Origin of the sequence: Acinetobacter sp. RUH 2624 (assembly GCF_000162375.2) — a bacterium.
In the GTDB taxonomy this organism is placed as follows: Bacteria; Pseudomonadota; Gammaproteobacteria; order Pseudomonadales; family Moraxellaceae; genus Acinetobacter; species Acinetobacter nosocomialis.
Genome location: NZ_KI391939.1, coordinates 1437257 through 1604270, shown reverse-complemented (window position 1 = coordinate 1604270; position 167014 = coordinate 1437257). Strand labels below are relative to the sequence as shown.

At 37.4% G+C, this 167014-nt stretch carries 164 protein-coding genes and 6 pseudogenes; 115 read left to right on the top strand and 55 right to left on the bottom strand.

Annotated elements, in window-relative coordinates; genetic code table 11:
* Nucleotides 1-453: 453 nt before the first annotated feature.
* The 4 genes and pseudogenes from HMPREF0014_RS14265 to HMPREF0014_RS14250 all read right to left on the bottom strand — a co-directional run.
* Nucleotides 454-1176 (bottom strand): glutamine amidotransferase, encoded by a 723-nt coding sequence (locus HMPREF0014_RS14265; protein ID WP_002048996.1) that lies wholly within the window; start codon nt 1174-1176, stop codon nt 454-456.
* Nucleotides 1177-1340: 164 nt separating this feature from the next.
* On the bottom strand, nt 1341-2156 hold the full coding sequence (gene eutC / locus HMPREF0014_RS14260) for an ethanolamine ammonia-lyase subunit EutC (RefSeq protein ID WP_002049027.1): 816 nt from the start codon (nt 2154-2156) through the stop codon (nt 1341-1343).
* 10 nt (nt 2157-2166) lie between these two features.
* Entirely contained in the window at nt 2167-3552 is a 1386-nt protein-coding gene (locus HMPREF0014_RS14255; protein ID WP_004886560.1) for an ethanolamine ammonia-lyase subunit EutB, read from the bottom strand.
* A 16-nt stretch (nt 3553-3568) separates the two neighbouring features.
* Nucleotides 3569-3916, bottom strand: a pseudogene (locus HMPREF0014_RS14250) (ethanolamine permease); the annotation flags it as partial.
* Between the two features lie 54 nt (nt 3917-3970).
* On the opposite strand from HMPREF0014_RS14250, the gene HMPREF0014_RS14245 reads away from it, so the two are divergent.
* Entirely contained in the window at nt 3971-4903 is a 933-nt protein-coding gene (locus HMPREF0014_RS14245) for an IS5-like element ISAha3 family transposase (protein ID WP_004812228.1), read from the top strand.
* Between the two features lie 52 nt (nt 4904-4955).
* On the opposite strand, the pseudogene eat reads toward HMPREF0014_RS14245, so the two are convergent.
* Together eat and HMPREF0014_RS14235 are read right to left on the bottom strand one after the other, a co-directional pair.
* Nucleotides 4956-6053, bottom strand: a pseudogene (eat, locus tag HMPREF0014_RS14240) (ethanolamine permease); the annotation flags it as partial.
* Between the two features lie 221 nt (nt 6054-6274).
* Nucleotides 6275-7786 carry an aldehyde dehydrogenase family protein gene (locus tag HMPREF0014_RS14235; protein ID WP_001269060.1) on the bottom strand — a complete coding sequence of 504 codons (1512 nt, stop codon included), beginning with the start codon at nt 7784-7786 and terminating at the stop codon, nt 6275-6277.
* Nucleotides 7787-7929: 143 nt separating this feature from the next.
* Here HMPREF0014_RS14235 and HMPREF0014_RS14230 point away from each other — a divergent pair, with 143 nt between their 5' ends.
* Nucleotides 7930-9120, top strand: coding sequence for a helix-turn-helix domain-containing protein (locus HMPREF0014_RS14230; RefSeq protein ID WP_004886565.1), 1191 nt, complete (start codon nt 7930-7932; stop codon nt 9118-9120).
* On the opposite strand, the gene HMPREF0014_RS14225 is transcribed toward HMPREF0014_RS14230, so the two are convergent.
* The gene (locus HMPREF0014_RS14225; protein WP_006581219.1) at nt 9117-10085 is read right to left on the bottom strand and encodes an alpha/beta hydrolase; all 969 of its coding nucleotides are present in this window, start codon (nt 10083-10085) and stop codon (nt 9117-9119) included. The two genes, HMPREF0014_RS14230 and HMPREF0014_RS14225, sit on opposite strands and share 4 nt — an antisense overlap.
* Before the next feature lie 194 nt (nt 10086-10279).
* Nucleotides 10280-11452: an iron-containing alcohol dehydrogenase gene (locus HMPREF0014_RS14220; RefSeq protein ID WP_004886568.1), complete on the bottom strand. Its 1173-nt coding sequence runs from the start codon at nt 11450-11452 to the stop codon at nt 10280-10282.
* 230 nt (nt 11453-11682) lie between these two features.
* Between HMPREF0014_RS14220 and HMPREF0014_RS14215 the strand changes: the two genes are divergently transcribed.
* The 3 genes from HMPREF0014_RS14215 (at nt 11683) to HMPREF0014_RS14205 (ending at nt 14731) form a co-directional block, all read left to right on the top strand.
* Entirely contained in the window at nt 11683-13395 is a 1713-nt protein-coding gene (locus HMPREF0014_RS14215; RefSeq protein WP_004886570.1) for an AAA family ATPase, read from the top strand.
* A gap of 43 nt (nt 13396-13438) precedes the next feature.
* Nucleotides 13439-13798: a 5-carboxymethyl-2-hydroxymuconate Delta-isomerase gene (locus HMPREF0014_RS14210; protein ID WP_004886572.1), complete on the top strand. Its 360-nt coding sequence runs from the start codon at nt 13439-13441 to the stop codon at nt 13796-13798.
* 81 nt (nt 13799-13879) lie between these two features.
* Nucleotides 13880-14731, top strand: coding sequence for an AraC family transcriptional regulator (locus HMPREF0014_RS14205; RefSeq protein ID WP_006581221.1), 852 nt, complete (start codon nt 13880-13882; stop codon nt 14729-14731).
* A 28-nt stretch (nt 14732-14759) separates the two neighbouring features.
* On the opposite strand, the gene thiM is transcribed toward HMPREF0014_RS14205, so the two are convergent.
* From thiM to HMPREF0014_RS14190, 3 genes are all read right to left on the bottom strand, one after another.
* Nucleotides 14760-15587, bottom strand: a complete 828-nt coding sequence (gene thiM, locus HMPREF0014_RS14200; RefSeq protein ID WP_004886574.1) for a hydroxyethylthiazole kinase — start codon at nt 15585-15587, stop codon at nt 14760-14762.
* Nucleotides 15588-15620: 33 nt separating this feature from the next.
* A complete protein-coding gene (locus HMPREF0014_RS14195) occupies nt 15621-16778 on the bottom strand; it encodes a hypothetical protein (RefSeq protein ID WP_004886575.1) in 1158 nt (385 codons plus the stop codon).
* 151 nt (nt 16779-16929) lie between these two features.
* Complete coding sequence (locus HMPREF0014_RS14190) at nt 16930-17187, bottom strand: hypothetical protein (RefSeq protein ID WP_006581223.1); 258 nt, start codon at nt 17185-17187, stop codon at nt 16930-16932.
* Nucleotides 17188-17506: 319 nt separating this feature from the next.
* Between HMPREF0014_RS14190 and pepN the strand changes: the two genes are divergently transcribed.
* The 7 genes and pseudogenes from pepN to HMPREF0014_RS14155 all read left to right on the top strand — a co-directional run bounded on the left by pepN (nt 17507) and on the right by HMPREF0014_RS14155 (nt 26060).
* Complete coding sequence (gene pepN, locus HMPREF0014_RS14185) at nt 17507-20113, top strand: aminopeptidase N (RefSeq protein WP_004886577.1); 2607 nt, start codon at nt 17507-17509, stop codon at nt 20111-20113.
* A 541-nt stretch (nt 20114-20654) separates the two neighbouring features.
* A complete protein-coding gene (locus HMPREF0014_RS14180) occupies nt 20655-21185 on the top strand; it encodes a spore coat U domain-containing protein (protein WP_004886579.1) in 531 nt (176 codons plus the stop codon).
* 74 nt (nt 21186-21259) lie between these two features.
* The gene (locus HMPREF0014_RS14175) at nt 21260-21964 is read left to right on the top strand and encodes a fimbria/pilus periplasmic chaperone (protein WP_006581224.1); all 705 of its coding nucleotides are present in this window, start codon (nt 21260-21262) and stop codon (nt 21962-21964) included.
* 9 nt (nt 21965-21973) lie between these two features.
* Nucleotides 21974-24031 (top strand): annotated as a pseudogene (locus HMPREF0014_RS14170) (fimbria/pilus outer membrane usher protein); the annotation flags it as partial.
* Nucleotides 24021-24731 carry an SDR family NAD(P)-dependent oxidoreductase gene (locus HMPREF0014_RS14165; RefSeq protein WP_050580033.1) on the top strand — a complete coding sequence of 237 codons (711 nt, stop codon included), beginning with the start codon at nt 24021-24023 and terminating at the stop codon, nt 24729-24731. The pseudogene HMPREF0014_RS14170 and the gene HMPREF0014_RS14165, both read left to right, overlap by 11 nt.
* A gap of 9 nt (nt 24732-24740) precedes the next feature.
* A complete protein-coding gene (locus HMPREF0014_RS14160; protein ID WP_004886593.1) occupies nt 24741-25424 on the top strand; it encodes an SDR family NAD(P)-dependent oxidoreductase in 684 nt (227 codons plus the stop codon).
* A 78-nt stretch (nt 25425-25502) separates the two neighbouring features.
* Nucleotides 25503-26060, top strand: coding sequence for a chorismate mutase (locus HMPREF0014_RS14155; RefSeq protein WP_004886594.1), 558 nt, complete (start codon nt 25503-25505; stop codon nt 26058-26060).
* A 28-nt stretch (nt 26061-26088) separates the two neighbouring features.
* Here HMPREF0014_RS14155 and HMPREF0014_RS14150 read toward each other — a convergent pair whose 3' ends face one another.
* On the bottom strand, nt 26089-26574 hold the full coding sequence (locus tag HMPREF0014_RS14150; RefSeq protein WP_031944247.1) for an Lrp/AsnC family transcriptional regulator: 486 nt from the start codon (nt 26572-26574) through the stop codon (nt 26089-26091).
* Nucleotides 26575-27231: 657 nt separating this feature from the next.
* Between HMPREF0014_RS14150 and HMPREF0014_RS14145 the strand changes: the two genes are divergently transcribed.
* The gene (locus tag HMPREF0014_RS14145) at nt 27232-27570 is read left to right on the top strand and encodes a hypothetical protein (protein WP_004886597.1); all 339 of its coding nucleotides are present in this window, start codon (nt 27232-27234) and stop codon (nt 27568-27570) included.
* Nucleotides 27571-27735: 165 nt separating this feature from the next.
* Here the strand turns inward: HMPREF0014_RS14145 and HMPREF0014_RS14140 are convergent, their stop codons facing one another.
* Both HMPREF0014_RS14140 and HMPREF0014_RS14135 read right to left on the bottom strand, forming a co-directional pair.
* Complete coding sequence (locus tag HMPREF0014_RS14140) at nt 27736-28215, bottom strand: hypothetical protein (protein WP_004886598.1); 480 nt, start codon at nt 28213-28215, stop codon at nt 27736-27738.
* A gap of 79 nt (nt 28216-28294) precedes the next feature.
* A complete protein-coding gene (locus tag HMPREF0014_RS14135; RefSeq protein ID WP_004886601.1) occupies nt 28295-28822 on the bottom strand; it encodes a hypothetical protein in 528 nt (175 codons plus the stop codon).
* A 641-nt stretch (nt 28823-29463) separates the two neighbouring features.
* On the opposite strand from HMPREF0014_RS14135, the gene HMPREF0014_RS14130 reads away from it, so the two are divergent.
* On the top strand, nt 29464-30018 hold the full coding sequence (locus HMPREF0014_RS14130; protein ID WP_004886603.1) for a TetR/AcrR family transcriptional regulator: 555 nt from the start codon (nt 29464-29466) through the stop codon (nt 30016-30018).
* Nucleotides 30019-30082: 64 nt separating this feature from the next.
* On the opposite strand, the gene HMPREF0014_RS14125 is transcribed toward HMPREF0014_RS14130, so the two are convergent.
* The 7 genes from HMPREF0014_RS14125 to sbnA form a co-directional block, all read right to left on the bottom strand.
* Nucleotides 30083-32329 carry a TonB-dependent receptor gene (locus HMPREF0014_RS14125; RefSeq protein ID WP_004886606.1) on the bottom strand — a complete coding sequence of 749 codons (2247 nt, stop codon included), beginning with the start codon at nt 32327-32329 and terminating at the stop codon, nt 30083-30085.
* Nucleotides 32330-32482: 153 nt separating this feature from the next.
* Nucleotides 32483-33256 carry an aldolase/citrate lyase family protein gene (locus HMPREF0014_RS14120; RefSeq protein ID WP_006581227.1) on the bottom strand — a complete coding sequence of 258 codons (774 nt, stop codon included), beginning with the start codon at nt 33254-33256 and terminating at the stop codon, nt 32483-32485.
* Nucleotides 33249-36776 (bottom strand): IucA/IucC family protein, encoded by a 3528-nt coding sequence (locus tag HMPREF0014_RS14115; RefSeq protein ID WP_004886609.1) that lies wholly within the window; start codon nt 36774-36776, stop codon nt 33249-33251. The genes HMPREF0014_RS14120 and HMPREF0014_RS14115 overlap by 8 nt, the downstream gene beginning before the upstream one ends.
* Nucleotides 36773-37978, bottom strand: a complete 1206-nt coding sequence (locus HMPREF0014_RS14110) for an MFS transporter (RefSeq protein WP_004886610.1) — start codon at nt 37976-37978, stop codon at nt 36773-36775. The genes HMPREF0014_RS14115 and HMPREF0014_RS14110 overlap by 4 nt, the downstream gene beginning before the upstream one ends.
* 3 nt (nt 37979-37981) lie before the next feature.
* Nucleotides 37982-39622, bottom strand: a complete 1641-nt coding sequence (locus tag HMPREF0014_RS14105) for an IucA/IucC family protein (protein WP_079377151.1) — start codon at nt 39620-39622, stop codon at nt 37982-37984.
* 71 nt (nt 39623-39693) lie between these two features.
* Complete coding sequence (gene sbnB / locus HMPREF0014_RS14100) at nt 39694-40707, bottom strand: 2,3-diaminopropionate biosynthesis protein SbnB (RefSeq protein WP_004886614.1); 1014 nt, start codon at nt 40705-40707, stop codon at nt 39694-39696.
* A 21-nt stretch (nt 40708-40728) separates the two neighbouring features.
* Nucleotides 40729-41733 carry a 2,3-diaminopropionate biosynthesis protein SbnA gene (sbnA, locus tag HMPREF0014_RS14095; RefSeq protein ID WP_004886616.1) on the bottom strand — a complete coding sequence of 335 codons (1005 nt, stop codon included), beginning with the start codon at nt 41731-41733 and terminating at the stop codon, nt 40729-40731.
* A 606-nt stretch (nt 41734-42339) separates the two neighbouring features.
* Between sbnA and HMPREF0014_RS14090 the strand changes: the two genes are divergently transcribed.
* From HMPREF0014_RS14090 to HMPREF0014_RS14060, 7 genes are all read left to right on the top strand, one after another.
* Complete coding sequence (locus tag HMPREF0014_RS14090) at nt 42340-43575, top strand: mechanosensitive ion channel domain-containing protein (protein ID WP_002048675.1); 1236 nt, start codon at nt 42340-42342, stop codon at nt 43573-43575.
* Nucleotides 43576-43883: 308 nt separating this feature from the next.
* The gene (locus tag HMPREF0014_RS14085) at nt 43884-44135 is read left to right on the top strand and encodes a hypothetical protein (protein WP_002048677.1); all 252 of its coding nucleotides are present in this window, start codon (nt 43884-43886) and stop codon (nt 44133-44135) included.
* A 413-nt stretch (nt 44136-44548) separates the two neighbouring features.
* On the top strand, nt 44549-45019 hold the full coding sequence (locus tag HMPREF0014_RS14080; protein ID WP_004886619.1) for a hypothetical protein: 471 nt from the start codon (nt 44549-44551) through the stop codon (nt 45017-45019).
* Between the two features lie 182 nt (nt 45020-45201).
* Complete coding sequence (locus HMPREF0014_RS14075) at nt 45202-45555, top strand: hypothetical protein (RefSeq protein ID WP_224272965.1); 354 nt, start codon at nt 45202-45204, stop codon at nt 45553-45555.
* 160 nt (nt 45556-45715) lie between these two features.
* Nucleotides 45716-45997, top strand: a complete 282-nt coding sequence (locus HMPREF0014_RS14070) for a hypothetical protein (protein ID WP_004886623.1) — start codon at nt 45716-45718, stop codon at nt 45995-45997.
* 169 nt (nt 45998-46166) lie between these two features.
* Nucleotides 46167-46550 carry a hypothetical protein gene (locus tag HMPREF0014_RS14065; protein WP_006581231.1) on the top strand — a complete coding sequence of 128 codons (384 nt, stop codon included), beginning with the start codon at nt 46167-46169 and terminating at the stop codon, nt 46548-46550.
* Nucleotides 46551-46781: 231 nt separating this feature from the next.
* Nucleotides 46782-46913: a hypothetical protein gene (locus HMPREF0014_RS14060; protein WP_002048661.1), complete on the top strand. Its 132-nt coding sequence runs from the start codon at nt 46782-46784 to the stop codon at nt 46911-46913.
* Between the two features lie 44 nt (nt 46914-46957).
* Here HMPREF0014_RS14060 and HMPREF0014_RS14055 read toward each other — a convergent pair whose 3' ends face one another.
* Nucleotides 46958-47659, bottom strand: a complete 702-nt coding sequence (locus HMPREF0014_RS14055) for a hypothetical protein (RefSeq protein ID WP_004886626.1) — start codon at nt 47657-47659, stop codon at nt 46958-46960.
* A 384-nt stretch (nt 47660-48043) separates the two neighbouring features.
* Here HMPREF0014_RS14055 and HMPREF0014_RS14050 point away from each other — a divergent pair, with 384 nt between their 5' ends.
* Nucleotides 48044-48478 carry a hypothetical protein gene (locus tag HMPREF0014_RS14050; RefSeq protein ID WP_002053610.1) on the top strand — a complete coding sequence of 145 codons (435 nt, stop codon included), beginning with the start codon at nt 48044-48046 and terminating at the stop codon, nt 48476-48478.
* 59 nt (nt 48479-48537) lie between these two features.
* Here HMPREF0014_RS14050 and HMPREF0014_RS14045 read toward each other — a convergent pair whose 3' ends face one another.
* Both HMPREF0014_RS14045 and HMPREF0014_RS14040 read right to left on the bottom strand, forming a co-directional pair.
* Nucleotides 48538-50121: an ATP-binding cassette domain-containing protein gene (locus tag HMPREF0014_RS14045; RefSeq protein ID WP_004886628.1), complete on the bottom strand. Its 1584-nt coding sequence runs from the start codon at nt 50119-50121 to the stop codon at nt 48538-48540.
* 262 nt (nt 50122-50383) lie between these two features.
* Entirely contained in the window at nt 50384-50827 is a 444-nt protein-coding gene (locus HMPREF0014_RS14040) for a universal stress protein (RefSeq protein ID WP_002053669.1), read from the bottom strand.
* A gap of 288 nt (nt 50828-51115) precedes the next feature.
* Between HMPREF0014_RS14040 and HMPREF0014_RS14035 the strand changes: the two genes are divergently transcribed.
* From HMPREF0014_RS14035 to HMPREF0014_RS14020, 5 genes are all read left to right on the top strand, one after another.
* Nucleotides 51116-51343, top strand: coding sequence for a hypothetical protein (locus tag HMPREF0014_RS14035; RefSeq protein ID WP_000774578.1), 228 nt, complete (start codon nt 51116-51118; stop codon nt 51341-51343).
* Nucleotides 51344-51520: 177 nt separating this feature from the next.
* The gene (locus HMPREF0014_RS26265; RefSeq protein WP_022575551.1) at nt 51521-51694 is read left to right on the top strand and encodes a hypothetical protein; all 174 of its coding nucleotides are present in this window, start codon (nt 51521-51523) and stop codon (nt 51692-51694) included.
* A 258-nt stretch (nt 51695-51952) separates the two neighbouring features.
* Nucleotides 51953-52396 (top strand): RDD family protein, encoded by a 444-nt coding sequence (locus HMPREF0014_RS14030; RefSeq protein ID WP_002053613.1) that lies wholly within the window; start codon nt 51953-51955, stop codon nt 52394-52396.
* Between the two features lie 560 nt (nt 52397-52956).
* A complete protein-coding gene (mgtA, locus tag HMPREF0014_RS14025; protein WP_020992245.1) occupies nt 52957-55713 on the top strand; it encodes a magnesium-translocating P-type ATPase in 2757 nt (918 codons plus the stop codon).
* A 15-nt stretch (nt 55714-55728) separates the two neighbouring features.
* Nucleotides 55729-56448 carry an MgtC/SapB family protein gene (locus HMPREF0014_RS14020; RefSeq protein ID WP_004886634.1) on the top strand — a complete coding sequence of 240 codons (720 nt, stop codon included), beginning with the start codon at nt 55729-55731 and terminating at the stop codon, nt 56446-56448.
* A gap of 73 nt (nt 56449-56521) precedes the next feature.
* Here HMPREF0014_RS14020 and HMPREF0014_RS14015 read toward each other — a convergent pair whose 3' ends face one another.
* Entirely contained in the window at nt 56522-57694 is a 1173-nt protein-coding gene (locus HMPREF0014_RS14015; protein WP_004886636.1) for a benzoate/H(+) symporter BenE family transporter, read from the bottom strand.
* Between the two features lie 187 nt (nt 57695-57881).
* Here HMPREF0014_RS14015 and HMPREF0014_RS14010 point away from each other — a divergent pair, with 187 nt between their 5' ends.
* Complete coding sequence (locus HMPREF0014_RS14010) at nt 57882-58355, top strand: Lrp/AsnC family transcriptional regulator (protein WP_004886638.1); 474 nt, start codon at nt 57882-57884, stop codon at nt 58353-58355.
* Nucleotides 58356-58391: 36 nt separating this feature from the next.
* Here the strand turns inward: HMPREF0014_RS14010 and leuE are convergent, their stop codons facing one another.
* The 3 genes from leuE to HMPREF0014_RS13995 form a co-directional block, all read right to left on the bottom strand.
* Nucleotides 58392-59042 carry a leucine efflux protein LeuE gene (leuE, locus tag HMPREF0014_RS14005; protein ID WP_004886640.1) on the bottom strand — a complete coding sequence of 217 codons (651 nt, stop codon included), beginning with the start codon at nt 59040-59042 and terminating at the stop codon, nt 58392-58394.
* 73 nt (nt 59043-59115) lie between these two features.
* Complete coding sequence (gene tal, locus HMPREF0014_RS14000; protein WP_004886642.1) at nt 59116-60105, bottom strand: transaldolase; 990 nt, start codon at nt 60103-60105, stop codon at nt 59116-59118.
* A 130-nt stretch (nt 60106-60235) separates the two neighbouring features.
* Nucleotides 60236-61129, bottom strand: a complete 894-nt coding sequence (locus HMPREF0014_RS13995) for a LysR family transcriptional regulator (protein ID WP_004886644.1) — start codon at nt 61127-61129, stop codon at nt 60236-60238.
* A 90-nt stretch (nt 61130-61219) separates the two neighbouring features.
* Here HMPREF0014_RS13995 and aceI point away from each other — a divergent pair, with 90 nt between their 5' ends.
* Nucleotides 61220-61654: a chlorhexidine efflux PACE transporter AceI gene (aceI, locus tag HMPREF0014_RS13990; protein WP_004886645.1), complete on the top strand. Its 435-nt coding sequence runs from the start codon at nt 61220-61222 to the stop codon at nt 61652-61654.
* Nucleotides 61655-61721: 67 nt separating this feature from the next.
* Here aceI and HMPREF0014_RS13985 read toward each other — a convergent pair whose 3' ends face one another.
* Entirely contained in the window at nt 61722-63290 is a 1569-nt protein-coding gene (locus HMPREF0014_RS13985) for an acetyl-CoA C-acetyltransferase (RefSeq protein ID WP_002053671.1), read from the bottom strand.
* Nucleotides 63291-63525: 235 nt separating this feature from the next.
* Between HMPREF0014_RS13985 and HMPREF0014_RS13980 the strand changes: the two genes are divergently transcribed.
* The 3 genes from HMPREF0014_RS13980 to HMPREF0014_RS13970 all read left to right on the top strand — a co-directional run bounded on the left by HMPREF0014_RS13980 (nt 63526) and on the right by HMPREF0014_RS13970 (nt 67177).
* Entirely contained in the window at nt 63526-64917 is a 1392-nt protein-coding gene (locus HMPREF0014_RS13980) for a 3-oxoacyl-ACP reductase (protein WP_004886646.1), read from the top strand.
* A gap of 74 nt (nt 64918-64991) precedes the next feature.
* A complete protein-coding gene (locus HMPREF0014_RS13975; RefSeq protein WP_004708236.1) occupies nt 64992-65846 on the top strand; it encodes a MaoC/PaaZ C-terminal domain-containing protein in 855 nt (284 codons plus the stop codon).
* A gap of 71 nt (nt 65847-65917) precedes the next feature.
* Nucleotides 65918-67177 (top strand): serine hydrolase domain-containing protein, encoded by a 1260-nt coding sequence (locus HMPREF0014_RS13970; RefSeq protein WP_004886647.1) that lies wholly within the window; start codon nt 65918-65920, stop codon nt 67175-67177.
* Nucleotides 67178-67229: 52 nt separating this feature from the next.
* On the opposite strand, the gene HMPREF0014_RS13965 is transcribed toward HMPREF0014_RS13970, so the two are convergent.
* The gene (locus HMPREF0014_RS13965; RefSeq protein WP_004886648.1) at nt 67230-67808 is read right to left on the bottom strand and encodes a TetR family transcriptional regulator; all 579 of its coding nucleotides are present in this window, start codon (nt 67806-67808) and stop codon (nt 67230-67232) included.
* A 126-nt stretch (nt 67809-67934) separates the two neighbouring features.
* Between HMPREF0014_RS13965 and amvA the strand changes: the two genes are divergently transcribed.
* From amvA to HMPREF0014_RS13940, 6 genes are all read left to right on the top strand, one after another.
* Entirely contained in the window at nt 67935-69413 is a 1479-nt protein-coding gene (gene amvA / locus HMPREF0014_RS13960) for a multidrug efflux MFS transporter AmvA (RefSeq protein ID WP_004886649.1), read from the top strand.
* Nucleotides 69414-69669: 256 nt separating this feature from the next.
* The gene (gene cpaA / locus HMPREF0014_RS13955) at nt 69670-71451 is read left to right on the top strand and encodes a metalloendopeptidase CpaA (protein ID WP_004886650.1); all 1782 of its coding nucleotides are present in this window, start codon (nt 69670-69672) and stop codon (nt 71449-71451) included.
* Between the two features lie 22 nt (nt 71452-71473).
* Complete coding sequence (cpaB, locus tag HMPREF0014_RS13950; RefSeq protein ID WP_004886652.1) at nt 71474-72088, top strand: metalloprotease secretion chaperone CpaB; 615 nt, start codon at nt 71474-71476, stop codon at nt 72086-72088.
* Nucleotides 72089-72211: 123 nt separating this feature from the next.
* Complete coding sequence (locus HMPREF0014_RS13945; protein ID WP_006581237.1) at nt 72212-74323, top strand: DNA polymerase III subunit gamma/tau; 2112 nt, start codon at nt 72212-72214, stop codon at nt 74321-74323.
* A 146-nt stretch (nt 74324-74469) separates the two neighbouring features.
* Entirely contained in the window at nt 74470-74622 is a 153-nt protein-coding gene (locus HMPREF0014_RS26080) for a hypothetical protein (RefSeq protein ID WP_153564820.1), read from the top strand.
* Between the two features lie 26 nt (nt 74623-74648).
* Entirely contained in the window at nt 74649-76877 is a 2229-nt protein-coding gene (locus HMPREF0014_RS13940) for a phospholipase C, phosphocholine-specific (protein WP_004886658.1), read from the top strand.
* A gap of 49 nt (nt 76878-76926) precedes the next feature.
* On the opposite strand, the gene HMPREF0014_RS13935 is transcribed toward HMPREF0014_RS13940, so the two are convergent.
* Together HMPREF0014_RS13935 and HMPREF0014_RS13930 are read right to left on the bottom strand one after the other, a co-directional pair.
* The gene (locus tag HMPREF0014_RS13935; protein WP_002053618.1) at nt 76927-77361 is read right to left on the bottom strand and encodes a thioesterase family protein; all 435 of its coding nucleotides are present in this window, start codon (nt 77359-77361) and stop codon (nt 76927-76929) included.
* Complete coding sequence (locus HMPREF0014_RS13930; RefSeq protein WP_002053664.1) at nt 77361-78518, bottom strand: iron-containing alcohol dehydrogenase; 1158 nt, start codon at nt 78516-78518, stop codon at nt 77361-77363. The genes HMPREF0014_RS13935 and HMPREF0014_RS13930 overlap by 1 nt, the downstream gene beginning before the upstream one ends.
* 294 nt (nt 78519-78812) lie before the next feature.
* On the opposite strand from HMPREF0014_RS13930, the gene HMPREF0014_RS13925 reads away from it, so the two are divergent.
* Nucleotides 78813-79172 carry a YcgJ family protein gene (locus tag HMPREF0014_RS13925; protein ID WP_002049049.1) on the top strand — a complete coding sequence of 120 codons (360 nt, stop codon included), beginning with the start codon at nt 78813-78815 and terminating at the stop codon, nt 79170-79172.
* A gap of 280 nt (nt 79173-79452) precedes the next feature.
* Entirely contained in the window at nt 79453-79995 is a 543-nt protein-coding gene (locus HMPREF0014_RS13920) for a cysteine hydrolase family protein (protein ID WP_004886661.1), read from the top strand.
* A 201-nt stretch (nt 79996-80196) separates the two neighbouring features.
* Here the strand turns inward: HMPREF0014_RS13920 and HMPREF0014_RS13915 are convergent, their stop codons facing one another.
* On the bottom strand, nt 80197-80670 hold the full coding sequence (locus tag HMPREF0014_RS13915) for a helix-turn-helix domain-containing protein (RefSeq protein ID WP_004886664.1): 474 nt from the start codon (nt 80668-80670) through the stop codon (nt 80197-80199).
* Nucleotides 80671-80732: 62 nt separating this feature from the next.
* On the opposite strand from HMPREF0014_RS13915, the gene HMPREF0014_RS13910 reads away from it, so the two are divergent.
* The 5 genes from HMPREF0014_RS13910 (at nt 80733) to HMPREF0014_RS13890 (ending at nt 84981) form a co-directional block, all read left to right on the top strand.
* Complete coding sequence (locus HMPREF0014_RS13910; RefSeq protein ID WP_004886667.1) at nt 80733-80960, top strand: 4-oxalocrotonate tautomerase family protein; 228 nt, start codon at nt 80733-80735, stop codon at nt 80958-80960.
* Between the two features lie 300 nt (nt 80961-81260).
* Complete coding sequence (locus HMPREF0014_RS13905) at nt 81261-81764, top strand: low molecular weight protein-tyrosine-phosphatase (protein WP_004708263.1); 504 nt, start codon at nt 81261-81263, stop codon at nt 81762-81764.
* Between the two features lie 19 nt (nt 81765-81783).
* Complete coding sequence (gene murB / locus HMPREF0014_RS13900; RefSeq protein ID WP_004886668.1) at nt 81784-82818, top strand: UDP-N-acetylmuramate dehydrogenase; 1035 nt, start codon at nt 81784-81786, stop codon at nt 82816-82818.
* 4 nt (nt 82819-82822) lie between these two features.
* The gene (locus HMPREF0014_RS13895) at nt 82823-83953 is read left to right on the top strand and encodes a YdcF family protein (protein WP_002052109.1); all 1131 of its coding nucleotides are present in this window, start codon (nt 82823-82825) and stop codon (nt 83951-83953) included.
* Nucleotides 83953-84981, top strand: coding sequence for an alpha/beta hydrolase (locus tag HMPREF0014_RS13890; protein ID WP_002052112.1), 1029 nt, complete (start codon nt 83953-83955; stop codon nt 84979-84981). The genes HMPREF0014_RS13895 and HMPREF0014_RS13890 overlap by 1 nt, the downstream gene beginning before the upstream one ends.
* Nucleotides 84982-85041: 60 nt before the next feature.
* Here HMPREF0014_RS13890 and HMPREF0014_RS26260 read toward each other — a convergent pair.
* Nucleotides 85042-85197, bottom strand: a pseudogene (locus tag HMPREF0014_RS26260) (hypothetical protein); the annotation flags it as partial.
* A gap of 54 nt (nt 85198-85251) precedes the next feature.
* Between HMPREF0014_RS26260 and HMPREF0014_RS13885 the strand changes: the two are divergent.
* On the top strand, nt 85252-86184 hold the full coding sequence (locus HMPREF0014_RS13885) for an IS5-like element ISAha3 family transposase (RefSeq protein ID WP_004812228.1): 933 nt from the start codon (nt 85252-85254) through the stop codon (nt 86182-86184).
* A 162-nt stretch (nt 86185-86346) separates the two neighbouring features.
* Here the strand turns inward: HMPREF0014_RS13885 and HMPREF0014_RS13880 are convergent, their stop codons facing one another.
* Entirely contained in the window at nt 86347-88020 is a 1674-nt protein-coding gene (locus HMPREF0014_RS13880; protein WP_002052116.1) for an FMN-binding glutamate synthase family protein, read from the bottom strand.
* Nucleotides 88021-88546: 526 nt separating this feature from the next.
* Between HMPREF0014_RS13880 and HMPREF0014_RS13875 the strand changes: the two genes are divergently transcribed.
* The 5 genes from HMPREF0014_RS13875 to HMPREF0014_RS13855 all read left to right on the top strand — a co-directional run bounded on the left by HMPREF0014_RS13875 (nt 88547) and on the right by HMPREF0014_RS13855 (nt 94313).
* Complete coding sequence (locus HMPREF0014_RS13875; protein WP_004886671.1) at nt 88547-88978, top strand: hypothetical protein; 432 nt, start codon at nt 88547-88549, stop codon at nt 88976-88978.
* Nucleotides 88979-89512: 534 nt separating this feature from the next.
* Nucleotides 89513-90043, top strand: a complete 531-nt coding sequence (locus HMPREF0014_RS13870) for a spore coat U domain-containing protein (protein WP_006581715.1) — start codon at nt 89513-89515, stop codon at nt 90041-90043.
* 91 nt (nt 90044-90134) lie between these two features.
* The gene (locus HMPREF0014_RS13865; RefSeq protein ID WP_004886675.1) at nt 90135-90845 is read left to right on the top strand and encodes a fimbria/pilus periplasmic chaperone; all 711 of its coding nucleotides are present in this window, start codon (nt 90135-90137) and stop codon (nt 90843-90845) included.
* Nucleotides 90846-90885: 40 nt separating this feature from the next.
* Entirely contained in the window at nt 90886-93294 is a 2409-nt protein-coding gene (locus tag HMPREF0014_RS13860; RefSeq protein WP_080594613.1) for a fimbria/pilus outer membrane usher protein, read from the top strand.
* Nucleotides 93285-94313: a spore coat U domain-containing protein gene (locus HMPREF0014_RS13855; RefSeq protein WP_004886679.1), complete on the top strand. Its 1029-nt coding sequence runs from the start codon at nt 93285-93287 to the stop codon at nt 94311-94313. Before HMPREF0014_RS13860 ends, HMPREF0014_RS13855 begins: the two co-directional genes overlap by 10 nt.
* 60 nt (nt 94314-94373) lie before the next feature.
* Here the strand turns inward: HMPREF0014_RS13855 and HMPREF0014_RS25420 are convergent.
* Nucleotides 94374-94760: pseudogene (locus tag HMPREF0014_RS25420) on the bottom strand (PepSY-associated TM helix domain-containing protein); the annotation flags it as partial.
* A gap of 82 nt (nt 94761-94842) precedes the next feature.
* Here HMPREF0014_RS25420 and HMPREF0014_RS13850 point away from each other — a divergent pair.
* From HMPREF0014_RS13850 to HMPREF0014_RS13840, 3 genes are all read left to right on the top strand, one after another.
* Nucleotides 94843-95271: a transposase gene (locus HMPREF0014_RS13850; RefSeq protein ID WP_000364662.1), complete on the top strand. Its 429-nt coding sequence runs from the start codon at nt 94843-94845 to the stop codon at nt 95269-95271.
* Nucleotides 95268-95603, top strand: a complete 336-nt coding sequence (tnpB, locus tag HMPREF0014_RS13845) for an IS66 family insertion sequence element accessory protein TnpB (RefSeq protein ID WP_000618090.1) — start codon at nt 95268-95270, stop codon at nt 95601-95603. Before HMPREF0014_RS13850 ends, tnpB begins: the two co-directional genes overlap by 4 nt.
* Nucleotides 95604-95677: 74 nt before the next feature.
* The gene (locus HMPREF0014_RS13840; RefSeq protein WP_001094416.1) at nt 95678-97324 is read left to right on the top strand and encodes an IS66-like element ISAba17 family transposase; all 1647 of its coding nucleotides are present in this window, start codon (nt 95678-95680) and stop codon (nt 97322-97324) included.
* A gap of 32 nt (nt 97325-97356) precedes the next feature.
* Here the strand turns inward: HMPREF0014_RS13840 and HMPREF0014_RS13835 are convergent.
* Nucleotides 97357-98328 (bottom strand): annotated as a pseudogene (locus HMPREF0014_RS13835) (PepSY domain-containing protein); the annotation flags it as partial.
* 613 nt (nt 98329-98941) lie between these two features.
* On the opposite strand from HMPREF0014_RS13835, the gene HMPREF0014_RS13830 reads away from it, so the two are divergent.
* Nucleotides 98942-100204, top strand: a complete 1263-nt coding sequence (locus tag HMPREF0014_RS13830; RefSeq protein WP_000773622.1) for a tyrosine-type recombinase/integrase — start codon at nt 98942-98944, stop codon at nt 100202-100204.
* A gap of 5 nt (nt 100205-100209) precedes the next feature.
* On the opposite strand, the gene HMPREF0014_RS13825 is transcribed toward HMPREF0014_RS13830, so the two are convergent.
* From HMPREF0014_RS13825 to HMPREF0014_RS13755, 15 genes are all read right to left on the bottom strand, one after another.
* A complete protein-coding gene (locus tag HMPREF0014_RS13825; protein WP_000910238.1) occupies nt 100210-100479 on the bottom strand; it encodes a hypothetical protein in 270 nt (89 codons plus the stop codon).
* The gene (locus tag HMPREF0014_RS13820; RefSeq protein WP_000060039.1) at nt 100480-101055 is read right to left on the bottom strand and encodes a DUF262 domain-containing protein; all 576 of its coding nucleotides are present in this window, start codon (nt 101053-101055) and stop codon (nt 100480-100482) included.
* Nucleotides 101052-101438, bottom strand: coding sequence for a hypothetical protein (locus tag HMPREF0014_RS13815; RefSeq protein WP_006581312.1), 387 nt, complete (start codon nt 101436-101438; stop codon nt 101052-101054). The genes HMPREF0014_RS13820 and HMPREF0014_RS13815 overlap by 4 nt, the downstream gene beginning before the upstream one ends.
* Entirely contained in the window at nt 101435-101722 is a 288-nt protein-coding gene (locus HMPREF0014_RS13810; RefSeq protein WP_000655910.1) for a hypothetical protein, read from the bottom strand. The genes HMPREF0014_RS13815 and HMPREF0014_RS13810 overlap by 4 nt, the downstream gene beginning before the upstream one ends.
* 5 nt (nt 101723-101727) lie before the next feature.
* Entirely contained in the window at nt 101728-102093 is a 366-nt protein-coding gene (locus HMPREF0014_RS13805) for a hypothetical protein (protein WP_000434519.1), read from the bottom strand.
* Nucleotides 102094-102384 carry a hypothetical protein gene (locus HMPREF0014_RS13800; protein WP_000986113.1) on the bottom strand — a complete coding sequence of 97 codons (291 nt, stop codon included), beginning with the start codon at nt 102382-102384 and terminating at the stop codon, nt 102094-102096.
* Between the two features lie 137 nt (nt 102385-102521).
* Entirely contained in the window at nt 102522-103550 is a 1029-nt protein-coding gene (locus HMPREF0014_RS13795) for an ead/Ea22-like family protein (protein WP_020992243.1), read from the bottom strand.
* 12 nt (nt 103551-103562) lie between these two features.
* Nucleotides 103563-104243 (bottom strand): DNA polymerase III subunit epsilon, encoded by a 681-nt coding sequence (locus tag HMPREF0014_RS13790; protein WP_004886695.1) that lies wholly within the window; start codon nt 104241-104243, stop codon nt 103563-103565.
* Between the two features lie 170 nt (nt 104244-104413).
* On the bottom strand, nt 104414-104785 hold the full coding sequence (locus HMPREF0014_RS13785) for a hypothetical protein (RefSeq protein WP_001260060.1): 372 nt from the start codon (nt 104783-104785) through the stop codon (nt 104414-104416).
* Nucleotides 104782-105111 carry a hypothetical protein gene (locus HMPREF0014_RS13780; RefSeq protein ID WP_001072362.1) on the bottom strand — a complete coding sequence of 110 codons (330 nt, stop codon included), beginning with the start codon at nt 105109-105111 and terminating at the stop codon, nt 104782-104784. Before HMPREF0014_RS13780 ends, HMPREF0014_RS13785 begins: the two co-directional genes overlap by 4 nt.
* A 58-nt stretch (nt 105112-105169) precedes the next feature.
* Entirely contained in the window at nt 105170-105430 is a 261-nt protein-coding gene (locus tag HMPREF0014_RS13775) for a hypothetical protein (RefSeq protein ID WP_000350171.1), read from the bottom strand.
* Between the two features lie 85 nt (nt 105431-105515).
* The gene (locus tag HMPREF0014_RS13770; RefSeq protein WP_004886702.1) at nt 105516-106319 is read right to left on the bottom strand and encodes a DUF2303 family protein; all 804 of its coding nucleotides are present in this window, start codon (nt 106317-106319) and stop codon (nt 105516-105518) included.
* Nucleotides 106320-106359: 40 nt separating this feature from the next.
* On the bottom strand, nt 106360-106692 hold the full coding sequence (locus tag HMPREF0014_RS13765; protein ID WP_000105905.1) for a hypothetical protein: 333 nt from the start codon (nt 106690-106692) through the stop codon (nt 106360-106362).
* 211 nt (nt 106693-106903) lie between these two features.
* Nucleotides 106904-107191, bottom strand: coding sequence for a hypothetical protein (locus tag HMPREF0014_RS13760; protein WP_006581310.1), 288 nt, complete (start codon nt 107189-107191; stop codon nt 106904-106906).
* An 11-nt stretch (nt 107192-107202) separates the two neighbouring features.
* Nucleotides 107203-107901: an XRE family transcriptional regulator gene (locus HMPREF0014_RS13755; protein WP_009497448.1), complete on the bottom strand. Its 699-nt coding sequence runs from the start codon at nt 107899-107901 to the stop codon at nt 107203-107205.
* A gap of 136 nt (nt 107902-108037) precedes the next feature.
* On the opposite strand from HMPREF0014_RS13755, the gene HMPREF0014_RS0206380 reads away from it, so the two are divergent.
* From HMPREF0014_RS0206380 to HMPREF0014_RS13540, 45 genes are all read left to right on the top strand, one after another.
* Nucleotides 108038-108271 (top strand): helix-turn-helix transcriptional regulator, encoded by a 234-nt coding sequence (locus HMPREF0014_RS0206380; RefSeq protein WP_009497419.1) that lies wholly within the window; start codon nt 108038-108040, stop codon nt 108269-108271.
* Nucleotides 108272-108303: 32 nt separating this feature from the next.
* Nucleotides 108304-108678: a hypothetical protein gene (locus HMPREF0014_RS13750; RefSeq protein ID WP_000818521.1), complete on the top strand. Its 375-nt coding sequence runs from the start codon at nt 108304-108306 to the stop codon at nt 108676-108678.
* A gap of 33 nt (nt 108679-108711) precedes the next feature.
* Nucleotides 108712-108912: a hypothetical protein gene (locus tag HMPREF0014_RS13745; RefSeq protein ID WP_000290738.1), complete on the top strand. Its 201-nt coding sequence runs from the start codon at nt 108712-108714 to the stop codon at nt 108910-108912.
* Nucleotides 108909-109094 (top strand): hypothetical protein, encoded by a 186-nt coding sequence (locus HMPREF0014_RS13740; RefSeq protein WP_000200036.1) that lies wholly within the window; start codon nt 108909-108911, stop codon nt 109092-109094. The genes HMPREF0014_RS13745 and HMPREF0014_RS13740 overlap by 4 nt, the downstream gene beginning before the upstream one ends.
* Nucleotides 109091-109546 carry a hypothetical protein gene (locus HMPREF0014_RS13735; protein WP_005120314.1) on the top strand — a complete coding sequence of 152 codons (456 nt, stop codon included), beginning with the start codon at nt 109091-109093 and terminating at the stop codon, nt 109544-109546. The genes HMPREF0014_RS13740 and HMPREF0014_RS13735 overlap by 4 nt, the downstream gene beginning before the upstream one ends.
* Nucleotides 109543-110184, top strand: coding sequence for a hypothetical protein (locus HMPREF0014_RS13730; protein WP_006581307.1), 642 nt, complete (start codon nt 109543-109545; stop codon nt 110182-110184). The genes HMPREF0014_RS13735 and HMPREF0014_RS13730 overlap by 4 nt, the downstream gene beginning before the upstream one ends.
* Complete coding sequence (locus HMPREF0014_RS13725; protein ID WP_006581306.1) at nt 110184-110744, top strand: hypothetical protein; 561 nt, start codon at nt 110184-110186, stop codon at nt 110742-110744. The genes HMPREF0014_RS13730 and HMPREF0014_RS13725 overlap by 1 nt, the downstream gene beginning before the upstream one ends.
* A 5-nt stretch (nt 110745-110749) precedes the next feature.
* A complete protein-coding gene (locus HMPREF0014_RS13720) occupies nt 110750-111136 on the top strand; it encodes a hypothetical protein (RefSeq protein WP_004708298.1) in 387 nt (128 codons plus the stop codon).
* Complete coding sequence (locus tag HMPREF0014_RS13715; RefSeq protein WP_004715049.1) at nt 111133-112611, top strand: DNA cytosine methyltransferase; 1479 nt, start codon at nt 111133-111135, stop codon at nt 112609-112611. The genes HMPREF0014_RS13720 and HMPREF0014_RS13715 overlap by 4 nt, the downstream gene beginning before the upstream one ends.
* Nucleotides 112612-112614: 3 nt before the next feature.
* Nucleotides 112615-113679: a hypothetical protein gene (locus HMPREF0014_RS13710; protein ID WP_004886711.1), complete on the top strand. Its 1065-nt coding sequence runs from the start codon at nt 112615-112617 to the stop codon at nt 113677-113679.
* Complete coding sequence (locus HMPREF0014_RS13705) at nt 113676-114440, top strand: ATP-binding protein (protein ID WP_006581303.1); 765 nt, start codon at nt 113676-113678, stop codon at nt 114438-114440. The genes HMPREF0014_RS13710 and HMPREF0014_RS13705 overlap by 4 nt, the downstream gene beginning before the upstream one ends.
* A complete protein-coding gene (locus HMPREF0014_RS13700; RefSeq protein WP_000991091.1) occupies nt 114437-114970 on the top strand; it encodes a hypothetical protein in 534 nt (177 codons plus the stop codon). Before HMPREF0014_RS13705 ends, HMPREF0014_RS13700 begins: the two co-directional genes overlap by 4 nt.
* A 455-nt stretch (nt 114971-115425) precedes the next feature.
* Complete coding sequence (locus tag HMPREF0014_RS13695) at nt 115426-115881, top strand: hypothetical protein (RefSeq protein ID WP_001136753.1); 456 nt, start codon at nt 115426-115428, stop codon at nt 115879-115881.
* A gap of 962 nt (nt 115882-116843) precedes the next feature.
* Nucleotides 116844-117533, top strand: a complete 690-nt coding sequence (locus HMPREF0014_RS13690) for a RusA family crossover junction endodeoxyribonuclease (protein ID WP_000592658.1) — start codon at nt 116844-116846, stop codon at nt 117531-117533.
* Complete coding sequence (locus HMPREF0014_RS13685) at nt 117534-118220, top strand: helix-turn-helix transcriptional regulator (protein ID WP_001085639.1); 687 nt, start codon at nt 117534-117536, stop codon at nt 118218-118220.
* 13 nt (nt 118221-118233) lie between these two features.
* Nucleotides 118234-119070 carry a hypothetical protein gene (locus HMPREF0014_RS13680; protein WP_006581302.1) on the top strand — a complete coding sequence of 279 codons (837 nt, stop codon included), beginning with the start codon at nt 118234-118236 and terminating at the stop codon, nt 119068-119070.
* A 115-nt stretch (nt 119071-119185) separates the two neighbouring features.
* Nucleotides 119186-119449, top strand: a complete 264-nt coding sequence (locus HMPREF0014_RS13675; protein ID WP_000172662.1) for a hypothetical protein — start codon at nt 119186-119188, stop codon at nt 119447-119449.
* An 82-nt stretch (nt 119450-119531) separates the two neighbouring features.
* A complete protein-coding gene (locus HMPREF0014_RS13670; protein ID WP_006581301.1) occupies nt 119532-121775 on the top strand; it encodes a phage tail tip lysozyme in 2244 nt (747 codons plus the stop codon).
* A 7-nt stretch (nt 121776-121782) separates the two neighbouring features.
* Nucleotides 121783-122604, top strand: coding sequence for a hypothetical protein (locus tag HMPREF0014_RS13665; RefSeq protein ID WP_006581300.1), 822 nt, complete (start codon nt 121783-121785; stop codon nt 122602-122604).
* A 20-nt stretch (nt 122605-122624) separates the two neighbouring features.
* Nucleotides 122625-123023, top strand: a complete 399-nt coding sequence (locus HMPREF0014_RS13660) for a lysozyme inhibitor LprI family protein (protein ID WP_000276407.1) — start codon at nt 122625-122627, stop codon at nt 123021-123023.
* A gap of 96 nt (nt 123024-123119) precedes the next feature.
* Nucleotides 123120-123860, top strand: coding sequence for a hypothetical protein (locus tag HMPREF0014_RS13655; protein ID WP_006581299.1), 741 nt, complete (start codon nt 123120-123122; stop codon nt 123858-123860).
* Between the two features lie 90 nt (nt 123861-123950).
* Entirely contained in the window at nt 123951-124895 is a 945-nt protein-coding gene (locus HMPREF0014_RS13650; RefSeq protein ID WP_000842717.1) for an Abi family protein, read from the top strand.
* A 237-nt stretch (nt 124896-125132) separates the two neighbouring features.
* Entirely contained in the window at nt 125133-126074 is a 942-nt protein-coding gene (locus tag HMPREF0014_RS13645) for a tetratricopeptide repeat protein (protein ID WP_006581298.1), read from the top strand.
* Nucleotides 126075-126273: 199 nt separating this feature from the next.
* Nucleotides 126274-126630, top strand: coding sequence for a hypothetical protein (locus HMPREF0014_RS0206365; protein WP_001166851.1), 357 nt, complete (start codon nt 126274-126276; stop codon nt 126628-126630).
* Nucleotides 126630-126968 (top strand): hypothetical protein, encoded by a 339-nt coding sequence (locus HMPREF0014_RS13640; RefSeq protein WP_000633139.1) that lies wholly within the window; start codon nt 126630-126632, stop codon nt 126966-126968. The genes HMPREF0014_RS0206365 and HMPREF0014_RS13640 overlap by 1 nt, the downstream gene beginning before the upstream one ends.
* Nucleotides 126949-128394: a hypothetical protein gene (locus HMPREF0014_RS13635; RefSeq protein WP_004886731.1), complete on the top strand. Its 1446-nt coding sequence runs from the start codon at nt 126949-126951 to the stop codon at nt 128392-128394. Before HMPREF0014_RS13640 ends, HMPREF0014_RS13635 begins: the two co-directional genes overlap by 20 nt.
* A complete protein-coding gene (locus HMPREF0014_RS13630; protein WP_000371256.1) occupies nt 128382-128996 on the top strand; it encodes a hypothetical protein in 615 nt (204 codons plus the stop codon). The genes HMPREF0014_RS13635 and HMPREF0014_RS13630 overlap by 13 nt, the downstream gene beginning before the upstream one ends.
* A 78-nt stretch (nt 128997-129074) precedes the next feature.
* Complete coding sequence (locus tag HMPREF0014_RS13625) at nt 129075-129533, top strand: hypothetical protein (protein WP_006581295.1); 459 nt, start codon at nt 129075-129077, stop codon at nt 129531-129533.
* Between the two features lie 11 nt (nt 129534-129544).
* Nucleotides 129545-129772, top strand: coding sequence for a hypothetical protein (locus HMPREF0014_RS13620; protein ID WP_001239775.1), 228 nt, complete (start codon nt 129545-129547; stop codon nt 129770-129772).
* 72 nt (nt 129773-129844) lie between these two features.
* Nucleotides 129845-130750, top strand: coding sequence for a hypothetical protein (locus tag HMPREF0014_RS13615; RefSeq protein ID WP_006581294.1), 906 nt, complete (start codon nt 129845-129847; stop codon nt 130748-130750).
* A gap of 2 nt (nt 130751-130752) precedes the next feature.
* The gene (locus HMPREF0014_RS13610) at nt 130753-131556 is read left to right on the top strand and encodes a hypothetical protein (RefSeq protein ID WP_001108875.1); all 804 of its coding nucleotides are present in this window, start codon (nt 130753-130755) and stop codon (nt 131554-131556) included.
* Nucleotides 131549-131749, top strand: a complete 201-nt coding sequence (locus tag HMPREF0014_RS13605) for a TraR/DksA C4-type zinc finger protein (RefSeq protein WP_000130711.1) — start codon at nt 131549-131551, stop codon at nt 131747-131749. The genes HMPREF0014_RS13610 and HMPREF0014_RS13605 overlap by 8 nt, the downstream gene beginning before the upstream one ends.
* A gap of 11 nt (nt 131750-131760) precedes the next feature.
* Nucleotides 131761-132273, top strand: a complete 513-nt coding sequence (locus HMPREF0014_RS13600; protein ID WP_000014220.1) for a hypothetical protein — start codon at nt 131761-131763, stop codon at nt 132271-132273.
* Nucleotides 132274-132292: 19 nt separating this feature from the next.
* Nucleotides 132293-134284, top strand: a complete 1992-nt coding sequence (locus tag HMPREF0014_RS13595; protein WP_001162225.1) for a terminase — start codon at nt 132293-132295, stop codon at nt 134282-134284.
* Between the two features lie 72 nt (nt 134285-134356).
* Nucleotides 134357-135895, top strand: coding sequence for a phage tail protein (locus tag HMPREF0014_RS13590; protein ID WP_006581292.1), 1539 nt, complete (start codon nt 134357-134359; stop codon nt 135893-135895).
* 14 nt (nt 135896-135909) lie between these two features.
* The gene (locus HMPREF0014_RS13585) at nt 135910-136188 is read left to right on the top strand and encodes a hypothetical protein (protein ID WP_001243271.1); all 279 of its coding nucleotides are present in this window, start codon (nt 135910-135912) and stop codon (nt 136186-136188) included.
* Between the two features lies 1 nt (nt 136189).
* On the top strand, nt 136190-137320 hold the full coding sequence (locus HMPREF0014_RS13580; protein ID WP_001272164.1) for a hypothetical protein: 1131 nt from the start codon (nt 136190-136192) through the stop codon (nt 137318-137320).
* Nucleotides 137310-137858, top strand: a complete 549-nt coding sequence (locus HMPREF0014_RS13575) for a hypothetical protein (protein ID WP_000934752.1) — start codon at nt 137310-137312, stop codon at nt 137856-137858. Before HMPREF0014_RS13580 ends, HMPREF0014_RS13575 begins: the two co-directional genes overlap by 11 nt.
* A complete protein-coding gene (locus HMPREF0014_RS13570; protein WP_000120883.1) occupies nt 137855-138157 on the top strand; it encodes a hypothetical protein in 303 nt (100 codons plus the stop codon). Before HMPREF0014_RS13575 ends, HMPREF0014_RS13570 begins: the two co-directional genes overlap by 4 nt.
* Nucleotides 138158-138311: 154 nt before the next feature.
* A complete protein-coding gene (locus HMPREF0014_RS13565) occupies nt 138312-140090 on the top strand; it encodes a hypothetical protein (protein WP_000217477.1) in 1779 nt (592 codons plus the stop codon).
* A gap of 63 nt (nt 140091-140153) precedes the next feature.
* Complete coding sequence (locus tag HMPREF0014_RS13560) at nt 140154-140780, top strand: hypothetical protein (RefSeq protein WP_000718480.1); 627 nt, start codon at nt 140154-140156, stop codon at nt 140778-140780.
* 4 nt (nt 140781-140784) lie between these two features.
* Nucleotides 140785-141072 carry a hypothetical protein gene (locus HMPREF0014_RS13555; protein ID WP_000151778.1) on the top strand — a complete coding sequence of 96 codons (288 nt, stop codon included), beginning with the start codon at nt 140785-140787 and terminating at the stop codon, nt 141070-141072.
* A gap of 118 nt (nt 141073-141190) precedes the next feature.
* The gene (locus HMPREF0014_RS13550) at nt 141191-142486 is read left to right on the top strand and encodes a hypothetical protein (protein ID WP_001022848.1); all 1296 of its coding nucleotides are present in this window, start codon (nt 141191-141193) and stop codon (nt 142484-142486) included.
* An 18-nt stretch (nt 142487-142504) separates the two neighbouring features.
* Entirely contained in the window at nt 142505-143272 is a 768-nt protein-coding gene (locus HMPREF0014_RS13545; protein ID WP_001067773.1) for a hypothetical protein, read from the top strand.
* Nucleotides 143273-143333: 61 nt separating this feature from the next.
* Nucleotides 143334-143612 (top strand): hypothetical protein, encoded by a 279-nt coding sequence (locus HMPREF0014_RS13540; RefSeq protein ID WP_001098596.1) that lies wholly within the window; start codon nt 143334-143336, stop codon nt 143610-143612.
* Between the two features lie 85 nt (nt 143613-143697).
* Here the strand turns inward: HMPREF0014_RS13540 and HMPREF0014_RS13535 are convergent, their stop codons facing one another.
* Entirely contained in the window at nt 143698-144594 is an 897-nt protein-coding gene (locus HMPREF0014_RS13535) for a phage antirepressor N-terminal domain-containing protein (protein WP_000210194.1), read from the bottom strand.
* A 206-nt stretch (nt 144595-144800) separates the two neighbouring features.
* Here HMPREF0014_RS13535 and HMPREF0014_RS13530 point away from each other — a divergent pair, with 206 nt between their 5' ends.
* Nucleotides 144801-145052: a hypothetical protein gene (locus HMPREF0014_RS13530; RefSeq protein ID WP_000229653.1), complete on the top strand. Its 252-nt coding sequence runs from the start codon at nt 144801-144803 to the stop codon at nt 145050-145052.
* Nucleotides 145053-145218: 166 nt separating this feature from the next.
* On the opposite strand, the gene HMPREF0014_RS26255 is transcribed toward HMPREF0014_RS13530, so the two are convergent.
* Complete coding sequence (locus HMPREF0014_RS26255; protein ID WP_254977142.1) at nt 145219-145398, bottom strand: phage antirepressor N-terminal domain-containing protein; 180 nt, start codon at nt 145396-145398, stop codon at nt 145219-145221.
* 199 nt (nt 145399-145597) lie between these two features.
* On the opposite strand from HMPREF0014_RS26255, the gene HMPREF0014_RS13525 reads away from it, so the two are divergent.
* From HMPREF0014_RS13525 to HMPREF0014_RS13490, 8 genes are all read left to right on the top strand, one after another.
* Nucleotides 145598-145873: a type II toxin-antitoxin system Phd/YefM family antitoxin gene (locus HMPREF0014_RS13525; protein WP_001015563.1), complete on the top strand. Its 276-nt coding sequence runs from the start codon at nt 145598-145600 to the stop codon at nt 145871-145873.
* Entirely contained in the window at nt 145836-146102 is a 267-nt protein-coding gene (locus HMPREF0014_RS13520; RefSeq protein WP_000119670.1) for a type II toxin-antitoxin system RelE/ParE family toxin, read from the top strand. Before HMPREF0014_RS13525 ends, HMPREF0014_RS13520 begins: the two co-directional genes overlap by 38 nt.
* A 126-nt stretch (nt 146103-146228) precedes the next feature.
* Nucleotides 146229-146873 (top strand): hypothetical protein, encoded by a 645-nt coding sequence (locus HMPREF0014_RS13515; RefSeq protein ID WP_001187723.1) that lies wholly within the window; start codon nt 146229-146231, stop codon nt 146871-146873.
* Nucleotides 146873-147322, top strand: a complete 450-nt coding sequence (locus HMPREF0014_RS13510) for a hypothetical protein (protein ID WP_001240941.1) — start codon at nt 146873-146875, stop codon at nt 147320-147322. The genes HMPREF0014_RS13515 and HMPREF0014_RS13510 overlap by 1 nt, the downstream gene beginning before the upstream one ends.
* Entirely contained in the window at nt 147322-148215 is an 894-nt protein-coding gene (locus HMPREF0014_RS13505) for a hypothetical protein (RefSeq protein WP_001167468.1), read from the top strand. The genes HMPREF0014_RS13510 and HMPREF0014_RS13505 overlap by 1 nt, the downstream gene beginning before the upstream one ends.
* 9 nt (nt 148216-148224) lie before the next feature.
* Entirely contained in the window at nt 148225-157806 is a 9582-nt protein-coding gene (locus HMPREF0014_RS13500) for an interleukin-like EMT inducer domain-containing protein (RefSeq protein WP_020992241.1), read from the top strand.
* 44 nt (nt 157807-157850) lie between these two features.
* Nucleotides 157851-158171: a hypothetical protein gene (locus HMPREF0014_RS13495; RefSeq protein WP_006581287.1), complete on the top strand. Its 321-nt coding sequence runs from the start codon at nt 157851-157853 to the stop codon at nt 158169-158171.
* Complete coding sequence (locus HMPREF0014_RS13490) at nt 158171-158833, top strand: hypothetical protein (protein WP_006581286.1); 663 nt, start codon at nt 158171-158173, stop codon at nt 158831-158833. Before HMPREF0014_RS13495 ends, HMPREF0014_RS13490 begins: the two co-directional genes overlap by 1 nt.
* A 53-nt stretch (nt 158834-158886) precedes the next feature.
* On the opposite strand, the gene HMPREF0014_RS13485 is transcribed toward HMPREF0014_RS13490, so the two are convergent.
* Complete coding sequence (locus tag HMPREF0014_RS13485) at nt 158887-159081, bottom strand: hypothetical protein (RefSeq protein WP_006581285.1); 195 nt, start codon at nt 159079-159081, stop codon at nt 158887-158889.
* 159 nt (nt 159082-159240) lie between these two features.
* Here HMPREF0014_RS13485 and HMPREF0014_RS13480 point away from each other — a divergent pair, with 159 nt between their 5' ends.
* From HMPREF0014_RS13480 to HMPREF0014_RS13455, 6 genes are all read left to right on the top strand, one after another.
* Nucleotides 159241-160776 carry a hypothetical protein gene (locus tag HMPREF0014_RS13480; protein WP_000098520.1) on the top strand — a complete coding sequence of 512 codons (1536 nt, stop codon included), beginning with the start codon at nt 159241-159243 and terminating at the stop codon, nt 160774-160776.
* Nucleotides 160776-161429, top strand: coding sequence for a hypothetical protein (locus HMPREF0014_RS13475; RefSeq protein ID WP_000863713.1), 654 nt, complete (start codon nt 160776-160778; stop codon nt 161427-161429). Before HMPREF0014_RS13480 ends, HMPREF0014_RS13475 begins: the two co-directional genes overlap by 1 nt.
* 73 nt (nt 161430-161502) lie before the next feature.
* Nucleotides 161503-163455 carry a hypothetical protein gene (locus HMPREF0014_RS13470; protein WP_020992240.1) on the top strand — a complete coding sequence of 651 codons (1953 nt, stop codon included), beginning with the start codon at nt 161503-161505 and terminating at the stop codon, nt 163453-163455.
* Entirely contained in the window at nt 163455-164906 is a 1452-nt protein-coding gene (locus HMPREF0014_RS13465) for a hypothetical protein (RefSeq protein ID WP_000209665.1), read from the top strand. Before HMPREF0014_RS13470 ends, HMPREF0014_RS13465 begins: the two co-directional genes overlap by 1 nt.
* A gap of 150 nt (nt 164907-165056) precedes the next feature.
* Entirely contained in the window at nt 165057-165686 is a 630-nt protein-coding gene (locus HMPREF0014_RS13460) for a hypothetical protein (protein ID WP_000951723.1), read from the top strand.
* The gene (locus HMPREF0014_RS13455; RefSeq protein WP_000067934.1) at nt 165683-166762 is read left to right on the top strand and encodes an XRE family transcriptional regulator; all 1080 of its coding nucleotides are present in this window, start codon (nt 165683-165685) and stop codon (nt 166760-166762) included. Before HMPREF0014_RS13460 ends, HMPREF0014_RS13455 begins: the two co-directional genes overlap by 4 nt.
* The last annotated feature ends 252 nt before the right edge of the window (nt 166763-167014 follow it).

Here is a 167014-nt window from a genome sequence, read left to right as displayed (position 1 = left end):
CAACATGTTGTGAGTAGATAGTTGAGATTGCTTATCTCTTACTTTTTCGCAAGACGAACAACATATTGTGAGTCAACAACAGATATTAAAAAAGCCCAACTGTAAGGTTGGGCTTTTTTCGGAGGTCTTCTCATCATAATATTCTTTTTCTTTATGATTTCGCTTCCTTGGCAAAAGAGCTTAGGTAGGATTAATCACATAAAAGTAAAGAACTAATAGTATGAGAAGCATTGTTGAAAGCATTAAGTAAGTATTGACCGTATTAAAGCTTTTAAGAAACTTCCAGATATCCATAGTAAATCAGCGTATATTTTATGTTACAAATTAATAATACACTGAAACTTTTCTGAAATGTTTCTAAAAATAAAATATAAAGTTTCTTTGTTTAAAAAATAGTCATAAAATACCAAGTGGTAAAAAATAATATTCATTAAACATTAGAAATTACTTCACTTATGCACTATAACCAATTCTTTTCAAGAATTTTTGAATTAATTCAAATGCAGCGTGTTCAAGTGCAGGGGCATATTCGATATTTTGCTCACGCAATTTAGGAATGGAAATTCCAGCATTACGAAGTTCACATGTGTGACCAATAAGCCATTTTTCAAAGTTTTCTTGAGTCGTCTCAATGTGGAACTGTAAAGCAAGAATATTATTACCCACTTCAAAGGCTTGGTTAGTATAAATATCTGAACTCGCCAAAAGGGCTGCATTTTCAGGAAGGTCGAAAGTATCACCATGCCAATGTAAAACATGGATATTATTAAGCAAAGGCGATAATACCTGATTAGGGCGTAAACTTAAGCTTAAAGCTCCCCAGCCAATTTCTTTTTGATGGCCTGCATATACTTTGGCACCAAGTGCATGAGCTATAAGCTGTGCACCTAAGCAAATGCCAAGTGTTGGTTTATCTGCTGCCAAACGTTGTTTGAGTAAAGCGATTTCATCTTTTAAAAATGGATAATCTTCAGTTTCATAAACTCCAATTGGACCACCTAAAATAATAGTTAAACCGTCATGGGCGAAAGCAGGAGTTAAATCATCTACACCAGCTTCAAAATAACGGACGCGAAAACCAAGTTGATAAAAGACATCTTCTAATGAACCTAAGTCTTCGAAAGCAAGATGCTGAATGGCATAAATAGTTTTAGGAAAGGCGTTTGTAGTACTCATACAAATGATTCATAGAAGATCAATAGGTGGAGTATAGCGATAAATATAAAGAAGAAAATATCCATATAAATCGTCAATACCTGAAAATTGCTATTTTTCGTTAAGATAATCTTGTTACGCAGAAATATTTTGTAGGTAAGAAATATCTATGCGTAACCTACTATTTAAAATAAAAGCTTTGAGTTTTCATTATGGTCGATATTTGAAAGTTGATGTTCATCTTTTAAATTTACTCCTGAAAAGCCAAGCTGCTTCGATTTTTTCATGAGTGCCATTAAACGTTGTACCGCAACTGGAATACTTAAGCCTGCTGAACGGACGTTGGAAATACAGTTGCGTTTGGAGTCAAGGCAACCTGAATATGCATTCCATGTGTAGTAAACTCCCATACTGTCAGGAGAACTTAAACCTGGGCGCTCTCCAATAAGCATAACCAGCATGGAGGCTTTAAAAATTTCTGCAACTTCATCGCCTAAAGCAACTCGGCTTCCTGTTGCAAATATAATTGGCGCAAGGCTCCAGTTTTCTTGTTGAATATGTTCGCTTAGCACTGCAATAAATGCGATAGCATTTGCTTCAATCGCTCTTGCAGAGAGGCCGTCACCTACCACAATACAAACATCATACTGCTGTGGTTTTTTTGCATACTCTTTAATTAAGGCTTCTTTTGATAGATTTGAAAGTTGGCGTCCCAAATCTGGGCGTTTGAGATAAATTTCTTTATTAGCGGCATTACTTTGAACATGAAGAGTTTGAAGTTGCTTTTGCTGTAACTGTTCAGACAAGTAGGGAACATCCATATGTTGATAAACAGCATCTTTTGCTTGCGCATGAGACAACTGGAACTCAAGTAAGGCCCGTGTTGGGATACTGCAACCAGCACGACCTAAAGCAATACGGGCATCAGTAAACTCTTTAAGTTTTTCCCACTGATCCTGATGGGTAGAGGACGGATATTGAATATCACGGTTCAGTTTCATGGTGTTCCCCCTAGTTCATGAGCAGACGAGAGAATTGGTCAGGCATGTGGTCTGCCCAACAAATTTGAGAGTTTTGCTGTTTAAAAATCCCTTGTTGTTCAAGCCAAGCGGAGAACTCAGGAGCGGGTTTTAAACCGAGGAGTTGTCTTAAATAGAGAGCATCATGGAATGAAGTGGTTTGATAGTTGAGCATGACATCGTCCGAACCTGGAATTCCCATAATGAAGTTAATGCCTGCGGCGCCAAATAGAGTAAGAAGTACATCCATATCATTTTGGTCGGCATCGGCATGGTTGGTGTAACAAATGTCGCAGCCCATCGGTACTCCAAGCAACTTACCGCAGAAGTGATCTTCTAAACCTGCACGTATAATTTGTTTACCGTTAAATAGGTACTCGGGGCCAATAAAGCCGACGACTGTATTTACCAAAAGCGGGTTATATTTACGAGCCACTGCGTAGGCCCGAGTTTCTAATGTTTGCTGGTCAACGCCGTGATGTGCATTGCTTGATAGGGCACTCCCTTGACCCGTTTCAAAATACATAACATTTTGTCCAATGGTTCCGCGCTTGAGTGCGAGTGTGGCTTCATATCCTTCTTGTAGTAAATCGAGTGAAATTCCAAATCCTTCGTTTGCCAGTTGGGTGCCGGCAATTGATTGGAACATTAAATCAATCGGTACATTTTTTTCAGCCAGTTGAATGCCTGAGCTGATATGCGTAAGTACACAAGATTGCGTTGGAATTTGATATTCCTGAATGACATGATCAAGCAATTTCAGTAGCTCTGACAAATTATGCAGGTTATCCGTGGCAGGGTTAATGCCAATTACGGCATCACCATTGCCATACATCAACCCATCTAAAATACTGGCTGAAATACCGAGCACATCATCGGTAGGGTGGTTGGGTTGTAAACGGGTAGAAAGATGTCCTTTTAAACCAATTGTGTTGCGAAATTGGGTGACCACTTCACATTTGCTGGCGACATAAATCAAATCTTGATTGCGCATAATTTTGCTGACAGCAGCCACCATTTCTGGAGTTAAACCTGATGCTAAAGCTTTTAAGCTTTCTGCAGTGGCATCTTCTCCAAGTAACCAATTTCGAAAATCGCCTACTGTAAAGTGTGAAATAGGGGTAAAGGCTGCCAGATCATGTTCATCAATAATCAGTCGTGTAATTTCATCAGTTTCATAATCGATTACAACTTCATTTAAAAAGGTTTTTAATGGCACATCAGCCAAAGTCATTTGTGCCGCAACATGTTCGGTTGCATCTCTGGCAGCTACACCGGCTAACTCATCGCCTGAACGTAACGGTGTAGCTTTGGCCATTAACGTTTTTAGGTCAGCAAAGTGATACTGTTGATTGGCGACAATATTGCGATAACTCATAGTTACATCCTTTTATTTATAGTTCTTGTTCTGCGGCTTTAATATTTGCAAACTCTTCTTCTGGTGTTCCTTTCACTAAATGATAGCGGCTGTAGAACAAGAAGTAAGCAATAAATACGACATAGATACCGGCAGCAATAAACCACACTTTCGGATTAACAACAAAACCTGCGACCACAGCAGCGACTGCTAAAACTAGTGCAATGCTTGAAGTGATGATTCCTCCTGGAGTTTTATAAGGACGAGGCATATCGGGTTTAGATAAGCGCAGTTTGATGTGGGATAAAAGAATCAGCACATAAGAAATAGTTGCACCAAAGACCGCGATTAAAATGAGTGAATCGCCTTCTTTTGTGAGTGAAAGGGCTTTGTTGCACAAAGCTATTCTTGAAGGCTTCTTCAGTAATATAATTTCCAGATGAAGAAGCCTACACCTAAAATCTATCGTACAACCAATTGGTCCTCGTATAACCAAGCTTTAATCAAGCGAGGAAATATTTCAATCTGGTTTGATCCTAAGACGCAATGGTATGCACAACCACAAGGCAAGCAAGGACGAAATCAAACTTATTCCGATACAGCGATTCAATGCTGTTTAATGATCAAATCTCTATTCCGTCTTTCTTTACGTATGGTTACTGGCTTTGTTCAAAGCCTGATTAAACTCTGTGGCTTGAATTGGACAGCACCAGATTACTCCACCCTTTGTAGACGACAAAAGCATATTGATATTGCGATAAGCTATCAGAAAAGTCATGATGGGTTACACCTACTTGTCGACTCTACGGGTTTAAAGTTTTTAGGTGAAGGCGAATGGAAGCGTAAAAAACATCAGCCTGAATACCGTCGGCAATGGCGTAAACTGCATATTGGTATAGATGCTGAAACACTGCAAATACGTGCCGTTCAGCTTACTACAAATAATGTCAGTGATTCACAAGTACTAGGTGATTTACTGGATCAAATTCCACTAGATGAGCGAATAGATTCTGTCTATACCGATGGCGCGTACGACACGAAGTGCTGCAGAAAAGTGATTTCAGATCGTCAAGCACATGCAGTAATTCCACCCAGAAAGAATGCCAAGCCCTGGAAAGATTCTAAAATAAGTTCAATAGAACGAAATGAGTTACTTCAAACGGTTAAACATTTAGGCAGAACCCTATGGAAAAAATGGTCGGGTTATCACCGTCGTAGTTTGGTGGAAACCAAGATGCATTGCATCAAATTATTAGGTGATAGGCTGACGGCAAGACATTTTCAAAGTCAGGTCAATGAAATTCATGCGCGTGTGGCAGTTCTGAATAGATTTACGGAATTAGGTAGACCTCGCACCCAAGTTGTGTCTTAAATTTGAATGGATTGGGGAGAACTCAGCTTTTGAATGTTTATGCAACAAAGCCGAGTGAAAGTAAGAACCCGATAATGCCCGGAATAATAATTGCAAGATAAGGAGCTTTATTTTTATTGGTTAAAGAGAGTGAAGTAGGTAAGTAGCCAGCTCGTGACAATGCAAAGATTTGACGCGAATAGGCATAGATAATTGAGAAGAAACTTGCGATTAAACCAGCTAAACCCACAAAGTTTACGAATGTCGCAAGCCAAGTGTTGGTGCCATAAACTTTAACCAAAGCATCTACCAGAGGGGCGCCTGAGTTTTGTAAGGTACTTGCACCCGCCGCACCTGCACCCAAGAACAAAATGAGCATAGCGAATGCAGTTAAGATGAGCATTGCACCGATTAAACCGCGTGGCAGAGACTTGGCTGGATCTTTTGCTTCTTCTGCTGCTAACGGCACACCTTCTACTGCAAGAAAAAACCAGATAGCAAAAGGAACTGCGGCCCAGATGCCTAAATAGCCATGAGGTAGAAAACGACTTGCACCAGTTGCTGTGCTAACGGGAATATCTAAAAGGTTTTGTGCATTAAAGTGTGGAATCATTGCTGTAATAAATACAACAAGAGCAACAGCAGCGACTAGCGTAATGGCAAACATGATTTTTAAGGCTTCGCCGGCACCTTTGAGATGTATCCCCATAAAAATGGCATAACAGGCGAGGTAAATCATCCAGCCATTAATACCAAATAGAGATTCGCAATAACCCCCAATAAATACGGCAATAGCGGCAGGCGCAATTGCGTATTCAATTAAAATCGCCGTACCTGTTAAGTAGCCTCCGAAAGGACCAAAGGCAGCACGTGCAAAACTATAACCGCCACCTGCTGTCGGCATCATGGTGGACATTTCCGACATAGAAAGACATAGACATAAGTACATAAGCGCAGCAAGAGCAGTGGCAATAAACATACCACCCCAACCACCTTGGGCAATACCAAAGTTCCAGCCGGCAAAATCACCTGATATCACATACGCTACGCCTAAACCAATCAGGAGTAACCAACCCACCGTACCTTGTTTAAGTTGACGCTGAGCAAAATATTCTGCTGATGAGACTTCTGCACTTGAAGAAATAACGGAAGCTGTTTCTGGTTGATTCATACAATACTCCTGCGAGTTGGTTTGTATGAATGAATGCAAAAGCAATGCCTAAATGATGTGCTTTAAATATTAGATGACGCTTTTTTATTCCGGATAGTAAAAATTTGAGAGCTGACTGTACTAAATAAAAAAGCCAGCAATCTAAATTACCGGCTTTTTATACAATTAATGAGCTTACTTCCTTCTAGCGTTGATAGCCTGGTATCAACTTGGTGCGAAACTTAGAAGAAGCCCATTGGTTTGGTTGAATAACTCACCAGCAAGTTTTTGGTTTGTTGGTAGTGATCTAGCATCATCTTATGGTTTTCACGGCCAATACCAGACTTTTTGTAACCACCAAATGCAGCATGCGCAGGGTAGATGTTATAGCAGTTTGTCCAGACACGACCCGCCTCAATAGCGCGACCAGCACGGTAAGAAATATGGGCTGAACGTGACCAAACGCCAGCACCTAGACCATACATGGTGTCATTGGCAATTTTGATTGCATCGTCAAAGTCTTTAAATGTTGTCACAGCAAGTACAGGTCCAAAAATTTCTTCTTGGAAGACTTGCATGCTGTTGTGGCCTTTAAAGATAGTCGGATCAACATAGAAACCGTCACCTACTTCTTTACGGCCACTACCACCTAGTAAGAGTTCTGCGCCTTCTTCACGGCCCGTATTAATACAACGTAAGATTTTCTCTTGTTGTTGCAAAGATGCTTGAGCACCAATCATGGTTTCAGTATCGAGAGGATGACCAGTTTTAATACGTTTTACACGTTCAACGGCCAACTCTAAAAATTGATCAGCAATGCTTTCTTGTACTAAAGCACGAGAAGGGCAAGTACATACTTCACCTTGGTTTAAGGCGAACATGGCAAAACCTTCAAGTGTTTTTTCTAAGAAGTCATCTTGTTTATCCATGATGTCTTCAAAGAAAAGGTTCGGTGACTTGCCACCAAGCTCTAACGTAACTGGAATAATATTTTCGGTCGCATATTGCATGACCATTTGCCCAGTTTGTGTTGAACCGGTAAACGCGATTTTGGCAATACGTGGGCTTGTCGCTAATGGGCGGCCAACTTCTGCACCGAAACCATTCACAATATTGAGTACGCCCGGCGGTAAGATATCTTGGATAAGTTCGGCAACTAACAAAATACCTACCGGAGTTTGCTCAGCTGGTTTAATCACCACACAGTTACCAGCCGCCAAAGCAGGAGCGAGCTTCCATGCAGCCATTAAAATCGGGAAGTTCCATGGAATAATTTGACCAACCACACCTAGCGGTTCATGGAAATGGTAGGCAATGGTATCTTCATCAATTTCAGAGATGCCGCCTTCTTGAGCACGAATACATCCTGCGAAATAACGGAAATGGTCGATTGCAAGTGGAAGGTCGGCTGCCAAAGTTTCACGAACTGCTTTACCGTTATCCCAAGTTTCTGCAACCGCAAGCATTTCAAGATTTGCTTCTAAACGATCAGCAATTTTTAAAAGTATATTAGAACGTGTAGTCGGTGAAGATTTATTCCATGAAGCTTTTGCTTTGTGTGCTGCATCTAAAGCAAGTTCAATATCTTCAGCACTAGAGCGTGGAATGCGTGTGAAAGCTTTTCCATCCACTGGCGATACATTATCAAAATATTCACCCTTTAGAGGTGCAACCCATTCACCGCCAATAAAATTTTCATATTGTGATTTAAATTGAACTTTTGAGCCTGGTTGATTTGGATCGATATAGCGCATATAAATATTCCTTTGCTTTTTTAGGACTAAAGACTAACAAGAACCCTGTCAGTAAGTACTTTCGTACTTTGTATAATTAGGATATAAAGAAGAAGGTTGGAGAAAGGTTGGAATAGAAATGTGAATATATAAGGAATTTACAAATGTTCACAAAAAAGGATTTATTGCAGCAACGGATGTTGATTGATCAACTGCGCACGCAAAATAGTCTCTCTCCTCAGAACGCTGCCAAACTCGGCCAAAGTATTGCAAGCTCGTGGGAACGATCAGCTTCTGCTGCGATTCCTAAAGAAAGATTTGCAGCACCTCTACTTGAAAAAAAATCTGCTTCACAAAATGCTTTAGATCTGGCACTAAGCCAGTGTGCTGATGACTTACGTCATATTGCAGAGCAGTCTTCAATGGTGATTGCTGTGGGTGATATCGGCAGTACCATTATCTGGACAGCCTCAAGTGCTCAAATGCAGAGTGCTGCTGAACGTGTACATTTTGTACAAGGTGGTCAATGGCGTGAAGAATTTGTAGGTACGAATGCATTAGCGTTATCTTTAAAAACTCAACAATCAAGTTGTGTTTTTTCCAATGAACATTATATGGAGTCGATTCACGATTGGGTTTGTTATGCAGCACCCATTATCGATCCATACTCAAAGCAAACCTTGGGCGTGGTAGATTTATCAACCACGTGGAAAAACCATAATACCTTGGGCATTTTGGCCGCTGAACGTTGTGCTTCCATTATTCAATCTGCTTTGTTAGAACAACAGCGCCAGCACTTACACATCCGCGCATTTTCGACACCACAAGTCAAATTTAATGGCAAAAGTTTATTATTAACACCGCGGCAAATTGAAATTTTAACCATATTGGCACTATGTCCACATGGTTTAACCTTAGAGCATCTCTATCAGGCTCTTTATGGTGAGCGTAAAGTCAGCATGGGTACACTTAAAGCTGAAATGTCTCAACTGCGAGATATTTTAGGAGGTTTGCTTGGTTCACGCCCATATCGGCTACTTGTGCATGTTGAAGCCGATTTCTTACAAGCTGAACAAGCACTCGATGCAGGATATGCGGCTTCTGCTTTACAGCTTTATACCGGTGTTTTTCTGGCAAAAACCGAAAGTCCGTTTCTGTGTGCATGGCGCGACTGCCTTGAGTCACGCTTGAGCGATGCAATTTTTAAAACCCAAGAAACGGATTTATTACTCAAACATTTAGCTCATTTTCCCGAAGCAATCGATGCGGTAGAACGTCTTATGGAGTTATTACCGAGTGAACATCCTGCGCATCAACTGCTGGTGAAATATATTGACTCACCTAAGCTAAGTTAAGTGATTTTTTGATCCAGCCACTGGAATAGTTGTTGATAGACTTGATTCCGCACTGGCTGGGCCGAAAGGACTAAATCGTGTAAGCCATTGTGAATAGAGACAACCGAAACATCGCCCTTTATTTTTTTACCGAATTTCGCAATGTCTTTAACATCTAAAATAACATCACTTTGGGTTGCATCTGGTCCCCATTTACGTGGGTTTTTAGTTTGGTGCGAATGCATAATCAGTGCAGGGACGTTTAGCTTAACGCCGTGGTGAATTTCTTTTTGTGCTGTATGAATCGCATGTAGAAAGCTAAGTTGAACTGTAGGGGCAGAGGTCGGTTTCCAATCCAGGTTGAAGTCCCATTCACCTTTAAGTTGTTTGTGAAGGCTGGTGGTGTACCATTTGTTAAGTTTGCTTGGAAATTTAACTTTAGGCAGATATTTTCCTACTCGACTGAGCATTGGAATACCAAATTTCTTTTCAACTAAACTTAAATTGAAGTCGTAAAACGGACTATTCGCCCATAGGGCTTTAATAAGTGGATGATCTGGATGATGAGTAGCATAAAGCGTTGCTGTCAAACCGCCAGTCGAATGACCTGCAAGTAATACTTGTGTATGTTTTTCTTGGCCAATGATCTCTAATGCTTGAGTAATTTCGGCATCATATTCATTTAAATCAAGCACATTATAGAAAATTTGATGAGGCAACTTTGAGCGGCCATATTTTCTTAAATCGAGTGCATAGAAGTCATAGCCATGCGCATTGAATTGCTCGGCCATTTCAGTTTGAAAGAAATAATCTAAAAAACCATGAATATAAAGTACGGCTTTTTGAGTTGGCTGAGTGGTCTTTTTACGAACTAAGGTGGCTATAACTTTACCTTCATAATCATCTGGAAAGTTGAGTGTTAGCTGTTCGTAGCCGGCACCTAAAATATCTGGGGCATAATTGTGTTTAGCTGTAGATGTATTCATTTTTATCGAGCTATTGTCATTAAGTCATGTTGAGTATCCTTCAATGAAATGGGCAAATTGTCAATCAGGTTTAGAGAAGGTTGGAGTATAGGTTTTAAAAAAAAGGGAATACCGCTGGAGCTAAGTATTCCCAAAAAGTAAGTCAACGGTCGGAGGGATTTGACTTACTACAGGAACATGCCGTTACATCAGTATTAAAGAGCGGCTTTGAAAATCTCCACAACTTGTGCATGGTTTGCTTTGCGAGGGTTGGTCAGCATACATGCGTCTTTTTGAGCGTTATCGGCCATCACCGCGAGGTCTTCGGTTTTTACGCCAAGTTCTGTTAAGCCAGATGGGATACCAATTGAAGAAGACAGTTTACGGATGGCATCAATTGCAGCATATGCAGCTTCTGTTACGGTGAGACCTTGCGTATTTACACCCATTAATTCTGCGATTTTTGCATAACGATCTGGACAAGCAATTAAGTTAAATTCACAAACATGCGGTAGCAAGATTGCGTTACATACACCGTGAGGTAGGTTGTAGAAACCGCCCAACTGGTGTGCCATTGCATGGACATAACCTAAAGATGCATTGTTAAATGCCATACCAGCCAAGTATTGTGCATAGCTCATAGCATCACGCGCTTCGATGTTTTCGCCATTTGCGACAGCGGGTTGTAACCATTGACTAATCATGGTGATTGCTTTTTCAGCACACGCATCGGTAATTGGGTTTGCCGCCGTAGATACATATGCTTCAACTGCATGTGTTAGTGCATCCATACCTGTTGCAGCCGTTAAACCCGCTGGTTTTGCAATCATGAGTTTCGGATCATCGATCGCAATAAGTGGAGTACAACGCCAGTCCACAATCGCCATTTTTACATGAGTGTCTGTATTGGTAATAATACAAAAGCGAGTCATTTCAGATGCAGTACCAGCCGTTGTATTCACTGCAATCAATGGTGTCATTGGTACTTTACTTTTATCGATGCCTTCGTAGTCACGAATATGACCACCACCTGCAGTCACTAAGCCAATTCCTTTTGCACAGTCATGAGATGAACCACCGCCTAGCGAGACAATAAAGTCACAGCCATTGTCGTTATAGGCATTCACACCGTTGTGAACATTAATATCGGTTGGGTTAGGTTCCGCGCCCGGGAAAATATGGCTCGCTACGCCTGCTTCGGTTAAATAGCTTGCGATAAGATCTGCAACGCCAAATTTAAATAGCCCTTCATCGGTCACAATTAATGCTTTTTTTGCGCCGAGATTTTGTGCTTTTGTACCAATTTCTTTGGCACATCCTGGACCAAAGAGTGATACGCAAGGAATATAAAAACCGTTTGTTTGATCTGCAATATTTTTAAAAGCCATGGAGTGATTCCTTTTTCCATAAATCCATTGTTTGTTATTACAGGTGAGCCTCACCATGGGCTTAGTATTGTGATGTGTAGATTATTTTCCTACCTACCAAAAACCTACCAAATATTACTTAAGTTTTAATTGTTGATTTTTAATGACTTTATATAAAATTTGGCGCATTCATTTAATTTTTTCGGGAAAATCGTTAAGCTATGGGCTGTTGAAGATGTACATATGAGATTATGAAACAGGAAACTGCACTTAAACTGCTCAAAGCAGGTGAAAATGTTTTTTTAACCGGTTCGGCTGGTGCAGGGAAAACCTATACACTCAATCAGTACATTCAATATCTAAAAGCACGTAAAGTGCCTGTAGCGATTACAGCATCGACAGGTATTGCTGCAACGCATATGAACGGTATGACCATTCATACGTGGGCGGGCATCGGCATTAAAGATCAGTTAACTGACGACGATCTAAAACGTATGAAAGAGCGTAAATATCTCAAGGAACACCTTGAAAATGCGCAAGTTCTCGTCATTGATGAAATCTCGATGCTACATGCGAAGCAGCTCAATCTGGTCAATCAGGTTTTAAAATATTTTAAAGAAAGTGATGAAGCATTCGGTGGCATTCAAGTGATTGTGGCTGGAGATTTCTTCCAGTTGCCGCCTGTAGGCCGTAATGGTGAAGCCAACCGTGATAAGTTCTGCTTTATGTCAGATGCATGGGTCGAAGCTAAATTCCGCGTATGTTATTTAACAGAACAGCACCGTCAAGACGATGAAATTCTGAATCAGATATTAAATGCGATTCGTGCGCAAAGTATTCAAACCGAGCATTTGCAAGCTTTGCATCAATCCCGTACTCATGACATTGGCGAAACCTTTACTCGTCTTTATACGCATAACATGGATGTCGACAATATCAATTATCAGCACTTAAATGAAATTGATAATGAAGGGCATCAATTCAACGCTGTTTTAGATGGTAATGAAAAATTACTAGAAACCTTAAAATCTTCAGTTCGTGCACCAGAAGAACTTACTTTGAAAAAGCATGCCAAAGTCATGTTTGTAAAAAACAACTTTGATATGGGTTATATCAACGGAAGTTTAGGTGAGGTGATCGGTTTTGAAGAAGATGACGAAAACGGGTTATTGCCAAAGGTAAAATTAACCGATGGTACAACTTTGCTGGTAGCGCCTGAAACATGGTCAATTGAAAATGAAGCAGGAAAAGTCATTGCAAGTTTTCAGCAAATTCCACTTCGTTTGGCATGGGCGATTACCATTCATAAAAGCCAAGGTATGACTTTGGAAGCTGCTGAAATTAACCTGATGCATACCTTTGAAAAAGGGCAAGGTTATGTTGCGCTCTCACGTTTGAAATCTTTAACAGGATTAAAATTATTAGGATTTAATGAACAAGCTTTAGAGTTAGATAGTCTTGCTGTAAAAGCTGATCGCCGTTTTCAGGAATTATCGGCTGAAGCCGAAGATAATTTCGCTAATGTCGATTTAACTGCCCAGCACAAAGCCTTTATCCGTCATTGTGGCGGCACCTTAAATGAAAAAGAGATTTCTCGTAATGAGAAGAAACTCGCAAACGGTGGTAAGCAAAATTATGCTACGGCAACGCTAGACGAGACACGTGTCTTGTTTGAAGAAGGTTACGAAATTGAAGATATCGCGCATGAACGTGGTCTAACACCAGCAACTATTATTAATCACTTGGCTCGACTGCATAAAGAGCAAAAACTAGATATTTCGGTTGCTCACCCAGGTGAAGAAGTGGTCGAAGAAGTGCGTAAAATTTATAAGAAGTTGAAAAAGCGTCAAAATCCGGATCATTTTTCTGATGATGGTTCGATCAAACTAAGACCAATTGTTGAAGCAACTAGCCCTCGAATGGGATATGATCAAGTTCGATTAGCTTTATTATTTATTGAATAAAGTTTAATGGGCTTAATGACTTATTATATAAATTGAGGTGGCTATGCCGCACGTTGTAGTTGATTATTCAGATAACTTAACTGGACTAAATGCAAAACAATTACTTGAAGAAATTAATACCACACTGATTGAAACAGAGTTGTTTAGTCCAGAAGACATCAAAAGCCGTGCACGTAAAGATGAAGTTTTTCTGATTGGCTTAGGGGTTGATCAAGCCTATATCCATGTAAAAGCCTATATTTTGTCGGGAAGAACTGCTGAACAAAAACAGCTTGTGGGTGAGCAGTTATTAGCGGCGCTCAGCAACAAAAAATATCTACCACAAGAGTTTAATAAAGAAATTCAATTGTGTGTTGAGCTTATCGACATGCCAAGAGACGATTATTTTAAGCAAGTTGTATAATTTTAAAAAACGCAATTTCGATCAAGAATAGCGATGAGCACTATGTAAAAGTAGTGCTATCGAATGAACAGACATGAATGTATGGCTGTATATACACAAAAGCTGCAACTGGTTTGCGATTATATTCAAAGACATCTAGATGAAGACCTAGATGTTGATCGATTGAGCCAGATCGCAGCTTTATCTAAGTTCCATTTTCATCGCATTTTTGCCATTCATATTGGTTTAAATGTGATGAAGTTTATTCAACTTTCTCGTTTAAAGCGGGCCTCTTTTCAATTGGCTTTTGAACCTGATCTCAAGATTATTGAGATTGCATTACAAGCAGGGTTTGATAGTCCAGAGGCATTTACTCGTGCATTTAAGCGTTCATTTGATCAAACTCCTCGAGCTTTTAGAGATAAACCGGACTGGGAATCTTGGCATCAGAAGTTTGTTTTTACAATTCCGAAAAGTGAGTTAAAAATGAATGTAAATATTGTTGAGCGACCTGCTGAAAAGATTGCATATTTATCGCATTTAGGAAGCCCTGATAAAGTCTTTGAAACGGCTGCACGTTTTATTGCTTGGCGCAAAGAAACAGGTTTGTCACCAGTGACCAAGTCTAGAACTTATGGTATTCCTTTTGCTGATCCTGAACAGACTCCATCTGATGAGTTTCGATTTGATATTGCCGGTTCAATTGAAAAGGCTGTACCTGAAAATACTTACGGTGTACAGACAGGTGAAATTCCTGCGGGGCGTTATGCAACCGTAAGACATTTGGGTAGCCATGATCAGATTAAAGATAGCGTCTATTACATCTTTAGAAACTGGTTACCTGAGCAACCAGAAGAGGCAGGGGATTATCCGGTTTTCTTTCACTATCATAACTTTGTGCATGATGTGAATGAATGTGACCTTGTGACAGATATCTACTTACTTTTAAAGTGAGTCTAGTGTCATTCAGGCATAACTTAGGTTATGCCTGTTTATTTAAAAGTTTGATATCTGCATATTGCTCAATCAGATTGTCATCTAGCATATGGATATAATCCATAAATATGCTACTAAAACTACCCATCGTTTGTGCTTGATTTGCAGCAAGTTTACCTGCAATTGCAAAGTGAATATGAGCTGAAAGAGCTGCAATAGTTGGTGTCGTCACAGCGCTATAGGCTGCAATTAATGCACCCAAAGCGCAGCCAGTTGCAGTAAGTTTTGGCTGTAATGGACTTCCACCATTTACTTGAATCACAGCATCTATTTCTTTAGACAAAATGTAATCTGATTCACCTGAAATAGCGATACAGCTCGCATGCGTTAAGAGTGAAAAAGCTTGTTGATAAGCTTGGTCACTGCTTAAAGTGCTGTCTACACCTTTTGATTGAACCTGATTGCCTGCAAGCGTGCTAATTTCTGAGGCATTACCACGTATAACGTTTGGCTTAAACTGCAAAAGCTCGTCTGTCATTTGACTGCGCCAAGCTAAAATTGGTCCGTAGCCCACTGGATCAAGTACCCACGGTACTTCATTAAGCTGTGCGGTCTTAGCAGAGATTTGCATGGCTTGCATTTGCTCTGAAGTCGGTGTACCCAAATTAATGCTTAAAGCCGATGAAATTTTGGTAAAGCTTTCTGCTTCATAAGGATTATCAATCATGGCAGGTGAAGCACCGGAAGCGAGTAACACATTGGCTGTATAGTTGGCAGCAACGCTGTTGGTAATACATTGCACAAGAGGCGTTTTTGCCTGCATGTTTTGCCAAGCTTCAATCACCTGTTCAATGAGGTTGGATGTCGAAGTCATCTGATAATCCTTATTAAGCCAGAGATAAGAAATTTAACGAGTAAAATAGTGATCTTGATGTTTACAGTTTTGGCAAATCAACGACACATAATCTGCTGCATCATAGTCAACACTTAGATCATTTGAACCACAGTACATACAACGTTTAACCGAGTAAAAGTTTAACCGAGGTTCGATTTTTCGCCATGCTTTCCATACAGGTTGTACAAAAATCTGTTCGTCATAACCTAAAAAGCGGTTAAACAATATGTGGCTCATTTTACTGTAAGGAATATTGTAAGGGCGTGGCAACATTGAAGTTTCCCACTTTTCAGCCAAAGCCCGTTCCCGATATTGCTCTAAAGTTTTCTTTAATAAATTGGTGTTAATAAACTTTTCATTTCGTGGCTGTAGCGCCTTTTGTTTATAAAGGTATTCAAGTGCAGTCTGAATAAGATAATAAATTTGTCCAATTGCCAATGAGTCCATTAAACGGTAGCAAAAAGTTTGAAAATTAGAGCTTCCTGCAATTTGGATACCCCAAGTTCGGCAGTAGAACTGAGTGAACTGAATAATTTCTTGGTAGAGCACCTGAAACAGCACGTCTTTCACTTCATCGGCACTACGAAATGGAATACCAAGACTTAGGTTTTCATAGAACCAGTGGCGTAGTTGCTGAGCTACACTAAATAAACTTGGGTCGCTATAACCATCTAGACGAATATTTAAATAAAAGCACTGTGGTTCATCGGTTTGATCTTGTGCATTTAAAATCCCATCTTTATGAAGCTGTTTAATCAGATGGCTTTGGAACATCCAGTTGGGGGTAATCGGCTGATATTTTATCTGGTCCCAGTGAATGTATTCGTCATGAGCAATATCGTCTCGTGCGTAGTCATCAAGTAGGCTTAGTAAAAAAAGTTTATGTAAAAAACTCAGTTGTTCCAGACTGCGTTGTGACTGATCTTTTGACTTAAACTGGCGTTGTTCTTGTAGGCGGGTTTGCTGTAAAAGTTTCTTTCTTTGTTTTGTGCATTGGTCACAGTGGCACGTCATTTTTGTGTCTTTAAATACACGATGTTGGCAATGGCTACATTCATGAAATTGAACGTCTTGCTCAAATTGTTCGGCATCTACCCAATACATCGACGCTTGGCAGAGAGGGCAATGGCTACTTTCATCTAGCTGTTTTTGTAGAATTTGTAAGGCCATTTTGCTCCGAGCGTTTAAATCAATCACGACTGATCTATTATACACAGCCGCATTGCCGATAGCTGAGATTGTCTTTTTGTTTGGTGCAAAAATAGAAAACCTAAAGTCTTTGCTTTGACTTTAGGTTTTCATAAGCGGTTAAAAGTTAAGATTAAACAGGGCACGGCAAGGTCTCTTCATTTTGTCCAAGTTTTTTGGCATTGATAAGTGCCTGCACTTTTTTACTTGGTAATTTCACTTTACCTAAGGCGTCATAAGTATTAACGATAGTAGTTACCTCCTGAGCAGTCATTGAAATACCTTCGGCAGACAAGAACACGGCAATCACATGATGGTCGAGTCCTGCTGCATCTAGATCATGAATCGCTTTAATGTTTTCTAATCGATGTAAATAAGCTTTTAATTCCATAGTGAGTTCCTCTTGTTCTGATTGAAATACTTATACTGGTATATTGGATAAGGCAAGAACCATGCCCAAAATGTAAGCAGCTCCTCAAAAATGTTAAAAGCGAAAGGAGTTTTATTTTTATTGTATAGATTGATTATATAAGCAGCGATTATCGTAATTTTGGTCTAATCTGTGCTAATAAAAGACGATTCTAATTTGAAATGTATAAATGAAGTCCCATTAATTTTATAAAGGTAAACAAACACAGTATGTATGAATGTGTATGATCAAATTCATAAAATTCGTACTACGGTTTCCGAAAAGTATATAAGGAATAAAGATGAATATTGCGGCGCAGCCTCCAGTTCAGGCAGATCAAACAGTTTATTTAAAAGATTATCAAAAACCTGCGTTCTTGGTTGAATCAATTAATCTTGATATTCAAGTCTATGACGATAAAACAATTGTTGATTCAACATTGGTCATGAAGCGTCAAACTGCTGGAGACTTGGTGCTATTGGGCCGTGATCTTGAGTTGCAATCTATTCAGCTCAATGGACAAGATCTTACTCCTGCACAATATTTACTCGATAGTGAACAACTGGTGATCACTGATGCACCAGATGAAGTCATTTTACAAACTCAAGTTATTATTCACCCTGAAACCAATACTCAGCTTGAAGGTTTATATAAAGCTGGTGACTTATTTGTAACGCAAAATGAGCCTGAAGGTTTCCGTAAAATTACCTTCTATCCAGACCGTCCAGACGTACTTTCAGTTTTTACGACACGTGTAGAAGCAGACAAAAAATATCCAGTATTACTTGCTAACGGTAACTTGCTTGAAACAGGTGAAGTTGGTGAAAACCGCCACTTTGCGATCTGGCAAGACCCGACTAAAAAGCCAAGTTATTTGTTTGCTTGTGTGATTGGTGATTTAGCTGTTCTTAAAGACCGATATACCACTTCAGAAGGACGTGATGTTGCTTTAGAAATCTATGCGATTGAGAAAGACATTCCAAAATGCCATATCGCGATGGAAGCATTAAAGCATTCTATGCGTTGGGATGAAGAACACTACGGTCGTGCTTATGATCTCGACAACTATATGATTGTGGCGGTGAGCCAGTTCAACATGGGTGCAATGGAAAATAAAGGTTTAAATATCTTTAATACCTCATGTGTACTTGCCGATGAAGAATATACAACTGACGCAGCGATTATGCGTGTACAGTCTGTGATTGCCCATGAATATTTCCATAACTGGACAGGGAACCGTATTACTTGCCGTGACTGGTTCCAGTTGTGCTTAAAAGAAGGTTTAACTGTATTCCGTGATCAATCTTTCTCGGAAGATCTGCAATCTGCTGCGGTTCAACGTATTGACGATGTCGCTGTACTTAAATCGCATCAATTCCCGGAAGATGCAGGTCCTTTGTCGCATCCACCACGCCCAGACCACTTTGTCGAAATTAATAACTTCTATACAGCGACTGTTTATGAAAAAGGTGCGGAAATTAACCGCATGATGTCGACATTACTGGGTAAAGAAAAATTCCGTCAGGGAACAGATGAATATTTCCGCCGTCATGATGGACAAGCCGTAACTGTAGAAGACTGGGTTGCAGCATTGTCAGCAGGTTCAGGTGTCGATTTATCTGCATTCTTAACTTGGTATAACCAACCAGGTACACCAAAGCTTGAAGCGAAAGGTGAATATGATGCAGCAGCACAAACTTACCGTTTAAGTTTTAAACAAAGCCTAAAAGCACATCCTAAATATCCAAACTTAAAAGCTGTTCCGATTCCTGTAGCGTTGGCGCTATTTAATGCTAAAACAGGTGAGCAATATACACTTCATAGCGACAGCCTATTTGTAAATGGTGTTAAAGATGGCGTGTATTTGTTTGACCAAGATGAAGCTACTATCGAGTTTACAGGTGTGACTGAGCAACCAGTTGCATCGCTATTACGTAACTTCTCTGCACCCGTAAATCTGATATTCGATTACAGTGATGAAGAATTAGCATTCTTGATTCAGCATGAAACAAATGGTTTTAACCAATGGCAAGCAACACAAACCTTGCTTGAACGTATTTTGTTAGAAGATCACTCAGCGGATACCTATATTCAAGCTATTCAAAGTACATTGCCTGATTTAGTTGGTCGTGATCCACTTTTAACATCCCGTTTATTTGATGTACCAACTGAAGGTTATTTGGGTAGTCGTATTGATCAAAACTATGCACCAGCCGATATTCATGTAAAACGTGAAGCCTTGCTGAATCGTTTAGCACAAGATTTGGGTTCATTCTGGAAAGATACATACCTTACACTGGACCCAGACTTGCAAAAAGAATTTTCTTTAGCGATGGGTGTACGTGCATTAAAGAACATTATGCTTATGATGATGGCGCGTCAGGGCGACCAAAGTGCATTTGAATTGGCTTACGAGCAATATCAAAGCACAGGCAATATGTCTGAACGTTTAGGTGCGCTACGTGTATTAGTTTGGCAAAATGCGCCTCAAGCACAAGAAGCCCTTGCTGATTTCTATAACCGCTTTAAAGATGAAGCATTGTCTTTAGACCAATGGTTTATGATTCAGGCAGCAAACCCAAATGCCACAGTTGAGACAATTGAGTACTTAACTCAACATCCTGATTATGACTTAACTACGCCAAACCGTATTCGCGCCGTGAGTGGTGGTTTGTCAAATAACCCTGAAAATACTTGGGGCTTTGGGGTAGGTCACTTTATTCATCTTGCAGAATATCTGGACGAGAAAAACCCAATTTTAGGTTCACGCTTATTACAAGTGTTATCTCGTTGGTATACGCTTGCAGAACCTCAGCGCACTCAAGTGCAACAGGCTTTACAAGCCTTGCAGCCTAAAGTGAAATCTAAAAATGTTTCTGAAACTTTAAATAGTATGTTGAGTATTTAATTATTTAAATATACTTAATAAAGGCCTCTTAAGAGGCCTTTATTTTTATATAAATTTCATAATAAAGAGTGTTCAATATTACCCATCATAAAAATTAGAATTATATACGCTCTATAATTTATTTTAGTTAAGGTGAGTTTTTAATGATTTATTTTAAATATATCTTTTAATGTGACAAAAAATAGAATAGTTAAATTTTAATCCTTATGGTTTTTATCTAAAAGACCTAAATTTTTGACATATTTATTTAAAATTTAGGAAATAAATTTTAATGGTAATTTATTAATTTTAAATAAATCAAATTCTTGTAATTTTGATTGTTAACTTTTGTTAATGTTTTGTTAGTTGGGGTAATGGTATTTTGTTAAATAGAAATAAAAATAAAAACATACTCATACATTTTAATTATTTTTATGTATGATGACTAAAATAGGATAAAAAATAAGCTTTAAAAGAGCAGTCAAATAAAAATGATTGTAAGGATAAGAGTTAATTTTTTTATATCTATTAATTCGACAATTTAGTTTAAAAGGTTTTAGACATGAAAAAGACTTTTTTTTATTTATCGGCAATTGCTGTAGGATTATTTTCTTTTAATGCAGCAAACGCCGCTACAGCAACGGGGACATTAACTGTTAAGGCGACAGTAACAAATAGTTGTGTTCTGAATACATCTGCAACAGGTACAACCACAAATGCTGTTTTGGACTTTGGTACTTTAAGCTCTCTCGCAACTAACGAAGATGCTGATACCACCACGACCGGAGGTACCTCAATTAAAGTCCTTTGTAACAATACTGTACCATGGACTCTAGCTTTCGATGGCGGCAAAAATGCTCAAACGACCCAACGTCGTATGATTGGTGGTGCAACAAGTAATGAATATATCCCTTATAACTTATATTCAGATACAGGACGTGCTACTGCAATTGGAATTGCTACAACCGCTTATAGTGGTACAGGGAGTGGTGCGGTACAAACAGTAAACGTATATGGTCGTATTCCTGCTGGCTCAGCGTTGCCAAGTGCGGGTAGCTATGTTGATACGGTGACAATAACGGTAACTTATTAATTTGTATAAATTAGAAAAACTGTTAGCCCTTTTGAAAGGGCTAATATATTAAAAGATATATATTTGAGTAAAACATGAAAAAAAATATTTTTATTATTATGGGATTATTCTTATCTTTATCTACCATTATTAACGCAGCTACAATCCGTCTTTCACCAGTAACAGTGGAAATTTTAAGCCATCAGAAAGCATCTTCAATTAGTTTATATAATCAGTCAAATGAAAGTGCTGATTTACAGGTACGTATATTTGAATGGACTCAAAATAATGGGCAAGATCAATTAACGCCTACAGATGAAATCAATATTAGTCCACCTTTTTTAAAGCTAAAGCCTAATGAGTCTTATAATTTACGGGTAGTTAGAATTAATCCAGAGCCGATTTCTGGTGAAAAAACTTATCGTATTATTATTGATGAATTACCCAAACCTGTTGATAGCCGAAAAGCTTCTCAAGGTGTAAATGTAATGCTTCGTTCGTCATTACCTGTATTTGTTGTCAATAAAGATGCGATTACTCAACTAAATTGGAAAATTGATACTCATCAAAAAGAACCTTCCCTAAATATTAATAATGTTGGGAATCGACATGCACTGTTAAATGATTTAACGCTTGTAGATAACACAGAGAATAAGAGTTATCCGATTAAGGTAAATACAGTGAATGGCTATATTCTTGCAAAGCAAGAAAAAAGTTATTCAATTAGTAATTTTACATATCAGCCAAATCATAAATATAGTATTTCTCTGACAGTAAATGGTAAGAAAACCACACTTTAAGAGGCTTATATGAAATATATTATAGGTGTCTTATGTGTTGCATACTTTCCAGCGCATTCATTTGCTGAACAATTAGTAGATCATACGAATACTTTGATTCCAAGTGTTCCTGAATCTATAGATGGCAATAATAAATATACACAGGAAAAGATAAATGGACAGGAGCAAAATCTTAATTTTATTCAGTTATTTTTAAATATTTCTATTAACTCTAATCCTTCAGAAGATTTGTTTTCCGTAAAACAATCTAAGGACGGAAAGTTATATATTCGTTCTGGCGACTTAAAAACGCTAAGAGTGAAAATGGATGAGCATATTCCAGATAGCCAATGGGTATGTATTAATGAACTTAAAGGAATCCAGTTTAAATATCTGGAAAATGAGCAGTCTCTGAACTTACAAGTTCCTTCGAGCATGTTAACTGGTTACTCAGTTGAGTTAAGTGGTCAGCAAACTACTAGTTCTGGTTTGCTAAAAATGAAACCCTTAAATGCTGCAATCCTGAATTATAGCCTGTACCACACCATAACCAATGATGAGAGTATTTTCTCAGGTTCAGCTGAAGGTATTTTTAATAGCGCACTCGGTAACTTTTCATCAGGCGTTTTATATAACGGTAGTAATGAAACGAGCTATAGCCATGAGAAGTGGGTACGTCTGGAAAGTAAATGGCAATATGTAGACCCTGAAAAAGTCAGGATATATACCCTAGGTGACTTTGTTTCCAACAGTTCTGACTGGGGCAGTAGTGTACGTCTTGCCGGTTTCCAGTGGTCGAGTGCCTATACCCAGCGTGGTGATATTGTTACCTCGGCGTTGCCGCAATTTTCCGGTTCGGCGGCACTGCCTTCAACACTGGACTTATACGTTAACCAGCAAAAGATTTATTCAGGACTTGTTCCGTCAGGTCCATTTGACATTAAGCAACTGCCGTTTATTTCCGGAAATGAAGTCACACTGGTAACCACCGATGCAACAGGTCAGCAAAGCATTACTAAAAAGCCTTACTACTTTTCATCGAAGATTCTGGCAAAAGGCATAAATGAGTTTTCAGTAGATGTTGGGGTTCCACGCTATAACTATGGGCTGTACTCAAACGATTATGATGATGCCACTTTTGCCTCTGGTGCAATTCGTTATGGTTATAGCAATTCACTGACCTTAAGTGGGGGTGCAGAGGCTTCTACAGATGGTCTTTCCAACGTGGGAACAGGTTTTGCCAAGAATTTGTTTGGTGTGGGTGTGATTAATGCTGACCTTGCAGCAAGCCAGTATAAGGATGAAAACGGCTATTCGGCTCTGGTTGGTTTAGAAGGGCGTATTAGCAAGAACATTTCATTTAACACCAGTTACCGCAAAGTATTTGATAACTACTTTGATCTGGCCCGTGTATCTCAAATTCGCTATTTAAAAGAAAACCAGATTACTTCTGAACCACAAAATTATTTGAGTTATAGCGCGCTGGCAGATGAGATTATTAGGGCAGGGATTAACTATAACTTTTATGCAGGCTATGGTGTTTATGTCGGTTATAACCAGATCAAGTACAGTGATAACTCGTATAAGTTACTGTCTGCTAACTTAAGCGGAAGTTTAAACAAGAACTGGGGTTTTTATAGTTCAGCTTATACAGATTATGAAAACCATAAGGACTATGGTATTTACTTTGCGCTGCGCTATACGCCGTCTACCAGAACTAATGCGATTACAAGCGTATCTAGCGATAGTGGCAGGCTGACTTACCGACAAGAAGTATTTGTTTTATCGGAACCAAAAATTAATTCATTTGGATGGGGTGGATATGTAGAGCGAGATCAGGATGCGCATACTAACAATGCATCGATCTATGGTTCGTACCGAGCAAGGGCTGCGTATCTGACAGGTCGTTATAACCGAATTGGAGATAATGACCAAGTTGCTCTTTCAGCGACAGGATCGTTGGTTGCGGCGGCAGGACGTATATTTGCGGCCAATGAAATAGGGGATGGTTATGCTGTTGTTACCAATGCCGGACCGCAAAGCCAGATTATAAATGGTGGGATAAATCTAGGAACAACTGACAAGTCCACAGGGGATCGGAGCAGCCGTTTGTCATCGTTTTGCAAAAGAAGGATTAAAAGTTTACGTTGCAGGACGAACTTTTCAGAAAATTGAAGCAGTGGCTGCTGAAATCCATGCAAATGCAGGTGAAGCTGTCGCATTTCGTTTAGATGCCGAAGATATACATCAAGTACAAGCCTTATTTGACACCATTACTAGTCAAAACGAGCGTATTACCGCTGTTATTCATAATGTTGGAGGGAATATACCTTCAATTTTTTTACGCAGCCCGCTGTCGTTTTTTAATGATATGTGGCAATCCACATTTTTATCAGCTTATTTGGTTTCTCAAAGCTGCCTAAAAATTTTTAAAGAACAAAATCACGGCACACTTATTTTTACTGGGGCGAGTGCTTCTTTACGTGGAAAACCGTTTTTCGCTGCTTTTACCATGGGTAAATCTGCCTTGCGAGCTTATGCATTAAATCTAGCTCAAATTTATAAAACACAAGGCATTCATATTGCTCATGTCATTATTGATGGAATGGTAAATGGTGACAGAATTAATAAAGCTTTATTTGGGCTAGGCCGTTTGGCGCGTCTTACACGTGGAACAGGCGGGCTTAATCTTGATGCAATAGCAGAGAACTATTGGATGCTCTACCTGCAAAGCCCTGAACTTTGGACACATGAGTTAGATTTACGCCCATACCAAGAAAAATTTTGAGAGACTTATATGCTAAAAACAATATTTCAGAAGTTTCAAAAAAAGCAGGGCTGTGTTGTGGTTGCCGGCCATGATATAGAACTACTTAATCATGACTTTGTAATTTTAGATAAAAACTATCAAGCTCCATTACATGTTTATCAAGTTGTGCATGATTCTACTGTTCAGAACATACAATTAAGTTACGTAAATGATGGCATGACGAGTGTGCGCTTAAACTTGGTAAAAACTAAGCATTTAAAAAGTCTGCTGAAATATATAACAGAGCATTGTCATACCATTGAGTTATGTGTGTTTCAGCCAAATTTTTCATCAGCGCCAAATATCGAAGCTTTATCTTTAGAAGAAATTGAACACAGTTGGCAGACCACAGGTTTAAGTGCAGTGAGCGTGTCACAGTCCGTACTGAAACCTATGTTAAAGCAGCAGCGGGGTACAGTTATTTTTCTTGGAGCGCCATCTCATCATTCGGCTCATCACGATGTATTAAGTCAAAGTATGTTTGCGAGTATTCGAGCGTTATCGCAGTCGTTGGCAAGAGAGTTTCAGCCCAAAGGTATACACGTGGCGTATTGCATGGTGGAAAAATGGGATGGACAAAACCCGCACTTTATTTCATCGGTTAAACAAGTGTGCCAGCACATCTATCACCAATCTGATTCTGCGTGGAGTCAAGAGCTCAGCGTATCGTGAGATTTTACTTTCGAGTGTTCTTAAAATAGAGTACTGCTTTGGAATGACAGCACAACAATAATTTCTACAGGTACTCAAATGTTAAATATTAAGTATGCTCAACAAACGGTTAAAGTGGCGACTGCAGTGGCAACTTTGATGTGCTTTTCTTCACTGGCACAAGCTTATCAATATGAGCAAACAGCACGTTTAATTAACGAACGTTTATCTTATATGAAAGATGTCGCAGGCTATAAAGCAGAGCAGCATTTACCGATTGAAGATTTAACACAAGAAAAGAAGGTACTCGACCAATCACTTTCTGAGGCCGACTCTTTTGGGCTTAACAGCGAAACAGTAAAGCCATTTATAGTAGCGCAAATGGATGTGGCTAAAGCAATTCAGTACCGATATAGAGCAGATTGGTTGTCGAGTCCTGAAACCAATTGGAAGCCTCAAGACTTAAGCGAAGTGCGTTTAAAAATTAGTTCTTTAAACACCGAACTTCTAAAAAATATTGCCTATGAACTTAAGAAAAATAATAACAAGGCGCCTCATGGCTGTAGCTATATGTGGCCAGTTCAGCACCCTCAACTTAAAGAAGCTGACAAGAAAGCTTTATGTGTAACATTAAATAAAATCAAATTAAAACAATGAAACACCCAAAGCTGTCCATATAAGTAAATCACTCAATTAACATTAAATCGGCAGTATTGGCAGATTTAAGTGGTCGTAAGGCAAAGGTTGAACGCGTATGCCGAATACCTTTGATCGAATACAGCTTTTTACGTAAAAACCGTTCGTAATGTTCGGCATCTTTTACGGCCACTTTTACCAAGTAATCATAATCACCCGTAACTAAATGCGCCTCGACTACTTCAGGAATGTCTGCCAAAGCCTCACTAAAGTTTTCTAACATTTCGTCATCGTGTCGTTCTAGCGTAATTTCAATAAAGAACAACTCGTGAATGCCAATCGCTTTTGGGTTTACGTTTACTGTATAGCCTTCAATAATTTTTAGACTTTCTAAACGTTTGAGTCGAGTCCAGCAGGGTGAAGATGAAAGCCCAACTTCTTCGGCGAGCTGCGCAACTGTTAAGCGTCCATTTCCACGAAGGGCAGATAATATTTTCCGATCTATGCGATCTAGTGTGTATTCTGTGCTGTTCAAAATATAAACCAAAGAAGATTCTTCTGTTAATTTTTAATATACGTGATTTTTATGCTGAGATCATTTAAAAAAACTGAAAATACAGTAAACATTTTGAGTGACACAGCCATACACTATTTCTATGCATCGAACTCTACTGGATAGGAGTTGTGATGAAGCAAAGAGCACTGTTTCAGTAAGGGTGACTAAACAGTGCTCTTTGCGGATCTTATAAAAAATTAAATATTAGAAATTTCTGATTCGAAAACTGCTTTTATAGTTGAAGAAAATTCACTAAAAGAAATTATCTTTATCTGCTGCTTAGTTTTATATTTGACAAATTTATTTAAACATTTGTTAGGTACTCTCATAAACTAAATCTATCGATTTAATGAAGTTAATTCTCATTTTTATTTTACAATTATTCTTATATGGTTTTATAATCTCATTCATAGAAAAAATATAAAGTATGTTATTTAAACCTACATCAAAATTTTAATTTAATCATTATAAGTGCATATAAAACTAATCCCATAATTTTAATAAGGTGATGAAATATTCAAAAGATAAGAGGATTTATCTAACTTTATTATTATTAATAGACACTTATACACAATTATTATTTAATACGTCCGCAACATTGCCACTAATACTTTTAATAATTTTATCGGGGAAATAATGCGTAATTTTTTAGTAACAGCTTTCACTTTATTGGTAGGGTCATCAGTTTATGCTGCTCAAGAGCCTAAAACTTATATACAGCGAACAACTTGCGAGAGAACAGTACAACTACATGGTTTTTTAAGCCGTGCTCAACTTGATTGTAATTATCACTATACTTCACAAGAATTAGTTCATGAATCTGAAAAATGTACCAAACATGAACTAGGTGAAAAGTATGGTAAAGAAGTGATGAGATTAGGTATGGACCAATTTGAAGCACGCAAACGTGAAGATATGAAAGGCCAATTATGTAGCACGGTTTTAAAAGAGTTTCCAAACTATATTAGAAAATAAAATGGAATCTTAAAAAGTCTGTCTAGGCAAGCCGATAAAATGGATTTAATTATTCATTTTATCGGTGTATCACAGTATATAACTATCAATTAAATCAGAAAATAATTATTAAAAATGTAATCAATATAAAAATTAGCTAATTGGGGATCTATTAATGATCATATTTTAGTTGTTGGAATTAGTGGGAGATGAAAAGTGTTCTTTTAACTCTAATTTAAAATTTTCCCATAGTGTTTCAGGCTCTAATTGTGAATAACCTAGAAATGCCACATCTAGTTGACTCTCATATGAGTGAATTAACGAACCTAGTTCTGCATTTTCTAAATAATGAATCAGGTAATGAGTATTCTGAAAGAAAGAATCTATCTGATCTTTATAATTCCAAGTATTTAAATGCTTAAAAATATAATTTTCCAAAACTTTCCTTGTTACTTCATCTACCGAAATTTCATTGAATTCACTTTTTTCCGTGAGTCTGAAGTATTCTAATATTTGCTCAGTGTTTGATAAAAAACAGATGTCTAAAGCTAGCTCATTTGTTGGATCATTCTCTAGTGCATGCACGGCCCAGTTCTGAATCTCTTCAGGTGTAATTAATTTTAGATCTAGCTCCATTTTTAATTGAAATTTATAACTATTAGACATTTATTTAACCTAAATTTATTAGATGATATTTAGAGGAAGTAAGAGCCGCATCTTTCAATATGTGGTCATATTTAAAAAACTAGATAAAACCTTCACTCCATTTTTTGTCTAATTCTTTTAAATCATTATATGCTTTTTCAAATTCGCTCAATGGAAAACTTAATTGAGGAACAGAAGTCGAGGTTTCCCAAACTACGGATGTCACAACATCGTGAATATGGTTAAATGCAAGACCAAAACGAGCCCATATGACTTGATCTGCGGAAACAACTTGTTCAACCATAATTACGCTGCATGCTAGATCTAAATCATCAGAGCAAATTAATATTGGAACCACTGTTGAAACAGCTCCATTTTTATAAACTTCAGGCTTAAGAAGTTTCCATGCATTACTTAATGCTAACTCACTATCATAATCATATAACCAACCTTGAGCTGGAACTAAAGTTTCTGCACGATCAATAATTTGGGTATTCTGGTGCACCCATATATTTAATGGAATATTATCAATTGCAAGAATAGGGAATGGTTTAAAATTACCATTAGCATCTTTTATACATCCTTCAATCAGATGTTCACGTAAAAGAGTTGCTGAGATCGTATTCATATTTATAAGTTAATGTGCGTTAAGCAAATATAATATATTCTATTCAATAGATTAACGAATCTAATCTAATGAAAAACAAAAAATTATTTATCCATTTTCTAGCCAATATCACATTGACACCCCAAATCTCTCCGATTATTCTTTGCCTGCTGGCCTACATTGCCAGTCGGTTTTAGCAGACCGAGAGCGTATAGCGCATCAAAAAAGCAATTTTTTGGTGGCGAACTCGTTCGTCCCCCCTTCGTAGCGGTAGGACGGAAGGGGGACGCCTTGTGCGTGCTGGTTCTATATGCCCAGTCTGCTAACCCTCTTTCGTTCTGCCACCATAATCATTTAGCAGTGATTGGCAGAAATTTTATGCATATAGGATTTCATTCATGCCTACTTTTTCTAAATTGGCCTACGCCAAAATCTCTCTGCCCATACCATTTAAACAGTCTATAAATCGGTTTAATCGACTCTAGGTCTTTACGTCTTAAGAATCGTTACGACTCAAAAATCATAGCAACAATAAACCCGAGATAGGCGAGCACACCTTTGTTGTGCCGCTTTTGCATGCCTGTTTTTAGCACTCAATTTAAGAGTGACGGCATTTCTATCTCTTTTAGATACAACAAAAAATTATTTTAAACGGTACACATATGCCACCTTTAGTACTTTCTACACGTGCTTTAAAAGTTGTGAATAAGGGAATTGATTTATTTCACCATCACGGATTCCATTTAGTAGGTGTCGACAGAATTATCAAAGAGTCTGAAATTACAAAAATGACTTTTTATCATTACTTCCAATCCAAAGCACGGTTTATCGAAATTTGCCTACTTGTGCAAAAAGAACGGCTGCAAGACCAAGTCATTAGTATGCTTGAGTATGATCACAGCACAAGCTTGGTGGATAAACTTAAAGCACTTTATGACGTACATACAGACTTGGAAGGGCTGTATTACTTATTATTTAAAGCCATTTTTGAAACCAAAAATACCTATTCAAATGCTTATCAGGTCGCACTTAAATATAGAACTTGGATAACCAATGAAATTTATAGTCAGCTTAGCGTGCTAAAAGCTGATGCCTCATTTCATGATGCCAAACTACTTCTGCATATAATTGAAGGAACAATTATCCAAAGGCTCAGTCATATCGATGTAGATGAGCGGGACAAACAATTCGAATATTTTATAATGATGTTTTTATAGAAATACTCTAAAAATAAAAGCCCCGAGGTTGGGGCTTTTACTGCATAGGGACTAACCAAAGTTCTTACCACTTATGGCTATAAGTCACTTTAAGCGTTATACCATTTGCCAGTAAGTGGCTGGTGTTATTACCGGATCTTAATAATTGGCTATAAAGCGGGTAGTACTTGCGGTTAAACATGTTTTCTAGGCCAATGGTCATGGTGTCTTTCTTGTTAAGCGCAAAACTACTGATTAAATCTGCTGTGGTATAAGATTTTACATCGTAACGACCGAAACTATTTACACCATTCAAACGGTAATCTTCTGAACCGAAGTAAGTGGCTTGTAGGCGGTTTGTCCAAGTTTCAGTTGGGCTATAAGAAATGTAGCCTGTTAGTTTTAATGGTGGAACACGGAAACCTGTCATGTCTTGCTCAGCACCGTTTTGCGGTTTTTCACGGCCTTTCATCCATGTAACGCTACCACCAGTTCCCCAAACATTTGCATCATCAAGGTAGTCAACCGTTGCTTCAACCCCAGTAACTTTTTCTTTGGTTCTAGTCATATCCAAACTATTACTTACTGGTTGCACAGCGCCTAATTTAGACGTTGAATGGAATACCGCTAAACTTGAAGAAAAGTTGTTAAAGTTACCTTTCCAACCGAGTTCGTAGTTATCAACTTTTACAGGCTCTAAAAATGATGATCCAAGATTAAAACCTGTATCTGCATTACGAATGACTACACCAACATCAGGTAACTGAAAACCTTGGTTAAACGATGCATAAATTGAGTGCTGGTCGTTTGGTGAGAAAGTCACATTGGCATTGTACAACCATGCATTCGCTTTCACTTTTCCGCCCGGAACTGTGTAAGGGTTGGTTTTACCTAATTGTGATAATGGAACAAAGCTATCAATTTGCGCATAGCTGTCTTCATAGCGTGTACCAGCTTCTGCTGACCATTGATCATTAAAGCGGTGTTTTAGCTGCACAAAACCACCCACACTTTGCGTGGTGAGTTCAGGTAGATAAATCAGTTTGCCGATTTTTACAAACTCTAAGCCGCCCGATTGATCATAAATTTTTTGATCAAAAATATCTAAAGGCATTTCACTTTTTTCACGGCTAAAGTCACCACCCCAAACTAAAGATGTGTCACCTAAAAACTCAAGGGGAGTAGTCACCGTTAAGCGGCTACCAAGGACGTTATTTTCTTGATAGACCTGATCCACTTGTCCACCGCGTGGACTAACTTTACCTGGAGCAACACGGGCATCAAACGGTGAAAAACGGGTAAAGAAGTCGCGGTAATAAATTTGAGCATCAACTTTATTACCAAAAAAGTCTTTATGGTTATAGGTCAAATTGTAGATTTGGTTTTCGTTTTTAGTCTGATCTTTGAGCTTTAAACCTTTAATGGCTTTGGCTGGCACAGTTCCAGCAGGAGTATTCTTAACACTTGGGTCAGATGCATAATCTGAGTCTTGCTCAGCATTATAGTAGTTTGCAGCAAACTGTAGGTATTGATTGTCATCAATGTGATAACCCAGCTTACCGCCGATGCTATAACCATTTGAATCGTAAAGGTCGCCCTGACTTGGTTCAGGTGCAACACGGTCACCACTTGCATCGTAGGGGCTACCAATACGTTGATAACCAAAGTCGAGCGCATAGTCAAAAGCGTTAAAACTGCCTGTAAAATACTGGTGAATATCACCACTTAAAGCATTAGAACGCAGATTTGTAAGTGGTGTTTGAAGTCCAACGACCGTTTTAGCCGTAGGTTCACCGCCAGCCGCTTTCGTGGTAATTGAAATAATACCGCCCGCAGCACCGCCACCATAAATTGCGTTACTACCACGAATCACTTCAATGTTGGCAATACTTTCAGGGTCAATGGCTGAAAGTCCTCTCGCTGTATCACGAGTGAGGTTCATTGGAACGCCATCGACCAAAATAAGCGCATTACGGCCACGTAAAGTTTGACCATAATCGGTAATAGTTCGGCTTGAGTCAGACAGGCCCGGTACAGCTTTGGCTAAAACTGTCGCAATGTTGCCAGACGATCCATTTTTCAAAAGTTCAATTTGTTTTTCATCTAACTTGGTGACTTGTTTGGCAGAGGTAGAGAGTTCATCTGCACGTGAAGCGGTAATGGTAATAGTAGGAAGGGCTTCAGGCTTTTTTTCTGTTTCTGTGGTTTCAGCAGGTGAAGCGGCAAATGCTGAGTTTGAAAGAATAATGGCTCCTCCAAGTGAAAGAAGTGGAATGAGATTTTTAACTTCAGACTTTCTTGTAAAAAGTTTATTACTTTTCTTATTTGCCATTGTCTCGCCCTGAGAGTGATTTTAAATTGAGCGAATTATAAATGAGAATCATTGTAATTAACAATATTATTAATTGCTTTAAAATAATATATTTGAAATTTATTCAATGAATTAGGGGAATAGGCTTTTATTCCCCTTAAAAGATGTGAACAGTTATGAAATGCTCTTAAAGGTATTTAAATGGTTTTGATGGGCACGGCGTATAATGCTGCGGTCATCGCCGAGTACAAAAAGCTGAACAGATTGTTGTTTCCATGCCGCGATATCTTCAGGTTGTCGGGGAATAGCACAGAAATGCTTTTGACTATTTTTAGTCTTTAAATACATCTCTTGAACTTTCTCTTTCACTTTTGGATGGCTAGTTTGCCACGGCATTCCCATCGATTGAGAAAGGTCGGCAGCACCTTCAAGAATAATATCGATACCTTCAACTTTTAATATTTCATCAAGTTGTTCTAGTCCTTCCAAGCTTTCAATCATGGCAATGACAACCGTTTCGTTTGCAGCCTGTTGAACAAAACTCGCTAAATCGTCCATGCCGTATCGATTTAACCTTGTCGAGTTGAGCCCTCTTTGCCCAAGCGGCATATAGTGGCAATTGTTCACAGCCTGTTGAGCCTGCTCCGCATTTTCAATACGTGGAAAAACAATGCCTGTTACCCCTGCATCGAGCAGAGGTAGAACTAAATGGTTGGCGTTTAACGGCACCCTCACAAATACATCAAGATTCATGGTTCTAGCGGCTAAAATCATGATCTCGACTTGAGACGTACTAAATAAAGTATGTTCCAAGTCGATAATAATAAAGTCGTAGCCCGCAAGTGCCAGTTGCTCGACATTAATCGGAGAAGCTACGGAACAAAAGATTCCGTAGAGCGTCTCGCCATTTGCTATTCGTTTCTTAAAAGAAATCGAATGCTTATTCATATTCAATTTCCTTAATGAGGCTAAGCGGGTTCGGCGTGGTTTGTACTCTTAAGCGAATTTCCGGAAGGAAACGGCGGCTTGCGAGCTGTTCAATATCGATGGTGTCATCTGTAAAGTTAAACAATTCATATCGTTCCGCAAACTCTGGATGAGCTTCTTTATGCTGATTGATGATGGTTCTTAACATGGTCCAGAATTTGATTTCATCGAAGTCATAATGTTCATTTAAGAAAATCGCTAACTCGGCCAGATTTACAAACCAAAGCGCATCTTGGGTAAAGTCTCTGAGCTCATTTGGAGAGTGGGTTTCCAAGAACGAGTTCGGGTTAATCTTGGCATGTTCTTTTGGTGCATCTTGTAAGTTAGGTAAAAGATTCGGCTCGCGTAAAAGATGACGACTAAAACGAATTCCATCGTGGAAATCTTTCAATGCAGCTTTAACAGGTAAGCCTTTTTTATGAATCAGAACCATGTTTTGTGCATGTGACTCTAAAGCGAGGCCGTGGCACCATAAAATATGCATGATTGGTAGATAAGCATTGCTGATTAATTTTTCTAACCAGAACTCGATACCGTACTCTTGAATCCAATCATCAATGAGAGGTTTTTGGTCAATATCAAGTTGCATCAATCCTGTTACTGGCGTTGCCGATTCACCTTCTTTTAAGTAGCTGTAAATACTTTCGCGCCAAATGCAGGCGAGTGCGCCGTATTGAACAGGAAGGGCAATCTGCTGATTCACTGAAAGACCGCCAATCTCTCTTAAAATAACAGGCTTACGCTGTTTTTCTAAAATATGGTCTTGCTCAACAATGTTATACAGCCAGTCACTCATTTTTGCCGCATTTTGAACGGTATGTGGTGCCAATACGCGAGAGGTCGAGGTATTGACCAAATTCATTGCCAACTTAAGAGAAAGTGCCGAGATATCACTAATATTTGATAAAGTTCGAATCGACTGCTGTGGTAAATAAGTTGGACCTTCAATATCTAACGGAATGATCAGTTGGTTGCTAATCGCATCTTGGTAATACAATTCAATAATTTTATCCCACTGCCACGGATGAATTGGGGTGAGGATATAATCTTTAAAATCTACATTTTGCTCTTTCAATTGCTCATTAATAGTTTGTAGATCTTTTTCTGAAAAATGCTGTTTATAAAGCTGATCTAGGCTAATGGTTTCGCTTAAAACCAGCTTGCACAAACTATTATGAGTCGCCGCCCATTGAACCGTAAAACCTTCAGAAAGCTCGGGTGCATATTTCTGGTTTTCTTTTAAATCGAAGCCGATACGTGACTTAAAGCTTGGGTGATATAAATGGGCGTTGGTGATGCGTGCCTCTTGTTCTAGGTACGGCAAAGTTCTTAAAGGTTGAGCAGGCACTTGGCTCAAAGTCTGCGCATGTTTAACGTAAGTTAAGTTGAGTTCATCATTAAAGTTTTGCCATTTAACTGGGTCAGCTTCAATAATATTTTTTAGGTCAACAAGTAGCGTTTTTAAGTTAGGGCGAGTTTCAGTGCCTAAAGTAATATCAGAACGGGTTAAGCTTGAAGGATCTAGCTTAATTCGTTTAAAACTAAAATGTCGTTTGGCCGCGCAGGTATAGAAAACGGTATCGGAAATATAGAACTTGATTTGACCTTTAGAAAACTCGTATTTAAAAGTATTTTCAAAAATGAGCGCTTCTAGTAATTGACCCATCACGCGATTTTCCGCAAGGGTTTTATAATTGGTTTGTTGTGTTGGTTGAAGAGGGCAAAGCGCTTCTGCACCGCGATATTTATAAATAGGGTTTTCAACTTCAATCCAGATAGGATTGCCACCACTGTGGTAGAGCGTATTTAACATATTTGCCTTAATTGGTAATGTGAGTGAATGAATTAATAAGTCGCGGTACTGCTTGCCTTTGGCAGTAAAGTTTTCTTGTGTGAGGGTAAGATGGGTGGCTTGCCAAAGTTCAAATTCTTCAATAGCCGTAACTCGCGAAATTGCGCTGATGAGATGAGCAATGTGATTGATCACGAGGTAATATTTTAAAAACGTCCATGCATCTTTTTGGGAGAACCAAACAGTACTATCTTCAGAAATAGATGAGTCGTCTTCTATCATTTCTGGAACAATGCTAATGCCTTCCATATCTCGAAGAATAAGGCGATGCGGATAACCGTTTTTAAATTCCATTAAGCTGTTTTGCATATGCGCTTCTACGCTAATGCCTTTGTTTGCAAACAACTCAACTAATGGAATAAGCGAAACTTTAAGGTACTGTTTCCACCAGAAAGTAATGAAGTCTTTGGCATCGTTCGATTGTAAGTTTTGATTCGGTGCCGCTTGCTGAATAAAGCTTAAAAGAGGGATTTCATGGTTTTCGTTTTCTTCAACCAAGCCACCGAGCATTCGGGTATTTTCTAGTACAGCAGGAGTCAGCCCAGCTCTATAAATAATGCCAAATGAACTTTCAAGCTCTGGGATTCTGACTGTTTTCGCCTCTAATTCCGGCAGAATCACAAGGTCGGGATATTGCTCATTAATCTTGTGATTAATAATAATTTTGCTCGCATCAATGGCACGTTCCATTTCATCCATTGGGTTATTACGAATGAAACTGGTAATTCGAACATCAATAGAGAGTTTTAAGAATAGGTTCGATTGAGGTAACCATACTGTACGAACAGATGAGGTCGGCCATACGGTTTGACCTAATGCGCCTAGATAGATCACGTCTTGGCTGTCTAAATATTTCTTTAAAGATGGATGTTGAAGTAAGAAATTGGCTTGCCACGGATGTGTTGGCATAAGCTCATAATTGGTGAAATTCTCTTGTAAATGGTCTTTTGCAGCTTCTAAAACTTCATCTTCAATATGGTGAGAAGGTTCGTTCTCGCTGACCAGTTTTTGGATTAAAGAAGAATGAATTGCAAAGTAGTGGAGTTGGAAACTTGCGCCTAACTCAGGGCTATACTTTTTCATGTCCTCTTTAGAAAAACCTAAATTGGCTTTAGAGGTCACATGAAAAGGGTGCCCATATAACATGCCTTGTTCAGTAGCCTGAAAACCACTCAATGCTTTAGCTGTTGTTTGAGATGGCTTATTTTCTAAAAAGAATTTTGTGTTCTCGATACTATTGGCAATATCGGAGTACAAATTCTTATTTTGGTTTTTGTCTTTAAATAAGCTATTCAGTTCATCTGTAATCAGCTTCACTAACTGTTTAGGGTCGGTGAGCGAGTCAAATGTATTGTTGCTTAAGTTTTGCAGAACAAAACCACGTTGATATCTGTGATAGCCCGTAGTTGATAAGTGCTGAACTGCGCCATAAGCAACCGTGTTAGATGCATGAAATGTATAAGCAAAACATAGCGTGTCTGGTTGCTCTGCATATAGGGTGAATAAAGGAGAGTCTTGAGCTGGGATAATGTGCTTTTCAAGATTCACTTTGAGTTCACGAAAGAAAGTATTCAGGTACTGTTCGAAAAGTTTATAAGACCATGCATCTGTTGTAATAATTGAGTTCATTCTTGTGCCTCTTTTAAAATTGTATCCATTAAGAATTTGTTCAAAATCACCACTAATCCCGCACCGATAAAAAATAGTGAGGTGCAGATTAATGCAGCGGTAATATTGAAAAATGAGTAGGTGAGCGTGATGGTGATTGGGCCAATAAGTTGCCCTAAGACAAAGGCACTGTTAGAAATACCAATCACTTTTCCTTGGCTTTGAGCGCCAGCTTTTAGAGAAATGGTGTGTAAGATCGAAGGAATAAGGGCTGCAAAGCAAAAACCTTGTATGAGTCGTAATACAAGAACTAGCCAGATATTCGAAACCCAGATCAATGCAAAAATCGTGATGCCGCAAATTAAAGATGCGTAAACGAAGTTATTAAAAGAGTCTCCTTTATCATCATTTCTTTTTCCCCAATAGGTCGCAGCAATAAAGGCTGCTCCCCATGAAAGCGCATGAATGGTTCCCGTTAAACTCGCGGCAGATAACGATGAGTGAGTGCTTTGGCTTATTTCGCTAATGTATAAAACGAAGCAAGACACCAAACCAAAGCCACCCGCTTGAACCAAAATGCCGGCGCTTAACCATGAAAAAATCGTTCTATCAAAGAAAGCGGGAAGCTTGGATTTCTCTTTGGTTTTTGTGGTTTCAGTTTTAACGGGATTAGTTAATACAAATGACGCAATCACAATGAGTGTCACAACAACAAATGCTGTTGCGTTGAGTAATACTTCAACCCGCCATTGATCCATAAATATCCCGCCGAGCACGGGACCACATAGGCAAGCTAGCGCAACACTACTTTGTAGTTGCCCAAAAGCGGCACCACGTTGTTGCTCGTTGGAAAGATATGAAACATAGGCATTTAAAATTACGGAAAGACCGCAAAAGCCGAGTAAAATTCGCGCGAAAATAAACAGGTATAAATGCTGAGCACTCGCCATGAGCAGTATTGAAATACAGAAACCTGCCAGAGAAAGTAGCAAGGCTTTTTTATGGCCGAATGTGTCGGATAGGTGTCCCACAATCGGTGCTGTAAATAAGCTGCCAATAGCCGGAGCCGCGAGTGCTAAACCTGCCCAGATAGTAGGAGCACTCATATGCGCTGTCAGTTTTTCCATATAAAGCGGCATGATCGGAATAAGTACCATGAGCCCAAAAGTGGAAAAAAATTGACAGAGCAAAATAATGAAATGATCTAGGCGAGATGAGCGCATGATTTAGATATCCATGGTCTCATAGCTAGAAACAGATAAGCTGTGATAAGGGTTCGGCGTACTTCCGATTTTACTTGGCATGCCTGTTGAGTCGCTTTCTTGCGCAAGTAAAGGCGTAAGGAGCTGTTTGAATGGCCAAGTCTTATTGTCGAAAAGATAAGTTTGAATTTGCGATTTTGTTTGTTCTGAAATGGCTTGGGTTTCTACAAAATCTTGAATAATGTCTTGAACCATCTCCCAAAAATCGCTTTCTGTACGATCCGTATATTTCAAGGCAGCTAGAGCAATTGGATAGAGGTTAATTTGAAGCCCTAATGTAATGAAGTAATTAAATAAGTCTTCATTTTTAGTAAAGATAAGATTGTTCGGTGTACTGGTATCAATGGTATAAATCGGAGGTGTAAAACCATTTTCTTCAATGGCTGTGGTACATATTCTTAAGGTATCGTGGTCACGTAAAATAAAGCATTTCAACTTGTTATTTTCATAACACACCATAGTGTTTTGCCCGTGGCATTCAGGCATGATTCCTTTTGCCCAAAGCGTTAAGAATGTTTGAATAAAATGAACGCTTAAGTCTTTTAGTAATGTCCATTTGTCACCCTTAATGCCTAAAGTTTCCCAAGGGTCAACATAGGTACAGCTTAAAGCTGACATAGTGATTGGCGTGACATTTTTATCTTGGCAAAAGTCAGGAAAATGTCGGACTTGGCAACCAATTACACCTAAATTCTTTACAATCGGCTCTTGTTTACCCAGCACCCACCAGTGCGTTTCGTTACTTAAAAAGAGACGATTTTTTATTAATGCAGTTTCATTAATGACGTCATTTAAAAAATCATAAGCCGTATGACCATTCATTAAATAGCGGCCTGGCATAGAGCGGATTGCACCTAATGTTTTGGCATTGGTTGAGAGTTTTAAATGCAGAGTCGGGTTTGCGTTGTGAATAAGGGTTCTTAAAGAAGAAGTCGGTAAACCAATTGTGGTGACATGGTTTAGGTCAATACCGCCGTACTTATTTTCATCAAACTTTAAATAGCGATGTTGAGTCTCTAACAGAGGCAGGGCTAAGTAGTCATCTGAAAGCTGAGCTATTTTGTCAGCAATCAGACGTTCCTCAACTTCTGATAACAGAAGCTCTTTGTGAGGAATCGACTTCATATTGTTGATGACGTCATCCTTCTTAAATGCCCACCAATACACCTCAATTTCTTTTTGAGTTGTGAGTGGGGCAAGTTCACCTTTTGAGTGAGCGAACGGATGAAATGGACGATCAGCGACCAGCGATAGCAACTCGCTTTTGATTAAAGGTGAAGAAAATGAAAGTGCTGACTGTAAAATTTGAGGAATTTTTTCAGCCGTAACTAAGTTGTCTAGCCAATAATCAATCGCTTTTTGATGGTGTGGTGACGGCCACCAAGTTGCTTGAGTTAAATAGTTAAAAACTTCAGAAATAGAAATTTTAGAAGTTGTATTGCTCAACAGGTTATGAAGCAAAACTTCGGGTTGGGTAACATAGAAAGGATTTACACCATCTACTTTTAAACAGCTGAAATAGAGTTCCAACTCATCATTGAGAGTAATTGCCAGATAAGGCTTTTTATAGGAAAGATGATCTTTAAAATCTCCATAATTCTCCATGTAGAGGGCATCTATCGTTTTTTGTAGTTGTGCTGTGTAAATCCGATCTAACATTTTAGTTATTCCTATTCTTATAAAAGCGGTAGAACCGTGCCAACGTTTTGTTCTTGTGCAGCATTGAAGAACCACTTCGCGCAGACAATATCGTCAATCGCCATGCCCATTGGGTTGAGCAAAATGATTTCATCTTCGTGTTCACGGCCGTTTTTATGACCAATAATGATGTCGCCAAGTTCAGCATGCAGTTTTTCACGACTGAACAAGCCATCTTCAACCAACACGTTGATGACTTTCTTTTCTCGGTTTGATTGGTCCCAGTCATCTACAATCACTTTGTCTACTTTTAAGAAGACTTCAGGCTCAATATCCATAATTGAAATGTTTGAAACAAAGCAGCCTTTTTTAAGCCACTCAAACGGAATGTAAGGCTTATCTGAAACTGTGCAGGTAATGAGGACATCTGCTTGCACAATTGCAGACTTAGCACTGTCATGAATTTCAATTTCTAGATTTGGATATTCTGATAAGAACAATGCTTTGAGTTTTTCAGCTGCTTCGGGGTTTACATCAAATAAATGTATTTTTTTCACTTGAGCGTATTGCTCAAGTACCGTCTTAATCTGCATTTGAGCAATTGGACCGCAGCCAATTACGGTAATGTCTGAAAAGTCCTTTTTCGCTAAATACTTAATAGAAACACCCGTAATTGCCGCAGTTCGCATGGCACTGATGAGGCTGCCTTCCATCACTGCAACCGGATAATTTGTTTCTGAATCATTTAAAACAATCAGTGCGCTGGCACGCGGAATATTGAATTTTTTAGGGTTATGTTGTCTTGAACCAATCCATTTGATTCCGGCAATCGGGTCGTTGCCACCTAAATAGCAAGGCATTGCAATAATACGGTCCGCAATATGGTCTGCACCTTGCCAGCGAAGATACGGTTTTAAGGGTTGTACAAACTGTTTATTTGCATGCAGGGTTAAACCTTCAGTAATCGCTTCAATAAATGAATTACTATGATTTGCGCCAAGATTTAATAAATCTGATTGACTTAAATAGCGAAGGGTAGCCAAATTGCTCATGAATATGTCCTAAGGAGAAAGTTAAACAACATTTTGTAAAGTAAGGTTTTCTTGACGTCGTAAATTTCGATTGAAGTGACGTTTCTTGATCATTTCGAACCATTCATCTTCATAAACAAGATCGAGATAGCGGTCGCCGCGATCAGGCAGCAGCGTTAAGACGCATGAACCTTCGGGAATGGTTGGAATCAGTTTTTTTATGGCTGAAATGGACGAGCCGCTTGAACCGCCTGCAAAGATTCCTTCATGTTCAAGAAGTTCTCTACAACCGAGTGCCGATTCATAGTCATCTACATAAATGACATCATCAATTTCATCAGGAGAGAGGAGTGGTGGGACAGTACTTGCTCCAATGCCGGGAATTTCACGTGGACCAGATGTGCCACCGAACAATACCGAACCGACAATATCGACCGCGATGACTTTTAATTCTGGGAACTTCTCTTTAAGACGACGAGATACGCCCATAATCGTGCCGGAGGTACTTGCCCCAATTACGAGGTAATCAATCTTCCGATCAATTTGATTTAAAATTTCTTCTGCTTCACCAAAGTAATGGCTTTTCCAGTTGTTTGGATTGGCATATTGATTAATCCAAACCGCATTTGGCAGTTGTTGGCATAGCCGTTTTACGGTGTCAATTCGGGTTTTTAAGTAACCGCCGTTTTGGTCTTTCTCAGAAACCATTTCGATATTGGCTTTGTAGAGCTTCAGCATTTGTAAATTTGCTGAGGCAATTTTTGGGTCAATCACGGCAGTGAATTTTAATCCATATATTTTGCAAGCCATTGCAAGTGCAATAGCTAAGTTCCCTGATGAACTTTCAACAATATGACTGTCTTTATTAATCACTCCAGATTTCAGGCCTTCCTGTAGCATGAATAATGCTGGACGGTCTTTAATACTTCCTCCTGGGTTTAACAATTCCATTTTCGCAATCACTGAGACTGATTGATGCGTGAATAGCCTTGATAGTTGTAATAGTGGCGTTTTACCTATGCATTCGAGAATATTTTCATGGATCATGGCAGATCTTCTCAGGTTTTTATGTGTTGTAAATGATAATTATTATTAATTAAATTATTATTACGATTTATTCCAAGATTGTTGCTGTTTGTAAAGAAAAAACAGGGGGAGTTATAGGAATTTTCACTAATTTTTTTGTTCTAATTCTTTGAATAATAAAATCTATATTTTACAAAAGGTTAAATTAATAAACTTTTTAAATATAAGCAGATAGGCAGGAACTTACTATTTTATAAAAATTAATCACAGTGAAAAAATAAGTGAGTTGACGAAAAAATGAAGAAAAATAGGTGATGAGGAAAGTTTTTCCATTCATAACTCTTCATACCAAGGTAAGTTTATTGAAACAAAAAAGCTGTAATTTGATAAAAAGAGCACTTCTTATGAAGGAGCTAAGTAGATAAAGCAGTGTTGAATAACTAATCTTATTTTAAAAATGAAAATCTACTTATTGCCTACTTGAATCATTTTTCTAAAAATTAATCTAATTTAGCGATTAAGTATTATAGACGTGTTGTATTTATGACGACATATGTAAACAAGCCTTATTCTATAACATACGAACACTTTAAAATTATTGAAAATAAAGTTGTAAGGTGTAAGGGTTTGGATTTTTTTAATTATTATCGTGATCTTCAAGCTGAGTTAAGCAACTATCCTTGGCTAGAAATGATAGTTTCACTCACAATTTTGATTTTATTTGCTGCGTTGGCAAACTTTATTGCTAAGCGAATTATTGTTAGGGGAATCCGTCATTTAGTGACTAAAATCAAGTCACTTAATCAATCTGTTTTTGCTCAGCATAGTGTTATTAAGCGATTTGCCAATATTGTGCCAGCCATTGTGATTATGAATGGTATTACCACCGTTCCACACTTATCTGAAAAAGCCATTGCTTTGGTACAGATGGGCGCACAGGCATTTATTTTCCTGACTATTGCACTCACTATTAGTGAATTATTAAATATATTTAACTTAATCTATCAGCGTAATCCAAAGTCTAGAAATAAGCCGATTAAAGGTTATTTACAACTCGTTAAACTCATCATTTTTGTTGTTTGTGGTTTGATGATTTTAGGTACCTTCCTTAAAAAGGATGTATTTACCTTACTGGCTGGCTTCGGTGCGATGGCAGCCGTATTAATGCTGGTATTCCAAAATACCATTTTGTCATTGGTCGCGAGTGTACAAATTGCTTCTTATGACATGGTACGTATAGGAGACTGGATTGAAATGCCATCGTTAAATGCCGATGGTGATGTGATTGATATTTCATTGCATACTGTCACAGTCCAGAACTTTGATAAAACCTATACCACCATTCCAACCAATAAACTCGTAACGGACACTTTTAAAAACTGGCGTGGTATGAGTAATGCCGGTTGTCGCCGTATGAAGCGTTCTCTTTATATTGATCAAACTAGCGTTCACTTCATGACTGAAGAAGAGCAGCAAAAACTTAAAGATTTTCTATTATTAGATCAGTATCTCAATGCCAAGCAATCTGAAATTGAAGAATTCAATAAGCATCTAGGAAGTCAGTCACGTTATAACAAAAGACGTTTAACCAATATTGGGACATTCAGAGCATATGTTGAATTCTATTTACGTCAGCATAAGGGCATTGCTCAAAACCAAACTCTTATTGTTCGTCAATTACAACCAACGAGTGAAGGTCTACCTTTAGAAATTTATGCTTTTACCAATACTACGGCGTGGGTTTCTTATGAAGCAATTCAGTCTGATATATTTGATCATCTCATCGCGATATTGCCAGAGTTTGGCTTAAGAGTGTATCAAGCGCCTTCAGGCCATGATTTTCAAAAACTAACAGTAGAATAACTAAATAAAAGAATGCTATCTTTCTTGATTTTTCAAATAGATAGCATTCTTTTAATAATTTTATACATTAATTAATAATTATTTTTGGAAAATTATTATTAAATAGCGGTATAAATTGACTATACCAAGTTATGTGTGTTTCATAACTTGAAAAGATTAATTTTTAAGCAAACTCGATCTATAACTTTTCAGGAGTAAGGCTTAAGTAACAATTTTGACACTTTGAACAAAGAAAATACTAAATGTTTAAGAATAACAAACAATAAAGTTGCTTTACTAAAATTTGTTAGGTGAGTTGGAGTGTTTGAATGGCTACAGCAATAGAGAACCGAGCTAGACAACTTAAAAACGCAAAACGTGGAGGATATGCGCCAACCATTGCCAAAGATGTAAACAAACACAAAGTCCAAAAACTAAGGAGAGCTCTAGACGAAGCCCGGCGATATGTGAGTGAACTAAATGACGAAACCATTATCTTTGACGATCAAGACGCAAGGCAAAAGGCTGAAGGAGCCAAAGCAATAATTGAAATGTTTGAAGCAGCTTTAAGCGGTGCATGAGTACCATCAAGCTAAAACATAAATTATAGAAGACCTTGCTGAAGACACGGTTAACTTTTCAGTCCCTTGACTAAAAACTCGTTATTCAGCAAGGCAGCAAATAAAAAAATAATTCAAAAATTTCTATATTCTATTTTTAGATAAGACACCACAAAAAATATAAGTCAAATAATATTATTGATGAGCTTAATTTTTTTCAGAAAATTATTACCAACTATAAAATCTTTCCGCACATAAAATGCGACGAATTTTGCACTTTATTTAATTGCTGTGGTTTATTATGGAAGGCAGTTTCACAACCCTCTTATTGATTACATTTGGCATTTCAACACTTACATACTGCAATAATATATCCATCATACTTCCCTAAAAATCTGATCAATCACCAAAGTCAGAATAAGAGGGAAGGAACCATGCCAAAATTTCTAATAATCGCCGAGAAGGTGTATAAAAAATTCGAAGAAGATAAATTGTTCTCTGATAACCTGATTGAACAATTAAATAATTTGGTCAGCATTATTCGAAAAGAGATAAAGGGAACCCCCTGTAAACTCAAATATAATTTTATAGACTTTGAAGAATGTCTAAGTAAACCCTTAAATGAATGTTCAATTAAACTCGACATGAGCTTAATGCCTAAATATAAAAATAAGGGTGAATATATTATGTGGTTAGCAAGCTTTATTGAAAGAATTACAACAGGTGGTCAGCCAAAACTTCCACCACTTTCAAGTATTGTACCTGCTGACTTTAATACTAAAAAAGAAACTCAATCCGTACTTGAAAGTAAAAAGGCAGTATCAGAAGAAAATGCCAAGATGATAGTGAACTATTTTAATTCCGAAGAGTATAAAAAAAATAATAAAAAAATAAATCTGGTTTAAAACCTATAAAAGTGTGTGTCCACCGCAATTTTATAATTGCTGATAAATTTCAGCAACCGCCTTCTGGGGCGGTTTTCTTTTATATAATTTATTTACTTTATTTGATGGTGACAGTCTTATAATATGCACTTTTTAATTATCATAAGCGAATATTACATATTATGAAATTACGATTTTTTATCTTGGGTTTACTTATTTGTACTAACACTACGGCGGCACCAAACACAAGCTTTGAAGATGAATATTATAGTCTTTTAGAAAAATTCCATATAGTTCAAGCACAAAGAGATGCTTTTATCAAAAAGAATGCGAATAAAAATTTAACCAGTTCGCAAAGGAAAAAGCTAGATTCAATAGAATGTAGCTATATGCAATCCGAATTAAAATATAATGAATTTCTTATTTCTAGATTTAAAGAATATAAAACTTTCATGAAAAGATCTGGTCTAGTAGTAGCTGCTGATAAAGAGTTAATTCAAATGGATATTGATTCTTTAAAAGAAGAAATAAATGGTCCTAATGGAAAGTGTAAATAACTATAAGCACCGATAACGGTGCTTTTTAAAAGGAATTTTTTTATTTTCAATACGATATACATTACATACTTAAACAATTAGATCATAAAAAAATCCATAACTTATCTGTATAGCATGTTAAGTTTTTCTACACATATATAAATTATAGAAGGACTAAAACATGAAATGTTCATATCAAGATTTGGATGGAAGCAGTGTTGAAATAACTTGTGAAAGTTACATACATATACCATCCGGTGCAGGAGTAAACAAAATAGCCGGGAATAATCGGTCGGCAGACCTAATACATATTACCGAAGATTTCAGTTTTTTTAAGAAAACACAAGCAGATTCAATACCCATCTATCGATTTGCTGTTGATGATAATTGTAATGTTTTTAATAGTGATGAGTTACCAGCTTTGGCACAGATTGGAACAAATTGGAAGGTTTTAGATGAATAGTTTTTAAAATGAAAACATAGTCTATAAGTTAATTTTAAATATTTTGTAAAATTTATCAAATAGTAAATATTTAACTAAACTTAATAGAGGTATTATAGACAGCTAAATTAGATGTAGTCTGAATATTTATAGGCAGTTTTAGACTAAATGTTGCATAGTGAGAAAGAACATGAAGCGCCTTATTACATTATTTTTATTGCCTTATGCTACGGGTACATTCGCTCAAGAGCCCTTCGAAGTCAGTAAAAGCTGTTTTATTGTGAATGGTAAAAATAGTACTGAGACTTGCTTACTCTCTTCTACGAATAACTTAAGTTCTAACTTTGAAAGATTAACTTTTCCATATAGCAAAGTATTTATAAAAGAATCAAATATTTGTTCTCATGAGGATTCATGTATTTCTGTGGGAAGTAATTTATCGAATTTAAAAGATGCGACTATTTATTATCGTGATTTTAAAACTAAAAAGATTATTGAAGTACCTGAAAAAGATTCATGGACATGCTTTAAGCAACAGCATGATCGGTTAGATTTTTGTGTTTCCTACAATTAACAAAAGCTTACTTCTAAGAGTGATAATTAAAGTAATGAGCGAAAACTAGTTAAGTATCCCTCTCATCTCTAAAACTGCTGCTATTTAATTATCAATGCTTTAATTATGTGTGCTCCATTCTAATTTACATTTCTATGCGAGAAGTACAAAAAAGTCTATAAACCTATGCTGATCGTAATATGGATAGTCAGTATTTATAACCTAATCAATGGAAACTATATGAGGTAAGACATGACTAAAATTATAGCTACCCTAGGTTTAGCAGCAATTATTTCAGTCTCTGTTGCGGCATGCCAAGGCGAGAACGATACCAAACAGCAAGATAAAACCACAACGCCGCACTCATTAGATAAAGACTCATAAAACTAAAAAAGCCCATCAATAGATGGGCTTTTTTAATCTTATTTTCATTTAAAAAATGGATTACTCACAAACACTAAACCGACTGAAAAAAATGAGTCATCTTTAGTCTGATTTAAACGGTTACCGTAACTTGCGTTGAACTGTATATTTTCTCTGTACAACATATATTTAATACCGGTTTGATAAAATGAATCACTTCGATCATTTCCATACACTTCAGCAGTAACCGTTAAGGGTTTTGTAATGAATGTTTCTGTACCCACACCCCAAGTAGTTTGCTCGCGGTGAGTGGTGTGTTCTCTAAGCCACCCCACATTAGTATGCAATAAGAAATGGTCATCCAACATAGAAATACTTAAGGGCACATTCACAGTCCAATCTTTTTCAGAAGTGTGGTTGTTATTAATTTGGCTAGAAAATGAAACACCAATTCCCCAGTTATTGGTCTCAAGTGGTTTTATAAGCGTTTTCCCTTGAACAGTCGTATAAGTGATATTACCTGCCTCATCAGAAAAATGACGCCCCAAACCTACACCAAACTCAAAATTGCCACCAACATTGCAAGAAGGAATAACCCAATATTCCTTATCTTTAGGGTTATTCTGCATCCATGAGTCAAGTTGACAAGAATGGGCTGGGACTAAAGAAGCATCATCAACGACCATTGGTCGTCCAGCATAGCTACAAATAAATGCCAAGCAAGTGCTAAAAAAAACAATAGATTTTTTAAAATTAAGAAATAGCATGGATGACTCCAAAACAACAAGGAGCATATGTAAGTATTTACTTGTTTTTTTAAAACAACTGATAAATAAGAAATAAAGCAAAAGGGAAGGACTCTCTTAAATCCACAAGAGAGCCAGTGGGCTTTAGTGGATACTTAAATCTGAGTCGATGATTTATTCTTATCAATCGAGCAAGTACTCACAATGAAGCCCCTAAAAATTCGTTGCGCGGATTCTAAGGCGGTTTTTATAAGCTGGCAAGTTAAAGTTTCATGACATATATTTTTTGAACAACTATTAAAAGACTTACAAACTCAAACGTTACTCATCAAATTTATACATAAAGTAAAATTTAATAAAAAGTATCTTTTTTATAATTATTTAAAAGAATTTTGAGGGTTAAAAATGAAAAAAAATATTAAAATTTTATTATTAACAGGATTAATTGCAACTTTACCATTAACTGTTGTTGCTAAAAATGTTGAAACCAAAGTAAGCTTTTTAAAAGGTTCTGATCAAACAACTTTAACAGGGAAATTTCAGGGCTATGATGATGTAAGGTATCGAGTTTTTGCAAAAAGTGGTCAGGTTTTAAAATTTAACATTAATAGTTATAGTAACTTAGCTTATATTAATGTTTTTGCTCCAGGTCAAAAGCCAGGCAAAGATAAGGCATTATTGGTAGGCTCGACTACAGGCTCTTCAGGAGAAGTAATACTACCCGTTGATGGTGACTATATTATTCAAGTTTATCAAATGAGAAATAGTGCACGAAAAAATAGAACCGTATCATTTAATTTAGATCTTCAAATAGTGAATAATAAAAATATAAAATACTAATTAAGGCCATCTATATAAAAGCTCTAATAATTAGAGCTTTTATAGGAGATTAAAAAATATTAATTTAAATAAATTGACTCATGAATTCCGCACTTTTCAACAAAAGCTAAATCATGAGAGACTAATAACACAGCACCTTCATAGCTAGAAATAGCATTTGCAAATAGCTCTCTTGATTCAATATCCAGATGATTTTCTGGTTCATCGAGTAATAAAAGTTCAGGCATAGTCTCTGCATGACTTAAACCTAACAATGCGACTTTTAACTTCTCACCACCACTCAGTTGAGCTAATGGATAAGTCCCTTTTTCACCACGAAGCCTAAGCTGACCTAATAGATTTCTCCACTCTAACTCAGAAATATCAGGATTAATATTTCTTAAATTCTCAACAGCAGAGAGATGGTCTAACAAAAAGCTGAAGTTCTGATCTAGATAGAAGCAATTTACAAATAGGCTAATTTCATCTGTAGGCGCTACAGCAGATTGAACAATCTGTTTAAGCAAGGTTGATTTACCGACACCATTACGACCAACTAAGTGAGTTTTTTGAGAAGCTTTGAGGGCAAAATTGATGGGTTGCTGTGTTCCATAGTGGAGTTTTAAGTCATGAACTCTAAGAATTTCTCCTAAACGTTTTTGAAAAGAGGGGAATATAAATTGTTGAGGTTTAACAGTTTCCAGAAGTGATTTTTTATTTTTCAAATCCTGCTGGCTTTGCTCAATTTGACGGTGATGTTGAGACTGGATTGCTCCTAAACTTTGTCCAGCCTGTTCTTTTTTAAAGTCGAGTAAAATTTTAGCTTGTGAGTTTGAATCACGAAGTTTGTTGCCAGCACGCTCACGTTTTTGTGCTTTCATTAAAACATCATGTTGCTTCTGCTTCATGTGCTTAACTTCACGTTGATGTTGATGTACAGACTGTTCTAAAGCCTCAACTCGTGTTTGATATTGCTCATAAAAAATTTCATAGTTTCCTGTAGTGTGCTGTAAGCCATGTTCATTTAAGTGATAAATATGGTCCACTTCATTTAACAAAGTTAGATCATGGCTAATGATAAGAGCACCCGCCGGATGTTTCTTGAGGTGATGAATTAACCACTGTCTAGCATCTTGGTCGAGATGGTTACTTGGTTCATCAAGTAATAGATAGTGGTCGGTTTTTAAAAATAATGCTGCTAACGCTAACTTGGTTTTTTGTCCTTCACTTAATTGTTTCACCGGAAAGTTTAAATCGGTTGGTAAGTGAGCCGATCGCAATAAGGCTTCCCAAATAGAAGGGAGATCCCAATTGCCTTCTAATAAATCATAATCATCGAATTCAGCTTCGCCTTGTTCTATTCTTTGCAAAGCTTTATAAAGATGGTCAATCTCTAAAGCTTCTGCAATGGTGGATGAAGAAAGGCGCGTTAATTGAGCTAAATACGCATGCTTAGACAGCCAAGTAATTTGACCACTAATGTGCATTTCTTTGGTGGGTGAAATCTCTTGGAGCAATTGCATAAGTAAAGACTTACCTTGACCATTACGGCCAATTAAAGCTGATACTTGATGATGCTCAAGTGAAAAATCTAGTTCTTTAAACATCACTTTTGAAGGAAATTCTAAAGTGAGCTGCGATACTACACATGCCTGCTGAGTCATAAAAAACCTCATAAATACAGGATGTACAAAATAGGAAAGTTAAGCTTTAAATAAAGACGTTAAGTCACTAAAAATAGTCTATTTTGCACATCAAAAAAGAGAAAATTGATGAGAAAAAAGACTTACTTCATTGGCGTGACTCACAAAATAGAAGGGGGAAGAGACTAATAGTTTATAACGGTTTTTAAGCTGTGTAAAACTTATGCATTTTTTTATGATGAAAAGCCTAATCACTAGATTAGGCTTTTATTTGCCTAAGCAATTATTCTTTTACCACCAAAACTTGGATTTTAGTGCTGTTTAGAACATCTTGTGCAAAACTACCTAAAATAAGTTTTTGGAAACCTTTGCGACCATGAGAACCAATAACGATCAGATCTGATTTTAAGTCTTCTACAGCTTTTAAAATGCCATCAGATGAGATTTCACCTTGAATAATTTGTGTATCAATATCAACGCCTTCTTCAGCACATAAGGCTTTTACCTTGGCAAGCGTTTTTTCAGCATTCGCACGCGCTTCAACAAAATAATCTTTTACAACAGGAGAGATGTAATAAAAATCAACACCACTAAATGGATCTACTGCAACAAGACTAATTGCTGTAAGTTTACTACCAAAAGCTTTAGCAATATGGGCAGCTTGTCGGGCTGCTGCCAAAGAAATCTCGGAACCATCCACAGGTACAATAATATGTTGATAATTCATAATGTTATTCCTCTTATTTACAAGTTGTTATATGTATGAAGCTTTTCTTACTTAAAGATTAACACATTTGTTTAAAGGTAGAAATCAATTCAATTAAGTTGTCATTAAATTAAATAAAAATGAAATATATAATTGATTTTTATTGCTTTTAAAATGAAATTGCTTGATCGATATAGAGTAGAGTGTAAATTTTATTTTTTAGATGAACTTTACAATAAATTACTTTTCATATTTTTGTCATACAGAACTCGTATAACCAAATAGTATATTGAGTGGGGGAGTATAAGAATGGCAGATTTAACAGCAAAGAAAGTAAGTAAACTTATTGAAGAATTTCGCCAAACAGGTAAAGAACCGGAAAAATTAGTAATTGGATATAAAACTTATGCAAGACTTATGGCGGACGATAAGTTTGCTGAAAAAGTAGTACCTTCACTGGAAAATTCAAAAGATCGTTTATATAAAAATCTGAAAATAAAACTTATTACTGAAAAGCACTATTTTGAAGTTAAATAAATTATAATTGTGATATTTGTCACAGTTTATTTTTTATTATTAACATTTAGCAAGAATTATTAACATATTGTTTTTGAGTTAATACAAAGAAGGTGTGTATTCAACATTTGAGAACAGTATTTATTGCTAAAAGCGCTAGAATGAGTTGATTTTATCGTAAATGGTTGAATAAACTAAATGTTTAAGTTAATTATAATTTTATTTTATCTACTCACTATTCTAGGTGTTTTATCTATACTAGGAGGTGTATTAACTTTAAGCTTCTTTTTGATAATTATTGGTTTAGGACTAATCTGTGCTGCATTACTATTGAAGAAAGAATTTAAAATTGATGTTTTGTTTTGGAAATAATCAGCCGTTATATATTATTAATTCAATAAAAATAATTAAACCACCTCATCTAGAGTGAGGTGTATATAAAATACTTAAATATTATATATGCTGTTATAATTTATTGGTACTCAACAGTACTTATTACAATTCTAAGTAAAATAGAAAATTAAAAATTATTTCAAGTATTTAAAAATAAAAAGATTTCCTTTAGGATTAAAGTAAAATGAAGTTGTCTCTTTAGTATAAGGCAAACGATAACAAAACAGAGGTGTACGCATGAGCTATAAATACGAATATGCAGGGTTCTGGTTACGATTTGGTGCAATGATTATTGATACACTTATTCTCTTTTTAGCAATTATTCCAGCTGCATGGGTTTTTTATCGTGGAGATTATGATCTGATATTTGCGACAGGAATGAGTAGTAAACCGCAAAACTATTGGTTTGATCTGATTGTAAATTATGCTTTTCCATTTTTATATACCGTTTTATGTTGGCTCTACTTTGCAGGTACACCAGGTAAACGCCTTATGCGTTTAAAAGTTCTCGATGAAAAAACGGGTAATAAGTTAACTTTGATGCAATCCATCATTCGTTATATTGGATATATTCCATCCATCTTAGTATTTTGTATTGGTCTTATTTGGGTGGCATTTGATCCTAAAAAACAAGGCTGGCATGACAAAATGGCGAAAACTGTGGTAGTCAAAGAGCTGTGATTTTAAGCTGGAATTTTGTTAATAAAAAATTACAAAAAAATTCTTGTGTGTTATAGAGTAAAACATATACTTGCCGCGAGTTTATTTAATGGAGATCCTAAATGGGTAGTTGTTCGAGGTTCGAGTTTAATTATCAATTAAACCAAAGCCAATACTGAGCAAGATAACCATTAGGAAGGGCTATCTTGCAATGAGATAGCTTTGTAAAAAATTAGATTAAACCTATACAAATTATTTTTTGTAATTAAGTACTTCAAGCACTTATCTATTTAGTTTCTCGCTAGAAATGGGGAGAAGCCAATGTTCTTATATGCTTCCACACACTGCTATAACTACCAAAATTCAATTTTGGTAAATAATTCGTCTCATACGATTCAAAGTATTCGAGCTATGTTCAAGCCCGCGACTTTCCGTCAGCGTTGGTTCGGCTTTGGGCTAATTTTCTCTTCTTCATCGTAACTCTACGATCTCCGATTCCTTTCTAAATTTTAAATTTTTATAGACTTTATTTATCAATAAGGTCGAGAGCTTTGTACGCCTAAAAAATGGAGGATTTCGCGATGAAATTCTGGCAACGACTCTTCACAGCATTTTTACAAAGATTTCATTTGATGCGTTTTTTTGGTCGTAATCGATCTTTTAAAGAGCTACATCAATCTAGCTATGCTCAAGAAATTAGCAAAAATTTATCTATGCGTTTGCTCGATGCATCAAGAGCCCAATCAAGTGATTTATTAAAACAATTCGATACTCATTACACAGGGCTTACAGAAGAACAAGCACATACCCAGCAAATGGCAGTGGGGCTTAATGAGATCACTCATGAGAAGCCATTAACTTGGTGGCAACATCTTTGGTATTGCTACCGCAATCCGTTCAATATTTTGCTTAGCCTTTTGGCATTAATTGCTTTTTTTACCGATGATTTAACGGGTTCAACCATTATTAGCGTGATGGTTATTCTCTCGACGTTACTTCGTTATTGGCAAGAAGCAAAATCAAATCAAGCTGCAGATGCTTTAAAGGCAATGGTAAGTAATACCGCTACAGTACTGCGTCATCAAGTTAGTGCAGAAGATTTAGAGCTTATGCATGAGCGTTATGGCATTGATATTAAAAACCAAACCAATCACCAATTTGAAATGCCAATTCAATATTTGGTGCCAGGTGATGTGATTTTATTATCTGCAGGTGACATGATTCCTGCTGATTGCAGAATTTTAAATGCGAAAGATTTGTTTGTCTCTCAAGCTGCAATGACTGGTGAATCAATGCCTGTCGAGAAATTTCCATTGCAGAAAAATCTCGAAGAAACGAGTGCTTTAGAGCTAGATAACATTGTATTTATGGGGACCAATATTGTTTCTGGTTCGGCTCAGGCAGTTGTTTTAAGTACGGGTATTCAAACATATTTTGGTGCACTTGCTCACCGAGTTACGGCTACTGATCGAAGTAACACGGCATTTCAAATGGGTGTCAACAAAGTCAGTTGGTTACTTATTCGTTTCATGTTGGTGATGGCACCTGTTGTACTTTTTATTAATGGTTTCACTAAAGGTGATTGGACAGAGGCATTTTTATTTGCATTATCGGTTGCTGTTGGTCTTACTCCAGAAATGCTACCGATGATTGTGACTTCAACTTTAGCCAAGGGTGCGGTTTTCTTATCTAAAAAGAAAGTAATCGTTAAACGTCTAGATGCGATCCAAAACTTTGGTGCAATGGATGTTTTATGTACCGATAAAACTGGAACGCTAACTCAAGACAAAATCTTTTTATCTCAACATATTGATGTTCATGGGGAAAAATCAGACTTTGTACTCATGCAAGCATTTTTAAATAGTTACTATCAAACAGGTTTGAAAAATTTGCTTGATGTGGCAGTGTTAGAAGCTGTTGATGATCAGATCAAAACTCAAAAGTTACGTTATAAGAAGTTAGATGAAGTTCCTTTTGATTTTGATCGCCGCCGTATGTCGGTTGTTGTAAAAACCCCTCAAGAAAAAGTGCGTATGATTACCAAGGGCGCAGTTGAGGAAATGTTAAAGGTTTGCCGTTATGTCGAGGTAAATGGCAAAGTAGAGCCTTTAACAAAGCAACGTGAAGTCGCAATTGAAGCATTAACTCAACGTTATAACCGAGATGGCTTACGTGTTGTTGCTGTAGGGTATCGTGAGTTTGATAATAATCAGGAAAATTATTCGGTTGTTGATGAAAGTGATTTAATTTTAATTGGTTACGTCGCATTTCTTGATCCACCTAAAGAGTCTGCTCGAGAAGCAGTACAAAGTTTGCATGCTCATGGTGTAACCGTAAAAGTACTTACTGGTGATAATGAGTTTGTCACTCAAAAAGTGTGCCGAGAAATTGGTCTGAACTATGATCAAGTTCTATTGGGCGGTGTAATTGAAACCTTAACCGATGAGCAGCTCAAAAGAGCAGTAGAGCAATACCATATTTTTGCAAAGCTTAGCCCTGTACATAAAGAACGTATTGTTGAGCAGTTAAAAGCCAACGGTCATGTGGTTGGTTTCTTGGGAGACGGTATTAATGATGCCGCGGCTATACGCGCTGCCGATATTGGTATTTCAGTAGATACGGCAGTAGATATTGCTAAAGAATCAGCAGATTTAATCTTGCTTGAAAAAAGCTTGATGGTACTTGAAAAAGGTGTAATTGAAGGCCGTAGAACTTTTGCCAATATGTTGAAATATATCAAAATGACGGCAAGTTCAAATTTCGGTAATGTTTTTTCGGTATTAATTGCGAGTGCTTTTATTCCATTTTTACCAATGCTGCCTATTCACTTACTCATTCAAAACTTACTTTATGATGTGTCACAAATCGTGATTCCATTTGACAACGTTGATGAAGAGTTAATTGCAAAACCGCAGCGTTGGCAACCTGAAGAAGTTGGCCGTTTCATGGTGGTGTTTGGACCGATTAGCTCTATTTTTGACATTATCACTTTTTGTTTAATGTGGTTTGTGTTTTCGGCAAATACACCTGAACATCAGACTTTATTCCAGTCTGGCTGGTTTGTAGTGGGGTTACTCACTCAAACGTTAATTGTGCATATGATCCGTACGTCTAAGATTCCATTTATTCAGAGTCGTGCTGCAACCCCATTGTTAGTCATGACAGTAGTGATTATGTGTATTGGTATTTTCTTACCAATGGGCCCTTTAGCAAGTTATTTAAAACTGCAAGCTTTACCATTAAGTTATTTCTTATATTTGCCTTTAATTTTAATTGCTTATATGTGTATTACTCAATGGGTGAAAAAAATCTATATCCGCCGTTACGGCTGGCAATAAAATTATAGGTGCAAGATGAAGTTGCAATTTCTACAACATGCAGATTTATCCAATATTATTGATACATTAATTAGTCTTTCAGTTGCTTTTATTTTAGGAGCTTTAATTGGATTTGAACGGCAATATAGGCAACGGACTGCTGGTCTTCGGACCAATGTGCTGGTCGCTGTAGGTGCTGCAATCTTTGTGGATGTTGCAACAAATCTTACTGGAGCAGATGGCGCTGTTCGGGTCATTGCTTATGTGGTTTCGGGTATTGGTTTCTTGGGCGCAGGTGTAATTATGCGTCAAGAAGGTAACATCCATGGCTTAAATACCGCAGCAACTTTGTGGTGTTCTGCTGCGGTAGGGGCTGCTGCGGGTTCTGACTTAATTATTGAAGCCATACTGGCAACAGCTTTTATTTTATCTGCCAATACGTTGTTAAGACCGATTGTTCATATCATTGATCGTCGTCCATTAGACGATGATACAGAGGTTTTACATGTAATTTATATTATCTGTGACCGAAGTCAGAGCAAAGTAGTTATGGATGAATTAAATCTAACGTTGAAACACCACAATTACCCTCCCAAAGACATTGATGTAACACCTTTTGGAGAGAAAGAGGTTGAAATAGAAGTGACCTTAATTGCGACTTCAATTGAAGCGGAAGAAGCGCAGCATATTATTAACCACTTAAATGCGATGCCACAAATAAGACAGGCTTTTTGGGATAAAAACGCAATTAATTAATTTAATGAGACTTTGCACTTAATTGTTTATGAAATGCTCTAAATGGTTAAGCGCAAAGTTTCTATTGTAGGTGTTATTTTTTAACCTTAAATTTAAGGACTACAAATACAATAATACCGACAATTAGTCCCCAAAATGCCGAACCAATACCGAAAAATTGAATACCCGAAGCACTACATAAAAAGGTAAATAGTGCTGCTTCACGGTCTTCAATTGGGCCAAAGGCAAGCGCAATGTTATGGCTAATGGTGCCAAGTAATGCAATACCTGCTAAAGCTACAATAAAAATATGAGGAAAGGACATGAGTAAGCTTGTCAGTGTTGCTGCAAAGAGTCCCATCAATGCATAGAAAAAACCAGAGCTTATGCCAGCAATATAGCGTTTACTTGGGTCAGGATGAACTTGATCATCAAGGCATACAGCCGCACTGATCGCGGCAATATTGACGCTATAACAACCAAAAGGCGCAAGCAAAACTTGGGTTAAACCAGTCCAGCCAATAAGTTGATTGACATGTGGTTTATAGCCATAACTTTTAATCATGGCAATACCAGGTAAATACTGTGAAGCCATACTAATCACAAACAGTGGTAGCGCTAAGCCTAAAACTGCTGACCAGCTAAACACAGGACTAATCCAAACAGGTTTAGCCAAAGACCAGTGAAGTGTAGGCATATGAAAGTCTAAAAACACAGGGCAGAGCACAACACCAGCAAGTGCTGTGAACACGATGCTATAACGCGGCCATAATCTTTTGGTAATGATATAAATGACGAGTAAAGATAAAACGAATGCCCAATCATTTTGCAAACTTGCGAAAAGTGAAATACCAAATTTGAGTAAAACGCCTGCAAGCATGGCACTGGTCAAGCTTTGAGGAATATATGAAAGCGCCTTTTGAAATATTCCTGAAAAACCTAAAACCGCAGTCAGTACACCAACAACTAAAAAAGAACCAATTGCTTCATTTATGCTATATCCACCGCCAGTTGCAATAATTAGAGCGAGACCGGCAGTAGACCAAGCTGTTGCTACAGGGTATTTAAATTTCCAAGAAAGGATGAGTCCTGATAAACCAAGACCCAAACCTAAAGCCCAAAACCATGAGGTGATTTGTTCAGGTGAAGCATTTAAAGCTTGGGCTGCCTGAATCACTAAAATAGCCGAAACACTAATACCAATTAGAAAGGTAATGAAACCCGCGAATACGGCTGGAATAGAAAAATCTTGAAGAATCTTTTGCATGGCTAAATATTCTAAGTCCCTGAAAAATTAATATGTTTCTGCCTATATTTTCAGCCAGATAAATCTAACAATTTTTTTAAAGAAGGTGCTTCCTATTTTGGGTGTAAAAATGAAATAATATTTTTTATATGGTTCTAAATGCTATTATTTATTTCATAATAAGTAATTAAATTTGGATATTATTTTTATGAATGAGCAAGCTGAAAATTTGACACCGCTTGAGCTGAAAATTATGCGTTGTTTACAAGAAAATGGACGCTTAAGTAATGCTGAACTAGCAAAACTTGTTGGTATTAGTACCTCGTCATGTTGGAATCATACGCAACGTCTTTTTAAAATTGGAGCCATCTTAGATGTTCGTGCTCGAATCAATCCAAGTCTGGTGCAGCGTGAGACCATCGTTTTGGTTGGGGTAGTGCTGGACCGTTCAACACCGGATAGCTTTCAAGCTTTTGAACAAGCCGCAGGTGATTTGGAGAATGTTCTAGAGTGTTATCTAGTTGCCGGAGAAGTCGATTATTTTCTAAAAATTCGTGTTAAAGACTTAGCTGCTTTTAACCGATTTCATAGTGAAAAAATTATTGCCTTACCGGGAGTAAGGCAGGTGAGAACATTCTTTGTACTTAATGAAGTCAAAACAGATGGCATGCTGGCATTTTAATAATTTAATAAGTTTTAACTTTATTGCCTTAGTAAATTACATGGTTGAAGTGGCCAGCTTTAAACCGAACCCAAAAAATAAAATACCCACTAAGAAAATTCCGCTTGCTGCAATTTTATGATTTTGCTTAAAAAATGCTGAGAGTTTAATTCCAGAGAAAATGAGCGCTGTTAAATAGCTAAAACTAATAATTTGTAAAATTACCGCTAAGATTAAAAAACTTAAAGCTGGATAAGCATAATCTGGATTAATAAACTGAACAAAGAAAGATAAGAAAAATAAAATTGCTTTAGGGTTAAGTAAACTAATACTTAAGGCAGTTTTGTAAGGGTGAATTTTATCTAAAGTAGGTAAATCAGCCATTTCAGCTTGTGGTTGATTACGTAATTTCCAGCGTTGAATACTGCCTTGTAAAAGTTTAAACCCTAAATAGGACAGATAAAGTGCACCAACGAGTTTAAGAATAATAAAAACCCAAGGGAATGCTTTTAATAAAGAAGCGGCACCTAATACGGTACATAGCATTAAAATAAGATCACCAGTAAAAATACCAAGTGCACCCATATATCCAGTTTTAATACCATAGCGTGAAGCAATTGACATCACATAAAGGGAATTGGGTCCGGGTAATAACACAATTAGGAGTGTACCAATAATATATGTTGTTAGATCTGTTATGCCGAACACGAGAAACTCAATAAAAAACCGATTTTTGTCATGATAACAAAAATCGGTAATTTTGTATGAAAAGTGCAGTTTTTTAAGATTTAATTTCTGCATCAATTCCAAAGGATTGACGTAACAAAAGGCTTAATTGATCTCGCGCTTTAATGAAGCCATCAACACCACCTTGTAAAAGTTGGAAAGCCATTAAGTCATGATTGAGTTCGTCTTTAAAACTTTGTTCGTTCTGAGCAGGTCTAATAATCGCTTCTGCTTGTTTTGCTTGAGTTGCATCAAGTGCAGCTTTAACAGCACGTGTATCTTGCTCAAGTTGAGTAAGTAGTCCCGGCGAAATTGTTAGCAAGTCACATCCTGCAAGGCCAAGCACTTGATCGATACTACGGAAGCTCGCACCCATCACTTGAGTTGGAATATTTTGCTGTTTGTAATAGGTATAAATTTTCTTAACTGAAACTACGCCTGGGTCTTTTTCGATTGGGTAAGAGTCGACACCTTCAGCTTTTTTGTACCAGTCTAAGATACGGCCGACAAATGGTGAAATTAAAGTCACTTTCGCATCTGCACATGCCTGAGCTTGGTGTAAACCGAAAAGAAGAGTGAGGTTACAGGCAATACCTTCAGCTTCGAGTACTTTAGCAGCCTGAATACCTTCCCAAGTCGACGCAATTTTAATAAGAATACGTGACTGATCAATACCATAACCTTTGTAAAGTTCACATAATTCATGTGCTTTTTGAATGGTTGCTTCAGTGTCGTATGAAAGGGCAGCATCAACCTCTGTTGAAACTCGGCCTTCAATGAGTTTTAAAATTTCTACACCAAATTTTACGGTTAAAATATCAATGGTTCTTTCGATCAGCTCATCATTTTTATAGCCTTCTTCTTTGGCTTGATAATAAGCATCTTCAATGAGCTCTTTACTTTCTGGTTGTTCTGCTGCCGCAGTAATCAATGAAGGATTCGTTGTAGCATCTAAGGGACGAAATTTACGAATAGCATCAAGGTCGCTACTGTCAGCAACAACGGTCGTTAATGTTTTTAATTGGTCAAGTGCTGTATGAGTCATTGATATTCAACATCTTCAGTAATAAATCTTATGTTTTCTTTATAGCACAAACTCTATCCATACTGTCGATATATCAATTGTTATGTTTCAAAGAAAAACGTTTATGTTCTGCATCTAAATTGAAATTATTTTAAGGAACCTGCTGCATTCGCTTATTACGAATATAGTCAATCAGGAAGCGTGCAGCAGCGCCGAGTTCACTTTCACGACTCCAGACCAAATCAACGTAATATTCAAAGCGCGGTGTAAAATCAAATACATCTAATGCTTTAAGCTTGTTGTTTAACTCAGGGTTTTCTTTAAACATCTCTTGCGGCAGTACTCCCCAACCCAAATTACGTAAAATCATTAAGCACGCAGAGTGGTGGTTATCTGTACGCCAGTAATGTTTTGAAAATAATAATTCGGGTTTTAAGGTTTCATCTCGACTTGCTACCACAATTTGTCTCGTACCCAAAATCTGCTCATAAGAAACATGCTCTTGGCTTGCGAGCGGATGGGTTTTTGAAATAACAGGAATTAAGACTTCACGTTTGAGTTCAACAAACTGCTCTCTATTGTCTAAATGCTCACGTTCAAACATAAGGGCCAGTTGGGCAGAGCCATCTAATAACATTTGAAGCGCATCTTCTTGAGGGGCAGACACAATATTAATTTGTAAGTCTGGAAAACGGCTTTCTAGTAGACAAACATAGTCGGTCCAATTGGTATGTAACAGCTCAGACACTACAACAATAGTAAGATTTGGTTCCAGCCCAGTACTTAATGCATGCGCGTGCTGTTTCCATTGATTCATTTCAATCAATAGTTGTGCCGTCTTTTCATATAGCACTCGTGCTTCGGCTGTAGGAGTAGGTTCGCGCCCTTTGCGTTCAAATAAAGTCAGGTTCAGATCGATTTCTAAATTAGCAATCGACATGCTCACAGCAGAGGGGACTTTACCGAGTTTCCGTGCTGCTGCTGAAAATGAACCTGTTTCCATAACGGCTTGGAACATGAGAAGTTGTTCTTGATTAATATTCATCTGTCAAAAAAATTGAAAGAACCTGATTGGATTAATCAAAATTATAAAAATAAAATGCACATTATCCAAGTTATTATTGAGTATTTAAAAATGTTGATTTCCAAGAGAAGACTCATTCATGCAATCAGTTATGAAGGAATTTTGTTGGTCATCATTGCGATTGCATTAAGTTTTATTTTTGACATGCCGATGGAAGTGACTGGAACACTCGGTGTGTTTATGGCAGTGGTTTCTGTTTTCTGGAATATGATTTTTAACCACTATTTCGAAAAAGTAGAGCATAAATATAATTGGGAAAGAACGATCCCTGTGCGGATTTTACATGCGATTGGTTTTGAGGGTGGTTTGCTGATTGCGACTGTTCCAATGATTGCATATATGATGCAGATGACAGTGATTGATGCATTTATTTTAGATATTGGCTTAACCTTATGTATTTTGGTTTATACCTTTATTTTCCAGTGGTGCTATGACTATATTGAAGATAAGTTTTTCCCAAATGCTAAAGCGGCATCACTTCATTAATTCACATAGATTGAAATGAAATAAGCACCCATCTGGGTGCTTATTTTGTTAGGTCGATAAATAGAAATTATTTTTCTACAATCGCCACCACACCTTCACCACCTGCTGTACAGATCGAGATTAATGCGCGGCCTGAACCTTTTTCATTAATCAATTTAGCTGCAGTAGCCAAGATACGACCACCAGTTGCAGCAAATGGGTGACCCGCACCTAAAGATGAACCATTTACGTTCAATTTAGAACGGTCAATTGAACCTAAAGGTGCATCTAAGCCAAGACGTTCTTTACAGAATTTTTCATCTTCCCAAGCTTTTAAAGTAGAGAGTACTTGAGATGCAAATGCTTCATGGATTTCGTAGAAATCGAAGTCTTGCAGTTTAAGGTTAGCACGCTTAAGCATACGAGGTACTGCATAAGCAGGAGCCATCAATAAGCCTTCTTTAGGACCGTTCTTACCAATGAAGTCAACAGCTGCTGTTTCTGAGAAAGAAAGATAAGCTAAAACTTCATGTCCGTTTTCTTTTGCCCATTCTTCAGAAGCAAGCAATACCACAGACGCACCGTCAGTTAACGGAGTTGAGTTACCTGCAGTCATTGTTGCAGTTTCGCCTTTACCGAAAACTGGTTTTAACTTAGCAAGTTTTTCAACTGTACTGTCCGGACGTAAGTTGTTGTCACGGTTAAGACCTAAGAATGGAGTCATTAAGTCATCAAAGAAACCGCGATCATAAGCAGCAGCAAGTTTTTGATGGCTGCTTGCAGCTAGTTCGTCTTGTGCTTCACGAGTGATGCCCCATTCTAATGCAGTGATTGCTTGGTGCTCACCCATTGAAAGGCCAGTACGTGGTTCACCATTGCTTGGTGCATCAAGAAGCTTTTTAAAATCAATTTTTGTTAAAGCTTTAAGGCGGTCTTTACCAGTTTTAGCAACATTAAGCTCAAGTAAAACTTTACGTAAACCATCACCTACAGCAATTGGCGCATCAGAAGTGGTATCTACACCACCTGCAATACCTACGTCGATTTGACCAAGGGCAATTTTGTTGGCAACGACAAATGCTGCTTGTAAACCTGTACCACATGCAATTTGAATATCATAAGCAGGAGTTTCTGGAGCAAGATCTGTGCTCAATACAACTTCACGAGTCATGTTGAAGTCACGGCTATGTTTTAAAACAGCGCCCGCAACAACCTCACCAATACGCTTACCTTGTAAATTAAAGCGCTCAACCAAACCATTCAATGCTGCTGTCAGCATGTCAGAATTAGACGCTTTAAAGTAAGCAGTATTTGAACGTGCAAATGGAATACGGTTGCCACCAAGGATTGCAACGCGGCGAACAGTGTTTTGACTCATGGTTTTATCCTGTTGAACAGAAGTTTTGGTTTTTGTTGCTTTTGGTGCTGCAGCTACATTTGAAGATGTAGACGGGGTTGCTGAAGCAGCGCTCTTACTACGAGGGCTACGTGCAGGTGCAGTCGTTGAACGAGTACGTGTCGTTTTTGGTGTATTAGTTGCTGCTTTAGGAGTAGTGCTGTTACGCTTAGCCGTGTTAGAAGCCGACTTTGATGTATTTGACACTTTTTCCTGAGCAGAATTCTCGACTGCTGGATTTTCTTGAGTTGTTTTGCTCATAAGGCTTTTCCAAGCATAATAACGATATTCTTGTAAGCTACCTTAACACAATTCAAATAGACCTGTATTGACTAGAATGACATTGTAGATAGCATTCAGGTCAAGACATCAAAAGATGAACTCAAGTATGATTTGGAGTAACTCTAATGAACGACTGCTTTCATATTGTTTCTTTCCATCTCATAACATAATGAAGCCTGTCGTAGAAAATTCATTTCTTTGAGAGATAATAATCATGACTGATCAATACCAAGCATTTACGCAATCTCCTATTGGTAAATTCGTTGTTAAAAATCTGGGTTTACCATCGCCAGTTGTATTAGAGCGTTTTGAAAGTGCTCAGCCAGTAGTGAATGGTGCAGTATTGGTTGGCGCAGCGCCGTCAAGTGTTTTGTCTGGTGCGATTGCACAAGTACTTAGCAATATTCATGCTGACAGCTATGTAGGCAATAATGTTGCATTACAACAAGAAGCTGCAAAAGTTGGTTTAAATTTACGTCCATTCAATGCGGGCGATAAAGAATCAAAATTCAAAGCAGTTGTATTTGATGCATCTGGTATTCAAAACTCAGAACAGTTAAACGAACTTTACAAATTCTTTAATCCGATTGCACGTCAAGTTGCGACTTCTGGTCGAGTGATTGTGATTGGTACAACACCTGAAACTGCAAAAACTGTAAAACAGGCAATTGCTCAGCGCGCACTTGAAGGCTTTATCAAATCTGTAGGTAAAGAATTTAAAAAGGGTATTACTGCTCAAGTTGTTTATGTTGATGAAGGTGCTGCTGCAAATCTTGAATCAACATTACGTTTCTTGCTTTCTCCACGTTCAGCCTATGTATCTGGTCAAGTAATTCGTGTATCTAAAGCAGATGTAGTGGATGTCGATTGGGCAAAACCGCTTGCTGGAAAAACTGCGTTAGTGACTGGTGCGAGCCGTGGTATTGGTGAGGCAATTGCACACGTGTTGGCACGTGACGGTGCTCATGTTATTTGTCTAGATGTACCACAACAACAAGCTGACCTTGATCGTGTAGCGGCTGATATTGGTGGTTCTACATTGGCAATTGACATTACAGCTGCTGATGCGGGCGAAAAAATTAAAGCTGCTGCGGCAAAACAAGGCGGTTTAGATATTATTGTTCATAACGCAGGTATTACACGTGACAAAACTTTGGCAAACATGAAGCCAGAGCTTTGGGACTTAGTAATTAACATTAACTTGTCTGCTGCTGAACGCGTAAATGACTACTTATTAGAAAACGATGGTCTAAATGCAAATGGTCGTATTGTTTGTGTATCATCAATTAGCGGTATTGCAGGTAACCTTGGTCAAACCAACTATGCTGCTTCAAAAGCTGGTGTAATCGGTTTAGTAAAATTTACTGCACCTATCTTAAAAAATGGTATTACCATTAACGCAGTAGCACCTGGCTTTATCGAAACTCAAATGACTGCGGCAATTCCGTTTGCAATTCGTGAAGCAGGTCGTCGTATGAACTCAATGCAACAAGGCGGTTTGCCTGTTGATGTGGCAGAAACAATTGCATGGTTTGCATCAGCTGCTTCTACAGGTGTAAATGGCAACGTTGTACGTGTGTGTGGTCAAAGCTTGTTGGGCGCTTAAGCACTCTTAGCTAAATAGGGGTGCTTGTGCATCCCTTTTTTATTCAAGAATCTATAAATTATAAAAGGTTAGGTATGAATACTCGTCATTTTAGCCAACTACCAAAAGCGGCATTGGCTTATCCAAAAGTAGTACAAGGCTTAATTTTTAAAAAGCCGCAGGGGCCAAAAATCTTACCACAAGTTGAATATGTGGTAGACCATCTTGAAATTGATCAGAGCCATCTCAAGGCTTATAACGAAGTATGTGGCTTTCAAAATAATGGCTTTGTACCGGCAATTTATTTAGCGGTACTTTCTCAAAGCTTGCAAATGCACATGATGACAGCAGAAGCCTTTCCATTTCCAATTTTAGGTTTAGTGCATATCCGTAACCAGATTAAACAGACTAGACCTATTGGTGTAACTGAAAAACTAACTTTGTCATGCAAATTTGGGGAATTAAAACCGCATGATAAAGGCGTTCAGTTTGACTTTATTACCACGGCAAAAGTTGGCAATGAAGTAGTGATGGAAGGCTTAACGACTTATTTATCTCGCCAAAAAGTCGAGAAAAGAGTGGGTGAGAAAGCCAAAGAAGAACAAGCACCAGTTTATGTTCCAAAGGCCCAGTGGGATATTTTAGAAAACACAGGCCGCCGTTACGCGAAAGTGTCTGGTGATTTTAACTTAATTCATATTCATGCCATTACTGCAAAAGCATTTGGCTTTAAGCAAGCAATTGCACATGGTATGTGGAGCAAAGCTAAAGCACTAGCGAATCTTGAATTACCTAATGCTTATGAAGCAGATGTCTGGTTTAAGCTACCAATGTTCTTACCATCAAAAGTTGAGTTTTTAACTGCCAATACAGACAAAAAGACTGACTTTTTGATTCGTAATGCAAAATCGCAAAAACCGCATGTTGCAGGAACAGTAAAAGCATTATAAAAATATCAGCAGCCTGAACACAGGTTTGGGCTGCTTTTGAGCAAAATAACAAAAAATGCAAGGAACTTCATGTGATTAAAGAGATTTTACTGGCCGATACCCATAACTATCACGGTATTTTAGATGAACGTTTTATTGATTTAGCTCACCAGTTCAGCCGTCTTCAAGATGCTAGAACAGGACAAGGTGGAGCTGCTTTAGCGGTTTATTTTAGAGGTCAGAAAGTTGTAGATATTTACACCGGTCTAAAATCACAAACTGAAGCTTGGCAACCTGATACTTTGGCAGTTTGCTACTCTACAGGGAAAGGTGTACTTGCAACCTTAGCACATATTTTAGTCAGTGAAGGTTTTTTAGAATATGACAAACCGATTGCGACTTACTGGCCTGAGTTTGCTCAGAATGGTAAAGAGCAAATGACTTTGCGTCATGTGTTGAGCCATCAAAGTGGTATGTTTGATATTCGAAATATTATTGAAAGTGCGAGGGAAATGTTCGACTGGCGACATATGTTGAATGTAATGGCTATGTCCAAGCCAAGATTCATTGCAGGACAGGGCAACGCTTATCAAGCCTTAACATTTGGTTGGCTTGTTGGTGGAGTACTTGAAAAAGCAACTGGTCAATCTTTAGATCAACTCATGCAAAAATATCTCATTGAACCGTTGCAGTTAGATGGTGCTTATTTTGGTACGCCTGCAAGCCAGTTGGAACGGGTAGCTCGTTTAATTATTCAACCGAAACCAGAAAAACCAGCATCTGCTCAAGCTGAAAAACCTAACAAACCTCAGCCACGCAAAAGTTCACTTTCTGAAAAAATGATTACATGGACTGGGCAGGACCCGCAAGATTTTCAGGATGCTATGATTCCAAAAGGAATGAAGAATTTTAGTTTCTTTAGTGATGAAGGATTGCAAGCTGTTATTCCAGCAGCAAATGGTACATTTACTGCGAATAGTCTTGCTAAAATTTATGCGATGCTGGCAAATAAAGGCGAATGGGATGGACAGCAACTCATTCGCCCAGAAGTATTTAAAGAGCTGAGTACCATTCAAAGTTATGCACGTGATCGTGTCATGCCAATACCAATGAATTGGCGTTTAGGATATCACCGTATTATTACGATGGGTAAACGCGCTAAAAATGGCTTTGGGCATATTGGCTACAATGGTTCAGGGGCATGGTGTGACCCTGAGCGTGATCTTAGCTTTGCCTATACCCATAACTTTCAGATTGGTTCAATCACGGGTGACTATCGTTTATGGGGATTGACTCAAGAAACCTTACGCTGCACTGACCAAGTTTTAAAAGGGCGTAAAGGTTGGTTCTAAATTTTATATAATCAATAAATGCTGGTGTTTTTTAATAAATGCCAGCTCCCATTTATAATAATTCTAGACGAATAATTGCTTCAGTATGACGCTTAAAGTCGTTTTCAGCTAAACCTTGTAATCCAAGTTGATAAATACCTTCTAATCCGCACACAAAAGCAATAAGTCGCCATGCTATGTCTGTTGAATTAGATATATTTTTAAATTCGCCTTCTTTCTTACCGAGTTCAATTGCTTGCACAATAGATTCATGCCAACTTTGCATGGCAAGGTTATAGGCCTTTTGTATTTCTGCATCTTGTTCAATTAAGAGTTCTGCTTCATTCCATAATCGTAAGTAGGGCTGAAGTCTATCTATGTTTTCTGCACCTAATAAGATGAATAGCCTTTGAAATTGGCTAGTGGTTTTTAGGGTTTGTTCAATTTCATCAAGTTGTTCCATCAGCTTTAAAAAAGCTTCAGCTTTTAAATGAGATGCCGAAGAAAAATGATGATGAACTTGTCCGGTTGAGGTTTGTGCTTCTGTTGCGATTCTACGTACCGTCATGGCTGTAAAACCTTCAGCCAAAGCAATTTGCATGGCAGCTTGCAATATCATTTCTCTACGTTGATCGCGATTAAGATAGGCCATGTTTCTTTCACCTGACTGAATTCGACACAAACTACATTAAATTTAAAAATTGGACAAGTGTCCAATTGTGTATATAATAACCATGATTTGAACACATGTCCAATTTTTGGATATTAGAAGAATGTTATGCAAAAGAAATGGTTAATTCTGACAATTATTGTCCTTATTTATTTACCTGTGACAATCGATGCAACAGTGATGCATGTTGCTACACCGACTTTAAGTGAAGCATTAAATTTAACTGCCAATCAGCTTTTATGGATCATTGATATCTATTCACTGATTATGGCGGGTTTAATTTTGCCGATGGGTGCACTTGGTGATCGTATCGGCTTTAAAAAATTATTATTTATAGGAACTACCGTTTTTGGTATTGGTTCTCTAGCTGCGGCTTTTTCTCCAACGGCCTATGCCTTAATTGCTTCACGTGCTGTTTTAGGCTTAGGGGCAGCTATGCTTATTCCTGCCACTTTATCAGGCATCCGTAATGCTTTTACCGAAGAAAAGCAGAGAAATTTTGCACTCGGTCTCTGGTCTACAGTAGGTGGCGGTGGGGCAGCTTTTGGCCCGCTAGTTGGTGGATTTGTGCTGGAACATTTCCATTGGGGAGCTGTATTCCTCATTAACATTCCGATTATTTTAGTGGTTCTAGTTATGATCGTAATGATCATTCCTAAACAACAAGAAAAAACTGATCAGCCAATTAACTTAGGCCAAGCTTTAATTTTGGTTGTAGCCATTTTAAGCCTGATCTATTCAATCAAATCGGCAATGTATAACTTCTCGGTACTTACAGTCGTGATGTTTGTGGTGGGCATAAGTACTTTAATTCACTTCATTCGAAGCCAAAAAAGAACGACCACGCCAATGATTGATCTGGAATTGTTTAAACATCCAGTGATTTCTACCAGCATTGTCATGGCAGTTGTTTCCATGATTGCGTTGGTTGGCTTTGAATTACTCTTGTCTCAAGAGTTGCAGTTTGTGCATGGGTTTTCTCCATTACAGGCAGCCATGTTTATTATTCCATTTATGATCGCAATTAGTTTAGGTGGTCCACTAGCAGGAATCTGTTTAAATAAATGGGGACTTAGACTTGTATCTGCTGTTGGTATTTTAATAAGTGCACTCAGTCTCTGGGGACTTGCCCAACTTAACTTTTCGACTGATCACTTTTTAGCGTGGACGTGTATGGTCTTTTTAGGCTTTAGTATTGAGATTGCCTTACTGGCTTCAACTGCTGCCATTATGTCATCTGTACCCCCACAAAAGGCGAGTGCAGCAGGTGCGATTGAAGGTATGGCCTATGAGCTTGGAGCTGGTTTAGGCGTCGCTATTTTTGGTTTGATGTTGTCTTGGTTTTATAGTCGCTCAATTAGTTTACCGGCCGAGCTTCCGTCAAACTTAATTGAAAAAGCGAGTATTTCAATTGGTGAAACTATGCAATTAGCATCTAGCCTTGAAAAACCTTTAGGAGAGCAATTAGTTGCGGTTGCGCAGCAAGCTTTTAGCTATGCACATAGTTGGGTGCTTACTATCTCAGCCATTTGTTTCTTCCTGTTAACTGTATTTGTCTGGTTTAGTTTTCCTAAGAAAGTAAACTAAAATAAAGGGTAAAAAGAGAGATTTATCTTTCTTTTTACCCTCAAATGTCTTTTTAATATTTTCTTTATATTCAATTTAGTTATTTAATTCTCATAAACAAACTATTATTTAATAAATTTCATGTTTTTATTTCAAAATGATTCAAACATCATCTTATTGAAATTTAATAAAAAATTAATGATTTGAAAATTGACTGCAAAAAAATGGTTTGTTAACCTGCTATTCGAAAATCTAAAAACAAATAAAAGAGGCTACTGTGAATTTTAAATTAAAAACATCACTTATTATTGGTGCAATTGTTGCATCTTCACTTGTATATGCTGCAACCGTACTCTCACCAAATCAGAATAATAATAGTGGATCAATTCCGACGGGTTATTCAGATTTAGAGTTTTCTTTAGCTAATGGAAATTGGGTAAAAAATCTCTCTTTACCAACAAATGCTAATAATTCAGACAAAATTACAATTCGTTCTAGTGCTGCTTATAGTAGTTATTTAGACACTTCTAATACGAATATTCCGTTAGAAGTGTTGAAGATAAATAGCGGAGATATCTATCAATTCATTTTTAATAGTAGTCAAAATAAATGGATTGCTCAGCTAGCAACGGTTAGTCCTACTACAGGGGCTAACTATGAGTTAATACCGTTAACGACTGCAACCATGCAAAAAGTACTTATTCAAGATGGCAAATGGGCACAAACCATTGCTTTACCAAGTGATGTGCGTGACGGAACAACCGTACAAGTTGTTTCTACAGCAAGTGTAAGTTCGGATATTGATAAAACCAACTTACTATTCCCGAGCAGTTTTACATTAAAAAATGGTTCTGAATATTGGTTTAAATATTATTCTGCTTTAGGAAAATGGGTGCCAGAATACATAAAACCTCAGAAGTTAAATGTTCAGCAAATTGGAACATCTTTAGCAGCCGTAAATAGCCCACTTACCGAAATTGCATTTGGAGATGGAAATTGGGTTTCTAATTTCACTTTACCTACCACTGCAAATGATCGGGATAGGATTATTATCAAGTCTACTGCAACTTGGTCTGCAAAAATTAATAATACCAATGTTAATAGCCAAGCGACCTTAACCCTTAAAACAGGCGATCAGTATGAGTTTATGTATGTAAGCGACAAAGGCTATTGGCAGCTCATCTCTTCACCAACAAAAGTGATTGATTCAACGGCAACAATTCCTGCAATTTTACCGAATATGACCCAACCCACTTTAAAGGTAAAACTGTCTACATCCAATTGGCAGCCGACCTTGCAGCTACCAGTTCAAGCTCAAGTCGGAGATAAGGTGGTCATTGTGTCGAATTCATCGGCCGACACCTATATTAATGCTGCTAATGGTTTGTCGACAGCAATTAAAAATGGTGAAAACCGCCGTTTTATCTACACCGCTCAAGGTTGGACAGTAGATAGTTATACAATTGATATGTTGTTGGTTTCTAGCCCAGAAGTAAACTCAATTTTAGGTGAGAGTGCAGCAAAACTTAGAATGATTGAAGGCGTAAATTTAACAAACTTAACCGCTGAAAATTCAAATGCACGTTTTTACTTAAGAGATGTGGGCTATTTAACTTATAAAATCCCAGCTACTACTTTAAAAGAAGCAATCTCGACTGGACGAGATGACACGACGGTACAAAACGAGCGGAAACGTGTATTGGCAGACGGTGTTTATTATCAAGGTAATGAACCTGGGGATGGCGGTTGTGGCTGGGCTTGGATTAACGCTTCGGCATATAACATGATTGGTGCAAATGATATTGCAGGTTGTTCTTTTGCAGCCATGCGTCATGAAGTTGGGCATAATCTTGGTCTATATCATAATGGCTCAACCAATATCGGTTCAGGTTTTGCTCATCCCTTAGGTAGTACTGCAATGGGTGGCAATAATATTAATTTTTATTCTAGTCCATACCTTTACAATCCTAAATATGGTGTTCGTTTGGGTGAAGAAGGAAAAATTGATGCGGTTAGTGTGATTAACCTGAACGCACAAAAAATTTCTCTATATAACTAATCTCTATTTTTAGCTGTAAATAATGAAGAAAAATAAGTTGTTAATAGGAACTGCTATCGCTTGTGTGGCGTTAGCAGTTTTAGTCTGGTTTGCTTTTTCACAGCAAAGCTCTTCTGCTTTAACGTTCTCTCCAGAAAGTCGGCAACAATCTGGGGCAAAAATGATAGAGAGTCAAAATATTCTGAATTTGAGTCCGTCAGAAAAAGAAAGGTTGTCTCAGCAACATATTGTTTTTAATGAAGTAGAAAAAGATCAATTGCATTCTAAAGCTAATTTTCCCTTGCTTAAAAATGCTAAAGGTATGGCCATTAAATATGATCCAAATGTGATCGAACTTAAAAAAGTCGGGGACACTGTTAAATTTCAGATGTTGGAATATGGCATTAATCGTACAGGGAAAATTGTAGAGATCGAACCTGTTGATCAGGATATTATTCGATGGACTGGTAGATTTGATCAAGGCGATCCGAACCAAAATTTCTTTACCATTACTCAAAGTCAAAAAGACCACTATACGATCATGCAAATTTTTACCGAGAAAGGAAATTATTCGGCTGAAATTAAAGATGGTGTCGGGTTGGTACAAACTATGGATGAGGGGGTTACGGATCAAGAATTACATCATGATCATCCATAAAGGAATAAATGATTTTGGTAGAGAAAAGAAGCCAGTTCGCAGTTTATCTGTACGGATATGAGCTTTATGCGTTCACACTCTTTTAAAAACAAAGTATGCTTATGCCTGTAACAAGGAGCATACATGTATCAAGTACTTGCTAGAAAATACCGTCCACGTAATTTCAATGAGTTAGTGGGACAAAACCATGTTTCTCGTGCATTAAGTAGTGCATTGGAACGCGGTCGTCTTCACCATGCTTATTTATTTACAGGAACGCGTGGTGTAGGTAAAACTACAATCGCCCGTATTTTAGCCAAGTGTTTGAACTGTGAAACAGGTGTGACTGCTACACCATGTGAAGTCTGTGCAACCTGCAAGGCGGTAAATGAAGGCCGTTTTATTGACTTAATCGAAATTGATGCTGCTTCAAGAACAAAAGTAGAAGATACGCGTGAACTTTTAGATAATGTTCCTTATGCGCCAACGCAAGGTCGTTTTAAAGTTTACCTGATTGACGAAGTACATATGCTTTCTACGCATTCTTTTAATGCGTTATTAAAAACACTAGAAGAACCACCAGAACACGTTAAGTTTCTGTTTGCAACGACTGATCCGCAAAAGCTACCAATTACGGTTATTTCACGTTGTTTACAATTTACTTTAAGACCTTTAGCGGTAGATGAAATTACCAAACACCTTGGCGCTATTCTTGAAAAAGAACAGATTACTGCTGATCAAGATGCAATTTGGCAAATTGCTGAATCTGCTCAGGGTTCACTGCGTGATGCGCTATCATTAACTGACCAAGCCATAGCTTATGGCCAGGGTTCTATACATCACCAAGATGTGAAAGAAATGCTTGGCTTGATTGACCGTACGATCATTTATGATTTGATTTTAGCGGTTCATCAAAACCAACGTGAAAAAGTAAGTCAGTTATTACTCCAATTTAGATATCAAGCCTTAGATGTATCGTTAGTGCTTGATCAGCTCATTTCAACATTACATGAGTTAGCTTTATTACAGTATTTACCAGAGCTTGGCTTAAAGTATAGTGAAGAAATTAATGCCAAAATTCTTCAACTTTCTAAGTTAATTTCTGCTCAAGATTTGCAGCTTTACTACCAAATCGCATGTAAAGGCCGTTCAGACTTGCAACTTGCTGTAACGCAAGAGCAAGGTTTCGAAATGTGCATTTTACGCTTATTGGCTTTCCGCCCTTTAGCACTAAATGAAATTTTAGTTTCAGAGCCTGTTCAACAAAATGTACAAGCAGAAGTAGATTTAAATTCGCAAGCTCAGCCAATAGCTCAAGAGATTACTCCTGTGAGTGCTGTTCAGCCTGTTGAAGTTATTAGCCAACCCGCTATGGTTGAACCTGAACCTGAACCTGAACCTGAACCTGAACCTGAACCTGAACCTGAACCTGAACCTGAACCTGAACCTGAACCTAAACCTGAACCGCAGTCTAATCAGGATTTAATGGTATTTGACCCAAACCATCATGAGTTGATTGGGCTTGAGACAGTACCTGTTCAAGAAACGATTAGTGTTCTAGAGGAAGATTTCATTCCAGTACCAGAACAAAAGGCAGTACATGTTCAGGCTGAAACCCAAGCCAAACAAATTGAACCTGAGCCAACATTTACTGCTGAGCCGCAAGGTTTGTTTGAAACATCTGATACTGAATTTTCTCTGGGTCAAGATGCACCTGTAACTCATGATTTGGTTTCTGAGCCTGTTATTGAGCAGCAAACATTGGTGCAAGCTGAAGTGGTGGTTGAAACTGCTACAGTTATCAAAGAGTCTAGTGCAACTGATAACGCGCAATTGATGCCTCAGGATATTTTGAAGCTTTCTGCTCAAGTTTTAGAAGGCGAGTGGACACTTGAAAAGTGGGAATATTGGTTTAGAAATAGTCAGCTTTCCCCAGCCGTTCAAGAACTTGCTCAACATGGTGTGATGACTGGTGAAATTGGAGGCAACACGATTTTCCATATTCCTCAAGAATATGAAAATATGTTAACCCAATTACAGCAAGGCCTAATTGATGCTTTAAAGCAACAATGGGCAGATACACAGTTTACAGTTGAATATGGTGCAGTTCATACATCTACACCTTATGTTATGCAAAGCATTCGTAAAGAAAAAGCTTTCCATAGAGCGACAGAGCTATTACAGCAACAACCCGTTATTAAAAGTCTTATAGAGACTTTTGATGGTGAACTACAAAATATTCAATTAAAGCCTTAATTCCAATTGAGTTTTGATTTGGTGAAAAATATGGAAATAATAGAATTTTCATATTTTTCACTGGATTGAAATATTCAGGTCACGCCACTGTCATTGTACTTTTCTATGTTAGCCATTTTAGATTTTAAAATGGACTATATATCGTCATGAAAAGGCAATGTACAGGAATAACTTCCTTTAAATATTCATATTTCTTACTCATCGGTGCACTCTTACTGAGTGGTTGTAACGACTCTGCAAATGATAATTCGAATACACCAGACACAGGTAAAAAGCCTGTCATGCGCTGTGCTCCATAACCTTAAATAATAAAAAGAATTTGATCATGATTACACGTCGTAAATTTTTAAATTACTCTTTAAATATGGGCTTTGGTGCTGCAGCGTTGGCGGCTTTCCCATCAAGTATTCAAAAGGCTCTAGCAATTCCTGCAAATAATAAAACGGGCACCATTCAAGATATTGAGCACGTTATTATTTTGATGCAGGAAAACCGATCTTTTGATCATTACTTTGGTACGTTAAAAGGCGTTCGAGGTTTTGCTGACCGCTTTACAATTCCTTTGCCAAATGGTCGTAAGGTTTGGGAGCAGCTTAGACGCAATGGGCAAGTTTTAACGCCTTTTCATTTAGACGGTACAGCCAATAATGCACAGCGCGCAGATGGTACGCCGCATACGTGGAATGATAGTCAGTTGGCTTGGGACAATGGCCGTATGGCGAACTGGCCAACCCATAAAACTGATATATCCATGGGCTATTTTAAAGAAAAAGAAATTCCATATCAGTTTGCACTTGCCAATGCCTTTACGATTTGTGATGCCTACCATTGTTCCATGCACACTGGAACAGATGCGAACCGATCTTTTCATTTAACTGGTACCAATGGGGCAACACCGACTAAGCGTTCATTTGTAAATAATGAATGGGACTGGATTGATGGTAATCCCGCTACGGCAGATCGTGGTTATACATGGAAAACCTATGCTGAACGCTTAGAAGAAGCAGGTGTTAGCTGGATTTGCTATCAAAATATGCCGGATGAATGGGGCGATAATATGTTGGGTGCGTTCCGTTCTTTTAGAAAGGCCAACATTGCATCCGGTTATCCCGTTTCAAGCGGTGGAGAGCCGAATAAACCGTATGCCGATACGGGTCAAAAACTACCGTATAAAGCCTATGATGCGGCTACTGATAATGCCAAAAATCCACTATATAAAGGCATTGCCAATACGCTACCGGGCAATAAACCAGAAGAGTATCTTGACGCTTTTAAAAGAGACATTCGTGAAGGGAAGTTACCTCAAGTTTCTTGGATTAATGCGCCATCAATTTACTGTGAACATCCGGACCCTTCAAGCCCGGTTCAAGGAGCTTGGTTTATTCAAGAAATTATTGATGCATTAACTGCTGTACCAGAGGTGTGGAGTAAAACAGTACTACTTATTAACTTCGATGAAAATGATGGTTACTTTGACCATATGCCGTCGCCATCAGCACCATCTCGACTCAAAAACGGCCAGTACGCAGGTAAGTCGACACTAAGCAATGCTGATATGCAGGATGAATATTTTGATCATGCTGCACCTGAGGGGAGCCATTCACAGCCTACACCTGATGGACGAGTTTATGGTCCAGGTCCTCGTGTTCCTTTATATGTGATTTCTCCATGGAGCCGTGGAGGTTGGGTGAACTCACAGGTGTTCGACCATACTTCTGTGCTCATGTTCTTAGAAAAACGTTTTGGTGTAATAGAACCGAATATCAGTCCATACCGCCGTGCAGTGTGTGGTGATTTGACCAGTGCATTTAACTTTAAAACACCAAATGCAGATGTTTTACCGCAGCTTAATGGTAAGCAAACCCGTGTGCAGGCAGATGCGCTAAGGGAAAATCAAGAAGCTTTGCCAGCTGTTCCCGTACCAACTGACATTAAATTACCAATTCAGCAAAGTGGCATACGTCTGTCGCGTGCGCTACCTTATGAGTTACATACCAGTGCACGTTGTAGCACTGATGGTAAAGTGCAATTAATTTTTTCTAATACAGGTACGCAAGCAGCGGTTTTTCATGTTTATGACAAACTTAACTTAGACCGTATTCCAAAGCGATATATTGTCGAGCCGAATAAAACACTAGATGATGAATGGGATGCTTTAAAAGATAACTTAGGCCGTTATGACCTATGGGTACTTGGTCCAAATGGCTACCATCGTCATTTTAAAGGGGATACTCAACGTATTATCGATAGTGGTGTTAAACCTGAAATTCGAGTGTGCTATGACATCGCGAATGGTGATGTGTATGTCGAACTTATGAATGAAGGAACCAAGGATACAATATTAACGGTAAAACCTTGTGCATATCGACAAGATGCGCCATTACAACTGACCGTAAAAGCGGGACAAGTTGTTAAGCAACATTGGTCGTTGGCTGATGTTGGGCATTGGTATGATTTTGAAGTAACTAATCAAAGTGATCCATATTATTACCGACGTTTTGCTGGCCGAGTCGAAACGGGAGAAGACTCTTTTAGTGATCCTGCAATGATGTAAGTTAAGACGAGGCAAAAAGAGCAAATTATTTTCTTTTTGCCTCATCTTTTTATAATAAAAAATTATCTAAAACTTCACGAACTGACTCGGAAATTGGCACAGTCTTGCGTGTTTCGCGATCAACAAACACATGCACAAAATGTCCTTGAGCTGACGCTTGGTCTTGACCTTGTTTAAAGATTGCCAATTCATAGCGTAAAGATGTTGTACCAATTTTACCAATCGCAACACCTACTTGAATAACTTCTGGAAATGATAACTCTTGAAAAAAGCTACAAGCTGAGTCGACGACTAAACCAATTGATTTTGCTTCATGAATATCAAAACCTGTTTTTTGAATGAGTAAAGCATTGGCAGCCGTATCGAAGTAGCTATAGTAAGTCACATTATTTACATGACCGTAAATATCATTATCGGCCCAACGAGTTTGAATATCTAAAAAGAACTTAAATTGATCACGGGTTTTTAAAACGGGTTTAGTCATTAATAAATCGCCTGATAAATTGCTAAAGCAGCGGCTTCTGTCATATCACGTGGGTTGTTTTGTAGTAAGCGGGTTTGCAACATGGCATCTTGAGCAAGTCTTGGTAAGCTAGACTCTTCAATACCCAAATCACTAAGTTTTAAAGTCAAACCGCTACGGTCTAAGTGATTTTGCATATGGTCAATAAACAGATCACATAACCCATCGGTGCTGCCATTACTATATGGATCTAGCCATTGCATAAGTTCTGCATAGTATTTTTTTGCATTCGGCGCATTAAATTTTAAAACTTCAACCAGCACTAAAGCATTGGTATGTCCATGCGATAAATGAAAATGTCCACCCAGTGGGTAAGCTAGAGCATGCACAGCTGCAACAGGTGAGTTAGCAAATGCCTGACCTGCAAGCATTGAGCCGAACAGCATGTTCTGACGTGATTCTAAATCATTACCATCTTTAAGAACTTTCGGTAAATTATGGTTCAATAATTTCAGTGCATGTTTGGCTAAAATATCGGTATAAACATTTTTTTTGTGTTTAGAAGTATATGCCTCAATGGCATGGACCATCGCATCGATACCAGTTGCAGCGGTAATATGTGCTGGAAGGTTTTGAGTAAAAGTTGCGTCAAGAATTGCTGTATCAGCATATAATACTGGGGAAACAATCCCCATTTTTGTTGTCTCGCCAGTAGTTACAATTGAGATTGGCGTTACTTCTGAACCTGTGCCCGCAGTAGTAGGAATCAAAATAAGTGGTAGACGAGTGGTTGTTACTTGGTTTACGCCATACATCTCTTGCAAACTTTGAGTTTGATCAGGATGCGAGAGCAAAGCGATTACTTTTGCCACATCCAAAGAGCTACCACCTCCAAAACCAATAATGACATCTACATTTTGCTGTTTTGCATAATTGGCCGCATCTAAAACGACTTGTTCTGGCGGATCAGCCTGCACATCTGCATAAATGACATATTCAATATTGAGGGTATCTAAAATTTGCAGGATGGGACGGTGTAATTGGTTTTTAACCATACCAGCATCTGTGACTAGCAATAACTTACGGTAAGATTTTGAAGACAAAACATTCTGTAATTCTTGTATAGAGCCTAAGCCAGAGATGATATTTGGAACAGTTTGAAATTGAAAATGGCTCATATACATTATTTCCTTATTCTTGAAAATTATTGTTGAACGGTTCTATTCAATCTTTAAGTAACTTAGCATAAGACGCTTTAAAATAAAGTAGTTCTAAGGCAATTATGTTGAGGGTTGTATGAGGTGAGCACTGTTTGTATGTGCTCGAAGAGGAATATTTAACAGGTGTACAAGTTATTTAAAAGGCCATTGAACCGTGGGCTTTTTGTTATTTGTGGCCTTGTGTAGATTTTCGAGCAGGCTAGTAATTTTATATAATGTCTTAACAATTTATAATTTTATTCGGTTCTAAAAATGAAAATTTCTAAAACTTTACTTAGTGTTATTGGATGTACTTGCTTCATGCTTAGCTCTGCAGCGATGGCGAAAACTAACTCTGGTGTATATTCACCTCAAAAGGGTGTCATTTGTGATAAATACATTTGTGCGGACAAAAAAGGCGTCTCTAAAAAACTTACAGCTAAATATTTAGGTCCTTATAAAGCGAATAAAGCTTTCTCTCAAGGCGATTTTGATACTTCAGCATTTACATTCTCAAATGGTGTGTTTTGTGATACCAAAACAAAGCTATGTCATGTCGATCGATACTTTCAAAATGGGCATCGTAGCAAAATTGATAAAAATATGACTGATAAATTATTCAAAAATAAATAATTTTCCTGTATTAAATAAGGTTTGACTAAAACGATCAATAACTTAAAAGACAAAATTTTGTGTTTTAAGAAAAAATTATGCTATGTTTAAATACGCTTTAATGATGAGCAAGTTTAATTCATGAACTGTTTACCAAAAAAAATCAATACCACCACCACGACCTTTAAAAAAGGCTGCGTGTGATTTTTTATTAGAGCGACTTAATAAGATACCTCAACCCAGCCAATAATGGCTGGGTTTATTTTTCTCTGCTCATTATTGGCTTTTTCAGAGAAAGATTATGGATCAAAGTTATAACTCAAAATCAGTTTTACTCATCATTGATATGCAAAATGGACTATTCAAAGCAAAGACGACGCCATATAACCATCAATTTGTACTTTCAAATATTCTTAAGTTGATTAATTATCACCGTTCCAATAACAAGCCAATTATTTTTGTCCGTCATATTGGCGAAAAAGATACGCCTTTAGATCCCGATAGCCTAAATACTCAGTTGATAACAGAGTTATCTTGCAATCCAGATAAAGATATTGTCATTGAGAAAACATATCCGAGCAGTTTCAAGCATACTGTCTTAAAAGAACTATTAGAGAAACTTGATATTGATGAAATTATAGTGACTGGGATGAAAACGGAATATTGTATAGATACGACTATTAGAGCTGCTTCAGAGTTTGGATACAAAGTAACTTTAATCTCTGATGCCCATACAACATCTGATTCTACGGTTTTAGATGCGCAGCACATAATTGATCATCATAACCAAGTTTTAAACAATGCTTTTGCTAAGGTAAAAACTACTGAAGAGTTTTTCCACTAAATAATGATTATTAGCTATTGGTAGGGTTTTAATTGTTAAGTATTTCTGTAAAATTGAGATGTTGCCTTAAACAACAATAAACCTTAATGATCAGCGCAAAGTCATAAGGGGAAGCCTACTTGAAAGAGTAGGCTTTTTTTATATTATCTATAAATATCTTTCATTTAGGCTTAAACATAAAAGAAAGGAACATACAAAAATTTATTTCTTATGGCTACGATGAGTTAGTTTCAGTTCCAAATGATTAAAATCTATAACTTGGTCAGATGAATCAACAAGTTTCAGTTTGAGTTCATCATCTGAATTTTTCTTAAAAACTTTAACGACATCCCGATCTGCTTCAATAAAATTACCGCCAGATTCAAGCATAGCAAGCAAAACAATATTTAGGCTTTTACCTTTTTTGGTAAGTAAATATTCTTTACGTTCCCTTACACCTATTTCTTTATAAATAGATAACTCAAATATTTCTAATTCAATAAGATGTTTGAGTCGATTAGATAAAATTTGTTTTGATATTCCTGTATTTACTAAAAAATCATTAAATTTTGTTACCCCATAGAAAGCTTCTCTTAACAAGAGGATTGTCCATCTGTCATTCATTATTTCAGTAATTTTAAAGATTCCACATACATCTACGGGAAATTTATGGTCTGGAATAATTTGATTTGACATTAGAGGAAGCTCCAATTAGGATGAGTCTATAATTTAGACCTAGCATTAATTCAGGTAGCATTATGCCATTTATAAATATACAAACTATAGAAGGTTTACTCGATAAAGACAGTAAGGCCGAACTTTTTAAACGGATAACAGACTTATTTGTAGAAATAGAGGGTAAGGGTAATCCTGCTTTTCGAGAGCATGTTTGGATAAGAATTGATGAATATCCACCTGAACAGTGGCAATTAGGTAGCTTAAGTCCAACAAAACAAATGATTGAGTTAATGACTTCAGCAAAATGATTTGTTTAAAGCCCTTTAAGTAGGGCTTTTATAATTGAGCGGGCTTTGCTCAAAATATTTTTGATACCACTATTTAAAATAAAAAGACAAAATTAGCTAGTTTATCGACTGATTTATCAACTTTTAATCTATTGATAAACATTATTTTCCTTTTCAACACAAGTGAGTTTTGACAAAATGCAACAGGTCATCAGGATCAATACAGACTTGGCCAGATTTATAGTTTGTTAGCATTTTGCAGTAACTTTGCAAGTAACCTGTTTATTTCTATGTAATTCAAATGTTTGGAACTAATTTCTAATGGAAACACAATATAAGGTTTTATGTGTCTGTTTAGGAAATATTTGCCGTTCTCCCACCGCTGAAGTGGTTTTCAGACATTATTGTGATAAGCATCAACTCAATGTAATCGTTGATTCGGCTGGAACGAGTAATTATCACCCAAATAAAGCCCCTGATCAGCGTAGCCAAAAGCATGCTAAGAAAAGAGGCTATGACTTGTCATCTTTACGTGCTAGACAACTTTCAACTCAAGATTTTTTAGATTTTGATTTGATTTTGGCAATGGACCATCAAAACTTTGAAGATATTCATGATTTATTGCAAAACGCTATCTTTCAGTTTGGTAGCCATCGAATTCGAGCAAAAGTCGCATTAATGAGTGAACATGATCCCCAATATCCAAAGCAAGCTTTGCCTGATCCTTACTATGGTGGTGATGACGGCTTCGAGCGTGTACTTGACCAATGTGAATCGAGTACTCTCGCATGGATTAATGTTTTGAAAAAACAATTGAAAGTTTAAGAATAGGTTTATCAATACAATGCAAATTCAAAATCAAGTACAGCTTAAGCCATTCAATACTTTAAGTTTAGATGTAACAGCTTCTCATTATACTAAGATTACGTCTGTTGAAGATATTAAAGAAGCTTTGGATTTTGCTAAACAGCATGAGCTAAATGTACTTGTTTTATCTGGCGGTAGTAATATGTTGCTGCCACAGCAAATTAATGCGTTAGTCATTCACCTTGATATTCAAGGTATACAAGTTTTATCAGAAGATCAGAATTTTGTTCGAGTCAAAGTAGGTGCAGGACAGGTTTGGCACGATTTTGTTTTATATAGTACACAGCAGAACTGGTTTGGTTTACAAAATTTAGCTCTTATTCCTGGCTTAGTGGGTGCTTCACCAGTACAAAACATTGGTGCCTATGGCGTTGAAGTTGGTGAGTTTATTGAGTCAGTACAGGTCTATGACCGTAAACTTGGAGAGACACAATCAATTTTAGCAGCCGACTGTCATTTTTCTTATAGACATAGCATTTTTAAAGATGATCCGACGCGCTATATCATCACGCATGTCACCTTTAAATTACTCAAGCAACCTCATTTAAAGTTGAATTATGGTGATTTAAAGGAAGCAGTTGGAGACAATCTCACTGCTGAAAATTTACAAAATCAGGTCATCCTTATTCGTCAAAGTAAATTACCTGATCCAAAAGAATATCCAAATGTAGGAAGCTTCTTTAAAAACCCGATTGTAAGTGCTCAAGAATTTGAACGCTTAATCACACAATTTTCAACAATTCCACATTATCCTCAAGCCAACGGTAACGTTAAAATTGCAGCGGGTTGGTTAATTGATCAAGCAGGTTGGAAAGGTAAACAACTTGGTGTGGTGGGGATGTTTCATAAACAAGCCTTGGTTTTGGTGAATTATGTCAATGCATCTCTTGCTGATGTAAAGAAAACTTATCAAGCTGTACAACACGATGTTGATCAGCGTTTCCATGTTATGTTAGAACCAGAACCTGTGCTTTATAACAGTTTAGGTTTAATTGAAAATCATACGGAATAGTTCTATGCCAAAAGTACACTTGATGGTACGTTTTGTACAAGTAGTTACTGTGCTATTTGTACTATTGGGCTGTTTCGTGGTTTTTCTATATTCGCCATTTTATTCAAAACTTATTGTAGCTGGACTTAACTATTTTGTTCCAGTAGATGTGAATGAAGTGGCAGCGGAAAGCCAGCGAAAAGCTGCATTAAGTGAACATGATAACTTAGAGCCTGGTTCAAACTTATGGATTGCTCGTCAGGCTTATTTAAAGCTTACCGAAGATGCTATACGTGAAAAAAAGACAGCAGACTTGGGCTACATACAAGAAAACTATAAAGCTTTGCAGCAAATTATTCTTTTAGAAGAAAAAGAACAAGAGATGGAAGAAGAGGAAGAAACTTCAGCTGTAAGTGTTCCATTAGTCGCGAAAAACTCAGAAATTGATGCAGCTGATGAAACAAGTAGCCCTATAGATGAAGCGCTTTTTATTAACAGTTCTGAAAACAAAGCTCTTACTGAACAATATACCGAGTTTTTAGCAAGAAAACCTGTAGTACCTGAACATCAAAAAGCGGTAAGTGAGCCTGAGCAAAAAGTTGAATATGTCCGTAAAAATCCTCTGCCAACTCAACCTAAAAAGTTAACAGAACCGTATGCTATTGTAGTACTAGGTGGCGGTTTAACTTTAGATAAAAATGGCAAAGATATTGTAGTTAATAGTTATACCCGCTTAAGACTAGAGAAAACGTTAGAAGTTGAAAAGCAAAACCATCTACCAATTGTATTAAGTGGTGTTGAAGCACCATATATGCAAGCATGGTTAAAAAAACGTGGTGTCGATGCAAAATTATTAGAACAAAGAAGTATGAATACTTGTGAAAATACTCGTTTTAGTTCATTACTGCTTCAAAAGAAAGGCGGTGCACCTACAGTAATGTTAGTTACAGATGAATATCATATGCCGCGTACGCGCCGTTTATTTGCTCTGAATGGTATCGAAACGATTCCAGTTATTGCCCCTATGCCAACACCGCTTACACGTTGGCAACCGAGTATACAAAACTACGATCATAGTCGTCGTGCAAATTATGAATTACTTGCGACAATTCGTGACATGTTATTTGGTTCAAGTGATTGTCGAGAGGTGCCTTAATGTCTGAGATTCCATTTCTCAATCCTGCCGTATTAAAACAATTAGATTTACCGGTACCTAACCGTGATCTCACTCCACAAGTTTTAAGTCCACTCAATTTAAATACATTAGAAGAGCCTTCTCGTGAACTTTTAGCATACCGCAAATTATACGGTTTGCATTTACTCGACTGTGACCATTGGCAAGGCTATGTTCAAATGCCTTTATTTCGTCTGCATGTCCAAGTTTTTAAGCCTAAATTAGACAAAGTACAGGGGACTGTATGTTTGTTGCATGGCTATCTTGAACATAGTGGGATTTATCAACCTATTATCCGTGAAATTCTTGAACAAGGCTTCAGTGTAATTACTTATGATTTACCTGGTCATGGTTTAAGTAATGGTTCACCTGCAAGTATTCAAAATTTTGATCATTACCAGCAAGTTCTAATGGCTGTTTATCAGTATGTCAAACATGCAGATCAGTTACCAAAACCGTGGGTGGGTATCGGCCAAAGCACGGGTGGAGCAATCTGGATGCATCACTTGCTCGAGTATGCTGAAAAAAGACAAGATCCAATTGTTGATAGAGTTCTGTTACTTTCACCTTTAATTCGACCAGCTAAAACAGCATGGTGGCATAACCCAGTGGGACTCGGCATTATTCGTCGTATTAAACGCCAAGTACCAAGACACTTTAGACGCAACAATCATAATCCTGAATTTTTACGTTTTGTTCGTTTAAAAGATCCATTACAACCACGCATGATGGGGATGGACTGGATTTTAGCAATGTCAAAATGGATGCAAGAAATGGAAGAGCGTCCAGCTTGTCGTATTCCTGTTTGGTTAGCACAAGGGGCATTAGATCAAACGGTAGACTGGCGCTATAACATTGAGTTCATTCGCCGTAAATTTAGACTTCAAACCTTGTTAATGCTTGAAGAGGGGTCTCATCAATTAATTAATGAACGTGCAGATATACGTGCAGCTTTAACGGGTTTAATTCCAGCCTTTTTACATGCTAAGCCAAAGCATTTTTATTATTAAAAAAATAATGCACTCATTCTAGTAAATAGATTGAGTGCATCAGTTAATCAAATCAGATGATTATTTTAAACTTTGATAAAGTTCTACGAAATTTTTATACACTGAAGATTGTTTCTGCGGTGAATACATATTCCGCTCAATAATACCTTTATCAGTCTTAACTAACACGTTAATGTTTTTTGCATTTTTAAATTCCTGTAAGAACTGACTTGGAATGGCTTTGTTGCACAAAGCTATTCTTGAAGGCTTCTTCAGTAATATAATTTCCAGATGAAGAAGCCTACACCTAAAATCTATCGTACAACCAATTGGTCCTCGTATAACCAAGCTTTAATCAAGCGAGGAAATATTTCAATCTGGTTTGATCCTAAGACGCAATGGTATGCACAACCACAAGGCAAGCAAGGACGAAATCAAACTTATTCCGATACAGCGATTCAATGCTGTTTAATGATCAAATCTCTATTCCGTCTTTCTTTACGTATGGTTACTGGCTTTGTTCAAAGCCTGATTAAACTCTGTGGCTTGAATTGGACAGCACCAGATTACTCCACCCTTTGTAGACGACAAAAGCATATTGATATTGCGATAAGCTATCAGAAAAGTCATGATGGGTTACACCTACTTGTCGACTCTACGGGTTTAAAGTTTTTAGGTGAAGGCGAATGGAAGCGTAAAAAACATCAGCCTGAATACCGTCGGCAATGGCGTAAACTGCATATTGGTATAGATGCTGAAACACTGCAAATACGTGCCGTTCAGCTTACTACAAATAATGTCAGTGATTCACAAGTACTAGGTGATTTACTGGATCAAATTCCACTAGATGAGCGAATAGATTCTGTCTATACCGATGGCGCGTACGACACGAAGTGCTGCAGAAAAGTGATTTCAGATCGTCAAGCACATGCAGTAATTCCACCCAGAAAGAATGCCAAGCCCTGGAAAGATTCTAAAATAAGTTCAATAGAACGAAATGAGTTACTTCAAACGGTTAAACATTTAGGCAGAACCCTATGGAAAAAATGGTCGGGTTATCACCGTCGTAGTTTGGTGGAAACCAAGATGCATTGCATCAAATTATTAGGTGATAGGCTGACGGCAAGACATTTTCAAAGTCAGGTCAATGAAATTCATGCGCGTGTGGCAGTTCTGAATAGATTTACGGAATTAGGTAGACCTCGCACCCAAGTTGTGTCTTAAATTTGAATGGATTGGGGAGAACTCAGCTTTTGAATGTTTATGCAACAAAGCCAATACAAACTAAAAGAAGAGGCTATTTAAAGCAAAAATCATATATAAATTTAAAATATGAGAGAGCATCACATTTTAAATATGATGCTCAAATTATTAAGTTAGTATGAATTAAAAATGATTGGCATCAGCCATATTCCACATACGATAATAAAAATTATCATCATCATTTTTTAGTTCAGATTGTAAAAGTTCTCCTTCTTTCAAGAAGAAATGTAATTGAGCATAGTTCTTGATTTCACGGTCATTGACTCGTTGAGCCAAATGATGGGCTTTAATATCTGAAGGATGACGTAAACCGGCAGCAGCAATCATTTCTGATAAAGCATGTAATGTATTTTTATGGAAATTAAATACGCGCTCTGCTTTGGTAGGTACATGGAGTGCTTTTTGACGATCTTTATCTTGGGTTGCTACACCTACAGGACATTGGTTGGTATGACAACTTTGCGCTTGAATACATCCAACTGCAAACATAAAACCGCGTGCTGAGTTAACCCAATCTGCACCTAATGCAAAAGTACTAGCAATATCAAATGCGCTAATAATTTTACCGCTTGCACCAATTTTAACTTGGTCTCTTAGTCCAGCACCTACAAGCGTGTTGTGTACAAAACGTAAGCCTTCACGTAAGGGAGTACCAATATAGTCACTAAATTCAATTGGTGCTGCACCAGTACCACCTTCAGAACCGTCTACCACAATAAAATCAGGCACAATTTTTGTTTCAAGCATTGCTTTTACAATACTCATAAACTGCCAAGGTTGCCCAATACATAGTTTAAAACCAACAGGTTTGCCGCCAGATAAAGTGCGTAACTTTTGCAAAAAGTGCATCATTTCAATTGGTGTGGAGAAGCTAGAATGTTTTGCTGGTGAAATACAGTCATGATCACGTGAAACACCACGAATTTCGGCAATTTCAGCAGTAATTTTATGCTTAGGTAAAATACCGCCATGCCCGGGTTTAGCACCTTGTGAAAGTTTTAACTCAATCATTTTGATTTGTGGCAATTGAGACTGTTTAGCAAACTTTTGTTCGTCAAATTTTCCATCTAAAGTTCGACAACCAAAATAGCCACTGGCAATTTGCCAGACAATATCACCACCATTTTCTAAATGATAAGGGCTGAGACTTCCTTCACCAGTGTCATGATAAAACCCACCCAACTGTGCACCTTTATTTAATGCACGTATTGCATTTGCACTTAAACTACCAAAGCTCATGGCAGAGATATTCATAATAGATGCACTATAGGGTTGAAGGCATTGTGCATTACCAATTTGAATACGAAAACTCTTAGGATCTGCTGGTGGGCATGGACTAATTGAGTGAACAATAAAGCGATAATCTTGTTGATAGACATCTATGATTGACCCGAAAGGTTTATCGGCATTTTCATTTTTTGCACGTTGATAAACTAAGCTTCTTTGCATACGCGAGAAAGGTAGAGCATCTTGATCGGCTTCAATAAAGTATTGGCGAATTTCTGGACGTATATCTTCAAATAAAAAACGAAAATGACCCATAATTGGGTAATTTCTTAAGATAGAGTGTCTATTTTGTAAGACGTCATATAAACCCAATAAGCTTAATGCACCAGTAACGACCCATAAACCATTGAGTAGAGTATCTGAAATAAAATAATAGATACTATGAGGCGTATATACGGTTCTAAACCATGTGATACTAAGTGCCGTAAAAATACACAAGAACCAGAGTGAATGGCGTGAAAAGAATGTATTGAGAAATTTATGTCGAATGATTTGTGCTGGACTCGCCATATGTGAACAAATTCCTAATGTTTTACTGGCACATACCTTGCCAAGAAGCAGCTTAAACTACAAGTAGGGAATTGTTAGCTGTAAGAGCATATATCAATAGTAAATGATTATATTTAAGATTAAATTGAATAGAGTGTATTTAATTTTCTATAAGCTGGGGCGTAATAATTTTAAGATAAAGTTGGTTTTATAAATAATGAACTTTTATAATTATTGCTTTGATTATAAAATATATGAGAGTTTTTTTATGGTTTAGATTTTTTAAATAAGCCTGCTATTATTTAAAAAGCTAGTTAATAAAAAAATCTAAATAAATCTGGGAATTAATCTAAACAGTTTTTTAACTTTATAAATTTAATCAAGTCTGAAATTTGCTTGTATGAGTTTGATCAAAAATCTAGCTTTTAAGTTAATGGCTTTATGTTTTTTTAAACATTTTTTGATAGTATTTGTCAATTGAAAGGATATTTTCAATAGATTTTATTACAACTATATAGCATTCTAAAAAATCAAGTAAGGGTTTGAAATGAGCTGGAAATTTTTAACATTTTCTGTTTTTTTTACTGATATTTTTTTATTGTTTTTAATGTTTTATCTTGGCTATGACTTCGAAACTTTTAAAAAAGTAGCTTTAGCTGAAACTTTACTAGTTATTATTGCCCTAATATTTGATTCCATGGAACAAAAGAAGAAACCTATTTTTCCTGGTTGTATCGTCTATCCATTGTTGGGCATTTTATTCATTTTAGGATTTACACCTATTCTTGATTTTTTTGCAGAACGACCAAAAGGATTCCATAGTTGGGATATTAAAAATATGTGGATGATTAATGTGAATGAAGGAAATTATCAATTAAATAGACTTGCTTGGTATGGTAAAGCTTATGTACAACTGGGCTTTGCAATGGTAGGGGGAATTTTAGGATTTATTTTTCATTTAGTCTTTAGAAATACTTAAAGCATATTTATCTTTTTTGCTAAAGCTAGATGACATTTCTTACCTCAATTTTGGGAAAAGTGATTAAACCACCTTTCACTTCCTTAGAATTCTTATTCATAGAATATTATTTTCTTATTCATTTAAAATATATAGAACAAACAAAAGCTTAAATTTTGCTCTCCTAGTGGAAGGGAAATTTTAATAAATGATAAACTATAAAAAATGATGGTAAAATTTAACTAATGAAATTTTATGATTTTTTATTAAAACTAATAAAAAAGTGAATAAAATTACCGGAAATTTCTACAAAAAGTGGTATAGACCATATAAAAACACATAATTGAGAAATCCATCGGATTTTGAATTGTTAATAGATATTTAAAATGAAACTAATATCAGCATTTTTGTTGTTTTTTTGTATGATGCGCGCACAGTAGAGTAAAAAAAAAGACGCTTTGAAAAAACAGTCAGAAAAGCTAGTGATTGGATTGGGGAAGGCTAGTTTTTACATCTATTAATTCTTATTGGCGTAATGTAAAAAGGTTTTCAATCATGAAAAAATCTCTCATCGGTTTAACAGCAATTGCTATGGGGTTAATGTCTATCAATGTCGCAAATGCTGCAACGGCTACAGGTACATTAACTGTTAAAGCAACAATTACAAATAGTTGTGTATTGAATACATCAGCTACGGGTACAACTGCTAATGCAGTTTTAGATTTTGGTACTTTAAGCTCTCTTGCTAGCAATGTAGATGCAGATACGACTACTACGGGCGGTACAGCTATTAAAGTGTTATGTAACAATACTGTGCCATGGACTTTAGCTTTTGATGCAGGCAAAAATGCTCAAACAACTCAACTCCGTATGATTGGCGGTGCAACAAGTAACGAATATATCCCTTATAACCTTTTCTCTGACACTAACCGTGCAACAGCAATCGGTATTTCAACAACAGCCTATAGTGGTACAGGTACTGGCGCAGTACAAACAGTAAACGTATATGGCCGTATTCCTGCTGGCTCAACTTTGCCAAGTGCAGGTAGTTATGTTGATACTGTGACTGTTACTGTTACTTATTAATTTTAAATAAGTTCTATTCATTGTTGACGCTAGCTCTTAATTGAAAGAGCTAGCTTAAGTTTAATTTGAGAAAAGTAATTCTGGGCAAATCATGAGAAAAAATATCTTTGTTGCTACAAGTTTATTATTATTATTTTTGCCTAGTATGTTAAATGCTGCCTCAATACGTCTTTCTCCTGTAAATGTTGAAATATTGAGTGATCAGACTGCATCTTCAATTAGCTTGTATAACCAGTCAAATGAAAGTGCTGATTTACAGGTACGTATATTTGAATGGACTCAAAATGCTGGGCAAGATCAATTAATTCCTACAGATGATATTGCAATTAGCCCACCTTTTTTAAAATTAAAACCTAATGATTCTTATAATTTACGAGTAGTTAGAATTAAGCCGGAACCAATTTCTGGTGAGAAAACCTACCGTATTATTATTGATGAATTACCCAAGCCTATTGATAGCCGAAAAGCTTCTCAAGGTGTAAATGTATTGCTTCGCTCATCATTGCCTGTGTTTGTAGTCAATAAAGATGCGATGACTAAGCTGACTTGGTCAATACAACAAGAACAAAATAGTGCTTATCTTTCCATTAATAATATTGGCAATCGCCATGCACTGTTAAATAATTTAACGCTTGTAGATACTACTTCAAACAAAAGTTATCCGATTAAAGTAAATACCGTAAATGGTTATATTCTTTCCGGAAAATCAAGAAACTTTAATATTAGTTCTGATTTTAAATTTCAAGCTGATCATAAATATAATATTTCATTGAATATTAACGGTAAGCCAGCATCTCTTTAAAGAGGCACATATGAAATATCTCGTAAGTGCTTTATGTGTTATGTATTTGCCGATTCATGCTTTTGCTGAATCATTACAAGATAACACCAATGCTGCTTTACCCAATATTCCGGAAGTAACAAACTCCGCTTTTCAGGCATCTGGTTCTGATAGAGGTTATATTCAGTTATTTTTAAATATTTCGATCAATTCTAATACATCTACTGATTTAATATCGGTACACCAAGATCAAGATAAAAAGTTATATGTTCGTGCCCGTGACCTAAAAGCTTTAAGGCTAAAAATGGATGAGCATATTCCAGATAGTCAATGGGTATGTATTAATGAACTTAAAGGAATCCAGTTTAAATATCTGGAAAATGAGCAATCTTTAAACTTGCAAGTTCCTTCGAGCATGTTGAGTGACTATTCCGTTGACTTAAATGGTCAATCGACTACAAACACTAACTTGCTGAAAATGAAACCCTTAAATGCTGCAATCCTGAATTATAGCCTGTACCATACTATAACCAATGATGAGAGTATTTTCTCAGGTTCAGCTGAAGGAATTTTTAATAGTGCACTCGGTAACTTTTCATCAGGCGTTTTATATAACGGTAGTAATGAAACGAGCTATAGCCATGAGAAGTGGGTGCGTCTGGAAAGTAAATGGCAATATGTAGACCCTGAAAAAGTCAGGATATATACCCTAGGTGACTTTATTTCTAACAGCTCGGACTGGGGCAGTAGTGTACGTCTTGCCGGTTTCCAGTGGTCGAGTGCCTATACCCAGCGTGGTGATATTGTTACCTCGGCGTTGCCGCAATTTTCTGGTTCGGCGGCACTGCCTTCAACACTGGACTTATATGTTAACCAGCAAAAGATTTATTCAGGACTTGTTCCGTCAGGCCCATTTGACATTAAGCAGCTGCCGTTTATTTCAGGAAATGAAGTCACACTGGTGACGACTGATGCCACAGGTCAGCAAATCATTACTAAAAAACCTTACTACTTTTCATCGAAGATTCTGGCAAAAGGCATAAATGAGTTTTCAGTAGATGTTGGGGTTCCACGCTATAACTATGGGCTGTACTCAAACGATTATGATGATGCCACCTTTGCCTCTGGTGCAATTCGTTATGGTTATAGCAATTCACTAACCTTAAGTGGGGGTGTGGAAGCCTCAACAGATGGTCTTTCCAACGTAGGAACAGGTTTCGCCAAGAATTTGTTTGGTGTGGGGGTGATTAATGCCGACATTGCTGCTAGTCAGTATAAGGATGAAAACGGCTATTCAACTCTGATCGGTTTAGAAGGGCGTATTAGCAAGAATATTTCATTTAACACCAGTTACCGCAAAGTATTTGATAACTACTTTGATCTGGCCCGTGTATCTCAAATCCGATATTTAAAAGAAAACCAGATTAGTGCTGAGCCACAGAACTATCTTAGCTATAGCGCGCTGGCAGATGAGATTATTAGGGCAGGGATTAACTATAACTTTTATGCAGGCTATGGTGTTTATGTCGGTTATAACCAGATCAAGTACAGTGATAACTCGTATAAGTTACTGTCTGCCAACTTAAGCGGAAGTTTAAACAAGAACTGGGGTTTTTATAGTTCAGCTTATAAAGATTATGAAAACCATAAGGACTATGGCATTTACTTTGCGCTGCGCTATACGCCATCTACAAAAGTTAATTCAATAACAAGTTTTTCTAATGACAGTGGTAAAACAACGTATAGACAAGAAGTAAATGGATTTAGTGATCCACACATTGGCTCATTTGGATGGGGTGGATATGTAGAGCGAGATCAGGATGCGCATACTAACAATGCATCGATCTATGGTTCTTATCGAGCAAGGGCTGCGTATCTGACAGGTCGTTATAACCGAATTGGGGATAATGACCAGGTTGCACTTTCAGCGACCGGATCGTTGGTTGCGGCGGCAGGACGTATATTTGCGGCCAATGAAATAGGGGAAGGTTATGCTGTTGTCACCAATGCCGGACCGCAAAGCCAGATTATAAATGGTGGAGTAAATTTAGGAGAAACTGATAAGTCGGGAAGATTCTTAATTGCTAATTTAAGACCGTATCAATCTCATAATATTTATCTAGATCCATCTTATTTACCATTGGAATGGGATGTGACGACTACCAATCAGACCGCACTTGTGGGCTATCGTCAAGGAACCTTGGTTGACTTTGGTGCACATCGGGTTATTTCAGGCTTGGTGAGAATAGTTGATAAAAACAATACACCATTATTACCAGGCTATAGCGTTCGAATTAATGGACAGCAAGATGCTGTAGTGGGCTACGATGGTGAAGTATTCGTTCCAAACTTATTAAGACAAAACAAACTTGAAGTAGATCTTCTCGATCATGGTACTTGTCAAATTAATTTCACTTATGAAAGTAAGCAATACAGTGCTAAAAAATTAGGGCCTTATGTATGTCAATAAGTATCGTAAGTCATAGTTCCTACATGCTAGCCAAAAAAAATTCATCTGCTTTAAAGTATGTTTTAGCTAGTTTACTGTTATTTGTGCTTTATGCTTTTTTAAGTTCGGCACATGCTGCTTGTACAGTAACTGGAACTACAAATAGTACTTATACATATACAGCAGCAAATATTAATAGTGATGCAACTATTAATTTTTCGGGAACCATTAGCTGTCTTGGTGGGAAGACTACTCCAGAAATATCCCCCTATATGTGTATGAAGACCGTATTTACAGGGGCTACTACCGCGAATAGTAGTGTGACATTACCCTATACAGTTACGGCAACTGTAGGTGGAGCAGGTTCTTCGACTACCACTCAAACCTCCAATGTTTGGTATGGACCGGTCAAAACAGTCGCGACAAATAATATTGTTAGTTATTCCGTAAATATAAAAGTGCCAGCCCGATCGGGAACGCTAGTTGCTTATCCTAAAGGAACGTATATAGGTACAGTTCAGCTCTATTGGGATATGCAGGCAAGTTCAAGTACCGTATGTGAAGGTGATAGTGGTGGTGGTTGGGACTCAGGTAATACGACTATTACGGCTAACTATGTTGTACCGAGTTTTTGCCAATTAGACTCTACCTCAAATGTTGATTTTGGCAATATTAGTGATATTGGTACAACTAGCCGTGACTACACGGCTCAAGGTGCGATTAATGCAACTTGCAACAATGGAACACCTTATAGCATTTACTTGGGGGACGGCAATAATCGTATAAGCGGTGGATTTAGACGTATGACCAATGGAAGCAGTCAATACATTCCTTATCAGTTATATAAAGATACTGCGTATAGTACAGTGTGGGATACTACAGGGGGTATAACTGCTGTGGGTGGTTCTGGAGGAGTGTCAAAGACAGGATCTGGCACTAGTCAAATTTCAAATGTATATGGAAAAATTCCACAAGGAACAGCTATTTCAAGTACACCTGGTAACTATTCAGATAGTATAGTTGTTACGGTGACTTATTAGTTACTTGCCAACTCACTATTCACTTAAAGTAAGGAGGTGAGTTGGCAAGTATCATGAGTTTTAGTTAGTGTTTAAAGAGCTTTGTTTTCGTATTAGTAATATCACTAGTGTGATTAATAAGCTAAATCCGAAAATGGGCAAAATAATTGCTAAAATAATAAGTGTAAGGGCCGTGATTATTTTTTGTTGATTGGTTGCGCGCTTCCAGACCAATAAAGTTTGGCTTACAAAATGGCTAGTCGTAATTTTTAAATTAGAGGTTTTAAACCAAGCTTTATATGCATAAATAATCATAAAACATAGCCCGAGTGCATATAAAGCGAGTACTAGTTGATTGACCCATCCAAATAATACGCCAATATGAGCATCGACTCCCCAACGTGTAAGTTTTGCAAATAATGAATAATCTTTAAAAGCTAGTTTATCGATGACTTTGTGTTGATGTATAGTAAGCGTCCGCTGAACCCCACTTTTTCTAACTCATTAATACCGCGATAGTGTCCACTTAAATTTAAGTGGACACCTATTTATGGATTTAAAGACAGTTATAGACAGTGCACCAACGCTAAAAAAGCCCCGTCGAACCTTCACAGCTGAATTTAAACATCAACTTATTCAGCAATGCCAGCAGCCAGATACATCAGTGGCCAAGGTAGCAATGCAACATCAGATCAATGCCAATCTGCTACATAAATGGATTCGTCAGTCCAGATCAATGCCCCCTGCATTAAAAACCCCATCCATTCCACAGACTGACTTTCTTCCGGTCATTCTTCACCCGACTCCAGTCAAACAAGAAGCACCTCTACCACCTGTGCCAGAGAAGAAAGCTGTCGCTCATATCAGGATTCCATTACATGAGGCACCAAGTTCCGCAAGGGATCAGATGATCGAGATCGACTGGCCGGTGGAGTCAGTAACTGAATTACTGTTGCTGATCCAGGGTTTGACTCAATGATTCGTATTGATGAGATCTGGTTGTCTACCCAGCCGATGGACATGCGTGCAGGGATGGATACAGCCATGGCTCAGGTGCTGAGAGCCTTTGGCTACATCAAACCGCATTGCGCTTACCTGTTCTGTAATAAGCGTGGCCATCGTATGAAAGTGCTGGTGCATGATGGACTGGGTATCTGGCTGTGTGCCCGGCGGCTGGAACAGGGGAAATTCCACTGGGCTAAAGTTCACCAGGGTGAAAGTATGGCGATCAGCCCGGAGCAGTTACAGGCACTGATCCAGGGTTTGCCCTGGCAAAGAATCGGACTGCAGCAAGTGGTAACAATGCTCTAAACCAGGCTCATCCATTCTGCTATTCTCCAAACGTTCTATTTCCTCTGCATCATGACCTCAGGCATACTGCGGTCATGAATACGCTGCCTGATTTAAGCCAACTGACCCATGAACAACTGCTGGAATTTACCAGACAGTTGGCGATGCAGCATCAGTCTCTGGCACAATCTAAACAACAACTGGAACAATCAAATCAGCAATTAGATGCCAGAGTTCAACATCTTGAAGTCACCAATCAGCAATTAGATTCTAAAGTTCAACATCTTTCTATTCTCAATCAAAAATACGAGCATGAGCTTGCACTATTTAAACAGCATAAATTCGGCAGTAAAAATGAACATCTAACCGCAAAACAAATCCATCTCTGGGATGAAGCGGTTGAAGAAGATATTGCAGCGGTTGATCTGGAACTGGAACGACTGAATGCAGATAAAACCAATGCAGCTGCACAGAAAGCCCCAGTCAACAAACCTAAACGTCGGCTGTTGCCAGATCATCTACACACCCTCCGTATTGAGCATGAACCTGAATCAACACAATGCAGTTGTGGCTGTACCTTGCGTCGTATCGGTGAAGATGTCAGTGAAAAACTGAATTTCAGACCGGCACAGTTCTATAAGGAACAGCATGTGCGTGGTAAATGGGTCTGTGATCAGTGTGACACTCTGACTCAGCAAGCGATGCCAGCCTATGTGATTGATAAAGGCATTGCTTCACCTGAATTGCTTAGCCATGTGCTGGTGTCAAAGTATGCCGATCATTTGCCTTTGTACCGTCAACGTCAAATCTTTCTACGCGCAGGTGTTGATCTGTCTAGATCAACGTTATCTGACTGGATTGGCCGCTGTGGGGTGGAACTGGAACCTCTGGCCAATGCCTTAAAACAGGTGGTACTGCAACAGCAGGTGATCCATGCAGATGAAACACCGGTGACGGTCATGCAGATGGGTGAAAATGAGAAAAAGCCCAAAAAAGGTTATGTCTGGGCCTATGCCAGCACACAGTACAATCCAGTTCAGGCAGTGATCTATGACTTTCAAGATAGCCGTTCTGGCCAGCATGCTGAAGACTTCCTGAAAGGCTGGCAGGGTCATTTGGTCTGTGATGATTACAGTGGTTATAAAGCACGCTTTAGATCAGGTCAGGTCATTGAGGTGGGCTGCATGGCACATGCACGTCGTAAATTCCATGAACTACATGTGACCAAGAAAAGTCAGGTCGCTGAACAGGCATTAGTGCTGATTCAGAAATTATATGCGATAGAAGCAGAATTAAGAAAAAAGACGGATGGTACAGCGGAAGACCGCTGCGAATACCGACAACAGCATAGTCAACCGGTCATGCAACAACTATATGAATGGCTCAACCAACATCAACTGACGGTGCCATCGAGTTCTCCAACCGCCCGGGCGATCAATTACAGCCTAAAACGTTGGACTGCTTTAAGCCGCTATCTGGATGATGGCAATCTACCCATTGACAATAATTGGATAGAGAACCAAATGCGTCCCTGGGCCTTGGGGCGTAAGAACTGGCTATTTGCAGGTTCGCTGCGCAGTGGTCAACGAGCTGCCAATATCATGACTTTAATCCAGTCAGCAAAGCTGAATGGCTTGGATCCGTATGCCTATTTAAGTGATGTGCTGAAAAGGTTGCCAACACATAAAGTGCCTCAAATAGAAGAATTACTACCTCACCGCTGGAAACCTGAACCCCGTTAAAACTTGGCGATGGCGTTCAGCGGATGCTTACGATGTATATCAATAGCCACACTATCTGCCTGTGTTGGCCATTTGCGCTGTAGTTCAGTAACAGTCCAAGCTTGGTTTGCATCAACAGGAGGTTTGATTTGTATTTGTGCTGAATGAATTCCATTTGCTCTAGCAATTGCTAATACAGAATCGAATTCGGTTGGCATGATTTCTAAATTCGAAGTCTCCATGACCATACCATGATGTTCTTTATGTTCATCATGAGGTGTTTTTGATAATGGCGCATTATTTAAAGTTGTGGCTAAGGTTGGCGTTTGCCAATTTAGCCATTGACGAGCAATACGAATATTATCACCGGCCCATTGGGACCATGTAAGGCCTGTAATCGCAATGAACAATAAAAGTGGTAATAAGGTCAAGCCAATAGAACTATGCCACTTTAATAAATAGTTTTTCCGCGTTTGTCTAATTTTGAAGTTTTGACGACGTTTCCACCAACTGTATAATCCGGTCAGAGTTAAAATGCCGAGCCAACTTGCTGCAAGTTCACTATAAAAACGTCCCCATTTTCCAAGTAATAAATTACTATGCAATTGATCTAAGAATGTGCGAAATGGTAATACTCCACTGGTTCCATATACAGCAAGCTGACCTTTGATAGAAAGGGTATAAGGATCTACAAAAATAGCTTCGTTATATAAATGATGAGCTTTATCAGAAAAAATGACTCGTGTTGTTTGTATGGAACTTGGTGCCGGCCTAACTTCTGTAATTTGTGCAGATTCGGGCATCGCTTTTTTTGCTGCTTCAACCTGTTGGCTTAGTGGGTGCATATCTTTATTTAAAGGCTGAACATATAGTGCATCTTTATAGATAGATTGTTCTATCTGAGGAGTAACTGCATATAGAAGACCTGTAAATGCCGCAATAAATATAAATGGGGCAATAAAAATACCAGCGTAAATATGTACGAGACGGAAAAGACTGCGCCAAAAGCTAGGGGTGTTAGGCATTTTGAGAAGTATCGAACAAACTTTGGCGTGAAGTATATCTACTTTTAAATAAAGTTACCCATTGTTTAATTATCTATAGCCAAACTTTTCACATAAAAGCCTTTTAATAAATTGATTATCTAGACCTAAAAATTGAAGAAGTGAGATTAAAATTTGATTAAAGATTGATAGTGATAGCTTTATGCTTTGTATTTAAAAAGCAATAAAGCTATTAGTTTTTTATCTAGATGATAGAATTGCGCCGGTCAGTAAATTGATGTGTATTCTTACTTAATATGCAATTGATGATGCATCTTTTTGAGGTTGTGTGTGTAGATTGTTGAGTTGCGAGTAAGGCTAATGTAGATATACATACAATTATCTGAAATTCTAACTTATTGAAGATATAAGGTTTATCAGTTGCTCCCATCACTTACAATTCAAACCAGACTCGGTGGATTTTACTTTTTTTATAATACGCCTGTGGTTTTTGTATTTTTATTAAAGTGAATTAAAACAAAGGTTTATTTTTAGAAAATGACGTATTTTATGGTTAACTAAAAACGCTTGTAGACTATTTGTAGACTGTTGAGAAACATGGTTAAATCAAAGTTCGCTAAAACAGGTTTAAGACATGAAACTCAACAAATCTACTGTTGATGCTATTCCATTAACTGAAAAAGGTCAAAAAATATATAGAGATGCAGAACTGATCGGTTTTGCTGTTCGGGTAACTAATAAAAGTAAAACCTATATTGTTGAAAGGAGGCATGAAGGTGAACTCTATCGAGTGACAATTGGTAAAACCACCGATATTCCTGCAACAAATGCTCGAGCAAAAGCTCAGATGATTCTGGCGAAAATTTCAAACAATGAATATGAAAAGCCTATCAAATTAAAGAATGTTGCTAATCCTTTAGATATTACAGTGAATGAAGCTCTTCAAATTTATATTGATAGAAATGACTTTAGGCCGAAAACAATTAGGCAATACCATAAATACTTTGATTTATATTTAGGGTGGGGCAACAAAAAGCTTTTCCAGATATCTAAGCAAGAAGTATTGGATCGATTTATTGAGGTATCAGAAGTAAGTGAGTCGTCAGCAAATGGTGCTGTATCTCTTTTAGGTACTTTATGGAAGTATATTCATGTTCTTTATTCAACAGATGAGAACCCGATCCTTAAAAGTAATCCAGTTGACATTATTTCCGTAACAAGAGGTTGGAATAAAATAGCAAGTAGGGATAGACATCTCCATAAAGACATCATTCACAAATATTACAATGCGGTGCTTCATTATGAAGATGAGTTGAATCTGGAAAATACTGCTAGGTCAAACACGCATCGGGATATCGTATTGATGTGCATGTATACGGGATGCCGTAAACAGGAGGCATGTTGTCTAAAGTGGGCTGATGTAGATATTAAAAATGGTACCTTAACTTTTAGAGATACCAAAAATGGTTCAGATCATACTTTTCCTATTGGTGATCATCTACACAGTATTTTGCGTGAACGTTGGTTATTAAGAGAAAACGATTGGGTTTTCCCAGCTACTAAGATGCCTACTTCGTGGAATATGCATGCAACTAAGGTAGATACATTATTGAATAGAGTGGGTAAGGAAGTTGACTATTACGTTTCAATGCATGATTTCCGTCGTACATTTGCCACTATATGCAACCTTTTAAGATTTAATATTTATGTGACAAAAAGACTTCTTAATCACACGGCTAAACCAAGAATTGATGTGACAGGTGGTTATGTTCAAATTCCAGATGAGGAATTAAGAGCTTCGATGAATATGATTGAGGCGGTTTATCAAGGAAAGATTGATTGCTTCAACTACCAATCTGTTTGGACAGAAAGATTAAAAGAAATAAAGGCGGTTTAACCGCCTTAAACTGTTGCAAGCTGTGCTGTATTAAGCACAGTCTTGCTTTGCTCATACTTCAAAACGTCTTTCTTTTTATATGAAACACGTCTCCCAATTTTCGAGAAAGGCAGTGATGATTGATCACAACGCATTCTAGCTAATGTCCAAGGCGAGCAATCTAAATAAAGTGCCACAACTTCTTGAGGAAACTTCTGTTCTTCATTAGCCATTATGAAGCGATCCAAATATTCTTGTTGCTCTGCATCAGATAGATTTCTCAGATCTTTTAACATTTACCCCTCCTTACTTTCCGCTTTAACTTCTTCTAACATTGCCTTAACTCTCTTTAATTCAGATCTACTGTGAGCTATACCGCCACCATTAATATCTAAGTAAAACTTTAGTAAATCTGCCTTGTATTGAAAGTCATACATCTTCACCACAATCTGCAAATCTCTAAATATTTGCCTTTTAGGAAGTTGATCAAACTTAAGACCAAAGACCTTTAATTCACCTGCAATAAACCTTCTAATGGCAGTTAATCTTTGTAAGCCATCAATACACACCATTTGATCAAGAAGATCACAATCTTTTGCTCTCTCTTTTCTCCAAGAAGGGCAGTTGAAACGAATTGTTAATCCGCTTTCATCTACAATTAACCTCAAGACGTTTTCTATATAATTTGTTTGCTGTTTTTTAGTCCACACATGCCCACGTTGAAAATCGGGTACCAGTTCTACACCATGCGGAATATCTTCACTCTCACAATGCAACCACGTTTCAAGATAAGAAAAACTACAGTGCCAAGTTCTTGTGGGGCGTTCCAATGGATTAACAATCTGCCGAAACTCATCAGGTGTTAAACTCATCCCTCAGCTCCCGATTCGCTAACACCCAACTTAATGCAACCTTCCTCAGGTAAATCAGCATACCAACAGTAGTATCCTTCACCGTCATAACCATCTTGGAGCCATTTGATGGTCATTTCAGTTTCCATCTGGAATTGATCTTTCTCACCATCAGGGGCTCCAAAATCAAAGGCATCTTTCAGTTCGGCGCAGGTTAAAGTTACTGCTCGTGTTTCAGGTAATGCTACTTCCTGAACTTTGGCTTTTATCTGCCATAAATCCCAACCTAGCTGTGACTTTGAATTTGTATACTCTCCGCCTTCAAATTCAAGTTCACGCTGTTTACCACCAACACTCAAATAAGCTTCTTCAAATGCCACTCTTTCCTTATTCAAATCTATCATCCGCCTTCACCCAAAAAAGTTGTCTCTAACCACCAGTTTTTGTTGTCTTGAAGATATTTTTCATGGTCTTCTTTGCTTCCTTGCCACTCCTCAAAAGTAATAGCATCAGCAATGCATTGACCGACTGTTGGAAAAGCTTGTAAGGCTTCTTTCTTAAGTCGGTAAACAAGCTGTTTACCAATTTTTTGAGTAGGTACCGGATGTAAAATGGGGCTAGATTCAGGTTCTTCAGGAATATTTACGCACCATAAAGTCGGAGTAATTTCTGTATTAACATCTTTCATATAGGTCATCCAATAATTGAAAATTTATAATTTTTCAGATTGATAGCAGTCATTTTTTGGCAGTGTTGACACTTAGTACGAGCCCGCTTTTTGAGCTCATCAAGATCTTCTTTAATCTGCTTTTTCTGCTCTGTTATCTGAGTTTGTTGTCTTGACCAATATTTCAAAGTATCTTTAATCCAGATTACGGGATTAACTTTTGCCTTGCATTTCATACAAATAAGTTCTAAAGCCTTGCTATCAATTTCGACTTGTATATGCTGGCACTTACGTAGGTTAGAGCTTGGAAAATTAACAATATTTTCCTCCATATTTAGAACAATATGGTCTTGAAAGGGATAGTTCATGTTCCCTTTATATTCCTGTTCCATTTACGCCACCAACTGATAACTTCTTTGATTTAATCTTGCTAAACCACGCAAACGTAATTGTTCAATAAAGTGTTTATCTCTGTTCATCCATGCTCTGCAGAACGAGGCAAATTTCTTTTGGCAAATATCATTCATTGGGAAACCGTATTTTGTTTCATTCATTGATATCTTTGCTACTTCTTTGCCACGTTTTAAAACCATGAATCCATTTTTATGAGATGGATAAAATCCGTTTTCACACATCCATACTGTGAACGGAAGCGACAAAGAGTCTGGGATGTTACGCATCATTTACATTCTCCAAATAGAATCTTTAAGTTTCGCTTTGAAGAGCAAAGCTTCTGTTTCATTAAGTGAAATATTTAAGAAAACTTGGGTTCGTTTACCGATCACAGTAAATGTTCTAGTTTTGCTGTTATAAATTTGAATCATTGAGGCGACTCCAATAAAAAGTTACCTTCAACCTCAAGTTCTTTTCTTCTTTTTACAATCAGCTCCATTAGACGTTCTTGAATACGTTCATCAGCTTCAGAAATATCAATTTCAAGGGCATCTAATGTAGTCAGGTCCTTTGCTTGTCTGATCTTTTCCCCAATAGAAATATTTTCTTTTGATTGACCAGCAATAATGACTAAGTGTTTATTTAACTCAGTTAAAAAAGATTTTTGATCTTCAGAAGACCAGTCTTTCGTTTCCTCAATGAGACTATTAGCTGCATCTGCAGTTTTAGTTTTCTTTAGCTTTTCAATAAGGCCAGCTAAAGGAGACTCAACAGGTTTGTCATTATGGTAACGAGTCCAATTTTCCTCTTTGTTATTGGCCTTCTTCGCAGATTTTTTTGCTTGAGTTGAGTTAATTTCTTTATCTGCTTTGGGTTCAATTGGTCCCAAAACGTTTAGGATGTTGTCGTCATCTATACTTGTCAAACCTACTTCACCGCTAATAATTGCGTTAAGTAAATTCTTAAACTCCTCACACCAATAAAGTGACTTAACAAATACCCGCAACTCACCGAAATCATGCGATTTACGTTTAATAAATGCATCTGCAGCTGAACGAGTTAGATGGCAATTAACATCTTCCCAAAAATATTTACCATGGCAGATATGAATATTGCGTTCATTCCAATCAGATAAAATGTTTATTTGAGTAGAAGCTTTTACATCGAGGAAAAGCTCATCTTCTTCATCAATAGCCAATCCATTTAAATCATGTTTTTCTGCAGCTTTTAGTGAATCAAAAAACTCTTCAACTGATTTATATTTTGATTCCTGATCTACATCTACAATATTCGTAATTTCAACTGAATCGCTTGCAGGGTCTAAACCCCACACAATATTTTTTGATTGAACAACGAAAATAGGTGAATCTGTACCAGCGTTATCATTTTCCCAAGAATTTTTGAGTTGTTGGGTAAACTCCGCCCATGTTTCAGGCGTAAATAGAGTAGGTTTCATAGTTGCTAACCTTTAAATATTTTGAAGCGCTTTACGCAAATGTGGGTCAAGGTCTTCTTTATTCAGTAGCCATGAGATATATGGGCGCGGTAATTCTTTAAGAGGTGTTCCTTTGTGTTTACCCCAAGTCATTATTTTGGGTAAACGAACTGCTTCAGACATAAGATATAAAGAATTAAGGTCTTTAATTCCCAGTCGTTCAATTAGAGCTATAAGGATAATCCCAGTAAAATAAACATCCGCCCGTGCTGAATGTGCATGTCTTAAATGCTTGCGTGCTTCTTCACGGTTACTCATTACGAAATAGTACAGAACAGCCAATTTATGACTTGTTAAATCAGGCCATACGTCCCTTGTTAAAGCTAAAGTACATATAGTCTTTGCCTTAATTGCTGGTCCACATTTATTTAGAGCTTTTACGTCGTAATCAATATTGTGGCCGACAATGAATTCAACACCTTCGGGTAACCGGAATGTTTCACAACTTGGTTGACCTTCAATATCCGCTTCAATAATGTTGTGTACAGCCATTGCTTCTAAATCAATCGGTTCAGGACAAGAATAGAAACGGTTAAAAACCTCATCTTTTAGAACTAACAATTGACCATTCTCTAAGCTAAAAGGCGCATAAGCGATTTCAATTGGATAACCATTTAATTTGTTGGTTTCCGTATCTAAAATAATTGCTTTCATTGATCACGCACCATTTAACTTTTAGGCCAGCAAAAGCCGCAGTTGTGACATTCCCATTGAGCACCAGAGCCAGAATGACTAACACCTAAAGTGCATTTGTCATTAGTACATCTTGGACAAGTACCATAAATCACACGAAAAGATTTAATAACTAACATAAATATCCCCAACTAGCGTGTACCAAGAAAACCTCGACGAATTTTGTAAGCTTTTCGGTCAGGGGAAGGTATGTGCGTTTTTTGAAGAATTTGACCTAATTCACGTCCTCTACGATATTTAATTTCGGTTTCTAGATTTCGTAAAATCCACTCTTTTGTATTTAACGTATATTGTGAAACAGGAGTTAATTCATTGTTTTCATTAACCGTATAAACACGAGTTAAAGTGTGATTTGCAGCATAAACTGTATAGCCAAGACGGACTTTGTATAAACCATGTTCTTCATCCTTCCCTACGAATTCACGGAAAGTTGATTTATGGTTTACTTGACCATTCAGATTATTTTCGTAACGTTTAGATCCTCGTAAATAGTTTGTTCTCATTGTGCACCACCTAATTTAACTACATGTACTTGAACATCAACAGGTTCGCCTGAGTTAAATTGTTGTTGCCAATGTTGCGTCTTCTGCTCACGCACTTGAGCCTCTGCATCACATGCATAAAGGAAAGCAATAGCTAATGCACTAAATATAAGGAAGCATAAAACATACGGCCATTTACTATCTTTTTTAAACTTTAGATCCTCTGCTGATGGATGCTGATAAAGTTTAGAAGTAGCTGGTTTATTTGTTTTATTCCCGCTAAGTTCAGGCACGAAACAAATAGGTGTAGATGGGGCAGATTGACTGTTTATATATTTCTGATTCATAATAATTTGCCTTTATACGTACAGTATTGGTAGAAAAAGCCTCGATAGCCGTCCAAAGTCATTGAGGCTTTTTCATTTTTGTTAGCTCAGCATTTACAGACATTTGCGAAGGTTTATATCTGTACTTAAAGCCGTTTTTATTAATGCGCTCTTCATCAATTAAATTTTTCGCATTAATATTTGTGATTTCCATGTCCTTCCAATTTGGAAAGTCTTTACTTGAACATTGAATAACACGACCACAAGCCATAGCTCGTAACGCCTCCGAAACGCTAATCAAGCCTTGTTCGTCTATAACTTTGTCTTTGTAGTGATCCATGAGAGTTCACCTTTTGACGATTACGTAGTATTGGTTGAAAAAAGCCCCGATAGCCGTCCAAAGTTTTCAGGGCTTTTTTTATTTCTTAAGATTTAAATGACCCGATTCGAACAGGGTTCTCAGGAAGTAAAGCTATTACTTTTTCTTTGAAATCTTCAATAATTTCATTACGTAATAACTCTTCTTTGACAATTTGAATGGCAAACTGAGGTGTGCTGCCAGTGCTATTCACAATTAAACGTAATTTGATTTCTCGTTCTGCAAGACCTAAGTAAGCTGAATCTTGGATGGTGAAATAAGCAGGTAATACGCCTTTTTTAGCTGACGCCGCAATTTGGGCCATTTCAGATTGAACCTGACGTGTGTTTTCTACTTCAGCGTTACTAGTAGTCGATGCTTCAATTTGCATATTTCGTACTGCAACAAGGGCATCTTTAATATCAATAGCATTATTATTTTCATCAAATGCATTAAGTACTTGAGCCCAATCTTCAATGAAAACAGCAAAGTTACGTTGATCTAACTTATGGTCTTTAAGTTGATTTAATTTTTTCCACACCACAGTTGATTCTAGGCATAGAGAAGCTAAATAGTCACAATGCCCTTGGGTTTGTCCTTCACCATGGAAGTTAAGAACTGCAATAGCTTTTACGTCATTTTGATTAACAAAAATTGGTGTATCTTTACCGCCTTCAGCAACTACAAAATCCTTAAAGTCATTAAATGTTGGTGTAGTAAATTCACCATGAGGACGGAAGCGAGCTTCCATAAATTTTTCAGCAGCTATAACACTATAGTCATGATGCAAAGCTACAAGTTGACCACGCTCAAGTGGAATTACAGGTTTAGCTAAACCTAAAAATTTTTCGATTTCGATTTTTTCAGACATGAAGGTCTTTCCTTTAGTTGAGATAAAAAGTTTTTAAAAATTAAGCTTTTTCTTCAAAAAGCTGGTCAGTGTGTTTAGCAAAAAGCGATACATCACCACGTGTGTTTACATACATAGGTGTTTTGTCACCGTGTTCTTCGACACTTTTACCTTTTGGGAGTGGGGCATTTGAAATTAGTTTGTGCTCTACAGTAACGTTGTTGTGACCAACGCCTTTAGAGAACTTTAATTTAATTGTGATCTCGCCGACTTTTTGTGTATCAACAGCAGCACTTGCAACCTTGCTAACTGCATAGCCAAGTTGTTTTGCAAAAGCACCGCCATCGATGTCATTAATAAATTCTTCGCAATCTGTAGAGCGTAATGTACTCATTATTTATTCACCATGAGATGTGTTGGTGAATTAATTATTCATCAATGAATAGAATTATTCAACTAGTAATTATTCATCAATGAATTAATTGTTTATTATTTGATCTAAAATTATCCATTTAGATTATTCTAATTATAAAAAAACCCAGCTTTTTGCTGAGTTATTAGGCATTCATTACAATTTAACTACTTTAGTTTACGTCCTGAATTATTTAACTATCCATTAATGAATTTTTTGTCATTAAAAGTAGGCGTGCTAATTCATTATTAAAGCCGCTAAGTGCTTGAAAAACAGTATCTTTAGCTATTTCAGGATTTTCAAAATTATCAAGAATAAAAGCTTGCTCCACTAAAGGATGGTTCTCATCAGCTATATTTTTTATATTTAGTAAAATATTAGCTGCTAAATTGGGTTGGCTCTTAATAACTTCCTCAGCAAACACAGTTAAAAAAGTATTAATTCCTTGAAATTTAAAAATATCTTTATCTGGTTTTTCCATAGTGTTTCCCCTTAAAACTCCCTATGCATACCAACTACTTTACCTACCAACTTACAACCTTCAGTTAATTTAATAATCTGCTCAGGCCATTTTGAGTTAAGCGGTTCTAGATATTTTTCATTACCTTCAATAATTAATTTTTTAAATGTAGCCTCTGATTCACCTTCACATGCAACAATTACAAGATCATTGGTTTTTAGATCAAACACAGGATAATCAGGATTTACATATATTCGATCACCAGGTTCAAATTTTGGATACATTGAGTATCCAGTGACTATAAGGCCATAACCATTCTTACCAGCCTTTTTCATTGGTGGAAGCCATTCTATTACTTCCGTATCCTTTAACACAGTTTGAACATCTGTAAATGAACCCGCTGCTACCCAAGAAATCACAGGTACTAAATCTCCTTCTATGTTGATTTTATTATTAAGATCAACATTGTTATCAAGTTTAAGATTGGAATCAGAATTTTTATTTTTTAAAATTTTTTCAATATCTTTGTAGAGCAATTCTTCTGTAGTTAAACCACACCATTTCGCTAACTTCTCTACTGTCTTAATAGTAGGCGCTTGAAATTGTCCGCTTTCCCAACGGAAGAGTGTAGGTTGAGGCACCCCGGATAATTTACTAAGACCCGTTACTGTTAATCGTTGTGAAAACAAAATGTATTTCACATTCTTTTCTAAAAGATATTTCTCTTTCATTTTAAGACTCATTCTTTGGTCCAGGTCTGATAATTAATTTTATTCAAAAATGAATAGTTTGTGGAAAACAATTCATCTTCGTATTGATAGCTATTCATTAATGAATAAAAATATTCATCATTATGGAGTCATTGATATGTGCATGAATATTCAAGATAAGGTTATTTACCTTTCTAACAACCGAGGTTTGACACAACAGCAAATTTCAGAACGAACAGGAATTTCTCAAAGTTCTGTTTCAAAAATTGCAAGTGGCGAACAAAAAGAAGTTGCTTATAACAAAGGTGTTGCTTTAGACGCGTTAGTTGCCTCTGAACAGAAAAGAGAATATGAGGAATCCAAGACAAAACAATTAAATCGATCTGCATAAAAACCAATTTTAGGAATGTATGAGGCATAACCATGGCTGAAAAACTTCTTGCAAATGCATCATCGAAATTAACTTTAGAAGAAAAAGCAAAGATGGAATGGATTGCCAAACTTGAAGGCAAGAATTCCTTATCTAATCTCATCCGTTCTATGTGTAAGAAAAAGATTTCAGAAGTAGAAGGTGAGATGGCAGGTAAAAGCTCTCTCGAGGTAATAAAAAACATTTGCACTAGAAAAGTCTCAGAAGCTGAATCTGAATATCAGTTTCTCAGAAATGTTTTTTGTGGGTCAAAAGATAACGGGTATACCAGAGATACCTTCGAATTAGTGCCTTTACGGGCCGAAAAATCGCGGCATACAAATGCTAGTGATAAATCAGTCCAGCTTGATCTACTTAGCTGGAAATAAAAAACCACTCCCTGCGCCAACAGGAAATGGTCTATGGCTGTTCAAACCCTTGGAAGAATGAACGTGAGTAATTTAGCAAATCATCCCTGCTCAGGCAAATGCACTGATTTTAAAGAAGAACAGTGCTCAACTTGTCTTATAAATCAAGATGCCCCGCATCAAATCGTAAACACTCAAACCGATGAAGAGAAATTTCTAGATCGTGCATTCAATGCACAAAAGGAGATTTCATGACTTCAGAAAAAAAGGTTTGGCCGTTAGGAACCAATCACACTGATTCTGAGGGAACGCCGTGGAAGCGTGACGAACAGAACAATTGGTGGTTTTGGCAAGAAAACTTTGGCTGGTCACGCTACGTAGGTCCAGTGAACCAAGCTTTCTTAGATTTACGATTTGAGATAGGGACTGAACAATGATTTTTGAATTAATAAATCCTAGTGATAAATGTACATTTGAAGCGCCAAATTTAAAAATTGCTGCTTTAGTTACTTGTGTACTTGGAAACGGTCAATACTGTGCAAAAGGAATTGAAAACGACCTTGATGTTCCATTCTTTATTTTTGGTGGGCATGACGAATGGTTTGTTTCTAATTTTGGGTTGAATTTTAAAGAAACTTATATTCAAGTTCGAAATGAAGAAAAGTTTGACCTGGTAAATAGCTTTAACAGTGTTTTGTTAGGTTCTTACCTTGACCGTACTGCTTTCTATAAAGCTTATGACTTAATTCAAGATCCAGCTGAGAAAAATAAATGGCGTGAACAATGGTTAGAGGAACGCCGCTCGTCTTTAAATAATATCTGTAAACGTGCATGGAATTTTGCTGAACAAGTGAGCTTGTATAAACCAGCTCAGGAAGGTGCAGCATGACGGTACGTCCAATTTTATTTAATTCAGAGATGGTTAGGGCCATTTTAAATGGATCTAAGACGCAAACACGCCGAATTATTAAGAGTAAAGTTCAAAAAAAAATTGATATAGCTGAACATCTTGGAGAGTTCTTTGCTTTAGAAGATCCAAAATCAAAAATATCTTCATATTTTCAGAAATCTTGTCCTTTTGGAGCAATTGGCGACCAGCTTTTTGTTCAAGAGACGTATGGCACCAAAATTAGAAGTTTAGGTGGAACTCCTCATGAGTCATTTGTCTACAAAGCAGATAACCCAAATGAAATTGCTTATTACGACTGTAAGGGAAAGGGGTATCCAGTTAGATGGAAGCCATCTTCTCGTATGCCTCGTAAAGCATCACGTATTTTGCTTGAAATAGTTGATATCCGTGTTGAACGTTTACATGAAATTAGTGATGTAGATGCTAAGGCTGAAGGTTTTGATAAACCTAAAACTGATTCAACTATGCAAAGCAATAATTCTCATAACCCAGTTCTTAACTTTCAAAAACATTGGGAAGCAATAAAAGGTAAAGAATCTTGGAATGAAAACCCTTGGGTTTGGGTGATTGAGTTCAAGGTTAAGCAAGAGATAATTTTTTCAATGGGGAACTTTTAATGGAAAAGTTCGTCTTCAAAAAAATAGGTGAATATAAGTCAGACTGGGCTTTAGCTTATGTTGATCCAAATAATTTATATAGTGCTGGCGGTGGACGTCTAACAGTCGTATTAAGTAGTTTTACCGGTTCCGCTTTCTTTTCTCATGTTGGTCAACCAACTTTTAAAGAGTTCATTGCCCAATGCTATGCTCCTTATTTACTTAATAAACTTTTTCCTAAAATTGAAAAGTGGGTAGATGTTGAGGATGGTAATGAAGTTATTGAATATATAGCTATCAATAAGCTATCTGAATTAAAAGATGGTCGATCAAGTGGCGCAATTTCCAAAAGAGATCTTAGAAATTTTTATGAACACCTTAAAGAAATTGAATTCGAATGTTTTTCAAATTTCTTTGACCAGCTCACTTTTAAAGACCGATCAATCATGTGTGAACTATTTGGTGAAGACTGGCTTTGGGAAAGTGGGCCATCCAAATTAAATCCTGATTACGTATACCTCGAAAAAATGCTGGTAGATGTGATTTCTGAATTTAAGAAATTAATTGGATTGGATGGGTGAGCGATATGAAAAATAAACTCATCGTTGACCGCAACCAAGCTAAAAATATCCGCGATAGGGAATTATGCGAAATAGCGGTAAATATGCGAATTAAGGAAGGGGAAAACAATCAATTTCGTGCGAGAAAAAAATTTCTCAATCAAGTTTTTTGGGTAGCTGAACCCCTTTGTAGCATTAAATGTGGACCTGAAAAATTCTACGGTCATTTTTCCTGTGATCCGATTCCTGAAGGTTGGAGCCGTTATACACTTGATAGACCAGGAAGTAGGGTTAATTTTGGTGAACATCGCTTTTTAGTTGAGTGCACTGAAGTTAAGACATTTAAATATTCTGCAGGTCAATTATTCACTGTTTTACTAACGCTTAAAAAAGTTAATGGTGGTGCATTATGAATATGTGCCTCAACCTTAACTTATTACCTCATGAATTGATTGTTGATAATTTTGCAGGTGGGGGGGGAACATCTACTGGCTTAGAAAAAGCCTTTGGCCGTCCCGTTGATATTGCTATTAACCACGATCCTAAAGCAATTGCAATGCATCGTGCTAATCATCCAAATACTCGTCATTTTTGTGAGGATGTTTGGGATGTTGACCCTGTAAAAGTTACTAACAATCAGCCTGTAGGACTGGTTTGGCTTAGTCCAGATTGCAAACACTTTTCTAAAGCAAAAGGTGGAAAACCGGTTGAAAAGAAAATACGTGGTTTAGCTTGGATTGCTCTTAGATGGGCTGACTTTACACGACCACGTATAATCATGCTCGAGAACGTTGAAGAGTTCAAAACTTGGGGCAGACTAGGAAAAGATGGATTCCCGAGTAAAAAGCACAAAGGTGAAACATTCAGGTGCTTTGTTAATGCATTACGTCATCAAGGTTATAAAGTTGAATGGCGAGTAATGAGTGCTCGGGATTACGGATCTCCAACTCTAAGAAGACGGTTTTTTCTAGTTGCTCGCCGTGACAACTTTCCTATAGTTTGGCCCAAGCCTACGCATGCTGCACCAGATAGCAAAGCAGTTAAAACTGGGAAATTAAAACCATGGCGAATCACTGCAGAATGCATAGATTGGTCAATTCCTTGCCCAAGTATTTTTACTCGTAAGAAACCTCTAGTTGAGGCAACTTGTCGCCGTATAGCAAATGGTTTAGTCCGTTATGTGATCAATAATCCAGAACCATTTATTGTTCCAATGGATAAGGTTAAAAGCGTTGCCCCAGTACTTACTGAGTGTGCAAATGCATCTAGCCCAAGATGTATGCCTATTGATGAACCTTTACGCACAATTTGCGCAGGGGTGAAAGGTGGGCATCATGCGTTAGTTACTGCGTTCATTGCTAAGCATTATACGGGTGTAGTTGGTAGTGATATTCGTGAACCACTTCATACGATTACTGCAAAAGATCATAACAGTTTAGTCGTCAGCAACCTGGTGAAACTGCGTAATAACAACATTGGTCAACCAGTAGATGAACCATTACACACCATTACTACAAGTGCGGGTCATTTTGCATTGGTACAAGCATTTTTAACTGCCTTCTACGGTAGTGAGAAAGACGGAAATAGCATTCATGAGCCACTTCGTACGATACCAACACGTGATCGTTTTGGCCTTGTAATGGTTAAAGGTGAGCTGCACCAAATTGTTGATATTGGCTTCCGTATGCTTCAGCCAAGAGAACTATTCACTGCACAAGGTTTTGAACCTACTTACATCATTGATCATGGGATCGATGAACATGGAAACACTATCAAATTAACTAAGACAGAACAGGGAAGAATGGTAGGTAATTCTGTACCTCCTCAATTCTCTGAAGCTTTAGTACGTGCAAATTTTGCACATGAACACTTATATGAGGCAGCTTAAGAAATGGCAAGATCTAGAAATATTAAGCCCTCATTCTTTATGAATGAAGACATTATTGAATTACCTTATGAAGCACGATTGCTATTTATAGGGCTTTGGACTTTAGCAGATCGCGAAGGCCGACTCGAAAATCGACCTAAGAAAATCAAAATGTCTTTATTTCCTGCAGACGATATAAACGTTGCAGAACAGTTAGAGAACATTTCTAAGTTTGGTTTTATCGAGTTATATAACGCTGATGGTATTGATGTTATCCATATCGTTAACTTTGTTAAACATCAAAACCCACATGGTCTTGAGAAAGATAGTGAGCTACCTGACAGAAATGGCATCTACACTGTCTATCAACGTAATCCAAAAAACAAAACAATTGTTGGAAAGGCAATTCAGCTAAATAAAGCTGATCTAAAGCATTTTTACGATAAAACAGGTCCATTTGCCCCTCAAAATACTGGTTCTGCTGTTGAAAACAGTTATCAAGAAAGCGAATCGAATCAAGCAAACAGTAGTGGAAACACACAAGAACAGTTAGATAACGGTTCTAAAACTGTTTCTATCTCAGACCAAAACGCCCTGATTCCTGATTCCTTTAATCTGAATCCTGATTCCCTTAATCTGAATCCTGATTCCCTTAATCTGAATCCTGATTCACTGAATCCAGAAGGGAATAACAACTCCGCCGTTGGCGAAGTTGATTCATCGACTCAAGCAAAATTTAGTTTCAAGAGTGCTTTGAAAAAAAATGGTGTACCTGAGAAAGACGCTGCTGAGTTCTTACAAGTACGTAAAGCCAAGAAAGCTCAAAACACCGAAAACGCTTTTGACGCACTTTTGAATGAAGCCCAAAAAGCAGGAATCACACTTCAGCAAGCCGTCGAATATTGTTTGAAAAGACAAAATCCTTGGGGTGCCTTCAAAGCATCTTGGTACCTAAACGAAAAACCCGAAATGACTACTGGTCAACAGTCTAACCATCAATCGTTACCACGCAACGTAAATGATCAATGGGGAGCGCCAAAGAAATATGAACCGGTTGCTCACACAGCTGTGAAGGGTGAGTTGATATGAACGCAGTGCCTCAAAAATTGGAATATAAAATTTCCCATACAAACCAGATCTGTAAGATCCACAAAGAATACATGATCAATGTACATGGTCGAATCGTTTGTCAGTCTTGTGTTGAAAAAATCATGAAGCAGTCAAATGAAAAATATGAAAGCGATAAGAATATTCGTATTTTAAATTTGAAAATGGCTCGAGCTGGTATCCCTAAAAGACATGTAAATAGCGGCTTTAGCAACTATGCAGTAACTCACAAAGGACAAGACAAAGCTCGTAAAACTTGTGAAAAGTTCACTATGGATTTCAATGCAGGTGTTTTTAGAAATTTACTCCTTGTTGGTCGTACTGGAACAGGTAAAACCCATCTAGGTTCATCTATTCTGAAAAATATCATCATTAAAAACTGGGAGGCTATTTACATTACGTCTGCAGACTTAGCTGAAGATATTGCGGGTGCCTATCGCCGTAGCGGTGATAGCGAAGATGAAGCACTAAAACGTTATGTGGGCAAAGATTTATTAATTATTGACGAATATGGCTTACATGACCGTGCTGAAAAACGTCCTCACCTGCTTGAGAGTGTTCATAAGGTTCTACTTACTCGTTATGACGAGATGAAGCCAACAGTAGTGATTTCAAACCTAAGCCTTTCTGAGGTTCGCGATGATCTTGGGGACCGGCTTTGGTCAAGATTTCAACATGATGGCTTAGATATTGTGGAATGTGATTGGGATGATGCTCGTATAGGTGGAGGTAAAGCACAGTGAACGCATTTGTTGATATGAAAAAATCTGAATACGCATTAGTTGCTTACTCAAACGTAGCAGCTAAATCTAAGGAGCGAAAAGCATTAGAAAAAGCAGTTAAGAAATGGCTGAAACATCCTGGTAATAAAATTCGACACGTTGAGTCTATAGGGCGTGATCTCAATATGCCTCACGGCACCGGACCTATGTATAAGCGTTTATGTTGTCGTTGCGAAACTTGTGTCGAATGGGCGCTTTCAACTGGTTTAATCAAATCTAAGCCAAAACCAGTTGTAAAACGTGGTCCAGATGCTCGCCAATTGCGTATTTTGGCACAGAAAAGCCAATTGACCCCCTACGCTACAGCTTTTAATGAAGATTGGGATTTACTGGCCTTAGAAGTGGATTATTCAGTTACGGCATTTCAACTTGAACGTATTTATCAAGGTCGTTCTGAAATTGATCACAACTTTGTTTGGAATCGAGTTAAGCGTGTAGCTGATCGTTTAGTTGCTGAAAAGTTAAGAGCTAAAGGGGGTGGGTGCAAATGAAATCTAAAGCAACCAGCAAAAAACGCTCAAAAAAATACAATCCAAACAAGCTAACCCCGACCCAAGTTCAAGCTAATCAGAAAAAGGCTTAACTACGAAGAGAAGCAGCTCAAGAATATGAATGCAATATGGGGTCCATTTCATAAGATGTAGGGACTAGATGGAAGCAGAGAAATTTAAAGAGAGAGGTTAATTGAGCATTTTCTAAATTACTTAATAGTACCAACTTGAATAAGGGCAGCTAATACTAAATCAGCCATTTTTAGGTTTGAGCGCTTTTTTCGCTAGGTCTATTTCTTAAAAAAGAAATAGACCTTTTTATTAGGAATTACTATCTTAATATTTTGATATTACTTCAAAATTTAAAATAAAAAACTTTGAGTAAATTCTTGTAATATTAATTTAATAATTCTATATTATAGAATAAGAGGAAATTATGAAATGGAATTTGTAACATGCCACAATATCTTTTTCTTGCTGAGACTATTTACAAAAAAATGAAAAATGAAAAACTATTTTCTAAAGATGTTTTAGAAAATATGTATATTCTTATGAAGGTGATTCGAAAAGAAATTAAGGGTACAGAATATAAGCTGAAATATAATTTTATTGATTTCAATGAAGTACTGAGTAAAAGTAAAAATGATTGTAAGGTAAAGATTGATGTAAGTTTGATTCCTTCTTATAATTTAAGAGAAGAATACATTTTATGGTTAGCTGGGTTTATTCAAAAAATTACTGAAGGGGGCCCTAAGCCACCCCCTCCTATCAAAGAATATATTCCCGAGTTTATAAATTTGGAATCGGAATTAGATTTTTTAACCTTAAATTTAGAAAAAAATCAAAATAATGGGGAAGAGATTGTAAATTATTTTAATTCCAAACATTATAAAGCAACTTTTAAAAAATAGTTTTCTTAGTCCCGTTAACTAATTTTAGAAGTTTTATTCTTTTTGAACTTTTACTTTTTTGTAGCAGCAAAGAAATTAACTTTGCTAAAAGCTATAATTATAATATTTGTAATAATTTTAAATTTTTTTAGATACTTTTTTAAAAAAAATATTGATTCTTCAAAGAAATTCATTTAATTTAATATTGCTAAGTAGCCATACTTAGTATTTCAGGTTTATGTGGATTTCATAAGCTCATTTCTGGTTCGGAAATGAGCTTTTTTAATTCTTTGTTATTTCTTATAATGGGTTTTTATAATCATGTAAAATAAAAATGATAGAATGATCAAAATTGCTGAGAGTACAAAAGCTACGATGATAGTTTTCATTTTTTGATGCTTTTTTATGAAGAAAACTTTTAGAGAGTAATATTTTAGCTTTTTTCTGTCAATATACTCCTATTATTTTAAGAAATATTATTCTAGTGAGTTTATCAATTAAAGAATCAAGCTTATTTAAGTTGTGGATAAATATAATATTTTATGTAATTTATGGTTGATGAAAAAGAGAATTTCTGAGTAAGAGTTATAAAAGTTTTAGATTTCTAAACAACCCCTAGGTAATAATTTTATAATAAAGGGAAACTAGATGTGGCCTTTAAAATTTTGGTGTGTGATGCAAATCCTACGTAAAAAGGGTTTGGATATTAAATTACTAAAAAGAAGGAAATGATAGGGGCCCCTATCCTAAAAGTGCTGACACATTGGTAAGTAGGACCAGCTCGATGTTTTTTTGAGGATCAATATATTTTGCATATATAAAAGAGAGCATTTTTTTACAAACAAAAATAATGAATTGGAACAAGGGTACTTCTAAATAAATCTAACGGTTAATAATTCTGGAACTAAGTGTTTTTAAGGATTATGTCATGCAAGAAGAGCTTCAAGTTTATGTAAATCTTACTTGCTTGATTTGAGGTCGTTATGATTAAAAAAAGTAACCGCCGTCAGTGGAGCGAGTTTTTCTCCAATAATAAAAGACAGGAATTCTTTAAGGATTTCAGTGTTTCATCAGGTAATAACAAAGTTAAAAAGCATAAAGCTAGCTCAAATAAACATGTGTTTTTCCCGTGCCATGTAGAAAAAGAAAATGATGGTGAAAATAGTGTGTATAGGGGAAGTACAGGTGGTGTTATCATTTTTGGTAAGCAATACATCACAATCAAATTGCCTTATGGATTAAGCGCTAACGAGATTTGGCGGGCTACAATTGATCAGAACGGAAAGCAAAGAAATAGTCTTTCAGTAGGTGCTAAAAAGTATAAGGACAAGGTTCAAAAACAATATGGACCTATGTTTAGAGCACTTAAGTTAAAAGCTATCGATCAACTTTGTGAAATACGGTTAATTGTTCAGCCACCACTTAAAACTCGTTCTTACAGCGCTAAAACTTATCCACGATTTGATATTGATAACTATCCAAAACTACTAATTGATAGTGTCAAAGGTGATGGCTTGTTATTCAAAGACGACAATATTTTCATAAGTGAACAAATTAAGCTGGCAGAACCATGTGAAGAGGGTTGTGTCTGGCTTTCGTGCGTTTTTACTGATGAAACTGATTGGTTGTCAAAAACTGTAGATTTTGATTGGTTAGCTGGGAGAAGCATTTAAATGGCGAAAAAGAGCGATTTGCAACGTCGAGTACTTATCGGAAGAAAACTTGCAATGGCGCGTGACATGGCTCAATTACGTCAAGAAGACGTAGCATTAGAAATATTCGGTACACCGCATAAAAATCGAATGAGTGAAATCGAAAATGGTAAGTTAATGCCAGATGCAGAATTACTTTCTTTGCTATGTCAAAAATATGGTGTTTCAGCTGACTGGATTCTTGGTTTTACGATTGAACCGGAACTAGATAAAACAGCTTCTGTAGCAGGTATTCTGTTTAACAGTCTTGGTGAAATGATGAGTGAATATACTCAAGCTATGGCATTTCAATTGAGTATGGCTGCGGCACAGCATATTACTTCTTTCCCTAAAGCCTTAACGGTTGAGTTACTTGAAGCCTCAAAGGGGCTTATTCAAGCATGTTTATCTCAAGAACAGTCTATCCAAGAAAAGGTTTTACCTGAACTTCACACCCTCATGCGTATAGTGCGTGAGTGTGAACAAAATCGTGCGAAACAAATCCGTAACTTAGAAATGGCTATCGATGATGTATTCCAACGCGAAGAGAACGATTTACAGCAAAAAGCTCTAATTGATCTGATCCAAAATAAAAAACGTTTTAGCAAGGCTTCTTTACAGCAACAAGCTATAGCTGAAGTAAAACAAATAGGTCTATTTACTGAATAAGGGATAGACTTTAATGGCTCGCAAGATTGAATACTCGGAAGAAATTTGGAACCGGCTAAAAGAAGTCTATGAATCTTCTCCTAAGATTACGTGGCAAGGTTTAGTTGATCAGGTTGGCGAAGAACTCGGTTGTGAGATGCCTTCGCCATCCGTTGTACGCCGTAAAGCACTTGCGGAGAAATGGAAAAAGAAAGCTAAATCTCTAGTCAAAAAGACAGCTCAGGAGCTTAATAAAGAGATTAAAAAATTGACCAAAAAAAACAATGGTCAAGAAGATACACAAGATACTGAAAAAACTGAAAAAAGTAATAGTCAAAATTCTGTCAAAAAAACGTCAAATATTGCTGAATTTAATAGTCAAAACTCAAAAAATAGTGGTCATAACAACGGTGGCCGTTCTACAGTCAACGAGAACTATCTAAAGTCAGCTTTGGTTGTCAAAAACAACCGTATAAGAGCTCATAAGCTTGGAGAGTTAATTACAGACACTATCGATAGTGTTATTCATATTAGAGATGAAGTACTGAATTTAAATAATCCAACTGAGGAACAATTAGCATTAGTCAAGTTCAAGATGGGACTTATATGTCAAGTTGTAGATTTAAACGTTAAGCAAAGTATCAGCATTTCTAACATTGCCAAGACAGAAGCAATGTTCTGGGGCTTAGATGTAGATGATCTTAAAGACCAGTCGGAAGTTCAAGCACGGCGTAGTTCTGTTATTTCGGGTGCTGAAGAAAGAATGGCAATCGCTAAAGCTAATATGAAGAAGAAAAAAGAAGAGGCGTTTATGCGTAAGTTAGCGCTAATTGAAGCAGGTGAAGTAGAGCCAGATGATAAAAATGAATAGATTTTATATAAAACTTTACACCATTGAAATTATTATCTTTCTATTAATTATAATGCATGTGGCATTTATATTTTACAAAGTGCTTAAAATCATTAATTAAATAGAGTATTAAGTTATGACCCTTATTTCAGCAGCAGAAGCAGCTAAAATCTCAGAATCTGCACAGCCATCTACACTTGAGGAATTGAAACAAGAAGTAGGTGTATTTATTACTTCTCTTGCCGCAAAAGGACAGAAAGAAATGACTTTCACCTTATCAAAATCAAGAGCTACAATGGCAGTAGTCAATGAGTTACAACAGTCCCTAATCGATCTAGGATACCAAATTGAATTAGATGTTTTGGATCATAATAATTATTTTCTAAAGATTAAGTTTTAATTAAATTTTTGGTTGGAACACTTAAAAATTCAAAAATAATTATGATTCAAAATGCCCTATATCAGTATGGGGCATTTTTGTTATGACAGATTCAAATCACAATAATCCAGTTTTATCTTATGATGAACTTGGTTTCATTATTGGTATGAAACGAGTTGAAAAAAAAGTAAGTACGATTGATTCAAATATTGAGAAGATCATAGATATTCTTACTCAAAGCTTTGAAGAGCAAAAAGTACAGCTCGCACAGCCTCAGCCTAAACTGACTGAATTTCAAAAGATGCTTAATGCTGTCAATAATAGACAAACTTTAGATTTTGAAGATTTATTAAAAGAAAAAGCAAATCCAATCACTCAAGCATTTGTTGTTGCAGACAAGCTTGTCAAAGACTTTGCAGGTGTATTGGAGCAATCAGTTGATGATCTTAAGACAGTAGAAAAGAAAAAAATTAACCAACCTAAGAGCATAAAGCCTGCAATAGAAATTAATAGTCATGAAGACTTATCAAAAATTGTAAATCCTAGTGTTCCTGAGCGTGACGAAAAGGGCCGTTTTGTATCAAACCCTAATGAACCCCAAAACCAATCATCAATTCGTAAAGTTGCCCAAACGATAACTACGGCGATTAAAGGGGTAATGCCGAACTCTCCGCAAGGTGTAGATCCTACAGTTGATGCAATCAATGAAGTCGGACACTTACTTACACCAGTTCGCCGTGCTGCAGGTCTAGCTATGCGGCCATTAACAGGATTCATGAGTAGTAGAAAACGGAATGAACCTTTACCGCGGGAACAAGAAAATCATAATCGCAAGCAAATAAAACTATTGCAGCGTATTGCTGATAATTTAGCGTCTAAAGGCGGTTTGCTTGGTTCTCTAGGGAAACTACTTACTACCGTCTTATCTGCTGGCAGTGGGCTGTTAGGTGGAGTACTGGGCAAAGGTAGAAAAGGTATTGGGAAATTAGGGAAGGGTCTTGGAAAAGTCCTCAAGTTTGGCCGTGGTTTACCAGTCATAGGTGCACTAGCTGCTGGTGCATCATTATTAGATTGGAATGAACAAAGTACACAAGAAAAAGGCGGTACTGTTGGTAGTCTTGCGGGTGGAGTAATTGGTGGTACAGTCGGATCTCTATTTGGTCCAGTTGGAACATTAATTGGTGGTATGGCTGGTTCTTGGATTGGGAATAAGCTAGGTACCGTAGTTGCTCCGTATTTTAAAGAGTGGACAGATTCATTAATTGCTGCAGATGTACCAGGCATTATTAATACTGCTTGGAAAGGGTTTGTTAACTATGCAACCAATGCTTTTGAACTGACAAAAGGTACAGCATCAAAAGTTGTAGACGGTGTTAAAGATACTGCTAGTGATACCTTAGATTTCATTAAGGATAAATTTAATCGCTTTAATCCATTTCATGACGGCGTTCCCACATGGGGCATTGGGCAAGGAGTTTATAAGCCGGGTTTTGGAGCTAATGCTGGTGTAGCTCAATATGGCGCTACAATTGCACAACCAGTTAATCGATCAGCTGCTAGAGATGAGGCATTAAAGTTTTTCACAAGCAAGGAAGGAGGAAATTGGACACCAGAGCAAGCTGCTGGAATAGTTGCGAATCTTGAAGCAGAAAGTGGCTTTAAACATACTGCTATTGGTGATAATGGTAAAGCTTTTGGAATTGGTCAATGGCATCCTGATAGACAAGCAAAATTTAAACAAAAGTTTGGTAAAGATATTCGTCAATCCTCATATCAAGAACAATTAGCTTTTGTGAACTGGGAATTAAATAACAATGAATCATCTGCAGGTAAAAAGTTAAGACAATCTAAATCCGCTAATCAAGCCGGTGCTATTGTCTCCCGATATTATGAACGACCTGCAGCAGTTGAAGCTGAAGCTATGAAACGTTCAGCAATGGCACAAAATATCCATGTTGATGCAGGCAAAAGATCTCTACTTACAGATAAGCAAGATAACTCTAAAACATTAAAAGATGTAGAAGCTAAAACAGTGAAGAGTGCTTCTGGCATTGAGCCAAAGCAAGGGAATATCTATAACCAAACAAGTAGAAAACTCTCAGGCGTTTTAAGCTCTAAAACTCCACATATACCAACTTCAAAAAGGGATCTTAGCTCAAGTGGCACTAGTCTAAAAAGTACTCCTATAACAAAAGTACCAGCTTTTAAACAGCCACTTAATACTCCAAATCCTCAGGAAGTCGTTGTTGTTAATGGTAATAATGGTAATATCAGTCAGAATGTAAATGATAGATTCCTAGCACATGCTTTAACTGGTGGGATAGGAATGGGAAACTTAGAAGGTTAGTTTATTAATGACTCTTAGAGCTTTAAATTTAACGGTATTAATTACTATGCTTGCATTAGCTGGTTGTAATAAAAATAATGAGCAACCAGCTGAAGGATCTAACTCAGCAATGCAAGAACCCGTTAAAGCGGAAGCAACTTATGATTTTACATCTTTAAATGAATCTGATTTTTTGAATCAAAGTATTTTAATAAATGATGACAAAACCTATAGAGGAATTAGATTTCATGATTATGATGTAGGCACAAAATTAATAGGAGCTGCGAGTATCGAATCAATTCAGAAGGTTGATAATTATACTTTGGCTTTGGCATCCTCAAGGCCAATAATAAATCAAAAAGCTGGTTTATATGGGGTTCTGGCAAATAAAGCTAATTTTGACGGTAATTTAGTTGTTTTAGTTTTTGAGCCAAATGTACAAGCAAGGGTTATAGAAGGCGACATAATTGCATTTAAGGGCACTGTTGCGCCGTCAGACGTTTTTACTTATACCAACCCTACAACTAATCAAATTGAAGAGTTACCAATTATATATGTTCATTTTTATCAAGCAGGCGAACTATCAATACAAGGTATTAACGACTATTTGAAAAAGCAATCTTCTGAAATTCCTAAAATCATACAAAACAAAATTCTCCAATATGAAAAGCTCAATGATTCATGCCGTGGTGGATCGGGTGATGACCCCGAAACTATTGAAAGTTGTGAAGCTAGAGATACTTTATATGTAGATATTAAAAATGGCGGATGGTGTTGGGGCTCTGAAAACGAGAATGCTGCAGGAAATGATTTGAATTGGCTACCATGTACTAAAGATAGATATAAATAAATTAAGAGTGGAGCAATTAGATGTATAAATTCATGAGAATTACTTTTTTAATTATGAGCACGATTACTTGTTCAGTTACTTTTGCTGGTATAGATAAATGCTCAAATTTGCCAAATCAATCGGCTTTAAATACTTGCTCATCAAATGTTTTGAATTCTGCAAATCAGAAAATTAATTCCGTTTATGCAAATTATATGAAAGAGCTTAACCCAACAGAGAAACTTCAATTAAAAGAGGCTCAAAGAGCTTGGATTCAATACAAAGAAAAAGATTGCCAATTTCAATCTTCACCTGTTTTAAAGGGCTCTTTATATCCATTTGTTCATAATGCATGTTTAGTGGAAAAGACAGAAAATAGAATTAAAGAACTACAAGATATGCAAGAGTGTAGATCAGGTAACGAACCTGGTTGCTTATAAATTCAATATTTGTAGAGAATATTAAAGGGATTGAATTATTCATTCCCTTGTTGTTCCTTTATGAGTTGTAAATATTTTTAATAATGGGGAAATTTGATGCTTATTGAATTGTACGATCAACTAAGAAAAAACTTAATAGAAATAAATAACTTTTACTTAGAACAATGTCAGCTCAAGCTTTTGAATCAATTTGATAACATCTCTCAAGAAGCTGATGAATATGAAGAAAAATGGCGGATTGAAAAAGAGAGCCATTACTTCAATAAAGATCCATATGATTCCTCTTCATTATATTATGATTCATATGATGCAAGTATTATCTTTTATCAAAATCTAAGTGATCTTCAACAGAATGTCAGATTTTCAGTTATTGCGGGAATGTATCATAGATGGGAAAAACAGTTTCGTTCATTCCTACATAATCAATCCAGATGGTGGGGATGTACTCATCAAGTCAGAAATGAAATTTGGACTCTGCCAGTTAACAAATTATTTATGCTTTTTAAAACTGATGAATTCGATATCGAAAAACAAGAGTTTTTTAAAGATTTTGATGCTTGTAGAGTAATTGTTAATGTTTTTAAGCATGGAAATGGAAGCTCATATAGAGAGCTGTGTAACAAGTACCCATTTTATTTAAAAGAAAATTATCATGGTATGGAAAATAATCCGTTGCCTTACTTTATATATGAACCTACATTTAATATTACGGATGATGACGTTGTTAAATTTTCAAAGGCTATTAGTGAATTTTGGCGCAAACTTAAAAATATTGAGAATGTTGAAGATCGAGAGGAATGGTTGAGAAGGACGTTTGAAAAGAGAAAGCGAAAATAATAGAACTGAACAAGTTAATAGAGTTATTCCTTTAATTAATATATAATTAGTAGGTTAATTTAATAATTTATTCATAGGATTTCGGAGAAAATGAAGTCTAGCAATATTTCTAATACCGTAGACTTGTTATCTTCTGATCGATTAAAGAGTTATAAATTATATTTTAATTTAAAAAATAATGAGGAGTGCATAGGTGTATACCTTTGGAATGATGCGCTCTCAACTGCTTTTTTTAAGTTGTTAAGTATTTTTGAAGTTGCATTTCGTAATATGGTACATAAAGAATTATCGTATCTTTATTTTTCGCATAAAAATCAAGGACACATACATGATAATGATTGGTACATGTACCTTATGGACCAAAATATACTAAACTTGGAAACTCAAAAAATATTAAAAAAAATGACTCATAGGAAAAAGAAGGTTAATGGAATTACGACTTTAGTTCCTAAAACACAAAACATTCCAACTCCAGGTAAAGTTATAGCAAATCAGACATTTGGTTTTTGGATTAAACTTATTGAATTACATCCTTCTATTGATTGGCCTGAAGTTTTCTTTAAGGGTTTTAAAGATCATTTTGCTGTAAATAAAAGTTATTGGGATACAAATGCTATAGACGATTTGATTATTCGGTTAAGACAGGTTCTATCTTTAAGAAATCGTATTGCTCACCACGAGCCATTATGGAAATTTACTGAGATTCTTCATGAAAAATCAAAAGTAGTGATCTATGAATCTGCTACTACCCCAAGTGAAAGCATTTCAAGAATGTTGACCTTGAATCATCGTTTATGCCGGTTAATAGGTTGGATATCAAAAGATAGAAGGGATGACTATTTATCATCAAGTTATAAAAGACATTTTGATTGGTTCTGCCAAGAATCAACTATCGAAATATATAAAAATTATTCCTATATGAGAGAACTGCCATTATCAAGGGCTAAGAGAGAGTTCCGTCGTCTTTTGAAAATTTCATGCTTAATAGAAATTAAGCACCAACATGGTGGAATAGTTATTTCTAGAGGTTTTTAGTAATTTCACTGTTGCACAAATTTGACAAGTGGTGCAGTAATTAATATTATAGGTACATAGCTAATCTTATTGAATAAGATATCAGTAATAAATTTCTCGCTGATAATCCAATAAGTCTTATTTGAAAGCACCCTGCGGGGTGTTTTCCTCGTTTTAGGGTTCTAAAAATTGGAACCTTGCACAAATTGTACATCCAATAGATTTCAAAATAACCTCATTGATATGAGGTTATTTTTCATGGGCAGTCTTAATCTTGCAGCTGTAACAGCTTCTACTCCATACATTAAAAAGATCCAATCGGCTTTAGAAAAAGCAACAGGCCAAACGATTGTTACACCAGAATTTCGCAAAATTAAGCGTGTTGCTGGTGTTAGCGTTTTACCAGTTGCATTTTTCTTTTCAGGTGGCGCTACGCTAACACTTTATGTTCGTGCTTTAGCAGATGTGGTCAAGGCCGAACTGAACGACAAAGTAATTGTGCTATCAGGAGATTTTAGTGATGACTATAAGCCAACATTTGAAAACGCCGTGAGTTGTGTAGCTAAACTTATCCGTGAAGCACAATCAAAGATTCAAGAACAAAATAAACGGGATAAAGTCAGTTTGCCGCCGCGCCGTACTTCTGTAGATCAGAAAATTAAAGAAGTACAAGAACAAGAACAAAAGCTAGATGAAGATTTAGCAAAACAAACCGCTCAGCGTGACCAACTGAAGGAACAAATTGAACATGCTAAGCAACAACTTGGTATAAGTTCGGAGGCTGGTCAATCCGAACTGGGAAAGCCTGAATTTGATAGTGCGAGTCCAATCAAATCAGTTACAGCAAATATCACACGTGGTAAAGCTGCAATGAACAAAGCCATTATGGAAAAAACCACAGTGCATAGAGCTATGTATCGTAATGATCTAGGCTGGGTGGATTTTGAGTATGGCAGTGATAAACAGGGCATTAAGCATATTATCAAGCGCCGTATGGAAAGTGATGGCATGACATATGATGAAGTTGTGCATATGCTTGTGGATACTATTGTGCAAACAATCGCTCAAGGTAGTACACAACGGCGTACAGAACGTGGATTATCTACAAGAATAAATATTTTATTTAATTCGCATGAAGCGTCATTGATTAAGCGAGAAGGTAGTAATGCATGGCTGCTTACAGCTTTTGAAGTGCATTAAAAAAAGCCCGGTAGTTAGAGATGGGTTGCGACATCTTCTAACCTACACTTATGACCCTATACGTTCTCGTGTCATAAGTGGAGCGGGCTTTGTATATATAATAATCCATGCATTTCTTAATTTCAAATATGGAACCATTCACGCTTACATATATACAAAAGCAATACCCTTAATACAGTTCTTATTAAGGGTGTTTTTTATGCAAATTCAAATCGGTATTGATATTGTCTTAATTCTTGCATTTTTAGCTTATCTTTCCGTTGTTACAGGATGGAATAGCAAGAATAAAGCTGCGTATATTAAACAATTCCGTCATGTGCCTATAAGCCTCTTATTTAAAGAAATCAGATATATGTATTTCATAAGTATGGCATGTGTATTGATCACTATTATTCTTGTTGATTGGAGAATCTATAACGTTGCTTCATATTTTGATGCATTAAGCGTTTCATTATGGATATTCATAATCTATTTCACCATTTTTTCAACTTATCAGATTGGCACCGCAATACTAGTAAAGCTTTTGATGATTTTCAGTAATAGAGCAACTTCTTAATGATCACATCTAAAACAATTTTAGACATGGTTGAGTACTGGCTTAATCATCCGGTCAATGGGAAGTATGGTTCTGACTTTGGTGCACCTCTTTATGATTTGCTAATGGCACCTTTAGACTCGAGGGTGGCAGATAGTTTTCTCATTAAGATGAAAAAGGATCTACCAATATTATCTGAGCTTAACTCTGACCAATTAGCACTGTATTCACAAACCGAAGGATTTGAGACGGTTCATATTCATTTAAGCATCATGAATGTGAATATAGATCTTAACCAAGTAGCAGACCGATTGGGTAAATCAGTAACAGGTGAGACATATGACATTAACGCAAGCTGATTTTGAAGCCCAGCTCCAAGCAGCGATAGATGATTATGAGATTCAGGAACGCTATAAAGCTCAAGATCCACTTGTCGTTCACCAGCTGCGTTCTATGGCTAGTTTTTTGACTGCATTTGGTCCAGAAATCGATATTGCTTCTATTGAACCATTTACCAAAACACGTGACCGCTCAATTATTGCGGATGCTACAAATAAAGGCATTTTGCCAATAGGTACGCCGTGTCAGCACTTAGTTGAAATTATCAACCGGTCAACAAATGCTGTGAGCTTAAGTCAAGGGCGAATGATTGAGGACCATAGTGGCGGTAGAGTGTGGCGGTTGCTTCAATCCATTACTGTTAAAGCTGGTGAAACGGCGGAAGTAATAGCCGAACAAAGTGAATACCGTGAAATTAAATATGTTGTACCAGTTACTGAAGGGTTCCATAAATATCGAATAGACCTTTTAGAGGACCTTTCACTTGCAAATATTTCGATTAAGCAGGGCAATAATAACTATGTAATTAAGCCGCGCTGGATGAATGTTGAACCAGGTGAATATGCTGTAACTGTTACTACAGATAATCTAAGAAGATTGTTTATTGAGTTTGGCGATTCTGAGAGAGCTGGTCGTACTCTGCAAGCCAATGAAACGGTAATAATTGGAATTCTTGAGACATACGGGGAAGTTGATGTTAATCGTTTAAAAGATGCGGCTTTACTTGATGTACTTTCTAATGATGAACAACGCATATCAGTGCGTTTTAAAGCTGGTGGAGTGATTAGAGAGGGCGTAGATCCGTTAGCTATATCTGAATTACGTTTATTATCAAGCTATCCATCGCTTTACGATGAAGATGCTGTATTTCTGGGTAACTTTGACTATGCGGTCCGTAAAAAATTCATGAAACGGGCACAGTTTATTTCTGTTTGGAATGAAACTTTGCAAGAGCAACACTTTGCCATTACATACCGCGACATTAATCATTTAAACCTTGTGGTGGTTGCCAAGAACCCAGCTGAACAAGCAACGTTAGAACAAGATATCTGTCGGTATATTGGTTATTGCGATAACTTGTATGAAGGTAAAGTGAATGTACATGAAGCTGTAGAAAAGCCAATTGAAGTAAAAATTAAAGGCTCTTTGGCTTCTGTACATAACACAGATATGGTTAAGACACAGATCAAAGAATTACTTGTAGAACGATACGGGCGTGAATCATTGAGCTCAAGTCGTTGGCTGGTTAATGGCTTTAATACGCAAGAAATGGGGAAGCTGATTAATGACAATATTGTGGCTTTCCAAGACCGGATGAGTGACTTTACCATTATGCTTTCAAATGAGTTGAATAAGCCTAATGAGTGGGTGTATGTGACAAAAGACAGCATTACTGTTGAGTTGGAACGCACCGCTGATATTTCGGGGGCTACATGGACCCTATAAGCTTTACTCGGCCTATCGATGAACACTATGTGAGTACGGGCTTGCAAACCGCACTTGCTAAAGCATTTAAACAAGTATTTGCACAAAACTTTGAGCAGTCCATTCAAGATTTATTGGATTACGGTTGTCCTCATATCGGTAGTAAAACAGTTGTAGAACGGTTCTCTAAACAAAACGGACTTGTTGTATTACGCCGAAATAACACCTCTGACACGTTAATGCGAATTATCTATGCCAATTGGAGCAGCATGGGTAATAAAAGAGGATTAGCGTTTTTAGAGTTTGTTTTACGAATGTTGTGGGGGAAAGATCATTTTCAGATTATCCGGCTATGGCACAGCTTGGAAAAGCTAAAAGAATATCCAGCCTATTTGTCTGATTTTGAAAAGCCAAATTACTTCTTAACAAGTCGGATTAGAATTGTTTTAGATAAAACTGTTGATGCAAATGAAGTGGTAGAGCTGTCACCGATATTACGCCGTTTAGTACCAGCCAATATTGTCGTTAAAGTCCACTCAATGGCATTTGATAGAGATTTAGGCACCACAAGCTTTGCAGCGGCAATAGCAGCTAAGCCTTATGCAGTCTATAACTTCCTTTAATTCAATTGGAACTGTTGAGTTAGCGCTCAAATACAAAATGATTTCATAGTCCTGTTCATTAGTTCAGGACTTTTTTATATGCAACAAGCTCAAGACAATGTTTTAGTAGGAATCGCAGAACCTATCAATGGTCAGGGAGAAAACTTATTAATTGATCATTTCTTAGGATATGCAAGCCATGAATTAGAACCACAAGAAATTGATAAAGTTATTAAAGGGGAAGTGGTTGAAGGCATCACGGAATATGCTCAGGGCCATTACTATAAGATTTCAGCAAATCCTGAAAACCAAAATGCAAAAGATTTTGAAATCAGTATTCATTTTCAGGATGGCCCAATTCCAGGACATGGGGTGAATGGGGTTACTAGTGAAGCATTGTTAAAAGTACTTATTCACCGTACTAAAACCTTGGATGAAAAATTTCCGAGTGAGTTCAACAAACAAGCCATTATTTATATGGAAAGTGCGCTAGAAGAATTTAATAAACGTACAGCTGAGCGCCGTGCTCGTGGTGTTGAAGGCACACTTGTTAAGTAATGGGGTGATGTATGCGTTTAAGTATTTTTTGTCGAAAGCGTGGTTGCTCTCAATTAATTGACTTATCTCAAATGGATTGTTTGCAAGTCTCCCAAAGTGAACATAGAGGCGGCATGGTTAGTGAAAGCTTTTATGACGTTTTTATCTCACTTAAAAGTGGATACATCTTTGATGCAACCATTGAAGATAAACAGCATGACAAGCTATTGGAATTGATTGAGTTTGATCAAAAGATTTGATTTGGAACTGATTAAATTTCAACTGTAGAACAACTGAAACAATAGCCTCAATCACAGCATTGGGGCTTTTTTATGGCTAGCAAAAATAGAAAGACAAAAGTTCTATCTTACAACTTACATGACCGATGCCGTAAATATACCGGTGTTGATCGAAGTAATGTCGATGTTGATGCAATGGTCAACTTGATCAACAGTGACCATGTACAAGAAATGGTTGCTACTAATTCATTACAAGGATTTTACGGTCATCAAATTCGACAGCGCTATGGTATGGTGCCGCCTGAAACGGTGATCATAAAAGGTAAAGTTGTATATCTTTCACGGGCGTTTAAAACAATTGAATTACGTGCTTCAAAGGATGGAACAGTTGAGCACCGAGAAGAGTTTTATGATAACGAACCTGGTGAGATAGCATTACAAGATTATAAAGCCCAAGCGGGTGGTTTTAGCACTTCAGTCAATTACAAGAATGTCGGTGGCCGTTTAATACCAACAGGTTTTTTTGGTTTTGATTTCGTTGCGCAACCAAATTATGCAAGTAATGTTGGTGATGGTCAGTTATTTGATGGTTTATTTGTTCCTGAAGAGCCAGAAGGTATTGTTTCTTGCTTTGATAGCGCAACAGATATTTCACAGTTATCACAACCTGAAATTATTATTGCCCAATTACTTGAAGATCAAATCTTACAGACCTACGACAATATCAATAGCCAACTTCAACTTTTAAATGAGTTAGGAAATGCTCAAGGCTTAGTAGGTGAACTCTCAGAAAAAGTTGATAAACAGAAACGCCTGCAACAACTTAGAGAAGAACGCAAAAAAGAACTCTATACGGGTTTGGTAAATCCGGTGAAGAGCTTTGATTCAGTTCAACAACATGCTGAACAAATTCTGCAATCCATGGATCAGCCAAGTGTAAAAGAAAAAGCTAAAAAGCCGAAAAAGTCTTTTGGCAGTATCTTTAGTGTATGGGGGTAATAATGAATTACCCCAACGATTCGCTTAAATGCATCCAAAACGCTTGGTATAAGCAGCTTGTCAATTTTCGTGCTTGGTATATGCCTGAGACCCAATTAACGGCTGACTGGAAGTTGAGAGCCATTGGTAACGCTATAAAAGCATGTCCGTCACGGATGATGGACGATTCAGAAGCAATGCTTTCTGAATATAGAAAAAGCCAGAAGCATGAGGAAGAATCCAAAGTGATTTTACCTGTAATGCTTACTGCAACAGCGTTAACTGACCAACCCCCTGATGTAAATCAATTACTACCAGTGCCTGATTTTATTGAAACGGTCATTGATGAGAAACGGGTGAAGGTTCGTCTGGTGCCAACAACTGTACGTGCTCAAATCGCTTTCTTTGCCACCAATCCTAATGATCTGCGTTCAGTCATTGGGCAGTTTTGCGCATACATGTCTAGCAGCGATAACCGCCGTTTTAATGTGCCATTTCAGCAATGGAATGATCATGTTGTTAATTCAACATTCACTGTTTTTGAAAATGAACTTTTTCCATCACCAGTCCCAAGCGAAGCAATCAATCTTTCTATCTCAACTGTAGATATTCAGCTTGTGGGTTATACACCTAACGTTATCGGTTTCGGTGGTCCATTCGACAACAACACAGGTAATGGCTATGAACCTGACGGCTCAGCAACGGAACAGCCCGCAATCAACGACAAAGTTGTAGTGCAAGCTGATCAGTACACATCACTCGATCACCAGCGTGTGAAGGGTGATAGAGAAACAGGTGAAATTACAGTTGAGCGTATAGATGACTGACTTAATCGATAAGGCACAAGAAAGTGCTGATTATTTATTGCAGCAAGAAATTGCAAACCGATGCCGTTTTGAAGGCGAATCTGAAAAAGAATGTGTTGAATGTGGTGAAGAAATACCAGAGCGCCGCCGTGCTTTAGGTGGCGTGAAATTCTGCATTGAATGCCAAACCAAGTTAGAACGCAAACGGCGCTAAGGATAAATGTAATGTCTGGAATTATTCGTATAGACAGCCGTGTTGCTGGGTTTTCGGATCAACCAATTCGACTTATTGGAGCGGCATTTGCTGATACAGGTGAGCTTGTTATTCAAAAAACAGCTGTTTATTCAAATTTGCCCGTACCAAGCGATTTAAGAGATCAAACAGTTGTAGTAACTGACTCACCGGATCAAGTACAGAATTGGCAATTAAGTTTCAATGCTAAAGAGCACTTAGAAGAAGTGATTTCAATTTACCAAGCTCGTTTCAGAGCAAAGTTAATTGAAATTGAGCCGAAGCTAAACCAGTACAACCCTAAAAACGTACTTGAAATCCGTAAGGTCGATAAAAACGGCCTTCAGCAAGAATTTGATAGCAGCAGCTTAAACAATGGACACATTGCAATTCTATTAGCTGTTTGGGCTAGTACGAAAATTGCCAAAGGCTTTTCAATTACTGAAGGGAATCAGTTTGAAGAAGATGCTGTAGATCCAACAATGCTTCCTTTTTCAATCTTTTAAGTAATGGTGTTTTTACGGTATGGCTTTGGCACCATTAAAAGAAATTCCCGAATGGTGGGAACTTTGTGAGCGTTATCGATACGACATCTATGCTTTCGCCGTAGAAGCATTAGGTGTCGAACCCACATGGCAACAAGAATTACTTTTTGAATCTATTGCATTTGATGGTAGCCGTACTTCAGTAGCATCGGGGCATGGTTGCTTTGGTAAAGGGACTTTAATCAAATTAGCCAATGGGGAATTTATCCCAGTTGAGCGTATTAATCTAAATCATAAAATTCTTGCTGCAGATGGTAAGACAGAACTAGATGTAATTAAAACAGTAACCGGTTATCAGGAAATGTTCCGGTTTGAATATGAGAATGGTAAAGCTCATACATTCAATAAATCACATATTCTTTGCTTAATTTCTTTATACGATGGTAACGGGTGGTCAAAGGGCGACAAGATTGAATTGCTTGTTTCTCAATATATGAACCTTAAACCTGAAAGTAGGGAACAGTTTGCATCTTATAGGCTTATAGATGGGGAACATAAGCCTTTAAAAATTACATCGGTTACTGAGCTAGGTGAAGGTAAATATTACGGTTTTGTACTCGATCCAGATCCATTTTTCTTGGGTGAAGATGACTTAGTACTTCATAACACTGGTAAAACGGCCAGTGCCGGTATTGTTGCCTTATGGCATCTCTTGTTTTTTGATGAATCCATCATGATGTTTACTGCTCCGCAGATTGGGCAGTTAAAGAAACAAGTCTGGAAAGAAATCAGTATCAATCTAGCACGATTGAAGCAAGGGCCTTTGGCTTGGCTTGCTGATTATGTTGGGTACCAGTCTGAACTCGTATACATCAAAGGCTATAAAGAAAAATGGTATGTCTTTGCGAAGACAGCACCAAAACATCAACCTACAAACTTAGCTGGTAACCACGGCGATAACTACATGGTCTGGGTCGATGAGGCCAGTGGTGTAGATGATGCTGTACTTGATGTAGCTTTTGGTGCCTTAACGCATGAAGACAACCGTGCAGTAATGACCTCACAGCCTACCCGTAACGCGGGTATGTTCTATGAGACTCATCACAAGTTAAGTCATCGAGCTGGTGGTGTTTGGATTGCACTCACATTTAACGGGGAAGAGTCACCACTAGTTAGTGAACAATCCTTACAGGAACAACGGCAAAAATACGGCAGCAGGGAAGATGCTCAGTATAAGATTCGTGTACTAGGTGAATTCCCAGACTTATCAGATGAGTTCTTAATCACGAAGCGTCAAACCGAAGAAATGTATGTTGGCGCGAGTATTTTTGATGACCATCAATTCGGTTATGTCATTACTGTTGATGTTGGTGGTGGTGTTGGCCGTGACGATTCAGTAATTGTTGTTTCTAAAGTTTGGGGTGAAGCGCAATGGGGAGAGCGCGCACGCCGTGTAGAAGTTGTAGATATTCCATTATGCAAAAACAGAGATGATATCTTAGAACTATTTGCAAAGATTAATGAGCTACTTTTACAGTACCCAAATGCTAACTTGGTTGTAGATGATAACGGGGCGGGTAAAGGTTTAGGCCAATACCTTAAAAAGCAAGGTATTTTCTACGTTCCTGTTTATTGGGGCTCACAATGTTTTAGTAATGACAATAGAAAAGAGTTTACAAATAAACGGTCATTAGCTTATGTGGGCTTAGCTCGAGCAATCGCAAGTGGCCGTTTTAAAATAAAAACGAAGAAACACAATGTGAAAATTAAAGATCAATTAATCCACGTTCCATACCGTTTTGATGACTTTGCTCGTTATAAAATCTTGAGTAAAGATGAAATGAAACGGATGGGAATTAAATCACCGGATATCGGTGATGCTTTTGCTTTCTTATTCTTGGAAAACGTTCACTACACTGAAGCTTACGAAACTGTAAATGTCACTGACGATACACCGGAAGGGCGTGAACAAGCTGAACGTAAGTCAAGATTCAGTGCTTTAAGAGAAGCAGCTGAAAAAGAAAATGATTAGTTATATGGAACTGCCCACTTAAATACATATTCTTCATAACTACCATAGATCAATAAATCATATGGGTGGGTTATGGCTATTAACTTCTTTTTAACTAACGCAGGTCGGAATGCATTAAATAAAGTGGGTGATGTTGCTAGCTTTGGTGGGGAACTTACCCATCTTGCTGTTGGTACCGGCAAATTTGATGCATCAGTAGAAGCGAAAAACCTAACTTCTCTTAAAAATGAATTAGCTAGATTTTCTCTTAACGGCGGTGGTGTAGATACAGAAACGGGTACTTTGCGTTTTGTAATGAGTATTGAGCCCACTTTAACAATGGAAGTGTTTGAGATGGGTATTTACCTATCAGATGGCACTTTACTTGCGGTGGCCTCGACTACAGCTGCTCAATCAATCATGTCTTTACATGCAAACGTAGTAGCCATTGTTACATTTGGATTTGTTTTAACTGACGTTAATTTAAAAAACGTAACTATCAAGATTGATCCAAACACACCAATTGCTGTGATGTTGATGAATCAGCATAGTGCAGATGAAGACCCACACCCACAATACGGCGCGTTAATTCGTAAGCTCATGACTGAACATAATCAGCATGAGGATCCGCACCCCCAATATGCATTTGAAAAAGATGTAAAAGCCAAAGACGATGATTTACAACAACAGATTGATGATCTAGATCTTAGTTCCAAAAATTTGTTACAGCAGTTAATCGATTTCAAGAAAAACTTAGATGCTCAATATCCAAAATTAATTGGAGCAGGTGTAAATATTGGTAGCTCAGCCACAGTTGAACTAGGTGGCAAAGTTACTGATTTACGTGATTCAAAGTATGCAATCTATTTAACACCAGAAAGCCCACATGAAGCATGGAAGCTTACCCGTGCTGAAAAGGGTTTTTCATATGAAGTTTGGGACCGCTCAGGTCAAAACCGGATAGGGTATTCAGGTACTGTGAATTGGTCCGTTGTTCAGGTAGCTGCAGAAACACTAAACGATGGAAACGGCGATTACACAGTCCCAGGTGTTTATATCATTCCAATTCAACCGAAAGAACAAAAAGAATTCATTTTGGTTGGTGCTGGTGGTGCTGGTGGTGGCAGTGTCTGGGAGTTAGGAGCATTGGCACATGGGACCAGTGGAACAGATACACGCTTACGTTTAAATGAACTTGATTTGGCGGTTGTTGGCGGCGGTAAAGGCGGTACCAGTGGTCAGTGGTCGAATGGTAGTGCTTTCTCAAATGGTGCTGGTGGTTTAGCAGGTGTAATCACTGTGACATCAAACATAACCGAAATTTCACGCAAGCTTGGTAACGCTGGTACAGCTGCAAACCAAACAAACCACAAAGGCGGCGCATCAGTAAGTCCAGTATCAAACTGGGGTGCTGGTGGTGATGGTGCTAATGGTGTAGGTGATGATGGCTGGGCACTTGGTGGTGGTGGTGCAAGTGGTGGTTTACTCATTTGCCGATATGTGAATTCAACCGAAAAAACTCAGTATATGACTTTAGTTGTTGGTGAACCTGGTGTTGCAACCGAAAGTAATGGTAACACTGGTAAAGCAGGTACTGGTGGCTTTGCTCGTGTAAGTACTGTTAAAGCTTAAATAGGTAAAACAGTATGAGAAATGATTATCGAAATGCTATTAGAGACTTAATTCACCGGAATCTTCAACAAAATAATATTCAGAATCTGATTGTTTGGGAAATCAAAGACGATGAATCTCAAGATCCATCACTGTTGAGTTTGAAATTATATGGTTCAAGAAACCATATTGATGCAGTACTTGTGGCGTGTGGTGTGAACGGCGTTTGGGAAAAGTTACCTCTTAATAAGGTGGCTTTTCCAAGGCTTGTTGATCTTTTAAGACTTCAAAAAGAATACTTGCAGGATAATTAAAATGTCAGCATTCAAGCCAGATGATTTACGCCGTGCCCAGCTGCAATTAAACCAGTCTTTGCAAAATGGTGGAGTTCGTAGAGATCAACAGAGCCGCCAGCGTGCAGATAGAGAACAGCGGGCATTTGCAGAAAAAGAAATTGAATATGATGATTGGGGACGAAAGATCCCTAAACCTATGTTCTTGCGACCACAAGATATTGCCCAAGGGGAAAAATATGATGTCGAAAGGGTACTTTTTACAACATTAGGTCAGCGAAATGGAGAAGTACCACGGCGTATTACCCGTGATGATATCTTGGCATTTCAGGAAAACATTCAACTATTAAAAGATCAGTATAGTAAGGGTATTACCCCTCAAAACATCATTAATTTAAGCCGACAAGACGATATTGACCGGGCAAATGAGCAAATCTATTTGGCGGTTCCAGTAAGCAGAAAAGCTGGATTAGTGCACTTACTTACGAATGCCGGTCCAAATAGTAAAGTCTTAAATCATCACGTTGAGATTGAGTTTTCAAACTTTAAATCTGTCGTATTTGATATCGACAAGCAGGCATTAACCACTGTTAAAAACCGCTTAGCTAAAGGCAAAATCAAATTTCAGTGTGACTGCGAACGTCATACGTTCTGGTACCGCTATATGGCAACTATTGGCGGCTACAATTTGGGTCGTGATGAGGGCGGCTTTCCGAAAATACGTAACCCGCATTTATCCGGTGTGGCTTGTAAGCATGTATTGCGGGTTGTTAAGTGGATTAGTTCACCAGCAGGGATTGCCTACCTTAAAAAGGAAGTAGAGAAAGACCGTAAGAAACAAGTAGGTGCACGGTATAAGCAAACAGATAAGCAAATACAGAATTCAATTAACGAGCAAGTAATGGATTTGATGAATGGTTCTGTTAAGCCAATCAAAGCCAATATCCAAAAAGCAGAAAAAGAAATGATGCGTAGAGCTGATAAAGTTGCCAAAAAGCTCTTAGAACGCGAATTAAAAACCCTCAAACGTTTTGAAGTGGAAACTGTTAGAGCAAGTCAAATTGAAAGAATTCAAGCCTTACATAAATCAGGCGCAATCGACAATGACATGTTAAATGTCTTTATGAAGGGTTTAAGTCGAAATGCTAAATAGATCAGTAAATCAAGTTGCAAATGGACGCCGTTTAGCAGCTAGACGTGTTGTGATGAATGCTCTAGCAAGTATTCCCGCGCAAATTTGGCGAAAAGAAGTAGTTTTCAATAATCCGGCTGAAGATTCAAAACCTTTAGATCCTCTTTCTTTTGAAGCGAACACTTTATCGATTCAAGACGAACCCAACTACAAGTATGAATATAAGGGCGCTGCTTATGTTCATTTCGATAAATTTAATGGTGGTTATATTCAAAAGAACTTCTCAATGAATAACCCATCTGACTTGGTGCTAACCGCTCAAGTAGAGACATTCAATGAAGAATTGGATGATGTTTTGGAAAGGATAATCAACATCCCTGACTTGATTCTTAAAGAAGGTGATCTTTTAGGTTTAATGATTTATGAAAACCTAATGTTGTGGTTTGAGATTGTAAATATTACTGGTTTTAGCCTCATGGCAGATTTTGGCAGTAAGTATGTTTTAAACCGTAGAGATGATTTGTTTATTTCACCTATAGGTGATGGAGAAACTAAATGAGCTATTTAATTTTCAATGAAAAAGGTAAAAAGACAGGCGACATTGAAATGGCTGAACAATGTACTTCTGCAATATTCAATTACCAGGTAATCGGGAACGGGGCAGAAGTAGAGTTTTTCGGAAGCAATATTCCATATGCAGATCCGCAAAACGATTCTCACTGGGTGTCTATTCTTACATTAACAGCTGCTGCGCCCGATACTGAACCGTTTAGACAGCATTGCTGGGATAAGCTCCGTTATAAAGTGAAAGCAGGTGATAATGTGGAGATTTATGTTTCAAGTGGTGTAAGCGGATAGCTATATAAATAAAGGGCTGAGATGGTCCTTTAGCTACATTTTCTTTGTCCTCAATTTTGGGGACTTTTTTATGTTTGGAACCGACCAGTTTTAGTAAAAATACGCCATGTCAGACTTTCTGCATCTTACATAGAAAGCCAAAGGCTGGTTTAAAATGACTGTGTTAACAGAAGAAATTCGTAAAAAGTATGATGCTCAACAACTAGCTACTGTTCAGTGCCGAAATTACTATTTCAAAAGTCCTGAAGAGCTTGAAAATGGGTTTGACAGTGCTCAAACAGCGGCAGATGAGTACCCAGAAGTATTAAAAGCAATTTTTGATTCAATTGGTATCGAATATGCGCCAGAAGTTGATAAAGCTGTGATGTTTGGGGTATCACAATATCAATCACGTCATGGAGGTGAATTACCACATCCTTCAATCATTGCAGCTGCATTAACTGCTGGTTTAAGTGGTGCGAAACAAGCAGCTGCTTTGCCTGCCGAGACCCTTAGCTATTACGATAGTATTAATGAATCTGGTTTTGATGATGTAAATCACCAGCATCATGAATCTGTAAGCATCGTTCCAGCAATTACAGTTGCTACTATCGCCAACGTTATCGCTTATGCAACACCTATCGTTGCTATGATTCCCAACTCAAATGGCTCAAATGAAGTACCGATTGTATCTATTCGCTTTATCACCAACCGTGATTTTGGTGCAATGAAGAAATCAGAATACTTAGATGGTGCAAATGCTTCTAAGCCTTATGTTGAAGGACGATTCCGTTTTGCATTGTCTAATGGTGGCGCAGGTGCAACTTATACTGTGACTGCACGAACTGGTTATGAAGACTTCAAGGCTAAAACACCTGACGCCAAAGCGAGTTTATTGCCATTTATTGCGGGTAATGTATCTATTAAGATCAATGGTAAAGAAGTTGCGCATACTCGAAATCGCAGTAAATCAAAATTTTCAGGCAAGATTTCTGCTATTGCTGAGAAAGACGTAGTAGTAAACGGCGTTGAATATCGTGTAGTTGGTAGCGAAATTGACATTTCAGCTAGCAAAATTAGCGTGACATTAAATGAAGCATTACCAGCTGGTGCGAAAATTGAAGTTCATCTTGTGGCGGATTTTGATGCGCGTGATGGTAATGATAACTATCTATTAACCCCAGTTGGTGTTGATTTCGAACCTGAATATGAAACATTGATTGCGTCACCTATCATGGCACGGGTAACAGCTTCAACACTATTACAATCTCAGTTAACTAACGAACTTAAGCTTGGTTTTCTGGGTCAGGCTTTAGCAATTGTTCAAGGTAAAATCTTCTTAGAACAAACTGTACGTTTATTAGGTGAAGCAAAAGATTTAGCTGAATACTCCGCTCGTGAAGTTACTTTTGATGCTTCTCGTGGTGTGACTGGAAAATTAGCAGCTGCATTTAATACTTCAGGTGACTTGTTTGCGGAAGTAAATAAATTTATTGCAGCTGCCAAATTGGATATTAACCAACGTACTGGTGGCTCTACCGTAGCATTTGACTTATATGTTGGCGATACTGGGTCAGTATTCTTTAATCAACTGTCAAGCGACAAGATGCCAGTTAAAACCGGATACACTGCTGGTTATGGTCAAATTGTCCGTATTGGTACTCTTGCAGATGGTACAAACGTTTACCACGCACCGACAGCACAAGAGCTTGTAGCTGAAGCAGATACAGCGTTTGATATGCTTTTAGTTGGTCGTGGTAATGAGCCAATTCGTGCGCCGTTCGTTGGCTTTATTCAAACGCCTCTTTCAGTTATTGAAACTCGACCAGATGCGCGTGAATCAGTACTTACTTTAATCGGTGCTCAAGCAGCCGAAATGAACCCGTTAGAACGTTATGCTGATCAAAGCTATGTCATCCACTGTATCAATATGCCATCTCTCAAAAATTCGTAAGTAAAACAGATAAGGGCGCATTTCGATGCGCCTTTTTACCCTATTTATTGAAAGGAAAATCTCATGGCTGCTGCAACACAAAACACTGACGAAACTTTAGCTTCAACTGACGAACAAGCGACTACTAAACAAAAAAACACACGTAATAAAACCAATAAAACTACAGAAACACAGAATACCCAAGCTGGTGATGAAAAAGCTTCAGACCAAGGTGATTTGTTAAATAGCCAAGGTCCTGAAGACGGCGCATCTCAAGATGAAGGTAATAAACCTACTGATTTGAAAAATGGCGATTCAGATAATGAAGAGTCCAATACTCAAGAAAATGGAAATCCAACTGAAACATCGAATGATTCTGTCAAACCTTCAAATGATCTAGATTCAAATGGTGGTAAGTCTGGTGATGATGTGGGGACGGAATCGGATCATGTCCTTAAAGAAACTGATACTTCTAAAGTTAATACTCCCATTACGGATTTGTTAACAGTATCAGGTGGGAGTAGCGTGGATCCGCTAGTTATTAAAGTTACTAATAACGGATTTTCAACAGTTTTAGAACCGTTATCACGTGTTGCTATTGAGGCAGGTAAAACAGCAAGTATTACGTGTCATAACCAAACATTTAAACATCAAGTACTGGAAAACTTACGTCAGTTGAAGGGGCTTGGTAAGAATCTAACTGTTGAGTAACAAGATGACTATTTTCATTATTGATGGCACGAACCCAATTATGGATGCTGTTGGTGATCATCCTACTGAACGAAGTATTACACTTCAAAATAACGGTTTAAGTGACATTACCGAACCATTTACGCAAGTTTTGGTACAAGCTGGTCAAAAGGTCACATTCACTTTGATCGGTGACGAAGCTCATAAACAATTGCTAGATAACCTAGATCAAATTAATGGCTTGAAAGGTAATGTACTTCAAATTGTACCTACTGAGGCAGAAGAGCCTACAGAACCTGCTAGCGGATTATAAAATTTAGGAAATGAAAAACCACTTTCGAGTGGTTTTTTTTACATTGGAACTAGCCAGAAAATCAAAAAAGCCAACGGCTCAAAATACTTAAAACAAATAGCCTTGGGCGTGTAATGTAATGAATATACTTGCTCTATCAAGTACAGGTGAGCTATCCCTTGTAGCAGGGGCCAGCCCATCACTAAAACTGGAATTTGATACTCACAGTTATCTTGCAAATACAGAAATCAATGTGGCCTTTTTTGCGAAAGTAACTAGCCCACGCGGTCCTGCAGATATTTCTATGCGTTTGGAAATCCGTGATGCGGTAACAGGTGATCAAATTGTTACTGTTCAGGGATTAGTAGATGGAGACATTGAAAATTCTGCTTCTATTGTCGCTGTAGCTGATGCGAAAGAATATTTTGAGCGTTTTGATTTATCGTTAGGTATTGATGCGTTACAAGCAATACTCAAATCAAATGCTTATAACGAATCAAATAGCTTAGGTCGTGCTTCAAAAACATTGGCATTGGAAGATGAATCGTTACCATCATTTAATCCAGATGAACTATATAAGATTCTGACGAGTCAATTAAGTACACCAGCATATCTGACTTTACCAAATCCTCATGATTTACCAATTTATGTTGCGGCACAACGTGCAGCTACAAAGTTACGTATTCCTTTGGATGCTGAAATCAACCCAACTTTTACAGCTGAGCAAGCAGCTCAATTTGCGACAAGTGTAGATGCACAATCACAGTTTGTTCAATTCATTTGGAGTCCGAACCTATGCCGTCCATCTGGTGCTGTCACACTAAGAGGGCGTAAGGTCCCAGCTTATTATTTGGGCCATTACATCGGCGATAAATTATTACGTAACGCAAAGTTAAATAAACAAGGCTTTGCGCCGTTAAAAAATGCAGTAGCTTGGAAAGATTATCCATTTACAGCAAAAAACTTAAGCCAGATGCCGAATATTGATCTTGAAGATGAACAGACTCAAGAAATGTTGGCAAAGGCTAAAGTAAATGTAGTTCGCCCAGTTAAGTTTGAAACTACATTATTCGTTTTAAGTGATGTATTAACCCAGTATCAAAGTAAAAATAGTGCATTGCGTTTAGTTCCTGCAGCTGAGATTGCGGCACGAGTTACGAATAAATGTATCGAAATCCTTAGAACTTACATGTTCCAAGCTACACCGGACTATATCAAAAAAGCTGGTGATGAAATTCAAGAGTTTTTAGAGGGTGCTTCTAGTGAAACAACCGGTTGGTTACAACCGGCTGAAGATCTAGGTGGTAAACCTTTTGAGTTCAGTTTAATACCTGACAAAGACTATCCATATGAGCGTGTACGACTCTATTTAGCCCATGGAGTTGTTGGTACAACTCGTGCCGCAATTTTTGATGACGACGTTTTAGTTAAATAATTTTAAGGATCTATCAAGATGAATCCATTTGGCCCAACTACAGAAAAACCTTTAGCTTTACGTGCTTTTGATTCAGCAGCGGAGAATATTTCTACCGTTGTAAGTAAGGTTTCAAGTACTGATCGAGAACAGCAATCTGTGATTGAACAAGTACGACAAATTGCTCTGAACATTCTATCTGATACGGTAGATACAATCAGTGAAGGTAAGCTTGAAGAAGGTGAACTGGGCGTTGATCATTTAGACGCATTAATTGTCGATGCATTAGATGGTGCAGATGATGAAGACGGTATCTATGAAAACGCTTTGATGGCGTCTCTTTCCGATGCTTTCTTAACATTTGGCGTTGACGCTACTGATATTGAAGAGATCTTTAGTGATGATACAGAAGTTGCTGATGCGGCGTTAGAAGCAGCAGCCAATACAGTTCTTGCTAATATGCCAGACGAAGGCCCTGAACTTGAAGAACTGGTTCGTGAGTTTATTTTCGGTGAAGCAGATGAAACTGAAGAAGGTTTCGATTCAATGGCTAAAAAAATTAAAGCTCGAAATGGAGCATTTAGCCAACGGAAAGTAAATGGGCGAAAAATTCACTACCGTGGTGTGCTGGCTATTCGTCAAGGTGTCAAAACCGTTGTGAATAAACGATTACCTGGTCAAAAGGTCCGTTTAACTGCAGCACAAAAAGCTGGTATGAAAAAAGCTCGACTTCATGCTTTTACTGCAAATGCAATCAACAAGCGTTTACGTTCATTCAAAAAAGGTAAACGCTTAGGTATTTACTAATTACTCATAGGTAAGGTCATTTTTGGCTTTACCTATAATCCATTTAATTAAGGAAATACTCATGAATACAACTCAAATCATAGGTGAAGCGCCTGGTATTCAATATCAGAAAAAAACTGATAAAACAGAAATAAAGACCAATCAATCATTAACTGACACAATTATTATTGGTCGTTTTATGCGTGGGCGTTTTGATGCACCGATGACAATACATAAGGGTAATATCCGTGGTGAACTTGGTTATGAACCAAATAATCCTGATTATCGTTGTGTCCAAGATGCGCTAGATCGGGGTGTACCTTCATTACAGGTTCTGCGAGTACCACCAAATATTGGATAAGTTCTAAAAAGAAAGCCAGCTGTATAGCTGGCTTTAATATAAGGGGAGTTCCAGTAGGAACGTCTTAATTTAATGATATGCCCTTTCAGTTCACAGGTTCAAAAGGAAAGCGTTTTAATACTTTGCCAAGCTCAAGTACTTCATCCTTATGAAGAAACTCCCATAGCCCATTAAACTTTTCGCGTAGTTGCACGACATTAATGGGCGTGTGGTGTAGAGAATATTGCTGTACTGAAAGAGCGCCGTTTTCCTGAATCGAAATCCAGAAGTTTTTCGGACCTTTGGGAGATTGATACTTTAGCTTCTCACCTACATGCTGTGCTATTTCATAAGCTAGCGGATTTTCTAATGCTGGATACCGTGCAGCGAGATTATCTACAAATTTTTCTAAACGTTTAAGTGTATCTGTTTCGGTTGGGCCTAGCTCATGAAGTGGTATTGTCTCAAGATACTGCTTCGCATCATCAAAATGGATTGAAAGCAATTGGCTATATTTAGCAATTCCAAAGTGGCGATTATGACGTATCCACATAGAGGCTCTTAAACTTCGATCTTTTCCTGCACGACGATCGACGATTGCATGTAAAGCATGCTGTTGTTCAGGTGAGATAGCTTTTCTATGATTGATTACTTGGCCTTTTGTCCAGTAATTCCATAAGACATCATCACATTCGTTTTGGTACATGATGACAGTGTCACGAAGTTCAGGTTTTACTTTGTTAGGACTGATGGTGGTGAGCCAAGCAAGAAGTTTTCTTAGTGGTAGACAAACCATTTCCTGTAAGTCGCCAAGAGTAGGTATAACGATTTTCGTTATACCCCATCGTTGAGGATTGGCATTCAGTTTTGCTAATTGAGACTGCCAAGCTAACCCCATACCCTCAACAATAGGCTTCATGGGTGTATATGGCTGACCATCATGTTCCACCAAGTACAACTCAGCATTGTGGAAAGGTACGGTGATTTGAGTTAAAGTAGTCATGTCTAATTTCCTCTTAGAGATTGGATATAACCCCTTGTTTACTTTGATCGGTACAAGGGGTTCTTTTTATCAAGACCATATCCTGTCCTGATGAGTTAAATATAACAACTATTAAATATAATAGCAATTACGAGTATTAATAAAATTATATTTAATAGCAATTGTTCTTGTGATACACTGAACTAAATATTTTTTGGTATATCGTGATGGTTGAAAAAAACAATGTCGCAACTTTGCGAGAGCAAGCTGGTATGACAGTTTATCAATTAGCTAAACAATGCGGATTTATATCAAATAATCATGTGCTTAATAGGTATATAAAAGATGCAGAAGCAGGAAAACACATCAGTGTTTATCGTGCCTTACTCATTTACACCGAACTAAAAAAAGCTGGTGTATGCGAGAAGTTTGAAGATGTCTTTTGGCTTGAATGTGATGATAAAGATATCGAAAACTAAAATATTTTTCTTGTGGAGTTGGAACTAACTAACTTCTAAGCTTTCCTCATTGTAAATAATGGCTTTATTCAATGAATAGGGTCATTATTATGTCCAAAGCTTTAGCTTATGCACCGGCAGTAAATACAGCTAGAACAAAGTTGCCCAGTACTGAATCAGATCCTTTCTATTTTAGGCACATTACAAGAAAATCAGTTATTATGAAAATCATAACAACTTGATTAACTATTTGTTTTAACTTAACAAACTGAGAAGCCCAATCTAAGCCAATGCCATCAACGATATGCTTCATGGGTGTGTATCGGGGTGTACCTTCAGTACAGGTTCTGCGAGTACCACCAAATATTGGATAAAAAGCTGATTTAAAAAGCTACCTTTTAGGGTGGCTTTTTTATTAAGACCTATTAAGTGGTTGTTAAACAGGTCTTGAAACAGATCTTCAAATTGTTTATATTGAGTTAACCCTGTAGCAAACTTAACTTTCTGAGGACGGTTCTAATCAATTGGCTACAAATTGATGTAGGACACATCAAATGAGAAACGTCATGAACCACATAATCCATAGTCGATTTGTGGCTAGTGTTTCTGAATTAAAAAAGAATCCTACAGCAGTTGTACAAAATGCTTTTGGCGAAGCAGTAGCTATTCTGAATAGAAATAATCCAGAATTCTACTGTGTTCCGGCAGCAATGTATGAACGCATGATGGATCTAATTGAAGATCAGGAACTAATTAAACTAGCCGAGCAAGTTGATACTGACGAAACTGTGAAGGTATCTATTAATGAGTTACGAGCTAGAGTTCTCAAAAACAGCTCTTAAAAAGTTTGACAAACTTAACCCACAAATCGCTGAGCAGTTTATTCGTAAGCTGGAAGCAATCCTAGATAACCCTAAGATACCGAAGAATAAGCTGAGAGGATCAGTTGATCTATATAAGATTAAACTGAAATCAGCAGGATACCGCCTTTTATATCAAGTCAAGGATGATGTAGTCGTAGTTCTTGTTCTTGATGTAGATAGGCGAGATGTTATCTATAAACAGATGTGATATAGCCCGCTTTTGCGGGTTTTTTATTAATATAAAGTCAGTTTTCTAAAATGGAACTGATTAAAAACCAATAGCAAAAACATCCTTAATCTTGTTGCATAAATCTGCATTTTGAGCATCAAAATTATGCAACAATCTAATCCGATTTTACTAAATCAGCTTAAACAAGATTACATTGCTCTACAGCAACTTGGTTCACCATTATTAGCGTGTCAGGGGATGTTTGTTCCTCGTGGCATGGAAGACCTTCGCTTCTTATTTAAAAGTTGCCCACGGCCAATTGTGAGTAATGAAGATCCAGCAGAAGTTCAATATGCGGGTGGATTTACTGGAATTGTTGCTGGTCCCCCGAAAACCCATTACACAGGCAACCTTCAAATCCTAGTAACTGAAGCAGGGCATGATCAACTATTAGCTGAATATGTCGTAGCTAGTGGTGGAATCATCCATGGTGATTATTACGATGGCCGTTTAGGTAGTTTTACCCGTTCTTATGCACTTGAAAACTGTGCTATACGCTTTGAGTCAGCTGAGTATGATTCAGATAGCCGATCTCAAGTTATGACAGTTTCTTGCCCAATCGACTATAACTACTTTGGTAGCTTCGCAAACATTGGTACCAACGGCAGTATTCAGCCGGGTAAAAAAGAAATTGATGGTACAGCTGAACTTGTGAATCGCGTTCAGCAGGTAATCAATACTGCTCAACAAGCTGTACGCAACTCAACGATTAATGCGACATCACGTACATTAGGCAATCTTTTCGGGTAATGGCTATGAAGTTATTACCTGAATCTGAAGGGTATGCTGTAGTTGCTGGTTCTATCCAGCAACTTTCAGAAGAACTCTATAAAGAATATCAATTATCGGGCTATTCAATTTTGCTTGATGATATCGTGAAAGCATTTTTAGATGAGGCAAAATATTATGCCGGATGGGCTGTTTTAGATTGTCAAACTAAAGCTACCACGAGTATTGAACTGAATGAAACTATCGAACTTAGCGGTGATGAGTACGTAATCATCCAACCTTTAGTAAAAGCTCACTGTGATCTTTTGCAAGCTAGATTGGTTGAAGCTACTCGTGGGCTCGGAGTCGAAAGTTATGGGCTATCTGTATCAGAAGCTCAACAGAACTATAATGAAAAGAAAGACGCTTTGCCTAAACTTGCGTTTTGTATGGCCCCAATGAGTTTTAATTTTAACTTGGGGAACCGTTAATGCAAATCACCATTGTATCTGCGGGTAAAATTATTCCAGCGTCTGAGCTGATTAGTGCAACTTTAAGAACTGATCTCGTACCTATTCCCGCATCTATTGAGTTCACAGTTCAATCTACTACTGAATTAGACTCCCTTTTAAAAGAAGGGGAGCTACTTACTGTAAATGACATATCTCATCCTTTCGAACTTATCAAAGTTACCCCTCTAAAAACTCAGACTATTAAACAAGATCGGCGAGTAGGTGGCATCTCATGTATTGGTATTTTGGCTGGTTGTAAAAGACTTATCGAATATTCAAAGCAAGCAATTATTAGTAATGAAACTTCTTTTAATTCAGTAATTCGAGCTTGTGGTGCAACGATCAGTCTGGGCAGTGATTTACCTTTGCCTAAATTTGTTTGTTTAAAGGGTAGTATGCCTACACAGCGCTTGGCTCATTATCTGCAACAAGAAGCAGCTGTAATTTGCTTTCAAAATAATAAAGTGTCTGCTCAAAAAATTGATTCTTTCTTCAAAAAGGAACCTATCACAAAACTAGATCCTAGCAGTGTCGTTTGGATATCAAGTAAACCTTTGGAACTGATGCAAAAATCATCTTTTGTCACAGTTGAGAATAACGGTTCAACGGTTGTTGGTGATGACTCAATAACCCCAGGCCACACTGTGACGCAAAGAGCTGGTTTAGATGCCCGACAAGTCAAAAACTTGGAAAAAGTTTTGATTATGCGTGGGACCATTATTAGACCACTAAATTTGAACTGGAATGCAGGCGATATATTTGAAATAGATAGTAAGAAGTATGTCGTTTTAACTGCTGCACATCATATAGATACAGGCGCAATCGGGGGATCAATGGGGACTTCATCAAAGTTCTGGATTGCTAATTTGTAGGTCAAATATATGAATGGTTTAAAACGTGCAAAGATTTTAAGTTACAACGCAAAAGGTCGTACTGCACAAGTACACATTCATGGTTTAACTGATGGCGCGAGTGAAGGAATTACAGCAACTTTTGCTTATCCAGTCGGCGATAGTGATTTAGATACAGAAATTCAAATTGTGGATGGGGAAGACGTCTATGTCTTCTTTGAAAATGGTAATGAAGAACGTCCAGTAATCCATAGTTATGTCAGTCACGGAGACGGCGCGATTGTAGGTGTGCGCCGTATTCGACAAGACAATATTGAATTTATCTCTAAAGAAAATTTAAAAGTAGATTCTGGCACAACCGTTTCGATCAAAACGCCGTTAATGAATGTACAAGCTAATACTCAACAAACTGGTAATAGCACATTAACGGGAAATAGCACTGTAGTGGGTAATACTTCAGTTGCGGGCAATAGTGCTGTAGCGGGTAGTATGGCAGTTGGCACAACGCTTACGGTTGCAGGTGTGCCTATTGACCCTAAAGCTATTGAGGGTGCATTTAAAGATGCTCTTAATAAATTAGAAAGTTTAAAGGAAGAGTTAAAAGAACAAGGCGAAAAAATTGATGAAACTAAAGATCAAGTAAGCCAAGAGATTGATGAAAAAATAAAGGAAGTAGAAGAATTAATAGAAAATATTAAAGATTCTGATGCTTTTAAATTGCTTGAAGAAGGAATGAAACATTTTGATGAGGAAGTTCAAAAGATTCATGAACAAGTTAAAGAAGTTAATCAGATCGCTCAAAATAAAGTCGATGAAGTTCGTGCTTATATAGATCAAGAAATAAATAATACTAAATTAATTGTAGATCAACATAATAATGAGGCTAATCTACGATTGGATGAAGCCAATCAACGTATCGATCAGTCTATTCAAGCTAATGAAGCATTGGTTGCTGATGCTCAACAACGTGCAATTCGTGCTGAGAAAGAACTCGATGATAAAATCGGTTTTATTAAAAGTGAAACAGATTCAATCATTGCTGATGTAAGAAGTGATTCAAATGAAATTCGGTTAGTCGCAGAAAACGCAAAAAAAATTGCGGATCAAGAAGTTCTGGACCGTAAAAAACAAGCAGCTGACACACTAAATGTTATTGATCAAACTAAGGCCACCTTAAAACAAGACATTGATCAAAACTTAGTTAAAGCTGGTCAAATGATTGATGACGCTAAATTAGCATTAGGTGAAGAAACTAATACACTCATTAATCAAAAAATTGAACCGGTTGTAACCCAAACTGAAGCTGCAGTTAAAAAAGTAGATCAAATTGCAGCTCAGTATATTGATCTTGATAAGAAAGTTGATTCTGGTTTTCTAGCTGAAGCTGAAGCACGTGCAAATGATAAAGAGGCTTTAACTCAAAGTTTTGAGCTTAAGTTTGCTGAAATGCAAAACGAATTCGGTAAGTCAAACGCTCTAATTTCAGAAGAAATAAAAACTCTAGCAGCTCAAGATAAAGCGTTTACTGAGCAAATTAGCACCGCACAATCACAAATTGGTGACAACAAAACTGCTATTAACAAAGTCGAACGTACTGTAAGTGATTTGAATCAATCTATTGCTGAGAAAACCTCACAAATTGAATCTACTCTTAAAAACTCACAAGAACAAATAGAAGGTAATGCCGCAAACATCGAAAAAGTAGAATCTTCAGTGAAACTTGTTGATGAGAAGGTTGTTTCAGAAGCAAAAAAACTTGAAGAACTAAAAACTGACTTTAATTCGAATAAAACTAAAACAGAGTCGGATATAGCAACAATTGCTCAAACAGTTTCTGATGGTGATAAAGCCTTATCTTTACGTATCGACCAAACGAAAGCAGCTTTGGAAGAAGCTGATCGGAAATCTAATGCAAATATTTTAGAAGTTACTGAGTCACTTACCGAGTTGGAACAGTCTACTGCTTCGAAATTTAGTGAACTTGATACAAGTATCTCTAAAGAAAACTTAAAGGTACAAGGGCAAATTACTGATGTTCAAAAAAGTGTTTCGACCTTAGAAAGTAATACAAATACAAGCATAAATGGCCTTTCATCATCACTTAAAACTACTGATGATCTTGCAAATCTGGCTTTTGATAATGCAGCAGAAGCGCAGCAAACAGGAACAACGGCGGTAAAAGCTACCGAAGCCCTTTCTCAAAATTTATTAAGTCTAAAATCTCAAACACAAGTAACTTCTGGGGTACGTGCAGTCGTTACGACAAAAGGTATTGATGACTGGACACGTTGGCGTACCACTGCAGAAGCGAAAGTAATTCAAGATTCTGATGCACTAGGTGGTTATATTCTTGAGCTTGGGAATAATGCTGATAATGATGAAACATGGGTTCATTGGAATGAGTTTGTAAAGATTAACCCAGATACACTTTATCGGGTTCGTGCACGTTTCCGCCGTGTAACCGGTGAAAATGGATCTATTTATCTTGGTGTTGCATGCAAAAATGCAGACCAAAGTAAATACGTAACGACTACAAACACCCTTGCAGGAGATATGGGTTCTTCTAACTACTTATTGTCGGCCATTAAACCTAATTTAGGTGAGTGGCAAGAAGTAGTTTTATACATGAAGGGTAAGTCTACTGGGGCAGCAACTGGCTTAGGGACAATTGATAATCCGCGTACTTTCCCCGCGCAAGCTGAATTTTATGCCCCAATCTTTATTGCAAACTACAACTTCCAGACAGGAATTTGTCAGCTTAATTACATTATTGTTGAAGATAACAACTCATTAGCATCAGCTAATGATGCAACTGCAACAGCAAATGATTTATTCAAAACAGCAACTAACAGAACAGAAGCTGAAGCTGAAAGGACCAGTAAGCTTGAAACAAGAATGCAGAATGCAGAAACAGGTATTCAGAGCAATGCTCAAGCTTTATTGAAAACAGCTACAAAGAGTGATCTCGAAAGTGCAATGGGCCGTGTATCGACTGATATAACAGCTGCTGTAGATAATTTAAAAATCGGTGGTGTTAATGCTGTTGCTAATTCAGAAGCTCCTAGAACATCGACAGCTACAACAAGTCGTGAATACTTAATGTATGAACGAAGCAAAGAGTTAAAAGTTTTTTATGACGAAAACTTAGATAAGCCGGTTACCATTTCATTTGAAGTGAGTGTACCTGTTGCCGGTTCGGTTCAGGTTTACTCATCTAATGGTTCTGCCCACTTTTTCACAACTTCAGTTACAGTAACTAAAGCAAATGAATTTCAAAAATTTGCAGTGACGGTTTTTCCTAAATTAAACACTGACAGTTCAACTGAATCTACAATTGAGTTTTACGGTACATATGGCTCAGGCCGAATTCCAACAATTCAAAAATTACAGATCGAAGCCGGCAATAAACCTACAGCATGGAGCCCAAGCCCTCGGGATACGCAAAGCTCATTAAATGCTAATGCAGAAGCGATTAAGATCACTCAAGCGGAAGTTAAGAAGCACGGCGAAACATTGTCTTCTCAAAGTTTAGATATTTCTAAGCTTAGAAATGATCTAAATTTAACTAATAATGAAGTAAATAAAAAGGCTTCGTCAGAAGCATTGGAAGCAACGAAATCAGATGTAACAGAACAAGCTGGACAGATTAAAGCAGTTACAGAGCAAGCAACAGCACTCTCTGCAAGTTTGAGTAGAGCCGCAGCTGCTGGTTCGAATTTGCTTATCCAGTCAAATGTTGCGGGTAAATATAACGGAACTTCATATCCTCATCTTTCATATAAGCTAGGCGAGGATTGGGAGGTAGGCGCAAAATACACTTTAATGTGGTGTGCCGAACATCAAAGAAATGGTGCGGATACAAACTCTAATTTGGCAGTTTATGCTGGGGGAGGTCAGCAAGCCTTACAATCCGTTGTTAATACAAATGGCAAAGTTATTAATAAAATAACCTTTGTTAAAAATAATCAAGTTATTGAAAAACGTGCTTTAAATTTTTACATGATTAACAGTCCTACTGCTGCTCAAGGTTCAGTCGGAACGGTTTATTGGGCAGTGCTTGTCAGGGGTGACTTAATCACTACTGAATCGTGGATCCCCAGTGCTTATGACTACAACGCTGCAGTAGACCAAGTTAATGCAAACTTTAATGATTTCAAACAAACATATGTGACTGAAAAGGAGGCACTAACAAAGAGAACATCAAGTCTTGAAACTGGACTTTCAAATGCTGAAAAAAATATCGACAACACCGCAAAAGCACTGCAGAACTATGCAACCACAGCAAAGTTAGACGAAGCTACAGCAAATCAAACTAATCAGCTTAATGCTCAAATTAAAAATGTTAAAGCATCTATTGAATCTGCTAACGATAGTGACTCTTTACTGCCAGATTTTAATTTAAAAAATCCTGACGATTGGATTAATTACTATAGTTATGATTTGAAAATCCACTTTAAAACAACAATTACAGGAAAAGTTGGCAATACCGTATTTAGAAAAGATTCATCGAATCAAGCAGGATGTTGGATATATAGCCGCAAAGCTTTACCGACAAATCGTTCTTATAAAGTTAGCTTTTGGGTTCGCCGAAGTGCAGATTCTACAGGTGATTGCAGCATTACGGCTATGTATGGCAAAGCAGATGGTAGTTTTTCAAATGCTACAATCACTGCATCAGTGATTGCTTTAAATAGAATTCCAGCAAACGAAGAATGGGTATATATCGAACAGGTTGTAACTTTTAATACTCATCCACAAATGAAGTTAGGTTTTGCACTTGGACACAATGGCAGTGGCGGTTGGTGGGAGTTACAAGCTTATCGGGTAAATAGCGTTTTAACAGACAAAGATGTAGACACATCACTTGTTCGCGCTACACAACTACAAAATTATTCGACTACTGCTGACACCAATAAAGCTGTTGCCACAGCTACAGATGCCTTGGAAGCAAAATTTAAGCAGAAGTTCGGGAATTTATGGACAGATAGTTCAGCAACACTGGATAGCACCCGTTATACAAAAGCAGAAACAAATAAAGCTATTGCTGAAGAAAGTAAAATTCTAAAAGCAACAATTTCGTCTAGTGGTGGAGACAATTTAATCAAGAATGGTGATTTCTATGCGCCTTTTTCAATCTCTAACTGGCGTCAGAATGCTGGTGTTGAAGGTAATGTTCTAGAAGTTTTTAAGGATGCTTATGGCGCAAACTGGGGGAGATTCCGCTCTACGAATTCGTCTACTTATTTTAAAGGTTTTATAGAGTCAATTACGATAGCTGATGGTTTAGAAATTAATCAAACCTATACGTTGTCACTTAAAGCCAAAGCTCTAACTGCAGCACAAAAAACTTTGCTTTTAATCATCCATAGATATGATGGTACTGGTAATAACCAGGTTGTTAATGAATGGAATATTGCAACAGATAAAGAAGTATTATGTACTTATACTTTTGATACAAATATCAACAACTTACAATATATTAATATTATCCTATGTGCTCAAGTAGGGTATGCTCCTGATTTCTTAATTCGTGAAGTTCAATTAGAGAAAGGCGAGTTAGCAACAGGATTTAGAAAAAATCCTCGTGAAATTGAGAAAGGTTTAGAAGCTAATTCATTAGCAATTACAGGCACTAAAACAGATGTTCAGAAAAATTTAGAAAAGATCCAAGTACTAACTGAAAATTATACAACTCTTAAATCAACTGTTGATACGAATAAATTAACAGTTGATGGGAAGTTTCAGGAAATAAACTCTACAATTAGTGATAATCAACAAAATATAACCCAATCAATTAATAGCTTGGATTCTAATTACAAGCAGTTAAATCAAGATCTAGGACAAGTCTTTAATTACAGAGTTTATTCTTCAGGCTGGAATAATGATTTTACTGGAATCAAGAACTTAAAAGGTGAGACTATATCTGTAGCTTCTAACCGCGGCTTTTCTGTGCATGTTTTAGCAGCAGATGGCTCGATTGCAACCTCTACGAGATACGATACATATGCTGACCCAGCTAATGCAGTAGCAATGAGTAATGCAATTCAGTCATTACCTCAAAATACTTTTGTGATTATCACTAACTATGATTACATTGCAATGAATTTGAATAGTGTAAAACCAGCATTACTTTCATTAGGCGCAAATCAATTTACTCTAGATCAGATTACAGGCAGAGATGCTTATATTTTAATTGGGCAGAAGGGAATCGGAGCGGGAAGAGGTATTGAACTTCATGCAACTCCTGACTCTGGTCTGAATGGCGCAAAACAGATTATGGTTGCTGTTCAGGTCGTTAGTGGTATTCCATTAGGATTAGCTAATAACAGTGGTAATTTGCAAAAAGTTTTGGAAAATCATGCTCAAATTTTAAGTCAAAAAATTACTCGATCTGATGCTAAAGAAGTATTTGCAGAGGAAATAAAATCCTTTTCAGCAAAACTAGATACTATTCAATACGCAGAAGATAATTGGATTTTATTAGGTGATGAAACTAAAACATTAAATGTTTCAACAGGCACAAATCAAACTTTTCCAGTCTGGGAACTACAATATAAAATTAAAGAACTACCAATCGCTAAAGGTGATCCTGTAGTTATACGAATCAAATATAATGCTTCGGCAGGTCTAATTGGTGCAGTTTGTACCATCCAATTTCACGGCGCGGTATATGGGCTTGGTTTACCATTATTTACTGTTCAAGCAAGTGGAGAATTAGAATTAACGGGGATTTTTCCAAGTGATGTAAAAGCTACGAATTTTGAATTTGTTCCTCTGGGTTTACGATTTGATAATGCTCCTTCAGCGGGCACATTTTCAGTTTCGAATATTTTCATTAGCCGAGGAAATTCTGCTCCTAATTTCAAAGGAGGCTTTAAAACTACTCTTAAACAAAATGCGAAATTTGTTGAAGATACATTTATCAATGCTGATGTTAACAAAGGTGTTATTGCACAACAAATTCAGCAATATGACGCTTCTGTACCAGGTGGACTTTCAACGGTATTAAAAACTACTAAAGCAGCAGCGGATCAAACATCAAAAGATTTAATTAATCTTCGTAATAATGATATTACTCAGCTCCAAACAAGCACCGACAATCTGGGTTCAGCATTAGAAAATACAACTAAGCTTGCAATGATGATTACTAACGGTAAGTTGCTTTACGGTGATGTAAATTTCAAGAAAGGAATGAACAACGTCGGCACTTACAACAATCTTCAGAATGGTACAGTTAGTGTTACTCGTGAAGTTAAAAGTGCTGACAATCCGACCACTTCAACTCATGAGGTTAGAATCGTTACAACTGGTTCAGCAAGCCCGAATTTCGGCGGTTTTCATCAACAGTTTTTCACACGTTCAAATGCTATTTTTATCATTAAATACCTGATTAAATTACCTATCGGCTACAAGTTATATCCTGCAGCAAATTTAATGGGCGATGGATCAGTAGATAAATTCATTGGTAGCACTGACGGGACGGGGAGATTTGAAGTTTATGTTCGTATGGTTAAATCCGGTGCCACCGGAATATTCGATACTTCTGGATTCGTACATGTAGCGGGTGGACCAGCCCCAACACCTGAAAGCCCTCTAATCTGGACTTTAGCTCAAATTGAATGTTATGACGTAACTGACTATGCATCTGCAGATCCTAATTTACAAGATTTCGTTTCCACAGCTAACGAGTCATTAGGGACATTAACTAATTTTAAGGAAACATGGGCAAGTAAACTTACTGAAATGTCTTCTAAATTGGATAGAACAAATAGTGCATATATTCTTAATTCTGACCTAACTAATACAAATATTGAAAGAGCAATTGCTGCATCGTCAAATCAGTTAAAGTCGGAATATATTGATCCATTACAGAAAAATACTGAAAGCTTAAAAGAAAATATTTTAACGAATGTTGACTTATCAGGTTTGAATCCAGATATTTACTATCCTGTTATCTTTCAGTTGGCTACCGGTAAGCAAAAGTATGATTTTAAAGTATTTTGTACTTTGGGCGGCCAAAATAATAGTAATGTGCCTTGGGCTACACATGGTACACGCTCTTTCGGTCTTAATTGTGAATGGAGTGTTACCGCTAATGGATGGGGTACTCAAGCAGAAAATAGAATTATTGATAAGTTCTCTTTTAGCTGGACTGCACAATCACCTTTAATAAACATTAAACAAATGCCTAACTCTTCAATTGAAACTGTCTTTTTACGGGGTGGGGCGAGATATGATATATCACACTATAAAACGATTACACCACTTATTAAAACTGAGTCTTTCACAGCTTTGGGACAATCTATTGAACCAATTCAATATAATTCGTCACTTGTACCAGTACCAATTTTTGCAGAAATTGTAAAAGCTCAAGACACAGCTGCTGCAGCATCTAGAACAGTTGCTGACATACAAAGAGATTATGTGACTTCTTCAAAATTGAATGAGGCAGTTGCTTCATCCAATGAAAGATTATCAGCCCTCTATTCAGCAAATAGCCAAACCATTATGGCGTCTGCTTTGCAAACTTTTGAGAAAGATTGGATTAACAGAACGCCTAGCGGCTCAAGAATAGGAATGCGTTTAATTGAAGATCAAACTTGTCGTGGTGGTTATGCATTACGAATGGGAGATAATTCAGGAAACGATGAAGTATGGTTGAATTGGTTTTCTACCTTACCAATTGATGATAATAAGATGTACCGGATTAAATACCGCTACAGAAGAGTGTCAGGTGCTGGTGTCGTTTATGTGGGGGCCACCTGTTTTAATGCCGCAAAAACTGCATTTATTACAGACGCTAATTACATTAATGGAGATATCGGCTCAAGTCATTATGTGGTGGGTGGCGCTGCACCTGCCTTGGGTACATGGGTGACGGGTGTTGCTTATTTCAAAGGTAGATCTGCTGGTGCAAGTAGTGGGGCTGGAACGCTTACAAACCCCAGAACATTTGCAAATAAAGCAGCTTTCTTTACTCCTGTTTTTATCGGCAATTATGCAGCTCAAGCAGGCGAAGTAGATCTAGATTACATCGATATTGAAGATGCAGACAATATTGCTGAATTTGAGAGTTTTAAAACTACATATACCACGGATGTAGGAGCTTACGTTGGTTCACTTCAAACTCTCACTTCAGTATATGGGCCAAATGCAATTAATCTTAAGTCTCAAGCTGACTTGATAGATGGCGTAAAGGGTAAGTATGTAATGGGGATGGACAATAATGGTGTGTTCACTGGTATGTCTATGGTCAGCGAGCAAACAAATGGAACTGTGCTCAGTTCTATAGGTTTCCAAGCGGATAAGATTTTCTTCACTACTGGTACTTCTTCTACTAAATATATGCCGTTCATAATCCAAGACAATCAAGTTGTCATGAACAGTGATGTATTTATTAAGAATTTGACAGCTGCAAATTTCAAAGCGAAGTCTTTAACAGCTGAACTGTTTAAAGTCGATAAATTGAGCGCGATTGCTGGTGAGTTGGGGACCTTAACTACCTACAAGGATCCGGCTAAACCCAATGGTGCACGAATGGTTTTAAGCGGCAGTTTAATTACGGTTTACGACGATAATAATGTTGTCAGGGTTAAATTAGGGCTGTGGTAGTGAAGAAGGGCTAGTTATCTAGCCCTTTATTTTGGGAGGACAATATGCCACAAGGCTTACAATGTTTTGATGAAACTGGGAAGATTGTTGTTGATGTTACAGATCGTCAAATGCACTTAATACATACTTTTGAAGTCTCTTTAGGTTCTAATGAGTATTATAAGGATTATGTTTATGACGGTATTACATCTGAAACTCATATAGCAATTGTTAGAGAAGACTGCTTAGGTAATATGACTCAGCAATACCCTACACTTGCTTACCATGGTGGGCCTTTTGCATCTATTTATACACCTAATGTAGTAAGAGTGAGCGCATTGTCTGGTTTAGCCCTTCTTACTGTTGATATTTATAGGTATGGATAATGTCTGGCTTTGAAGTAAGTAATGATAAAGGTGAAATTATTGTTAGCGACACTTACAGACATTTAGGTGTAAATTCTGTACAAGTGTTAGATGGTGGTGCACCTAGTTCAATAGGTGCTTCTTCTGGTTGGGCACCTAGTTTTATTCAAACCCCTAGTTTGGTATATCCTTCTTTTCGTAATGATTTACCAAAAGAGACTCTTTATATTTTAAACCTATCAGAAGGCACAGAGTTCTGTGGGAAATATTGGCATAGTGTGCATAACAATAATATTTCATTTTTAAGTTATGACTACACTAAAACCTCTGGTTATTTAGATGTATATGATGAGCAAGGTAATTTAATCTGGTCTGCTATATCTGCTAAAAATGTTCCAAGGATTGTGCAAACATATCAATTAACAGCAGATAACTTATTATACGGTATTACACTGAGCATTGGTTCTAATGTGGGTATCTTACTAAATACTTTACCTTCGTGGTTTAGGCCAGGACCTATGAATAACTTAAATAGAGGGGGCGTGTTCGGTAGGTACTCTAATGGTCAGTTACAATTACAGTTTGCGGCTGCTGCTAAATTAAATAATATCTCTTCAAGGATTATTGAAAATTTAGGGCCTAATGGCACTCTTCCTGTTCATATTACCTCTTTTGCATCATAAGGTTACTAGATAATAAGAAAGCCCCTTATTTGGGGCTTTTTTATTAAAGTATGTTATGCAGGTTGATCATTACTTTGTGGTTCTTCTACAAAAGTGTAGTTAACTGCAATGGAACCAGTTTCAAGGTCCCAGCCTAGGTTTAATGTTTTGAAAGCAGGACGATTATTATATCGTTGACTATTTACAATATCTTTTGTCTTTTGAGCTAATTCAATATCTAAATCAGTGAAGACTTTTACATCAGCCATGAGCGAATCCTCTGAACAGTAAAATAAGTTTGTTCAGATAGAATTGCATGCTGGATATTTATTAAATCTGTTTGGTTCCAATTCACTTTGGAACCCATCTAAAAGTAAAAAAATAGCAGCCTTCAAAATACATAATTATTTAGGTATTTTGGCTTCGTTATGTCTTCTCGGTTCTTATCGTTGTTACTCGGTGAAAATGTTAATTCATATGATCAGCAATTCGATACGTCTAATCAGGATGCAACAGCGCAGCTATATGAAACTATGGCTCCGTTTTCACTTGGGACTAACCAAACCAAAGCCAATAAGAAGCGTACTCGAAAAGAAATTCTTACTAAATGGGAAAGAATGTTACGCTTTGCACCTATCGCAGAGGGTATGGGGATTCATGTTTCTGCAGCCTTAGGGGGAGATTCTTATAGCGGCCAACAAGTCTTTATTACGCCCGCAGAACGGTTAAAAAAGGCGAATGGACCAGCAGCTGAAAAACTAAAAAAACAACTAGATGAGCGCCGTGTAAAGATGGAAAAGCTGATCAATAAGTATTTAAGCAAGCTAGCCCGAGATGCAATTTCATTTGGTGATTCTTATGCACGTATTTACGGGAAAAAAGATCAAGGTGTAATTGACCTCGTATGTAATGAGTATACTTATCCACCATTAATACAACCTTTCGAACAAGGCAGTAAGACTGTCGCCTTTTTTTGTTTAGATCCTCGTAATTGGCAAAAAACTATTACCAAACTGAATACTATTCAAATGGTACGTTTCAAAATGCCCCGTATGAGCAATATTGCTCAATATGAGCTTGTAGAAACTGGTCTAGTCACGAAAATGTTAGAGGGGGATGATCCAGATGAGCTACCTATCTTACCTGCGCATTTGGGCGGCTCATTCCTTTACGAAATTGAAGACATTTATGATGATGTAATCCTTGCTTTGGCATCTATGAACAGCCAGCAAATTGCAGATACCGTAAATCAGATGTTCTTGACAGTAAATATGTCGGGAATGCCACCAGCACAACGTCAAGCTTATATCCGTGGTTTAGAAGGTTTACTTAAAAATCATGAGGCTTATGTCCGTGATGCTTTATCAGGTGGAGAAGCAGTTTGGAATACTGCTTTTCACATGCTTCCGGTATTTGATGAAAAACAAGTTCTAAATCCAGTGGGTGATATCAAGAATCAACGAAGCTCACCTATTAATATTGAACAGTTCATGATTAATGTCCGTTTGCTGATGGGTGGAATTGGTCTAGATCCAAGCATGGTCGGTTGGGCTGATATGTTAACTGGTGGTATAGGAGAAGGTGGAGCATTCCATACTTCTGCACAAATCATGCGTAGGTCACAAGATATTCGAACAGCAGCTTCCGAAGGGATTAATCAAATTCTTCATTTGGATTGGGGGTTTGCTTACAACGAACAATTTGAGCCTGAAGATTACCCTTGGCAAGTTGAATATTATTCAAACCAAACTGCAGCAGCTACAGAAGAAATCAACAATGCTCAATCAAGAATGAATACAACATTACTTAAAACACAAGTAATCGCATCATTGAAAGAATCAAATTTAGATGTAGATATTATGGCGTACATTCTTGAGCGCGATACAGGTATGAAATATGAGGAAGCATTAACATTAGCTGAAAGTATTGCTAAGAGCCGTAAATTTCCAGAGGATGAAGAATAATGGCTTTCTTTGAATACGAAACGCAGAATAAAACTATAAATAACAGTTTTGGAAACGTTTTAAATCCGTTTAAAGAACGTTTTGCTAAGAATCCTGTCTTGTGGTCTGGGCTAACTGTTGATCGAGCTGTTTCACATTATCAGGAACTTTACGCATTAGGGACACTTTCAGCGGCCCATTTTGGAATTGAAATTCGCCCGTACCGTGCAAACAGTAAAATTGCTCAAGCAAATATTCCAATTTTTGATCCTTCAAACAAAGTTGCTTGGTTAGCCAATAATGTAGATGTATCACTACTAGATGCCCAAACCGATGCAGTGCATGTGGGGCATTTTCAACTCAACCATGTAACTGGTAATGCTTCAAATGAGTTGAGCATTTCATTTATTGAGACTAAAGAAGCAGCTATTGCGAATAGTGCTAAAGCTATAAAAGAAATAATGTTTAATAAAGATGGTACTCAGTCGCCACCAATTGAATACTTAATGAGATTAAAAATATATGCTTTTGATAAAGCTGCAAGAAATCAGAACCAATTTGAAATTGAGCATCTAGTTTCACTTCAAGCAGGCAATTTGCCCCTTGATGCCTCTAATAAAGCACATGCCATTGTTACTTTAAATTTCATAAAAATGTTTCCCAACTTAAAATAAGCTATGGAACTCATTGCCTTTATAGATTCACCTAATTGAGAAAATATCCTCAAACTAAAATGAGGATAACTCCGTGAGTGTTAAATCAATTTTCATTCAAACACACGCACCACATCAAAGCCGATTAGTACATGGTTTTGACTCCATGGTGAATAGTGGTGCTTGTTCAATTGGGTTTATTAAGGGTGATTACCGTCAAATTAATGCTTTAGTCACTGAAGATTACACGGAAAATGATTTCTGGCGTGTTGTAAATTTAAAAGGTAAAAAGGGTGGGATAGATGCGTTTGATTCTGTTGCGGTTTTAGGCGCTATCGATGACCAGCATGCAGCTGATTTAGCGATACTGCAATTTGGCCGAATGTTTGATGCTTGTGTTACAGATGTTATTGAAACAAATCAATTTGGACTTAAGCGCCATTTATCTTCACAACAATTTAATTTGACGGGTGCAAAACCGATTCAAAGATGGCAACTAGAACAATTACAAAATGTTGTCGCAGCTGAAAAACCTGAATGGGATGGAATCAATTTAATTTCTCATGAGGGTGATACTTCTAAGTTGTTATTAGATATGCAACGAAATGATGATCACAGCCAATTATTAAGTAAATTTGATGGGTTACCTACGCTTTTATCTAGTCTAGGCGTCGAAGAAGCGCATTATGACTCTATTATCGTTGATTACCAGCATTTAGAGCAGCTGTCTGCAATTTTGCATCACTCTATGGATCAGTTTTCAAAAACTGGCGTCAAAATCGTTAACGTTACGGAAAGTAAGCCCTTTAAGCATAAAAAAGTCCTTCAAATTGCCCTTACTTATGATTTTGATGACGGCCAAAACTTCACAATCCTTTTTCATAAGCCAGATCGATTATCAAAAAAAATTAGTCCAGCAGATTCATTAATTTCATGGAAGATTTTAATGAACAATCGGGATATTACTGCTGCAATCCAGCCTAATCAGGGAGAAGGAATTTCAATTCCAGTTCTCGCTGGTCGAATTATGAAGTTAATTAACCAAAATAGTAATCGTTTTAAGCGGTTACAATCTAAAAAAGCAGAAAAGGCCAAGGCTTTAGCAGATGCTGAACTACGCCTCGAGCAAAAACAAAGTCAATTAAATTCTTTAAGTGCAGAAATTTCCAATTTATTAAACGAATTGGATCAGTTGCAAAATACATTGTTAACCAAGCAATCTGAGGAAAATGAAGGAATCATTAAAGAGAATAGTCTTGATAATGAGTTACCAGATAGTATTTCTGATGAAGAAGCCGAACGTTTAAAAGCCGATTTAAAGCGTTTAAATGCTGATCCTGAATGGGCAGGTGAAGATGGTTTACGTTACCAAGCATTCTTTGAACGTATCAATAAGGCTCTAGAGGGGGACTCTGATGCGGTAGTTTGGGCTCGTGAATGGATTTCTGAACTAGATGACCAGGCTTTGGCTCAACAGCAAGCAGAATTAGAAGCAAAAAAACTTATTGATGCCGAAAATGAAGCTAAACAAAAAAGAGATGAAGAAGTTTTAGCAGCACGTGCAGCTAGTATAGCTGAAAACAAAATGATGCAAGCATGGTTAGACACTTTGGAAAAGCCTGAAGATACTAACAACATAGACTTTATGGCTTGGGTTTCAGATCGCCGTGGTGAATTCTTAAAAAACTGGAATGGGGCCGAAGGTTCACCAGAATATTTAACAGCATTTTATGAATATTCAAGAGCATGGGCAGATGAACATTTAGCGGATCGCCTCAGTAATAAAGAGCCAGCCCAAAATTCAGATAATGATGAATCTAAAGAACTAAATGCTCCGACAGAAGTTGAAGATCTTCAGCCTAGTACGACAAATGATGAAGGTAATCAACTTTACCGTTCAGTAATTGAAGGGCAGGTTAAAGTTAATCTTGAGTTATTAGAGCAAATTCGAGATGAAGCAGAAAAAGACTTAAATGATCCACTTCTTATTCCAGCGGTGACAGAACTCTTGAATCAAGTGCAAAAAATGGAAGCGGAGAATATCTAATGACAACTTTAAATCTAATTTCTATTCAAGATATTGCTAAAAATCCATTAGTTGTAATTGATCAAATGATTAGTTTCTTTAAACCTAAACAGCCCTTTACTGGGCTATTGAAGGGTAGAACTAATAATGTGAAAACAGCCAAAGGACAAAAGATTTCTACTGTATTCGCTTTAGTTGATATTGATCAAGTAATTGCATCTCATACAGCAACTGGTGCGGAAAACCCTAATTATCCGCAAGAATTGCAGCCACGAGATCGTAGTCGTGAATCCTCACAAGCATGGGTACAGAAAACTGCTAATGATTTAGACCCCGAAAGCCTAGGCCGCTCAGGTCGGGCAGACACGGGAGCACCGATAACTGGTGATGATTTAGTTGTTGAATCAGGAAATGGCCGAACAATGGCAATCAAGCTTGCCTATGAGCGCGGTACCGCAGATGAGTATAAACAATGGTTGATTGATGAAGCTGATTACTTTGGCTTTAGCAGTGAGCAGGTCCAAGCAATAGCTCAACCAATCTTGATACGTATTCGTACAACTGAGATTGATAGAGCTCAATTTGCCATAGATGCTAACCAAGATGATAAGTTGTCTTTTACAGCAACTGAACGTGCTAAAGCTGATGCTAAACGTTTAGATGAGAATTTACTGGCTCTTTTTAACCCGAGTGAAGATGGCGATTTATTAGCAGTAAGTAATCAAAAGTTTATTCAAGGTTTTTTAAGTAAATTAGGTGATACAGAAGCTGCCCAGTACACAACGAAAGATAAAAAACCAACACAAGCACTGATAAACAGAATCAAGGCCGCAATTTTTAGTAAAGCGTACAATGATGATCGTCTGCTAGAAATGATGGCTGATCATACAAAACCAGATCTTCAAAATATGCTTAATGCGCTTGGTGTTGCTGCGCCTAAATTTATTGAAGCGCAAGCTATAAGTCGTGGAAATGTTCAAGATATATCAGATCAAATCGTTGATGGAATGGAGCAAGCCATTGATCAACGTGTTGCTAATGCAATTATTGATGCAGCAAATACCATTTTATCTGCAAAGCAAAATGATCAAGATATTGTTGAGTTTGTAAAGCAGCAAGGTCTTTTTGAGGATCTAGGAGAAGGTGTTGCTGAGCTCGCCGTATTTCTCGCCAAGAATAGCCGCAGTTCAAAAAAAATGAGTATGTTATTTAAAGCATTAGCTGAATTTGCAGAGAAACAGGCTTTAGATAGTAGTAATGTAGGCTTGTTTGGTGAACCTGAACCAGTAAGTGTAAAAGATGCTATCCAATATGCACAACAAGTGCTTGGTGATGATTTCATTAGTGTGCAAATGTACGATTCATTATTCTCTAATGCATGTAATTATTTAAAATTAATAGATTATGTATCTAAGGATCCTCTTTTTGTTATTAAATCATTGATTATAAACATTAAAAAATATAAGTTTTAATTTTTAACATTGGTATTAGAACATTTAATTAATCTATTGTTGACTAATAAATGTTCTAATATGTTTTTTGGGAATAATTTAGGAATAAAAAACTATAGAAAAGTAAAAAAATAGTGTATAAGGTTAAGTAAAATATTTTGGAGCCGCTTTATGGCTATAGCTGAAGAATTACATGTTAAAAGTTTAATCCAACCATATTCTAATTCTATTATTCAGGCTATTAAGGAGGCGTGGTCATTGTGGCTGCAAAGTCCTTTTTTTGGAAAATGGAGTTCACGCGGACGTGCCACATTCGTTTGGGAAACTGTAATTAATTTACTCAAAGAAAAATTTATTGGACGTAGTGACGTTTTTATTATAGATAAAGGTGTTACGGTACTTTTTGTAATTCAACAGCAAGTTGTTTTTCGTTTTAAATTGGCAGATAGGACTGGAAGAAGTAAAAACGTTCAAACAGATTCGGCTAAAAGCTTTCATGATCCTGAACTCAATTATAATTTATTAGCTGAAGCTGATATAGCTAGTAATATTCCACGTATTGAAGTTATCTATACTTTAAATAAGTCTGCTACTCAAATCGATAATATCAAAATGATTGCTAGAGATAAAAATTCCGTTGCTTGGAATGTAAGTTTAATTGATAGCCAAACATCATTCGTTGAATTTGACGAAAGCAAAGATACAAGTGACTTTGATACTGTTAAGGATAATCAAACAAAACGTCGTTTCAAAGGGAAATCCACTGGCGGTGGATTTAAAAAAGCAGAAGGTGAATCGTGAGTAATTTGACCTTTAATCCTGAGTTATTAAGGATAGTAAGGCAGTTTAGAGGGTTTGGACAAACAGCTCTTGCTAAAATGGCTTCTTTGTCTCAGGGAACTCTGTCAAAAATTGAAGCAGGATTGTTAGAGCCTAATGAGGAAATGGTTTCAAATCTTGCCAAAGTTTTAAACTTTCCCGTTTCAATATTTTATGAGACCTATAAGCCATTTGGTTTACCGTTAAGTGTTCATCCCATGTACAGGAAGAACTCTTCAATCGGTAAAAGGGCTATTGAACAACTTGAAGCTGAACTTAATATTCGATTATTTAACTCTATGAAGCTAGTTAAAGCTATTGAGTTTGAGGAGGATTTACCACTTCCTTTTTTAAGTTTAGATATATATGAAACTCCTGAAAAAGTTGCTGAATTGCTCAGAAGAACTTGGTTAATTCCTAATGGCCCATTAAAGAATTTAACCGATTATGTTGAGAGGGCAGGGTGTCTCGTATTTCATTGCGATTTCTCTCAAGAAGGTGTGTCTGGTGTAACAATAAAAGTACCTGGTTTAAACCCTTGTATTTTTATTGATAAAAATATGCCCTCAGATAGACAACGTTTCACACTGGCGCATGAGTTAGGTCATGCAATTATGCATAAACTCCCTTCAGAAAATATGGAGGATGAGGCTAACCGTTTTGCAAGTGCTCTTTTGATGCCTTCAAAAGATATTAGACCATATCTTACTGGGAAAATTACTTTAGAAAAGCTCGCTACCTTAAAGTTGGTTTGGAAAGTTTCTATGAATGCTCTTCTTAAAACAGCAGAACGAGAAGGCTTATTAACACCATCCCAGAAAAAGTATCTATGGATACAAATGACTAAGAATGGTTATAGGACTAAGGAACCTGTAGAGTTGGATTTTCCTAAAGAAAAGGCTGTAACTATAGATCAAATTTTTGAATACTATAGAGAAGACTTAGGTTACTCAATTGATGAGTTATCTAATTTATTGCAAACACCAAAAGAAGACATTGATTCACTCTACTCATTAAATATAGTTAAGAAAAAACCAAATATACGAATTTTAGAATAAGATTGGCCCTCCATTAGGAGGGTTTCCTTTTTTAATAAAAAAACTTTTCTTTTTAAAAAAAATAGTCATAATAAATCTATGCTTCCACACTAAGCTTGTCACTCCAACCGTATTACGGAGCGAACATTCCTTAAGTAATGATGTGTACGTATATATGATTTACAACATTAGTGTAGTGATCCTAGACAGTATCGTGGACAACAAATCCCTCTAAATTCTTAAAATATTTCTTCTCAAAGGCTTCAGGGCTTA

Bases quoted from the DNA above. Each gene is read 5' to 3' on its own strand.
- HMPREF0014_RS14265 (WP_002048996.1), bottom strand. From the start codon at position 1,176: ATGAGTACTACAAACGCCTTTCCTAAAACTATTTATGCCATTCAGCAT.
- eutC (WP_002049027.1), bottom strand. From the start codon at position 2,156: ATGAAACTGAACCGTGATATTCAATATCCGTCCTCTACCCATCAGGAT.
- HMPREF0014_RS14255 (WP_004886560.1), bottom strand. From the start codon at position 3,552: ATGAGTTATCGCAATATTGTCGCCAATCAACAGTATCACTTTGCTGAC.
- HMPREF0014_RS14245 (WP_004812228.1), top strand. From the start codon at position 3,971: ATGAAGAAGCCTACACCTAAAATCTATCGTACAACCAATTGGTCCTCG.
- HMPREF0014_RS14235 (WP_001269060.1), bottom strand. From the start codon at position 7,786: ATGCGCTATATCGATCCAAATCAACCAGGCTCAAAAGTTCAATTTAAA.
- HMPREF0014_RS14230 (WP_004886565.1), top strand. From the start codon at position 7,930: ATGTTCACAAAAAAGGATTTATTGCAGCAACGGATGTTGATTGATCAA.
- HMPREF0014_RS14225 (WP_006581219.1), bottom strand. From the start codon at position 10,085: ATGAATACATCTACAGCTAAACACAATTATGCCCCAGATATTTTAGGT.
- HMPREF0014_RS14220 (WP_004886568.1), bottom strand. From the start codon at position 11,452: ATGGCTTTTAAAAATATTGCAGATCAAACAAACGGTTTTTATATTCCT.
- HMPREF0014_RS14215 (WP_004886570.1), top strand. From the start codon at position 11,683: ATGAAACAGGAAACTGCACTTAAACTGCTCAAAGCAGGTGAAAATGTT.
- HMPREF0014_RS14210 (WP_004886572.1), top strand. From the start codon at position 13,439: ATGCCGCACGTTGTAGTTGATTATTCAGATAACTTAACTGGACTAAAT.
- HMPREF0014_RS14205 (WP_006581221.1), top strand. From the start codon at position 13,880: ATGGCTGTATATACACAAAAGCTGCAACTGGTTTGCGATTATATTCAA.
- thiM (WP_004886574.1), bottom strand. From the start codon at position 15,587: ATGACTTCGACATCCAACCTCATTGAACAGGTGATTGAAGCTTGGCAA.
- HMPREF0014_RS14195 (WP_004886575.1), bottom strand. From the start codon at position 16,778: ATGGCCTTACAAATTCTACAAAAACAGCTAGATGAAAGTAGCCATTGC.
- HMPREF0014_RS14190 (WP_006581223.1), bottom strand. From the start codon at position 17,187: ATGGAATTAAAAGCTTATTTACATCGATTAGAAAACATTAAAGCGATT.
- pepN (WP_004886577.1), top strand. From the start codon at position 17,507: ATGAATATTGCGGCGCAGCCTCCAGTTCAGGCAGATCAAACAGTTTAT.
- HMPREF0014_RS14180 (WP_004886579.1), top strand. From the start codon at position 20,655: ATGAAAAAGACTTTTTTTTATTTATCGGCAATTGCTGTAGGATTATTT.
- HMPREF0014_RS14175 (WP_006581224.1), top strand. From the start codon at position 21,260: ATGAAAAAAAATATTTTTATTATTATGGGATTATTCTTATCTTTATCT.
- HMPREF0014_RS14160 (WP_004886593.1), top strand. From the start codon at position 24,741: ATGCTAAAAACAATATTTCAGAAGTTTCAAAAAAAGCAGGGCTGTGTT.
- HMPREF0014_RS14155 (WP_004886594.1), top strand. From the start codon at position 25,503: ATGTTAAATATTAAGTATGCTCAACAAACGGTTAAAGTGGCGACTGCA.
- HMPREF0014_RS14145 (WP_004886597.1), top strand. From the start codon at position 27,232: ATGCGTAATTTTTTAGTAACAGCTTTCACTTTATTGGTAGGGTCATCA.
- HMPREF0014_RS14140 (WP_004886598.1), bottom strand. From the start codon at position 28,215: ATGTCTAATAGTTATAAATTTCAATTAAAAATGGAGCTAGATCTAAAA.
- HMPREF0014_RS14135 (WP_004886601.1), bottom strand. From the start codon at position 28,822: ATGAATACGATCTCAGCAACTCTTTTACGTGAACATCTGATTGAAGGA.
- HMPREF0014_RS14130 (WP_004886603.1), top strand. From the start codon at position 29,464: ATGCCACCTTTAGTACTTTCTACACGTGCTTTAAAAGTTGTGAATAAG.
- HMPREF0014_RS14125 (WP_004886606.1), bottom strand. From the start codon at position 32,329: ATGGCAAATAAGAAAAGTAATAAACTTTTTACAAGAAAGTCTGAAGTT.
- HMPREF0014_RS14120 (WP_006581227.1), bottom strand. From the start codon at position 33,256: ATGAATAAGCATTCGATTTCTTTTAAGAAACGAATAGCAAATGGCGAG.
- HMPREF0014_RS14115 (WP_004886609.1), bottom strand. From the start codon at position 36,776: ATGAACTCAATTATTACAACAGATGCATGGTCTTATAAACTTTTCGAA.
- HMPREF0014_RS14110 (WP_004886610.1), bottom strand. From the start codon at position 37,978: ATGCGCTCATCTCGCCTAGATCATTTCATTATTTTGCTCTGTCAATTT.
- HMPREF0014_RS14105 (WP_079377151.1), bottom strand. From the start codon at position 39,622: ATGGAGAATTATGGAGATTTTAAAGATCATCTTTCCTATAAAAAGCCT.
- sbnB (WP_004886614.1), bottom strand. From the start codon at position 40,707: ATGAGCAATTTGGCTACCCTTCGCTATTTAAGTCAATCAGATTTATTA.
- sbnA (WP_004886616.1), bottom strand. From the start codon at position 41,733: ATGATCCATGAAAATATTCTCGAATGCATAGGTAAAACGCCACTATTA.
- HMPREF0014_RS14085 (WP_002048677.1), top strand. From the start codon at position 43,884: ATGGCTACAGCAATAGAGAACCGAGCTAGACAACTTAAAAACGCAAAA.
- HMPREF0014_RS14080 (WP_004886619.1), top strand. From the start codon at position 44,549: ATGCCAAAATTTCTAATAATCGCCGAGAAGGTGTATAAAAAATTCGAA.
- HMPREF0014_RS14070 (WP_004886623.1), top strand. From the start codon at position 45,716: ATGAAATGTTCATATCAAGATTTGGATGGAAGCAGTGTTGAAATAACT.
- HMPREF0014_RS14065 (WP_006581231.1), top strand. From the start codon at position 46,167: ATGAAGCGCCTTATTACATTATTTTTATTGCCTTATGCTACGGGTACA.
- HMPREF0014_RS14060 (WP_002048661.1), top strand. From the start codon at position 46,782: ATGACTAAAATTATAGCTACCCTAGGTTTAGCAGCAATTATTTCAGTC.
- HMPREF0014_RS14055 (WP_004886626.1), bottom strand. From the start codon at position 47,659: ATGCTATTTCTTAATTTTAAAAAATCTATTGTTTTTTTTAGCACTTGC.
- HMPREF0014_RS14050 (WP_002053610.1), top strand. From the start codon at position 48,044: ATGAAAAAAAATATTAAAATTTTATTATTAACAGGATTAATTGCAACT.
- HMPREF0014_RS14045 (WP_004886628.1), bottom strand. From the start codon at position 50,121: ATGACTCAGCAGGCATGTGTAGTATCGCAGCTCACTTTAGAATTTCCT.
- HMPREF0014_RS14040 (WP_002053669.1), bottom strand. From the start codon at position 50,827: ATGAATTATCAACATATTATTGTACCTGTGGATGGTTCCGAGATTTCT.
- HMPREF0014_RS14035 (WP_000774578.1), top strand. From the start codon at position 51,116: ATGGCAGATTTAACAGCAAAGAAAGTAAGTAAACTTATTGAAGAATTT.
- HMPREF0014_RS26265 (WP_022575551.1), top strand. From the start codon at position 51,521: ATGTTTAAGTTAATTATAATTTTATTTTATCTACTCACTATTCTAGGT.
- HMPREF0014_RS14030 (WP_002053613.1), top strand. From the start codon at position 51,953: ATGAGCTATAAATACGAATATGCAGGGTTCTGGTTACGATTTGGTGCA.
- mgtA (WP_020992245.1), top strand. From the start codon at position 52,957: ATGAAATTCTGGCAACGACTCTTCACAGCATTTTTACAAAGATTTCAT.
- HMPREF0014_RS14020 (WP_004886634.1), top strand. From the start codon at position 55,729: ATGAAGTTGCAATTTCTACAACATGCAGATTTATCCAATATTATTGAT.
- HMPREF0014_RS14015 (WP_004886636.1), bottom strand. From the start codon at position 57,694: ATGCAAAAGATTCTTCAAGATTTTTCTATTCCAGCCGTATTCGCGGGT.
- HMPREF0014_RS14010 (WP_004886638.1), top strand. From the start codon at position 57,882: ATGAATGAGCAAGCTGAAAATTTGACACCGCTTGAGCTGAAAATTATG.
- tal (WP_004886642.1), bottom strand. From the start codon at position 60,105: ATGACTCATACAGCACTTGACCAATTAAAAACATTAACGACCGTTGTT.
- HMPREF0014_RS13995 (WP_004886644.1), bottom strand. From the start codon at position 61,129: ATGAATATTAATCAAGAACAACTTCTCATGTTCCAAGCCGTTATGGAA.
- aceI (WP_004886645.1), top strand. From the start codon at position 61,220: ATGTTGATTTCCAAGAGAAGACTCATTCATGCAATCAGTTATGAAGGA.
- HMPREF0014_RS13985 (WP_002053671.1), bottom strand. From the start codon at position 63,290: ATGAGCAAAACAACTCAAGAAAATCCAGCAGTCGAGAATTCTGCTCAG.
- HMPREF0014_RS13980 (WP_004886646.1), top strand. From the start codon at position 63,526: ATGACTGATCAATACCAAGCATTTACGCAATCTCCTATTGGTAAATTC.
- HMPREF0014_RS13975 (WP_004708236.1), top strand. From the start codon at position 64,992: ATGAATACTCGTCATTTTAGCCAACTACCAAAAGCGGCATTGGCTTAT.
- HMPREF0014_RS13965 (WP_004886648.1), bottom strand. From the start codon at position 67,808: ATGGCCTATCTTAATCGCGATCAACGTAGAGAAATGATATTGCAAGCT.
- amvA (WP_004886649.1), top strand. From the start codon at position 67,935: ATGCAAAAGAAATGGTTAATTCTGACAATTATTGTCCTTATTTATTTA.
- cpaB (WP_004886652.1), top strand. From the start codon at position 71,474: ATGAAGAAAAATAAGTTGTTAATAGGAACTGCTATCGCTTGTGTGGCG.
- HMPREF0014_RS13945 (WP_006581237.1), top strand. From the start codon at position 72,212: ATGTATCAAGTACTTGCTAGAAAATACCGTCCACGTAATTTCAATGAG.
- HMPREF0014_RS26080 (WP_153564820.1), top strand. From the start codon at position 74,470: ATGAAAAGGCAATGTACAGGAATAACTTCCTTTAAATATTCATATTTC.
- HMPREF0014_RS13940 (WP_004886658.1), top strand. From the start codon at position 74,649: ATGATTACACGTCGTAAATTTTTAAATTACTCTTTAAATATGGGCTTT.
- HMPREF0014_RS13935 (WP_002053618.1), bottom strand. From the start codon at position 77,361: ATGACTAAACCCGTTTTAAAAACCCGTGATCAATTTAAGTTCTTTTTA.
- HMPREF0014_RS13930 (WP_002053664.1), bottom strand. From the start codon at position 78,518: ATGAGCCATTTTCAATTTCAAACTGTTCCAAATATCATCTCTGGCTTA.
- HMPREF0014_RS13925 (WP_002049049.1), top strand. From the start codon at position 78,813: ATGAAAATTTCTAAAACTTTACTTAGTGTTATTGGATGTACTTGCTTC.
- HMPREF0014_RS13920 (WP_004886661.1), top strand. From the start codon at position 79,453: ATGGATCAAAGTTATAACTCAAAATCAGTTTTACTCATCATTGATATG.
- HMPREF0014_RS13915 (WP_004886664.1), bottom strand. From the start codon at position 80,670: ATGTCAAATCAAATTATTCCAGACCATAAATTTCCCGTAGATGTATGT.
- HMPREF0014_RS13910 (WP_004886667.1), top strand. From the start codon at position 80,733: ATGCCATTTATAAATATACAAACTATAGAAGGTTTACTCGATAAAGAC.
- HMPREF0014_RS13905 (WP_004708263.1), top strand. From the start codon at position 81,261: ATGGAAACACAATATAAGGTTTTATGTGTCTGTTTAGGAAATATTTGC.
- murB (WP_004886668.1), top strand. From the start codon at position 81,784: ATGCAAATTCAAAATCAAGTACAGCTTAAGCCATTCAATACTTTAAGT.
- HMPREF0014_RS13895 (WP_002052109.1), top strand. From the start codon at position 82,823: ATGCCAAAAGTACACTTGATGGTACGTTTTGTACAAGTAGTTACTGTG.
- HMPREF0014_RS13890 (WP_002052112.1), top strand. From the start codon at position 83,953: ATGTCTGAGATTCCATTTCTCAATCCTGCCGTATTAAAACAATTAGAT.
- HMPREF0014_RS13885 (WP_004812228.1), top strand. From the start codon at position 85,252: ATGAAGAAGCCTACACCTAAAATCTATCGTACAACCAATTGGTCCTCG.
- HMPREF0014_RS13880 (WP_002052116.1), bottom strand. From the start codon at position 88,020: ATGGCGAGTCCAGCACAAATCATTCGACATAAATTTCTCAATACATTC.
- HMPREF0014_RS13875 (WP_004886671.1), top strand. From the start codon at position 88,547: ATGAGCTGGAAATTTTTAACATTTTCTGTTTTTTTTACTGATATTTTT.
- HMPREF0014_RS13870 (WP_006581715.1), top strand. From the start codon at position 89,513: ATGAAAAAATCTCTCATCGGTTTAACAGCAATTGCTATGGGGTTAATG.
- HMPREF0014_RS13865 (WP_004886675.1), top strand. From the start codon at position 90,135: ATGAGAAAAAATATCTTTGTTGCTACAAGTTTATTATTATTATTTTTG.
- HMPREF0014_RS13860 (WP_080594613.1), top strand. From the start codon at position 90,886: ATGTATTTGCCGATTCATGCTTTTGCTGAATCATTACAAGATAACACC.
- HMPREF0014_RS13855 (WP_004886679.1), top strand. From the start codon at position 93,285: ATGTCAATAAGTATCGTAAGTCATAGTTCCTACATGCTAGCCAAAAAA.
- HMPREF0014_RS13850 (WP_000364662.1), top strand. From the start codon at position 94,843: ATGGATTTAAAGACAGTTATAGACAGTGCACCAACGCTAAAAAAGCCC.
- tnpB (WP_000618090.1), top strand. From the start codon at position 95,268: ATGATTCGTATTGATGAGATCTGGTTGTCTACCCAGCCGATGGACATG.
- HMPREF0014_RS13840 (WP_001094416.1), top strand. From the start codon at position 95,678: ATGAATACGCTGCCTGATTTAAGCCAACTGACCCATGAACAACTGCTG.
- HMPREF0014_RS13830 (WP_000773622.1), top strand. From the start codon at position 98,942: ATGAAACTCAACAAATCTACTGTTGATGCTATTCCATTAACTGAAAAA.
- HMPREF0014_RS13825 (WP_000910238.1), bottom strand. From the start codon at position 100,479: ATGTTAAAAGATCTGAGAAATCTATCTGATGCAGAGCAACAAGAATAT.
- HMPREF0014_RS13820 (WP_000060039.1), bottom strand. From the start codon at position 101,055: ATGAGTTTAACACCTGATGAGTTTCGGCAGATTGTTAATCCATTGGAA.
- HMPREF0014_RS13815 (WP_006581312.1), bottom strand. From the start codon at position 101,438: ATGATAGATTTGAATAAGGAAAGAGTGGCATTTGAAGAAGCTTATTTG.
- HMPREF0014_RS13810 (WP_000655910.1), bottom strand. From the start codon at position 101,722: ATGAAAGATGTTAATACAGAAATTACTCCGACTTTATGGTGCGTAAAT.
- HMPREF0014_RS13805 (WP_000434519.1), bottom strand. From the start codon at position 102,093: ATGGAACAGGAATATAAAGGGAACATGAACTATCCCTTTCAAGACCAT.
- HMPREF0014_RS13800 (WP_000986113.1), bottom strand. From the start codon at position 102,384: ATGATGCGTAACATCCCAGACTCTTTGTCGCTTCCGTTCACAGTATGG.
- HMPREF0014_RS13795 (WP_020992243.1), bottom strand. From the start codon at position 103,550: ATGAAACCTACTCTATTTACGCCTGAAACATGGGCGGAGTTTACCCAA.
- HMPREF0014_RS13790 (WP_004886695.1), bottom strand. From the start codon at position 104,243: ATGAAAGCAATTATTTTAGATACGGAAACCAACAAATTAAATGGTTAT.
- HMPREF0014_RS13785 (WP_001260060.1), bottom strand. From the start codon at position 104,785: ATGAGAACAAACTATTTACGAGGATCTAAACGTTACGAAAATAATCTG.
- HMPREF0014_RS13780 (WP_001072362.1), bottom strand. From the start codon at position 105,111: ATGAATCAGAAATATATAAACAGTCAATCTGCCCCATCTACACCTATT.
- HMPREF0014_RS13775 (WP_000350171.1), bottom strand. From the start codon at position 105,430: ATGGATCACTACAAAGACAAAGTTATAGACGAACAAGGCTTGATTAGC.
- HMPREF0014_RS13770 (WP_004886702.1), bottom strand. From the start codon at position 106,319: ATGTCTGAAAAAATCGAAATCGAAAAATTTTTAGGTTTAGCTAAACCT.
- HMPREF0014_RS13765 (WP_000105905.1), bottom strand. From the start codon at position 106,692: ATGAGTACATTACGCTCTACAGATTGCGAAGAATTTATTAATGACATC.
- HMPREF0014_RS13760 (WP_006581310.1), bottom strand. From the start codon at position 107,191: ATGGAAAAACCAGATAAAGATATTTTTAAATTTCAAGGAATTAATACT.
- HMPREF0014_RS13755 (WP_009497448.1), bottom strand. From the start codon at position 107,901: ATGAAAGAGAAATATCTTTTAGAAAAGAATGTGAAATACATTTTGTTT.
- HMPREF0014_RS0206380 (WP_009497419.1), top strand. From the start codon at position 108,038: ATGTGCATGAATATTCAAGATAAGGTTATTTACCTTTCTAACAACCGA.
- HMPREF0014_RS13750 (WP_000818521.1), top strand. From the start codon at position 108,304: ATGGCTGAAAAACTTCTTGCAAATGCATCATCGAAATTAACTTTAGAA.
- HMPREF0014_RS13745 (WP_000290738.1), top strand. From the start codon at position 108,712: ATGGCTGTTCAAACCCTTGGAAGAATGAACGTGAGTAATTTAGCAAAT.
- HMPREF0014_RS13740 (WP_000200036.1), top strand. From the start codon at position 108,909: ATGACTTCAGAAAAAAAGGTTTGGCCGTTAGGAACCAATCACACTGAT.
- HMPREF0014_RS13735 (WP_005120314.1), top strand. From the start codon at position 109,091: ATGATTTTTGAATTAATAAATCCTAGTGATAAATGTACATTTGAAGCG.
- HMPREF0014_RS13730 (WP_006581307.1), top strand. From the start codon at position 109,543: ATGACGGTACGTCCAATTTTATTTAATTCAGAGATGGTTAGGGCCATT.
- HMPREF0014_RS13725 (WP_006581306.1), top strand. From the start codon at position 110,184: ATGGAAAAGTTCGTCTTCAAAAAAATAGGTGAATATAAGTCAGACTGG.
- HMPREF0014_RS13720 (WP_004708298.1), top strand. From the start codon at position 110,750: ATGAAAAATAAACTCATCGTTGACCGCAACCAAGCTAAAAATATCCGC.
- HMPREF0014_RS13715 (WP_004715049.1), top strand. From the start codon at position 111,133: ATGAATATGTGCCTCAACCTTAACTTATTACCTCATGAATTGATTGTT.
- HMPREF0014_RS13710 (WP_004886711.1), top strand. From the start codon at position 112,615: ATGGCAAGATCTAGAAATATTAAGCCCTCATTCTTTATGAATGAAGAC.
- HMPREF0014_RS13705 (WP_006581303.1), top strand. From the start codon at position 113,676: ATGAACGCAGTGCCTCAAAAATTGGAATATAAAATTTCCCATACAAAC.
- HMPREF0014_RS13695 (WP_001136753.1), top strand. From the start codon at position 115,426: ATGCCACAATATCTTTTTCTTGCTGAGACTATTTACAAAAAAATGAAA.
- HMPREF0014_RS13690 (WP_000592658.1), top strand. From the start codon at position 116,844: ATGATTAAAAAAAGTAACCGCCGTCAGTGGAGCGAGTTTTTCTCCAAT.
- HMPREF0014_RS13685 (WP_001085639.1), top strand. From the start codon at position 117,534: ATGGCGAAAAAGAGCGATTTGCAACGTCGAGTACTTATCGGAAGAAAA.
- HMPREF0014_RS13680 (WP_006581302.1), top strand. From the start codon at position 118,234: ATGGCTCGCAAGATTGAATACTCGGAAGAAATTTGGAACCGGCTAAAA.
- HMPREF0014_RS13675 (WP_000172662.1), top strand. From the start codon at position 119,186: ATGACCCTTATTTCAGCAGCAGAAGCAGCTAAAATCTCAGAATCTGCA.
- HMPREF0014_RS13670 (WP_006581301.1), top strand. From the start codon at position 119,532: ATGACAGATTCAAATCACAATAATCCAGTTTTATCTTATGATGAACTT.
- HMPREF0014_RS13665 (WP_006581300.1), top strand. From the start codon at position 121,783: ATGACTCTTAGAGCTTTAAATTTAACGGTATTAATTACTATGCTTGCA.
- HMPREF0014_RS13660 (WP_000276407.1), top strand. From the start codon at position 122,625: ATGTATAAATTCATGAGAATTACTTTTTTAATTATGAGCACGATTACT.
- HMPREF0014_RS13655 (WP_006581299.1), top strand. From the start codon at position 123,120: ATGCTTATTGAATTGTACGATCAACTAAGAAAAAACTTAATAGAAATA.
- HMPREF0014_RS13650 (WP_000842717.1), top strand. From the start codon at position 123,951: ATGAAGTCTAGCAATATTTCTAATACCGTAGACTTGTTATCTTCTGAT.
- HMPREF0014_RS13645 (WP_006581298.1), top strand. From the start codon at position 125,133: ATGGGCAGTCTTAATCTTGCAGCTGTAACAGCTTCTACTCCATACATT.
- HMPREF0014_RS0206365 (WP_001166851.1), top strand. From the start codon at position 126,274: ATGCAAATTCAAATCGGTATTGATATTGTCTTAATTCTTGCATTTTTA.
- HMPREF0014_RS13640 (WP_000633139.1), top strand. From the start codon at position 126,630: ATGATCACATCTAAAACAATTTTAGACATGGTTGAGTACTGGCTTAAT.
- HMPREF0014_RS13635 (WP_004886731.1), top strand. From the start codon at position 126,949: ATGACATTAACGCAAGCTGATTTTGAAGCCCAGCTCCAAGCAGCGATA.
- HMPREF0014_RS13630 (WP_000371256.1), top strand. From the start codon at position 128,382: ATGGACCCTATAAGCTTTACTCGGCCTATCGATGAACACTATGTGAGT.
- HMPREF0014_RS13625 (WP_006581295.1), top strand. From the start codon at position 129,075: ATGCAACAAGCTCAAGACAATGTTTTAGTAGGAATCGCAGAACCTATC.
- HMPREF0014_RS13620 (WP_001239775.1), top strand. From the start codon at position 129,545: ATGCGTTTAAGTATTTTTTGTCGAAAGCGTGGTTGCTCTCAATTAATT.
- HMPREF0014_RS13615 (WP_006581294.1), top strand. From the start codon at position 129,845: ATGGCTAGCAAAAATAGAAAGACAAAAGTTCTATCTTACAACTTACAT.
- HMPREF0014_RS13610 (WP_001108875.1), top strand. From the start codon at position 130,753: ATGAATTACCCCAACGATTCGCTTAAATGCATCCAAAACGCTTGGTAT.
- HMPREF0014_RS13605 (WP_000130711.1), top strand. From the start codon at position 131,549: ATGACTGACTTAATCGATAAGGCACAAGAAAGTGCTGATTATTTATTG.
- HMPREF0014_RS13600 (WP_000014220.1), top strand. From the start codon at position 131,761: ATGTCTGGAATTATTCGTATAGACAGCCGTGTTGCTGGGTTTTCGGAT.
- HMPREF0014_RS13595 (WP_001162225.1), top strand. From the start codon at position 132,293: ATGGCTTTGGCACCATTAAAAGAAATTCCCGAATGGTGGGAACTTTGT.
- HMPREF0014_RS13590 (WP_006581292.1), top strand. From the start codon at position 134,357: ATGGCTATTAACTTCTTTTTAACTAACGCAGGTCGGAATGCATTAAAT.
- HMPREF0014_RS13585 (WP_001243271.1), top strand. From the start codon at position 135,910: ATGAGAAATGATTATCGAAATGCTATTAGAGACTTAATTCACCGGAAT.
- HMPREF0014_RS13580 (WP_001272164.1), top strand. From the start codon at position 136,190: ATGTCAGCATTCAAGCCAGATGATTTACGCCGTGCCCAGCTGCAATTA.
- HMPREF0014_RS13575 (WP_000934752.1), top strand. From the start codon at position 137,310: ATGCTAAATAGATCAGTAAATCAAGTTGCAAATGGACGCCGTTTAGCA.
- HMPREF0014_RS13570 (WP_000120883.1), top strand. From the start codon at position 137,855: ATGAGCTATTTAATTTTCAATGAAAAAGGTAAAAAGACAGGCGACATT.
- HMPREF0014_RS13565 (WP_000217477.1), top strand. From the start codon at position 138,312: ATGACTGTGTTAACAGAAGAAATTCGTAAAAAGTATGATGCTCAACAA.
- HMPREF0014_RS13560 (WP_000718480.1), top strand. From the start codon at position 140,154: ATGGCTGCTGCAACACAAAACACTGACGAAACTTTAGCTTCAACTGAC.
- HMPREF0014_RS13555 (WP_000151778.1), top strand. From the start codon at position 140,785: ATGACTATTTTCATTATTGATGGCACGAACCCAATTATGGATGCTGTT.
- HMPREF0014_RS13550 (WP_001022848.1), top strand. From the start codon at position 141,191: ATGAATATACTTGCTCTATCAAGTACAGGTGAGCTATCCCTTGTAGCA.
- HMPREF0014_RS13545 (WP_001067773.1), top strand. From the start codon at position 142,505: ATGAATCCATTTGGCCCAACTACAGAAAAACCTTTAGCTTTACGTGCT.
- HMPREF0014_RS13540 (WP_001098596.1), top strand. From the start codon at position 143,334: ATGAATACAACTCAAATCATAGGTGAAGCGCCTGGTATTCAATATCAG.
- HMPREF0014_RS13535 (WP_000210194.1), bottom strand. From the start codon at position 144,594: ATGACTACTTTAACTCAAATCACCGTACCTTTCCACAATGCTGAGTTG.
- HMPREF0014_RS13530 (WP_000229653.1), top strand. From the start codon at position 144,801: ATGGTTGAAAAAAACAATGTCGCAACTTTGCGAGAGCAAGCTGGTATG.
- HMPREF0014_RS13525 (WP_001015563.1), top strand. From the start codon at position 145,598: ATGAACCACATAATCCATAGTCGATTTGTGGCTAGTGTTTCTGAATTA.
- HMPREF0014_RS13520 (WP_000119670.1), top strand. From the start codon at position 145,836: ATGAGTTACGAGCTAGAGTTCTCAAAAACAGCTCTTAAAAAGTTTGAC.
- HMPREF0014_RS13515 (WP_001187723.1), top strand. From the start codon at position 146,229: ATGCAACAATCTAATCCGATTTTACTAAATCAGCTTAAACAAGATTAC.
- HMPREF0014_RS13510 (WP_001240941.1), top strand. From the start codon at position 146,873: ATGGCTATGAAGTTATTACCTGAATCTGAAGGGTATGCTGTAGTTGCT.
- HMPREF0014_RS13505 (WP_001167468.1), top strand. From the start codon at position 147,322: ATGCAAATCACCATTGTATCTGCGGGTAAAATTATTCCAGCGTCTGAG.
- HMPREF0014_RS13500 (WP_020992241.1), top strand. From the start codon at position 148,225: ATGAATGGTTTAAAACGTGCAAAGATTTTAAGTTACAACGCAAAAGGT.
- HMPREF0014_RS13495 (WP_006581287.1), top strand. From the start codon at position 157,851: ATGCCACAAGGCTTACAATGTTTTGATGAAACTGGGAAGATTGTTGTT.
- HMPREF0014_RS13490 (WP_006581286.1), top strand. From the start codon at position 158,171: ATGTCTGGCTTTGAAGTAAGTAATGATAAAGGTGAAATTATTGTTAGC.
- HMPREF0014_RS13485 (WP_006581285.1), bottom strand. From the start codon at position 159,081: ATGGCTGATGTAAAAGTCTTCACTGATTTAGATATTGAATTAGCTCAA.
- HMPREF0014_RS13480 (WP_000098520.1), top strand. From the start codon at position 159,241: ATGTCTTCTCGGTTCTTATCGTTGTTACTCGGTGAAAATGTTAATTCA.
- HMPREF0014_RS13475 (WP_000863713.1), top strand. From the start codon at position 160,776: ATGGCTTTCTTTGAATACGAAACGCAGAATAAAACTATAAATAACAGT.
- HMPREF0014_RS13465 (WP_000209665.1), top strand. From the start codon at position 163,455: ATGACAACTTTAAATCTAATTTCTATTCAAGATATTGCTAAAAATCCA.
- HMPREF0014_RS13460 (WP_000951723.1), top strand. From the start codon at position 165,057: ATGGCTATAGCTGAAGAATTACATGTTAAAAGTTTAATCCAACCATAT.